Annotated in this window: 205 protein-coding genes, 3 tRNA genes, 1 other RNA gene, 8 pseudogenes and 1 riboswitch (1 of these 218 only partly in view); of the genes and pseudogenes, 116 read left to right on the top strand and 101 right to left on the bottom strand. The window is 74.0% G+C overall.

The annotated features are described in order from the left end of the window. The 5 genes from F1641_RS10905 to F1641_RS23860 form a co-directional block, all read right to left on the bottom strand. Nucleotides 1–215 carry the beginning of a mismatch-specific DNA-glycosylase gene (locus tag F1641_RS10905; RefSeq protein WP_194905454.1) on the bottom strand. Its footprint begins 289 nt before the window's first position, so the window shows 215 of its 504 coding nt (coding positions 1–215); the start codon lies at nt 213–215; the stop codon falls past the left edge of the window. Then, complete coding sequence (locus tag F1641_RS10910; RefSeq protein WP_194905456.1) at nt 209–544, bottom strand: hypothetical protein; 336 nt, start codon at nt 542–544, stop codon at nt 209–211. The genes F1641_RS10905 and F1641_RS10910 overlap by 7 nt, the downstream gene beginning before the upstream one ends. A 27-nt stretch (nt 545–571) precedes the next feature. After that, nucleotides 572–1,225, bottom strand: a complete 654-nt coding sequence (locus F1641_RS10915; RefSeq protein WP_375541479.1) for an endo alpha-1,4 polygalactosaminidase — start codon at nt 1,223–1,225, stop codon at nt 572–574. Nucleotides 1,226–1,390: 165 nt separating this feature from the next. Next, nucleotides 1,391–1,651, bottom strand: coding sequence for a DUF418 domain-containing protein (locus F1641_RS23855; protein ID WP_375541480.1), 261 nt, complete (start codon nt 1,649–1,651; stop codon nt 1,391–1,393). Then, nucleotides 1,633–2,574 (bottom strand): DUF418 domain-containing protein, encoded by a 942-nt coding sequence (locus tag F1641_RS23860; RefSeq protein ID WP_206691019.1) that lies wholly within the window; start codon nt 2,572–2,574, stop codon nt 1,633–1,635. The genes F1641_RS23855 and F1641_RS23860 overlap by 19 nt, the downstream gene beginning before the upstream one ends. Before the next feature lie 623 nt (nt 2,575–3,197). Between F1641_RS23860 and F1641_RS10925 the strand changes: the two genes are divergently transcribed. Then, on the top strand, nt 3,198–3,641 hold the full coding sequence (locus F1641_RS10925) for a hypothetical protein (protein WP_194905458.1): 444 nt from the start codon (nt 3,198–3,200) through the stop codon (nt 3,639–3,641). Nucleotides 3,642–3,694: 53 nt separating this feature from the next. On the opposite strand, the gene F1641_RS10930 is transcribed toward F1641_RS10925, so the two are convergent. The 3 genes from F1641_RS10930 to yidD all read right to left on the bottom strand — a co-directional run bounded on the left by F1641_RS10930 (nt 3,695) and on the right by yidD (nt 6,621). Continuing rightward, nucleotides 3,695–4,561 (bottom strand): serine hydrolase, encoded by an 867-nt coding sequence (locus F1641_RS10930; RefSeq protein ID WP_194905460.1) that lies wholly within the window; start codon nt 4,559–4,561, stop codon nt 3,695–3,697. Nucleotides 4,562–4,581: 20 nt separating this feature from the next. Further along, nucleotides 4,582–5,979 (bottom strand): cytochrome P450, encoded by a 1,398-nt coding sequence (locus tag F1641_RS10935; RefSeq protein WP_206691020.1) that lies wholly within the window; start codon nt 5,977–5,979, stop codon nt 4,582–4,584. A gap of 342 nt (nt 5,980–6,321) precedes the next feature. Then, nucleotides 6,322–6,621, bottom strand: coding sequence for a membrane protein insertion efficiency factor YidD (yidD, locus tag F1641_RS10940; RefSeq protein ID WP_194905462.1), 300 nt, complete (start codon nt 6,619–6,621; stop codon nt 6,322–6,324). Between the two features lie 137 nt (nt 6,622–6,758). Here yidD and F1641_RS10945 point away from each other — a divergent pair, with 137 nt between their 5' ends. The 4 genes from F1641_RS10945 to F1641_RS10960 all read left to right on the top strand — a co-directional run bounded on the left by F1641_RS10945 (nt 6,759) and on the right by F1641_RS10960 (nt 10,992). Next, nucleotides 6,759–7,601: an alpha/beta fold hydrolase gene (locus tag F1641_RS10945; protein WP_194905463.1), complete on the top strand. Its 843-nt coding sequence runs from the start codon at nt 6,759–6,761 to the stop codon at nt 7,599–7,601. After that, nucleotides 7,598–8,071 (top strand): heme-degrading domain-containing protein, encoded by a 474-nt coding sequence (locus tag F1641_RS10950; RefSeq protein ID WP_194905464.1) that lies wholly within the window; start codon nt 7,598–7,600, stop codon nt 8,069–8,071. The genes F1641_RS10945 and F1641_RS10950 overlap by 4 nt, the downstream gene beginning before the upstream one ends. Nucleotides 8,072–8,095: 24 nt before the next feature. After that, the gene (locus F1641_RS10955; RefSeq protein WP_194905465.1) at nt 8,096–8,671 is read left to right on the top strand and encodes a class I SAM-dependent methyltransferase; all 576 of its coding nucleotides are present in this window, start codon (nt 8,096–8,098) and stop codon (nt 8,669–8,671) included. 143 nt (nt 8,672–8,814) lie between these two features. Continuing rightward, a complete protein-coding gene (locus tag F1641_RS10960; RefSeq protein WP_194905466.1) occupies nt 8,815–10,992 on the top strand; it encodes a glutamine synthetase III in 2,178 nt (725 codons plus the stop codon). A gap of 106 nt (nt 10,993–11,098) precedes the next feature. Here the strand turns inward: F1641_RS10960 and F1641_RS19925 are convergent, their stop codons facing one another. Further along, on the bottom strand, nt 11,099–11,755 hold the full coding sequence (locus F1641_RS19925; RefSeq protein ID WP_206691021.1) for a DUF1360 domain-containing protein: 657 nt from the start codon (nt 11,753–11,755) through the stop codon (nt 11,099–11,101). A gap of 85 nt (nt 11,756–11,840) precedes the next feature. On the opposite strand from F1641_RS19925, the gene F1641_RS10970 reads away from it, so the two are divergent. Continuing rightward, complete coding sequence (locus tag F1641_RS10970) at nt 11,841–12,443, top strand: hypothetical protein (protein WP_194905467.1); 603 nt, start codon at nt 11,841–11,843, stop codon at nt 12,441–12,443. An 85-nt stretch (nt 12,444–12,528) separates the two neighbouring features. Here F1641_RS10970 and F1641_RS10975 read toward each other — a convergent pair whose 3' ends face one another. The 4 genes from F1641_RS10975 to F1641_RS10990 form a co-directional block, all read right to left on the bottom strand. Beyond that, a complete protein-coding gene (locus tag F1641_RS10975; RefSeq protein WP_309225561.1) occupies nt 12,529–13,428 on the bottom strand; it encodes an alpha/beta hydrolase in 900 nt (299 codons plus the stop codon). Then, nucleotides 13,425–13,940, bottom strand: a complete 516-nt coding sequence (locus tag F1641_RS10980) for a hypothetical protein (protein WP_194905468.1) — start codon at nt 13,938–13,940, stop codon at nt 13,425–13,427. The genes F1641_RS10975 and F1641_RS10980 overlap by 4 nt, the downstream gene beginning before the upstream one ends. After that, nucleotides 13,921–14,310 (bottom strand): DUF2382 domain-containing protein, encoded by a 390-nt coding sequence (locus F1641_RS10985; RefSeq protein ID WP_194905469.1) that lies wholly within the window; start codon nt 14,308–14,310, stop codon nt 13,921–13,923. The genes F1641_RS10980 and F1641_RS10985 overlap by 20 nt, the downstream gene beginning before the upstream one ends. A gap of 67 nt (nt 14,311–14,377) precedes the next feature. Continuing rightward, nucleotides 14,378–15,424 (bottom strand): PRC and DUF2382 domain-containing protein, encoded by a 1,047-nt coding sequence (locus tag F1641_RS10990; RefSeq protein WP_309225562.1) that lies wholly within the window; start codon nt 15,422–15,424, stop codon nt 14,378–14,380. 211 nt (nt 15,425–15,635) lie between these two features. Here F1641_RS10990 and F1641_RS10995 point away from each other — a divergent pair, with 211 nt between their 5' ends. Further along, complete coding sequence (locus F1641_RS10995) at nt 15,636–16,301, top strand: TetR/AcrR family transcriptional regulator (protein WP_194905470.1); 666 nt, start codon at nt 15,636–15,638, stop codon at nt 16,299–16,301. Nucleotide 16,302: 1 nt separating this feature from the next. Beyond that, nucleotides 16,303–18,849, top strand: coding sequence for an MMPL family transporter (locus tag F1641_RS11000; protein ID WP_194905471.1), 2,547 nt, complete (start codon nt 16,303–16,305; stop codon nt 18,847–18,849). Between the two features lie 88 nt (nt 18,850–18,937). On the opposite strand, the gene F1641_RS11005 is transcribed toward F1641_RS11000, so the two are convergent. From F1641_RS11005 to F1641_RS11020, 4 genes are read right to left on the bottom strand one after another with little or no spacing between them, the layout of a single operon-like run. Next, nucleotides 18,938–22,015: a glycoside hydrolase family 2 TIM barrel-domain containing protein gene (locus F1641_RS11005; protein WP_194905473.1), complete on the bottom strand. Its 3,078-nt coding sequence runs from the start codon at nt 22,013–22,015 to the stop codon at nt 18,938–18,940. Beyond that, entirely contained in the window at nt 22,012–22,908 is an 897-nt protein-coding gene (locus F1641_RS11010) for a carbohydrate ABC transporter permease (RefSeq protein ID WP_194905475.1), read from the bottom strand. Before F1641_RS11010 ends, F1641_RS11005 begins: the two co-directional genes overlap by 4 nt. Further along, on the bottom strand, nt 22,908–23,912 hold the full coding sequence (locus F1641_RS11015) for a carbohydrate ABC transporter permease (RefSeq protein ID WP_194905477.1): 1,005 nt from the start codon (nt 23,910–23,912) through the stop codon (nt 22,908–22,910). The genes F1641_RS11010 and F1641_RS11015 overlap by 1 nt, the downstream gene beginning before the upstream one ends. Before the next feature lies 1 nt (nt 23,913). Beyond that, entirely contained in the window at nt 23,914–25,194 is a 1,281-nt protein-coding gene (locus F1641_RS11020; protein ID WP_194905479.1) for an extracellular solute-binding protein, read from the bottom strand. Between the two features lie 140 nt (nt 25,195–25,334). Between F1641_RS11020 and F1641_RS11025 the strand changes: the two genes are divergently transcribed. From F1641_RS11025 to F1641_RS11035, 3 genes and pseudogenes are all read left to right on the top strand, one after another. Further along, nucleotides 25,335–26,114 (top strand): DeoR/GlpR family DNA-binding transcription regulator, encoded by a 780-nt coding sequence (locus tag F1641_RS11025; RefSeq protein WP_194905481.1) that lies wholly within the window; start codon nt 25,335–25,337, stop codon nt 26,112–26,114. Nucleotides 26,115–26,164: 50 nt separating this feature from the next. Further along, nucleotides 26,165–29,334, top strand: a pseudogene (locus F1641_RS11030) (alpha-mannosidase). 141 nt (nt 29,335–29,475) lie between these two features. Beyond that, nucleotides 29,476–30,852 (top strand): alpha-L-fucosidase, encoded by a 1,377-nt coding sequence (locus tag F1641_RS11035; protein ID WP_194905482.1) that lies wholly within the window; start codon nt 29,476–29,478, stop codon nt 30,850–30,852. Nucleotides 30,853–30,873: 21 nt separating this feature from the next. Here F1641_RS11035 and F1641_RS11040 read toward each other — a convergent pair whose 3' ends face one another. Genes F1641_RS11040 through F1641_RS11050 form a run of 3 tightly spaced genes read right to left on the bottom strand, consistent with a single transcriptional unit; the run spans nt 30,874 to nt 34,319 of the window. After that, nucleotides 30,874–32,097, bottom strand: a complete 1,224-nt coding sequence (locus tag F1641_RS11040; RefSeq protein ID WP_194905483.1) for a GNAT family N-acetyltransferase — start codon at nt 32,095–32,097, stop codon at nt 30,874–30,876. 60 nt (nt 32,098–32,157) lie between these two features. Beyond that, complete coding sequence (locus F1641_RS11045) at nt 32,158–33,534, bottom strand: 6-phospho-beta-glucosidase (RefSeq protein WP_194905485.1); 1,377 nt, start codon at nt 33,532–33,534, stop codon at nt 32,158–32,160. Continuing rightward, entirely contained in the window at nt 33,531–34,319 is a 789-nt protein-coding gene (locus F1641_RS11050; protein WP_194905487.1) for a DeoR/GlpR family DNA-binding transcription regulator, read from the bottom strand. The genes F1641_RS11045 and F1641_RS11050 overlap by 4 nt, the downstream gene beginning before the upstream one ends. A 94-nt stretch (nt 34,320–34,413) precedes the next feature. Here F1641_RS11050 and F1641_RS11055 point away from each other — a divergent pair, with 94 nt between their 5' ends. Then, a complete protein-coding gene (locus tag F1641_RS11055) occupies nt 34,414–35,418 on the top strand; it encodes a carbohydrate kinase family protein (RefSeq protein ID WP_194905488.1) in 1,005 nt (334 codons plus the stop codon). Here F1641_RS11055 and F1641_RS11060 read toward each other — a convergent pair. Together F1641_RS11060 and F1641_RS11065 are read right to left on the bottom strand one after the other, a co-directional pair. Continuing rightward, nucleotides 35,402–35,839 carry an SRPBCC family protein gene (locus F1641_RS11060; protein WP_194905491.1) on the bottom strand — a complete coding sequence of 146 codons (438 nt, stop codon included), beginning with the start codon at nt 35,837–35,839 and terminating at the stop codon, nt 35,402–35,404. The two genes, F1641_RS11055 and F1641_RS11060, sit on opposite strands and share 17 nt — an antisense overlap. A gap of 119 nt (nt 35,840–35,958) precedes the next feature. Next, nucleotides 35,959–36,885: an aldo/keto reductase gene (locus F1641_RS11065; protein ID WP_309225563.1), complete on the bottom strand. Its 927-nt coding sequence runs from the start codon at nt 36,883–36,885 to the stop codon at nt 35,959–35,961. A 163-nt stretch (nt 36,886–37,048) separates the two neighbouring features. Here F1641_RS11065 and F1641_RS11070 point away from each other — a divergent pair, with 163 nt between their 5' ends. Then, complete coding sequence (locus tag F1641_RS11070) at nt 37,049–37,192, top strand: hypothetical protein (RefSeq protein WP_194905495.1); 144 nt, start codon at nt 37,049–37,051, stop codon at nt 37,190–37,192. 72 nt (nt 37,193–37,264) lie between these two features. Here the strand turns inward: F1641_RS11070 and F1641_RS11075 are convergent, their stop codons facing one another. Both F1641_RS11075 and F1641_RS11080 read right to left on the bottom strand, forming a co-directional pair. Continuing rightward, on the bottom strand, nt 37,265–38,389 hold the full coding sequence (locus tag F1641_RS11075; RefSeq protein ID WP_194905498.1) for a Gfo/Idh/MocA family protein: 1,125 nt from the start codon (nt 38,387–38,389) through the stop codon (nt 37,265–37,267). Then, nucleotides 38,386–39,183, bottom strand: coding sequence for a sugar phosphate isomerase/epimerase (locus F1641_RS11080; protein ID WP_206691024.1), 798 nt, complete (start codon nt 39,181–39,183; stop codon nt 38,386–38,388). The genes F1641_RS11075 and F1641_RS11080 overlap by 4 nt, the downstream gene beginning before the upstream one ends. 212 nt (nt 39,184–39,395) lie before the next feature. Here F1641_RS11080 and F1641_RS11085 point away from each other — a divergent pair, with 212 nt between their 5' ends. Continuing rightward, a complete protein-coding gene (locus F1641_RS11085; RefSeq protein ID WP_309225565.1) occupies nt 39,396–40,550 on the top strand; it encodes a CDP-glycerol glycerophosphotransferase family protein in 1,155 nt (384 codons plus the stop codon). Next, nucleotides 40,547–41,266, top strand: coding sequence for an NTP transferase domain-containing protein (locus F1641_RS11090; RefSeq protein ID WP_194905505.1), 720 nt, complete (start codon nt 40,547–40,549; stop codon nt 41,264–41,266). Before F1641_RS11085 ends, F1641_RS11090 begins: the two co-directional genes overlap by 4 nt. Before the next feature lie 46 nt (nt 41,267–41,312). Here the strand turns inward: F1641_RS11090 and F1641_RS11095 are convergent, their stop codons facing one another. From F1641_RS11095 to F1641_RS23220, 4 genes are all read right to left on the bottom strand, one after another. Next, complete coding sequence (locus tag F1641_RS11095) at nt 41,313–42,440, bottom strand: acetate/propionate family kinase (protein ID WP_194905508.1); 1,128 nt, start codon at nt 42,438–42,440, stop codon at nt 41,313–41,315. Continuing rightward, on the bottom strand, nt 42,437–44,593 hold the full coding sequence (gene pta / locus F1641_RS11100; protein ID WP_194905511.1) for a phosphate acetyltransferase: 2,157 nt from the start codon (nt 44,591–44,593) through the stop codon (nt 42,437–42,439). The genes F1641_RS11095 and pta overlap by 4 nt, the downstream gene beginning before the upstream one ends. A 120-nt stretch (nt 44,594–44,713) precedes the next feature. Then, entirely contained in the window at nt 44,714–46,573 is a 1,860-nt protein-coding gene (locus tag F1641_RS11105; protein WP_206691025.1) for an aldo/keto reductase, read from the bottom strand. Further along, nucleotides 46,570–46,764 carry a hypothetical protein gene (locus tag F1641_RS23220; protein WP_206691026.1) on the bottom strand — a complete coding sequence of 65 codons (195 nt, stop codon included), beginning with the start codon at nt 46,762–46,764 and terminating at the stop codon, nt 46,570–46,572. The genes F1641_RS11105 and F1641_RS23220 overlap by 4 nt, the downstream gene beginning before the upstream one ends. Before the next feature lie 304 nt (nt 46,765–47,068). Between F1641_RS23220 and F1641_RS21475 the strand changes: the two are divergent. From F1641_RS21475 to F1641_RS11130, 5 genes and pseudogenes are all read left to right on the top strand, one after another. Continuing rightward, nucleotides 47,069–50,079: pseudogene (locus tag F1641_RS21475) on the top strand (ribonucleoside-diphosphate reductase subunit alpha). Between the two features lie 56 nt (nt 50,080–50,135). Then, nucleotides 50,136–51,227 carry a ribonucleotide-diphosphate reductase subunit beta gene (locus F1641_RS11115; protein WP_194905938.1) on the top strand — a complete coding sequence of 364 codons (1,092 nt, stop codon included), beginning with the start codon at nt 50,136–50,138 and terminating at the stop codon, nt 51,225–51,227. An 888-nt stretch (nt 51,228–52,115) separates the two neighbouring features. Continuing rightward, a complete protein-coding gene (gene smpB / locus F1641_RS11120; protein ID WP_194905940.1) occupies nt 52,116–52,691 on the top strand; it encodes an SsrA-binding protein SmpB in 576 nt (191 codons plus the stop codon). 102 nt (nt 52,692–52,793) lie between these two features. Continuing rightward, complete coding sequence (locus tag F1641_RS11125; protein WP_194905513.1) at nt 52,794–53,420, top strand: YdcF family protein; 627 nt, start codon at nt 52,794–52,796, stop codon at nt 53,418–53,420. Nucleotides 53,421–53,481: 61 nt separating this feature from the next. Continuing rightward, the gene (locus F1641_RS11130; protein ID WP_194905516.1) at nt 53,482–54,399 is read left to right on the top strand and encodes a methyltransferase domain-containing protein; all 918 of its coding nucleotides are present in this window, start codon (nt 53,482–53,484) and stop codon (nt 54,397–54,399) included. A gap of 131 nt (nt 54,400–54,530) precedes the next feature. Here the strand turns inward: F1641_RS11130 and F1641_RS11135 are convergent, their stop codons facing one another. From F1641_RS11135 to F1641_RS11145, 3 genes are all read right to left on the bottom strand, one after another. Continuing rightward, nucleotides 54,531–55,514, bottom strand: coding sequence for a sugar phosphate isomerase/epimerase (locus tag F1641_RS11135; RefSeq protein WP_194905518.1), 984 nt, complete (start codon nt 55,512–55,514; stop codon nt 54,531–54,533). Continuing rightward, on the bottom strand, nt 55,511–56,578 hold the full coding sequence (locus F1641_RS11140; RefSeq protein WP_309225566.1) for a 3-hydroxyacyl-CoA dehydrogenase family protein: 1,068 nt from the start codon (nt 56,576–56,578) through the stop codon (nt 55,511–55,513). The genes F1641_RS11135 and F1641_RS11140 overlap by 4 nt, the downstream gene beginning before the upstream one ends. An 82-nt stretch (nt 56,579–56,660) precedes the next feature. Further along, nucleotides 56,661–58,721 (bottom strand): SpoIIE family protein phosphatase, encoded by a 2,061-nt coding sequence (locus F1641_RS11145; RefSeq protein WP_194905521.1) that lies wholly within the window; start codon nt 58,719–58,721, stop codon nt 56,661–56,663. A 195-nt stretch (nt 58,722–58,916) separates the two neighbouring features. Here F1641_RS11145 and F1641_RS20425 point away from each other — a divergent pair, with 195 nt between their 5' ends. From F1641_RS20425 to F1641_RS11160, 3 genes are all read left to right on the top strand, one after another. Beyond that, complete coding sequence (locus F1641_RS20425) at nt 58,917–59,351, top strand: ATP-binding protein (RefSeq protein ID WP_309225567.1); 435 nt, start codon at nt 58,917–58,919, stop codon at nt 59,349–59,351. A 142-nt stretch (nt 59,352–59,493) separates the two neighbouring features. Then, the gene (locus tag F1641_RS11155) at nt 59,494–61,005 is read left to right on the top strand and encodes a malate:quinone oxidoreductase (protein ID WP_255514642.1); all 1,512 of its coding nucleotides are present in this window, start codon (nt 59,494–59,496) and stop codon (nt 61,003–61,005) included. Beyond that, nucleotides 61,002–63,050, top strand: a complete 2,049-nt coding sequence (locus tag F1641_RS11160; RefSeq protein ID WP_194905526.1) for a PP2C family protein-serine/threonine phosphatase — start codon at nt 61,002–61,004, stop codon at nt 63,048–63,050. The genes F1641_RS11155 and F1641_RS11160 overlap by 4 nt, the downstream gene beginning before the upstream one ends. A gap of 66 nt (nt 63,051–63,116) precedes the next feature. On the opposite strand, the gene F1641_RS11165 is transcribed toward F1641_RS11160, so the two are convergent. The 3 genes from F1641_RS11165 to F1641_RS11175 form a co-directional block, all read right to left on the bottom strand. Then, nucleotides 63,117–63,986 carry a transglutaminase family protein gene (locus F1641_RS11165; protein ID WP_194905946.1) on the bottom strand — a complete coding sequence of 290 codons (870 nt, stop codon included), beginning with the start codon at nt 63,984–63,986 and terminating at the stop codon, nt 63,117–63,119. 107 nt (nt 63,987–64,093) lie between these two features. After that, nucleotides 64,094–65,584, bottom strand: a complete 1,491-nt coding sequence (locus F1641_RS11170; protein ID WP_194905528.1) for an amino acid permease — start codon at nt 65,582–65,584, stop codon at nt 64,094–64,096. A 96-nt stretch (nt 65,585–65,680) separates the two neighbouring features. Beyond that, nucleotides 65,681–66,616, bottom strand: a complete 936-nt coding sequence (locus tag F1641_RS11175; protein ID WP_194905530.1) for a serine/threonine-protein kinase — start codon at nt 66,614–66,616, stop codon at nt 65,681–65,683. A gap of 94 nt (nt 66,617–66,710) precedes the next feature. On the opposite strand from F1641_RS11175, the gene proC reads away from it, so the two are divergent. Beyond that, the gene (proC, locus tag F1641_RS11180; RefSeq protein ID WP_375541481.1) at nt 66,711–67,460 is read left to right on the top strand and encodes a pyrroline-5-carboxylate reductase; all 750 of its coding nucleotides are present in this window, start codon (nt 66,711–66,713) and stop codon (nt 67,458–67,460) included. Between the two features lie 73 nt (nt 67,461–67,533). Continuing rightward, nucleotides 67,534–68,466 (top strand): NAD(+)/NADH kinase, encoded by a 933-nt coding sequence (locus tag F1641_RS11185; protein WP_194905534.1) that lies wholly within the window; start codon nt 67,534–67,536, stop codon nt 68,464–68,466. Nucleotides 68,467–68,633: 167 nt separating this feature from the next. On the opposite strand, the gene F1641_RS11190 is transcribed toward F1641_RS11185, so the two are convergent. After that, a complete protein-coding gene (locus tag F1641_RS11190) occupies nt 68,634–69,074 on the bottom strand; it encodes a nitroreductase family deazaflavin-dependent oxidoreductase (protein ID WP_194905536.1) in 441 nt (146 codons plus the stop codon). Between the two features lie 217 nt (nt 69,075–69,291). On the opposite strand from F1641_RS11190, the pseudogene F1641_RS21480 reads away from it, so the two are divergent. After that, nucleotides 69,292–69,747, top strand: a pseudogene (locus F1641_RS21480) (methylated-DNA--[protein]-cysteine S-methyltransferase); the annotation flags it as partial. A gap of 112 nt (nt 69,748–69,859) precedes the next feature. Here F1641_RS21480 and F1641_RS11200 read toward each other — a convergent pair. After that, on the bottom strand, nt 69,860–71,398 hold the full coding sequence (locus F1641_RS11200; RefSeq protein WP_219729543.1) for an aldehyde dehydrogenase family protein: 1,539 nt from the start codon (nt 71,396–71,398) through the stop codon (nt 69,860–69,862). A 97-nt stretch (nt 71,399–71,495) separates the two neighbouring features. Between F1641_RS11200 and F1641_RS11205 the strand changes: the two genes are divergently transcribed. From F1641_RS11205 to F1641_RS11250, 10 genes are all read left to right on the top strand, one after another. Then, on the top strand, nt 71,496–73,202 hold the full coding sequence (locus F1641_RS11205) for a carbamoyltransferase C-terminal domain-containing protein (protein ID WP_194905538.1): 1,707 nt from the start codon (nt 71,496–71,498) through the stop codon (nt 73,200–73,202). After that, nucleotides 73,199–74,824 (top strand): HAD-IIIA family hydrolase, encoded by a 1,626-nt coding sequence (locus F1641_RS11210; RefSeq protein ID WP_206691029.1) that lies wholly within the window; start codon nt 73,199–73,201, stop codon nt 74,822–74,824. Before F1641_RS11205 ends, F1641_RS11210 begins: the two co-directional genes overlap by 4 nt. Next, nucleotides 74,821–76,041, top strand: coding sequence for a glycosyltransferase family 9 protein (locus F1641_RS20430; protein WP_194905540.1), 1,221 nt, complete (start codon nt 74,821–74,823; stop codon nt 76,039–76,041). The genes F1641_RS11210 and F1641_RS20430 overlap by 4 nt, the downstream gene beginning before the upstream one ends. After that, nucleotides 76,038–77,033, top strand: coding sequence for a glycosyltransferase (locus tag F1641_RS23225; protein ID WP_194905542.1), 996 nt, complete (start codon nt 76,038–76,040; stop codon nt 77,031–77,033). Before F1641_RS20430 ends, F1641_RS23225 begins: the two co-directional genes overlap by 4 nt. A gap of 125 nt (nt 77,034–77,158) precedes the next feature. After that, nucleotides 77,159–78,454, top strand: coding sequence for a glycosyltransferase (locus tag F1641_RS11225; RefSeq protein ID WP_194905544.1), 1,296 nt, complete (start codon nt 77,159–77,161; stop codon nt 78,452–78,454). Beyond that, nucleotides 78,451–80,787 carry a PfkB family carbohydrate kinase gene (locus tag F1641_RS11230; RefSeq protein ID WP_206691030.1) on the top strand — a complete coding sequence of 779 codons (2,337 nt, stop codon included), beginning with the start codon at nt 78,451–78,453 and terminating at the stop codon, nt 80,785–80,787. The genes F1641_RS11225 and F1641_RS11230 overlap by 4 nt, the downstream gene beginning before the upstream one ends. Before the next feature lie 116 nt (nt 80,788–80,903). Next, nucleotides 80,904–81,608: an SDR family oxidoreductase gene (locus F1641_RS11235; RefSeq protein WP_194905955.1), complete on the top strand. Its 705-nt coding sequence runs from the start codon at nt 80,904–80,906 to the stop codon at nt 81,606–81,608. Between the two features lie 22 nt (nt 81,609–81,630). Beyond that, nucleotides 81,631–82,587: a glycosyltransferase family 9 protein gene (locus F1641_RS22445; RefSeq protein WP_194905546.1), complete on the top strand. Its 957-nt coding sequence runs from the start codon at nt 81,631–81,633 to the stop codon at nt 82,585–82,587. A 44-nt stretch (nt 82,588–82,631) separates the two neighbouring features. Beyond that, nucleotides 82,632–83,159 carry a MarR family winged helix-turn-helix transcriptional regulator gene (locus F1641_RS11245; RefSeq protein ID WP_194905549.1) on the top strand — a complete coding sequence of 176 codons (528 nt, stop codon included), beginning with the start codon at nt 82,632–82,634 and terminating at the stop codon, nt 83,157–83,159. Nucleotides 83,160–83,271: 112 nt separating this feature from the next. Further along, nucleotides 83,272–84,123, top strand: coding sequence for an alpha/beta fold hydrolase (locus tag F1641_RS11250; protein WP_194905551.1), 852 nt, complete (start codon nt 83,272–83,274; stop codon nt 84,121–84,123). Nucleotides 84,124–84,269: 146 nt separating this feature from the next. On the opposite strand, the gene map is transcribed toward F1641_RS11250, so the two are convergent. Then, nucleotides 84,270–85,058, bottom strand: a complete 789-nt coding sequence (gene map, locus F1641_RS11255) for a type I methionyl aminopeptidase (protein WP_194905552.1) — start codon at nt 85,056–85,058, stop codon at nt 84,270–84,272. 122 nt (nt 85,059–85,180) lie between these two features. Between map and F1641_RS11260 the strand changes: the two genes are divergently transcribed. Further along, nucleotides 85,181–86,116 carry an AlkA N-terminal domain-containing protein gene (locus F1641_RS11260; protein WP_219729544.1) on the top strand — a complete coding sequence of 312 codons (936 nt, stop codon included), beginning with the start codon at nt 85,181–85,183 and terminating at the stop codon, nt 86,114–86,116. A 49-nt stretch (nt 86,117–86,165) separates the two neighbouring features. Here F1641_RS11260 and F1641_RS11265 read toward each other — a convergent pair whose 3' ends face one another. Beyond that, nucleotides 86,166–86,726, bottom strand: coding sequence for a 2'-5' RNA ligase family protein (locus tag F1641_RS11265; RefSeq protein ID WP_194905553.1), 561 nt, complete (start codon nt 86,724–86,726; stop codon nt 86,166–86,168). Continuing rightward, on the bottom strand, nt 86,723–87,730 hold the full coding sequence (locus F1641_RS11270) for a UDP-glucuronic acid decarboxylase family protein (RefSeq protein ID WP_194905959.1): 1,008 nt from the start codon (nt 87,728–87,730) through the stop codon (nt 86,723–86,725). Before F1641_RS11270 ends, F1641_RS11265 begins: the two co-directional genes overlap by 4 nt. A 122-nt stretch (nt 87,731–87,852) precedes the next feature. On the opposite strand from F1641_RS11270, the gene F1641_RS11275 reads away from it, so the two are divergent. The 4 genes from F1641_RS11275 to F1641_RS11290 all read left to right on the top strand — a co-directional run bounded on the left by F1641_RS11275 (nt 87,853) and on the right by F1641_RS11290 (nt 90,510). Then, nucleotides 87,853–88,806, top strand: coding sequence for a glycosyltransferase family 2 protein (locus tag F1641_RS11275; protein WP_194905554.1), 954 nt, complete (start codon nt 87,853–87,855; stop codon nt 88,804–88,806). Further along, nucleotides 88,803–89,699, top strand: coding sequence for a glycosyltransferase family 2 protein (locus F1641_RS11280; RefSeq protein WP_194905555.1), 897 nt, complete (start codon nt 88,803–88,805; stop codon nt 89,697–89,699). Before F1641_RS11275 ends, F1641_RS11280 begins: the two co-directional genes overlap by 4 nt. After that, the gene (locus F1641_RS11285) at nt 89,696–90,118 is read left to right on the top strand and encodes a hypothetical protein (protein ID WP_255514538.1); all 423 of its coding nucleotides are present in this window, start codon (nt 89,696–89,698) and stop codon (nt 90,116–90,118) included. Before F1641_RS11280 ends, F1641_RS11285 begins: the two co-directional genes overlap by 4 nt. A gap of 101 nt (nt 90,119–90,219) precedes the next feature. Beyond that, on the top strand, nt 90,220–90,510 hold the full coding sequence (locus F1641_RS11290) for a hypothetical protein (RefSeq protein ID WP_194905556.1): 291 nt from the start codon (nt 90,220–90,222) through the stop codon (nt 90,508–90,510). An 18-nt stretch (nt 90,511–90,528) separates the two neighbouring features. On the opposite strand, the gene F1641_RS11295 is transcribed toward F1641_RS11290, so the two are convergent. From F1641_RS11295 to glnA, 4 genes are all read right to left on the bottom strand, one after another. Further along, on the bottom strand, nt 90,529–91,218 hold the full coding sequence (locus F1641_RS11295; RefSeq protein ID WP_309225569.1) for an SDR family NAD(P)-dependent oxidoreductase: 690 nt from the start codon (nt 91,216–91,218) through the stop codon (nt 90,529–90,531). A gap of 245 nt (nt 91,219–91,463) precedes the next feature. After that, nucleotides 91,464–94,598, bottom strand: a complete 3,135-nt coding sequence (locus tag F1641_RS11300) for a bifunctional [glutamine synthetase] adenylyltransferase/[glutamine synthetase]-adenylyl-L-tyrosine phosphorylase (protein ID WP_309225570.1) — start codon at nt 94,596–94,598, stop codon at nt 91,464–91,466. Beyond that, nucleotides 94,595–95,506, bottom strand: coding sequence for a type 1 glutamine amidotransferase (locus F1641_RS11305; protein WP_194905557.1), 912 nt, complete (start codon nt 95,504–95,506; stop codon nt 94,595–94,597). The genes F1641_RS11300 and F1641_RS11305 overlap by 4 nt, the downstream gene beginning before the upstream one ends. Before the next feature lie 10 nt (nt 95,507–95,516). Further along, entirely contained in the window at nt 95,517–96,863 is a 1,347-nt protein-coding gene (glnA, locus tag F1641_RS11310) for a type I glutamate--ammonia ligase (protein ID WP_194905558.1), read from the bottom strand. Between the two features lie 87 nt (nt 96,864–96,950). Here glnA and F1641_RS11315 point away from each other — a divergent pair, with 87 nt between their 5' ends. From F1641_RS11315 to panB, 3 genes are read left to right on the top strand one after another with little or no spacing between them, the layout of a single operon-like run. Next, a complete protein-coding gene (locus tag F1641_RS11315) occupies nt 96,951–98,501 on the top strand; it encodes an MFS transporter (protein ID WP_194905560.1) in 1,551 nt (516 codons plus the stop codon). 9 nt (nt 98,502–98,510) lie between these two features. Next, entirely contained in the window at nt 98,511–100,334 is a 1,824-nt protein-coding gene (locus F1641_RS11320) for an NAD+ synthase (RefSeq protein WP_194905562.1), read from the top strand. Then, complete coding sequence (panB, locus tag F1641_RS11325; protein WP_194905564.1) at nt 100,334–101,161, top strand: 3-methyl-2-oxobutanoate hydroxymethyltransferase; 828 nt, start codon at nt 100,334–100,336, stop codon at nt 101,159–101,161. Before F1641_RS11320 ends, panB begins: the two co-directional genes overlap by 1 nt. A 90-nt stretch (nt 101,162–101,251) precedes the next feature. Here panB and F1641_RS11330 read toward each other — a convergent pair whose 3' ends face one another. Continuing rightward, nucleotides 101,252–101,695, bottom strand: a complete 444-nt coding sequence (locus F1641_RS11330; RefSeq protein WP_194905567.1) for a VOC family protein — start codon at nt 101,693–101,695, stop codon at nt 101,252–101,254. Continuing rightward, complete coding sequence (locus F1641_RS11335) at nt 101,695–101,877, bottom strand: SPOR domain-containing protein (RefSeq protein ID WP_194905569.1); 183 nt, start codon at nt 101,875–101,877, stop codon at nt 101,695–101,697. The genes F1641_RS11330 and F1641_RS11335 overlap by 1 nt, the downstream gene beginning before the upstream one ends. Nucleotides 101,878–102,078: 201 nt before the next feature. On the opposite strand from F1641_RS11335, the gene ppgK reads away from it, so the two are divergent. Next, a complete protein-coding gene (ppgK, locus tag F1641_RS11340) occupies nt 102,079–102,831 on the top strand; it encodes a polyphosphate--glucose phosphotransferase (RefSeq protein WP_194905966.1) in 753 nt (250 codons plus the stop codon). 59 nt (nt 102,832–102,890) lie between these two features. Here ppgK and F1641_RS11345 read toward each other — a convergent pair whose 3' ends face one another. Next, the gene (locus F1641_RS11345; protein ID WP_194905570.1) at nt 102,891–103,850 is read right to left on the bottom strand and encodes a hypothetical protein; all 960 of its coding nucleotides are present in this window, start codon (nt 103,848–103,850) and stop codon (nt 102,891–102,893) included. Between the two features lie 292 nt (nt 103,851–104,142). Here F1641_RS11345 and F1641_RS11350 point away from each other — a divergent pair, with 292 nt between their 5' ends. The 4 genes from F1641_RS11350 (at nt 104,143) to F1641_RS11365 (ending at nt 107,269) form a co-directional block, all read left to right on the top strand. Then, nucleotides 104,143–104,556, top strand: a complete 414-nt coding sequence (locus tag F1641_RS11350) for a hypothetical protein (RefSeq protein WP_194905572.1) — start codon at nt 104,143–104,145, stop codon at nt 104,554–104,556. 140 nt (nt 104,557–104,696) lie between these two features. After that, on the top strand, nt 104,697–104,870 hold the full coding sequence (locus tag F1641_RS11355; protein ID WP_194905574.1) for a CsbD family protein: 174 nt from the start codon (nt 104,697–104,699) through the stop codon (nt 104,868–104,870). A gap of 190 nt (nt 104,871–105,060) precedes the next feature. Next, nucleotides 105,061–106,065 (top strand): sugar phosphate isomerase/epimerase, encoded by a 1,005-nt coding sequence (locus F1641_RS11360; protein ID WP_194905576.1) that lies wholly within the window; start codon nt 105,061–105,063, stop codon nt 106,063–106,065. A 31-nt stretch (nt 106,066–106,096) separates the two neighbouring features. Then, complete coding sequence (locus F1641_RS11365; RefSeq protein WP_194905578.1) at nt 106,097–107,269, top strand: Gfo/Idh/MocA family protein; 1,173 nt, start codon at nt 106,097–106,099, stop codon at nt 107,267–107,269. Between the two features lie 325 nt (nt 107,270–107,594). Here the strand turns inward: F1641_RS11365 and eat are convergent, their stop codons facing one another. The 8 genes and pseudogenes from eat to F1641_RS11400 form a co-directional block, all read right to left on the bottom strand. Further along, nucleotides 107,595–108,998: an ethanolamine permease gene (gene eat / locus F1641_RS11370; protein WP_194905968.1), complete on the bottom strand. Its 1,404-nt coding sequence runs from the start codon at nt 108,996–108,998 to the stop codon at nt 107,595–107,597. A gap of 72 nt (nt 108,999–109,070) precedes the next feature. Further along, complete coding sequence (locus tag F1641_RS11375) at nt 109,071–109,670, bottom strand: gamma-glutamyl-gamma-aminobutyrate hydrolase family protein (protein WP_206691033.1); 600 nt, start codon at nt 109,668–109,670, stop codon at nt 109,071–109,073. An 89-nt stretch (nt 109,671–109,759) separates the two neighbouring features. After that, nucleotides 109,760–109,882 (bottom strand): annotated as a pseudogene (locus F1641_RS22450) (gamma-glutamyl-gamma-aminobutyrate hydrolase family protein); the annotation flags it as partial. Further along, the gene (locus F1641_RS11380) at nt 109,879–110,658 is read right to left on the bottom strand and encodes a 3-oxoacyl-ACP reductase (RefSeq protein ID WP_194905580.1); all 780 of its coding nucleotides are present in this window, start codon (nt 110,656–110,658) and stop codon (nt 109,879–109,881) included. The pseudogene F1641_RS22450 and the gene F1641_RS11380, both read right to left, overlap by 4 nt. 32 nt (nt 110,659–110,690) lie before the next feature. After that, the gene (locus F1641_RS11385; RefSeq protein WP_194905582.1) at nt 110,691–112,067 is read right to left on the bottom strand and encodes an aldehyde dehydrogenase; all 1,377 of its coding nucleotides are present in this window, start codon (nt 112,065–112,067) and stop codon (nt 110,691–110,693) included. A gap of 8 nt (nt 112,068–112,075) precedes the next feature. Beyond that, entirely contained in the window at nt 112,076–113,440 is a 1,365-nt protein-coding gene (locus F1641_RS11390; RefSeq protein ID WP_309225573.1) for a glutamine synthetase family protein, read from the bottom strand. Nucleotides 113,441–113,525: 85 nt separating this feature from the next. Next, the gene (locus F1641_RS11395) at nt 113,526–114,308 is read right to left on the bottom strand and encodes a FadR/GntR family transcriptional regulator (RefSeq protein ID WP_194905584.1); all 783 of its coding nucleotides are present in this window, start codon (nt 114,306–114,308) and stop codon (nt 113,526–113,528) included. Nucleotides 114,309–114,363: 55 nt separating this feature from the next. Beyond that, the gene (locus tag F1641_RS11400; protein WP_194905586.1) at nt 114,364–114,540 is read right to left on the bottom strand and encodes a hypothetical protein; all 177 of its coding nucleotides are present in this window, start codon (nt 114,538–114,540) and stop codon (nt 114,364–114,366) included. A 56-nt stretch (nt 114,541–114,596) separates the two neighbouring features. Further along, a riboswitch (glycine riboswitch) is annotated at nt 114,597–114,685 on the top strand. 94 nt (nt 114,686–114,779) lie between these two features. On the opposite strand from F1641_RS11400, the gene gcvP reads away from it, so the two are divergent. After that, entirely contained in the window at nt 114,780–117,683 is a 2,904-nt protein-coding gene (gcvP, locus tag F1641_RS11405; RefSeq protein WP_194905588.1) for an aminomethyl-transferring glycine dehydrogenase, read from the top strand. Between the two features lie 195 nt (nt 117,684–117,878). Here the strand turns inward: gcvP and F1641_RS11410 are convergent, their stop codons facing one another. Continuing rightward, on the bottom strand, nt 117,879–119,018 hold the full coding sequence (locus tag F1641_RS11410; RefSeq protein WP_206691034.1) for an MFS transporter: 1,140 nt from the start codon (nt 119,016–119,018) through the stop codon (nt 117,879–117,881). 172 nt (nt 119,019–119,190) lie between these two features. On the opposite strand from F1641_RS11410, the gene F1641_RS11415 reads away from it, so the two are divergent. The 3 genes from F1641_RS11415 (at nt 119,191) to F1641_RS11425 (ending at nt 122,002) form a co-directional block, all read left to right on the top strand. After that, nucleotides 119,191–119,586, top strand: a complete 396-nt coding sequence (locus F1641_RS11415; protein ID WP_194905592.1) for a hypothetical protein — start codon at nt 119,191–119,193, stop codon at nt 119,584–119,586. Between the two features lie 68 nt (nt 119,587–119,654). Then, nucleotides 119,655–120,584 carry a sulfurtransferase gene (locus F1641_RS11420; protein WP_309225574.1) on the top strand — a complete coding sequence of 310 codons (930 nt, stop codon included), beginning with the start codon at nt 119,655–119,657 and terminating at the stop codon, nt 120,582–120,584. Beyond that, nucleotides 120,581–122,002: an FAD-linked oxidase C-terminal domain-containing protein gene (locus F1641_RS11425; protein ID WP_309225575.1), complete on the top strand. Its 1,422-nt coding sequence runs from the start codon at nt 120,581–120,583 to the stop codon at nt 122,000–122,002. Before F1641_RS11420 ends, F1641_RS11425 begins: the two co-directional genes overlap by 4 nt. A 68-nt stretch (nt 122,003–122,070) precedes the next feature. Here the strand turns inward: F1641_RS11425 and rnpB are convergent. From rnpB to F1641_RS11455, 6 genes and pseudogenes are all read right to left on the bottom strand, one after another. Beyond that, nucleotides 122,071–122,503: RNase P RNA component class A (gene rnpB / locus F1641_RS11430), an RNA gene on the bottom strand. A gap of 15 nt (nt 122,504–122,518) precedes the next feature. Then, on the bottom strand, nt 122,519–123,265 hold the full coding sequence (locus tag F1641_RS11435; RefSeq protein ID WP_194905595.1) for a FadR/GntR family transcriptional regulator: 747 nt from the start codon (nt 123,263–123,265) through the stop codon (nt 122,519–122,521). Between the two features lie 40 nt (nt 123,266–123,305). Then, nucleotides 123,306–124,553, bottom strand: coding sequence for a mandelate racemase/muconate lactonizing enzyme family protein (locus tag F1641_RS11440; protein WP_194905597.1), 1,248 nt, complete (start codon nt 124,551–124,553; stop codon nt 123,306–123,308). Between the two features lie 109 nt (nt 124,554–124,662). Further along, nucleotides 124,663–125,490: a carbohydrate ABC transporter permease gene (locus F1641_RS11445; protein ID WP_194905599.1), complete on the bottom strand. Its 828-nt coding sequence runs from the start codon at nt 125,488–125,490 to the stop codon at nt 124,663–124,665. A 9-nt stretch (nt 125,491–125,499) separates the two neighbouring features. Beyond that, nucleotides 125,500–126,407: pseudogene (locus F1641_RS11450) on the bottom strand (carbohydrate ABC transporter permease). A gap of 53 nt (nt 126,408–126,460) precedes the next feature. Beyond that, a complete protein-coding gene (locus tag F1641_RS11455; protein WP_194905601.1) occupies nt 126,461–127,582 on the bottom strand; it encodes an ABC transporter substrate-binding protein in 1,122 nt (373 codons plus the stop codon). Nucleotides 127,583–127,868: 286 nt separating this feature from the next. On the opposite strand from F1641_RS11455, the gene F1641_RS11460 reads away from it, so the two are divergent. Both F1641_RS11460 and F1641_RS11465 read left to right on the top strand, forming a co-directional pair. Beyond that, complete coding sequence (locus F1641_RS11460; RefSeq protein WP_206691036.1) at nt 127,869–128,708, top strand: peroxide stress protein YaaA; 840 nt, start codon at nt 127,869–127,871, stop codon at nt 128,706–128,708. Next, a complete protein-coding gene (locus F1641_RS11465) occupies nt 128,705–129,934 on the top strand; it encodes an SLC13 family permease (RefSeq protein ID WP_309225576.1) in 1,230 nt (409 codons plus the stop codon). The genes F1641_RS11460 and F1641_RS11465 overlap by 4 nt, the downstream gene beginning before the upstream one ends. A 1-nt stretch (nt 129,935) precedes the next feature. Here F1641_RS11465 and F1641_RS11470 read toward each other — a convergent pair whose 3' ends face one another. The 5 genes from F1641_RS11470 to F1641_RS21495 form a co-directional block, all read right to left on the bottom strand. Next, complete coding sequence (locus F1641_RS11470; RefSeq protein ID WP_194905602.1) at nt 129,936–130,349, bottom strand: rhodanese-like domain-containing protein; 414 nt, start codon at nt 130,347–130,349, stop codon at nt 129,936–129,938. Next, entirely contained in the window at nt 130,346–131,101 is a 756-nt protein-coding gene (locus F1641_RS11475) for a zinc ribbon domain-containing protein (RefSeq protein WP_194905604.1), read from the bottom strand. The genes F1641_RS11470 and F1641_RS11475 overlap by 4 nt, the downstream gene beginning before the upstream one ends. Then, nucleotides 131,098–131,946, bottom strand: a complete 849-nt coding sequence (locus tag F1641_RS11480) for a Nif3-like dinuclear metal center hexameric protein (RefSeq protein ID WP_194905616.1) — start codon at nt 131,944–131,946, stop codon at nt 131,098–131,100. The genes F1641_RS11475 and F1641_RS11480 overlap by 4 nt, the downstream gene beginning before the upstream one ends. Before the next feature lie 43 nt (nt 131,947–131,989). After that, nucleotides 131,990–132,062 (bottom strand) — tRNA-Val (locus tag F1641_RS11485). Nucleotides 132,063–132,113: 51 nt separating this feature from the next. Then, entirely contained in the window at nt 132,114–132,536 is a 423-nt protein-coding gene (locus F1641_RS21495; RefSeq protein WP_194905618.1) for a DUF3052 domain-containing protein, read from the bottom strand. 154 nt (nt 132,537–132,690) lie between these two features. On the opposite strand from F1641_RS21495, the gene fdhD reads away from it, so the two are divergent. From fdhD to F1641_RS21505, 7 genes and pseudogenes are all read left to right on the top strand, one after another. Continuing rightward, a complete protein-coding gene (fdhD, locus tag F1641_RS11495; RefSeq protein WP_194905620.1) occupies nt 132,691–133,620 on the top strand; it encodes a formate dehydrogenase accessory sulfurtransferase FdhD in 930 nt (309 codons plus the stop codon). 143 nt (nt 133,621–133,763) lie between these two features. Next, nucleotides 133,764–136,571 (top strand): pyruvate dehydrogenase (acetyl-transferring), homodimeric type, encoded by a 2,808-nt coding sequence (aceE, locus tag F1641_RS11500; RefSeq protein ID WP_375541482.1) that lies wholly within the window; start codon nt 133,764–133,766, stop codon nt 136,569–136,571. Between the two features lie 139 nt (nt 136,572–136,710). Further along, on the top strand, nt 136,711–137,970 hold the full coding sequence (locus F1641_RS23230; protein ID WP_194905622.1) for a CdaR family transcriptional regulator: 1,260 nt from the start codon (nt 136,711–136,713) through the stop codon (nt 137,968–137,970). Between the two features lie 85 nt (nt 137,971–138,055). Beyond that, nucleotides 138,056–139,042 carry an ACP S-malonyltransferase gene (locus F1641_RS11510; RefSeq protein ID WP_194905624.1) on the top strand — a complete coding sequence of 329 codons (987 nt, stop codon included), beginning with the start codon at nt 138,056–138,058 and terminating at the stop codon, nt 139,040–139,042. After that, entirely contained in the window at nt 139,039–140,049 is a 1,011-nt protein-coding gene (locus F1641_RS11515) for a beta-ketoacyl-ACP synthase III (protein WP_194905626.1), read from the top strand. The genes F1641_RS11510 and F1641_RS11515 overlap by 4 nt, the downstream gene beginning before the upstream one ends. A gap of 84 nt (nt 140,050–140,133) precedes the next feature. After that, the gene (locus tag F1641_RS11520; RefSeq protein ID WP_194905629.1) at nt 140,134–140,382 is read left to right on the top strand and encodes an acyl carrier protein; all 249 of its coding nucleotides are present in this window, start codon (nt 140,134–140,136) and stop codon (nt 140,380–140,382) included. Nucleotides 140,383–140,503: 121 nt separating this feature from the next. Beyond that, nucleotides 140,504–141,753 (top strand): annotated as a pseudogene (locus F1641_RS21505) (beta-ketoacyl-[acyl-carrier-protein] synthase family protein). 123 nt (nt 141,754–141,876) lie between these two features. On the opposite strand, the gene F1641_RS11530 reads toward F1641_RS21505, so the two are convergent. Then, nucleotides 141,877–142,380 carry a DUF3145 domain-containing protein gene (locus tag F1641_RS11530; protein ID WP_194905630.1) on the bottom strand — a complete coding sequence of 168 codons (504 nt, stop codon included), beginning with the start codon at nt 142,378–142,380 and terminating at the stop codon, nt 141,877–141,879. A gap of 275 nt (nt 142,381–142,655) precedes the next feature. Between F1641_RS11530 and F1641_RS11535 the strand changes: the two genes are divergently transcribed. Beyond that, nucleotides 142,656–143,063 (top strand): hypothetical protein, encoded by a 408-nt coding sequence (locus F1641_RS11535; RefSeq protein ID WP_194905632.1) that lies wholly within the window; start codon nt 142,656–142,658, stop codon nt 143,061–143,063. Between the two features lie 85 nt (nt 143,064–143,148). After that, on the top strand, nt 143,149–143,883 hold the full coding sequence (locus F1641_RS11540; RefSeq protein ID WP_194905634.1) for a hypothetical protein: 735 nt from the start codon (nt 143,149–143,151) through the stop codon (nt 143,881–143,883). Between the two features lie 92 nt (nt 143,884–143,975). Here F1641_RS11540 and F1641_RS11545 read toward each other — a convergent pair whose 3' ends face one another. Continuing rightward, the gene (locus F1641_RS11545; protein ID WP_206691037.1) at nt 143,976–144,428 is read right to left on the bottom strand and encodes a hypothetical protein; all 453 of its coding nucleotides are present in this window, start codon (nt 144,426–144,428) and stop codon (nt 143,976–143,978) included. A gap of 52 nt (nt 144,429–144,480) precedes the next feature. Between F1641_RS11545 and F1641_RS11550 the strand changes: the two genes are divergently transcribed. After that, complete coding sequence (locus F1641_RS11550; protein ID WP_194905637.1) at nt 144,481–144,657, top strand: hypothetical protein; 177 nt, start codon at nt 144,481–144,483, stop codon at nt 144,655–144,657. Between the two features lie 65 nt (nt 144,658–144,722). Next, the gene (gene arfB, locus F1641_RS11555) at nt 144,723–145,115 is read left to right on the top strand and encodes an alternative ribosome rescue aminoacyl-tRNA hydrolase ArfB (protein ID WP_309225577.1); all 393 of its coding nucleotides are present in this window, start codon (nt 144,723–144,725) and stop codon (nt 145,113–145,115) included. A 7-nt stretch (nt 145,116–145,122) separates the two neighbouring features. Here arfB and F1641_RS11560 read toward each other — a convergent pair. Then, a tRNA-Asn gene (locus F1641_RS11560) sits at nt 145,123–145,195 on the bottom strand. Between the two features lie 232 nt (nt 145,196–145,427). On the opposite strand from F1641_RS11560, the gene F1641_RS11565 reads away from it, so the two are divergent. Next, nucleotides 145,428–146,813 carry an AAA family ATPase gene (locus F1641_RS11565; protein WP_194905639.1) on the top strand — a complete coding sequence of 462 codons (1,386 nt, stop codon included), beginning with the start codon at nt 145,428–145,430 and terminating at the stop codon, nt 146,811–146,813. A 35-nt stretch (nt 146,814–146,848) separates the two neighbouring features. Then, nucleotides 146,849–146,925, top strand: a tRNA-Ile gene (locus tag F1641_RS11570). A 197-nt stretch (nt 146,926–147,122) separates the two neighbouring features. On the opposite strand, the gene F1641_RS11575 is transcribed toward F1641_RS11570, so the two are convergent. The 4 genes from F1641_RS11575 to F1641_RS19945 all read right to left on the bottom strand — a co-directional run bounded on the left by F1641_RS11575 (nt 147,123) and on the right by F1641_RS19945 (nt 150,304). After that, complete coding sequence (locus F1641_RS11575) at nt 147,123–148,253, bottom strand: site-specific integrase (protein ID WP_194905642.1); 1,131 nt, start codon at nt 148,251–148,253, stop codon at nt 147,123–147,125. Between the two features lie 70 nt (nt 148,254–148,323). Continuing rightward, a complete protein-coding gene (locus F1641_RS23865; RefSeq protein ID WP_194905644.1) occupies nt 148,324–148,587 on the bottom strand; it encodes a helix-turn-helix domain-containing protein in 264 nt (87 codons plus the stop codon). A 962-nt stretch (nt 148,588–149,549) separates the two neighbouring features. Next, complete coding sequence (locus tag F1641_RS11585) at nt 149,550–149,864, bottom strand: hypothetical protein (protein ID WP_194905646.1); 315 nt, start codon at nt 149,862–149,864, stop codon at nt 149,550–149,552. Further along, on the bottom strand, nt 149,861–150,304 hold the full coding sequence (locus tag F1641_RS19945; RefSeq protein WP_206691038.1) for an AbrB/MazE/SpoVT family DNA-binding domain-containing protein: 444 nt from the start codon (nt 150,302–150,304) through the stop codon (nt 149,861–149,863). The genes F1641_RS11585 and F1641_RS19945 overlap by 4 nt, the downstream gene beginning before the upstream one ends. A 198-nt stretch (nt 150,305–150,502) precedes the next feature. Between F1641_RS19945 and F1641_RS11595 the strand changes: the two genes are divergently transcribed. From F1641_RS11595 to F1641_RS11650, 12 genes and pseudogenes are all read left to right on the top strand, one after another. Next, nucleotides 150,503–150,925: a hypothetical protein gene (locus tag F1641_RS11595; protein ID WP_194905648.1), complete on the top strand. Its 423-nt coding sequence runs from the start codon at nt 150,503–150,505 to the stop codon at nt 150,923–150,925. Further along, nucleotides 150,912–151,757 carry a site-specific integrase gene (locus F1641_RS11600; protein ID WP_194905650.1) on the top strand — a complete coding sequence of 282 codons (846 nt, stop codon included), beginning with the start codon at nt 150,912–150,914 and terminating at the stop codon, nt 151,755–151,757. The genes F1641_RS11595 and F1641_RS11600 overlap by 14 nt, the downstream gene beginning before the upstream one ends. Before the next feature lie 56 nt (nt 151,758–151,813). Continuing rightward, entirely contained in the window at nt 151,814–152,524 is a 711-nt protein-coding gene (locus F1641_RS11605) for a hypothetical protein (protein ID WP_194905652.1), read from the top strand. 22 nt (nt 152,525–152,546) lie between these two features. Further along, nucleotides 152,547–154,379: a DUF4209 domain-containing protein gene (locus F1641_RS23235; protein WP_194905654.1), complete on the top strand. Its 1,833-nt coding sequence runs from the start codon at nt 152,547–152,549 to the stop codon at nt 154,377–154,379. A gap of 220 nt (nt 154,380–154,599) precedes the next feature. Then, nucleotides 154,600–155,394, top strand: coding sequence for a hypothetical protein (locus F1641_RS11615; RefSeq protein ID WP_194905656.1), 795 nt, complete (start codon nt 154,600–154,602; stop codon nt 155,392–155,394). A 599-nt stretch (nt 155,395–155,993) separates the two neighbouring features. Next, nucleotides 155,994–156,608, top strand: coding sequence for a hypothetical protein (locus F1641_RS19950; protein ID WP_206691039.1), 615 nt, complete (start codon nt 155,994–155,996; stop codon nt 156,606–156,608). 279 nt (nt 156,609–156,887) lie between these two features. Continuing rightward, entirely contained in the window at nt 156,888–157,478 is a 591-nt protein-coding gene (locus tag F1641_RS23870) for a MarR family winged helix-turn-helix transcriptional regulator (RefSeq protein ID WP_375541486.1), read from the top strand. Between the two features lie 677 nt (nt 157,479–158,155). Then, a complete protein-coding gene (locus F1641_RS11630; protein ID WP_194905658.1) occupies nt 158,156–158,635 on the top strand; it encodes an STAS domain-containing protein in 480 nt (159 codons plus the stop codon). After that, nucleotides 158,625–159,643, top strand: a pseudogene (locus F1641_RS11635) (IS5 family transposase). Before F1641_RS11630 ends, F1641_RS11635 begins: the two are co-directional and overlap by 11 nt. Nucleotides 159,644–159,807: 164 nt before the next feature. Beyond that, nucleotides 159,808–160,275 (top strand): MarR family winged helix-turn-helix transcriptional regulator, encoded by a 468-nt coding sequence (locus tag F1641_RS11640; protein ID WP_194905661.1) that lies wholly within the window; start codon nt 159,808–159,810, stop codon nt 160,273–160,275. A gap of 167 nt (nt 160,276–160,442) precedes the next feature. Then, the gene (locus F1641_RS11645) at nt 160,443–160,724 is read left to right on the top strand and encodes a hypothetical protein (protein ID WP_194905664.1); all 282 of its coding nucleotides are present in this window, start codon (nt 160,443–160,445) and stop codon (nt 160,722–160,724) included. 387 nt (nt 160,725–161,111) lie between these two features. After that, nucleotides 161,112–161,402: a hypothetical protein gene (locus F1641_RS11650; protein ID WP_194905666.1), complete on the top strand. Its 291-nt coding sequence runs from the start codon at nt 161,112–161,114 to the stop codon at nt 161,400–161,402. 77 nt (nt 161,403–161,479) lie between these two features. Here the strand turns inward: F1641_RS11650 and F1641_RS11655 are convergent, their stop codons facing one another. Together F1641_RS11655 and F1641_RS11660 are read right to left on the bottom strand one after the other, a co-directional pair. After that, nucleotides 161,480–162,079, bottom strand: a complete 600-nt coding sequence (locus tag F1641_RS11655; RefSeq protein ID WP_194905667.1) for a hypothetical protein — start codon at nt 162,077–162,079, stop codon at nt 161,480–161,482. A gap of 833 nt (nt 162,080–162,912) precedes the next feature. Beyond that, a complete protein-coding gene (locus F1641_RS11660) occupies nt 162,913–163,671 on the bottom strand; it encodes a recombinase family protein (RefSeq protein ID WP_309225578.1) in 759 nt (252 codons plus the stop codon). Nucleotides 163,672–164,058: 387 nt separating this feature from the next. Here F1641_RS11660 and F1641_RS11665 point away from each other — a divergent pair, with 387 nt between their 5' ends. Beyond that, nucleotides 164,059–165,366 carry a PP2C family protein-serine/threonine phosphatase gene (locus F1641_RS11665; RefSeq protein ID WP_194905669.1) on the top strand — a complete coding sequence of 436 codons (1,308 nt, stop codon included), beginning with the start codon at nt 164,059–164,061 and terminating at the stop codon, nt 165,364–165,366. A 247-nt stretch (nt 165,367–165,613) separates the two neighbouring features. Here F1641_RS11665 and F1641_RS11670 read toward each other — a convergent pair whose 3' ends face one another. Beyond that, complete coding sequence (locus F1641_RS11670) at nt 165,614–166,693, bottom strand: ATP-binding protein (RefSeq protein WP_194905671.1); 1,080 nt, start codon at nt 166,691–166,693, stop codon at nt 165,614–165,616. Between the two features lie 241 nt (nt 166,694–166,934). Between F1641_RS11670 and F1641_RS11675 the strand changes: the two genes are divergently transcribed. The 3 genes from F1641_RS11675 (at nt 166,935) to F1641_RS11685 (ending at nt 170,286) form a co-directional block, all read left to right on the top strand. Then, on the top strand, nt 166,935–167,861 hold the full coding sequence (locus tag F1641_RS11675) for an NADP-dependent oxidoreductase (RefSeq protein WP_206691040.1): 927 nt from the start codon (nt 166,935–166,937) through the stop codon (nt 167,859–167,861). A gap of 241 nt (nt 167,862–168,102) precedes the next feature. Then, nucleotides 168,103–168,930 (top strand): alpha/beta fold hydrolase, encoded by an 828-nt coding sequence (locus F1641_RS11680; RefSeq protein ID WP_194905674.1) that lies wholly within the window; start codon nt 168,103–168,105, stop codon nt 168,928–168,930. Between the two features lie 723 nt (nt 168,931–169,653). Next, complete coding sequence (locus F1641_RS11685; RefSeq protein WP_194905676.1) at nt 169,654–170,286, top strand: hypothetical protein; 633 nt, start codon at nt 169,654–169,656, stop codon at nt 170,284–170,286. A gap of 89 nt (nt 170,287–170,375) precedes the next feature. Here F1641_RS11685 and F1641_RS11690 read toward each other — a convergent pair whose 3' ends face one another. The 3 genes from F1641_RS11690 to F1641_RS11700 all read right to left on the bottom strand — a co-directional run bounded on the left by F1641_RS11690 (nt 170,376) and on the right by F1641_RS11700 (nt 173,382). Continuing rightward, nucleotides 170,376–171,605, bottom strand: a complete 1,230-nt coding sequence (locus F1641_RS11690) for an ATP-binding protein (RefSeq protein ID WP_194905678.1) — start codon at nt 171,603–171,605, stop codon at nt 170,376–170,378. 245 nt (nt 171,606–171,850) lie between these two features. Continuing rightward, complete coding sequence (gene cynS, locus F1641_RS11695; protein ID WP_309225579.1) at nt 171,851–172,333, bottom strand: cyanase; 483 nt, start codon at nt 172,331–172,333, stop codon at nt 171,851–171,853. Nucleotides 172,334–172,395: 62 nt separating this feature from the next. Then, nucleotides 172,396–173,382: a formate/nitrite transporter family protein gene (locus F1641_RS11700; protein ID WP_194905680.1), complete on the bottom strand. Its 987-nt coding sequence runs from the start codon at nt 173,380–173,382 to the stop codon at nt 172,396–172,398. A 581-nt stretch (nt 173,383–173,963) separates the two neighbouring features. Here F1641_RS11700 and F1641_RS11705 point away from each other — a divergent pair. The 4 genes from F1641_RS11705 (at nt 173,964) to F1641_RS21515 (ending at nt 179,161) form a co-directional block, all read left to right on the top strand. Next, a complete protein-coding gene (locus F1641_RS11705; RefSeq protein ID WP_194905681.1) occupies nt 173,964–174,638 on the top strand; it encodes a GAF and ANTAR domain-containing protein in 675 nt (224 codons plus the stop codon). A 195-nt stretch (nt 174,639–174,833) separates the two neighbouring features. Next, a complete protein-coding gene (locus F1641_RS11710; RefSeq protein WP_194905683.1) occupies nt 174,834–175,304 on the top strand; it encodes a DUF4383 domain-containing protein in 471 nt (156 codons plus the stop codon). A 276-nt stretch (nt 175,305–175,580) separates the two neighbouring features. Further along, nucleotides 175,581–176,732 (top strand): ATP-binding protein, encoded by a 1,152-nt coding sequence (locus tag F1641_RS11715; protein WP_194905684.1) that lies wholly within the window; start codon nt 175,581–175,583, stop codon nt 176,730–176,732. 302 nt (nt 176,733–177,034) lie between these two features. Further along, nucleotides 177,035–179,161 (top strand): SpoIIE family protein phosphatase, encoded by a 2,127-nt coding sequence (locus F1641_RS21515; RefSeq protein WP_309225580.1) that lies wholly within the window; start codon nt 177,035–177,037, stop codon nt 179,159–179,161. 177 nt (nt 179,162–179,338) lie between these two features. Here the strand turns inward: F1641_RS21515 and F1641_RS11725 are convergent, their stop codons facing one another. After that, nucleotides 179,339–180,184, bottom strand: a complete 846-nt coding sequence (locus F1641_RS11725) for a helix-turn-helix domain-containing protein (RefSeq protein ID WP_194905989.1) — start codon at nt 180,182–180,184, stop codon at nt 179,339–179,341. 170 nt (nt 180,185–180,354) lie between these two features. Here F1641_RS11725 and F1641_RS11730 point away from each other — a divergent pair, with 170 nt between their 5' ends. Further along, nucleotides 180,355–181,074, top strand: coding sequence for an SDR family NAD(P)-dependent oxidoreductase (locus F1641_RS11730; protein ID WP_194905685.1), 720 nt, complete (start codon nt 180,355–180,357; stop codon nt 181,072–181,074). Nucleotides 181,075–181,341: 267 nt separating this feature from the next. Here F1641_RS11730 and F1641_RS11735 read toward each other — a convergent pair whose 3' ends face one another. Then, nucleotides 181,342–182,910 carry a cation:proton antiporter gene (locus F1641_RS11735; RefSeq protein WP_194905686.1) on the bottom strand — a complete coding sequence of 523 codons (1,569 nt, stop codon included), beginning with the start codon at nt 182,908–182,910 and terminating at the stop codon, nt 181,342–181,344. A gap of 247 nt (nt 182,911–183,157) precedes the next feature. Between F1641_RS11735 and F1641_RS11740 the strand changes: the two genes are divergently transcribed. Continuing rightward, nucleotides 183,158–183,733 (top strand): DUF4396 domain-containing protein, encoded by a 576-nt coding sequence (locus F1641_RS11740; protein ID WP_206691042.1) that lies wholly within the window; start codon nt 183,158–183,160, stop codon nt 183,731–183,733. 124 nt (nt 183,734–183,857) lie between these two features. Here F1641_RS11740 and F1641_RS11745 read toward each other — a convergent pair whose 3' ends face one another. Continuing rightward, nucleotides 183,858–184,430, bottom strand: a complete 573-nt coding sequence (locus F1641_RS11745) for a hypothetical protein (RefSeq protein ID WP_194905687.1) — start codon at nt 184,428–184,430, stop codon at nt 183,858–183,860. A gap of 441 nt (nt 184,431–184,871) precedes the next feature. Here F1641_RS11745 and F1641_RS11750 point away from each other — a divergent pair, with 441 nt between their 5' ends. From F1641_RS11750 to F1641_RS11770, 5 genes are all read left to right on the top strand, one after another. Further along, nucleotides 184,872–186,119: an ABC transporter ATP-binding protein gene (locus tag F1641_RS11750; protein WP_206691043.1), complete on the top strand. Its 1,248-nt coding sequence runs from the start codon at nt 184,872–184,874 to the stop codon at nt 186,117–186,119. A gap of 116 nt (nt 186,120–186,235) precedes the next feature. Continuing rightward, nucleotides 186,236–187,432, top strand: a complete 1,197-nt coding sequence (locus F1641_RS11755; RefSeq protein ID WP_206691044.1) for an ABC transporter permease — start codon at nt 186,236–186,238, stop codon at nt 187,430–187,432. A gap of 235 nt (nt 187,433–187,667) precedes the next feature. Beyond that, entirely contained in the window at nt 187,668–188,339 is a 672-nt protein-coding gene (locus F1641_RS11760; RefSeq protein ID WP_194905689.1) for a maleylpyruvate isomerase N-terminal domain-containing protein, read from the top strand. 496 nt (nt 188,340–188,835) lie between these two features. Further along, entirely contained in the window at nt 188,836–189,762 is a 927-nt protein-coding gene (locus F1641_RS11765; protein WP_194905690.1) for a hypothetical protein, read from the top strand. 387 nt (nt 189,763–190,149) lie between these two features. Next, entirely contained in the window at nt 190,150–190,461 is a 312-nt protein-coding gene (locus tag F1641_RS11770; RefSeq protein ID WP_194905691.1) for a LuxR C-terminal-related transcriptional regulator, read from the top strand. A 158-nt stretch (nt 190,462–190,619) separates the two neighbouring features. Here F1641_RS11770 and F1641_RS11775 read toward each other — a convergent pair whose 3' ends face one another. Beyond that, on the bottom strand, nt 190,620–191,321 hold the full coding sequence (locus F1641_RS11775; RefSeq protein WP_194905693.1) for an alpha/beta hydrolase fold domain-containing protein: 702 nt from the start codon (nt 191,319–191,321) through the stop codon (nt 190,620–190,622). Between the two features lie 272 nt (nt 191,322–191,593). Beyond that, complete coding sequence (locus tag F1641_RS11780; protein ID WP_194905696.1) at nt 191,594–192,433, bottom strand: NAD(P)H-binding protein; 840 nt, start codon at nt 192,431–192,433, stop codon at nt 191,594–191,596. 153 nt (nt 192,434–192,586) lie between these two features. Between F1641_RS11780 and F1641_RS11785 the strand changes: the two genes are divergently transcribed. Then, nucleotides 192,587–193,123 (top strand): MarR family winged helix-turn-helix transcriptional regulator, encoded by a 537-nt coding sequence (locus tag F1641_RS11785; protein ID WP_194905698.1) that lies wholly within the window; start codon nt 192,587–192,589, stop codon nt 193,121–193,123. A gap of 73 nt (nt 193,124–193,196) precedes the next feature. Here F1641_RS11785 and F1641_RS11790 read toward each other — a convergent pair whose 3' ends face one another. Further along, nucleotides 193,197–193,850 (bottom strand): phosphotransferase, encoded by a 654-nt coding sequence (locus F1641_RS11790; protein WP_194905701.1) that lies wholly within the window; start codon nt 193,848–193,850, stop codon nt 193,197–193,199. A gap of 17 nt (nt 193,851–193,867) precedes the next feature. Here F1641_RS11790 and F1641_RS11795 point away from each other — a divergent pair. Together F1641_RS11795 and F1641_RS11800 are read left to right on the top strand one after the other, a co-directional pair. Continuing rightward, nucleotides 193,868–194,137: pseudogene (locus F1641_RS11795) on the top strand (sugar phosphate isomerase/epimerase family protein); the annotation flags it as partial. 82 nt (nt 194,138–194,219) lie between these two features. Then, entirely contained in the window at nt 194,220–195,182 is a 963-nt protein-coding gene (locus F1641_RS11800) for an ROK family glucokinase (protein WP_194905994.1), read from the top strand. 285 nt (nt 195,183–195,467) lie between these two features. Here F1641_RS11800 and dapA read toward each other — a convergent pair whose 3' ends face one another. From dapA to F1641_RS11830, 6 genes are all read right to left on the bottom strand, one after another. Continuing rightward, nucleotides 195,468–196,358 (bottom strand): 4-hydroxy-tetrahydrodipicolinate synthase, encoded by an 891-nt coding sequence (gene dapA / locus F1641_RS11805; RefSeq protein ID WP_194905702.1) that lies wholly within the window; start codon nt 196,356–196,358, stop codon nt 195,468–195,470. A 69-nt stretch (nt 196,359–196,427) separates the two neighbouring features. Then, complete coding sequence (locus F1641_RS11810; protein ID WP_194905704.1) at nt 196,428–197,861, bottom strand: NAD(P)/FAD-dependent oxidoreductase; 1,434 nt, start codon at nt 197,859–197,861, stop codon at nt 196,428–196,430. Between the two features lie 29 nt (nt 197,862–197,890). Then, nucleotides 197,891–199,399, bottom strand: coding sequence for an aldehyde dehydrogenase family protein (locus F1641_RS11815; RefSeq protein WP_194905706.1), 1,509 nt, complete (start codon nt 199,397–199,399; stop codon nt 197,891–197,893). A gap of 35 nt (nt 199,400–199,434) precedes the next feature. Next, nucleotides 199,435–200,358 (bottom strand): amino acid ABC transporter ATP-binding protein, encoded by a 924-nt coding sequence (locus tag F1641_RS11820; RefSeq protein WP_206691045.1) that lies wholly within the window; start codon nt 200,356–200,358, stop codon nt 199,435–199,437. Then, nucleotides 200,285–201,349, bottom strand: coding sequence for an amino acid ABC transporter permease (locus F1641_RS11825; protein WP_194905708.1), 1,065 nt, complete (start codon nt 201,347–201,349; stop codon nt 200,285–200,287). Before F1641_RS11825 ends, F1641_RS11820 begins: the two co-directional genes overlap by 74 nt. Before the next feature lie 23 nt (nt 201,350–201,372). Next, entirely contained in the window at nt 201,373–202,326 is a 954-nt protein-coding gene (locus tag F1641_RS11830) for a transporter substrate-binding domain-containing protein (RefSeq protein ID WP_194905710.1), read from the bottom strand. Between the two features lie 298 nt (nt 202,327–202,624). On the opposite strand from F1641_RS11830, the gene F1641_RS11835 reads away from it, so the two are divergent. Both F1641_RS11835 and F1641_RS11840 read left to right on the top strand, forming a co-directional pair. Then, complete coding sequence (locus tag F1641_RS11835) at nt 202,625–203,341, top strand: GntR family transcriptional regulator (RefSeq protein WP_206691046.1); 717 nt, start codon at nt 202,625–202,627, stop codon at nt 203,339–203,341. A gap of 225 nt (nt 203,342–203,566) precedes the next feature. After that, nucleotides 203,567–203,797 (top strand): DUF2188 domain-containing protein, encoded by a 231-nt coding sequence (locus F1641_RS11840; protein WP_194905712.1) that lies wholly within the window; start codon nt 203,567–203,569, stop codon nt 203,795–203,797. Nucleotides 203,798–204,048: 251 nt separating this feature from the next. Here the strand turns inward: F1641_RS11840 and F1641_RS11845 are convergent, their stop codons facing one another. The 4 genes from F1641_RS11845 to F1641_RS11860 all read right to left on the bottom strand — a co-directional run bounded on the left by F1641_RS11845 (nt 204,049) and on the right by F1641_RS11860 (nt 207,705). Next, complete coding sequence (locus F1641_RS11845; protein WP_194905714.1) at nt 204,049–204,354, bottom strand: hypothetical protein; 306 nt, start codon at nt 204,352–204,354, stop codon at nt 204,049–204,051. A gap of 51 nt (nt 204,355–204,405) precedes the next feature. Continuing rightward, a complete protein-coding gene (locus F1641_RS11850; RefSeq protein ID WP_194905716.1) occupies nt 204,406–205,776 on the bottom strand; it encodes a hypothetical protein in 1,371 nt (456 codons plus the stop codon). A gap of 134 nt (nt 205,777–205,910) precedes the next feature. Next, complete coding sequence (locus F1641_RS11855) at nt 205,911–206,399, bottom strand: hypothetical protein (protein WP_194905719.1); 489 nt, start codon at nt 206,397–206,399, stop codon at nt 205,911–205,913. Nucleotides 206,400–207,330: 931 nt separating this feature from the next. Beyond that, nucleotides 207,331–207,705 carry a hypothetical protein gene (locus tag F1641_RS11860; protein ID WP_194905721.1) on the bottom strand — a complete coding sequence of 125 codons (375 nt, stop codon included), beginning with the start codon at nt 207,703–207,705 and terminating at the stop codon, nt 207,331–207,333. 500 nt (nt 207,706–208,205) lie between these two features. Between F1641_RS11860 and F1641_RS11865 the strand changes: the two genes are divergently transcribed. Genes F1641_RS11865 through F1641_RS11880 form a run of 4 tightly spaced genes read left to right on the top strand, consistent with a single transcriptional unit; the run spans nt 208,206 to nt 212,152 of the window. Further along, a complete protein-coding gene (locus tag F1641_RS11865) occupies nt 208,206–208,484 on the top strand; it encodes a hypothetical protein (protein WP_194905722.1) in 279 nt (92 codons plus the stop codon). Continuing rightward, the gene (locus F1641_RS11870; RefSeq protein ID WP_194905724.1) at nt 208,481–209,965 is read left to right on the top strand and encodes a relaxase/mobilization nuclease domain-containing protein; all 1,485 of its coding nucleotides are present in this window, start codon (nt 208,481–208,483) and stop codon (nt 209,963–209,965) included. The genes F1641_RS11865 and F1641_RS11870 overlap by 4 nt, the downstream gene beginning before the upstream one ends. Continuing rightward, nucleotides 209,962–211,407, top strand: coding sequence for a toprim domain-containing protein (locus tag F1641_RS11875; RefSeq protein ID WP_255514544.1), 1,446 nt, complete (start codon nt 209,962–209,964; stop codon nt 211,405–211,407). The genes F1641_RS11870 and F1641_RS11875 overlap by 4 nt, the downstream gene beginning before the upstream one ends. Nucleotides 211,408–211,450: 43 nt before the next feature. Continuing rightward, complete coding sequence (locus F1641_RS11880; RefSeq protein WP_194905728.1) at nt 211,451–212,152, top strand: hypothetical protein; 702 nt, start codon at nt 211,451–211,453, stop codon at nt 212,150–212,152. A 27-nt stretch (nt 212,153–212,179) separates the two neighbouring features. On the opposite strand, the gene F1641_RS11885 is transcribed toward F1641_RS11880, so the two are convergent. The 6 genes from F1641_RS11885 to F1641_RS11910 form a co-directional block, all read right to left on the bottom strand. Further along, nucleotides 212,180–212,623 (bottom strand): DUF4913 domain-containing protein, encoded by a 444-nt coding sequence (locus tag F1641_RS11885; RefSeq protein ID WP_206691047.1) that lies wholly within the window; start codon nt 212,621–212,623, stop codon nt 212,180–212,182. Then, a complete protein-coding gene (locus F1641_RS11890) occupies nt 212,620–213,900 on the bottom strand; it encodes a type IV secretory system conjugative DNA transfer family protein (protein ID WP_206691048.1) in 1,281 nt (426 codons plus the stop codon). The genes F1641_RS11885 and F1641_RS11890 overlap by 4 nt, the downstream gene beginning before the upstream one ends. 511 nt (nt 213,901–214,411) lie before the next feature. Beyond that, nucleotides 214,412–215,785 (bottom strand): hypothetical protein, encoded by a 1,374-nt coding sequence (locus F1641_RS11895; protein WP_206691049.1) that lies wholly within the window; start codon nt 215,783–215,785, stop codon nt 214,412–214,414. Between the two features lie 47 nt (nt 215,786–215,832). Further along, nucleotides 215,833–217,446, bottom strand: coding sequence for an SCO6880 family protein (locus F1641_RS11900; RefSeq protein WP_375541483.1), 1,614 nt, complete (start codon nt 217,444–217,446; stop codon nt 215,833–215,835). Then, on the bottom strand, nt 217,443–218,705 hold the full coding sequence (locus F1641_RS11905; RefSeq protein ID WP_194905732.1) for a hypothetical protein: 1,263 nt from the start codon (nt 218,703–218,705) through the stop codon (nt 217,443–217,445). Before F1641_RS11905 ends, F1641_RS11900 begins: the two co-directional genes overlap by 4 nt. Continuing rightward, entirely contained in the window at nt 218,702–218,905 is a 204-nt protein-coding gene (locus F1641_RS11910; protein WP_206691050.1) for a hypothetical protein, read from the bottom strand. Before F1641_RS11910 ends, F1641_RS11905 begins: the two co-directional genes overlap by 4 nt. A gap of 609 nt (nt 218,906–219,514) precedes the next feature. On the opposite strand from F1641_RS11910, the gene F1641_RS11915 reads away from it, so the two are divergent. From F1641_RS11915 to F1641_RS11970, 12 genes are all read left to right on the top strand, one after another. Beyond that, complete coding sequence (locus F1641_RS11915) at nt 219,515–220,072, top strand: SAF domain-containing protein (RefSeq protein WP_194905734.1); 558 nt, start codon at nt 219,515–219,517, stop codon at nt 220,070–220,072. Continuing rightward, nucleotides 220,072–220,923 (top strand): hypothetical protein, encoded by an 852-nt coding sequence (locus tag F1641_RS11920; RefSeq protein WP_194905735.1) that lies wholly within the window; start codon nt 220,072–220,074, stop codon nt 220,921–220,923. The genes F1641_RS11915 and F1641_RS11920 overlap by 1 nt, the downstream gene beginning before the upstream one ends. A 314-nt stretch (nt 220,924–221,237) precedes the next feature. After that, nucleotides 221,238–222,557, top strand: a complete 1,320-nt coding sequence (locus F1641_RS11925) for a CpaF family protein (RefSeq protein ID WP_194905736.1) — start codon at nt 221,238–221,240, stop codon at nt 222,555–222,557. A 248-nt stretch (nt 222,558–222,805) separates the two neighbouring features. Further along, nucleotides 222,806–223,510, top strand: coding sequence for a type II secretion system F family protein (locus F1641_RS11930; RefSeq protein ID WP_206691051.1), 705 nt, complete (start codon nt 222,806–222,808; stop codon nt 223,508–223,510). Nucleotides 223,511–223,513: 3 nt separating this feature from the next. Then, nucleotides 223,514–224,425, top strand: coding sequence for a hypothetical protein (locus F1641_RS11935; protein ID WP_194905737.1), 912 nt, complete (start codon nt 223,514–223,516; stop codon nt 224,423–224,425). A 122-nt stretch (nt 224,426–224,547) separates the two neighbouring features. Next, on the top strand, nt 224,548–224,754 hold the full coding sequence (locus F1641_RS11940) for a hypothetical protein (RefSeq protein ID WP_194905738.1): 207 nt from the start codon (nt 224,548–224,550) through the stop codon (nt 224,752–224,754). A gap of 20 nt (nt 224,755–224,774) precedes the next feature. Continuing rightward, nucleotides 224,775–225,200 (top strand): TadE family protein, encoded by a 426-nt coding sequence (locus F1641_RS11945; protein ID WP_194905739.1) that lies wholly within the window; start codon nt 224,775–224,777, stop codon nt 225,198–225,200. Further along, nucleotides 225,197–225,616, top strand: coding sequence for a TadE/TadG family type IV pilus assembly protein (locus F1641_RS11950; RefSeq protein WP_194905740.1), 420 nt, complete (start codon nt 225,197–225,199; stop codon nt 225,614–225,616). The genes F1641_RS11945 and F1641_RS11950 overlap by 4 nt, the downstream gene beginning before the upstream one ends. 5 nt (nt 225,617–225,621) lie before the next feature. After that, nucleotides 225,622–226,116, top strand: a complete 495-nt coding sequence (locus F1641_RS11955) for a pilus assembly protein TadG-related protein (protein WP_206691052.1) — start codon at nt 225,622–225,624, stop codon at nt 226,114–226,116. Further along, nucleotides 226,113–229,073 carry a LysM peptidoglycan-binding domain-containing protein gene (locus tag F1641_RS11960; RefSeq protein WP_194905742.1) on the top strand — a complete coding sequence of 987 codons (2,961 nt, stop codon included), beginning with the start codon at nt 226,113–226,115 and terminating at the stop codon, nt 229,071–229,073. The genes F1641_RS11955 and F1641_RS11960 overlap by 4 nt, the downstream gene beginning before the upstream one ends. A gap of 88 nt (nt 229,074–229,161) precedes the next feature. Continuing rightward, nucleotides 229,162–229,629, top strand: coding sequence for a hypothetical protein (locus F1641_RS11965; protein ID WP_194905744.1), 468 nt, complete (start codon nt 229,162–229,164; stop codon nt 229,627–229,629). 92 nt (nt 229,630–229,721) lie between these two features. Next, nucleotides 229,722–230,570, top strand: a complete 849-nt coding sequence (locus F1641_RS11970) for a hypothetical protein (protein WP_194905746.1) — start codon at nt 229,722–229,724, stop codon at nt 230,568–230,570. The last annotated feature ends 116 nt before the right edge of the window (nt 230,571–230,686 follow it).

Here is a 230,686-nt window from a genome sequence, read left to right on the forward strand (position 1 = left end):
TCGTGCACCAGGTGCGCCAGCCCCACGCCGGCCTCCGGGAGCAGGGCGTCCTCCTCCGGCGCGTAGCGGCGGGCGGTGATGCCCGAGGCGTGCAGCAGGTCGTAGAAGCCGTCGCCGGGGCCGGCGTGGTGGTGGCCGCGACCCGCCGCGCAGGCGGTCACCGCGGGGCTGACGACGACGACCCGCAGGCCCGGGCGCCAGTGGTCCCTCAGCACGGGCACCACGCTGGCCGCACCTCGCTCGGGCGGCGCCGGGAGCACTCGTCGTCACCGTCGACGAGCGCGACCCGCTGTGCGGTCACCCGGACGCTGCCGTGGTCGGGGTCGCCGTGGACAACGGTGGTCGGGCGGCCGGCCAGCCGCGTCCGGGCGGCACGGCAGCGCGCCACGGCCTCGGCGGGCACGGCGTCCAGGTCCACCTCCGCACCGGTCGTGGTGCTCAGCAGGCGCAGCGCGTCGGCGACCCGTCGCCGGTCGGCCCCGGTCGGCGGCGGCTCGAGCAGCTCGCTGCGCGTGCCCCACGGCGCCAGCTCGTCCCAGCCCACACCGCCATCGTGCCCGAGCGGCCGCGCTCAGTCGCCGCAGGTCTCGAAGGCGTACCCGTCGTCGTCGGGGGTGAGCAGGTCTTGGTCGCGCAGGACCACCTGCGGCGGCCGGTCGGAGTCCCGGCACAGCTCGGCGAACCCGTCGGCGCCCAGCTCGTCGGTGTACTCGACGTCGAGGAGCACCGGGTAGTGGGCGAGGTAGGCGTCGCACTCGTCGAAGACCGCGCACGACTCGGCCACGGCGAAGTCGAACCCGGCCTCGCGCAGCCGCCCGGCGAGCTCCGGGGTGTTCTTCTGCGCGATCGCTAGCCCTGCGCGGTGGGCCACCTCGGCGTACGCCACCGCGAGCGCCGCGTCGTCGTCGGCGCTCAGCGCTCCCCCGGAGCGGGTCCAGCTGTCGAGGTTGTCGACCTCGACGGCGTCGTAGCCGTCGTCGGCGCACCCCTCGACCCACGGGCCCACCAGCTCCACGAGGGCCTGGCGCTTCGCCGCGGTGGAGGTGTCGAACAGCAGCTCGTCGGGCCACCCGGGGTCGGCGAGGGGTCCGTCACCGGTCTGCACGAGCAGCTCGGGGTGGTCGGCGGCGAAGGCCGCGGAGTCCTGCGGCTGGGTCTGGAAGCCGTTGACGTAGCAGACGTCGTACCCGAGGTCGGCGGGCTCGGCGGTGCGGTCGCGGACCACCACCTCGACCCCCGGCGCGGGCGGGTAGGGGCCTCCCAGCTGGTAGTCGAAGGCCGCGCCGGCCGGAGGCGCCGCCCACCCGGGAGCCTGCGCCGTCGAGCAGCCGACCAGGGCCAGGCACGCGGCGGCCCGCGCACGGCACGACGACGACGGCGCGGCGAACGCTCACCGGGGTGCTCCGGCGACCGCGCCGGTCTGCGGGCGCGGTCCGTACGTGAGCCGCCGCAGGAGCACCTCGGCGGGGCCGGCGCGTCCCGCGCGCTCGAGCGCCACGCAGAGGGCGACGCCCAGCAGGTAGGTGCCCACCGCCACCAGCGAGACGACGGCGGTGCCGCTGCCGTCGCCGAGGCCGAGCCCCCAGGTGGCGAGCACCGGCACCATGACGAGGCTCTGCAGGAGGTAGCAGGTCAGCGAACGCCGTCCCACCGCGACCAGCGCACCCGTGACCGGACCGCCGGCCTCCCGGACGGCGACGAACCAGGCCACCCCGCGAGGAAGGCCGCGGCCCCCGCCAGGCCTGTGAGCCCGTGCAGCGCCGCGGCGGCGGCGTCGGCCCAGGTCGGCCAGGCGACCAGCTGCAGGGATGCCGCGACCAGCGGCAGCGCACCCAGGACGCTCACCGCGATGCCGCCCAGCGCGACGCGCCGCAGCAGCGGGAGGTCCTCCTCGGGCCGCTCGAGGACGCCGCGGCGGGCAGCGAGCAGCCCGAGCACCGCCGGCGGCAGGAGCATGAGCACCAGCAGCGGCGAGACCGCCAGGAGCGCCGGTGCCCCCACGGCCCGCAGGAGCAGACCGCCCGCGAAGGTCTCGGACGAGAGCCCGAACAGCCCCTCCTCACCCACGGGCGTCGAGAACCCGTCGAAGGCTGCGAAGCCGACGGCCAGCGGCAGCGCGAGCCCGCCCCACCACAGCAGCGCGCGGTCGGAGGCGCGCAGCCAGATGCCGACGACCCCGAGCCCGAGCACGCCGTAGCTCAGCAGGATGTCGCCGTCGAACAGGAGCACGCCGTGGACGAGGCCGAAGACGGCGAGCCAGGCGCACCGGCGCAGCAGCACCGCCCGCGCCTGCGGCCACGGCAGGCCCGCGTCCCACATCCGGCGCGACATGACGACGATCCCGAAGGCGAACAGCGCCGTGAACACCGGAAAGGCTCGGTCGTCCACGAAGGTGCCGACCACCGCGTCGACGACCCGGTCGGCGGGGCCGGCCTCCTCGGGGCGGAACCCCGGGCCGAGCGCCAGCCCGGTCAGGTGCAGCGGGGCGTTGGCGAGGGCGATGCCCAGCAGCGCCAGGCCCCGGGCCAGGTCGGGCGCGAGGGCTCGCTCGGTGCGCGGCAGGGGTCCTGTCACTCCCCCACCCTGTCAGGGGCCGCTGCGCTGGCGGGCTCAGCGACCTGCGGCCCGTGCGAGCTCGCGCCCTGCGCGCTCCAGCTGACCGCGGTCAGCATCGCGGTGACCGCGGTCACCTGGCGTGGTGCGCTCCTGGGCCAACGCCACGACGACTGACCGCGGTCACCTCCAGCACTGACCGCGGTCACCTGCCGTGGTGCGCTCCTGGGCCGACACCGCGACGACTGACCGCGGTCACCTCCAGCACTGACCGCGGTCAGCTGGCGTGGGGCAGTCCGCGCGAGACCGACCAGGGGCTGGGTGGTGGTCGCTACCGTGCGCAGATGGCCACGCGCGACCTCGGGGCCCGCCCGGCGAGCGCCGCTGACGCTGCACGGCTCGCCGAGGTCCACGTGCTGGCCCCCGGAGCACCACACGACGAGCGGAGGACGCATGCGGCGAGGTTCCGGCGGCTGGTTCGGGCCGGGGGTGCCGCACGAGCGGCTGCGGTGGACGCGGCGCGGGCGGCGGCGGATGGCGCAGGTGACGGCCGAGCACGCCGGGCTCGCCCGCCGGGACGTGCGCGACGACGTGACCCGTGGTGGACCTCGCTCGCCGCAGCGCTGCGCCGCGAGCCGGAGGCGTTGCGCTCCTCCGTCACCGGCGCGCGGGTCGCGGCCACCCGGCCGTGGCTGTACGCGTGGGTGCACCTGCCGACCGGGCGGGTCGTCCACGCGGGCACGACGACGCTCGACCCCCACGTCCGCGCCTGGGTGCACCTGACCGACGCCGACCCGGAGCGGGGCCGGGTCGGCGCGCTCGTCCGCTCGCGGGAGGACCTCGACGAGCTGGACGCCTTCGAGGTCTGCGCGGTGCGCCTCCCCGACGAGGCCGACCGGCCCGCCGCGAGGCGGGTCCTGCTGGACGCGCTGCTGGCCAGCGGCCGGCTCAGCGAGGACCTGGCGCAGCGGGCAACGGGCAGCGGCTCAGCAGCGAGCTCGCCGTCGTCCGCGGAGCCGACGGGGGCAGCGGTGCAGCGCAGCGTCGACGTCCTCGTGCGGGAGGTCCTCAGGTCGCGCTGGCGGTGACGCCCGGCGCCGCACGACGGGGTCGCGTCTGTCCGACCGCCGACCGCCGACCGTCAGCGGTCGAGGGCCTCCACCGCGCGCCGCAGGAACGGGTCCGCGCCGGCGTGGTCGTCGGCGGTGACCGTCACGACGGCGTCGTCGAGGAGGAGCAGCACCTGGCCGTGGGCGCCGTGCAGCCGCCAGGCACGACCGGGACCGCCCCAGCCCGCGAGCGCGTAGCGGGTGTACCCCGGCCCCGCGCCGTCGCGCGCCGTCCAGTCGGAGTGCATCGCGTCGACCCACCGCGGGGAGACGAGCTGGCGCCCTTCCCAGGCGCCGCGGTCGCGGAGCAGCTGGCCGAGGCGCGCCAGCTCCTCGCTGCGCAGGTGCAGGCCCTCGGCGGCCTCGACGAACCCCAGCGGGCAGCGGTCCCAGTCGGGGGCGTCGATCCCGAGGGGCTCGAACAGCCGCGGGCGCAGCCAGTCGTGCACGTCGCCGACCGCCGCCGCGAGGGCGCGCATCGCGGTGTAGGTGCTCGCCGAGGAGTAGTGGAAGGCGCGCCCCGGCGCCGGCCGGGCCAGGAACGCGGCGGCGACGTCGGGCACGTCGGTCGTCCACGTCGGTGACCAGGGCATCTCGATGCCGCTGGTCATCCCCAGGAGGTGGCGCGTGGTGACGGTGTCCGTGCCGGCACCGGTGGCCAGCTCCGGCAGGTACCCGGCCACCGGGGCGTCGACGTCGAACAGCCCTGCGTCGCTGGCGGTGCCGGCAGCGAGCACGCACATGCCCTTGGCCACCGACTGGATGTCGCGCGCGACGTCGTCGCTCCAGCGGTGCACCACGCGCTCGTCACCAACCTGGACCTGGACCGCGTGGGCGCCGAAGCCCAGCTCGTCGGCGTCCTCCACGAGCTGGTCGAGGACGGTCTGCGCGCGGCCCACGGCGCCAGTCTGCCCGCCGCTCAGGCGGGCAGGAGCCGCAGCGCGAAGGGGTCGAGCGAGCCGGGCAGGGGCCGCTCGGCCGACAGGCGGGGCCGCTCCGGACGCCACTCCCCCTGCGCCAGCGAGGCGAGCAGCGTGCTCGTCGTCAGCAGCACCACGCCGCGACCGGGACACATGCCCGGCCCGGCGCTGAAGGGCACCAGCGGCCAGTCCGTCGCACCGCTCGGGTCCTCCTGCCCGTCGGCGTCGAGCCACAGCTCGGGGGCGAGGCGGTGAGCCTGCGCCAGCCGGGAGGGGTCGCGGTGGAAGAAGGGGGCGAAGACGAGCACGCCGGTGCGCTCGGGCAGCTCGCCGGTGCGCCAGGCCGTCGTCGCCGTGGTCTGGCGCAGGACGGCGGGGGTGGTGGGCCACAGCCGCAGCGACTCCAGCACCACCGACCGCAGCACCGGTCGTCGTGCGACCGGAGCCGCGGGGTCGGTCGACGGCGCAGGCGCCTCCTCCCGCACCCGGCGGGCCGCATCGGGGTGCGCGGCCAGGAGGTCCAGCGCCCGCGACGAGGCCCACGCCGCAGCGTCGAAGGCGAAGAGCCACTGCGGCACCTGCTCGTGCGGTGCCACGCCGGGCCGGGCCGGTGTGCCGGCCACGAGCGAGGCCAGGCTGCCCGGCTCCGCGGCGTCGACGTACTCGCCCACCCGGCCGAGGAAGCGCTCGCGGCGGCGGTGGTCGACGGGCGCCAGGCCCGACCAGTTGGCGCGACGGCGCAGGGCGAGGAGGTCGTCGGTGACCTGCTCGTCGTCGCGCGCGGCCTCCCCGAGGGTCACCCGGCGGACGGACCGCCACCAGGCCCGGGACAGCAGGGACCAGCTCAGGGCGCCCTCCGCCCGGGCCTGCTCGGCCAGCTGCTCGGCCTCCTGGGCGACCACCGCCGCGAAGGGACCCGCCAGGTGGTGGAGCGGCTGGCCCGCGTCGAGCACCGACTCGTTGAACGGGCGCCGCTCGCGCCGGTTCCGGGGCGAGCTGATGAGGACGCCACGGGGCTGGAAGTGGGCCAGCGCCCCGCGCTTCTCCGGAGACGCCGGGGAGAAGGGCTCGGGGGCGCCGTCGAGGACGCGGCGGACGTCGCCGGGCTCGACCGGGACCACGAAGGACCGGCCCGGCAGGCGCAGGTGGACGGGGTCGGGTCCGTGGCGCTCCCGCAGGCGGGTCACCGTGCGGACGGCGCGCGCGTCGAGGTCGAGGCGGGCCGCCGCGGCCTCGAGGCGAGGACGGCGGACGATCGCCCCGCGCGCCGCGACGGGGACCAGCACCCCCAGCACGAGGCGCCCCGCGTCGAGGGCCGAGACGGCGGGCACGCGCCGACGGCGGGCGGCCCGGGCGGCGGAGCGGGTGGCGAGCAGGCGGTCCAGCACCTCCACCACGGTGTGCCCCTCGGGCCGGGAGCGCGAACCGATCAGCGCGAGCCGGAGGCGCCGTGCAGGAGCAGGACGGCGTGGCACCCCCCGCCGAGGACGACCGGTAGACCGCTCACGCGCCGGACGCCGGCGCCGGCCCGGGAGGCGGTGAGCCGGCTCTCCTTGAGGCAGCGGTGACGCGGAGTGGGGGCTCTCACGCGCCACCGCCACCGGCAGGCGGCCGCAGCCGTCCGGGGCTGCTGGACGCCCCGGACTGCGGTCCCCCGGAACGTACGATGTTTCTGATCGTTTCGTCAACGCACCGCGCGGTGACGGCCGACCCGGCTCACCGCAGGTCGTGAGCCTGCGTCAGCGCCGCCCGAAGCCGAACGGGATCGGGATCGGGCCGCAGCAGCAGACGCCCTGCACCCGCTGGTGGGGGGTGAGCAGCGCGACGGCCTGGTAGCAGGCGGCGAAGCGCAGCACCACCGGCAGCACCGAGCGCGAGACGCCCCTCTCGACCACGGTGCGGCGCACGGCGCCGGAGCAGGAGTCGCCCCCGTGGGCGATCCGGTGGGCGCACGAGTACCCCTTCCTCGGGGACAGGCGCACCTGGTACCAGGTGATGGCCCGCTCGACGAGGCGCGCTGCTGGGCTGGGTCCGCTCATGGCCCGATGCTGCTCCCGGAGCCCCGATCACACGCGTCGATCACCGGGGGGCGACGGGCGCGGTCGTGGACGGTGCCGTGGGCGGGGCCGGAGCCGTGCGGAGGTGGTCGGGGGCGCACCGTGCCAGCCTCGGGCTGGTGGAGAGCTACCAGCGCAGCGGGCTGCGCTTCGACGTCACCGACCTCGGCCCGTCCGCCCCGGGAACGCCCGCTGTGCTGTGCCTGCACGGCTTCCCCCAGGACCGGTCCGCCTACGACGGCGTCGCCGAGCGCCTCGTCGGTCACGACGTGCGCGTGCTCGCACCCGACCAGCGCGGGTACTCCCCCGGGGCCCGCCCCCGGGGCCGCCGCGCGTACGCGCTGACCGAGCTGGTCGCCGACGCCGTCGCCCTCCTCGACGCCGCCGGGGCCCAGCGCGCCCACGTCGTCGGGCACGACTGGGGCGGGGTCGTCGCCTGGGCGCTCGCGGCGTGGCACCCCGAGCGGGTGGCCTCCCTGACCGCGCTCTCGCAGGCGCACCCGGCCGCGATGGGCGCCGCCGTCCTCCGCTCCTCGCAGGGGCTGCGCTCCTGGTACGTCGGCGCGTTCCAGGTGCCGGCGCTGCCGGAGCGGGTGCTCGCGAGCGGCGGGGCGCTGGCCCGGACCCTGGTCCGCTCGGAGCTGCCGGAGCACCTCGCGCAGCGGTACGCCGACCGGGCGCTGGCCGACGGCGCAGCGCGGCTGAGCGCGGGCATCGGCTGGTACCGCGCCCTGCCGCTCGGCGGCCGTCCGGTGGGGCGGGTCACCGTCCCCACCACCTACCTCCACGGGTGGCGCGACCCCTTCTACTCCCGCGCCACCGTGATGGGCACGGCGCGCCAGGTCACCGGCCCCTTCCAGCGGCGGACGCTGGACACCGGCCACTGGGTGCCCGAGCTGGAGCCCGACGCCGTGGCGGCGGCGGTGCTCGAGCACGTCGAGGCGGACAGGATGGCCGCATGAGCCAGCACCCCGACCCCACCGCCGACGCCGTCGCCGCCGAGCCGCAGCTCGACGTCACCTCCTTCACGCAGGACGACGCCGTGGACCTCGGCGTCCTCGCGCTGGAGGTGGTCCGCGAGCGCGGTGCGAACCTCGCGGTGCGCGTGGAGCTCGGCGGGCAGACGGTGTTCCTGGCCAAGACCGGCAGCACGGACGCGAGCAACGAGCCGTGGCTGGAGGGCAAGTCGCGGGTGGTGCACCGCTTCGGCGACCCGTCGCTGCTGGTCCGGCTGCGCCACGCCGAGGCGGGCACGCCCTTCGAGGGCCGCGACGACGTCGACCACGACCAGCTCAAGGCGCACGGCGGCGCGGTGCCGCTGCGGGTGCTCGGCGAGCTGGTGGGCACGCTCACGACGTCGGGCGAGCCGGACGTCGTCGACCACGCCGTGTCCGTCGAGGCGGTGCGGCGCTTCCTGTCGCGCCGGACGTGATCGTCAGCCGCTAGCGTCCAGCGGGTGCCGACCTCCCCCGTCCCCGTTCCCGAGGCGGTGCTGGCCGCCGAGCGCCGCGCCGTCGAGCGCTCCTTCGCCCACTCCTGCGAGCAGGCCACCGGTCGCGTCCTGGCGGTGCTCGCCGCGTCGGTGAGGCCCGGCGGCCGGGTGCTGGAGCTGGGCACCGGCGTGGGCGTCGGCACCGCGTGGGTCGTCTCGGGCCTGGAGGGCCGCGAGGACGTCGAGGTCGTGACCGTCGAGCACGACCAGGCGCTGGCCGAGCTGGTCCGCTCGACCGACCTGCCGGTGACGGTGCTCACCGGCGACGCCGAGGCCCTGCTGCCGGGGCTGGGCACCTTCGACCTCGTCTTCGCCGACCCCGAGGGCGGCAAGTGGACCGGGCTCGACCGCACGGTCGCCGCGCTGGCCCCGGGCGGGGTGCTCCTCGTGGACGACATGGACCTGAGTCGCTACCACCGCACCGACCACGTCGCGGCCGTCACCGCGGTGCGGGACGCGCTCGTGGGGCACCCGGACCTGGTCACCGCCGAGCTGCCCGTCGGCACGGGCCTGCTCGTCAGCACCCGCCGTCCGGCCTGACCGGTTCGTCCCCGGACGGCCTGCGACCCACCGCCGGAACGCCCGCGTAACACGATGTGAACATTCCGGTCCTACGTTCTGGGCGAGTCCGGCGCGCCCCGACCCCGGGGACGGCGCCGCCAGCCCACTCCCGAGGAGCTCGCATGAGCGGCAGCGCCGCCCGTCTGGACGCCATCCGCGCCGTCAAGTCCTACGTCCCCCCGGCGCCGTCGTTCGCGGCGCACGAGGCGCCCGGCGCGATCTTCGGTCAGAACGTGTTCTCCCGCGACGTCATGCAGTCGCGGCTCCCCAAGGCCGTGTTCCGCTCCGTGGTCTCGACCATCGACAGCGGCTCCCCGCTCGACCCGTCCGTCGCCGACGCCGTCGCCTCGGCGATGAAGGACTGGGCGATGGACCGGGGCGCCACGCACTACGCCCACGTCTTCTACCCGCTGACCAACCGCTCCGCCGAGAAGCACGACAGCTTCCTGGAGCCGGACGGCGAGGGCTCCTCGATCGCGGAGTTCGCCGGCAAGACCCTGGTGCAGGGCGAGCCCGACGCCTCCAGCTTCCCCAACGGCGGCCTGCGCTCCACCTACGAGGCCCGCGGCTACACCGCCTGGGACGTCACCAGCCCGGCGTACATCCTCGAGAACGCCAACGGCAACACCCTGTGCATCCCCACGGTGTTCGTCTCCTTCACCGGTGAGGCGCTCGACCTCAAGGCGCCGCTGCTGCGCTCCCAGCGGGCGATGGCCACGCACGCCAAGCGCGTGCTGGCGCTGTTCGGCCACGACGAGCCCGGCAACATCGTGTCGTACAGCGGTCCGGAGCAGGAGTACTTCCTGGTCGACCGCAGCTTCTCCCTCTCGCGCCCCGACCTGCTGAACTGCGGTCGCACCCTGTTCGGCGCGACGCCGCCCAAGGGCCAGGAGTTCGACGACCACTACTTCGGGTCCATCCCCGACCGCGTGCTCGCCTTCATGCTCGACGCCGAGCGCGAGCTGTTCAAGGTGGGGATCCCCGCCAAGACCCGCCACAACGAGGTCGCCCCGGGGCAGTTCGAGATCGCCCCGATGTTCGAGCAGGCCAACCTCGCCGCTGACCACCAGCAGCTGCTGATGGTCACCATGCGCAAGGTCGCCCAGCGCCACGGCATGGAGGTCCTCTTCCACGAGAAGCCCTTCGCCGGCGTCAACGGCTCGGGCAAGCACGTCAACTTCTCCTTCGGCGGCGGGAGCGTCGGCAACCTCCTGCTGCCGGGCGACACCCCGCACGACAACGCGCAGTTCCTGGTCTTCTGCGCCGCCGTGATCCGCGCGGTGCACCGCCACGGCGGCCTGCTGCGCGCCTCGGTGGCCTCCTCCACCAACGACCACCGCCTCGGCGCCAACGAGGCCCCGCCGGCGATCATCTCGATCTTCCTCGGCGCCCAGCTGGCCGACGTGTTCGACCAGGTGGCCAAGGGCGGCGCGACCTCCTCCAAGGAGAAGGGCACCCTCGCGATCGGCGTCGACACCCTGCCGGTGCTCCCCACCGACCCGGGCGACCGCAACCGCACCAGCCCGTTCGCCTTCACCGGCAACCGCTTCGAGTTCCGCGCGCCGGGCTCGCTGCAGTCGATCGCCCCGCCGATGACGACGATCAACACGATCGTGGCGGAGTCCCTCGACTACGTGGCCACCCAGCTCGAGGCCAAGCTGGCCGACGGCGAGGACTTCAACCACGCCGTCCAAAAGCTGCTGGAGCAGATCGTCTCCGACCACGGCGCGGTCATCTTCAACGGCGACGGCTACTCCGACCAGTGGCAGGTCGAGGCCGAGGCCCGCGGGCTGAAGAACCTCAAGACGACGCTCGACGCGCTGCCCGAGCTCATCACGCCCGAGTCCCTGGAGCTGTTCTCCAGCTACGGGGTGCTCTCGGAGCAGGAGTCGCACAGCCGCTTCGAGGTGGCCCTCGAGCAGTACGCGCTGTCCGTGGGCGTCGAGGCCAAGCTGTCGCTGGAGATCGGCTCCACGACCATCCTGCCGGCCGCGGTCCGCTACCAGACCGAGCTCGCCCAGAACGTCGCGGCGCTGAAGGCCGCCGGCGTCGAGGCCGACACCTCCCTCCTGGAGGGCGTCTCCGCTCCGCTCGCCGCGCTGCGGTCGGCGGTCACCGAGCTTCGCTCGGCCATCGGCCACCACGCCAGCGGCGGCACCGCGGGCCACGCCCTGCACGCCCGCGACGTGCTGCTGCCGAAGATGGCGGCGGTCCGCGCGGCCGCCGACGAGCTGGAGACCGTCGTCGCCGACGACCTGTGGCCGCTGCCGACCTACCAGGAGATGCTGCACATCCTCTGACCGGTCCCAGGCACCACCCGGCGTCGGCCTCGCTCCCCCCGGGGGGCGGGGCCGACGCCCGTCGTGGCCGCTCCTGAGCGACCGCACCCTCCGCGGAGGGTGCGCGTCAGCCCTCCGTCTTCTCCAGCGCCGCGTAGGCGTACTGGAGGGCGTCGGCCGCGGCGACGACGGTCATGCCGGCGCTCACCCACCGGGTGGCCCGGGGCGCCGCGGCGTACGACACCACCGCCGCCGTCCCCACCCACTGCCCCAGGCAGAACGGGCAGGTGATGAGCTCGCCCACGGCGTGCCGCACCGCACCCGAGCGCGGCTGCTCGAGCACCTCCCCCGGTCCTGCCGGCTCGGAGAACACCGTGAAGGGGGCGCGCAGCGGCGCGACGACGGCGTCCTTGGTCACCGTGCGGGTGAGGCGGTAGACCGCGACCGACATCAGGGCCAGGTCGCCCGGGGTCGGCAGGGCCGCGTCGCGGCGGTGCCGCGCGAGCAGCCCGGCCGCGGCGACGGTGCTGATGGCGTACCCGCCCATGAGCAGGGCGTACCCGGTCAGCGGGCGCTCGTCGCGGTCCTCGGGGTCGGTGCCCTGCTCCTCGTACTCACGGCGGGTGCGCAGCCACCAGCGGGTGGCGGCGGCCAGGGGCCCGCGGTGGGAGTGCGCGGCCCTGCCGAGCCGCTCGTCGGTGTCCGGGGTGCCGCGGTCGTCGGAGGTGCCGTCAGAGGTGCCGTCGGTGCCAGCAGTGGCTGCGCTGGTGTCGCTGGGGTCCATGCACCGCCCGTACCCCGTCGCGCGGCAGATGATCGCGCGCGCCCGAGGCGTGCCCCGACCGGCGGACCCGGGCTAGCGTCAACGGGTGCCTGAGGAACGCTCCACGCCCCGCGCGCTGCTGGACGGGGTCGTCCTCGGCCTGGTGCTGATGGCGGTCTTCACCACCGCCTGGAGCGCCAACACCCTCGGCACCTGGCCGGGCGAGGTCGGCACCGCGCTGACCGCGGTGGGTGTGGCCCTGAGCGCGTGGTTCGTGGTGACGGCGGTGCGGCTCGCGCGCACCCGGGGCCGGGCCTCCACGGCGGTCACCGCCGAGGAGGAGCGCTGGCAGCGGCGCAGCGGGCGGGCGTTCGGCCTCGTGTTCGCCCTCGAGGGCGTCGTCATCGTCGCGGCGGTGAACGTCCTCGCAGCGGTGGGACGGCCCGACCTGGTGCTGCCGACCATCGCGCTCGTCGTCGGCCTGCACTTCTACCCGATGGCGCGGATCTTCCGGCGACGCATCGACACCTGGCTGGCCACGGCGCTGACCGCGGTCGGGCTCGCCGGCCTCGCCGCGCTGATGCTCACGGACGCGAGCCGGGACACCGTCTGGGGCCTGGTCGCCTGCGGCGCAGCCCTCACCACCGCGGCGTACGGCGCGTACTTCACGCGGACGGCGGGCGACCTGCTGTCCCGGACGAGCGCATGAGCGCCCGCCTCGCCGAGGACGCCGACCGGCCTGACGGCCCGGACCGGTCGGCCGAGGGCTGCTCCCGGGGGGGCAGCCCGGCTCCTCAGGGGCGCAGGGCGCGGGAGAACCGCTCGACCAGCACCTCCGCCGCGGCGCGGCCCGGTGCCGTGGGCAGCACCGGGTAGACGTGCAGCTGGCCCGCGGCCTCGACGAGCTCGACGTCGACGCCGGCGGCGCGCGCCTTCTGGGCCAGCAGGTGGGCGTCGGGGTTGAGCACGTCGCGGGTCCCGGTGAACACGGTGAGGGGCCCCAAGCCGGCCAGCTCCCCGAAGAGGGGGCTGACCACGGGGTCGGTCAGCGGCAGGCCCCCGGACCACGCCTCCGCCAGGACGACGCCGCCGGGCGTCGCCAGCCACGGGTCGCTGGGCTGCACCTCGGGGATGCGGGGGTTGCTCCACGTCAGGTCGAGCGCCGGCGAGACGAGCACCGTCGCGGGCAGCCGCACGCCGTCGTCCCGCAGCGCCAGCGCGGCGGACAGCACGATCTGCCCACCGGCGGAGTCCCCGAGCACCCCCGTCCGCCCGTGGCGCTCGGCGCTCTCGCGCACCAGCTCGACGACGCGGTCGCGCACCGGGCGCGCCGTCCCCCAGGGCACCAGCGGGTAGATGGGGACGGTGACGACGACGCCCGCGCCCGCGGCCACGTCGGCGGCCATCGCCCACTGCTGCCGCTTGATCTCGTTGACCCAGCCACCGCCGTGCGCGTACACGACACCGCCCACGGGCGGGCCGGCCACCGGCGTGAGGGTGTACACGGGCCAGCCGCGGTCGCGGACGACGTCGACGCGGACGTCGCGGCGCAGGGTCCGCGGCGGCCCGTACGCGTCGGGCCGGACGGTGGCCTCGCGGATCCTGCGACGTGCGCCCTCGGCGGTCACGAAGGTGCGGTTGAACCGCAGCGCCCTCATCGCCGGGGGGATGAGCAGGCTCGCGAGGTCGTTCACGGCGTCGTCTCCAGGGCCTCGAGGAGCGGGGCGGGCCAGATCCTGTCGGGCGGGTGGGGCAGCCGCACGTCGGGGCGGCCCGCGAGCACCACCGAGGCGCAGTGGTTGGAGCAGATGAGCCGGTCGGGCCGCGACAGCGCCAGGCCCAGCCGCTGCAGCGGCGGGAGGTGGAGCAGGTGCCCGGCGATGCGGGTGATCTCACCCCAGTCGTAGCCCTGCCCGAGGAGAGCGCGGCTGCGCGCCAGGCCCAGGTCGCGCTCGGCGCCGCTGCGCCAGGGGCGCACGACGACGACGGGCTCAGCGGCCAGGTCGCGGACGCGCTCGCGCAGCCCCGAGCCGCCGCCGTCGGGCCCGTCACCGCCGTAGGCCTCGTGGCTGCGCCAGACGCCCGGTCCGGTGCGCTCGACGAGCACCCCGCAGTGCGCGACCGTCGAGCGGCTGGCGCGCCGGATCACCCAGCCCTGCAGGCCCCGGCCGCCCGAGAAGAACAGGTCACCCGGCTCCGGCGTCACCCGCGCCAGTCTGGACGACGCCGCCCTCGAGCACCTCGCGAGAGCGGCTGGTGGACACCCGGGTGTCGCCGGCGACCTCGCGGACGCCCACGCGCACCCGCTCGTAGGGGACGACCTCCAGGGAGACCACGGGACGCTCCTGCGAGAGCACGAGCTCCAGCGGGGGCTGCTCCCCCGCTGGAGCCGGGCCGCCGTCGTCGGGCTCGTCGCTCCCGAGGGGCTGGCGATCGACGCGCAGGACCTCCCGCCGGACGGTCACGGTGACGGAGACCTCCTCGGTCACCACCTCGCGGCGCAGGCGCACCCGCTCCCGGGGTGCGCGCCGGGTGCCGAGCTCGACGCGCTCGGCGGACAGCACGACCTCAGTCACGGGCGAGGGGACGCCGGTGGCCCGGCCCCCCACGGGGTCCGGGCCACCGGCGCTGGTCACGGTCGGGTCAGATCCGGCCGTCGCGGGCGGTGCCGCGACCGGTGCCCTGGTCGGCGCGCTCGGCGTCGGCGTCCAGGTCGAGGTCGGCGTGGCGGCCCGAGGCGCGGGTGCCGGCGTCGTCCAGCTCGATCTCCTCCTTGCTCACGTCGGCGGAGACGGTCTGGGTGTCGCGCTCGGTCTGGGTGCCGAGGCGCACGCGCTCGACGGGCTCGACGGTCTTGGAGACGACCGGGACCTCCTCGTGCAGGACGATCTCGTGCTCCTCCTCGGACAGCTGCGCCCCGGAGGTGGCGGCGCCGCGGTTGGCCTCGGTGATCGGCTCGCGCTCGATCGTCACCTCCTCGTGGGAGGTGCCGACCTGGGCGGTCTGGGTCTCGGTGACGACGTGCTTGCGCAGGCGGGCGCGGCCCGCCTCGCGGCGCTCGGTGCCGACGTGGAGGCGCTCCTCGGAGCGGGTCATCGCGTCGTCGGTGGTGGGGCCGGAGGTGTCGTGGCCCTGCACGCCGGCCTCGCCGGAGCGGTCGCGGCGGGAGTCGGTGCCGAGCCCGGCGCCCGTGCCGGTTCCGGTGCCGCCGGGGACGGTGGCCTCACCGCGGGCGGCGCCCAGCTCGTCGAGGCCCTCGTAGTCACCGCGGTGCGTGCCGGTGCCGCCGACGAAGCCGTCGCCGCGCCCGGTGCTGTCGGCCGTGGTCTCGGTGCGGCTGTCCGTGCCCCTGCCCGCAGCGCCGGCGGAGCCGATGCCGTAGTGCTCGAAGAGGCGGTCCTCCTCCTCGCGGCTGATCTGGCCGTCGGCCTCGGTGCGGGGCGCGTCCTTGACCTGGTCCTTGGTGTAGGGCACCCGGATCTCGTCGCCGGAGGTCGTGGCCTGCGCGAGCGGCACGAAGGTCTCCGCGGTGCCGAACAGCCCGGTCTTGACGGTGACCCACTCGGGCTGGCCCGAGTCGTCACCGAGGTAGATGTCGCCGACGCGGCCGATCTTGTCGCCGTCGGAGGAGTAGACGGTGGCGCTGCGCAGGGCGTCGATGGTGTCGTTCGAGGGGGTGTCGAGGGCCACGGGGGACTCCTTCGCGTGGGGGCCTGTCAGAGGACCTGTGAACGCCGGTGCTCTCCACCGTTCGACGGATGGGCACTACCCCCCGTCACCGCATCCATGCGCGCCGGACTTACAGCGTTCTGCTCTGCGGGGGAAAGTCATGGGCAGCGCGAGGGAGCTGCCCGACGTCGCTGCCCTGCGCGCAACGTTGCACCGAGTGCATACTCGTCGGGTGCTCCAGCAGAAGCTCGACCGCCGCGCGGCGCTCAAGGCGCGCCACCGCGCGGCCATCGTCGGCGCCGCGCGCGAGCTGATCGACGAGCACGGCGTCCACGCCCTGTCCGCGGACCAGCTCGCGGGGCGCGCCGACGTCGCCCGCCGCACGCTGTTCAACCACTTCTCCTCCCTCGACGAGATCGTGGTGGCCTGCCTGGAGGCCGAGCTGCAGGCGGCCCTCGCCTCGGTGGAGGACGCCGCCGGCGCCACCGAGGCACCCACCCCCGGGGCCCCGCTGGACGACCTCGAGGCCCTGCTCCACGCCCCCGACCTGGCGAGCGCCGTCGTGCGCATCTCGCGCCTCGTGGACGGTCCCGGAGACACCACCCGCGCCGAGCGCGTGCAGCAGGAGGCGGTGCGGCACGTCTCGGAGCCGCTGGTGGCGCGCCTGCTGGCCCGCCACCCGGGGCTGGCGCCGCTCGACGCGGCGCTCGTCACCACCACCGTCATGAACGGCATGGCCGTCCTGGCCGCCGCCTGGCTGGAGGAGACCGGCGGCGTGCTCGACGACGCCGCCCGCCGCCGCTGGGACGAGCTGCTCGACCACCTCTTCAGCACCCTGCGCCGCGGCTTCCCGGCCCCGCAGACCTCCTCGACACGGACCCCGACGGAAGGCGCCTGAGATGGCCCGACTCCTCCACCGCCTGGGGCTCGCCACCTCCGGCCGGCCCCGCACCACCATCAGCGCCTGGCTCGTGCTGCTCGCCCTCGGCGTGGTGGGCTTCCTCACCCTCGGCGGCACGCTGTCGTCAGCGGTGTCCATCCCCGGGACGCCCACGGCCCGCGTGGCCGACCAGCTCACCACCGAGTTCCCCGACGCCAGCGGCGGCTCCGGCACCGTGGTCTTCCACGCCGAGGACGGCGCGGCGCTGACCGCCGACCAGCAGAGCGCCATCAGCGCGCTGCTCGTGCAGGTCGCGACCGAGCCGGGCGTCACCGGCACCGTCGACCCGTTCGCCACCGAGGCGCAGCGCACGGAGCAGGCCGACCAGCTGACCGCGGGCCAGCAGCAGATCGAGCAGGGCCGGACCCAGCTCGAGGCCGGTCAGCAGCAGCTCACCGCCGCCCGCGAGCAGATCACCTCCCTGCCGGCGTCCGCGCAGCGCTCCGCCCAGGTGCAGGCCCAGCTCGCCGCGCTGGACCAGCAGCAGAGCCAGCTCGACGCGAACAGCGCCCAGCTCGAGGCGCAGGCGACCCAGGCCGACCTCGGCTCCCAGCTGCTCGACGCCTCGCAGGAGGTGCGCCAGGTCTCCACCGACGGCAGCACCGCCCTCGGCGTCGTGCGGTTCGCCGACCCGGTCCAGGAGGTGACCCCCGAGGTCAAGGAGGGCGTCGTCGACGCGCTCGAGGGCACCTCGATCCCCGGCGTCGAGGTCGAGCTGTCCAACGAGCTCGTGCAGACGACGCCGGAGGTCTTCGGCCCCGGGGAGGCGCTCGGCCTGCTGGTCGCGGCGGTCGCCCTCGTGGTCGTGCTGCGCACGCTGCTCGGCGCCGTCGTGCCGCTGGTCTCCGCCGTCGTCGGCGTGGGCGTCGGCGTCACCGCCGCCCTGTCGCTGTCGGGCCTGGTCGACATGCTGTCGATCACCCCGGTGCTCGGCGTGATGCTCGGCCTCGCCGTCGGCATCGACTACTCGCTCTTCATCATCAACAGGCACCGGCGGCAGCTGCGCGACGGCGCCGGGGTGCGCGACTCGATCGCCCTGGCCACGGGCACCTCCGGCAACGCCGTCGTCTTCGCCGGGCTCACGGTGGTCATCGCCCTGGCGGCGCTCAACGTGACCGGGATCGGCTTCCTGGGGCTGATGGGCTCCATCGGCGCCCTGTGCGTGCTGGTCGCCGTGGCCATGGCCGTGACCTTCACCCCGGCCGTCCTGTCGCTGCTGGGCCTGCGGGTGCTGAGCCGGCGCGAGCGGCACCACCGCGAGCGCCTGGTCGGCCCGGGCGCCCTGCCGCCGCACCGCGCCGAGACCCCTCCCACGCCCATGAGCACGGCGCGGGCCGTGGTCACCGTCGTCGTCGGCCTGGCGGCGCTGGCCGTGGTCGCGATCCCGGCCCTGGACATGCGCCTGGGCCTGCCCGACGGGTCCGCCGAGTCGCGCGAGAGCACGCAGTACAAGGCCTTCGAGCTCACGGCGGAGTACTTCGGGGAGGGCACCAACGGCCCGCTCCTGGTGGTGGCCGAGCTCGACCAGCCGGTGGCCGAGGCCGACCGGCTGGCCGAGCAGGTGCAGGTGGTCGACGCCGTGACCGCGCTGCCCGACGTCGTCGCGGTCGCCCCGATCGGCTTCTCCACCGACGGGCGCCTCGCCGCCTTCCAGGTGGTGCCCCGCGGCGGCCCGACGAGCGTGTCCACCGAGCAGCTGGTGCGCGACCTGCGCGACCTGTCGCCGCTGTCGACCCAGCAGGGCGAGGCGACGATCGGCGTGGCCGGCAGCGCCAGCGGCAACATCGACGTCTCCGAGAAGCTCGGCGCCGCCCTCCCGGGCTACCTGGCGCTCGTGGTCGGGCTGTCGCTGCTGATCCTCATCATGGTGTTCCGCTCGATCCTCGTGCCGCTCACCGCGACCCTCGGCTTCGTGCTGTCGCTGTTCGCGACGTTCGGCGCGCTGACCGCGGTCTACCAGTGGGGCTGGCTCTCGACCGTCTTCGGCGTGAGCACGCCGGGGCCGGTGCTGAGCTTCCTGCCGACGATCGTCATCGGCATCCTGTTCGGCCTGGCCATGGACTACCAGCTGTTCCTGGTCTCGGGGATGCGCGAGGCGCACGCCCACGGCGTCCCGGCCCGCCAGGCCGTGGTGGTCGGCGTCGGGGCCGGACGCCGGGTGGTCATCGCCGCCGCGGTGATCATGGTGTCGGTGTTCGCGGGCTTCATCGGCTCCGACTCGACGCTGATCCGCTCGTTCGGCTTCGGCCTGGCGTTCGGCGTCCTCGCCGACGCGTTCGTCGTCCGGCTGCTGGTGATCCCCGCGGTGATGCACCTGCTGGGCCGCTCGGCGTGGTGGCTGCCGCGCTGGCTCGACAGGATCCTCCCCGACGTCGACGTCGAGGGCGCCTCCCTCGAGCGCGAGCTGGCCCGCGGCCGGGGTGAGCACGGCCCCGGCGAGCACGGCCCCGGCGACGGCGACCCGACGGGCGACACCGACCGCGACCCGGTGCCCGCCTCGCGCTGACCTCCGGGACCGCAACCGAGCGCCTGGCTGCGGTTCCCGGGCCCTCCGGAACCGCAACCGAGCGCCTCGTTGCGGTTCCAGAGGGGGGTCAGAGGAGCTCGCGGAGCACCAGCGAGAACGACCGCGGCCCCGCGGTCAGCTGGTGCTGCGGCAGCACGCCGGGCCCGCACGAGGCGGTGCCGGTGCCGTGCACCGCGGCGTCGAGGGTCAGGACGACGTCGGGCCCGGGGACGAGCTCGGCGTCGTGCCGGGCCGCGGCGAGCTGCTCGCTGGTCCACCGGCGCGCGGTGAACCCGGTGGTGGGGTCACCCTCCACCCGCAGCCCCGGCGTGCCGGACCCCGGGCCGCCCCGCAGCTCGACCCAGCGGGCGCCCGCGCGGTGCCCGTTCTCCTGGGGCATGACGTACGGCGTCTGCAGGTCGTCGACGGTGCTGGTGAACCGCCCGGTGAGGGCGGCCAGGCCCGTGTCGGGGTAGGCCTCCCCCGGCCCGCGGCCGAACCAGGTGACCCGCTCCAGCGAGCGCGGCAGGTGCAGCCGCAGCCCGAGGCGGGGCCACGGGACCGTCCACTCCCCCAGCGGCTCGACGTCGACGGCCAGGCGCACCGCGGCCCCAGCCCCCTCGTCCAGACCGTCCACGCCGTCCACGCCGTCCACGCCGTCGTCGCCGCGAGCGGCGGACCAGCGCTGCGTGACCAGCAGCCCGAGCGCCGTGGACGCCGGGGCCACCCTCGTCACGACGACGAGCGACGGGCCCTCGACGTCGGCGGACACCACGCGGTGCTGCAGCCGGTCCAGGCCCAGCTCGCGCCACTGGCGGGCGCGCGGCGTGCCGTCGTGCTCGCCCTCGTCGTTGTCGGTCGGCGCGCGCCACAGGTCCAGGCGCAGACCCCGCACGGGCAGCGCCCCGAGGCGGTGCAGGGCACCGGTGGCGGCGTCGAACCGCGCTCCCCCGAGCACGAGGTCGGCACCGAGGCGCTCGGCGCCGCCGTCCACCGACAGCGACGAGCGCGACGCCGACGGCGACGGCAGCGGGTCGAGCGCCAGCTGCCCGCGTCCGAGCACGTGACCGGCGGGGGCCCACGACTCGTCGACGGTGCTGGACGCCGTGACGGTCACCCACCGCTCCCTCGCGCCGGGCGTCACCGGCGCGAGCGCCGCGGCCGGGAGCACGAGGACGGCGGACTCCCACGGCGCGAGGTCGGGGACCTCCAGGGCGCCGGAGGCCACCTCCACGCCGTCGTCCTCACGGGTCCAGCGCAGGGCGACGCGCCCGTCGCCGAGGCGGCGCACGTCGTAGCGGTTGGTCACCTGCAGCGCGGGCGCCCCCGACGGACCGGCGACGACGACGCGCACGGGGGCGTAGGCCACCGCCAGGTCGAGCAGCCCCGGGGAGGGGGTGCGGTCGGGCAGCACCAGGCCGTCGGCCACGAAGTTGCCGTCGTGGACCACCTCGCCGAAGTCACCGCCGTACGCCCACCGCTCGCGTGCGGTGCCGTCGGCGGCGGTGACGCGCTGGCGCAGGCCGTGGTCGACCCACTCCCAGACGAACCCGCCCATGCAGCGCGGGGACGACTCGAACAGCTCCTGGTACTCCGCCAGGCCCCCGGGCCCGAGCCCCATGGCGTGGGCGTACTCGCACTGCAGGAACGGCTTGGCGCGCAGCGCGGCGTCGTGGGTGTCGTCGCGGGCGCCGGTGATCTGCCCGTCGAGCAGCGCGTCGGGCGTGCCTACGTGCGGCTCGCTGCTCGTGGCGTACGCGGCGGTCGCGGCGTGGGAGGCGTACATCTTCGAGACGACGTCGCTGTCGGGGTAGCCCCAGTCGTGCTCGTAGTGCAGCGGCAGCCCGGTGCCGACGGCGCGCGCGGCCCGCGCCATCGCCGAGAGGTTGCGGCCCGCCCCGCTCTCGTTGCCGAGCGACCACACCACGACGCTGGCGTGGTTCTTGTCGCGGTGCACGGTGCGGACCATCCGGTCGACCATCGCGGCCTCCCAGGCCGGGTCGTCCGAGGGGTTGCCCACCCAGGAGGTCTCCCAGAAGCCGTGGGTCTCCAGGTCGCACTCGTCCACCACCCACAGCCCGTGCTCGTCGCACAGGTCCAGGAACCGCGGGTGCGGCGGGTAGTGGCTGGTCCGGACGGCGTTGACGCCGTGCTGCTTCATCAGCAGGACGTCGGCGAGGTCCTCCGCGGGGGTGGTCGAGCGGCCGCGGTCGGCGCTGACCTCGTGGCGGTTCACCCCGCGCATCAGCGTGCGCGCGCCGTTGACGGTGAAGACGCCGTCGGTGATCGCGACGGTGCGGAACCCGACCCGCAGCGCCACGCGCTCGGTGGCGGTCACCACCTCGACGTCGTACAGCCGGGGGTGCTCGGCGCTCCAGGGCTCGACGGCCGCGGTGGTGCGCTCCCCCGGGGCGAGGTCGAGGCCCAGCTCGGGCACGAGGACGCGCGCCGCCGGGTCCGTCGTGGCGACGTCAACCCCCAGCGATCCCTCACCGGTGGTGTGGTCGTAGCCGGCGTGGACGTGGACGTCGTCGACGCCACCGACCGGACGGGCCAGCAGCGCGACGTCGCGGAAGATCCCCGAGAGCCACCACATGTCCTGGTCCTCCAGGTAGGAGGCCGAGGACCACTGGTGCACGCGGACGGCGACGACGACCTCGCGCCCCGCGGCCAGCGCCGCCGAGAGCGGCGCGGTGACGTCCAGCTCGGTCGGCAGGCGGGAGCCGACCGAGCGGCCGACCTCGGTCCCGTCGACCCAGACGCGGAAGGCGGAGTCGACGCCCTCGAAGCGGAGCACCGCCCGCCCGCCGGCGGCGAGGACGTCGCGCACGGAGGCCGGGACGTCGACGGTGGTGCGGTGATCGCCGGTGGGGTTCTCGTCGGGGACGAACGGCGGGTCCACCGGGAACGGGTAGACGATGTTGGTGTAGGCGGGGAGCCCGTAGGCGCCGTCGCCCTGCAGCTGCCAGTGCCCGGGGACGGCGATGGCGTCCCACGCGGCGTCGTCGAACCTCGGCTGCGCGAAGGACTCCTCGACGTCGGCCCGCGGGCTCCAGCGGAAGCGCCAGCTGCCCGCGAGGTCGACGCGGGGCGCGTCGGAGCGGAGCGCGGCCCGGGCGGGGAGCACCTCCCGCGAGGGGAGGTGCTCCTCGAACCAGCGGGTCACTTGACGGCGCCCGCGGTCCCGTCGGCCACGAACCACCGCGAGAGGAACAGGAAGGCCACCATGATCGGGATGATCGCCATGAGGGCGCCGGCCATGACCATGCTGTAGTCGGTGCCGAAGCTGACGTTGAGCTGAGCCAGCGAGGTCTGCAGGGTCTGCACCTGCGGGTTCACCAGCACGATGAGGGGCCAGACGTAGTCGTTCCACGAGGCGACGAAGGTGTAGATCGCGAGGAACGCCAGGCCCGGGCGGGCGGTCGGGACGGCCACGTGCCACCACTGCCGGAAGAAGCCGCAGCCGTCGAGCCGGGAGGCGTCGAGCACCTCGTCGGGCACGGACGTCGACATGTACTGCCGCATCCAGAACACGCCGAAGGCGTTGGCGAGGGCCGGGACGACGAGCGCCTGCAGCTGCCCGATCCAGCCGAGCTCGCGCATGATCAGGAACTGCGGGATCAGCGAGAGCTGCGCGGGCAGCATGAACAGCAGCAGGAGCAGCCCGAACAGCACGCGGCGCCCGGGGAACTCGAACTTGGCGAAGGCGAAGGCGGCGAGGGAGTCGAGCGTCAGCACGAGCGCGGTGGTGACCACGGCCACGACCGCGGTGTTGGCGAGCGCCCCGAAGAAGTCGATCCGCGCGAAGACGTTGGAGATGTTCTCCAGCAGGTGCGTGCCCGGCACCAGCTTCGGCGGGGTCGAGAAGATGTCGCGCGTGGTGTTGGTCGCCATGACGACCGACCAGTAGAACGGGAAGAGCGCGGCGAGCACGCCGACCCAGAGCACCAGGTGCGGGAGCAGCGACCGGCGCCGGGCGGCGCCGCTGGGGCGCCGCTTCGGGGCGGGGGCCGCCGCACCGGCGGCGGCCTCGGGTCCGGGCAGGGTGGGCGCGGCCATCAGCGGTCATCTCCGGTGCGGGCGAGGCGGAAGTTGATGACGACGAACACGAGCACGACGGCGAAGACGCCCATGGCGATCGCGGCGCCGTAGCCGTAGTCGTTGTTGTTGAAGGCCTGCTGGTAGAAGTACAGGACCATCGTCAGCGCGCCCTGGCCCGGGCCGCCGGAGTTGGGGTTCACGGCCGTGTTGGAGCCGAAGAGCACCTGCGGCTCGGTGAAGGTCTGCAGCGTCGTGATGGTCGAGATGACCGTGGTGAACAGGATCACCGGGCGCAGCAGCGGCAGCGTGACGGACCAGAACTGGCGCACGGGGCCGGCGCCGTCGAGCGCGGCGGCCTCGTAGACCTCACCGGGGATGGCCTGCATGCCCGCCAGGTAGAGGATCGCGTTGTAGCCGCACCACTGCCAGGTGATGAGGGTCGCGACGACCACCTTCATGGCCCACGGGTCGGTGAGCCACGGGACGCCGGACAGGCCCAGGCCCGCCAGCGCCTGGTTGATGAGGCCGAACTGCTCGCTGAAGAGCGCCCCGAAGAACAGGGTGACGGCCACGATCGAGGTGACGTTGGGCAGGAAGTAGGCCAGCCGGTAGAACGACTTCAGCTTGGTGACGCTGTTGATCATCGCGGCGACCACGAGGGCCATCGCCAGCATCGGGAAGGTGCCCAGCACCCAGATCAGCAGGCTGTTGACGATGGCGCGGCGGAAGGTCGCGTCCTGGACCAGGAACTCGAAGTTCCGCAGCCCCACGAACTCCGAGCCGCCGATGCCGCCGAGCACGCTGTACTTCTGGAACGACAGCCAGATCGAGAAGACGACCGGGACCAGCACGAACACGCCGAAGAGGGCGAAGAACGGCGTGATCGCCAAGTAGACCGGGCCGAGCCGCTGCTGCGACCCGCCCGTGCGGGCCGGACGGATGAGGCGGTTCTTCCTCCCCCGTCCGGCCGACGCTGCCGCGGCCCCCGGGCCAGCGGCACCCGAGGGCGCGGTGAGCGTCATCTCACTGCACGCCGGCGCGCTGGGCGATCTGCTTGGCCGCGGAGACCGCGTCGTTCCAGGCGGTCGTCGCGTCCTTGCCGCCCTCGACGTTCGACAGCTCCGTGTAGTACGGCGCGGCGATCGCGGCGTTGTTCGCGTCGTCGTAGACCGTGGGCAGCGCCTGCGCGGCGGGCCCGAAGACCTCGATGGTGGCCTGGCCGCCGTAGAAGTCCTGGCCGGCGGTGAGGGCCGGCAGGTCGTAGGCGGCGAGGGTGGCCGGGAAGACGCTCGCGTCGGTGAAGCTCTTGGCGGCGTTGTCGGCGCTCAGCAGCGTCTTGATGTACTCGAAGGAGGCCTGCGGGTTGCGGCAGGCGGTGGTCAGCGTGAGGAACGAGCCGCCGATGTTGGCCGGGCCGTCGGGGCACTGCGTGACGCGCCACTTGCCGGAGGTGTCGGGGGCGCCGGAGGCGATGTCGAGGCCGAACCAGGCCGGGCCGACGTGGCCGACGATGGTGCCGGCGGCGAGCGCCTGGTTGTAGCCGGTGCCGTCGAACACGGCGCCGGAGACGCCGTCGGTGTGGGCCTGGACGGCGAGGTCCCAGCTCTTCTTGACCGCGTCGGACTCGCCGCCCCAGGCGCCGTCCTCGGTGACGAAGGTGGAGGGCTGCTGGGCCAGGGCCACGGCGAAGATGTCGGTGGTGTTGCGCACCGAGGCGGCGCCGGTGGCGGCCTTGACCTTCTTGGCGGCGTCGAACCAGCCGTCCCAGGTGGCGACGGCCTCGCCGGCGGCGGTCGGGTCGGTGGGCAGGCCCGCGGCGGCGAAGGAGTCCTCGCGGTAGTACGTGGCGGTGGGGCCGAGGTCGATCGGCAGGCCGATCTGCTTGCCGTCCTTCGTGGTGGCCGCGGCGTACTTGGCGGCCGAGAACGAGCTGGCGATGTCCTTGGCGCCGAGGTCGTTCAGGTCGAGGAAGGCCTCGGACTGGGTGAGGAAGGAGGGCATGTCCTCGCCCTTGACCCCGGTGATGTCCGGCACGGACTGGCCGGCCGACAGCGTGGTGGTCAGCTTCTGCTTGAAGTCACCGCCGATGATCGACGGGGTGATCGTGATGCCGGTCTGCGCGGCGGCGACGTCCTTGACGACCGTGTCGGAGATGGCGCCCGACCAGTACCAGAAGGCCAGGTCCTTGCCGTCGCCGTCGCCGGCGCCGGTGGCGCCGCCCGAGCCGCACGCGGTGAGGACGCTGGAGCCGGCCGCGCCGAGGAGGCCGGCGGTGAGGAGGAATGACCTGCGGGAGAGGGACACGCGCTGCTCCTGGGGGTGTGGCCGCTCGGTCTGCACGGGCTGCGGCGTTGCCAACCTTGCACGACTCTGAACGACTTTGGTGGAGTGGTGGCCGAAAAGTAGCCTTCCGGTGAAGAAGTTCGCAAGGTACTGTCCGGAACGTGCTTGCAGAGAGGCGCCAGCAGCTGATCCTCGGGATCGTCCGCCAGGACGGTCCCGTCTCCGTCGGCGCCCTCGTCGACAAGCTGGGCCAGAGCGCCGCCACGATCCGGCGCGACCTGATCGCCCTCGACGAGGAGGGCCTGCTCAAGCGGGTCTACGGCGGCGCGGCCCCGCTCCCCGACGAGCGCGACGAGCCCTTCGCCCTGGTCGCCGACGTGCGGGTGCCGGAGAAGCGGGCGATCGCCGCCCGCTGCGCCTCGCTCGTCGCCGACGGCCAGACCGTGCTGCTCGACATCGGCACCACGGCCCTGCAGGTGGCCTCGCTCCTGCGCGGCCGCCAGCTGACCGTCATCACCACGAGCCTCGCGGTGTTCGACGAGCTGCGCGACGACGACGCCGTCGAGCTGGTGCTCCTCGGCGGGATGTACCGCCGCCAGTACCGGTCGCTGGTGGGCTTCCTCGCCGAGGACGCGCTGCGCCAGGTCCACGCCGACGTCCTCGTGCTCGGCACCAGCGGCGTCACCGCCGACGGGCACGTGGTCGACACCACCCTCGTCGAGGTCCCCATCAAGCGGGCGATGATCGCCGCGAGCGACCGCGTGGTCCTCGCGGCCGACGGCTCCAAGTTCCCCGGCTCCGGCGTCGCGCGCGTGTGCGACGGCCGCAGCCTCGACGTCGTCGTCACCGACCCCGGCGCCGACCCCGCCACGTGCGCAGCGCTGCGGGCCGCCGGGGTCGAGGTGCACACCGAGCACCCCGCCGGCGCCCTCGCCGTCTGACCGCGCAGCCCCACACCCCGCCCCGCGACCCCCATCCGCAGGAGAAGACCGTGCACGACGACACCCGCCACGTCGAGAAGCGCGTCGAGCGCGTGCTCAAGGAGCGCATCGCGCCCGCGATCTACCGCGAGACCTCTCCGCTGGAGCTCGCCGTCTGGCACGTGCCCGGCGAGCCCGTGCCGGTGGCCGAGGCGCTGACCGCCACCTACGAGCCCTTCACCACCGGCTCGACGTGGGGCGCCCCCTGGTCCACCAGCTGGTTCACGCTGCGCGGCACCGTCCCCACCGCCTGGGCCGGCCAGCGCGTCGAGGCCGTCATCGACCTCGGCTTCGTCGGCGACTGGCCCGGCAACCAGGCCGAGGGCCTGGTCCACACCGCCGCGGGCGTGCCGGTCAAGGGCGTGGCCCCCCGCAACCAGTACGTGCCGATCGCGCGCCCCGCCGTGGGCGGGGAGTCCGTCGACCTGCTGCTCGAGGCCGCGGCCAACCCGGACATCCTGGCCAAGGGCATGCTGCCGACCCCGCTCGGCCACCCCGACACCGCCGGCCGCGACCCGATCTACACCTTTGCCAAGGCCGACCTCGCCGTCCTCGACGAGGACGTCTACCACCTGGTCCTCGACGTCGAGGTGGCCCGCGAGCTGGCCGTCGAGCTCTCCCCGGCGACCCCCGCCGCGCCGAGCTGCTCCGCGCGCTCGAGCGCTGCATGGACGCCGTCGACCTGCAGGACGTCTCCGGCACCGCCGCCCGCGCCCGCGAGGTGCTCGCCCCGGCCCTCGCCAAGCCCGCCACCGCCAGCGCGCACGTCGTCTCCGCCGCCGGCCACGCGCACATCGACTCCGCCTGGCTGTGGCCGCTGCGTGAGACGATGCGCAAGAACAGCCGCACCTTCTCCAACGTCGCCGCCCTGGCGCAGGAGTACCCGGAGATGGTGTTCGCCTGCTCCTCCGCGCAGCAGTACGCGTGGACGCAGGAGCGCTACCCGGTGGTCTTCGAGCGCATCAAGGAGGCCATCGCGGCCGGCACCTGGGCGCCCGTCGGCGGCCAGTGGGTCGAGGCCGACGGCAACCTGCCCGGCGGCGAGGCCCTGGCCCGCCAGATCGTGGTCGGCACGAAGTTCTTCCGCGAGCAGCTCGGCGTCGAGCCCCACGGCGTGTGGCTGCCCGACTCCTTCGGCTACACCGCCGCCTACCCGCAGCTGGCGCGCCTGGCCGGGTTCGACTGGTTCCTCACGCAGAAGATCTCCTGGAACCAGACCAACAAGTTCCCCCACCACTCCTTCTGGTGGGAGGGCATCGACGGGTCGCGTATCTTCACGCACTTCCCGCCCGCCGACACCTACAACGGCAACTTCGACGGCGCCGAGCTGGCCCACATCGTCAGGAACTTCCAGGACAAGGGCCGCGCGACGACGTCGCTGTACCCCTTCGGCCACGGCGACGGCGGCGGCGGCCCCACCCGCGAGATGATGGAGAAGGCCCGCCGCACGGCCGACCTCGAGGGCAGCCCCCGCGTCGTCGTCGAGCACCCGGACGACTTCTTCGCCCGCGCGAGGGCCGAGTACGCCGACGCCCCGGTCTGGTCGGGCGAGCTGTACCTGGAGCTGCACCGCGGCACCTACACCTCCCAGGCGCGCACCAAGCGCGGCAACCGCCGCAGCGAGCACCAGCTGCGCGAGGCCGAGCTGTGGGCCACGGCCGCGGCGCTCAGCTCCGGCAGCGCCGGCGGGGGCGCGTCCTACCCCGAGGCCGAGCTCGACGCGCTGTGGAAGACGGTGCTGCTGCACCAGTTCCACGACATCCTCCCCGGCTCCTCCATCGCCTGGGTGCACCGCCAGGCCGAGGAGACCTACGGCCGCGTGGCCTCCGAGCTCCGTGCGCTGGTCGACGCCGCGGCGTCGTCGCTCGCCTCCCCGACGACCTCCGGCACCGGGCTGTCGCTGCTGAACACGGCTCCGCTGCCGTTCCGCGGCGTGGCGCTGCTGCCCGAGGGCACACCCGTGGTCGCCGACGGCGCCGCCGGGGCCCAGCGCCTGGCCGACGGTCGCGTCGCCGTCGCGGCCGCCGTCGACGCGCAGGCCGCCACCCCCCTCGACGACACCGCGGGCTCCGCCGCTCCGGTCGGGGTCGAGCGCCGCGACGGCGGGTTCGTGCTCGACAACGGCGTGCTCCGCGTCGTCGTCGACGCCGACGGCCTGCTGCCCTCCGTCGTCGACGTGGCCGCCGGCCGCGAGCTCGTGGCCGCCGGCCGCCGGGCCAACCTGCTGCAGCTGCACACCGACTTCCCGAACGACTGGGACGCCTGGGACGTCGACGCGCACTACCGCCGCCAGGTCACCGACCTGACCGGCGCCGAGTCCGTCGAGCTGGTCGACGCCGGCCCGCTCGTCGCCACCGTGAAGGTCGTCCGGGCGTTCGGCGCCTCCCGCCTGGAGCAGCTGCTCGTGCTGCGCGCCGGGTCGGACCGCCTCGAGGTGGAGACCGAGGTCGACTGGCACGAGCGCGAGAAGATGCTCAAGGCCGCCTTCCCGCTCGACGTGCACGCCGACCGCTTCTCCTCCGAGATCCAGTTCGGGCACGTGGTGCGCCCCACGCACACCAACACCAGCTGGGACGCCGCCCGCTTCGAGGTCTCGGCGCACCGCTGGGTGCACGTGGGCGAGCCGGGCGCCGGCGTCGTCGTCGCCAACGACTCCACCTACGGCCACGACGTCACCCGCGACGCCGTCGGCGGCGGTCCCGGGGAGCCGGCGAGCACCTGCACCACGGTGCGGCTGTCGCTGCTGCGCGCCCCCCGCGTGCCGGACCCCGAGGCCGACCAGGGCACCCACCGCTTCACCTACGCGGTGGCCCCTGCCGAGACCCCGGTGCAGGCGCTGCGCCACGGCTACGAGCTGAACCTCCCGCTGCGCGCGGTGGCCGGCTCGGTGTCGGTGCCGTCCGTGGCGGCGACCGCGCGCGGGACCGCGCTCGTGGAGTCGGTGCGCCTGGCCAGCGACGCCTCCGGCGACGTGCTGCTGCGCGTCTACGAGCCCAGCGGTGCCCGGGGTGCGAGCACCCTGCGGCTGGGCTTCCCGGCGGCGTCGGTGCACGTGGCCGACCTGCACGGCACGGCCCTCGCGGGCGAGCGGGCCGAGCAGCTGGAGGTCTCCTCCGACAGCGAGGTGCAGCTCGCGCTGCGCCCGTTCCAGGTGCTCACGCTGCGCGTCGCGCGCGCCTGAGCCCCCTCTGACCAGCGGTCGGGTCCGACGCCACCGGCTCGGGCCCGGCCGCTGCCCCACCCCTCCTCCCCGTGGTCATGGACGTCCGGAGCACGTTCCCCTTGTGATCATGGGCTTCCGGAACACCCGCGGAGGCACGCGATGGCCATGTTCGACCCCAGCGCGCAGCGGCCCGAGGCCTACCAGCGCTTCGTCCGCCCGGTGCCCCGGTGGTACCGCGACGCGGGCCTCGGGATCTTCGTGCACTGGGGCGCGTACTCCGTACCCGCCTGGGCGGTCCCGCTCGGCGAGCACGGCACCCACCACGACGACTGGTTCCTGAAGAACCCGTACGCGGAGTGGTACATGAACACCCTCCGCATCCCGGGCTCCCCGGCGGCGCAGCACCACCGCGACGTCCACGGCGGCGTGCCCTACGACGACCTGCTCGACTCCTGGCGCGCCGAGGCCTTCGACGCCGACGCGCTGGTGGCCCTCTTCGCGCGGGTCGGTGCCCGCTACGTGGTGCCGACCACCAAGCACCACGACGGCATCACCCTCTGGGACGCCCCCGGCACGGGCACCCGCAACACCGTCGCGCGCGGACCGCGCCGCGACCTGGTCCGGGAGCTCGAGCGCGCCACCCGGGCCGCCGGGCTCCGCTTCGGCGTCTACTACTCCGGCGGGCTCGACTGGCACGCCGCCGACACCGGGCCGATCTGGGACGCCGACGACGACTCCGGTGAGCGTCCCCTCGGCGCGGAGTACGCCGCGTACGCCACCGCCCACGTGCGCGACCTCGTCGAGCGCTACGCCCCCGACGTGCTGTGGGGCGACATCGACTGGCCCGACGCCGGCAAGCCCGAGGGGCCGGGCTCCTTCACGCACGTGCTCGACGCGTTCTACGCGCGCAACCCCGAGGGCGTCGTCAACGACCGCTGGGGCCTGACGCACTGGGACTTCCGCACCAGCGAGTACCAGGCCGGCACCGCCCTCGAGGGCGAGGGGGCGTGGGAGAACTGCCGCGGCATCGGCCTGTCGTTCGGGTACAACCGCGTCGAGGGTCCCGAGCACCACCTCGACGGTCCGGCCGCCGTGCGCCACCTCGTCGACGTCGTCTCCCGCGGCGGCAACCTCCTGCTGAACGTCGGGCCGGACGCCGCGGGGCGGATCCCCGAGCTGCAGCTGCGGTGCCTGGAGGGCCTGGCGGCGTGGATGGAGGTCAACCGCGTCGCGGTCCACGACACCCGGCCGCTCCCCGCCGACGTGGCCGGCGGCGCTGCCGACGAGCCGTGGGTCCGGTGGACGGCGGGCGCCGACGGGGGCACGGCCTTCGCCGTCGTCGACGTCGAGGGGGGACGGGTCCGGCTCGCGGCGCGCGCCGACGCGCTCGCCCTGGGGTGCGCCCGCCTGCTCAGCGGCGGCCCGGCGACCCTGACCGCCGTCGACGGCGGCGTCGAGCTCGACCTCGGCGCCGGACGGCCGGCGGACGCCCCGGCCGGGCCGCTGGTGGTGGAGGTCCCCCTGCGCGGCCGCTGACCGCGGTTCAGCCGCCGCCCGTCAGAAGGCGCGGGTCAGCACCGCGGGCGGGCCCGCGAAGACCCCGCGCAGCAGCGCCGCCGTGGCCGCGTCGCACGCGATGCGGCCACGGGCGCGGGCCCGCACCGGGTCGAGGTGGCCGGTGAAGACCGAGCCCAGGTCGGCGAGGCCGAGCTCCACCACGGGAGCGTCCGGCGCGACAGCACCGGTGCGCGCCCGGCCGGAGCCCACGCCCAGCCCCACCTCGACGGGCCCACCCGCGGATCCGGTCACCCGCAGCCGCACCTCGGCGGTCGTGCCGGGCGCGTACCCGCGCTGCGCCAGCGCAGCCGCCGGGTCGAGCAGGCGCAGCATCCAGGTGCCGTCCTCGACCGGGGCGACCAGCCGCTCGAGCGACTCCTCCAGCAGCCCGCCCGGGAGCACCAGCGCCTCGACCAGCGGGGCCGCGGGCACGTCCGCGACGGCGTACCGCCACAGCGCCACCTCGTCGTCGGGGGTCTCCCCCACCAGGTCGCGGACGACGCCGTCGTACGTGGCGCCGGGCACCGACGGCGGCCTGCGGTGCACGACGCACCACCCCGTGACGCGACCGCCGCGCTCGAGCACCCAGGAGCCCGCCTCGCTGACGTCCTCCGCCGGTCCTCCGGGGAGCCGGCGGTGGTCGAGGGTGCCGTCCAGCACCGCCGCGCGGCGCTCGACGAGGTCGGCGACGGCCGCGGCGTCGTCGGGCGCGGTCGGCCTGACCACGAGCGCGGCCCCGCCGCGGGGCACCCGGGGCAGGTCCGCGAGCAGCTCGCGGACCCGCAGCGCGTGCACGGGGCGGCGACCGGCGACCCCGAAGCCGTGGGCGCGGTAGAAGCGGTGCGTCGACGGGACGAGGGCGGCGACGACGGCACCCGAGGCCGCGGCGGCCTCGAGCGCGCTCTCGAGCAGCGCGCCCCCCAGACCCCGGCCCCGGTGTGCGGGGTCGACCGCCACGGAGGAGACGGCGGCGCCGAGGAGCCGTGCGCCTCCGAACCACTGGCCCCGCAGCCGCACGGTCACCGTGCCGACGACGGCGCCGCCGCCGTCGTCCACCGCGACGACCCGGAGCTCCCCCGGGTCGGCGACCACCGCCGGTGCGACCCGGTCGTGCTCGCTCAGCGCACCGGGACGCGGCCCGGGCGTGCTGGAGGAGAAGACCGCCGCCGCGAGCCGCTCCGCGGCCGCCACCTCGCGCCCCTCCGCACCCCTGACCGTGATCATGGACGCTCGCCACCCCCGGCGAGGTGGCGGAGGCCCATGATCACGGTTGGGGGGACGGGGTCAGCAGGAGTGGGCGTCACCGGTGGCGGACAGGGCGGCCGCCACCGCCGGGATCTCGCGGGTGTACCCGTCGAGCAGCTGGCGCGCCCGGGGCAGCGACTGGACCAGCGGGTGCAGCGCGAACGCCTTCTCCGCCAGGGCGCGCGACCCGGACAGCGCGGCGTCGATCGTGTAGCGCTCGCACGCCTTGAGCTGCTGCATGAGCCCGAGCTGGTGCAGGTCGGGCTGCGTGACGGCCTGGCGCTCCATGCCGGACGCCGAGACGCGCACCGGGACCTCGACGACGGCGTCGTCGGGCATCCCGGTGACCGCGCCGCCGTTGCGGACGTTGAGGATCAGCGTGGCCGGCTCGTCGCGGGAGACCGCGCGCATCACCGACAGCGCGACGCCCGCGTAGCCGTCGTCGCCCTGGAAGGGGCTGTCCTCGGCGTCGGCGACGTGGTCGTCGGGCTTGGCCTCGGCCATGTAGGTGGCGCTGCGGGCGGCGGAGGTGTCCTGCCAGAAGCGCCAGGGGTCCTCGGCGGAGGCGACGCGGGAGAAGAAGTCGGCCTGGTCGACCACCAGCTGCTCGCCGCGGGTGCGGGGCCGCTCGAGGATGGCGGGCACGGCGTCGCGGTTGCAGTAGTAGTAGTAGAGGTACTCGTTGGGGATCGCGCCGAGCATGCGCAGGGCGTCGACGCCGAAGACGGCGCCCTCCTCGAGGGAGCCGAGCAGCTCGTCGTCGGCCAGCACGCGCGGCAGCACGTCCTCGCCGCGGTGCAGCACCCGGCGCAGCCAGCCCAGGTGGTTCAGCCCGGCGTAGTCGAGCACGACCTCGCGGGGGTCGATGCCGAGGCCGGCGGCCAGGCGGCGGCCCAGGCCCGAGGGGGTGTCGCAGATGCCGACGGCGCGGTCGCCCAGCACCCGCTGCAGGGCCTCGGTGATCATGCCGGCCGGGTTCGTGAAGTTGATCATCACGGCGCGCGGCGCGACGGCGGCCACGCGCTCGGCGATCGCCGTCATGACCGGCACGGTGCGCAGGCCGTAGGAGATGCCGCCGGGGCCGACGGTCTCCTGGCCGAGCAGGCCCAGGGCGAGCGCCACGCGCTCGTCGGCCACGCGGCCGGCGAGCCCGCCGACGCGGATGGCGGAGAAGATGAAGTCGGCGTCCTCGAGAGCGGCGTCGAGGTCGGTGGTGGCGTGCACCACCGGCGCGGCCTCGGGGTGGGGGCTGCGCCGGGCGGCCGCCGCCAGGATCGCGCGGACGGCGTCGAGCCGGTCGGCGGTGACGTCGTACAGCCACACCTCGGTGATGCGGGGGCTGCCGGAGTCGGCCAGGAGGGCGCGGTAGACGTCGGGGACGCGGAAGCCGCCGCCGCCGAGCACGGTGAGCTTCATGCGAGCACCACCCGTCCGCCGGCCGCGGTCACGCGGTCGAGGGCGGACTGCGGCGCGCCGTCGGTGGTGACGAGCACGTCGACCGCCTCCAGCGACGTGGTCTGCAGCGACCCGGTGCCGGGGAACTTCGCTCGCGAGGTGAGCAGGACGGTCTGCTGGGCCGCAGCCACGAGGGCCTCCTTCGTCGGTGCCTCCACCGACATGTCGTCGACGACGCGGCCGTCCGGCCGCACCCCAGTGCACGAGAGGAACGCCAGGTCGCAGCTGATGCTGGCGAGCGCCTGCAGCGTCAGCGGCCCGACGAGGGTCTGGAAGTTGCGGCGCACCTGGCCGCCGAGCAGCACGACCTCGACGGCGTCGTCACCGCGCAGCTCGTCGAGCACGGCGAGGTTCGCCGTGATCACGGTGACGCGGCGCCCCGCCAGGTGGCGGGCGAGCAGCGGCGTGGTGGTGCCGATGTCGAGGGCGACGACGGCGCCGTCGGGCACCAGCGCGGCGGCGGCCCGCCCGAGGGCGGCCTTCTCGTCGGCGTCGGTGGCCGCGGTGCTCGCCCACGGGGCCTCGACGCTTCCCTCGCTGGTGCGGCTGATCTCCTGCCCGCCGCGCGACAGGAGCACCGCGCCGCCGTGGGTGCGGCGCAGCTCGCCGCGGGCGTCGAGCTCGTGGAGGTCGCGCCGGACGGTGGACGCGCTGACGCCCATGGCGAGCGCCAGGTCGTTGACGGAGGCGAACCTGTCGGCGTCCAGCCGCTCGAGGATGCGGCCATGCCGCTCCTGTGTCTGCACGTCCTCAGTCAACTGCTCTGCGCACTTTCAGTCAAGTGATCAGCGACATGGCGGCGCGTGCGCGTTTTCGCGCACCTGTGCCATGCTCGGCCGCGTGAGCGAGCACCCCGGCACGAGCTGCGACCTGGCCTTCCTCGGCCCCGTCTACGTCGACCTGGTGATGACCGGGTTCGACGCCCTCCCGGTGCTCGGCTCCGAGGTCCACGCCACCGCGATGCACCTCTCCCCCGGGGGCACCGCCACGCGCGCCGTCGCCGCCGCCCGCCTCGGGGCGCGCACCGCCCTGCTCAGCCTCGCCGGGCACGACCTCTTCGGCGACCGCCTCGTGGCCGACCTGCAGCAGCTGGCGCCCGCCGGCCTCGACCTCACCGGCCTCGTGCGCAGCGACGCCACCCCCACTCCCGTCTCGGTGGCCGTCGTCGCCGGCGGCGACCGCACCTTCCTCACCTACGAGCAGCCGCGGTGGGCCTCGCCCGTGCAGCTGCCCGACTGGCGCGCGACCCCCCGCTCGCTGCACCTGGACGTCTCCGACCCCGTGCCCGCCTGGGTGAGCGGTCTGCGCTCCGCCGGCACCGAGCTGGTCGGCGGGGTCGGCTTCGTCGACGACGCCGGCTGGGGCGAGCGCCTGCGCCGCCACCTCGCCGACGTCGACGTCTTCGTCCCCAACGACGACGAGGCCCAGCGGGCCACCGGCACCCCCACCCCCGAGGCCGCCGCCGCGGCGCTGGCGGAGCACGTCGGCGTCGCCGTCGTCACCCGCGGGGCGCGCGGCGCGGTGGCGGCCGGCGCCCAGGGCTGGGTGGAGGTCGACGGCGCGGGCCCGGAGGTCCTGGGCTCCCTGGCCGCCGAGCCCGTGGTCGACACCACCGGCGCCGGCGACGTCTTCGCCGCGGCGCTCATGGCCGGCGGGCTGGAGGGCTGGTCGCTCACCCAGCGCGTGGAGGCCGCGGTGCTGTGCTCCGGGCTGGCCGTGCGCCGTCCGGGCGGCGCGAGCGGCGCCCCCGACGCCGCCGCCCTGCGCACGTGGTGGGACGCCGCCCCCGCCGAGGGCCGGCGCCGCCTGGCGCACCTCGAGGCGTGGGTCACGCGGGGCGCCTGAGCGCCAGCGCCTCCAGCCGGGCCAGCGTCTCGCGGTTGCGGGCGTCGATCGTGACGTGCCGCAGCGGCGCGGGCACGAGCGCTCCCGGCCCGGCCACCGCGTCCTCGGTCAGGGAGACGAGGGTGCCGCCGTCGCGCGGCTCCAGGGCGAAGACCACCCGGGCCTCCCCCAGCGGCCAGCCCCGCGCCGTCACCACGAGGCGGCGGGGCGCGTCGGCCTCCTCGCAGCGCGTCTCGCCCTCGCGCTGGAGCGGCCAGGCGCCGACGGTCGGCAGCAGCCGGGCCCCGGGGGCGGGCCAGCGCGGGTCGACGGCGCGCACGTGCGTCGACCCGACCACGAAGCCCGCGTAGGACCAGCCGTCCGCCAGCACCGCCCAGACCGCTCCGGGCTGCGCCGCCACCCACCGCTGCTGCGTCCCCACGGGCCCACCTCCGCTCGCCGCGGGCAGCGCTGCTGCAGCGCCCGCCCGCCGAGGGCCGGTGGCTCGACCTCACCACCGACCCTACGGCGGCCCCTCCCGGCCGGCCCGCCCGGCGGGGCTCAGGGGACGAGGTACCCCGCGGCCGTGAACAGGCGGTACCACTCCGGGCGGCTGAGCCGGACGTCCGAGCCCGCAGCGACCTCGAGCACCCGCTGCGCCTTCGTGCTGCCCAGCACCACCTGGATGTCGGCCGGGTGCCGCGTGATCCACGCCGTCGCGATGCCCGTCGGGGTCACCCCGTGGGTCTGCGCCAGCTCGTCGAGGACGTCGTTGAGCTCGGCGTAGTTCTCGCGGTCACCGATGAACGTGCCGGTGAAGAACCCGCCCTGGAAGGGCGACCACGCCTGCAGCGTGGTCCCGTGGAGGCGGGCGTGGTCGAGCATCCCGCCGTCGCGGTGCACCGACTGGTCGAGGTCGCGCATGTTGGACGCGACGCCGGTGGCCACCAGCGGGGCGTGCGTGATGCTCAGCTGCACCTGGTTGACCACGAGCGGCTGGCGCACGGCGGTCCTCAGCAGGTCCTGCTGGAGCGGGGTGTGGTTGGAGACGCCGAAGTGGCGGACCTTGCCGGAGGCCTCGAGCTGGTCGAACGCCGCGGCGACCTCCTCGGGCTCCACGAGCGCGTCGGGCCGGTGCAGCAGCAGGACGTCGAGGTGGTCGGTGCGCAGCGCCTCCAGCGACGCGTCCACCGAGCTCAGGATGTGCTCGGTGGAGAAGTCGAAGTAGCCGTCGCGGATGCCGACCTTGGAGACCAGCTGCACCTTCTCGCGCTGCTCCGGGGTGAGGCGGACCGCGTCGCCGAAGCGGCGCTCGCAGAGGTGGTCGCCGCCGTAGACGTCGGCGTGGTCGAGCATCGTGACGCCCGCGTCGAGCGCGGTGCTGACCAGGTCGCGGACGGCGGCGTCGTCGAGCGCGTCGATGCGCATGAGCCCGAGGACGACGCTGCTGACCTCGGTGCCGGTGCGGGAGAGCTGCTGGGTCTTCACCCGCTCCATCCTGTCGTGCCCGCCCGGTCGCAGCACCCTCGGGAGGGGGACCCGCGGGGGGCTCGGCAGACGGGTGAGTCTCGGGTGGCGGGGAGTCCGCCGGGCGAGGACAGTCCGTGCCAGCTGGAGTGATCCAGACCTCGTTCAACCTGGAGGTGCGGCCGTGATCGTCCTGGGGCTCATCCTGCTGCTGCTCGGCATCTTCCTGCCGCAGCAGCTCCTGCTCACCATCGGCATCGTGCTGATCATCGTGGGCCTGGTCCTCAACCTGGTGCCGATCGGCGGCTCCCGCCGAAGGGTGTTCTGACACCCGCCGCACGACGACGAGGGCCCCGCAGCCGGACGGCTGCGGGGCCCTCGTGCGTGCGGGGCCTCCCGATCAGAGGGTGGCGGCCGTCGGGTCCCAGTCGGCGGGCAGCGCCGGGGCGACCTCGACGGTGCTCTCGACGTCGACGGGACCGCGCCGCTGCGCCGCCTCGATGGTCGAGACCATGACGTCGAGCACGTGGAAGGCCTGGGCGCCGCTGGCCCGCTCGGGCCGCCCCGCGCGGACCGCGCGCGCCAGCTCCAGCACGCCCGCGCCGCGGCTCGCGGTGGAGCCGACCGACGGCTCCGAGCGCACGGTCCCGTCGAGGGCGTGCACCTGGATCTCGCCGTCGAAGTGGTTCGGGTCGGGCAGCTCCAGGGTGCCGGTGGAGCTGGCGACCTCGAGCTGGGTGCGCGAGACCGCGGAGTCGAAGCTGAACAGCGCGCTCGCGCTGGCCCCGCCCTCGAACTCGTACAGGGCGCTGACGTGCGTGGGCACCTCGACGTCGAAGACCTGGCCCGCCTTGGGGCCGGAGCCGATCGTGCGCTGCGGACGCGCCGTCGAGCTCGTGGCGCTCACGCGCGCCACGGGGCCGAGCAGCTGGACCAGCGCCGTCAGGTAGTAGGGGCCGATGTCGAACAGCGGGCCGGCGCCCTCGGCGAAGAGGAACGCCGGGTCCGGGTGCCAGCTCTCGGGACCGGCCGACTGGAGCAGCACCAGCGCGGTCAGCGGGTCGCCGACGGCACCGGACTCCAGCAGGCGCCGGGAGGTCTGGATGCCGGCGCCCAGGAAGGTGTCGGGGGCCGTGGCCACGCGGCGGTCGGCCCTGGCGGCGGCCTCCAGCAGGGAGGTGCCGCTGGCCCTGTCGAGCGCGAAGGGCTTCTCGGTCCAGACGTCCTTGCCGGCCGCGACGGCGGCGGTGGCCACCTCGACGTGCGCGGCGGGGATGGTCAGGTTCACCACGAGCTCGACCTCGGGGTCGCCGAGCACGTCCTCCACCGAGCCCCAGCGCGGGACGCCGAACGCCTCGGCCTGCGCGCGGGCGCGGTCGACGGCGAGGTCGGCGACCACCCTGACGTCGAGGTCGGGGAAGGAGGTGAGGTTGGTCAGGTACTGGGTGCTGATGGTCCCGGCGCCGATGACGCCGACGCCGACGCGGCCGGAGCCGCGGGGGCCACCCGTCGTCGTCCAGCTCATGCGAGGCCCTGCTCGCGCAGGAACGACAGGCCGTCGGCGACGGCGGTGAACCTGTCGCCGCGGGAGTCGTCGAGCTCGATGACGCGCAGGGCGTGCGGCGCCGCCGCGGCGATGTCGGTCACCGGCAGGGTCCCCTGCCCGAGGGCCACCTGGTCGAGCACGTCGGCCGTGGCCGGGCCGTCCTTGAGGTGGACGGCGACGACCTGGTCTCCCAGGCGCTGCAGCAGGGCCACCGGGTCGTGCCCGCCGACGGCGACCCAGTAGGTGTCGACCTCGAGGACGACCTCGGGGGCGACGTCGGCCAGGCGCTGGGCGAGCACCTCGAAGGCGCTGGTGCCGTCGAGGTCGCTCTCGAGCTCGTGGGCGTGGTTGTGGTAGCCGACGCGCACGCCGTGGCGCGCGGCCACACCGGCGGCGGCGGCCAGCTCGGCGGCCACGGCCTCGACGTCCTCGCGGGTGCGCCAGCGGTCCGGCGGCGTGTGGGGGTCGATGACGGTCAGCGTGCCGCGGCGCGCCGCCGCGGCGAAGAGGGCGTCGAGCGCGTCGTCGTCCTGCCCGACGAAGCCCTGGTGCATCGTCGGCGCGGAGATGTCGTGCTCGGCCAGGGCGGCGGCGAGCTCGTCGGACAGCGCCAGCGGCCCGAAGGGCTCGACGCTGGTGAACCCGAGCGCCGCCAGGCGGGCGACCGTGCCGGCGACGTCCTCGGCGAGGGCCTCCCGCACGGTGTAGAGCTGGACGCTGACCTGGCTGCTGGCGCGCGGGGCGGGCCCGGTGGAGGTGGCTGACGTGCTCACGGCTCTCCTCGTGACGGGGTCCGGACAGCGGCAGCGCTGCCGGGAGGTCGCCCTCGAGTCAACCACCCGCCCCGGAGATCCGTACCACCCGGTCGGTGTCGCTCGGTCGTCGACCGGGCCCGCCCGGCCGAGCGCGTGGACGCGTCCGCGCCCGGGAAGCCCCATGATGGTCGGTCGGACCGACCCCCGCCCGGGGGCCGCGGGAGGGAGTGGTGCGCGTGAGGATCGTCTACAACAGCTTCGACGGCCGGTACTCGGACAGCCCGAGGGCGCTGCACCAGGCCCTCCTCGACTCGCGGGAGCCGCTCGAGCACACCTGGCTCGCGTCTCCCGCCCACGCCGCCGGCTTCCCCGCCGGCACCCGCACCACCAGCACCGACGGCCCCGACGCCGTCGCCGCCCTGGAGGCGGCCGACCTGGTGGTCTCCAACACGCACCTGCTGCCGCAGTGGGCCAAGGCCCCCGGCTGCCTGTACCTGCAGACCTGGCACGGCACCCCGCTGAAGCGCATCGCGGCCGACGAGCCGCACGTCGGCGCCGACGACCCGGTGCCCGGGTGGCGCGACATCGACAGGTGGGACCTGCTGCTGTCGTCGGGCCCGGCCGCCACGCGCGCGCTGACCAGCGGGTTCCGCTGGACCGGTCCGGTCGCGGAGACGGGCTGGCCCCGCAACGACGTGCTGCTCTCCGCCAGCGCCCCCGCCGTGCGGCGCCGCGTGCGCGACGAGCTCGGCGTCCCCAAGGGCCGGACGGCCGTGCTGTACGCGCCCACTTGGCGCGACGACGTCCTCGACGCCGACGGCCGCCGCGACGTGCAGCTCCAGCTCGACCTGGCCGAGTTCAGCCGCCGGTTCGCGGGCACGCACGTGCTGCTGCTGCGCCTGCACTACATGCTGTCCGACCGGCTGGCCGAGCACCTGTCCGGCGCCGGGCTGCCCGACGGCGTGGTCGACGTGTCGACCCACCCCGACATCGCCGAGCTGTACCTCGGCGCCGACGCGATGGTGACGGACTACTCCTCCACGCTGTTCGACTTCGCGGCCACGCGGAAGCCGGTCGTGCTCTTCGCCTACGACCTGGAGCACTACCGCGACGACCTGCGCGGGTTCTACTTCGACCTGTTCTCCTCCCCGCCCGGCCCGGTGGTGCGCACCAGCGACGAGCTCCTCGACGTCCTGGCCGACCCGGTGGCCTCCGCGGCGCCGTGGACCCAGCGCGCCGAGGCGTTCCTCGCCGAGCACTGCCCCCTTGACGACGGCGGCGCCGCGCGCCGCGTGCTCGACCTCGTGCTGCCCGCGGGGCCGGGGCGCCCCTCCCCCGCCGTCCTCCCGACCGACCCCTCCGCTGAACTGGTGGTGCACCCGTGACCCTGCAGGCCGTCGTCCTCGCCGCCGGGAAGGGGACCCGCCTCGGGCGGCCCCTGCCCAAGCCGCTGACCCAGCTCGCCGACGGGCGCAGCATCCTCGTCCAGCAGGTCGAGAACCTACGCACCGTGCTGGGCGAGCAGCTCTCCATCACCGCGGTCGTCGGCTTCAAGGCGGCGCTGATCATGGAGGCGGTGCCGACGCTGCTCTTCGCCTACAACGAGGACTACGAGGACACCAACACCTCGAAGTCCCTGCTGCGCGCCCTGGAGCTGTCGGCCGACGGCCCGGTGCTCTGGCTCAACGGCGACGTCGTCTTCGACCCGACGCTGCTCGACCTGCTGCTCGGCCCGATCGCCCGCGGCGAGTCGGCCGTCTGCGTCAACACCGCCAGCGTGGGCGAGGAGGAGGTCAAGTACACGGTCGACGCCGAGGGCTTCATCGCCGACCTGTCCAAGACCGTGGTCGGCGGCCTCGGCGAGGCGGTCGGCATCAACCTGGTCTCGGCGTCCGACAAGGCGCTGCTCGTGGAGAAGCTGCGCGAGTGCGGCGACCAGGACTACTTCGAGCGCGGCATCGAGCTGGCCATCGCGGCCGGCATGCGGGTGCTGCCCGTCGACATCAGCGAGCACGTCGCGGTGGAGGTCGACTTCGAGGAGGACCTGGTGCGCGCCGAGCGCCTCGTCGCCGAGCACCACGCGGCGCACCCCACCGCCTGACCCAGCCCGGGGCGCACCCTCCGCGGAGGGTGCGCCCCGAGGGGGGTCAGCGGCTGACGACCGCCAGGACCTGGGCGGCGATCTCCGCCTCCTCGTCGGTCGGGACGACGAGCACCCTCTCGCCGATGCGCACCGCGGCGTCGGGCCCCCTCGCCGCGTCGTTGGCCGCGTCCTCGACCCCGAAGCCGAGGTGCGCCAGCGGCGCGCAGACGGCGGCCCGCACCGCGGCGTCGTTCTCCCCGACGCCCGCGGTGAACACCACGGCCCTCACGCGCGGCACCAGCGCCAGGAACGAGCCGACGGCCGCCGTCAGCCGGTAGCAGTAGACCTCCATCGCCTCGCGCGCCGCGGCGTCGCCCTCGCGGGCGCGGGCCTGCACCGACCTGACGTCGGACTCCCCCGCCAGGCCCTGCAGCCCGCTGCGCTTGTTGAGCAGGTCGTCGACCTGCTGCGCGCTCATGCCGGCCTCGCGCACCAGGGTCATGACGATGGCCGGGTCGACGTCGCCGCTGCGCGTGCCCATGGCCACGCCGGCCAGCGGCGTGAGCCCCATGGTCGTGTCGACGCTGCGGCCGCCCTGCACGGCCGTGACCGAGACGCCGTTGCCCACGTGGGCCACGACCAGGTCGGCCTCCTCCGGCGGCACGCCGAGGAACTCGGCGGCGCGTCGGGTGACCACCTGGACGCTCGTGCCGTGGAAGCCGTACTTGCGCAGGCCGTACCGCTGCGCCACGTCGCGGTCGACGGCGTACGTGGCCGCGCGCGGGGGGATCGTGGCGTGGAAGGCGGTGTCGAAGACGGCGACCTGCGGGACGTCGGGCAGCGCCGCGCGCAGCGCCCGGACCGCCGCCAGCTGGGGCGGGTTGTGCAGCGGCGCGAGCGCCGACAGCTCGGCGATGCCGGCCTCGACGTCGTCGTCGACCAGCGTGGGGTCGGTGTACCGGGTGCCGCCCTGCACGACGCGGTGGCCCACCCCCGCGAGGCCGTCGAGCCCCGGGCCCCCCCGGTCGCTGCGCAGGGCCCCCATCACCTGCTCGAGCGCCGCCGCGTGGTCGGGCACCTCGGCGCTGCCGATGCGCTCGACCGTCCCCTTGAGGAGCACGTCGGCGCCCTCGCGGAGCTGGAACTTCAGGCTCGAGGAGCCCGCGTTGACGACCAGGACCCTGCTGCTCATCGGGAGCTCCCCTGCGACTGGACGGCGGTGATGGCCACGGTGGAGACGACGTCGGCGACGGTGCAGCCGCGGGAGAGGTCGTTGACGGGACGGCGCAGGCCCTGGAGCACCGGCCCGACGGCGACGGCGTCACCGGTGCGCTGCACCGCCTTGTAGGTGGTGTTGCCCGTGTTCAGGTCGGGGAAGACCAGCACGGTCGCGCGCCCGGCGACGGGGTTGTCGGGCATCTTGGCCACGCCGGTGGCCGGGTCGACCGCGGCGTCGTACTGGATCGGGCCGGCCAGCGGCAGGTCGGGCGCGAGCTCGGCGACCAGGCGGGTGGCCTCGCGGACCTTGTCGACGTCGACGCCCGCGCCGGAGCTGCCCGTGGAGTAGCTGACCATCGCCACCCGCGGCTCGACCCCGAACGCCCGCGCGGTCTCGGCGCTGGAGACGGCGATGCCGGCCAGCTCCTCCGCCGTCGGGTCGAGGTTCACGGCGCAGTCGGCGAAGACCATGACCCTGTCGGGCAGGCACATGAGGAAGGCGCCGGAGACGCGCTTGGCGCCCGGCACGGTCTTGATGACCTCCAGGGCCGGCCGGATGGTCGCGGCGGTGGTGTGGGTCGCGCCCGAGACCATGCCGTCGGCGTGGCCCGTCTCCACCATGAGGGTGCCGAAGTACGTCGGGTCGAGCAGCTGCTCGCGGGCGCCGTGGAGGGTCACGCCCTTGTGCTTGCGCCGCTCGGCGTAGACCGCGGCCATCTCCTCGCGCAGCGGCGAGGTGGCCGGGTCGACGATCCGGGCGCCGCCCAGGTCGACGCCGAGGCGGTCGGCCAGCGCGCGCACCTGCTCCTCGCGGCCCAGGAGCACCAGGTCGGCGACGTCGAGGTGCCCGAGCTCCTCCGCGGCGCGCAGCACGCGGGTGTCCTCGCTCTCCGGCAGCACGATGGTCCGGCGGTCGGCGCGGGCGGCCGCGAGCAGCCGGGCGTTGAACATCGCCGGCGTGACGGCCTCGGTGCGCACCAGGCGGATGCGCTCGGCCAGCTCGTCGGCGTCGACCCCGGCGCTGAACGCCCCGAGGGCCGCCGTGACCTTGCGCTGGCTGGTGGGCCGGATGGCGCCGGTGGCCCCCTCGAGCCGGTGGATGGTGCTGTACGTGTCGGTCGGCACGCTGACCATCGGCAGGCCGCTGGGCCGCAGCAGGGTCAGCTGCAGGTCGTCGGGGCGGGTGCCGTTGGTGAGCACCAGCCCGCCGGGCGTGGGCAGGTCGCGGTGGATCGCGGCGCCCGCGGAGACGAGCATCAGGTCGAGGCGGTCGCCGGAGGTGACCAGCAGGGTGCCCTCGCGCAGGAGCCGGAGCACCACGTCGGCGTGGGCGGAGCCCGCCAGGTAGCCGCCCACCTCGCGCTCGAGGGCGGAGTCGGACCCGGTGAGCACCGTCCCGCCGAGCACCGTGGCCACCTCGCCGACGGTCAGCGCGCTCAGCAGCGGCACGTCGTCGACGGCGTAGACGGGGTGCTGCGTGGCGCCGCCGGTGTGCCCGCCGGCGGCGCGCACCGCCTCGAGCACCTCCTCGCGGCGGTCGGGGTCGACCCGGTTCACCACCGTGGCCAGCTTGGTGCAGCCGCGGGCCGCGAGCGCCGAGCCGGCCTCGCGGGCGGCCGCGGCGACCGAGGAGGCCTCGGCGGGGCCGTCGGCGCCGGCTGCCGACACCACGACGACGACGGGCGCGCCGAGGTTGACCGCCAGCAGGGCGTTGAGGTCGAGCTCGGTGGCCGGGGAGGGGCCGGTGAAGTCGGTGCCGACCACGAGGACGAAGTCGGAGCGCTCCGCCAGGCGCTCCACCCGCTCGACGATGGTGGCGACCAGGCGGCGCGGGTCGGGGCCGGCGTCGGTGGAGTCGACCAGCGCCGCCGCCTCGGACCACGTCAGGCCCACGGCGTCGTCGTCGTCGATGTCGAGGTCGTAGCGGTGGCGGAGCAGCTCGACCATGGGGTCGGGCTCGTCGCGGCTGGAGACGACGGGCCGGAAGACCACCGGGCGGCGCACGGAGCTGGCGAGCAGGTCGAGCAGCCCGAGGGCGACGACCGTCTTGCCGGCGCCCGCCCGGTCGGCGGTCACGTAGAGGCGCTGGTTGAGGCGCTGGTCCGAGGTCGGGGGGTCAGACGGCACGGGTCCACCCTGGCGGGCACGGTCCCCCGGCGCCACGCCGGGGGCCGTGCTCTGCGACACGTCCAGGGCCCCCGTGAGGGGGTCAGCCGCGCAGGTCGAGCCAGGCGACCTGCTCGGCGGTCAGCTCGACGGCGAGCCCGGCCATCGACGAGCGCATCTCGGCGATGGAGCGGGGCCCGAAGAGCGCGAACACCGGGAACGGCTGGGCGAGCACGTAGGCGAGGGCGACGGCGGTCGCGGGGACCCCAGCTCGGCGCCCAGGCGCTCGGCGCGGCGCTTGCGCTCGAGGTTGTCGTCGGAGAGGTAGCAGCGCACCAGCTCGGCGTCGCCGCGCATCTCCTCGTCGGGGCGGGCGAAGAAGCCGCGCGCCTGGCTGGACCAGGGCAGCAGCGCCACCTGGCGCTCCTCGAGCCAGGTGCGCGAGGCCGGGTCGGTGGCGTGCACGCAGCCCGCCCACGGCACGTCCAGGGCGCGGGCGAGGCCGAAGTGGTTGCTCAGCACGGAGAAGCCCTGGCGGCCGTTGCTCGCCGCGTGGGCGTTCGCCGCGTCGAAGCGCTCCGGGCTCCAGTTGGAGCCGCCGTAGACGCCGATGCGCCCCGCGCGGGCGTGCTCGTCGAGGACGTCGACGAACTCCCCCACGGGAACGGACGGGTCGTCGCGGTGCATGAGGTAGACGTCGGCGCGCTCCAGGCCCTGCCGCTCGAAGGACTCCAGCAGCTGCCGGCTCAGCGACTCCGGGTCGCAGTACGGGGTGTGCGCGCCCTTGACGATGACGGTGACGTCGTCGCGGATCCCGCGGTTGGCGAGCCACCGGCCGAAGCGGCGCTCGTACTCGCCGTCGGGGCCGTAGACCCAGGCGGTGTCGAAGGTGGTGCCGCCGGCCTCGACGAAGGCGTCGAAGATGGCCGAGGCGCTGGCGAGGTCGGGCTGGTTGTCGCAGCCCATCACCAGGCGCGAGACCGGGCGGTCCAGCCCCGGCAGCGCGCCGACGGGCACCTGCGCCGAGCCCGGGGCGGGGACCCGCAGAGGCTCGCCGGAGACGGTGCCCACGCGGGCGGTCTCGGCCTCGAAGGGGTAGCGCAGCCCGATGGCGGCGCGCCAGCGGTCGAGCACGGCGAGGGTGCCCAGGGAGTCGGCGTGCGTCTGCTCCGGGGCCTGCGCGTCGGAGCCGCTCCCGCCGCCGGCCAGGCGCGCGGCGGCGTCGGCGAGGGCCTGCGCCTCCAGCGCGAAGGCCTGCTGCTCGGGGGCGGCGCCGTCCCAGGTCTCGACGCGCTCGGGCTCGCCGGCGCGGCGCAGCACCAGGCGCGGGGCGGCCTGGACGGTCCACGGGTCGTGCAGCTCCAGCACGCCCTCGGAGCCGCGGACCACCACGACCTGGGGGTCGTCGACGCGGATCCCGCAGCGGACGGTGGCCAGCAGGCCGCCGCCGAAGTCGAGGTGGGCCGTCGTCCACTCGTCGACGCCGGTGGGGCCGATGCGGCCCTCCGCGCGCACGCCGGCGGGACCGGGCAGGGGCTCGGCGAAGGGGCGTCCGGCCGCGGCGCCGGCCACGGCCCGGGCCATCGACACCGGGTAGCAGCCGACGTCGAGGATCCCGCCGCCGGCGGTGGCCGGGTCGTACAGGCGCCCCGGGCCGCCCGGGGCGCCCTCGGGGGCGGGGCTGGAGTCGAACGAGAAGCTCGCGTCGACGTGGGAGACCCGGCCGACGGCGCCCTCGGACACCAGCTCCAGCAGGCGGCGCGTGGCGGGGTGGAAGCGGTAGGCGAAGGCCTCCAGCAGGGCGACGCCGGCGCGCTCGGCGGCGTCGACGAGCGCCGAGGAGCTGCCCAGGTTCGGGGTGAGGGGCTTCTCGACGAGGAGGTGCTTGCCCGCCCGGGCGGCGGCCAGCGCCAGCTCGGCGTGCTTCGTGTGGACGACGCTGACGTAGACGCCGTCGACGCCGGGGTTGGCGAGCACCTCCGCGTAGGTGCCCGAGCTCACCCGGCCCCGCGGGCGGCGCCGGCCCCCCCGGCGGCCTCGGCCTCGTCGGCCAGCGCGCGGGCGCGGGCGGCGTCGGAGGAGCCCACCGCGACCAGCACCCCGGTGCGGCTGGCGGGGAGCTCGCGCACGAAGCGGCGGGCGATGGAGCCGGGGCCGAGGACGGCCCAGCGGAAGACGTCGGCGTCTGGCACCCCAGCAGGCTAGGCGAGGCCCCGGAGATCGCCCCCGACGGGCTGTCCGACCCTCCTGGCAGGGTGCGCAGCGTGACCGGACGTGACCGACACGCCGGACGAGCAGCCAACACCGACCACAACCAGTAGTTCGCTGGAAGTCTCCGCCCCCTAGATGTAGCGTCTGGGACACCGGAGGCCGCCCGAGAGAGCGACCCGGTCCCCCACTTCCCCAGGACCTGCGGAGATGACGCAGCGTTCCGGTTCAGCCACGCCCGACGCACGCTCACGCGAACGACCACGAGCACGAGCACAGGAGACGCACATGACGCAGGTGGCAGACGAGGTCCTGGAGGTCTCCGCGAGCGGGGCCGGTTCCGACCAGGGCGGCGCGGCTCCCACCGCCGTCATCAACCGCCGCGGCGAGGTCGTGCCCTTCGAGGCGTCGCGGATCTCCGTGGCCCTCCAGAAGGCCTTCCTGGCCACCGAGGGCCAGGCCGCCGGCAGCTCCGCCCGCGTGCGCGAGCTCGTCGAGGAGATGACCACCACCGTCGTCGACACCCTGGTGCGCCGCTCCCTAGCCGGCACCGGGTCCTCCGGCCGCCCCGTGGCCGTCGAGGAGGTGCAGGACCAGGTCGAGCTCGTCCTCATGCGCTCGGGCGAGCACGCCGTCGCCCGCTCCTACATCCTCTACCGCGAGGAGCACGCCAAGGCCCGCCGCGCCCGCGAGGCCGCGACCCCCAGCGTCGCCTCCGTGCGCCAGCTGTCGGTGCGCACCTCCGAGGGCACCCTGGTCCCGCTCGACCGCGACCGCGTGGCCGCCGTCGTCGCCGAGGCCTGCGCCGGCCTGCCCACCGTCGACCCCGACGCGGTCGTCACCGAGGCCATGCGGACCCTGTACGACGGCGTCGGCGAGGTCGAGCTGGCCCAGGCCCTCGTGCTGGCCGCCCGCACCAAGGTCGAGGTCGACCCCGACTACACCTACGTCTCCGCGCGCCTGCTCATGGACATGCTGCGCACCGAGGCGCTCACCGCCGTCCTCGGCGAGCGCACGCTGGCCACCGCGCCGCAGATGGCGCAGCTGTACCCGCGCTACCTCAAGGGCTACATCGCCAAGGGCATCGAGCTCGACATGCTCGACCCCCGCCTGGGCGAGTTCGACCTCGACCGCATGGGCGCGGCCATCGAGGCCGGCCGGGACGCCGACTTCACGTTCCTCGGCCTGCAGACCCTGTACGACCGGTACTTCCTGCACGACCGCGGCCAGCGCTACGAGCTGCCGCAGGCCTTCTTCCTGCGCGTCGCGATGGGCCTGGCCCTGAACGAGGAGCACAAGGAGGAGCGGGCGATCGAGTTCTACCGCCTCATCTCCAGCTTCGACTTCATGTGCTCCACGCCGACGCTGTTCAACGCCGGCACCACCCGCCCGCAGCTGTCCAGCTGCTTCCTCACCACGGTCTCCGACGACCTGTCCGGCATCTTCCAGTCCATCAAGGACAACGCGATGCTGGCCAAGTACTCCGGCGGCCTCGGCAACGACTGGACCCCGGTCCGCGGCATCGGCGCCCACATCAAGGGCACCAACGGCCAGAGCCAGGGCGTCGTCCCGTTCCTCAAGATCGCCAACGACACCGCCGTCGCGGTGAACCAGGGCGGCAAGCGCAAGGGCGCCGTCTGCGCCTACCTCGAGACGTGGCACATCGACGTCGAGGAGTTCCTGGAGCTCCGCAAGAACACCGGTGACGAGCGCCGCCGCACCCACGACATGAACACGGCCAACTGGGTGCCCGACCTATTCATGCAGCGCGTGGCCGCCAAGGGCGACTGGACGCTGTTCTCCCCCGACGAGACCGCGACCTCCACGACCTGTACGGCACGGCCTTCGCCGAGCGCTACGCGGAGTACGAGGCGATGGCGGCCCGCGGCGAGCTGCGCGTGCACCGCACCGTCAAGGCGCTCGACCTGTGGCGCAAGATGCTGACCTCGTTGTTCGAGACCGGCCACCCGTGGATCACCTTCAAGGACCCGTGCAACCTGCGCTCCCCGCAGCAGCACGTCGGCGTCGTGCACTCGTCCAACCTGTGCACCGAGATCACGCTGAACACCAACGCCGACGAGGTCGCGGTCTGCAACCTCGGCTCGGTCAACCTGGCCGCCCACGTCACCGCCGAGGGCCTCGACGTCGAGCGCCTGCGCCGCACCGTCCGCACCGCGGTCCGCATGCTCGACAACGTCATCGACCTGAACCTCTACACGATCCCCCAGGCCGAGAACGCCAACCAGCAGCACCGTCCCGTGGGCCTGGGCCTCATGGGCTTCCAGGACGCGCTCTTCGCGCTGCGCCTGCCCTACTCCTCCGACGAGGCCGTGCAGTTCGCAGACACCTCGATGGAGCAGATCTCCTACGCGGCGATCGAGGCGAGCTCCGACCTGGCCGCCGAGCGCGGCTCCTACAAGAGCTTCGACGGGTCGCTGTGGAGCCGCGGGATCCTCCCGGTCGACTCCCTGGAGATCCTGCGCGAGGCCCGCGGCGGCGACGTCGAGCTCGACACCTCCGCCACGCTCGACTGGGCCCCGCTGCGCGAGAAGGTCCAGCGCCAGGGCATGCGCAACTCCAACGTCATGGCGATCGCGCCCACCGCGACGATCTCCAACATCGTGGGCGTCGCGCAGTCGATCGAGCCGATGTACCGCAACCTGTTCGTGAAGTCGAACATGTCCGGCGACTTCACCGTGGTGAACGCCTCCCTGGTCCGCGACCTCGCCGAGCGGGGCCTGTGGGACGAGGTCATGGTCTCCGACCTGAAGTACTTCGACGGCTCGCTGGGCCACATCGACCGCGTCCCGGCCGACCTGCAGGCGCTGTACGCCACCGCCTTCGAGGTCGACCCGGTGTGGCTGCTCCGCTCGGCCTCGCGCCGCCAGAAGTGGATCGACCAGGCGCAGTCGCTGAACCTGTACGTGTCCAGCCCCAACGGCCGGATGCTCGACTCCCTGTACCGCACCGCCTGGCAGCTGGGCCTGAAGACGACGTACTACCTGCGCTCGTCCTCGGCCACGCACGTGGAGAAGTCCACGCTGCGCGGCACCGACGGCAAGCTGAACGCCGTCTCCTCCGGCGCCCCGGCGACGGCCCCGGCCGCCGGTGTCCCGGCGCAGGCCGCAGCCCCCGCCGCGGCGACGGCGGCCTCCCCCGCGGCGGCCGTCTCGGCCAGCCCGTCCGCGGTGGTCACGCTGCCGCAGACCGCTGACGCCGACCAGACCCCGGAGCTCAGCGCCGAGTACGCCGCGGCCTGCTCCATCGAGAACGGCGACGAGTGCGAGGCGTGCCAGTGAGCGCCCCCACCAGCAGCCACCTGCCCACCACCCGCACCTCGAGCGAGGAGACCACCGTGACCACCCTGGACGACGCCGTCGAGACCTCCGTCGACAACGTGACCGGCCTCGGCGCCATCCAGTCGGGCGCCTCCCGCGTCGACGTCAGCGACAAGGCGATGATCAACGCCCGCGCCGACGTCAACCAGCTGCTGCCGCTGAAGTACGGCTGGGCCTGGGAGAAGTACCTCGCGGGCTGCAACAACCACTGGATGCCCACCGAGGTGTCCATGCAGGCCGACATCGCCCTGTGGAAGAGCCGCGACGGGCTCACCGAGGACGAGCGCCTCATGCTCAAGCGCAACCTCGGCTTCTTCGCGACCGCCGAGTCGCTGGTCGCCAACAACATCGTGCTCGCGGTCTACCGCCAGCTCACCAACCCTGAGTGCCGCCAGTACCTGCTGCGCCAGGCCTTCGAGGAGGCCGTGCACACGCACACCTTCCAGTACATCTGCACCAGCCTCGGCCTCGACGAGGGCGAGCTGTTCAACATGTACCGCGAGGTGCCCTCCATCACCGCCAAGGACGCGTGGGCGCTCAAGCACACCCGCAACCTCGAGTCGGGTGAGTTCTCCACCGGCACGCCCGAGGCCGACCAGGACTTCCTGCGCGACCTCATCGCGTTCTACGTGGTCTTCGAGGGCATGTGGTTCTACACGGGCTTCGCGCAGATCCTCAGCCTCGGCCGCCGCAACAAGATGGTCGGCATCGCCGAGCAGTACCAGTACATCCTCCGCGACGAGTCGATCCACCTGAACTTCGGCATCGACGTCATCAACCAGATCAAGGCCGAGAACCCGCACCTGTGGTCCGCGGAGTTCCAGGCCGAGGTCCGGGGCATGCTCAAGGAGGCCTGCGAGCTGGAGATCGAGTACGGCAAGGAAACGATGCCCCGCGGCATCCTCGGGCTGAACTCCGATCTCACCTCCGAGTACATGCGGTTCATCACCAACCGCCGCTGCGTCCAGCTGGGCCTGGCCGAGGTGTTCCCCCCGGCGGAGAACCCCTTCCCGTGGATGTCCGAGACGATGGACCTCAAGAAGGAGAAGAACTTCTTCGAGACCCGCGTCATCGAGTACCAGACCGGTGGCGGTCTGGCCTGGGACTGACCTCCCCCTGACGCCGTCCGCACCGGCCGGCGTCTCCCGTTCACGGCGGCCCGTCGTCTCCCCCGAGGAGGTGGCGGGCCGCCGTCGTGTCCCCCCTCCGCGACGATCACGCACCTGAGCGCCACCACCGGGCCCCCAGCCCTTCCGGGACGACGTGACGCTCAGGCGCATGATCGTCACCGGGTGGGCAGGCGGGTGAGCGGGTGGGGCGGTGCCCACCGGGTGGACCGCTCCCCGGGTGGTGCGCCCCGACCCGGGCACCAGCCTCCCCAGGAGGAGCCCCTCCCCGCGACGATCACGCACCTGAGCGCCACCACCGGGCCCCCAGCCCTTCCGGGACGACGTGACGCTCAGGCGCATGATCGTCACCGGGTGGGCAGGCGGGTGAGCGGGTGGGGCGGTGCCCACCGGGTGGACCGCTCCCCGGGTGGTGCGCCCCGACCCGGGCACCAGCGCACCCAACGGGCACCAACCTCCCCAGGAGGAGCCCCCACCCGCGACGATCACGCACCTGCGCGCCACCACCCGGTCTTCCCACAGCGCCTCCTGTCGCACTTCGGTCCCCTTCGCTGCAGCTGACGCCCCATCAGGGAACGCGAAGGGGCGTCAGCTGCGCAGATGGGGCGTCAGCTGCGCCGGCCGGGTCGCGGCGGAGAGGACCGGCAGGCGACGTGGCGCGCAGGCGCATGATCGTCGCCGGAGGAGGGGGTGCGGTGATCTCGGGGTGCGGCGACGTCACGGCTGCGGGATGTTGGGCAGTTCGAGCGGATTCCGACCCTTGCCGCCCCACGACACCGAGACGCCGTTATCGTTCCGTGACATGAGCTCCAGCACCCGCAACGGCGCGGGCACCACGCACCGCAGCAGCACCGGTCAGCAGGTGGCCCGATAGCCCGTCGCGGTGCCGGCGCGTGGGCGCGCCAGGCCAAGCCCTCCCGTCCCCGCGAGGAGGGCCTGCGCCTGGTGGCCCGGAACAAGCGCGCCGCGCACGACTACGTCCTGGCCCACTCCTACGAGGCGGGCCTGGTGCTCGTGGGCACCGAGGTGAAGGCGCTGCGCGCCGGCCGCGCCTCGCTGTCGGAGAGCTGGGTCGAGATCAGCGACCGCGGTGAGGCGTGGCTGCACGGCGCCCACATCCCCGAGTACTCCCAGGGCAGCTGGACCAACCACTCCGCGCGGCGTCCCCGCAAGCTGCTGCTGCACGCCGCCCAGCTGGCCCGCCTCGAGGCCGCCTCCCGCGAGGCCGGGTGGACCGTGGTGCCCACGAGCCTGTACTTCCTGGGCTCCTGGGTGAAGGTCGAGGTGGCGATCGCCCGGGGCAAGCAGGAGCACGACAAGCGCCAGACCCTGCGCGAGCGGCAGGACGCCCGTGAGGCCGAGCGGGCGATGTCGGTCCACCGCCGCACCAACCCCCGCACCGCCGCCGGCGGTGCAGGCACCGTGAGCGCGCGCCGTGAGGGCTGAGCGCACGGCGGTGGGCTGGGTCCGCCGCCTCCAGGTCGTCACCGCGGCCGCGGCCGCCCTCGTGCTCGTGTGGCCCGTGGTCGACATCGCGGTCAGCACCGCGTGGTCGCACCGCCCCGTCGACGCGGGCCGGCTCGACGCCGTCGTCGTCTCGGGTCGAGCCTGGACGGCGGGCGCACCACCCCGCTGCTGGAGCGCCGGGCGGAGCGGACCGCCGCGCTGGTGGCCCAGGCCCGCGCCGAGGGCGCAGACCCCTGGGTGGTCGCCAGCGGCGGCGTCACCGGCGCCACGGCGTTCGACGCGCAGCCGGTCAGCGAGGCCGACGTCCTCGGGGCGCGCCTGGTCGAGCTCGGCGTGCCTCGCGAGCGGCTGCTCCTGGAGGAGCGGGCGCTGTCGACGTCGGACAACCTCGCGCTGTCGATGCCGCTGCTCCAGGCCACCGACCCCGGCGTCCACCGGGTCGCGGTGGTCACCTCCGACGGCCACGTGGCACGGGTGCGGCTGCTGCTGCACCGGGCGGTGGTCGACGGCCGCGTCGACGGGGCGCTCGACGTGGTGCTCGTCGGCGCCACCACCCCGCTGAGCGACGTCCGCCAGGCCCTCGTGCGCGAGGTGTCGCTGGTGGCGGGCAACCGCGTCGACTCGGCCATGACGACGGCGGTGCACACGGCGGTGAGCCAGGCGCGGTGGTTCACCGGCGGGCCGGCCGGCGGGTCAGCCAGCGCCTGAGGGGGCGGGTCGGCGCGGGGCCCGCCACCGGTCCGGTCGACCGGTCTGTGACGCTGGCCCGGTGACCTCCCCCTCACCCGGCGCCCTGCCCGACCTCGCGCCGCAGCGCGTCGCCGACGCGGTCGCCACCGCCGAAGCGTCCATGGACGCCCTGGACGCCGTCCGCGCGCGGGTCGACGGCGGCCGCACGGCCAACACGCACGGCGGCGACCCGGGCCTGCACCGCAACCGCAGCACGGTGGTCCGCCACGCCGTCAGCTACCTCGTGGCGGCCCGCGCCGGCGCTGCCGCGAGCGCCGCGGGCCTGGAGGGCCCGGTGGTGGACGTCGGTGCGGGGACCGCGGCGTTCTCGCCCCTGCTCGCCGAGCGGCTCGGGCGGCCGCTGGTGCTGGTCGACATCGACGTGCGGCACACCGCGCTGGCCGCGGCGGCCTTCCCGCAGGCGACCACCCACACCGACCTCGCCGACGCCCCCGACGGCGCGGTCGTCGTGGCCAGCGAGGTGGTGGAGCACCTGGTCCCGGCCGACCAGGTCGGCTTCGTCGCGTCGATGGCGGCGCGCACGCTCCCCGGCGGGGCGCTGGTGCTGACGACCCCGGACGAGTCGGGGTACTCCGGGGGCTGGTCGGGCTACGCCCCCCACGTGGGTCCTGTCGACGCCGACGGCCTGCGCCGGGTGGTCGCGGAGGGCACCGGCGGCTGGCCGGTGCGGGTGCTGCGCATCGACGGCCCGACCTTCACCCTCACCCGCGGCGGGGCGAGGGTGCAGAAGGCGGCGAACCTCCTCTGGAACCGGGCGGCGGGGCTGGTCGCTCCGCTGGAGCCGGTGGCGACCGGGCTGCTGCACCGCGTCACCCGCGAGCGGCCACCGGCGGCCGTGCCCTCCGAGGGCTCCTGGACGGTCACCGAGGTCGGGCCGGGCGACGGCGGGTGGCGCGCCGGCACGGGTCTCGTCGCCGTCGCCACCCGCCCGCTCTGACTGTCGGGAACCGCAGCCAGGCGCTCGGCTGCGCAAAGGGCACCCCCGGGAACCGCAGCCAGGCGCTCGGCTGCGCGAAGGGCACCCCCGGGAACCGCAACCAGGCGCTCGGCTGCGGTCCCCGGGCGTGGTCAGAGGGAGAGCAGCTCCGTGGCGCTGGCCAGCAGGTGGCGCAGGTGCTCGCGGTTCTGCGCGGCGACGCTGAGCCCGTCACCGCCGTAGTGCTCGCAGCAGAACGGCCCGGTGAAGCCCACGCGCAGGGCCTCCTCCACCGCCCAGCGGTAGTCGATGACGCCCAGGGCCAGGGGCGCCGGCGCGGTGGCGTAGGAGCCGGTGGCCGGGTCGTGGTCGCGGTAGTAGTTCTTGACGTGCCAGAAGTTGGCGTGGGGCAGCACCGCGGCGAGCTGCTCGCGCCACGGCTGCACCGGGCGGTGGAGCCTGATGATGTTGGCGACGTCGGGGTTCAGGCCCACGTTCGGCAGCCCGACGGCCTCCTTGAGCCGCACCGACGACTCGGGCGTGCCGAGGTAGGTGTCCTCGTACATCTCCAGGCTCAGCTGCAGGCCCAGCTCGCCCGCCCGGCGTCCCAGCGCGGCGAAGCGCTCCACGGCCAGGTCGAACGCGGCCCCGCCGTCGGACTCCGGGTCGGGGTCGGAGATCCCCTGCTCGAGCCAGAACCACTCCGCGGCCCTCTGGGCGTCGGTGAGCACCGGCAGCAGCCCCGCCGAGACCACCGACGTGCCGAGCTCGGCCGCCGCCACCAGCGTGCGCTCCAGGTACTCCTGGTTGGCCGCCGCCTCCCCGGCGTCGGGCGCGATGGGGCTGCGCCGCGCCGTCGTGATGGCCGTGACGCCCAGGCCCTCCTCGGCGAGCAGCCGCTTCAGCAGCCCCAGCCGCTCGGGTGAGAGGTCACCGGGTCGCACCCACGAGTCGGTGAGGTCGACGTGGTCGAAGCCCGCGAGGCGCACGCGGCGCAGCACGCGGCGCCACTCCACCTCGGGGGCCTCCTGCGCGGGGGTGCCGTCGGGCAGCACCGGCGGCGCCTGGAGCAGCGCCGCCCCGATCGGCCAGGTCGACGGGTCGGGCGCCGTGCGGGCGGGCGCGGGGGTGGTCACGGGCGGGCCTCCTGGTCGGCGACGACGGCGGGGTCCTGGGCGGGCTCGTGCTCGTCGGCAGCAGGCGCGTCGGGGTGGGCGGCCGCGAGCTCGGCGAGCAGCTGGCCCTGCTTGGCGTAGGCGAGGTCGCGGTAGGCGATCATCCGCGCCAGGCGCGTCGGGTCGCCGTGCACGGTGAAGCCCTCGCCGTTCTTGGCGCCGTGGGCGCCCGCGTCGACCAGGTCGGTGAGCGCCTGGGGCGGGGAGATCCGCTCGCCGTAGGCCTCCTGCATGATCCTCATGCCCAGCACGTACACGTCGAGCCCGGCCATGTCGGCGATGGCGAACGGCCCGAAGTAGGGGTACCGGAAGCCGAACGTCGTCGAGACGATGGTGTCGACGGCCTCCGGCGTCGCCACGCCCTCGGCCACGATGTCGGCGGCCTCCTTGAAGAGCACGTACTGCAGGCGGTTCAGCACGAAGCCGGGGGTGTCCGCCACCTGCGCCGAGCGCCGTCCGGCGCGCTCGAGCATGTCCTGCACGACCGGCAGCACGGCGTCGTCGGTGGCCTCGCCGACCACCAGCTCCACGCCCGGGATGAACGGCGCCGGGTTCGACCAGTGGACCGTGAGGAAGCGCTCCGGCCCGACGACGGCGGGCGCCAGCACCTTCACGGGGATGGTGGAGGTGTTGGTGCCGATGATCGCGTCGGGGCGGGCGGCGGCCGAGGCGCGGGCCAGCACGTCGTGCTTGACCTCCACCTTCTCGAACACCACCTCGTGCACGAAGTCGACGTCGGCCACGGCCTCCTCCACGGAGGCGGCGGCGCGCAGGTTGGCGGCCACGCGGTCGGCGTCGCCGGCGGCGAACAGGCCCTGCTCCTCGTAGGTGCGGGCCTCCGCCAGCAGCCGCTCCAGCTGGCGCGCGGCGGCGTCGGCCGAGACGTCGGCCAGCACCACCGGGAGCCCGGCGCGGGCCATGGACTGGGCGATGCCGCCGCCCATGTACCCGGCCCCGACCACCGCGGCCGTCTCGATCCGTCCGACGACCGAGGGGGTCGTCCTGTCTCCGCTGACAGCGCTCACGCCCCCCACCCTGCCGGGAGCGCGGCCGCCCCGCACCACCAGCCGTCCACCGGCCGGTGGACCGGTGCCGCCCGGCGGGACGTCAGCGGGTGCGGACGGCGAGGGCGGCGACGTCGTCCGCGCCGCCGGCACCGACCAGCTCGCCCAGCACGGCGTCGAGCAGCTCGGGCAGCGGCAGCTCCGCGGCCGCCCCCAGGGCGACGGCGAGGCGCTCGATCCCCTCGGTCAGGTCGCTGTCGCGCCGCTCGACGAGGCCGTCGGTGTACAGCAGCAGCGTGGCCCCCGCGGGGAGCACCACCTCGTTGTCGCTGCGGGCGCTGCCGGGGGCCAGGCCCAGCAGCAGGTCGACCTCGTGCCCGTCCAGCACGGCGACGCCCTCCCCGGGCAGGGCGAGCAGGGCCGGCAGGTGCCCGGCGCTGCTCCAGCGCATGCGGCGGGCGCCGTGCTCACCGCCGTCGTCCAGGCGGATCGCGAGGACGGTGGCGAGCACGTCGGACCCGAGCACCGACAGGGTCTCGTCGAGGCGGGTCAGCAGCTGGGCGGGGGTGTCGGTGGTGGCCACCGCCAGCGTGCGCAGGGCGCTGCGCACCTGGCCCATGGTGGCGGCGGCGGAGATGTCGTGGCCGGTCACGTCACCGATGACGAGCAGCGTCGACCCGTCGGGGTGGCGCAGCGCGTCGTACCAGTCACCGCCCACCTGGTGCCCGGCGGCGGCCGGCGCGTAGACGGCGGCGAGCTCGACGTCGGCGAGGTCGGGCAGCTCGGTGAGCATCGCCCGCTGGAGCGTGCGGGCGGCGTCGCGCTCGGTGCGCAGCACCAGGCACCGCTGCACCCCCTGCGCCGCGGCGTCGGCGAGGGCGGTGACGAGCTCGCGCTCGGCGGGGAGCAGGGTGCGCGCCGAGCGCCACGCGACGGTGAGGACGCCGACGCACTGGCCGTCGACGAGCAGCGGGGCGTGCAGCGCGGCCTCCACGCCCTCCAGGGCGGGGGCGCCGGTGGAGGCGGTCGCCGCGGCGGTGGCGGCGTCGGGGGTGAACACCGCGCGCCGCTCCCGCGCGCACAGCGCGGCGCCCTCGGGGACGTCGACGGGCTCGCGGACGACGCCGGAGCCGTCAGCGGCGGCTCCGAGCTCGCCCACCGGGCCCGCGGCGACCCCAGCGACCCCAGCCCCCGGATCGCGGGACTCGCGCGCCACGTAGCGGAGCGCGCCGGAGGACCGCTCGTGCACCGCGACCGCCACGAGGTGCGCCTGCGTCCCCCGCAGCACGCGGGAGGCGACGGCGGCCGCGACGTCCTCGGCCTCGCGGGCCTCCGCGACGGCGCGGCTGACCTCCAGCAGCAGCTGGCTGCGGGCGTGCGCCACCTCGGCGTCGCGCCGCTCCCCCACCGCGCGCATCTGGGCGGTGGTGGCCTCGTCGCGGGCGCTCTCGGCGGCCGCGCGCACCTCCGCGGCGTCGGACAGGGCCCGTCGCAGCTGCAGCTCGGCGGAGCAGGCGGCGGCCAGGTCGGCCAGCAGCGCCACCTCGCGACGGGTCCAGTCGCGGGGCTCGGGCGACAGGGCCGCGAGCGCGCCGATGGCCTCGCCCTCCGACCCCCGCAGCGGAGCGCCCAGGTACCCGACGGCACCGAGCTCGGTGACGACGGCGTCGTCGCGCAGGTCGGGGTCCTCGCGGGCGTCGCGGACGGCGAGCGGGCGGCCGCTGGCCACCACCTGCTGGCAGGAGGAGCGGGACAGGTCGGCCAGACGGGTGGTCTGCCAGGGCTCCGGCAGACCGACCGCGCCCGGGAACAGCTGCAGCCGGCGCGAGACCAGGCTGACGACGGCGGCGGGCACCCCGAGCACCGAGCACACCAGCCGGGCGTGCCGGTCGAGGGCGCCGTCGCGCCCGGCGGCGGCCGTCCCGGCAGCCGGCGCGACGCCGGCGGCGCCGGTGACCAGCAGGGGGTGGGCGCTCGCGGCGGGCTCGGGCGGGGGCGGCGCGACGGGCAGGCCGAGCGGGCCGCCCACCGGGGGCTCGACCAGCGGGGTCTCGGGCAGCACGAGGGCGCCCTCGGCGCTCCCGAGGGCGTGGTCGTCCTGCTCACCGGCGGAGGGACCGCGCTGCGGCACCACCGCGGGCGAGGCACCCCTGCCCGCCCCCACACCCCGATGATGCCGCAGAGGTCCGCGGCGCGCGGGCGGTTCGTGACTACTCGTCCCGCTCGCAGGGCGCTCCGGCGCCCCGCGGTGGACACTGTGGGCGAGCAGCGGACCGGGGGCGCCGGGACGTCGCTCCCCCTCCCGCGCGACCCCGCGACACCCCGCAGAGCCACCCTCCGAGCCCCGAGGCGGACGACCGTGTGCCAGATCACCGCCGCAGCCACCACGCGGCTGCCGCCGGACCCGAGCGCGGCGCGCCAGGCGCGCGCGTTCCTGAGGGGCGCGCACTGCCCGGCGCACCACGCGAGCGTGCTGGACGACGCCGAGCTGCTGACCTCCGAGCTGGTGACCAACGCCGTGATGCACGGGGCGCCCCCGGTGACGATCTCGGTGGAGTGCGACACCACGGAGGGCATGCGCATCCGCGTCACCGACGGCAGCACCCGCCGCCCGGCCCCGCGCGAGGCGACCCCCGCCGACCTGGGCGGTCGGGGCATGGCCCTGGTCGACCTGCTGTCGGCGGCGTGGGGCGCCGAGCCCACCGGGTGCGGCAAGGAGGTCTGGTTCCTCCTGCGGGCGCCGTCCGACGCGCGGGCCCGGGTGGAGGGCGGCGCGGTCCCCCCGCGGGCGTGAGCGTGGTCACCCCCAGGGGTGGGGCGGCCTCGCGCCCGTGGTGGCGGCGCGGGAGGATGACGCCCAGATCACCCGGCGCCGCAGCCGCAGCCGCCGACCGTCCCGGACGACGCGCACCGTCGTCCTTGCCCTGGAGGCAGCGCTGAGCGCCGAGCAGACCGCCGTCCCGACCGCCGACCGCCCGTCCTCGACGCCCGACGTGGTGCTCGTCGGCGGCGGGGTGATGAGCGCGACGCTGGCCGCGCTGCTGGGTCTGGTGCAGCCCGACTGGACCGTCGTGCTGCTGGAGTCCGGGCCCGCGGTGGGCCGGGAGAGCTCCGACCCGTGGAACAACGCGGGCACCGGGCACGCCGCCCTGTGCGAGCTGAACTACAGCCCGGCCGGCCCCGACGGCCGGGTCGACCCGGCCAAGGCCGTCGGCATCAACGAGCAGTTCCAGGTCTCGCGGCAGTTCTGGTCGACGCTGGTGCGCGCGGGCCTGACGGACTCCCCGCGCGACTTCATCACCTCGGTCCCGCACATCAGCTTCGTCACCGGTGAGAAGGGGCAGCGCTACATGCGCGCCCGGCACGAGGCCCTGTCCGCGCAGCCGCTGTTCTCCGACCTGGAGCTGACCACCGACCCCGACGAGCTGGCCGGCTGGGTGCCGCTGGTGCAGGCCGGGCGCGACCGCTCCCAGCCGGTGGCCGCCACCCGCTCGCTGTCGGGCACCGACGTCAACTTCGGGGCGCTCACCTCGCTGCTGGTCGGGGCCGCCCAGCGGCGCGGGGTGCACGTCGCCACCGGCACGCGGGTCCAGGGCCTGCAGCGCACCCCCGGGGGCCGCTGGAGGGTCGTCGTCTCCGACACCGCCACCGGGCACCGCAGCGCGCTGTCGGCGCGGTTCGTCTTCGTCGGTGCGGGCGGCGGCGCGCTGCCGCTGCTGCAGTCCACCGGCATCCGCGAGATCCGCGGCTTCGGCGGCTTCCCCGTCAGCGGCCAGTTCCTGCGCACGCGCCGTCCCGACCTGGTCGCCCAGCACCAGGCCAAGGTCTACGGGCAGGCCGAGGTCGGTGCTCCCCCGATGTCGGTGCCCCACCTCGACCTGCGCTCGGTGGGGGGTGAGCAGTCGCTGCTCTTCGGCCCGTACGCCGGCTTCTCGCCCAAGTTCCTCAAGGCCGGCTCGGTGCTCGACCTGCCGCGCTCGATCAAGGCGAACAACCTCTCCTCGATGCTGGGCGTGGCGCGCTCGGAGATGGCGCTGACCAAGTACCTCGTGCAGCAGGTGCTGCAGACCCGCGGCCAGCGCCTCGAGGCCCTGCGCACCTTCTACCCCGAGGCGCGCGCCGAGGACTGGGACCTCATCACCGCCGGCCAGCGGGTCCAGGTGATCAAGAAGGACCAGCGCGGCCGCGGCGTGCTGCAGTTCGGCACCGAGCTGGTGACGGGCGCCGACGGCACGATCGCCGGGCTCCTGGGCGCCTCCCCGGGCGCCTCGACGGCGGTCTCGGCGATGCTGACCCTGCTCGAGCGCTGCTTCCCCGACCGCATCGACGGCTGGCGCCCGGTCATCACCGAGGCGATCCCCTCCTACGGGCGGCGGCTGTCCGACGACACCTCCCTGGCCGAGCGGGTCCGGGCCGAGACCGCTCGAACCCTGCAGCTGACCGCTTGAGACCCGACGGCGCCGGCAGCTCCGGGGGAGCCGGCTCCCCGGCCCCGGACGAGACCGCTGCGGCGGCCGCGTCCGGGGTGCTGCACGGCGCCGGAGCGCTGCGCGCCGACTACGCGGCGGTCGACTGGGACGCCAGCCCGGTCGGCCCGCCCGGGGGGTGGTCGACGGCGCTGCGGACGGCGGCGTCGCTGGCGTTCTCCACCAGCTTCCCGGTGACCCTGCTGTGGGGTCCCGAGCACGTGCTGCTCTACAACGAGGCCTACGCCGCGCTCTTCCCCGCCAAGCACCCCGAGGCGCTGGGGCGGCCCTGCCAGGAGGTCTTCCCCGAGATCTGGGACGAGATCGGCCCGCTCATGCGGGGCGTGATGTCCGGCGGGGGCGCGGTGCACATGGTCGACCAGGAGCTGCACCTCGTGCGCCGCGGCTTCACCGAGGAGTCGTACTTCACCTACGCCTACTCGCCGGTGACCGGCGACGGCGGCGTGGTCGAGGGCGTGCTCGACCTGGTCGTCGAGACCACCGCGTCGGTCGTCGACGCGCGCCGGGCCCGGCTGCTGGGACAGCTCGCCGAGCTGCCGACCCGCCTGCACGACCCCCTCGGCCTGGCCGCCCTCGCGCTCCCGGTGCTGCGCACCGCGACCAAGGACCTGCCGCTGGTCGAGCTGGTGGTGCCGGGCGAGCCGGAGCGGCCCCGCGACCTGCGCCTGTCGGGCCCGCCCCCCGAGGCCGCCGACAGCGACCTCGTGGTCGTCGACGGTCCCGCGGGGCGCACCGCGTGGCTGCGGGTCCCCGGCGCCGGGGCCGCCTCGTCGCGGCCGCTGCTCGCGGTGCTCCTCTCGACCGGCCTCGCCGAGGACGACGTGTACCTCGGCTTCCTGCGGCAGGTCGCCGCGGCGCTCGGCAACGCGGTCGCGGTCGCCACCGCCATCCAGGCGGCCGCCGCCCGCGCCGAGCTGCGGGCGGCGCAGGTGCGCCGCCTGGTCGGCCTGGTCCGGACCCTGCAGGAGCTCCCCGGGGCCGAGGAGCCCGAGGCGCTCGAGCGGGTCACGGCCACGGCCGCCTCCCGCCTGCTCGGGGCCACCGGGGCGCGCCTCGTCCTGGCCGACGGCGCCGCGGAGGCCGCAGCCACCACCGCTCGGGGTGCCGGCATCCCCCTGCAGGTGAGCCACCGCCACCTCGGCCACCTCCACGTCGACTGGGCACCGGGCCGCGCGCTGCAGCACCTGTCCGAGGAGGAGCGGGCGGTGCTGTCGGTGCTCACCAGCTCCACGGCGCAGGCCCTGGACCGCTCCTCCGCGCGCCGCGCCGAGCGCGAGGCCACCGCGGCCGTGCGCGCGATCGCCGAGGAGCTCCAGCGCAGCCTGCTGACCGCACCTCCCGCCGTCGACGGCCTGGAGATCGCCGTCCGGTACTCCCCCGCCGCCGAGCACGCGCAGGTCGGCGGTGACTGGTACGACGCCTTCACCACGCCGACCGGTGCGCTGCACCTGGTCATCGGCGACGTGACCGGCCACGACCAGCGCGCCGCCGCGGCGATGGGCCAACTGCGCAACACCCTGCGCGGCGTCGCCCACGGCGGGCGCTCCACCCCGGCGCGCGTGCTGGGCGAGCTCGACGCGGCCCTGCCCCACCTGGGCGTGACCTCGCTGGCCACGGCCGTCCTCGGCACGCTGTCCGGCGCCGACGACGACGGCGCCCGCCAGCTCGTGTGGAGCAGCGCCGGCCACCTGCCCCCGCTCCTGGTGGGCGCCGGCGGCCCGCCGCGCCTCCTGGAGGAGCCCGCCGAGCTGCTGCTGGGGCTCTTCCCCGGGACGCCGCGCACCGACCACACCACGGCGATGCCCCGCGGAGCCACCGTGCTGCTCTACACCGACGGCCTGGTGGAGCGCCGCGGCTCGGACCTGCAGGCCGGTCTGAGCTGGCTCCTCGAGGCCACCGCCGCGCTGGAGGGCGCCGGCCCCGAGGAGCTGTGCGACGCCCTGCTGGAGATGGTCGGCGGCCGCGTCGACGACGACATCGCCCTGGTGGCGGTCCGCGTCGTCTGAGCGGCCGGGCCGGGCTGGGGCCCGCCCGGCCCGGCCCGGGCCCGCCCGGGCGGGCCCGGGCGGGCCTCAGGCCAGCACGGTCCGCCCGCCGTCCTCCGCGGGCAGGTCGCCGTCGAGGACGGCGGTGACCGTCATCTGCTGCAGCACCAGACCGCCCCGCAGGCTGGTGAGGAAGGCGGTGTCCGCGGCGTCGCGACCGGTGCTGATGCGCGACAGGGCGCGCCGGGGCGCGAGGCGGGTGGCGTCGAGCACCTCCCAGTCGGCGGCGCCGTCGTCGCGGACGACGCGCACCTCGGCGACGGCGTGGAAGTCCATCGGCGACAGGCCCGGGGCGTACACCGCCGTGAGGCGGGCCGGCAGCTCGAGCGCGCGGCACAGCGCGACGACGAGGTGGGCGTAGTCGCGGCAGACGCCCTGGCCCCGCAGCATCGTCTGGACCGCGCCGTCGAAGGACGTCGACGAGCCGGAGGTGTACACCAGCCGGTCGGCCACCCAGCGCTCCACCGCGGCGGCGAGGTCGGCGTCCGAGCGCTCGCGCCGGCTGCCGAACTCCGCGGCGGCGAAGGCGGCGAGCTCGTCGGAGGGGCAGTACCGGCTGGGCCGGTTCAGCTCGAACCTGTCGCGCGCCGCCTGCTCGGGGTCGGCCGCCGGCGCCGGGTCGGCGCCGTCGCCGGGCGCGACGGTCCCGGAGTACTCGACGACGAGCTCGCCCTGCGGCACCCCGGTGAGCACGTGCATGCGCTCGCCGCGGCCCGCCGGGCCCACCGGGACCTCGACGGGCCGGGCGCCCTCGGGCAGCTCCGACCCGTCGAGGTGCACCACGAGCTCGTCGTCGACCTGCCAGCCGGGCGTGCGGGCCGCGGCCACGAGCAGCGAGAGGTCGCAGGTGGAGCGGACGTCGAGCACGAGCCTCGCCGACACCCGGCGCGCCCGCAGCACGGGGCCCGAGGGCCGCTCCACCCCCGTGGGGGCGAGCTCAGGGACGTCGTTCCCGGACGGCGGCGCGGTGGTCACGGGGGCCCATTCTGGGGGCGCCGGGCGGGTCAGCGCCCGTCCGGGTGGCGGGTGGGACGCTCTGCGACCACGGGGTGCTCCCCGGTGTACCCGGCGCGCTCCTCGGCGATGGCCAGCACCCGCTCGCGCACCGACCGCCAGCCGATGACGAGCGCCGGGACGATCACCACGAGGGTGGCCAGGGTGTAGGTGCCGGTCGGGTAGTCGAAGCCGATGAGCACCAGCACGGTGGCGAGGAAGACGAGGCAGGCGTAGCCGGTGTAGGGCGCGCCCATCATCCTGAAGTGCGGCCTGTCGACCAGCCCCTGGCGGGACAGGGAGTGCAGCCGCAGCTGGCAGAGCACGATCGTGCCCCAGGCCGCCACGATGCCGAGCGCCGACATGTTGAGGACGATCTCGAACGCCTTGCCCGGCACCACGGCGTTGAGGCCGACCCCGAGCAGGGTGATGAAGCCGGTGAGCGCGATGCCCCCGAAGGGGACCCCGTTGCGGCTCATCTTGCCGGTGAAGCGCGGGGCCGAGCCGGCGACGGCCATCGACCGCAGGATGCGCCCGGTGGAGTACAGGCCGGCGTTGAGGCTGCTCAGGGCCGCCGTCAGCACGATGACGTTCATGATGCTGCCGGCCCCGGGGAGCCCGATGCGCGAGAAGAAGGTGACGAACGGGCTCGTGTCCTTGTCGAAGGCCGTGTACGGCAGCAGCAGGGCCAGGAGCACCAGCGAGCCGACGTAGAACAGCGCGATCCGGAAGATCACGGCGTTGATGGCCTTCGGCATGATCTTCTCGGGGTTCTCGGTCTCCCCGGCGGTGGTGCCCACCAGCTCCACCGCGGCGTAGGCGAAGACCACGCCGGAGACCACGAGCACCAGCGGCACCAGCCCGGTGGGGAACAGGCCGCCGTTCTGGGCGATGACGGAGGGGCCGGTGGTCTCACCGGCCACGGTGAAGCGCCCCAGCAGGAAGACCAGGCCGATGACGAGGAAGGCGCTCAGCGCCACCACCTTGAGCAGCGCCGCCCAGAACTCCAGCTCGCCGAAGAGCTTCACCGAGATAAGGTTCATCGACAGGACGACGACCAGCGCCACCAGCGCGATCACCCACTGCGGGACCGCCTCGGTGGCACCCCAGTAGTGGACGTAGAGGGCGATGGCGGTGACGTCGACGATGGAGGTCATCGCCCAGTTGAGGAAGTACATCCACCCCGCGACGAACGCGAAGCGCTCGCCGAAGAACTCGCGGGCGTAGGAGACGAAGGAGCCCGACGACGGCCGGTGCAGCACCAGCTCGCCCAGGGCGCGCAGGATGAGGAAGACGAAGACGCCGCAGACGGCGTAGACGATGAACAGGCCCGGACCGGCGTTGGCCAGGCGGCCCCCGGCGCCGAGGAACAGGCCGGTGCCGATGGCCCCGCCGATGGCGATCATCTGGATCTGCCGCGGCTTGAGGCCCTTGTGGTAGCCCTCGTCCTCGGCCGTCAGGCCGGCTGCTGCCGCCCTCTTCTCCGGCTGCTGCGTCGTCATCGCGTGCGCCCCCGTTCGTCGTCGGTCGTCGGTCGTCCGCCGGCGTCGGGGTCGGCGGACCTCGGCGTCGACGGTGACCCTAGGCCCCTTCGCGCCTCACCGGACGAGCGGTGGCCGCATCGCAGCGGCCAGGGCGCCGGCCAGCGCCGAGCAGGTGGGGTGACGGCCGGCCGGGTCGGGGTCCAGGGCCCGGGCCACCACGCGGTCGAGGGCCGTCGGCAGCCACCGCCGCCGGCGGCTCAGGTGCACCGGACGGCCGGCCACGTGCGCGCGGGCCACGGCGAACGGCGTGGAGAAGGGGTGCGGCGGCTCCCCGGAGAGCAGCTCCACCGCGGTGCACGCGAGGGAGTAGACGTCGGTGGCCGGCGTGACGCGCAGCGCCTGGAGCACCTCGGGCGCCGCGTACGGCAGCGACCCGGCCACCCGGCCGTGGCGGGCCAGGGGCCGGGCCTCGTCGAGGCCGCGGGCCAGGCCGAAGTCGGCCACGGCGGCCCGGGGGGACGGCGGCGCGGCGAGCAGGACGTTGGCGGGCTTGACGTCCCCGTGGACGAGGCCCCGGGCGTGCACGGCGTCGAGCCCCGCGGCCGCCTGCGCGAGGACGTCGAGCACGCGGGCGACGTCGGGCTCGCTGCGGCCGCGGGGGCGCAGCGACGCCGACGTGCCGCCGTCGAGCAGCTCCAGAGCGGCCCAGAGCAGGGGCTCGGCCAGGCGGCTGCCGCGGGGCAGCTCCTCGCCGTGCGCCAGGACGGCGACGACGCCGGGGTGGCGGACCTCGGCGGACACCTCCCACTCGCGGTGGAACCGGCGCCGTCCCGCCTCCGTGCCGGCCGCGGCCGGCTCGAGGACCTTCAGCGCCTCCTCGCGCGCTCCCCGGCCCGCGCCGCGCAGCACCCGGTACACCTGCGCGCTGCCGCCGCGGCCCAGCAGGCCGAGCACCACCCGGCCGCCGACGACCTGGCCGGGCAGCAGCAGGTCGCGGCGCTCCCCGGCCGCGCGGGCGAGCTCCTCCGCCTCGCGGTCCCACGGGATCACCCCGGCAGTGTGCTGGGTCCTAGGCTGCCGCGGTGGGTGAGCACGCGGAGCAGCAGCTGGTCGCCGTCCTCGGCGCGGGACGATGGGCGAGGCGGTGCTCGCCGCGGTCCTGGCCGGGGGGCAGCCCGCCGGCCGTACCCTCGCCACCGCGCGCCGCCCGGAGCGGGCTGCGGAGCTGGCCGAGCGCCACGGCGTCAGGGTCGTCACGGCGCCGGAGGCCGCGGCCGCCGACGTCGTCGTCCTCGGGGTCAAGCCGCAGCAGCTCGACGCCGTGGCCGCCGAGGTGGCCGGAGCGGTCCGGGAGGGCGCGCTGCTGGTGTCCCTGCTGGCGGGGGTCACCACCGCGCGCCTGGAGCGGGCGTTCCCGGGGGCGAAGGTCGTCCGCACCGTCGTGAACACCCCGGCGCTCGTCGGGGCGGGCGTGACGGTGCTGGCCGCGGGCTCCGGCGCCGGGGAGGCCGAGCTCGCGCGCACCGAGGAGCTCCTCGCCGCGACCGGCACCGTCCTGCGGCTGGCCGAGGGCCAGCTCGACGCCGCCACCGGCGTCTCGGGCTCGGGGCCCGCGTTCGTCTTCGCCGTCGCCGACGCCCTCGCCGAGGGCGGCGTCGGGGCCGGCCTGCCGCGCGCCGTGGCGCTGCAGCTGGCGGCGGCCACCGTGCTCGGCGCCGGGCGCCTCATGGTGGAGACCGGCGAGCACCCCGCGCTGCTGCGCGAGCAGGTCACCTCCCCGGCGGGCACCACCGCCGCCGGCCTGCGCGAGCTCGACGCGCAGGGCCTGCGCGCGGCGCTCGTGGCCGCGGTGATGGCGGCCGCGGCCCGCTCGAAGGAGCTGTCGGGCTCCTGAGAGGTCGCTGGCAGCGGCGGCGACCTGGCGCGACGGCCCTGCGCCGCGGCGCCGCGTGCGCGAGCATGGGCGGGTGAGCGACCGTCCGTCCCCACACCGGATCGGGTTGGTGCTGCACCCCACCCGCGACGTCCGCTCGGTCTCCGAGGAGGTCGTGCGCTGGGCGCGCCAGGAGGGCGCCGAGGTGGTGGTCGCCGCCGGCGACGCCGACCGGGTGGCCGACGGCGTGGTGGAGGTCGCCCCCGACCACCTGGTCGAGGCGTGCTCGGCGCTGGTCTCCCTGGGCGGTGACGGCACCATGCTCGGCGCGCTGCGGGCCTCGGCGGGCACCGGGGTCCCCGTGCTGGGCGTCAACCTCGGCCGGGTCGGCGTGCTGGTCGAGGTCGAGCCGGCGGAGCTGCCGGGGGCGCTGCAGCGCATCCTCGAGGGCCGCTTCTCCGTGGAGTCGCGGCCCGCGCTGCGGGTGACCGGCGTCGACCTGGACGACGGCTCCCCCTCGGCGGTCGCGTTCAACGACGTCGCCCTGTCGCGCTGCCCGGGAGACGGCATCGCCTCGGCGGCGCTCAGCATCGACGGGCAGGGGTACGGCGTGTACCGCTGCGACGCCGTCATCGTCGCCACCCCGATGGGCTCGACGGCCTACAGCTACGCGGCGGGCGGGCCGGTGGTCTCCCCCACGCTGTCGGCGATGGTCGTGGCACCGGCGTCGCCGTGGTCGGGCATCAGCCGGCCCGTGGTGCTCGCCCCGGAGGACCGCCTGGCCCTCGAGCTGCTCCCCGACAGCGGCGTGCTGGCGCTGGAGGTCGACGGCCGCGTGATGGCCCCGCTCGAGCCCGGGATGCGGGTGGAGGTCGTGGAGGAGCGCGACGCCGGGCACGTCGTGCGCCTCGACCGCGCCCTCCACGACCGCCGCAGCCGCGTGAAGCTCAGCCTGCTCGACCTGCCGCTGCTGCCCGACGAGCTGCGCGAGCTGCTGCCGCGCGAGCTCGGCCGCGCCGAGGACTGAGGCCCCTCCCCCTCCCCCTCCCCCTTCCCCTTCCCGCGACGATCACGCACCTGCGCGCCACCTCAGATCTGGCGCGTCGGCACGAGACGCCGGAACCCCGTCACGACGTGTCGGAACCTGACGCGGGTTCCGACACCTGCTGACGGGGTTCCGGCGCGTGGTGGGGCTCAGGCCTCCCGGGGCTCCATGACGACGACGGGGATCTGCCGGTCGGTCTTGGTCTGGTACTCGGCGTAGTCGGGCCAGACGGCCACGGCGCGCTCCCACCATGCGGCGCGCTCCTCGCCGTGCACCTCGCGGGCGGTGTAGTCGGCCTTGTGCGGGCCGTCCTGCACCTCGACGTGGGGCTCGGCCAGCAGGTTGCGGTACCAGACGGGGTGGGTCGGGGCGCCGCCCTTGGAGGCGACGGCGGCGTAGGAGCCCTCGTGCTCGACCCGCATCAGCGGCGTCTTGCGGAGCTTGCCGCTCTTCGCGCCCCGGTTGGTCACGATCATCACCGGGACGCCGCGCAGGGTGGTCGCCTCCGTGCCGCCGGAGGACTCGTACTGCTCGACCTGGTCGCGGACCCACTGCTCGGGGCTGGGCTCGTACTCACCGCTCAGAGGCATGGATCCAGCCTCGTCCACGCGCCGCCGTCCCACCACCCGGTGCGGCCCCACCGACCCCGCCCCACCCCGTGACGATCACGCACCTGCGCGCCACACCGACGGCGGACGTGGCGGTGGTGGTGACGCGGAAGCGCATGATCGTCGCGAGGAGGGGGCTGTCCACAGGGGCGGGGCTCGGGCCAGCGGGGGCGGGCCACCAGCGGGCAGGGTGTCGGCCATGCCCTCGACGCCCACGCCGCAGCTGCGGCACGCCCGGACCGACTCGCCCCTGGGACCGCTGGTGGTGGTCGTCGACGACGACGGCGCGCTGGCCGGCCTCTACTACGCCGACGGGCACACCCCGGCGCCCCGCCCCACGGCCCTCGGCGGCTGCGCCGACCCCGACGACCCGCAGATCACCGCGGTGACCAGCGCCGTGCTGGCCCACCTGGCCGGGGAGAGCGACGTGCTCGACGTCCCCCTCTCGTCCGCGGCCGTGCCCGGCGCCACCGACCTGCAGCGCGCGGTGTGGGCGCAGGTCGCCGCCATCCCGCGGGGCGAGACCCGCACCTACGGCGAGGTCGCGGCGGCCATCGGCAGGCCGACGGCGGTGCGGGCCGTGGGCCAGGCGGTGGGCCGCAACCCGCACTCGCTCGTGGTCCCCTGCCACCGGGTGGTGGGCTCCGGCGGGCGGATCACCGGCTACGCCGGCGGGGTGGACGTCAAGCGCCGCCTGCTGGAGATGGAGGGCGTGACCCTGGGCGCCGCCGTGAGCCGGTCGGTCAGCCCCGCCGCCGGCGCCCGGCTCAGCGAGCAGCCCGGGGCGCCGGCTCCAGGTGCACCGCCTTCAGCGCCGCGAGCTCGCCCAGCAGGTCCGGGCCGTAGCCGCGGCCGCTGCCGGAGGCCCGCCGCGGGTCGGCGGACCCGCCCGGGGCTCCGCCGAAGACGGCGTTGACCTTCACCGTGCCGACCTCGAGCTCCTCGGCGGCCTCCAGCGCGTGCGCGGTGTCGGGCGTGAGCACGGTCGCGGCCAGGCCGTAGGCGCCGGAGCCCGCCAGCCGCAGGCCCTCGGCCCAGTCGGCCACCACGCGGACCGCGGCGACGGGGCCGAAGGTCTCCTCCGCCATGACGTCCATGTCGTCCGTGCAGCCGACCAGCACCGTCGGCGGGTACCAGGCGCCGGGCCGGTCCAGGCGCGCCCCGCCGGCCAGCGCCCGCGCGCCGGCGGCCACGGCGGCGTCGACGTGGGCGGCCACCACGGCCAGCTGGCGCTCGTCCACGAGCGGGCCGAGGTCGGTCGCGGGGTCGGCCGGGTCGCCCACGGCCATGCCGTCCGCGAGCGCGACCAGCTCGGCCAGGACGGCGTCGGCGACGTCGGCGTGCAGGTAGACGCGCTCGACGGCGGTGCACAGCTGCCCCGTGTTGGTGAAGGCCCCGGTGGCGATCTGCGCGGCGGCCCACGCGGGGTCGACGCCGGCGTCGACGAGCAGGGGGTCCTTGCCGCCGTTCTCGACGAGGGCCTTGGCGCCCCGGGCACCGGCCACGGCGGCGATGCGCCGCCCGGTGGCGGTCGAGCCGACCTGGGCGACGACGTCGACGCGCTCGTCGGCGACCAGCGCCTCACCGACCTCACCGCCTCCGGTGAGCACCTGCAGCACGCCGGCGGGCAGCGCCGCGGCGACGAGCGCGGCCATCGCCGCGCCCGGTGCGCTGGAGCGCTCCGACGGCTTGTGGACCACGGTGTTGCCGGTGACGAGCGCCGCGGCGAGCAGCCCGGCGGCGGCGGGGAACGGGTCGTTCCAGGGCGTGATGACGGCGACCGTGCCGCGCGGCTCGCGCTTGACGACGTCGATGGCGAGGCTCCCCCCGGCGAGCGAGCGGCCGGCGTCGAGGACGCCGGTCGTGGCGGCCTCCTCCAGCAGCTCGGCGGCGACGAGCGCGGAGCCGCGCGCCTGTCCGACGAGCCTCCCGGTGGTGGCGACGAGCAGGTCGCCCAGGGCGTCGGCGTGCTCGCGCACCGCAGCGGCCGCCACGCGGAGGGCACCCGCGCGGTCGCCCGGTGAGGTGGTCCGCCACGCGCGGCGGGCGGCGGCCGCTCCCGCGAGCGCGGCCTCGACCTGCGCCGCCGAGGCGCCGACCACCTCCCCGGCGGGGTCGCCGGTGGCCGGGTCCACCAGGGGCGCAGCGCCTCCGGCGGGGTCGGCGGCAGCCCCGTCGAGCCAGCACCCGGTGCTCAGCCCGGCGCCAGCGACGCCACCCCCGACAGCCCCGCCAGCGCTGGCCGTCGCGTCGGTCGGGACGTCGGTGGGGACGTCGGTCCGCAGGCCGCCGGTGCTCTCGCTCACCCGACGGTTCTACCCGAGGGGTGGCGCACCCGCGGTCCCGATCTTCCGACAGGTGATCGACTTTGCGGACGCTCCCGACTGCCCTACACACGTCTCCATGAAGGTGCTGGGCGTGAACGCCGTCTTCCACGACTCCTCCGCCGCCCTGGTGGTCGACGGCGTGGTCGTGGCGGCCGCGGAGGAGGAGCGCTTCTCGCGGCGCAAGCACGGCAAGCGCCCCGTCCCCTTCTCCGCGTGGGAGCTCCCGGAGCTCGCGATGCGTTGGTGCCTGGAGCACGCGGGGCTGACCGTCGACGACCTCGACGCCGTCGCCTACGGCTTCGACCCGTCGATGGCGCTGAGCGAGCAGGAGGGCGAGGAGCGGGGGCTGCGCGACCCGTGGGACCACCTGCGCACCACGTACGCGTCGCGGGCCGCGGGCTTCCTGGCCACCGCCCTGCCGGGGCTCGACAGGGCCAAGGTGGTCTTCGTCCCCCACCACGTCGCCCACGCCGCGAGCTCGGGCCTGGCCGGGCCCTCAACCACGGGCAGCGTGCTCGTGCTCGACGGGCGCGGCGAGCGCGGCAGCCACCTGTCGGGCCGCTACGTCGACGGGAAGCTCGAGGTGCTGGCCACCACCGAGCTGCCGCACTCCCTCGGCCTGGTCTACGAGTCGCTGACCGACCACCTGGGCTTCCTGCGCTCCTCCGACGAGTTCAAGGTCATGGCGATGGCCTCCTACGGCACCCCGCGCCACCTGGAGGCGCTGCGCGAGCACGTGCACGCCACCGGTGACGGGCGCTTCGTGGCCACCGAGCCCGACTGGTCGCGCTTCGCGCCGCGGCGCACGCCCGCCGAGGCCGCGGCCACGAGCGCGGAGGCGCTGCCTGCCGAGCACGCCGACCTGGCCGCCAGCGTGCAGGCGCTCACCGAGGAGGTCCTGGTCGACCTCGCGACGTGGCTCCACGAGCAGACCGGCGACACCCTGCTGACGATGGCGGGCGGCACCGCGCTGAACTGCGTGGCCAACACGAAGGTCTGGCAGCGCACCCCGTTCGAGCGGGTGTGGGTGCAGCCGGCCGCCGGAGACTCCGGCACCGCGCTGGGCGCTGCGCTGCAGGTCGCCGCCGAGGGCGGCGACACCATCCGCCCGATGGGCACCGCGGCGCTCGGCCGGGAGTGGTCCGACGACGCCCTCGCCGCGTGGCTGCGCACCGCGAAGGTGCCGTTCACCACCCCCGGCAGCCGCGAGGCGCTGGCCGAGGAGGTCGCCGACGTGCTCGCCGCCGACGGCGTGGTCGCCTGGTTCGACGGGCGGAGCGAGTTCGGCCCCCGGGCCCTCGGCCACCGCTCCCTGATCGCCCACCCCGGCAGCCCTGGCAACGTGGAGCGCATGAACGACGTCAAGGGCCGGGAGCAGTTCCGCCCGATCGCGCCGATGGTGCTCGCCGAGCGCGCGCAGGAGGTCTTCGAGAACGGGCCGTTCCCCAGCCCGTACATGCTGTTCGTGCACGACGTGAAGGCCGAGTGGCGCGAGCGGATCCCCGCGGTGACGCACGTCGACGGCACCGCCCGCATCCAGACGGTCAGCGACGGCAGCGGCGACGAGCCGGACGAGTCGGCGAACCCGGGGATCCACGCCCTCATCAGCGCCTTCGAGCGCCGCACCGGCCTGCCCGTCGTGGTGAACACCAGCCTCAACACCGCCGGGCGGCCGATGGTCGACGACCCCCGCGACGCCCTCGAGCTGTTCGGCTCCGCGCCCGTCGACGTGCTGGTCCTGGGCCCGCACCTCGTGCGCCGACGATCGCTCTTCGCCTCGTGAGCGCCGGTGGTGGGCCGCTGCGCTGGGCCGTCGTCGTCCCCACCGTCGGGCGTCCCAGCCTGCAGCGGCTCCTCGACACCCTCGCCGCCCAGACCGGCCCGGACCCGGTGGCGGTGGTCGTCGCCGACGACCGCCGCCCGGGGCGGGGCCCGCAGGACGACGCCGACCGCCTGCCCGCGCCGCTGGTGCTGACCGGCGGCGGGGCGTGCCCCGACCCGGTGGTCGTGCGCTCCGGCGGCCGCGGCCCCGCTGCCGCGCGCAACGCCGGCTGGCGGGCGCTGAGAGCGCTGGCAGCCCCGGCAGACGGGGGCGGGACCGCGACGCACGTCGACTGGGTCGCCTTCGTGGACGACGACGTCGAGCTGCCGCCCACCTGGTCCAGCGAGCTCGCGGCCGACCTCGCCGCCGCCGGCGACCGCACCGGCGGGGTGCAGGGGCGCCTGCGGGTCCCGCTGCCCGCGCACCGGCGCCCCACCGACTGGGAGCGCGGCACCGCCGGGCTCGCCGGCGCGGCCTGGGCGACCGCCGACATGGCCTACCGCGCCGAGGCCCTGGACGCCGTCGGCGGGTTCGACGAGCGCTTCCCCCGGGCCTACCGCGAGGACGCCGACATCGCCCTGCGCGTCCAGCGCGCCGGGTGGGCCCTGGAGCGCGGCGCCCGCACCGCGGTGCACCCCGTGCGCCCCGCCGACGACTGGGTCAGCCTGCGCGTGCAGCGCGGCAACGCCGACGACGCGCTCATGGGCGCCCTGCACGGCCCCCGCTGGCGCGAGGAGGCGCAGGCCCCTCCCGGGCGGCTGCGCTGGCACCTGGCGACGACGGCGGCCGCGGCCCTCGCCGTCGCCGGCCTCCCCCGAGCGCTGCGCGGACGCCGCGGCGCCGGGGTGCTGTCAGCGGCCGGCGCCCTGGCGTGGGCCGGGCTCACCGCCGACTTCGCCCGCCGCCGCACCGCCCCCGGCCCCCGCGACGCCGCCGAGGTGCGCCGCATGGTGCTGACGTCGGCGGCCATCCCCCTGGCCGCGGTGTGGCACCGCGCCCGCGGCACCTGGCGCTGGCGCACCGGGGCCCAGCCGTGGCCCGGGCCCGCGGGCGGCCCGCTGCGCGCCGTCCTCTTCGACCGCGACGGCACGCTCGTGCACGACGTCCCCTACAACGGCGACCCGGCGCAGGTGCGGCTCGTCGACGGGGCCGCGGGGGCGCTCGCCCGCGTGCGCGCCGCGGGGCTCGCGACCGGCGTCGTCACCAACCAGTCGGGCATCGCCCGCGGGATCATCACGCGCGCCCAGGCCGACGCCACCACCGCCGAGGCGGTCCGGCAGGTGGGCGGGGTCGACGTCGTCCAGAGCTGCCCGCACGCGCCCGGCGACGGCTGCCCGTGCCGCAAGCCCGCCCCGGGCATGGTGCTGGCCGCCGCGGTGCGCCTCGGCCTCGCCCCGCGCCAGGTGGCGGTCGTCGGCGACATCGGCGCGGACGTCGGCGCGGCCCGCGCGGCCGGTGCCCGGGGCGTGCTCGTGCCGACCGCGACCACCCGCCCCGAGGAGGTCGAGGCAGCCCGCGCGGCGGGTGACCTGGCCCCCGACCTGAGCGGCGCGCTCGACCTGCTGCTGGGATCGCGGTCATGACCACCGCTCCCGCCGCAGCCACCGACCCGAACGGCGACCCGCGACGGGTCCTCGCCGTCCGCCTCGACAGCGACGGCGACGTCCTCATGAACGGCCCCGCCGTCGCGGCGCTGCGCACCGGCCCGGGTGGCGGGCGCGCCGAGCGGGTCGACCTGCTGGCCTCCCGCGGGGGCGCCGCCGCCGGGCGGCTGCTGCCGGAGGTCGACGAGGTGCTCGTCGCCGACGTCCCCTGGGCCGGGTACCACCCGCCCGCGCCCGACGCGGAGCGGCTGAGCGCCCTCGTCGAGCTGCTGCGCGAGCGGCACTACGACGAGGTCGTCGTCTTCACCTCCTTCCACCAGAGCCCCCTGCCGATGGCGGTCGTCGCGCGGCTCGCGGGCGTCCCCCGCGTGGTCGGCGCCAGCGAGGACTACCCCGGCTCGCTCCTCGACCTGCGCCACCGCCGCGTGGGCGACCCCGACGGCACGGGGGGCCAGCACGAGGCCGTCGCCAGCCTCGGGCTCGTCGCGGCGACCGGGCGGGCCGTGCCCGCCGACCCGCGCCTGGCCCTGCGCCGCCCGCTGCCCGCGCTCCCCGACGACCTCGCCGTCGAGCTCGGCGACGACCTGGGCGCAGGTCGCTGCGTGGTGCTGCACCCCGGCGCCTCCGTTCCGGCCCGCGCCCCGCAGCCGCGCGTCGCCGCTGCCGCGGGAGCGGCCCTCGCGGCGGCCGGGTGGCGCGTGGTGGTCACCGGCGGTCCCGGCGAGCGCGACCTGACCGCCGAGGTGGCCGCTGCGGCCGGTGGCGCTGCCGCGGGCGTCGTCGACGCCGGCGGCCGCACCGACCTCGCCCAGCTCGCGGCGCTGCTCGACGCCGCCGCCGTGGTGGTGGTCGGCAACACCGGTCCCGCCCACCTCGCCGCTGCCGTGGGCACCCCCGTGGCCAGCCTGTTCTCGGCCGTGATGCCGCTGGAGCGCTGGGCGCCGTTCGGCGTGCCGGTGGCGGTGCTGGGCGACCTGTCCGCCCCGTGCGCCCTGAGCCGCGCCCAGGTCTGCCCCGTCGCGGGGCACCCCTGCCTGGAGGTGGCCCCGCAGGACGTCGTCGACGCCGTCGGCGAGCTCGCCGCCGGGCGCGTCGAGGTGCACCCGCCCCTGGCCCAGCGCACCCCGACCCTCCCGGGCGCCGCTGCCGGTCGGGGCGCTGCGGGCGGTCCCGCCGGCGCCGAGCAGGCGCTGTGAAGGTCCTCAGCTGGCACGTCCACGGCTCGTGGACCACGGGGTTCGTGCAGGGCCGCCACGAGCACGTGCTGCCGGTCGTGCCCGACCGCGGCCCCGACGGCCGCGGGCGCGCCCGCACCTGGGACTGGCCCGCCACCGCGCGAGAGGTCCCGCCGGAGGCCCTGGCGGCTGAGCGGCCCGACGTCGTCGTGCTGCAGCGGCCCCACGAGGCCGAGCTGCTGCACCGGTGGACGGGCCTGCGGGCGGGCGTCGACGTGCCCGCCGTGTACGTGGAGCACAACACCCCCGCCGGGCACGCCGTCAGCACCCGGCACCCGCTCGCCGACGGCGTGGGCGGCGCCTCCGGGTCGGCGCGGGTGCCGGTCGTCCACGTCACGCCGTTCAACGCCCTCGTGTGGGACTGCGGCGACGCGCCCGTGCGGGTGGTCGAGCACGGCGTCCTCGACCCGGGCCACCTCTGGACCGGGGAGCGCGAGAGCCTCGCGGTGCTGGTCAACGAGCCGGTCCGGCGCTGGCGGGTGGCCGGCACCGACGTCGTCGTCGACCTGGCGCGCGAGCTCCCCGTCGACGTCTACGGCATGGGGATGGCGGCGCTCGAGGAGGCGGCGCCGCACCTCGCCGGGCGCACCCACGAGGACCTCCCGCAGGCGCGGGTGCACGCCGAGCTGGCCCGCCACCGCGCGTACCTGCACCCGTTCCGCTGGACCAGCCTCGGGCTGGCGCTGGTGGAGGCGATGACGCTGGGGGCGCCCGTGCTGGCGCTCGCCACGACGGCGGCGCCCGAGGCGGTGCCGTCCGCGGCCGGGGTCGTCAGCAGCGACCCCGCCGTGCTGGCCGCGGCGGCCCGCCGCTGGCTGGCCGACCCGGCGGAGGCCGCCGAGCGCGGCGCCGCCGCCCGGGAGCACGCGCTGGGCCGGTTCGGCCTGGCGCGGTTCCTCTCCGACTGGGACGACGTGCTCCACGACGCCGTCGCGGGTCGCAGCACCACCTGAGCCACCAGCAGCAGCACCACCCGCACCACCACCCGCACCACCACCCGCATCACCACCCGCGGCGTCCCGGCGCCGCGGAGGGGGTCCAGCAGCGGCCCTCCACGCACCACGCGAGGAGCACGGCCATGAGGATCGCCATGGTCTCGGAGCACGCCAGCCCCCTGGCGGTGCTGGGCGGCGTCGACGCCGGCGGGCAGAACGTGCACGTGGCCGCGCTGTCGTGCGCCCTGGCCGCCCGCGGCCACCGCGTCGAGGTCTACACGCGGCGCGACGACCCGGCGCTGCCCGACCGGGTGCGGATGGCACCCGGCGTCGAGGTGGTGCACGTGCCCGCCGGTCCCGCCCGCCACGTGGCCAAGGACGAGCTGCTCCCGTGGATGCCGGCCTTCGCCGCCTGGCTGCAGCGCGCCTGGTCGGGCACCCGGCCCGGCGACCGGCCCGACAGCCGGCCCGAGGTGGTCCACGCGCACTTCTGGATGTCGGGGGTCGCGGCGCTGGAGGCCTGCCGGGCGACGGGGCTGCCCCTGGTGCAGACGTTCCACGCCCTGGGCTCGGTGAAGCGCCGCCACCAGGGCGACCACGACACCTCCCCCGAGGAGCGGGTGGCCCTGGAGGCGCAGCTGGCGCGGGAGGCCGACCTCGTCATCGCCACCTGCAGCGACGAGGTGGCCGAGCTGCGCGACCTGGTCCCGGCGGCGGCGCTGCGGACGGGGTCGGCCGGCGCGGGAGCGGCGCCGGTGCGCGTGGTGCCCTGCGGCGTCGACACCGACAGGTTCACGCCGTCCGGTCCCGCGCTCGAGCGCGGCGAGCACCACCGGCTGGTGAGCGTGGGCCGCCTCGTGGAGCGCAAGGGCGTCGACGCCGCGGTCCGCGCCCTGCGGGTGCTGCCCGACGCCGAGCTGCTCGTGGTCGGCGGCCCGCCGGTCGCCGCGCTGCCCCGCGACCCCGAGGCGGTGCGCCTGGTGGGCCTCGCGGAAGACCTGGGCGTCGCCGACCGGGTGCGCCTGCTGGGCCGCGTGGACCAGCCCGACCTGCCCCGGGTGCTCCGCTCGGCCGACGTCGTCGTCGCCACGCCCTGGTACGAGCCGTTCGGCATCGCGCCGCTCGAGGCGATGGCCTGCGGGCGCCCCGTGGTGGGCACCGCGGTGGGTGGCCTGCTCGACACGGTGGACGACGGCACGACCGGCTCCCTCGTGCCCCCGCGCGACCCGGGGGCCCTCGCGGCTGCGGTCCGGCCGCTCCTGGACGACACTGCCCTGCGGGAGCGCTGGGGACGCGCCGGCAGGCGCCGGGCCGTCGCGCGCTACAGCTGGAAGAGGGTCGCCGCCGCCACCGAGGACGCGTACGTCCAGGTGGTGGAGGGGGCTCGGGGGTCGGCCGCACGGATGGCCCTCGACGAGCGGACGGAGACCGCGTCATGAGCGACACCACCGGGTCCACCTCAGGGCCCACCCCACAGCCCACCCCACAGCCCGCCCCCACCAGCTCCTCGGGCGGCCCCGCCGCCGGGTGGCTCGCCCGCCACGCGGGAGAGGTCGCCGGCACGGTCTCGGGCCTGCTGCACGACGCCGCCGTCCTCGACGCGTGGGGGGCGCACCTCGCCGCCGTGCTCGGCGGCGGGGGCCGCCTGCTGGCCGCGGGCAACGGGGGCAGCGCCGCCGAGGCCCAGCACCTCACCGCCGAGCTGGTCGGCAGGTTCGTCGGCGAGCGCCGGCCGCTGTCGGCGATCGCGCTGCACGCGGAGACCTCCAGCACCACCGCCATCTCCAACGACTACGGCGCCGACGAGGTCTTCGCGCGCCAGGTCGCCGCGCACGGGCGCCCCGGCGACGTGCTGCTGCTGCTGTCGACGTCGGGCCGCAGCACCAACCTGGTGCGGGCCGCCGAGCGCGGCCGCGAGCACGGCCTGCGCGTCTGGGCGATGACCGGCCCCGGTGACAGCCCCCTCTCCACGGCCTGCGACGAGGCGCTGCGCGTCGGGGCCCCCACCCCGGTCGGGCGCCCCTCGACGTCCGCGGTGCAGGAGGGCCACCTGGTCGCGGTGCACGCGCTGTGCGCGGCCGTCGACGCCCACCTGCTCGGCCGGGTCGAGCAGGTCGCGCCGCCCGTCGCCGCGGAGCAGCCGACCGGGGCGACGCCGGTCCGCGCCGCCTCCCCCGCGCCGGCCTCCCCCGAGCCCGCGGTCGCAGCTCCCGGCCCGGTGGCGGTGCGCCCGGCAGCAGCAGCGGGTCGCCGCCGCCGCGTCGTCGTCGTGGGTGACGCGATGCTCGACCGCGACCTCGCCGGGCGCTCCGAGCGCCTCGCCCCCGACGCCCCGGTGCCGGTGGTCGACCTGCAGACCACCACCGAGAGCCCCGGCGGCGCGGGCCTGACCGCGCTGCTCGTGGCCGAGGGGTCCGCGGGCGCGCGCCCCGGCACCGCCCCGGCCGACGTCGTGCTCGTCGCCCCCCTGGCCGACGACGACGCCGGCCGCCGCCTGCGCGCGTCCCTGGAGCAGGCGGCCTCCCCCGTCGCCGTCGTCGCCCTGGGCCACCGCGGCGGCACCCGCACCAAGACCCGCGTCCGCGTCGCGGGACAGGCCCTGCTGCGCCTCGACGACGGCGGCCCCGGCGCCCCCGAGCCCCTCGACGCCGCCGCCCGCGAGCGCCTGGACGAGGTGCTCGCCAGCGCCGACGTGGTGCTCGTCAGCGACTACGGCGCCGGCACCACGAGCGACCCGTCCGTGCGGGCGGCGCTGGCGACCGCGGCCCGGCGCGTGCCCGTGGTGTGGGACCCGCACCCCCGAGGCGGTGCGCCCGTCGCCGGCTGCGCGCTGGTGACCCCGAACCTCGCCGAGGCGCGCGGCGCCGGCGGCCCGGGCCGCGCCGACGACCTCGCCGGGGCGCTGGCCCGCGGCTGGCAGGTGCGCGGGGTCTGCGTGACCACCGGCGCCGACGGCGCGTGGCTCGGCACCGACGGCGGCGACCCGCTCTTCGTGCCCGCGCCCGCGGTCTCCGGGGGCGACCCGTGCGGAGCCGGGGACCGGTTCGCCGCCTCGGCGGCGCTGGCCCTCGCCGGCGGCGCGGTGCTGTCCGAGGCCGTGGTCCGCGCCGTCGGCGACGCCTCGGCGTGGGTGGCGGCCGGCGGTGCCGGCGGCTGGCGCGAGGCGCAGGCCGCGGCGGCCCCTCCGGTGGCGCTCGTGCTGCCCGGCCAGCTGCCCGGCCAGCTGCCCGGTGAGTCGTCCGGTGCGGCGACCGGGGCCCGTGAGCCCCACGAGGCGGAGACCGGTGAGCAGGTGCTCGCCCGGGTGCGCGCCGCGGGCGGCACCGTGGTCGCCACCGGCGGCTGCTTCGACGTGCTGCACGCCGGGCACGTCGCCTGCCTGCAGGCCGCCCGGCGCCTGGGCGACGCGCTCGTCGTCCTGCTCAACTCCGACGGCTCGGTGAGGCGGCTGAAGGGCCCGCAGCGCCCCGTCAACGACGAGCTCGACCGCGCCCGGGTGCTCGCCGCCCTCGACTGCGTCGACGCCGTCGTCGTCTTCGACGAGGACGACCCGCGCGCGGCCCTCGCCGACCTGCGCCCCGACGTGTGGGCCAAGGGCGGCGACTACGGCGCCGCGGAGCTCCCCGAGGCGCCGCTCGTGCGCAGCTGGGGCGGCCGCGTGGTGCTGCTCCCCTACCTCGACGGTCGCTCGACCACGTCGATCCTCGCCCGCGGTGCAGCCCCTGCCGCGACCCCCGGGGGTGGCGCCCCGGAGCACCAGGAGGCCCTGTGACGAGCCAGTCCAGCATGCAGCCCGTCCAGCAGACGACGCAGCCCACGACCCAGCAGGCGACCCAGCAGGCGACCCAGCAGGCGACCCAGCAGGGCACCGCCCCGCTGCTCGACGGGATGGAGCTCGAGCGTCCGCTCGGCACCGTCTACGTGACGGGCGGCTCGAGCGGTCTGGGCGCTGCCGTCGTCGAGGTCGTCACCGCCCTCGGGGGCACGGCCGCCGTCATCGACCGGGCCGCGCCGCCCGCCGGGTCGTCGGCCGCCGGCCACGCCGTCGCCGACGTCTCCGACGCCGCCGCGGTGGAGCGGGCCGTGGCCGACCTCGTCGAGAGGGTCGGGCCGCCCACGGCCCTGCTGACCGCCGCCGGCACCGACGCGGTCGGTCGCCTGGAGGACGTGCCCGCCGACCGCTGGGCGAACGTGGTCGGCGTGAACCTCATCGGCACGGCCGCCGCGGTGCGGGCGTGCCTCCCCCACCTGGTCGAGGCCCGCGGCACCGTGGTCACCGTGGCGAGCTCGCTGGGGCTGCGCGCCGCCAGCGACGCGACCGCGTACTGCGCCAGCAAGTTCGGCGTCGTCGGCTTCACGCGGGCGCTGCAGCTGGAGCTCTCCGGGCAGGTGGGCGTGACGATGCTGGTGCCCGCCGGCATGCGCACCGCCTTCTTCGACGGCCGCACCGAGCAGTACCGCCCCGGGCCCGACGCGGCGCTCATGGACCCGCGCCAGGTGGCGCTGTCGGTGGTCCACGCGCTGCGCCAGCCCGTCGGCACGGAGGTGCGCGAGATCGTCGTCACCGTCTCGACGGAGCCGTCCTGGCCCTGAGGCCGACCGACCCGGTCGACCGGTGACCACCACCGTGCTGGCGCTGCGCGCGCTGGGGCTGGGCGACGCCCTCACCGGCGTCCCCGCCCTGCGCGGGCTGCGCCGCGCCCACCCCGCGGCGCGGCTCGTGCTGGCCGGGCCGCCCGAGACCGGGGCGCTGCTGGTCGGCGAGGGGGTCGTCGACGACGTGCTCCCCGTCCGCGGCATCGCGCCGCTCGCGCCGTCGTCCCTGCTGGACGCGGCAGCCGCCCACCCGGACGTCCTCGGCGACGGCGGCGTGGCGCTCGCGGTCAACCTGCACGGCCGCGGACCGCAGAGCACCCGCGCCCTGGAGGCCCTGGCCCCCGAGCGGCTCCTGGGCGCCGACGACTGGGACGACGACGAGCACGAGGTGCACCGCTGGTGCCGCCTCGTGCGCTCCGCCGGCGGTGACTGCTCCCCCGCCGACCTCGTGCTGCGCGACGTGCCGCTGTCCGAGCGGACCGGCGGCCGGGTGGTCGTGCACCCGGGCGCCGCGTCCGGGGCGCGCCGCTGGCCCGCCGAGCGCTGGGCGGAGGTGGTCTCGGCCCTGCGCGCGGCGGGCCGCCGGGTGGTGGTCACCGGCTCGGCGGGCGAGGCGGAGCTGTGCGCCCGGGTGGCCGTCGACGGGGCCGCGGACGCCAGCGGCGCGCTGTCCCTGGCCGAGCTGCTGGAGCTGGTGGCCTCCAGCCCGCTGCTGCTCGCCGGCGACACCGGCGTCGCCCACGTCGCCACCGCCACCCGCACGCCGTCGGTCCTGCTCTTCGGCCCGACCGACCCCGCCCGCTGGGGGCCGGCCGTCGGCGTCGTCGACCCCGCGCCCCTGCACCGGGTGCTGTGGCGCGGTGGGCCGGGGCGGGCCGGAGACCCCCACGCGGACGCGCCGGACGAGGTCCTGCTGCGCACCTCGGTCGACGACGTGCTCGGCGCTGTCCGCTGCGTGGGAGACGCGTGCGGGTGACGCTCACGGCCTCCACCGGTGACGCCCGCAGGTACGGTGGTCCGATGCACACGACGGCGGAGGACGTCCCGGCCCTCGACCGGGCCGGCGGGGCCTCCGACGGTGACGCCGCTGCCCAGACGTCTGCAGCCGCGTCGGCCCCGCTCCCGGTCTCGGAGCTGCTGTGCCTGGCGCTGCACCGCGCCTCGCGGGCGATGACGGCCCAGTACCGGCCCCTGCTCGCCCCCCACGGGCTGACGTACCCGCAGTACCTCGTGGTCTCGCTGCTCCACCAGGACGGCCCCCGCACCGTGGGCGGAGTCGGCGAGCAGCTGGGGCTGGAGTCGAGCACCCTGTCGCCGCTGCTGGGCCGTCTGGCCGAGCGCGGCCTGGTGCTGCGCACGCGCGCCGCCGAGGACGAGCGCCGCGTCCAGGTCGAGCTGACCGACACCGGGCACGCCCTGGGCGAGCAGCTCGAGTGCCTGCCCGACCAGGTGTGCGAGGCCGCCGGCCTCTCGCGCAGCGAGGCGAAGGGCGTCGTGGCCGAGCTGATGGAGCTCGTCGCGGTGCTCGAGGGCCCCGCCCAGCGCTGACCCGCGAGCCGGCCCCCTCGCCGGCTCCGGGGCCGGACCCCTCGGGTCGCGCGCGACACATCTCCGTGTGACGGTGATCAGGCACGTCTGACCGCTCGTCCCAGGAGGACCCATGCCCCGCCTGACCGTCCCCGGCAGCACCGACGTCGACCTCTACTACGAGGACCACGGCACCGGTGCCCCCGTCGTGCTGATCCACGGGTGGCCCCTGTCCGGCCGCTCGTGGGAGGCCCAGGTCCCCGCGCTGGTCGCCGCCGGCCACCGCGTCATCACCTACGACCGCCGCGGCTTCGGCGACTCCTCCCAGCCGTGGACGGGGTACGACTACGACACGTTCAGCGCCGACCTCGACGCGCTGCTGACGCACCTCGACGTCACCGGGGCCACGCTCGTCGGGTTCTCGATGGGCGGCGGCGAGGTCGTCCGCTACATCGCGCGCTACGGCAGCTCGCGCGTCGCGGGGGCTGTGCTGGCCGCGGCGGTACCGCCGTACCTCTACAAGAGCGACGACAACCCCGACGGCGGCCTCGACGACGCCACCATCGAGCAGTTCGAGACCGGCGTGAAGACCGACCGCATCGACTTCCTGGAGGAGTTCACGACGAACTTCTTCTCGGCCGGGAAGGGCCTGACCGGACCGAAGGTCAGGGTCAGCGAGCCCCAGCGGCAGTACGCCCGCCACATCGCGGAGTTCGCCTCCCCCAAGGGCACGCTCGACTGCATCGCGGCGTTCGGCCGCACCGACTTCCGCGGTGACGTCCAGGCGGTCGCCGCCTCCGGCGTCCCGGTCCTCGTCATCCACGGCGACAGCGACGCGGTCGTGCCGTTCGAGGTCTCCGGCAAGCGCAGCGCCGAGCTCATCCCCGGCGCGCAGCTGCACGTCGTCGAGGGCGGGCCGCACGGCATCAACGCCTCGCACGCCGAGGAGTTCAACCGGGTGCTGCTGGCGTTCCTCACCCGCTGACCCCTCCCACCCCGGTGGCCTCCGGGACCGCAGCCAGGCGCTCGGCTGCGGTCCCAGGGGGCCCAGGAACCGCAACCAAGCGCTCGACTGCGATCCAGAGGGGCCCAGGAACCGCAACCAAGCGCTCGGCTGCGATCCCGGAGGGGTCAGGGAGCGGTGAGGATGAGGGGGCCGTCGTCCGTCACGGCCACCGTGTGCTCGGCGTGCGCGGCGCGGCGGCGGTCGCGGGTGACCACCGACCAGCCGTCGCGCGCCGTGCGGTACTCGCTCGAGCCGGCCAAGAGCATCGGCTCGATGGCCAGGGTGTGACCGGCCTCCAGCCGCTGGTCGCGCGCCGCGGCGAACGGCTGGTTCGGCACGAACGGCGCCTCGTGCATGGCCCGGCCGATGCCGTGCCCGCCGTGGTCGGGCAGGTGCGCGAACCCGTGCCTCTTCGCCACCGCGTCGACGGCCGTGGCGATGTCGAGCAGCGTGGCCCCCGGCACGGCCGCGGCGATGCCGGCGGCCAGCGCCTCCTCGGTGGCGCTCACCAGGCGGCGGTCCTCCTCGGTGGAGGAGCCGATGTGCACGGTGATGGCCGCGTCGCCGTGCCAGCCGTCGACGGCGGCGCCGAAGTCGATGCTCAGCACGTCGCCGTCGGAGACCCGCCGGCCCGTCGGCGGGCCGTGCACCACGACCTCGTTGGGCGACAGGCACAGCACGCCCTTGTAGGCGGTCGGCGCCCACGCGGGGGCGTAGCCGAAGAAGGAGCTCTCGGCGCCGGCCTCGTGCAGCGCGGTGCGGGCGATGTCGTCGAGGTCGCGCAGCTTCACGCCGGGGACGGCGGCGGCGCGCACGGCCTCCAGCGCCAGGGCGACCACGCGACCGGACTCCCGCATGGTCTCCAGCTCGGCGGCGGAGCGGATCGGGTGCGGGACGGCGGTGGTGCTCGGCATCCCCCCAGGCTACGTGCCGCCCCCGCCCCCTCCCCCGTGGTGCCAGAGGGATCTGTGCGCACCCGCCGAGCAGCGCCCGGGCCGCCGGGCGGGGCCGGGCCGCGTCGGTGAGGCTGTCCGGCGTGGACCTCCCCTTCACCCCTCCGCTGCACGCCGACCAGCTCTTCGGCCACCTCGCGGCGACGGCGGTCCCCGGCGTGGAGGAGTGGCTCCCGGCCCGGGGGACGGGCGACGACGGCGGGGGTCGCGGCGCGCTGCGGCGCGCGGTGCGGCTGCCGGGCGGCTCCGGCGTCGTCGTGGTCCACGTCCCGGAGCCCGGGGCGACGTCCGTGCGCGCCGAGGTCGCCACCACCGACCCCGCCGACGAGCCCCTCGCCGCCCGTCTGTGCCGGCGCCTGCTCGACCTGGACCTCGACCCGGCGCTGCCCGACACCGCCCTCGCGGCCGACCCCGTGCTCGCCCCGCTGGTCGCCGCGGTGCCCGGGCGCCGCGTGCCCGGCTCCCCCAGCGCGGAGGAGGTGGCGGTGCGCGCGGTGCTCGGCCAGCAGGTGTCGACGGCGGCCGCCCGCACCCACGCGGCGCGCCTGGTGGCGGCCCTCGGCGAGCCCGCCGGGCTGGGCACCGACCTGCAGCTGTTCCCCGCGGCGGAGGCCCTCGCCCGGCTCGACGACGACGAGGCGGTGCGCCTGCTCGCCCTGCCGACCCGGCGGCGCGAGACCCTCCGGAACCTGGCGCGGGTGCTGGCCGGCGGGTCGCTGGACCTGCGGCACGTCGACGACGGCGGCGACCCCGAGCGGGCGCGCGCCCAGCTGCTGGCCCTGCCGGGCATCGGGCCGTGGACGGCGCAGACGGTCACCATGCGCGCCCTCGGGGACACCGACGCGTTCCTGGCCGCCGACCTCGGGGTGCTGGTGGCGGCCCGGGAGCTCGGGCTGCCGGGCGACGCGCGGCCCCTCGACCGGCACGCGCGGACGTGGAGCCCGTGGCGCTCCTACGCCGTGCAGCACCTGTGGGGTGCCCTCCCGCACGCCATCAACGCGCTGCCCCCCTCACCGTGATCATGGGCGTCCGCCACCCCGGGGTGGCGGACGCCCATGATCACCGGGGTCAGGGGGCGAGCGGGAGGGTCTCCTCGGGCGACCAGGGACCGCCGTCGTAGCGCCACAGCTCGAGGGCCCGCGCCTGCGCCGTCCACGGGGCGATGTCCACCTCGAGGCGGTCGGCGAGCTGGCGGGCGGCGTCGGGCGTCACCTTGTTCTGGACCGTCACGTGGGCGCGCAGCCGCTGGCGGTCCTGGGCGGTGAGCGCGTCGTCGCCGAGCTCGTCGCGCAGGCGGCGCAGCAGCCGGTGGTGCAGCGCGTCGAGCTCAGGAGCCACCAGCCGCAGCGCGGTGCCCCGCCCGAGGCGCTGCACCTCGCCCACGCGCACGTCGAAGGCGTCGGTGCGGGCCTCCTCGGCGAGGACGCCGCGGACGCGCGCCACCTCCTCGCCCGGCAGGGCGTGGAAGAGCGTCACGTGGGCGGGCAGGTGGTTCCGGTCGGCGGGGAAGTGCGCGCGGCGGAGCCCGTCGAGGCGCTCCTGGCTCTCGTCGTCGAGGGCCAGCGTCACCACCAGCGGCCGGCCGTCTGCCCCGTCGGCAGTGTCGGCACCACCAGGCGGACCGCTCACGCCGCCTGCCGCAGCCCCGCGAACCACTCGACCGTGCTGGCCAGCCCCTGCTCCCACGGGACGCGAGGCTGCCACCCGAGCAGGCGCCGGGCGAGGGCGGTGTCCGGGCGGCGCACCTGCGGGTCGTCGACGGGCCGCTCCACGAAGCGCACCGGCGAGCGCGAGCCGGTGGCCGCGACGACGTCCTCGGCGATCTGCCGGACCGTCATCTCGTGCGGGTTGCCGATGTTCACGGGCCCGGGGTGGCCGCTGCCGGCCAGCGCGAGGATGCCCGCGACCAGGTCGTCGACGTAGCAGACCGAGCGGGTCTGCAGACCGTCGCCGGCCACCGTCACCGGCTCCCCCGCCAGCGCCTGGCGCACGAAGGTGGGGATGGCGCGGCCGTCGTGCGGGCGCATCCGGGGGCCGTAGGTGTTGAAGATGCGGACGATGGCGGTGTCGACGTCGTGGGTGGTGCGGTACGCCGTCGTCATCGCCTCGCCGTACCGCTTGGCCTCGTCGTAGACGCCGCGCGGGCCGACGGGGTTGACGTGGCCCCAGTAGTCCTCGGGCTGGGGGTGCACCTGCGGGTCGCCGTAGACCTCGCTGGTGGAGGCCAGCAGGAACCGCGCGCCCTTCTCCTTGGCCAGGCCGAGGGCGTGCAGGGTGCCGATGGAGCCGACCTTGAGGGTCTCGATGGGCAGCTGGAGGTAGTCGATCGGCGAGGCCGGGGAGGCGAAGTGCAGCACCAGGTCGACCTCGCCGGGCACGTGCACGAAGTCGGTGATGTCGCAGCGGACCATCCGGAACTGCGTCGGGTACCGCTCGGCGAGGTGGGCGACGTTGCCCGGGCCGCCGGTGAGGAAGGAGTCGAGGCAGACCACCTCGGTGCCGCGCGCGAGCAGCTCCTCGCACAGGTGGGAGCCGAGGAAGCCGGCGCCGCCGGTGACGACGGCGCGGCGGAACCCGCGCTGCGGCAGCACGTCGGGGCCGGGCTCGGCGCTCGCGCCAGGGGTGTCGTTCAGGGCCACGGTGGGTCTCCCCGCGTCGCGTGGTCAGCGGGCCGTCGTCTCGACCGTGCGAGTGCAGTCGACCCCACCACCGCACGACGCGCGAACCGAGCGCCCCCGGTGCAGGGTGGGCCGCGATGAGCAGCACCCCCTTCCACGACGCGGTCGGCGTCGTCGTCATCACCTGGCAGCGCCGCGAGGAGGCCGTCGCGGCGGTCGGGCGACTGCTCGACCTGCCGGAGCGGCCGCGCGTCGTCGTGGTCGACAACGGCTCCACCGACGGCACCGCCGGGGCGCTGCGGCGGGCCTTCCCGCGGGCGCTGGAGGACGACGGCGGCGCCGGCCCCCAGCTGGAGGTGGTCACCCTCGGCCACAACGCCGGTGCCGTGGGGCGCAACCTCGGGGTGGCGCGCCTGGCCGGGCGCGGGCTGCGGCACGCGGCCTTCTGCGACGACGACACCTGGTGGGACCCGGGCAGCGTCGCGCGCGCCGCCGACGTGCTGGACGCCCACCCCGACGTCGCGGTGCTCACCGCGCGGATCGTGGTGGAGCCCCGCGGGACGGACGACCCGATCGTCGCCGAGCTGCGCGACTCCCCCGTCGTCCCGAGCCGCCCGGGGCTGCCGGGGCCGGCGCTGGGGAGCTTCCTCGCGGGGGCCTCGGTGCTGCGCATCACCGCGTTCCAGCAGGTGGGGGGCTTCTCGCCGCGGCTGTGGCTGGGCGGGGAGGAGGAGCTGTGCGCCGCCGACCTCGCCGCCGCCGGGTGGGAGCTGTGCTACCTGCCCGAGCTGGTGGTGCACCACCGCGCCTCGAAGCTGCGCGACGCGTCGCTGCGCCGCCGCCACGGCATCCGCAACACCGTGTGGTTCACGCTGCTGCGCCGCCCCTGGCCCGCGGCGCTGCGGCGCCTGCGCGTGCTGGCCCGCACGGTCCCGAAGGACGCCACCACGCTGCGCGCCGTCGGCGACGCAGCGCGCGGGCTGCCCTGGGTGCTGAGGGAGCGCCGGCCGCTGCCCCCGCACGCCGAGGCGAGGTTCCTCGCGCTCGAGGACGCCCAGGCCCGCTCCACGGCGAGGACGTACGTCGGATGAGCGCCCCCGCCGACCACCGCCCCGGAGGCGACGGCGAGCGCTGGCAGGACGCCGTGACCGTCGTCGTCGCCAGCATGGACCGCCGCGCCGAGCTCCTGGCGTCGCTCCCGCGCCACCTCGAGCAGGGGCTGTCCGTGCTCCTGGTCGACAACGGCAGCAGCGACGGCACCGTCGAGGCCGTCCGCGCCGCGCTCCCCGAGGTGCGGGTGGTGCCGCTGCCCGCCAACCGGGGCGCGGCCGCGCGCACGCTCGGGGTCTCCCGGGCGCGCACCCGGTACGTGGCGTTCGCCGACGACGACTCCTGGTGGGCCCCCGGCTCGCTGGAGCGCGCCGTCGCCCTGCTCGACGCCCACCCGCGGGCGGCGCTGCTGGCGGCGCGCGTGCTGGTCGGCGACGACGAGCGGCCCGACCCCTTCAACGACGAGCTCGCCGCGGCCCCGCTGGGCACCGAGCCCGACCTGCCGGGCCCGTCGACGCTCGGCTTCGTGGCCTGCGCCGCGGTGGTGCGCCGCGAGGCGTTCCTGGCCGCCGGCGGCTTCGACGACGTCGTCGTCTTCCCCGGCGAGGAGGAGCGCCTCGCGCTCGACCTGGCCCGCGACGGCTGGGGCAGCGCCTACGTGCCCGAGCTCGTGGTGCACCACCACCCGAAGGCGTCGGCGTCGCGCGACAGCCACGAGCGGCGGCGCACCCGGATCACGCGCTCGGCGCTGCTGACCGCGCTGATGCGCAGGCCGTGGCCGGTGGTGGCGCGCCGGGCGTCGGCCGCGTGGCGGGCGGGCGGTCCGGAGCGGGCTGCCCTGGTGCCGGCGCTGCGCGACGCACCGCGGGCGCTGCGGGCCCGCCGCGTGGTGCCGCCACCCCTGGAGCGGGTCGCCCGCTCCCTGGGCCAGTGACCCCCTCGGCCGTGGTGTCAGCGGGCTTCCGAAGCACCTCCCCCGCCGTGGTGTCAGCGGACTTCCCGAACACCTCGGAGCCAGCGCGGACGGACCGCGACGAGCAGCTGGCCACCTACCGCCGCCTCGTGCTCCACGAGCTGCCCGGGCGCGCCGCCCGCGAGCGCTGGGTGGTCCACGCCGACCACTGCCTGGGTCGCATCGTGCTCGACCACGCCGTCGGCGGGTGCTGGTACGACGTCCTCGGCCGCTCCGGGCCCGGACGCCGCGGTCCGGCGTTCGAGCGCCTCGACGACGACCAGCTGGCCCGCGCGGTGGCGCTCGCCGAGCGCATCGCCGACGGCGGCGACGCCGTGCTGCGCCCGCTGAACACCCAGTCGCTGGCCTGGCGCGGGAAGTCCTCCCGCGCGCGGCGCTGACCCCGCGGGGGTGGCGGGCAGCGGGCACCTCCCGCTCGCGCGGAACCAGGGTCACGGGCGGTGGGCAGGACAGGCCGGGCGGGCGGACCCAAGATGATCCGGTGACCGACCAGCTCTCCGCCCGTCTCGACCCGGCGACCGACGCCGCCACCGACGCTCCCACCGACGCCGCCACTGACGCCGGTCTGGCGGCCCGTGCCCCTGCGGGACCGTCCGCACCGGTCGCGACCCCGGCCCACACCCACCCCGCGACCCCCGAGGCCGAGGAGGTCCGCCTGGTCAGCGAGGGCTTCACCGACGGCGTGGAGCTCTTCACCTGGTACGACGGCGAGGGCCGGGTCCTGGCGGAGCACACCCCGCTCGACCCGACCCTCAAGCAGTGCGGCTGCTGACCGCCTGACCGCGCGCCGTCAGAAGGCGGACGACGGGACCTCGCGCTCGTCGTCGACCAGCGCCCGCACGAGGCGGGCCGCGACGTCGTCGGGGTCCTTGCCCTTCGGCAGCTTCGGCGCGCTGCCGGTGAGCGGCCGGTCGGCCAGCCCGGTCTCGGTGTGCGGCGGGCGGGCGTCGACCACGCGGACGCCGTCGCGGCGCAGCTCCTTCGCGGCGGCCCCGACGTAGCTCGACAGCGCGGCCTTGGCGGCCCCGTAGGCGGCCATGCCGGCGACCGGCCCCTCGGCGAGCACGGCGGTCACGACGAGCGCCGTCCCCTTCGACGCCCTCAGCGCGGGCAGTGCGGCGCGCAGCAGCCGGACGGGGGCGAGGTAGTCGACCAGGAGCAGCTCGTCGAGGGCGTCGTCGTCCTCGGTGCCGGCGGCGGCGAAGCCGGAGGCGCCCGCCAGGTGGACCACGGCGTCCAGACCGCCCAGGTGCTCGACCGCGGCGGACACCACGGCGTCGGGCTGGCCGGGCAGGGTGAGGTCGGCGGCGGTGGTCAGCGGGCGCACCCCCTCGAGGCCGTCCGCCAGCTCGTCGAGCCGTCCGGCGTCGCGAGCGGTGAGCGCCAACCGCGCCCCCGCCGCCGCGAGCCGGGTGGTGGTCGGCCGCCCGAGCCCTCCGGTCGACCCCGTCACCAGCACCCGTGCGCCCCGAAGATCCACGGGGGCAGCGTCTCCCGGCCCGCGCCACCCCGCACCCCCACCGAACCGCAACCAGGCGCTCGGCTGCGGTTCCGACCACCTCCGGAACCGCAACCAGGCGCTCGATTGCGCTTCCCACCACCTCCGGAACCGCAACCAGGCGCTCGATTGCGCTTCCCACCACCTCCGGAACCGCAACCAGGCGCTCGACTGCGCTTCCCACCACCTCCCGAACCGCAACCAGGCGCTCGGCTGCGGGGAGGGGGTCAGCCGTAGAAGACGCGCTCGACGACGGCGCGGGCGCGGCGGGCCCGGTGGCGCAGGTCGTCCTCGACCTGGGTGGCCGAGCCCGCCGGGTAGCCCAGGAGGCGGGCCGCGGCGCTGAGGTCGCGCGCCTCGCGGGGAAGCACGTCGGTGGGCCGGCCGCTGTGCAGCACCAGCGCGTCGCGCAGCCGCGAGGCGCCCTCCCACGCGTCGACCAGCACCCGGGCGTCGTGCTCGTCGAGCAGGTCGGCCTCGACGGCGGCGAGCAGGGCCCCCGTGGTCGAGGGCGTCCGCAGCGAGGGGACGTCACCGCTGTGCCGCAGCTGCAGCAGCTGCGCGGTCCACTCCACGTCGGCCAGGCCCCCGGGCCCGAGCTTGAGGTGGCGGCGCGGGTCGATGCCGCGCGGCAGGCGCTCGCCCTCGACGCGCGCCTTGACGCGCTGCACCTCCTTCAGCGCCGCCTCGTCGGCGCCGCCGGCGGGGTGGCGCAGGGGGTCGACCATCGAGCAGAACCGCCGGGCCACCTCGAGGTCGCCGGCCACGGGCACGGCCCGCAGCAGCGCCTGGGCCTCCCACGGCTCCGACCAGCGGCGGTAGTACTCCCGGCACGAGCCCAGCGACCGGGCGAGCGGCCCGTTGCGGCCCTCAGGGCGCAGGCGCGCGTCGACCTCGAGGGCCGGCTCGGGGCCGGGCGCCATGAGCATCCGCGTCACCTCGGCGGCCAGCGCCAGCGCCTGTTCCTGGGCCGCCGCGGCGCTCGCGCCGTGGAGCGGGTCGTGCACGAACACCACGTCGGCGTCGGAGCCGTAGCCCATCTCGGCCCCGCCGAGGCGCCCCATGCCGACGACGGCGAAGCGCGTGAGCCGCTCCCCGCCCCCGGGGGCGAGCACCGCCGGGGAGCGCCAGGCGACGTCGACGGCGGCGTCGAGCACGGCGCCGGTGGCGCTGCTGAGGGCCTCCCGGGCGGCGGGCGCGTCGACCAGGCCCAGCACGTCGGCCACGGCGGTGCGCAGCATCTCGCGGCCCCGCAGGCGGCGGACCACGGCCTCGGCGGCGGCGCCGTCGTCCTGGCGGGCGGTGGCGGTGCTGACCTCGGCGTGCAGCGCCGCGCGGGAGCGGGGGGCCAGCTCGGCGTCGTCGCCGAGCCAGCGGACGGCCTCGCCGTCGCGCTCCAGGCCGTCGGCGACCAGCCGGGACGACGACGTCGCGAAGGCGACCCGCTGCGCCGCGGCGCCCTCGTCGCGGAGCATCTTGAGGTACCAGTGCGAGCCGCCCAGCTTCTCGCTGATGCGGCGGAAGCTGAGCAGCCCCTCGTCGGGGCCGGCGCCGTCGGCGAACCAGCCGAGCATCACCGGGAGCAGCTGGCGCTGGATGGCGGCCCGGCGGCTGACCCCCGAGCTGAGCGCCGCGATGTGGCGCAGGGCCCCGGCCGGGTCGCGGTAGCCCAGCGCCCCGAGGCGGGCCTGCGCGGCGGCGGGCGAGAGGCGGACCTCGTCGGGAGAGAGGGCGGCGACGGCGGCCAGCAGCGGCCGGTAGAACAGGGCCTCGTGCAGCCGGCGCACGCGGCGGCGCACCACCGCCAGCTCGCGCTGGAGCCCGTCAGCGCCGCCGGGCACGCGCGCGGCACGGCCCAGGCGGCGCACCTCGGCCTCGGCGGTGGGGAGCACGTGCGTGCGCCGCAGCGAGCGCAGCTGCAGCCGGTGCTCCAGCACCCGCAGGAAGCGGTAGTCGTGGTCGAGCTCGGCGGCGTCGTGGCGGCCGACGTAGCCGTAGGCGGCGAGCCGCTCGAGGGCGTCGAGGGTGTTGGCGGTGCGCAGGGCGGGGTCGGTGCGGCCGTGGACCAGCTGCAGCAGCTGGACGCTGAACTCGACGTCGCGCAGCCCGCCGCGGCCCAGCTTCAGCTGCCGGTCGCGCTCCTTGGCCGGCACGTGGTCCTCCACGCGACGGCGCATCGCCTGGGCGCCCTCCACCAGGTCGGGCCGGTCGGCGGCCTGCCACACCAGACCGCCGACGGCCGCGGCGTAGGCGGCGCCGAGGTCGGTGTCGCCCGCGGCGGGCCGCGCCTTGAGCAGGGCCTGGAACTCCCAGGTCTTGGCCCAGCGGCGGTAGTAGCGCAGGTGGCTGTCGAGGGTGCGCACGAGCGGGCCGTCGCGCCCCTCGGGCCGCAGGTTCGCGTCGACGGGCCACAGCACCCCCTCGGGGGTGGAGGCCGAGCACGCCAGGGCCAGCTCGCTGGCGAGCTTGGTGCCGACGGCGATGGCGGTCTCGTCGTCGACCCCGTCGGCCGGGGCGACCACGTGCACGACGTCGACGTCGCTGACGTAGTTGAGCTCCCGGGCCCCGCACTTGCCCATCGCGATGACCGCCAGCCGGCACTGGTCGGCGCCGTCGACCACGGCGCGCGCCAGCGCCAGCGCGGTCTCGAGCGCGGCGTCGGCGAGGTCGGACAGCGCGCGCGTGCACGCGTCGACCGACGCCGTCGGCTCGAGCGAGGCGAGGTCGGCGCCGGCCACGGCCAGCAGCTCGGCGCGGTAGGCCACGCGCAGCGCGTCGCGGCCGGCGTCCCCGGTGAGGGCGGCCACGGGCGCCGCCGAGGCCGGGTCGGCGCCGACGGCCCGCAGCAGGACGGCGCGGGCGGCGGCGCGCTGCTCGGCGTGCGAGGCGTCGGCGGCCGGGGCCGCGGACGCCTCGCCGGCGGGGTCCTCGGCCAGGGGGTCGCGCTCCAGGACCCGCCAGTGCTCGGGGTGGCGCACGAGGTGCTCCCCCAGCGCCACCGACCCGCCGAGGACGGCGAGCAGCCGGTCGCGGACCGGCCCCCCGTCCACGAGGACGTCGAGCAGGGGCTCCTCGTGCGGGCCGCCCTCGGCGACCTCCAGGAGGCGCACCAGGGCCAGCAGGGCGCGGTCGGGGTCGGCGGTGGCGCCCAGCGCCCCGGCCACGGGGTCCAGACCGCCGACGCGCTCGGCCAGGCGGGTCAGCACCGGGTCGGACAGGAGCCGCACCGCGGTGGAGCCGCCGGAGAAGCCCAGCCGCAGCAGCTGGGCGGCGGCGCTGTCGGTGCGCGCCCCGGGCTGGGCCAGCAGGCCCGAGCGCCCGGGGCGGCCGAGCTGCGCGCCCTCGTCGGGGGCCGGGCTCACGGGGCGCTCACCCGACCGGTCCGCGACCTGGTCCCCGCACCGGTCCCCGCACCGGTCCCCGCACCGGTCCCCGCACCGGTCCCCGCACCGGTCCCCGCACCGGTCCCCGCACCGGTCCAGGGGTCGCTGCGGGGGTCGTCCTGCGGTTCGCCGGGGAGCAGGACCGCGGCGTGGGCGGCCGCCAGCAGCGCCAGCTCCGGCTCGGCGTCCTCCACCGCGGCCGCCTGGGCCGCGGCGCTCGTGCCGCGGGCCTCCAGCAGCGCCGCGTGCTCGGCGAGCCACTGCGCGAGGACGGGCGCGGTGACCTCGGGGTGGTACTGCACGCCCCAGGCCCGCTCCCCCACGCGCAGTGCCTGCACGCGGTAGAGGTCGCTGCTGGCCAGCAGCTCGGCGTCGGGCGGGAGCTCGGTGACGGCGTCGCCGTGGGCCTGCGGCGCACGCCACGAGCCGTCGGGCGCGCCCGCGGCGGCGAGCACCGCCGCCACGAGGGGGTCGGTCCGTCCGGCGGCGGTCGCGGTGACCTCGAGCAGGCCGGCCTCGGGTCCCCGAGCGCCGCGCTCCACGCGGCCCCCGGTCGCCAGGGCCAGCAGCTGGGCGCCCAGGCAGATCCCGAGGGCCGGCACGCCGTCGCGGGCCGCGGAGGCCAGCAGCGTCCGCGTCGCGGGGAGCCAGGGCGAGGCGTCGTCGTCCCAGGAGTCGGCCTGGCCCCCGAGCACCACCAGCCCGCCCACCCCGTCGAGCGCGTCCGGCCCGGACGGCAGGGGCTCGCCCCGCCAGGGCCGCAGCACCTCCAGGTGCGCGTCCCCCGCGAGCAGGGGCACCGCGAGGCGCCCGAGCGGGGCCCCGGCCTCGTGCTCGACCACCAGCACGCGGCGCCCCGTCCCCGGCTGCGCGCCCCCCGGCTCCACGGACCGCGCCTCAGAGGACCGGCAGGTGCCGGCGCAGCTCGTAGGGGGTGACCTGCGCGCGGTACTGGTTCCACTCCTCGCGCTTGTCGCGGATGAGGTAGTCGACCACGTGCTCACCGAGGGTCTCGGCGACCAGGTCGGAGGCCTCCAGCGCCGTCAGCGCCCGGTCCAGGCTCGCGGGCAGCGCGCCGATCCCCATGACCTTCCGCTCGGCGTCGGTCATCTTCGTGACGTCCTCGTCGGTGGGCTCGGGCAGCTCGTAGCCCTCCTCGATGCCCCGCAGGCCGGCCGCCAGCAGCAGCGCGTACGAGAGGTACGGGTTGGCCGCGGAGTCGAGGGCGCGGTACTCCACGCGCGCCGCGCCCGCCTTGCGCGGCTTGTACAGGGGCACGCGGACCAGCGCGGAGCGGTTGTTGTGGCCCCAGCAGACGTAGGAGGGGGCCTCGTCGCCGCCCCAGAGCCGCTTGTAGGAGTTCACGTACTGGTTGGTGACGGCGGTGATCTCCTGCGAGTGGCGCAGGAGGCCGGCGATGAACGCCCGGCCCGTCCTCGACAGCCCGTACTGGCCGCTCGGGTCGTGGAAGGCGTTGCGGTCGCCCTCGAAGAGCGACATGTGCGTGTGCATGCCCGAGCCGGGGTGCTGGGCCATGGGCTTGGGCATGAAGGTCGCGTAGACGCCCTGCTGGATCGCGACCTCCTTGATGACCGTGCGGAAGGTCATGATGTTGTCGGCCGTGGAGAGGGCGTCGGCGTAGCGCAGGTCGATCTCGTTCTGGCCGGGGCCGGACTCGTGGTGGCTGAACTCCACCGAGATGCCCATCGCCTCGAGCATGGTGATCGCCTGGCGGCGGAAGTCCTGCCCCTCGCCCCGCGGGACGTGGTCGAAGAAGCCGCCGGAGTCGATCGGGACCGGGACGCCGGTCTTCCGGCCGTCGTCGGCGAGCAGGTAGAACTCGATCTCGGGGTGCGTGTAGAAGGTGAAGCCGGCGTCGGCGGCCTTCGCCAGCACCCGCTTGAGCACCTGGCGGGAGTCGGAGCTCGCGGGGGTCCCCTCGGGGGTGAGGATGTCGCAGAACATGCGCGCCGTCCCCTGGCCGGAGATGGCGTCGGTGCGCCACGGCAGCACCTGGTAGGTGGCCGGGTCGGGCCGCATGAGCATGTCGGCCTCCGACACGCGGGTCAGCCCCTCGACGGCGGAGCCGTCGAAGCCGATGCCCTCGGCGAACGCGCCCTCCAGCTCGGCCGGGGCCACCGCCACCGACTTCAGCGACCCGTTGACGTCGGTGAACCACAGCCGGATGAACCGGATGTCGCGCTCCTCGACGGACCGGAGGACGAACTCCTGCTGCCTGTCCATGCGGAGCATCATGCCCGGCCGCCCGCTGCGCCCGGAGGAGCGGCTCCGGCGGGCGCGGCGGGCGGTCCGCGCGGAGGATGGTCGGTCGTGACCGACTCCTCCGCGCCCCCGTCGTCGACGGCGGGTGCACAGGCCCCTGACGTGGACCCGAACCGCTGGCGCGTGCTGACGGTCTGCCTGGTCACGGGGTTCATGACCCTGCTCGACGTCAGCATCGTCAACGTCGCCCTGCCGTCCATCGCGCAGGGCCTGGGCGCCTCCGGCAGCGAGCTGCAGTGGGTGGTGACCGGGTACGCCGTCGTCTTCGGCCTGGCGCTGGTGCCGGCGGGCCGCCTGGGCGACTCGTTCGGGCGCAAGAAGATCTTCCTCGTCGGGCTCGTGCTCTTCACGCTCGGGTCGCTCGCCTGCGGCCTGGCGCCCGACCCCGGCACGCTGATCGCGGCGCGCATCTTCCAGGGCCTCGGCGCGGGCATCCTCAACCCGCAGATCACCGCGATCATCAACTCGGAGTTCCGCGGCGCGGAGCGCGGCAAGGCGTTCGGGCGCTTCGGCGCCGTCGTCGGCCTGTCGACGGCGGTCGGCCCGCTGCTCGGCGGGCTGCTCATCACGCTGGTGCCCTGGGACGAGTCGTGGCGCCTCGTCTTCCTGGTGAACCTCCCGGTCGCGGTGGTCGCGTTCGCCCTCGGCCTCAAGCTCATCTCGGACAGGTCCAGCGCCGAGCGCACCCGCCTGGACTGGGTGGGCACCGTGCTGCTCGCCATCGCCGTCGGGCTCGTCCTCGGGGCGGTGCAGGAGCGGTCCGTGCTCGGCCCCGCGATCGTCGTCGGGGCGCTCGTGGTCGCCGTCGCCGCGTTCTGGGGCTTCGCCGCCTGGGAGCGGCGCTACGCGGCCGCCGGGCACCTCCCGCTGGCGCGCCCCGGCCTGCTCAAGACCCCGGGCTTCGGGCCCGGGGTGCTCGTGGGCGGCCTGTTCTTCGGCGGGTTCATCGCCATCTTCTTCACCGTCACGCTCTACCTGCAGGACTCCCTCGGCTACTCCGCGCTCGAGGCGGGCCTCACCCAGAGCCCGTTCGCGCTGGCCTCCGCCGTGGCGGCGCCGTGGGCGGGCAAGCGGGTCGCCGCGCAGGGCCGGACCCTCATCGTCCGAGGCCTGGGCATGGTGGTCGTCGGCCTGTTGCTGGTCATCGGCGTGGTCGAGCTGGTGGCACCCGCGGTCGGCGACGGGTGGACCGGCCTGCTGCTCGTCGCGCCGTTCCTGCTCACCGGGTTCGGCAGCGGCACGGTCATCGGCCCCAACGTCAACCTCTCGCTGGCCAACATCGACCCGCGCGACGCCGGCAGCGCCTCGGGGGTCTTCCAGACCTTCCAGCGCGTCGGGTCGGGCATCGGCCTCGCCGTGGTGAGCGCGGTGTTCCTCGCGGTGAGCGACGCGGGCGACCCGCGCGACGCCCTCTCGATCGCCCTGGGGGCCAGCGCGCTGCTCGTGCTGGCCGCGCTGGTGGTGGCGGTCTGGGACGTCCGCCACGGGAACCCGGCCGACGGCTCGTCCGACCAGCCGTCGCACCGCTCGTCCGGGCGCTCGTCCGGCCGGGGGGCGCACGAGGGCGCCGACGACGGCACCCGCTCCAGCGCTGGCTAGCCTGGCCGCATGCCCTCGCTGCGCCTCGCGCTGGCCCAGGTCGACGCCGTGGTGGGAGACCTGGCGGCCAACGCCGCCCTGGTCCGCTCCCGCTCGGCGCAGGCCGCCGCTGCTGGAGCCGACCTGGTCGCCTTCCCCGAGATGGTCCTCACGGGCTACCCGGTGGAGGACCTGTCGCTGCGCTCCTCGTTCGTGGAGGCCTCGCGGTCCGCGGTGGCGCAGCTGGCGCGCGACCTCGACGCCGACGGCCTGGGCGAGCTGCCCGTCGTCGTCGGGTACCTCGACAGGGTCACCGACCCCGAGACCCAGCTCGACGCCGAGGCCGCCGCCCGCGCCGGGTCCGGCCGCGACGAGCGGGGCGCGGTCGGCATGCCCAAGGGGATGCCGCAGAACTGCGCTGCGGTGCTGCACCGGGGCGCGGTGGTCGCCCGCTACGCCAAGCACCACCTGCCCAACTACGGCGTCTTCGACGAGTTCCGCTTCTTCGTGCCCGGGCGCGACCTGACCGTGGTGCGGGTGCGCGGCGTCGACGTCGCGGTCGTCATCTGCGAGGACCTCTGGCAGGACGGCGGCCCCGTCGCCCGCGCCCGCGAGGCCGGCGCCGAGCTGCTGCTCGTGCTGAACGGCTCGCCGTGGGAGCGCGACAAGGACGACACGCGCCTGGCCCTGGCCCAGCGCCGCGCCTCCGAGGCGGGCTGCCCCCTGGCGTGGCTGAACCTCGTCGGCGGGCAGGACGACCTCGTCTTCGACGGCGACTCGCTCGTGGTCGACGCCGCCGGCGAGCTGCTGGCCCGCGGCGCGCAGTTCGCCGAGGACCTGCTCGTGGTCGACGTCGACCTGCCCCACACGGGGGTCAACGCCGCCCAGCTGCCCCGCGGCGTGCAGCACGTCGTCGTCAGCGCCGAGGAGGTCGACGACGCCGAGGCGGCCGCGCGTCCGCCGCTGCCCGAGGTGGCGCACGAGCGCCTCGACGAGGTCGGCGAGGTGTGGGCGGCCCTGGTGCTGGGGCTGCGCGACTACGTCCGCAAGAACGGCTTCTCCAAGGTCGCGCTCGGCCTGTCCGGCGGCATCGACTCCGCCGTGGTCGCGGCCATCGGCGTCGACGCGCTGGGGCCCCAGGGCGTCACCGGGATCTCGCTGCCGTCGTCGTACTCCAGCGACCACTCCCGCTCCGACGCCGACGACCTGGCCGAGCGCACCGGCCTCGACTACCGGACCATCCCGATCGCGCCGATGGTCGACGCGTTCACCTCGGGCCTCGCCGGGGGCATGGTGCTCTCGCCGGTCGCGGAGGAGAACCTCCAGGCCCGCGTGCGCGGCACCACGCTGATGGCGCTGAGCAACTCCGAGGGCCACCTCGTGCTCGCCACCTCCAACAAGAGCGAGCTGAGCGTCGGCTACTCCACGCTCTACGGAGACTCCGTCGGCGGGTACGCGCCCCTGAAGGACGTCCCGAAGATGCTCGTGTGGCAGCTCGCCCGCTGGCGCAACGACCGGGCCGCCGCGCGCGGCGAGGTCGCGCCCATCCCCGAGAACAGCATCTCCAAGGTGCCCTCGGCCGAGCTGCGGCCCGGGCAGACCGACCAGGACTCCCTGCCGCCCTACGAGGTGCTCGACGACCTGCTCGAGCACTACGTCGTCGGCGCGCAGGGCCGCGGCGAGCTGCTGGAGGCGGGCTTCGAGGCCCAGGTGGTCGACGACGTCGTCACCCTCGTCGACAGGGCCGAGTGGAAGCGCCGGCAGTTCGCCCCCGGGGTCAAGATCTCGTCCGTGGCGTTCGGGCGCGACCGCCGCCTGCCGATCACCTCGCACTGGCGGGAGAACCGCGCCTGATGGGCGAGCAGACGGGCGAGCGCATCGCCCCGAGGCGCGTGCGGGTGCACCACCTGCGCGCCATGAAGCAGGCCGGCCAGCCGATCACCATGCTGACGGCGTACGACGCGGTCACCGCCGACGTCTTCGCCGAGGCGGGCATCGACGTGCTGCTCGTGGGCGACTCCGTGGGCGACAACCTGCACGGGCACGCCACCACCATCCCGGTGACCGTCGAAGACCTCCTCCCCCACGTGCGAGCGGTCGCCTCGCGCGGGGGGCGCCCGTTCGTCGTCGCCGACCTGCCCTTCGGCTCCTACGAGGAGGGCCCGGCCCAGGCGCTGCGCTCCGCGGTGCGGATGCTCAAGGAGGGCCTCGCCCACGGCGTGAAGCTCGAGGGCGGCCGCCGCGTCGCGGCGCAGGTCAAGGCGCTGGTCGACGCCGGCATCCCCGTCATGGGCCACCTCGGCTTCACCCCGCAGTCGGTCAACGCCATGGGCGGGCCCCGGGTGCAGGGCCGCGGCGCCGCCGCCGACGACCTGCTCGCCGACGCCCTCGCGCTGCAAGAGGCCGGCGCGTTCGCCGTCGTCCTGGAGGTCGTGCCCGGGCCCGTGGCGGAGCGGGTCACCGCGGCGCTCGACATCCCCACCATCGGCATCGGCGCCGGGGCGGGCTGCGACGGGCAGGTGCTCGTGTGGCTCGACATGGCGGGCCTGACCGAGCACGCCCCGAAGCTCGCCAAGGCCTACGCCCAGCTGCGGACCGCCCTGCGCGAGGCCGCGCAGGAGTACGCCGCCGAGGTGCGCTCGCGGTCCTTCCCCGGCCCCGAGCACACCGTCGCGGAGTAGCCCCGCCGCCCCGCGACGGCTGACGGGCCCCGGGTCGCTCCGCGCGCCACCCCCGCGTCAGCCCCGCGTCAGCCCCGCGTCAGCCCCGCGTCAGCTCACGCAGAGCTCGCCGCCCTCGGGGTCGGTCATGACCACCCAGCGCTGCGGGCCCTGGCGGCGCTCCTCGACGCGGGTGGCGCCCAGTCCCTCCAGGCGCCGCACCTCGGCCTCGATGCGCGCCTCCCCCACGTGCAGGTCGAGGTGCACGCGGTTCTTGGCGGTCTTGGGCTCGGGCACGCGCTGCAGGTACAGCCGCGGGCGGAGCCCGCCGGGGTCGCGCGCGGCCGCGGCGTCGCGCCACACCAGCACCCCGCCGCGGTCGAGCACGTCGGCGTCGGTCGCGTGCCCCTCGGCGACCATCCGACGCGCGAAGGCGTCGACGTCCTCCACCTCGTAGCCCAGGGCCGCGGCCCAGAACTCCGCCTGCGCGTGGGGGTCGGCGCAGTCGAGGACCACCTGCACCCCCGGGGCACCGGTCCCGGCGTCAGCGCTCATCAGTCGTCGGCGTCCTGGCGGTCCCACGCCTCGGTGCGCCGGCGGGCTGTCTCCAGCGCCGCCTCGGCCTCGGCGCGGCTGGCGTACGGGCCCATCAGGGTCGCGCCCGGCTTGAGGTGGCCGACGTCGACCTGCTGGGTCTTCGTGTTGAACCAGTACTGCTCGCGGGTGTCGTCGCTCATGCGCGTGATCGTCCTCCCGAGCACCGGCGGTGGCGACCCGGAGGACCCCCCGACCGGGCGCACCGGACGCACTGGCGCTGCCGCCGGCCGCGGTGCGGGCTAGCCTGCGGCGTCGTGGCACCCGAGACCTCCACCGCGCCGACCACCGCCCCGACGACCACGCCGGACGCGGCCCCCGGCGGCGCGCGCAGCGGCACCGCGATCGGCATCGACATCGGCGGCTCCGGCATCAAGGGCGCGCCGGTCGACCTCGCCACCGGCGAGTTCTCCGCCGAGCGCATCCGCATCCCCACGCCGCAGCCGTCCACGCCCGACGCCGTCTCCCGCGTGGTCAAGCAGATCGTCGACCAGATCTGCGCCGACCTCCCCGACGGCGGCGCGGGCGTCCCGGTGGGGATCACCTTCCCCGCCGTCATCCAGCACGGGGTCGCGCGCACGGCCGCGAACGTCGACAAGGGCTGGGTCGACTACGACGTCGCGACCCTGATGACCGCCGTCACCGGCCACCCGGTGCACGTGGTCAACGACGCCGACGCCGCCGGCATCGCCGAGGCGCGCTACGGCGCCGCGAAGGGCGTCCGCGGTGTCGTCGTGCTGGCGACGCTGGGCACCGGCATCGGCACCGCGGTCATGGTCGACGGCGCCCTGCTGCCCAACACCGAGCTGGGCCACCTGGAGGTCGACGGGCACGACGCCGAGACCCGCGCCTCCGACGCCGCCCGCGAGCGCGACGACCTGTCCTGGTCGCACTGGGCCAAGCGCCTCAACAAGTACTTCTCCAGCCTCGAGGCGCTGCTCTGGCCCGACCTCATCGTCGTGGGCGGCGGGGTGTCGAAGAAGTCGGAGAAGTTCCTGCCCGAGCTGCGGCTCCGGACGCCGATCGTGCCGGCGCAGCTGCTGAACTCCGCGGGCATCGTGGGCGCCGCGGTGCTGGCCGCCGAGCAGCGCCGCTGACCCGCCGCTGACCCGCCGCTGACCCGCCGCTGACCCGCCGCTGACGGCGCGTCCGCTGGTCAGCTGCTGAGGTCGCTGGGGGCGGACGACGACGGCGCGCCGCTCTCCTCCGCCGAGGGCTCCGCGTGCGCGGTGGGCGTCTGCGACGGGGTGCCGGCCCCGGCCGGCGCTGACAGCGAGGTGACGCGGCCGTCCGCCCCGCCGCTCGTCGCGGTGCTGCTGCTGCTGGTGCTGGTGCTGGCTCCGCCGGAGGTCCGGTCGGTGCTGGGGGGCAGCAGCGCGGCGCCACCCGTCGGGCTGCCCGGCGCGTCCTGCGCCCCCGTCGTCCCCGTCGACCCCGTCGACCCCGGCGTGCCGGCCGTGTCGCCGGCCGAGCCGCGCTCGGGCTCCGAGGTCGGGGGCGGGCTGGGCGGGGTCGACGACGAGCCCTGCGACGGCGGCGGGGTCGCGGTGTCGGAGGACGCACTGCCGCCGTCCGACGAGCCCGCGCTCCCCGGAGTGCCCTCGTCGGCGCCGGTGCCGCCCCCGGCGGGCGTCGACGGGTCGGACGCGGGGGCGCTGGCGCCGCCGGAGCCGGTGCTCGCCGCGGTGTCGTCGGCGGGCAGCAGCCACGGCTGGGTCGCGGCGACCTCGGGGACGAAGACGCCCAGCCCGGGGAGCCCCATGGCCGTGACGGACGGGGCGAAGGGCGGGAACTGCTCCACCACCTGCGCGAGGCGCGCGGCCTGCACCGGCCCGTAGCCGGTGCCGGCCGAGGCGCCGCCCGCGCCAGCGCCCGCCGACGACCCGCCGGAGGCCGCAGCGCGCGAGCCGGAGGTCTCGGGGAGGGCCGGCGCGGCGGCGCCGGGCGAGGCGCCGCTGGCGGTGGTCACCGAGGTCTCCTGCCCGGGCAGCTCCGGGAGCCCCCCGAGGGAGATCGTGAGCGTGGCGGCCACCAGGAGGCCGGCGACGCCGAGGGCGACGCCCTCGGCGGGGTGGGCGAGGCGCAGGCCGCTGCGGCCCTTCGCCCGTCGTCCCACCCTGCGCCTCCAGCGTCGTCCGGCGCGCGCCAGCGGTTGCGGTCACGGCCCGCCACCCACGGTAGCCACGGGACCGCGCCGGGTCAGGGACTTCCGCACTTCCGGCGCGGTGCGCCGGGAACGGCACTCCCCGCCCCGGCGGGTCCCAGCAGGTCGCAGCGGGTCCAGCAGGTCGCAGCGGGTCGCGCCGCCCCTGACCGCTGGCTAGCGTGCTGACGTCGTCGGGCCCGACCGGGCACCGCTCGCAGCAGCCACACCCCAGCCACACCCCAGCCACCCAGGAGGACGTCCCGTGCGCCTTGCCCACCTCCCCGCCCGCGTCGCCAGCGGCCTGTACATCCTCAACTCAGGGCTCTCCAAGCGGAACGCGCCGCAGGAGGTCGCCGCCGGCCTGCACGGCTTCGCGATGGCGGCCTACCCGTTCCTGGAGCAGGTCCCCCCGGCGAAGTTCGTCAAGGCGCTGTCGACGTCCGAGATCGTCCTGGGCTCGACCCTGCTGGTGCCCCTGGTGCCGACGCGCCTGGTCGCCCTGGGCCTGGGCGCCTTCAGCGCCGGGCTCCTGGGCCTGTACCTGCGCGTGCCCGGCATGCGCGAGGCGGGCAGCCTGCGCTGGACCGAGCAGGGCCAGGCCATCGCCAAGGACGTCTTCCTCGCGGGCATCGCCGGGACCCTCCTCGCCGACGGCGGCGGTCGCGACCGCTCCTGACCCCCGCGCCGGCCGGGGGGAGCCGCAGCCGCCGGGCAGCGACCTGGGAGGTTCCTGCGACGGGGGCCGCCCGGGCGTTCTCGGCGAGCGGATCGCGACGGCCTGCCGCAAGATCGGAGCACCCGATGAAGGAGGGCCACATGTCTGCTGTCGACAAGATCAAGAACGCCGCCCAGGAGGCCGCCGGCAAGGTCAAGGAGGCCGTCGGTGAGAAGACGGACAACCGCGACCTGCAGGCCGAGGGCCAGCGCGACCAGGTCGCCGGCGACGTCAAGCAGCGCGGCGAGCACGTCAAGGACGCGTTCAAGCGCTGAGGTCCCTCCGCACCGACGGCCGCCGCCCCACCCGGGGCGGCGGCCGTCGTCGTCCCCCCTGCCGGGGGACCCGGCGTGGCGATCACCCCGGCGCGGCGGAAGGATGTGACCGCCGCGGCGTCCCGGCACGGCGTGCTGGGACGTGCCGCGGCCTGCACGGAACCCCGCACGGAACTCCTGGAGGAGCGCGATGACGCGTCCGGTCACCCTGTTCACCGGTCAGTGGGCCGACCTGCCCTTCGAGGAGGTCGCCCGCCTCGCGGGCGAGTGGGGGTACGACGGCCTCGAGATCGCCTGCTGGGGCGACCACCTCGACGTCGTCCGCGCCGCGGAGGACCCGGCCTACGTGGCCGAGAAGAAGGCCGTGCTGGAGAAGAACGGCCTGAAGACCTGGACGCTGTCGAACCACCTGCTCGGGCAGGCCGTGTGCGACTCGCCCATCGACGAGCGCCACCGCGACATCCTGTCCGACCGGGTCTGGGGCGACGGCGACCCCGAGGGCGTCCGCCAGCGCGCCCAGGCCGAGATGATCACCACGGCGAAGGCCGCGAAGGCCATGGGCGTCGACACCGTCACCGGCTTCACGGGCTCCTCCATCTGGCACGCGGTGGCCATGTTCCCGCCGGCGTCGGACGCGTTCGTGCAGAAGGGCTTCGACGACTTCGTCACCCGCTGGACGCCGGTCCTCGACGCGATGGCCGAGAACGGCGTGCGGTTCGCCCTCGAGATCCACCCCACCGAGATCGCCTACGACTACTGGACGGCGAAGCGCGCCCTGGAGGCGATCGACCACCCGGCCTTCGGGTTCAACTTCGACCCGAGCCACTTCGTGTGGCAGCAGCTCGACCCGTCGGTCTTCCTGCAGGACTTCGCCGACAAGATCTTCCACGTGCACTGCAAGGAGTCGGTGACCCACCTCGACGGCCGCAACGGCCGCCTGGGCAGCCACCTGGCGTGGGCCGACCCCCGCCGCGGGTGGGACTTCGTCTCCGTCGGCCACGGCGAGGTGCCGTGGGAGCGGATCTTCCGCGTCCTGAACTCGATCGGCTACACCGGCCCCACGTCGGTGGAGTGGGAGGACGCCGGCATGGACCGCCTCGTCGGCGCCCCCGAGGCGCTCGGCATCGTGCGGAAGCTCAACGCGATCCAGCCGCCGGCCGCCGCCTTCGACGCCGCCTTCTCCACCGGCCGCTGACCCCGTCCCCCGAACGCAGGAGAGCCACCGCATGACCATCCAGAAGCTGGACGTCGCCGTCGCCGGCTACGCCTTCATGGGCCGCGTGCACAGCGCCGGCTGGGCGCAGGCCGCCAAGTTCTTCGACCTGGGGGTGCCGGTCAACGTCACCACCGTCGTCGGGCGCAACCGCGCCGCCGCCCAGGAGTTCGCCGACCGGTTCGGCATCCCGAACGTCGTCACCGACTGGCGCGAGGCCGTGGCCGACCCGTCCATCGACGTCGTCGACGTCTGCACCCCCGGTGACAGCCACGTCGACATCGCCATCGGCGCGCTCGAGGCCGGCAAGCACGTCATCTGCGAGAAGCCGCTGGCCAACACCGTCGAGGGCGCCGAGCGAATGGTCGCCGCCGCCGAGGCCGCCAAGGGCCGCGGCGTGCGGTCGATGGTGGGCTTCTCCTACCGCCGCACCCCGGCGCTGGCGTACGCGCGCAAGCTCGTGCAGGACGGACGCATCGGCGACGTGCGCCACATCCGCGCCGTCTACCTCCAGGACTGGATCGCCGACCCGGAGTTCCCGCTGGTCTGGCGCCTGGACAAGGAGGCCGCCGGCTCCGGCGCCCTCGGCGACATCGGCGCGCACATCATCGACCTGGCCTCCTTCGTCACCGGCCACCGCCTCACCGGCGTCTCGGGCCTGACCGAGACCTTCGTGAAGAGCCGCCCCAAGCTCGAGTCGCAGACCGGCGGCCTCAGCGCGCAGGGCGGGAGCGAGCGCGGCGAGGTCACGGTCGACGACGCCGCCGTCTTCATCGCCCGCACCGACCAGGGCGCGCTGGCCACCTTCGAGGCCACCCGCTTCGCCCTCGGGCGGCGCAACGCGATGCGCATCGAGGTCAACGGCTCGAAGGGCTCCCTCGCGTTCGACTTCGAGCGGATGAACGAGCTCGAGTTCTACGACGGCGCGAACCCCGACGTCGAGGCGGGCTTCCGCCGCGTGCTCGTCACCGAGCCCGACCACCCGTACACGGGCGCCTGGTGGCCCGCCGGGCACGGCCTGGGCTACGAGCACACCTTCACCCACGAGATCCGCGACTTCGTGGTCGACGTGCTCGCCGGTCGGGACCCGGAGCCGTCCTTCGCCGACGGCCTGGCCGTGCAGAAGGTGCTCGCCGCCGTCGAGGACAGCGCCGCGAACTCCTCGCGCTGGACCCCGCTGGGCTGACCCACCACCGACGGCCAGGGGTCCGCACCACGCTCGTGGTGCGGACCCCCTGGCCGTCTCCCGTGCTGCTCCCCACCTCCGCGACGATCACGCACCTGAGCGCCACACACCGCCCGACCGAGGTGCCGATGTGGCGCGGAGCCGCCTGATCGTCGCGGAACTGGGCCCAGCCCGGCTCCGCAGCGGCGCACGCCAGGCCCCCGACGTGCACGAGCCCCCCGCGCCGACCCCCCCATCCCCGCGACGATCACGCACCTGAGCGCCACACACCGCCCGGCCGAGGTGCAGATGTGGCGCGGAGCCGCTTGATCGTCGCGGGGAGGGGCTAGCCCAGGTCCTTCTCCGCCTCCGCGAGCGCGGCGAACTCCTCGTCGGGCGAGTTCGCCACGAGGCGCCTGCGGCTGTAGAGACCGAAGTAGGCCATGAACGCCAGGAAGGCCACCAGGCACAGGGCCGCGGCCCTCGTGTCGACCAGGAACGTGCCGATGACGGCGATGACGGCCACCACGAGGGCGAAGCCCGTCGTCGCCACACCGCCGGGGGTGCGGTACGGCCGGGGCATGTCGGGCTCGCGGACCCGCAGCACGATGTGGCTCACCATCATCAGCACGTAGCTGAGGGCGGCGCCGAACACGGCCATGTTGAGCAGGAGCGCCCCCTCGCCGGTCAGGGAGAGCAGGAAGCCGATGACGCCGGGGACGACGAGCGCGAGCGTCGGCGTCTTGCGGCTGCTCGTCACCGACAGGGCGCGCGGCAGGTAGCCGGCGCGGGAGAGCGCGAACAGCTGGCGCGAGTAGGCGTAGATGATCGAGAAGAAGCTCGCCACGAGGCCGGCCAGACCGATGTAGTTGACCACCGAGGCCGCCCCGGTGCTCGACAGCGCCTCCACCAGCGGGTTGCCGGAGGCCGACATCGCCTGCGCTCCCCCGGCTCCGGTGGCCAGCACCAGGGTGAGCGCGCAGGTGGCCAGCAGCACCAGCATCGCGGCGATGATGCCGCGCGGGACGTTGCGCTGCGGGTCCTTGGTCTCCTCCGCCGCCAGCGGCACGCCCTCGATGGCGAGGAAGAACCAGATGGCGAAGGGGATGGCCGCCCAGACGCCCAGGTAGCCGAAGGGCAGCAGCTCCGAGGCACCCGCGGCGTCGCTCGGGGGGATGTTCGTCAGGTTGGCGACGTCGAAGTCCGCCAGCGCGGCGACCCCGAAGACCACGAGGCCCACCAGCGCCACCGCGGTGACCACGAACATCACCTTCAGCGCCTCGCCGACGCCCACCAGGTGGATGCCGACGAACAGCGCGTACGCCGCCAGGTAGACCCACCAGCCGTCGGTGATGCCGAACAGCCCGAGCGACTCCACGTACGCCCCGATGAAGGTGGCGATGGCGGCGGGGGCGATGGCGTACTCGATGAGGATCGCGGTGCCGGTGGCGAAGCCGCCCCAGGGGCCCAGGGCCCGGCGGGCGAAGGTGTAGCCGCCGCCCGCCGCCGGCAGCGCCGAGCTCAGCTCGGCCATGCCGAGCACCAGCGCCAGGTACATGCCGGCGACGACGACGGTCGCGATCGCCAGGCCGCCGAAGCCGCCCTCGGCGAGACCGAAGTTCCACCCGGAGTAGTCGCCGGAGATGACGTAGCTGACGCCGAGGCCGGCGAGCAGCACCCACCCGGCGCTCCCGGTCTTCAGCTCCCTCTTGCGCAGGTAGTCCTGCGACTCGACGTGCGTCTTCGACAGGTCCGTCACGTGAGTGCTCCCTCGGCTCACCCTGCTGGTCGGCGCACGCTAGCGGCGCTCGGCGACGTGCGTCTACGCCCCCGGGGCAGACTCGCCGGGACCGGTCTGGAACCGGACCTCAGGCCGGGCGCCCGGGTCGGCGCAGGCGCCCCGGGCGGCCTGCACGAGCCCGGCGAAGAGCCCGGCGTCGGCCACCACCTCGGGGTGCCACTGGACGCCCACCGCGAACGCTCCCCCGGGCCGCTCCAGCGCCTCCAGGGTCCCGTCGTCCGCCCACGCCACCGCCGCGTAGCCGGGGTGGCTCCGCACCGCCTGGTGGTGGTGGCAGCTGACGGTCGCCGTCGGCCCCACGAGCAGCCCCAGGCGGCTGGTGGGCTCGATGCGGACCTCGACGTCGCCGTAGCCGTCGCCCCCGGGGTCGTGCCCGTCGTGCTCCACGACGTCGGGCAGGTGCTGCTCGAGCGCGCCCCCGGCGTGCACGGCCATCACCTGCATGCCCCGGCACACCCCCAGCACCGGCAGGCCGCGCTCCAGCGCCGCGTCGAGCAGGGCCAGCTCCCAGGCGTCGCGGTCCGGGCGGGGCGCCCCGGTGCGGGGGTGCACCGGCTCGCCGTAGGCACCAGGGGCGACGTCGGCGCCGCCCGCCACCACGAGGGCGTCGAGCCGCGCCACCGCGTCGACGGCGGACGCCGCGAGGTGCTCCGCGGCCCCCGCCGGGGCAGCAGCACCGGGACGCCCCCGGCGTGGTGCACCGCGTCGGCGTAGGTGGCGGGCAGCAGGTCGGCGCGCTGGTGCCACACCCCCCAGGCCGCCTGCTCCCGGTAGGTGCTGATCCCCACCAGGGGCCGGGGCTGCGGGGCGGCAGCGCTCGGCCCGGTCGTCACAGGGGGGTGACGTAGGCGGCGGAGATGCCGCCGTCGACCAGGAACGTCGACGCGGTGATGAAGCTCGCGTCGTCGGAGGCGAGGAAGAGGACGGCGCTGGCCAGCTCCTCCGGCTCGGCGAAGCGGCCCATCGGCACGTGCACCAGGCGCCGGGCGGCGCGCTCCTCGTCCTTGGCGAACAGCTCCTTGAGGAGCGGCGTGTTCACCGGGCCCGGGCACAGCGCGTTGACGCGGACGCCCTCGCGGGCGAACTGCACGCCCAGCTCGCGCGTCATGCTCAGCACGCCGCCCTTGGAGGCGGAGTAGGAGATCTGGCTGGTGGCCGCGCCCATCACCGCCACGAAGGAGGCGGTGTTGATGATCGAGCCCCGGCCCTGCTCGAGCATGTAGGGCAGTGCGGCCTTGCAGCACAGGTAGACGCTGGTGAGGTTGACCTCCTGCACCCGGCGCCACGCGTCGAGCTCGGTGGTGAGGATGGAGTCGTCGTCGGGCGGGCTGATGCCGGCGTTGTTGAACGCGACGTCGACCGAGCCGAACCGCTCCTTGGCGGTCGCGAAGAGGGCGTCGACCTGCTCCTTGCTCGTCACGTCGACGCGCACGAACGCCGCGACCCCGTCACCGCCCAGCTCGGCCACCACGCGGGCGCCCGAGGCCTCGTCGATGTCGCCGACGACGACCTTCGCGCCCTCGGCCACGAAGCGCCGCGCCGTCGCGAGGCCGATGCCGGAGCACCCCCCGGTGATGACGGCGACCCGGTCCTGCAGACGTCCTGCCACGTGCTCGTTCTCCTCCGTGCTCACGGTTGCGGTCACTCGCTGCTGATGAAGACGTTCTTCTCCTCGGTGAACGCGGCGGGCGCGTCGGGCCCGAGCTCGCGTCCGAGGCCGGACTGCTTGTATCCGCCGAACGGCGTCCAGTACCGGACCGAGGAGTGGGAGTTCACGGACAGGTTGCCCGCCTCCACGCCGCGGGCCACGCGCAGCGCGCGGCCGACGTCGCGGGTGAAGATCGAGCCCGACAGTCCGTACTCGGTGTCGTTGGCCTTCGCGATGGCGTCGGCCTCGTCGTCGAAGGGCATCACCGCCACGACGGGGCCGAACACCTCCTCGCGCCAGATGCGGTCGCGGGCGTCGGAGACGAGCGCGACGGTCGGCGGCACCCAGAAGCCGGGCAGGTCGGGGGCGGAGCCGGTGAAGGCGACGTCGGCGCCGTCAGGTCCGCTCAAGAAGCCCTGCACGCGGTCGCGCTGGGTCGCGGAGATGAGGGGCCCCATCTCGGCGTCGGGGTCGGTGCCGGGGTGCGCGACGCGCACGGCCTTCACCGCGGGCTCGAGGAGCTCCAGGAACCTGTCGTGGGCGGAGCGCTCGACGAGGATCCGCGAGCGCGCGCAGCAGTCCTGGCCCGCGTTGTCGAAGACGGCGCCCGGCGCCGCGGCGGCGGCGCGCTCGAGGTCGGCGTCCGCGAAGACGATGTTGGCGCTCTTGCCGCCCAGCTCCAGCGTCACGCGCTTGACCTGGTCGGCGCAGCCCGCCATGACGCGCTTGCCCACCGCCGTCGAGCCGGTGAAGACGACCTTGCGCACCGCGGGGTGGGTGACGAACCGCTCCCCCACCACGGAGCCCTTGCCGGGCAGCACGGTGAACACGCCGTCCGGGATCCCGGCCTCCTGCGCCAGCTCGCCCAGGCGGACGGCCGTCAGCGGGGTGAGCTCGGCGGGCTTGAGGACGACGGTGCACCCCGCCGCGAGCGCCGGCGCGAAGCCCCAGGCCGCGATCGGCATGGGGAAGTTCCACGGGACGATGACGCCGACCACGCCGACCGGCTCGCGGAAGGTGACGTCGACACCTCCGGGCACCGGGACCTGCCGGCCGAAGAGCCGCTCGGGCGCCGCGGAGTAGTAGTCGAGGCAGTCGCGGACGTTCCCCGCCTCCCACCGCGCGCCGGCGAGGGTGTGGCCGGAGTTCCGCACCTCCAGCGCGGCGAGCTCGTCGACGTGCTCGTCGACGACGCGGGCGAAGCGCCGCAGCAGGCGCGCCCGGTCGGCGGGGGCCACGTCGCGCCAGGCGGGGAAGGCCGCGGCGGCGCGCTCGATCGCGGCGTCGGTCTCCTCGAGGGTGGCGAGGTGGACGTCGGTGACGGGCTCGGCCGTCGCCGGGTCCAGGACGGTGAAGGTGCTGCTCGTCATCAGGTGGCTCACATCCGCTCGAATCCGCGCTTGCGCTCCCAGTCGGTGACGGCCGACTCGAAGGCGGCCAGCTCGACGTCGGCCGCGTTGGTGTAGTGGTCGACCACCTCGTCGCCGAAGGCGGCGCGGGCCACGGCGGAGGCGGTGAACAGGTCGCGCGCCTGGCGCAGGGTGGTGGGCACCTTCTGCTTGCCGGAGGCGTACGCGTTGCCCTCGGTGGGCGGCTCGAGCTGGAGGCCCTGCTCCACGCCGTGCAGGCCGCCGGCCAGCATCGCGGCGAGCACCAGGTAGGGGTTCACGTCGCCGCCGGGCACGCGGTTCTCCATGCGGGCGCCCGCCCCGCGGCCCACCAGGCGCACCGCGCAGGTGCGGTTGTCCTCGCCCCAGGCGATGGCGGTGGGGGCGAAGGAGCCGTCGGCGAAGCGCTTGTAGGAGTTGACGTTGGGCGCGTAGAGCAGCGTCAGCTCCTCCATCGTGGAGAGCACGCCGGCCACGAAGGAGTCGTACAGCGCTGAGCGGCGGCCGCCGTCGTCGCTCTCCCAGAAGACGACCTCGTCGTCCAGGCCCCTCAGCGACAGGTGCACGTGGCAGGAGTTGCCCTCGCGCTCGTCCCACTTGGCCATGAACGTCAGGGCCTTGCCGTGCTGGGCGGCGACCTCCTTGGCGACCGTCTTGTAGACGGCGTGGTTGTCGGCGGTGACCACCACGTCGTTGAAGAGGAAGCCGATCTCGTGCTGGCCGAGGTTGCACTCGCCCTTGGCGCACTCCACGTCCAGGCCCGCGGCGTACACCGTGTTGCGGATGTCGCGGAGCAGCGGCTCCACGCGGGAGGTGCCGATGACGGAGTAGTCGATGTTGTACTGGTTCGAGGGCGTCAGGCCCTGGTAGCCGGCGCGGTGAGCGGCCTCGTAGGTGTCGTCGAAGAGGATGAACTCCAGCTCGGTGCCGGCGACCGCCCGGTAGCCCAGCGCCCGGGCCCGCTCCACCTGCTTCGCCAGCACCTGGCGGGGGCTCTGCACCACGGGGCTGCCGTCGGGCCAGGCCAGGTCGCACTGCACCATCGCCGTCGCGGGCAGGTGCGGCAGCAGGCGGACGGTGTCGGTGTCGAGCACCATCTCCATGTCGCCGTAGCCGCGCTCCCACGAGGTGATCGCGTAGCCCGGAACGGTGTTCATCTCGACGTCGACGCCGAGCAGGTAGTTGCAGCCCTCGGTGCCGTGGCCGAGCACGTGGTCGCGGAAGTAGGCGCCGTGGAACCGCTTGCCCTGCAGCCGCCCCTGCATGTCGGTGAAGGCGACGACGACGGTGTCGATCTCGCCGGCGTCGATGCGGGCGGTGAGGTCCTCGACGCTCAGGTGCCGGTCGTTGCGCACGGTGTCTCCTCCGGGGCTGGTCAGGGGCGGGCGGGGTCGCGGGGCGGGCGGGGCGGTCGGGGCGGTCGGCGGGCGGGCGGGCCGGTCAGTCGAGCAGGCCGCGCAGCAGCGCCGCGGTGTCGTCGCAGTGCTCCTCCACCGCCCGCCGGGCGCGGGCGCCGTCGCCCTCGAGCACGGCGGCGGTGATCCGGGCGTGCTGGGCGTCGGAGTGGTCGATGTTGGTGGCCAGCACCGGGATGGCGCTGAGCATCTCGTGGAGCCCCGCCTGGACCGCGGTGACGGCCTCGACCACCGAGGGCGAGCCGGTCAGCGCGGCCACCGTGAGGTGGAAGCGCGAGTCGGCCTGGCGGTGGGTCGCCGGCTGCGTCGCGGCGCGGACGGCGTCGTGGGCGGCCTGCAGCCGGTCTCGCTGCGTCTGCGTGAGGTCGCGGCTGGCCGCGAGGGCGGCCGCGCCGGGCTCGACGATGCGGCGGAAGTCGAGGGTGTCGAGCCAGGCGCTGCGGCGCGCGGCGCGCTGGGTGGCGCTGGTGCGCTGCGGCAGCGTGGGCCGCTGGACGACGACGGTGCCGCCTCCCCGCCCGCGGCGGGTCTCGACCACGCCCGCGGTCCGCAGCGCCGCGATGGCCTCGCGCAGCGTGGCGCGGGAGACCCCGAGCCGCTCGGCGAGGTCGCGCTCGGGGGGCAGGAGGGAGCCGCGGGGCAGCACGCCGAGGCGCACCGCCGTGCCCAGCTGCTCGACGCAGGCCTCGAACGCGTGCTGCCCGCGCAGGGGGTGCAGCACCACGGCGGACAGGTCCAGCGCATCGCCCTGCTCGCCCCGCCCCGACCCCTGACCGGCCCCCTCGGCGGGGAGCGCAGCGGGGGGCATGGCCGGGAGTCTGCTCAGGGGGGACGGGGGTGTCAATGGTCTGACTCCGAACCTCTCAGCGCAGGACCCGGCCCCCCGCCCCGAGCTCGGCGGCAGCCACCGGGGGCCGGTGGTCGGGCAGCACCGGACGGTGTCCGTCGGTGGAGACGTCGCTGTGGACAGCCGTCCACAGGCCCGCCGCCAGCAGCGGACGTCGTCCGCACCCGCCGGCGGAGGGGCGGTCCGCGGTCACCGCTGCCGCTCTGCGACCACCGCGGCTAGACTGGTGGACGAGTCCATCACAGCCGTTCATCCCGCGCGGGAGAGCCCCAGCAGACGGGGCGCCGAAGGGGCAACTCTCCCCAGAACCTCTCAGGCACCAGGACCGCGCAGGGCAGGCGACTCAGGAGCACCCCGCCCGAGCGGCGGGCGGCGACTGAGGGGGAGGCACCGACCACGCGCGACCACGCGCCCACACGTCCGGGAGCCTCGATGTCCGACCACACCACCCTCGCCGAGCTGGGCGAGCAGTCCTTCGCCGACCGCCACATCGGCCCGTCGGCCGAGGACGTCGCCACGATGCTGGCCGCCGTCGGCCACGAGACCCTCGAGGGCCTGGTCGACGCCGCGGTCCCCGCCGGCATCCGCCTGCGCGGGTCCCTGGACCTGTTCGACGCCCGCACCGAGCCGCAGGTCGCCGCCGAGCTGGCCGAGCTGGCCGCCCGCAACCGGCCGCTCGAGCCGATGATCGGCCTCGGCTACCACGGCACGGTCACCCCGCCGGTCATCCGCCGCAACGTGCTGGAGGACCCGTCCTGGTACACGGCGTACACGCCCTACCAGCCGGAGATCTCCCAGGGCCGCCTGGAGGCCCTGCTCAACTTCCAGACGGTGGTCTCCGACCTCACCGGCCTGCCCACCTCCGGCGCCTCGCTGCTCGACGAGGGCACCGCGGCCGCCGAGGCGATGACGCTGGTGCGCCGGGCCGCCCCGAAGGCCACCGGGCCGTTCGTCGTCGACGCCGACGCCCTGCCCCAGACCGTCGAGGTCATCCGCACCCGGGCCGCCGCGATGGGCGTCGAGGTGCTCGTCGCCGACCTCTCCGGCGAGGGCTGGGGCCTGGGCGCGGTGCCCGGGCAGGTCACCGGCCTGCTGGTCCAGTACCCCGGGGCCTCCGGCCGGGTGCCCGCGCTGCGCGGCCTGGCCGACGCGGTGCACGCCCGCGGCGGCAAGCTCGTCGTCGCCGCCGACGTGCTCGCCCTCACCCTGCTCGAGGCCCCCGGGGCGCTCGGCGCCGACGTCGTGGTCGGCAGCACGCAGCGCTTCGGCGTGCCGCTGTTCTACGGCGGCCCCCACGCCGCGTACATGGCGGTGGCGAAGGGGCTGGAGCGGAACCTCCCGGGCCGCCTCGTCGGCGTCTCCGTCGACGCCACCGGCGCCCCCGCGCTGCGCCTGGCGCTGCAGACGCGCGAGCAGCACATCCGCCGCGACCGCGCCACCAGCAACATCTGCACCGCGCAGGTGCTGCTGGCCGTCACCGCGTCGATGTACGCCGTCTTCCACGGCCCCGACGGGCTGCGGGCCATCGCCCAGCGCACCCACCGCACCGCGGTCGTCCTGGCGGCGGCGCTGCGCGACGGCGGCGTCGAGGTCGTCCACGAGCAGCTCTTCGACACCGTGCTGGCCCGAGTGCCGGGCCGGGCGTCCGCCGTCGTCGCCGCGGCGCGCGAGGCGGGGCTCCACCTGCGCCTGGTCGACGCCGACCACGTCGGGGTCTCCACCTCCGAGCGCACCCACCTCGGCGTCGTGGGCCGGGTGCTGAGCGCCTTCGGCCTCGACGAGGCCTCCACCAGCGCCGACGCGCTGGCCGCGCTCGACGTCCGCACCCCCGACGCGCTCCCGGCCGACCTGCTGCGCGAGACGCCGTACCTGACCCACCCGGTGTTCAGCACGCACCGCTCCGAGACATCGGTGCTGCGCTACCTGCAGCGCCTGGCCCGGCGCGACTACGCGCTCGACCGCGGCATGATCCCGCTGGGCTCGTGCACGATGAAGCTCAACGCGACCACCGAGATGGAGCCGATCAGCCTCCCCGGGTTCGCCGACCTGCACCCCTTCGCCCCCGCCGAGGACGCCGCCGGCTACGCCGAGCTCGTCGGCACCCTCGAGGGCTGGCTCGCGGAGGTCACGGGGTACGACAGGGTCTCGGTGCAGCCCAACGCCGGTTCTCAGGGAGAGCTCGCCGGCCTGGTGGCGATCCGCAGCTACCAGCGCTCGCGCGGCGAGGAGCAGCGCGACGTCTGCCTCATCCCCAGCTCGGCGCACGGCACCAACGCGGCCTCCGCGGTGATGGCCGGGATGCGCGTCGTCGTCGTGAAGGCCGCTGCCGACGGGACCGTCGACCTCGACGACCTGCGCGCCACGTGCGAGCAGCACGCCGACGACCTCGCCGCGATCATGGTGACCTACCCCTCCACGCACGGCGTCTACGAGCCGGGCATCACCGAGGTGTGCGACCTGGTGCACGCGGCCGGCGGTCAGGTCTACATCGACGGGGCGAACTTCAACGCCCTCGTCGGGCACTCCAAGCCGGGCGAGTTCGGCGGCGACGTCTCCCACCTGAACCTGCACAAGACGTTCTGCATCCCCCACGGCGGCGGCGGTCCCGGCGTCGGCCCGGTGGCCGTGCGCGAGCACCTCGCGCCGTTCCTGCCCACGCACCCCGCGCACCCGGACCCGGCCCGCCGCGAGGGCATCGGCCCGATCTCCGCGGCGCCGCACGGCTCGGCCGGCATCCTGCCGATCTCCTACGCCTACATCCGCCTCATGGGCGGGGCCGGCCTGGCCCGGGCGACGGCGACGGCGGTGCTGTCCGCGAACTACCTGGCCACCCGGCTGGGCGGCGCGTACCCGGTGCTCTACGCCGGGGAGGGCGGGCTCGTGGCCCACGAGTGCATCCTCGACCTGCGCCCGCTCACCAAGGCCACCGGCGTGACCGTCGACGACGTGGCCAAGCGGCTCGTCGACCACGGCTTCCACGCCCCCACCACCAGCTTCCCGGTGGCGGGCACGCTCATGGTCGAGCCGACCGAGAGCGAGGACCTCGCCGAGCTCGACAGGTTCGTCGACGCGATGCTCGCGATCCGCGCCGAGGCCCAGCAGATCGCCGACGGCGAGGCCGAGCTCGCCACCTCCCCGCTGCGGGGGGCCCCGCACACCGCCGAGCGCGTGCTCTCGGGCGAGCTGCCCTACAGCGCCCAGGTGGCCGCGTACCCGGCCGGCCCGGACCCGGACAAGTACTGGCCGCCGGTGGGCCGCATCGACGGCACCTTCGGCGACCGCAACCTCGTCTGCTCGTGCCCGCCGCTGGACGCCTACGACGGCACGACCGACTGACCCGCCCCCGGGGCGCCAGCGGACCTCCGGAGCACCCCCCCCCCCCCCCCGTGATCATGGGAGTGCGCCACCCCGCGCGGCTCCAGGTGCCGGAACCCGGTCACGAGGTGTCGGAACCACCCACTGGTTCCGACACCTCGTGACACCGCTCCGACGCCTCCGCTCCACCACCGCCCGGTGGACGGACGGGGTGCCTCACCGAGGGGTCGGGCGGGCGACCAGCAGCACGACCAGGACGCCCGCCAGCACGAGCACCCCGTACCCGGCGCTGATCTGCACCAGCGAGAGCACGTCGGTGAGCCGGCCCGCGACGAGGCTCGGGACGGCGGCGCAGCTGTAGCTGACGAGGAACACCGTGGAGAGCACGCCGGCCCGGTCACCCGGACCGGTCCGGGCGAGCAGCGCGCGCATGCCGCCCGTCTGCGCCACCCCCTGGGCCACCCCGGCGGCGAGGCTCGCCGCCAGGAACGGACCGGTCGCGGCCGCGGCGAGCGCCGTGAGGATCCCGACCACGCAGAGCGCGTAGACGACGGCCCCCCAGCGCAGGGCGCGGTCGGCGCGGGCGCTGGCCGACAGCGGCCCGCCGACGACCGCCAGCACCGTGAAGCTGGCGAAGACGGCGGCGGCGAGCAGCGCGGTGTCCGACCCCAGCTGCTGCTCGGCGATCGTGGGACCGAACGCCTGGTAGAAGCCTCCGAGCGACCAGGTGGCGAGGATCAGCCCCGCCAGCGCCCCGAGCTGCCGCCCCGCGCCCGGCGGGACCGTGACGTGCGGCCGCAGGGAGCCCGCCGCAGCGCGCCACGAGGTCCGCGCGGCGGTCTCCGGGCCGAGCGCGACGCCGACGGCTGCCGCGGCGAGGAGCACCAGCACCACGCCGTACGTGAGCAGGTGCGGTGCCGGGGCGTTGTCGACGAGGACGCCGGACAGGAGCGCTCCCAGGGGGATGCCGAGCGTGGGCGCGGCGCTCGTCACCACCGCCGGCAGCCAGCGGCGGCGCTCCGGGGCGGTGTCGACCACCAGCGCCCCCAGCGCGCTCGACGCCGCCCCCGTGGCCAGGCCCTGCAGCAGGCGGCCCACCGCGAGCGGCGCCACGCCGTCGACCCCGAGCAGCACCACGAGGCCCAGCGCCGAGCTGACGAGGGCGGCGACGCCCACCACCCGTCGTCCGAGGTGGTCGGACAGCCGGCCGAGCACGAGCAGGGAGACCGCTGCCGCCGCGAGGTAGGCGGCGGTGACCACCGTGAGGTCGGCGGTGCTCAGCCCGTCCTCCGCGCGGTACAGGTTGTACAGCGGGATGGGCGTGCCGGCGGAGACGAAGATGAGCACGAGGGCCACCGAGGCGACGGCGAACCCGGTGGTGCGGCTGTGCAGGGCGGACTCCCGTGGAGCGGTGGCGGAGCCGCCAGCCTCGCACCCCTCCTCCGCCCCCGCCCGGGGTCGCGCCCCGCGCGCCCTCCGACCGTCAGGTGACCTTGACGCACCTGCGCGCGGCGCGCAGGCTGGGCGCATGCCCGCACCGGCCGCGCTGGAGCGCGAGCACACCCTGCTCACCGCCGCCGCGCGCTACGACGCGCTGCGCCGCCAGGAGCTCGACGACGACGCCGGCGTCGACAGGGCGCTCCGCGACCCCTCCAGCGCGCTGGAGCTCCTGGCCCTCAGCGAGGTGGTCGTGCGGAAGGCCGTGTACGGGCGCCAGCTGACGGTCCGCGCCGCGCGCGCCGCCGGAGCGAGCTGGAGCCAGATCGGGCAGGCGCTCGGCACCAGCAAGCAGGCGGCCTGGGAGGGCCACCAGCGCTGGATCGACGAGCAGGCCGCCCAGCACGCCCGGGTCGACCACACCGGGATGGACGACGACGAGGTCAGCGCCGCCCGCGACCTCGCCGGCCCCGACAGCGACCGCTGACGGTCCCGGCCCCCTCCCCCGCCGCACACGCCCCCCCCCCCCCCGCCAGCCAGCCAGGAGCCACGACCGTGCCCGTCCCCCACGCCGCCGAGCCCGCGCGGTCCCACCCGCTCATCACCGCCGACGAGCTGGCCGAGCACGCCGCCCGCGGCTGGCGCACCGACGACGGGACCCCCGTCCGCGTCCTCGACGTCCGCTGGCGCCTCGGCGCCACCGACGGCCGCGAGCAGCACGCCGCCGGGCACGTCCCCGGCGCCGTCTTCGTCGACCTCGACGCCGAGCTGGCCCTCCCCGCCGACCAGCACGGCCCCGAGCAGGGTCGCCACCCCCTGCCGACCCGCGAGGCCCTGCAGGCCGCAGCGCGCCGGTGGGGCCTGGACGACGGCGACGCCGTCGTCGTCCTCGACGACTGGACCTCCCTGGCGGCCGCCCGCGCCTGGTGGCTGCTGCGCCACGCCGGGGTCGCGGACGTGCGCGTGCTCGACGGCGCGCTGCCCGCCTGGCGCGACGCCGGGCACCCCCTGGAGACCGGCGAGGTCACCCCCGCGCCCGGCTCGGTCACCCTCGGCTGGGACCACCAGCCCGTGCTGTCGGCCGACGAGGCCGCCGCGCTCCCCGGCCACGGGGTGCTGCTCGACGCCCGCGCCGCCGAGCGCTACCGCGGTGACGTCGAGCCGGTCGACCCGGTCGGAGGGCACGTCCCCGGGGCGCGCAGCGCGCCGACCACGCAGCACCTCGACGACGACGGCCGCTTCCGCTCGCCGGAGGAGCTGCGGGCGTCGTTCGCCGCCGCCGGGGCCGGGGCGGACGGTCCGGAGGTCGGCGCCTACTGCGGCTCCGGCGTGACCGCCTCGCACACCGTGCTCGCCCTGGAGCTGGCCGGCGAGCGCGCCGCGCTCTACCCGGGGTCCTGGAGCCAGTGGTCGAACACCCCCGGCCGTCCGGTCGCCACCGGCGCCGAGCCCGGTGGTGCGGCGGACGCGGAGGTCTCCCGGTGAGCGCCGACCTGCAGGACCTCGCCGCCGGGGTGGTCGACTGGTCCGCCGACGCGGTCCACCTGGAGGCGGCCCGCCGCGACAGGTCGGGCGTGGCCGCCGACGGCGCGCCCCTCGCCGTCGTCAGGGCGCGCACCACCGCCGAGGTCCAGCACACCGCCCGCTGGTGCACCGCCACGAGCACGCCGCTGGTGGTCCGGGGAGCGGGCAGCGGCCTCGCCGGGGCCGCCACCGGGGGCGCGGGCGCCGTCGTCCTGGACCTGTCGCAGATGGACCGCATCGTCGAGGTCGACCCGGTCGACCAGGTGGCGGTCGTCGAGCCCGGCGTGGTCACCGCGGCCCTCGACGCCGCGGCCGCCGAGCACGGGCTGATGTTCGCGCCCGACCCCGGCAGCGTCGGCATCAGCACCATCGGCGGCAACATCGCCACGAACGCCGGCGGGCTGCGCGGGGCCAAGCACGGGGTCACCCGCGACGCCGTGCTCGCCCTCGACGTCGTGCTCGCGGACGGCCGGCTGGTGCACGTCGGCAGCCGCACCTTCAAGGGCGTCACCGGCTACGACCTCACGGCCCTGTTCACCGGCTCGGAGGGGACCCTCGGGATCGTCGTCGGCGCGACGCTGCGCCTGCTGCCCCGGCCGGTCGCGGTCGCCACCCTGCTGGCGGTCTTCCCCGACGTGCGGGCCGCGGCGGCGGCGGCGAGCGCCGTCGTGTCCTCGGGGGTGCGTCCGCTCATCCTCGAGATGGTCGACGGCGCCACGCTCGGCGCCGTCGACGAGCTGGAGGACACCTCGCTGCAGGTGGCCGGCGGCCCGGACGGCGCCGTGCTCGTGGCGCAGACCGACGGCTCCTCGGCGGACGCCGCGCGCAGCGACCTGGAGCGCCTCGCGCAGGTGCTGGCGCCCCTGGCGGTCTCGGTGGAGACCAGCGAGGACCCGGCCCGCGCCCGCGAGCTGCTCACCGCGCGGCGGGCGGCGCTGCCGGCCATCGAGCGGCGCGGGCGGGTGCTCATCGAGGACATCGCCGTGCCGCTGTCGCGCCTGGCCGAGGCGGTGGAGCAGGTGCAGGCCGTGGCGGCGGAGACGGGCACCGACATCTACGTCATCGCCCACGCCGCCGACGGCAACCTGCACCCGATCATCGCCGTGCCCCGCCCCGCGCCCGGTGCCGGCGGGAGCGCCGGTGGCGCCGGAACCGCGGACGACGAGGCGCCGCTGCCGCCGGAGGTGCTCGCCGCCGCCGACCGGGTCTTCGACGTGGCCCTGCGCCTGGGCGGCACCGTCACCGGGGAGCACGGCGTCGGCGTCCTCAAGCGCGAGCACGCCGCGCGCGAGCTCGGGCCCGACGTGCTGGCGCTGCAGCACCAGATCAAGGCGGTGCTCGACCCGGCGGGGATCCTCAACCCGCACAAGGCGCTGTGACCGCGCGCTGACGACGACGAGCGCGGGGCCCGCGGGATCACTCCCGCGGGCCCCGCGCTCCTGGCGGACGGACGAGCTGGCCTGTACGCCGGGTCCTGTCCCCGCCACCGGTGGACCGGTGGCGGTGTGCGGCCATCCATCTCGGGACGACGTCACCGCCGTCCTCGTCGCTCCCGTCCCGCGTGGGGCCGGTCGCCGTCGCGGCCTACCCGGGAGCTCGGGCGGGCAGCCCTCGAACGCTCCCTGTCTGGCCTTGCTCCGGGTGGGGTTTGCCGAGCCACCCCCGTCACCGGGGGTGCTGGTGGTCTCTTGCACCACCGTTTCACCCTTGCCCCGCTCCCCCGGCCGGAGCCGGTGGTGCGCGGCGGTCTGTTCTCTGTGGCACTTTCCCGCGGGTCGCCCCGGGTGGGTGTTGCCCACCACCCCGCCCTGTGGAGCCCGGACGTTCCTCGGCGGGCGCCCCCTCGCGAGGGCTCCCGACGCGGCCGCCCGGCCAGCTCGTCCGCGCCGGCGAGCCTACCCCGCGCGGTGGTCGGGGCGGCGCCGCTCCCAGCCCACGTCGATGTGGCTGCGCATGGCGCGCTCGGCGGCCTCGGGGTCACCGGCGACGACGGCGTCGAGCACGGCGGCCACCTCGTCGATGGTGCGCTGCATGGCGTCGTCGGGGTTGTGGCCGCGGAAGCGGGGGCTCTCCAGCGCGCGCCGGTACAGCGCCCTGGTGATGTTGTGCGCCAGCCGGTTGCCGGAGGCCTCCATCAGCAGGAAGTGGAAGGCGACGTCGGCGTCGTAGAAGGCCTCCTCGTCGTCGGTGAGGCCGCGCATGTCCTCGAGGGCCGCCCGCAGCCCGGCCACCTGCTCGTCGGTGCGGTGGCGGGCGACGGCGCCTGCCATCAGCGCCTCCAGGCTCGACCGGACGGAGCTGATCTCGGACAGGACCCCGTTGGAGCTGTCGTCGTCGACGAGCGCGGAGAGCACCTGCGCGTCGAGCATCCGCCAGGACGCCTGGTCGAGCACCTCGGTGCCCCGGCCCTGGCCGACGACGACGAGGCCCTTCTCCTGCAGCCGCTTCACGGACTCCCGGATGACGGTGCGGCTGACGCCGAACCGCTCGGCCAGGGGGCCCTCGGGGGGCAGCAGTTCACCGGGGGCGAACTCGCCGGTGACGATCAGCTCGACCAGCTCGGCCACGACGGCCGTCCCGAGGCGGGCGGGAGGCGTGAGCGGCTTCGCGCGCTGCGCGGGGCCGAGGTCGGCGGAGGGCATCGCCGCCATCATGGCACCGGCCTGCGCTGGCGCACGTCGCTCAGCGGCCCGTCCGGCCGAGGCCGTCACCGCCGGTGGGCCCGGGAGCGCCGCCGGACGCGCCGCCGGGCGCGCGGTCCGGGGCCAGGTCCGGCGCCCGGTCCTCGGGGGCGTCGTCCTCGGGGACCAGGCGCAGCCCCGCGCGGGCGGGGCGCAGGTGCGGGCCGGACCTGACGGCCCACCCCGCGGAGGCGGGCACCTCTTCGAAGGCCGCCTCGTCCAGCACGATGCCGTTGCCGGGGCTGTCACCGAGCCGAGCGCCCCCGTCGTCGACCACCTGGTCGACGTCGACCCCCACCGGCCAGGACAGGTCCTGCACCTCGATGCTGAGGAGGTTGGGCAGCGCGGCGGCGCCGGCCGCCACGGCGAAGGTGAGTCCGATGGGGCTGACGGGCAGGTCGAACGCGTGGGCCAGCGCCCCGACCCGCAGGAGGTTCGTGATGCCCCAGGCGGCGTTGGGCTGCACCACGTCGACGGCGCCGCCGTCGACCAGCGCGCGCACCTGCTCCAGGCCGGTGAGGTTCTCACCGCTGGCGACGCCGGCGGCCACCTGCTGGCGCAGCGAGGCCATGCCGCGCACGTCCCAGCGGCGGACGGGCTCCTCCACCCAGGTGAGGTCGAACTCCGCCTCGAGGGCCCGCACGTGGCGCACGGCCTGCGAGACGTGCCACGACTCGTTGGCGTCCAGCATCAGCCCGGGGTGGCTGGTGTTGGCGCTCATGGCGTCGCGGAGGATGCCGAGGCGCCGCAGGTCCGCGTCGAGGTGGCGGCCGCCCTTGAGCTTGGCCGCACCGAAGCCGCGCTCGGCGAAGCGGGCGTACAGGGCGGCGACGTCGTCGTCGCCCAGACCCGCCTCGAGACCCGAGGCGTACCCCGGGACGAACCTGTCGCGGGCTCCGAGGAGCCGCCACAGGGGCTCGCCGGCGAGCTTGGCCTTGAGGTCCCACAGGGCCGAGTCGACGGTCCCGAGGGTGTTGAACGTGGTCCCCTGGTGGCCGAGCTTGAAGACGACGTCGAGCATCCGGTCGTAGAGCCCCGTGACGCTGCGGGGGTCCTCGCCCTCCAGGACGGGGAACACCCTGTCGATGTCGGCGTGCGCGCCGAGCGCCACGCCCTCCACGCCGTCGCTGGTGGTGATGACGAGGACGTCCTGGCGGGTGCTGGTGCCGTCGCTGACCCCGTTGACGTCGCCGACGGGTCGCCCCCACTCGTGGCGGGTGGTCAGCGAGCGGTAGCCGGTGATCTTCATGCGTCGACGCCTCCTCGCGTCACGACCGGCGCGCTCGCGGCCGTCGTCGGGGGGTGCTGGAGGTGCTCCACCGCACAGCTGGACCGGTGCGCCTGAGCGTCGGGTGCGATCACTTGACGGCTCCCCCGGAAGCACCGGCGGCGATGTACCGCTGCGCGACCAGGAGCAGGACGATCGCCGGGAGCGAGGCGAAGACGGACGTCGCCATCACCGCCGCCCAGTCGGTCTGGTCAGCACCGAGGTAGGTGTAGATCCCCAGCGTCACGGGGCGCAGGTCGTCCGTGGTGGTGAGGGTCAAGGCGAAGAGGAAGTCGCTCCACGTGAAAAGGAACGAGAAGAGCGAGGCGGTGATGATCCCGTTCCGGGCGATCGGCACCGCGATGGAGCGGAAGGTCCGGAATAGGCCGGCGCCGTCGATGCGTGCGGCCTCCAGGACGCCCACGGGGACCGCCTGCATGGCCGTCCGGACCAGGAGGATGGCGAAGGGGATGGAGTGCGAGGCGTTCGCCGCGACCAGCCCCGTCATCGTGTTGAGCAGCCCGAGGTCGTTGAAGGCGCTGTAGAGGGAGTTGGCGACGACGATCCCGGGGATCATCTGCGTGACCGCCAGGACGAGCAGGATCGCGTTGAGACCCCGCAGGCGGAACTGCGCGAGCGCGTACGCGGCCGGGACGGCGATGGCCAGCGTCAGAGCGACGCTGAGCATGGAGACGACCAGGCTCGTCATGAGGTTGCGCGACTGGTCGTCGATCGCGGCGCGGTAGCCGTCGAGGTGGATCTCCGTGGGGAACACGCTGGAGGCGAGGCTGCTCCCCGATGCCTGCACGGAGAGGTTGAGCATCCAGTAGATCGGGAAGAGCATCACGACGAGCATGAGGACGCCGATGACGGTGTCGCGGCGGGAGCGGAGGCGGCGAGCGCCGGTCGAGGTGGTCATGGCTCCGTCTCAGTCCGTCAGGGAGCGTCGGGTCGCCCGCAGGTACAGCAGCGCGAAGACGAAGGCGATGACGATGAGCACGTTGCTCGTCGCCGCCCCAGCCCGAACTGGAAGTCCTGGAACGACTGGAAGTAGGACGAGGTCGGCAGCGTCTGGGTGGAGCCAGCGGGTCCCCCACGGGTCAGGCCCAGGATGATGTCGACCGAGCGCAGCGTGTAGATCACGCACAGGAGCACCACGACGTTCACGGTGGGGCGCAGCAGCGGCCACGTGATGGCCAGGAAGGAGCGCACCGGGCCGGCACCGTCAATGGACGCCGCCTCGTAGAGCTCCTCAGGGATGTCCTGGAGCCCGCCGTACAGCAGGGCGACGTTGAACGGGATCCCCACCCAGATGTTGACGATGATGACGGACGTCAGCGCGATGCTCGGGCTGGAGAGCCACGGGATGCCGGTGTCGATGACCCCGACGGCCTTCAGGAACGCGTTGAGGGCCCCGGAGTCCTGGTCCATGAGTGAGCGCCACAGCGCTGTGGAGACGATCACCGGCAGCAGCCACGGGAGGAGGAGCAGCGACCGCAGCACACCCCCGAGGGGGAAGCGGCGGCGGAAGAACAGCGCCATGGCCAGACCGATCGAGAACTGCCCGACGATCGACCCGGCGGTGAACAGCGCGGTGTGCGCGACGGAGGGCCAGAAGCCCGGGTTGGCGAAGATCGTCCGGTAGTTCTCGAGCCCGATGAAGGGCGCCTCGCCGGTGTAGAAGCTCGCGGTCGTGTAGTCCTGGAAGCCCATCACCGCGTTCTTGACCACGGGGAACGCGAAGAAGAGGGCGACGTAGACCAGCGCGGGGACGACGAAGGCCCACCGGTACAGCTCCAGGCGCCCCCGCCCCGACCCGGCCCCTCCCCGGCGCACGGACGCTGGGGAGGGTGCGGGGACCTCGGCGCGGGCTGCGGAGGTCGTGGCCGTCACTTCGCGGCAGCCGCCGAGGCGGCAGCGGTGCTCAGGGCCTCGTCGACGGTGGCCTGCCCCGTGACCGCCGACTGGATCGCGGTGAAGATCGCGGTGTTCGTCGCGGGCCACGCGTCTTGGAGGATCGCGGTGCGCGAGCGGCCGTCGCGGACGGCCGCCACGTACTCGGTGAGCTTGGGCAGCTTCTCGAGGTACTGGGTGTCGAGCTCGGGGTTCGCGGGGACGACGCGGCGCTGCTCGGCGAGTGACAGCTGCGTGTCGTTCGAGGCGATGCACGACAGCAGCTCCGCCGCCGCGGCCTCGCGCGCCTGGTCGCCGGAGCGCGGGAGCGTCCACGTCTCGCCTCCCAGCGGCGAGACGACGGTGTCGCCGGCCTGCGGGACGGGGACGGAGACGATGGAGTAGTCCAGGGGGGTCTCGGCGCCGTCCAGCTTGGACATCTGCGTGCCGCTGGTCAGCGCCATGGCCGCCTTGCCGGTGAGGAACTGGTCGCCGACGTCGCTGTTGCCCCACTGGACCGTGGACTGCGACGCCGCCCCGCTGGACACGAGGTCGACCTCGAGCTGCAGCGCGGACTTCGCGGCCGCGCTGTCGAGGGCGTCCTCCGACCCGCCGGCGGACCACAGCAGCGGCAGGTACGCGTACGTGCCCTGGCCGTCGTTCTTGGTGCTGAAGGCGATGCCGTAACGATCACCGGACGTCAGGGCCTTCGCCGTGCTCTGCAGCTCGTCCCAGGTCGTCGGCGCCTGCAGGCCCGCCTCGGCCAGCATCGCGTTGTTGACGAACAGGACGATCGTGCCGGCGGTGGGCGCGAGGCCGTAGACCTCCCCGTCGACCGTGCCGAGGCTCAGGACGCTCTCTCCGACGGTGTCCGTGGCGACGCCGCGCTCGGAGACCGGGGAGAGCGCACCGCTCTTGGAGATGGCGGGCAGGTCCTGCGCGTCGATCATCTGCACGTCAGGGAGCGTCCGAGAGCTGGACTGCTGCAGGACCTTGCTGAGGTAGTCGCCCGAGGGCACCGCCTCGCGCTCGATGGTCACCCCGATCGACTGCCCGCAGGTGTCCAGCATCCCCCCGATGATCGAGAAGGCGGGCTCGTCGGTGTAGTAGTCCGCCACCCGGAGGCTCGTGACCCCGGAGCCACCCGATGCGTCGGAGCTGGCAGCCGGCCCTGAGCCGCCGCCGCACGCGCTGAGCGCGGCGACGGCGGTGACAGCAGTCACCGCGAGGGCGATCCGGCGTGAGCGACCAAGGACATCCGCCATGACTTTCTCCCCATCGAGAAGGGTCGGACCCCCGGACGAGGGTCGCTGACACGGCAGAACCTAAAAGGTAATACGTATGATGTCAAGAAGACGCGCGGCGCCTCGGTCGCCGCCGGGTGGCAGACAGCCGGATGACCTAGTGTTCGCGCCCGTGCTCGTGCTGCTGCCACCCTCCGAGCGCAAGCTCCCCGCCCCCTCGCGCAGGGGGAGCGCCCCGGTCGACCTGGGCTCCCTGACCTGGCCGGAGCTGGCGCCGGCTCGTGAGCGCGTGCTCGAGGCCGCTGCCGCCCTCGCCCAAGACCCGGCCGCCGTCGGCGCCGGTCCGTCACTGGCCGAGGAGGTGGCCCGCAACGGCCGCTGGCGCACCGAGCCGGCCCAGCCCGCCTCGCGCGTCTTCACCGGCGTGCTGTTCGAGGCGCTCGACCTCCCCTCCCTCCCCCGCTCGGCCGCGCGGCGCGCCGCCGAGCAGGTGCTGGTCGTCTCGGCCGCCTACGGGGCCCTGGCGCCGGACGACGCCGTCCCCGCCCACCGGCTCTCCATGGGCACCGACCTGCCGGGCGTCGGGCCCCTCGCGGCGCTCTGGCGCGAGCACCTCACCCCGCTGCTGGAGCACCGCGCCGCCGAGCCGGGCCAGGTCGTGCTCGACTGCCGCTCCGCGGCGTACGCCGCGGCCTGGCGCCCCTCGCGGGCCGTGGCCGAGCGCGTCGTCGCCGTCCGCGTGTTCCGCGAGGTCCAGGGGCCCGAGGGCCCAGTCCGCAGCGTGGTGAGCCACGACGCCAAGCGCACCCGCGGCGAGCTGGCCCGCCACCTGCTGCTCCGGAGGCGCCGCGAGCCCGACTCCCCCGAGGCGCTGGCCGCCGCGGCGGCCGAGGCCTTCGACGTGGAGCTCTCCCCCGCCGCTCCCGGACGGGCCCGCCACCTCGACGTCGTGCTGCGGCGCGCCGCCGGGAGCGCCGTGACCGACGGGAGCGCGGCGTGAGCCCCGCGACCCGGCCGGCCCCCTCCTGGGCGCGCCCGTGGCGGTGGCTGCCCGAGGGGACCCTCGTGCCCCTCGTCGCCGTGCTCGCCTCCGCCGTCGTGCTGGCCACCGGCGCCCTCTCGCCGGACGCGGCCGGTGATCTGCTGGGCCGCACCTGGTCGGTGCTGGTCTTCCTGCTCGCCGCCGCGGTGCTCGCGTCCCTGGCGGGCGTGGCGGGCGTCTTCGAGGTGGCCGCGGTCTGGGCCGCGCGGCACGGCGCCGGCCGCACCTGGCGGCTGTGGCTGCTCGTCGTGGGCATCGCCACCGCCGCGACGGTCGCCCTCAGCCTCGACACCACCGCCGTGCTGCTGACCCCGGTGGTGCTGGCGCTCGCCCGGCGGGCCCGGATGCACGCGGGAGCCGCCGCGCTGCTGGCCCTCACCTGCGCCTGGCTCGCCAACACGGCCTCGCTGCTGCTGCCGGTCTCGAACCTCACCAACCTGCTCGCGCTCGACGCGCTTGAGGGCGGCCCGGCCGGCGGCGGGGTGCTCGCCTTCGCCGCGCTCACCTGGCGCCCGGCGCTGGCCTCCGTGGTCGCGACCGCCGTCGTGCTCGCGCTCCTGCACCTGCCGGCGCTGCGCACCCGCTACGACCAGCCGGGCCCCGCCGAGGTGGCGGACCCGGTGCTGCTGCGGGTCGCGGCCGCCGTCGTCGTCCTCGTGCTGCCCGCCCTCGCGGTGGGGCTCGAGCCCTGGGCCGTGGCCAGCGCCGCGGCGCTGGTGCTCGTCGCGGCGACCGCCTGGAGGCGCCGCGACGCCCTGCGGTGGGACCTGGTGCCGCTGCCCCTGGCCGTCTCGGTGCTGGGGCTGTTCGTGGTGGTCGAGGCGCTCAACCAGCACGGCCTGACCCCGGCGCTGGCGGCCGTGGCCGGCACCGGCGACTCCTTCGGCGACCTGCTCCGCCTGGCCGCCACCTCGGCGGGCGCGGCCAACGCCGTCGACAACCTCCCGGCCTACCTGGCGCTGCAGCCCCTGCTGGACCCGTCCGACCCGCTGCGCACCGCCGCGGTGCTCGTCGGGGTGAACGCCGGGCCGCTCATCACCCCGTGGGGGTCGCTGGCCGTGCTCCTGTGGGCCCGCGCGTGCCGCGCCGAGGGCGTGCCGGTGCAGTGGGGCCGCTTCGCCCTGAAGGGGCTGGTGCTCGTGCCGGTCGTCCTGGTGGCAGCGGTCGCGGCGCTCGCCCTCTGAGCTAGGACTGCCGCCACGGCAGGCCCTCGGCCCGCCACCCGCGCGCACCGCGGTGGCCGTCTGCGCCGAGGTCGCCCTCGAAGCCGTCGAGCACGTTGTAGGTGCGCAGCCACCCCGCGCGGGCCGCGGCGTCCGCGGCCGCGAGCGAGCGGTGCCCCGAGCGGCAGGTGAACAGCACCGCGGCGTCACGGGGGGCGACGCCCTCGAGCTCGGCGAGGAAGCGCTGGTTGTGCGCGCCGCTGGGGAAGCTCGTCCACTCCAGGGCCACGACGCGCCGCCCCAGGGACGAGAGGTCGGGCAGGCCCACGAAGACCCACTCGGCGTCGGTGCGCACGTCCACCAGCACCGCCGAGCCGTCGGAGACCAGCAGCTGCCAGGCCTGGCGGGGGGTCAGGTCGCCGGTGCGCCCCGTCACCGGCGCAGCTCGGGCTCGCCGGCCCGCACGATGATCCGGTCGCACTCCTCGCACTGGACCACGTCGTCGGGGCCGGCCGAGGCCACCCGCGAGCGGAACGTGCCCGTCAGGGGCATCCGGCATCCGCCGCAGGCGTCGCCCGCGAGCGCCGCGGCGCCCAGGCCGTCCTGGCGGGCGCGCACCCGCTCGTAGAGCTCGACGAGCCCGGCGTCGAGGCTGCTGACGGCGCCGGCGCGCTGGGCTCCGACCTGCTCGTGCTCCTGGCGGGCGGCCTGCAGCGCGGTGTCGCGGGCGGCGACCAGCCCCGCGCGGTCGGCGGCGACGGCCCCGGCGCGCTCCTCGGCGCGCTCGACGGCCTCGGCGGCGGCCTCCTGGCGCTCCATGACCTCGAGCTGGGCGTCCTCCAGGGAGCGCAGGCGCCGCGTCAGGGCCTCGGCCTCCGCGAGCAGCTGCTGCAGCTCCTTCGCGGCGGCGCCGCCGGCGGCCAGGCGCGCCGAGGTGCGCTCGGCGCGGGCGCGGACCTGCTCTACCTCGGTGTCGGCGCGCACGGCCTCCCGCTCGACGTCCGAGGCGACCGTGCGGGCGGCGGTGAGCTCGTCGCGCAGGGTGCGCTCGGTGCGGTCGAGCTCGGCGATGGCGGCGTGCTCGGGCAGGCTGCGGGCCCGGTGGGCGATCTGGGCCAGGCGGGTGTCGAGGGCCTGGACGTCGAGCAGGCGGCGCTGGTGCGCGGCCGGGGCGCTGGTGGCGCTCATCGGGTGGTGGTGGGGGTCGGGGACGGCACGTGGAAGCTCCAGGGGTCGCTGCGGAGGGTGCTGACGGAGGTGGTGACCGCGTGGCCCTGCTCGGCGAGGGCGGCCAGGAGCCGCTCGGCGGCGCCGTGCAGCCAGGGCCACTCGCTGGCCCAGTGGGAGACCTCGACCAGGGCGGCGCCCGGGTCGAGCTCGCGGGCCTCGGAGGCGGGGTGGTGGCGCAGGTCGGCGGTGACGTAGGCGTCGACGCCCGCGGCGCGGACCTGCTCGAACAGGGAGTCGCCGGCGCCGCCGCACACGGCGACGCGCTCGACGCGGGCGTCGGGGTCGCCGGCCACGCGGACGCCGCCGGCGGTGCCGGGCAGGGCCGCGGCCACCTGCTCGGCGAAGGCGCGCAGCGCCAGCGGCCGCTCGAGGCGGCCGGTGCGCCCCAGGCCGAGGGAGGGGTCTGACGAGGAGGGGACGAGGGGCTCGAGGTCGACCAGCCCGATGACGCGCGCGAGGGCGTCGGAGACCCCGGGCCGGGCGGAGTCGGCGTTGGTGTGGGCGGTGAGCAGGGCGGTGCCGCCACGGACCAGCCGGTGCACCGCGCGGCCCTTGGGCGTCGTGGCGGCCACCGAGGAGACCCCGCGCAGCAGCAGCGGGTGGTGGGCGACGACGAGGTCGTAGGAGCCGTCGAGGGCCTCGGTGACGACCTCGTCGGTGGGGTCGACCGCCAGCAGGACCCGCTCCACGGGGGCGTCGGGATCTCCGCAGACCAGGCCCGGGCGGTCCCATCCCTCGGCGGTGCCGCTCGGGTAGAGGTGCTCCAGGACCGCCACGACCTGGGCCAGCGAGGGGGTGCTCACCCGGCCGAGGGTAGTGGCGCGCGGGAGGGGTGCTGGTGCCTCGTGGGCCCGGCCGGGTTCGAACCGACGACGTCCGCGGTGTAAGCGCGGTGCTCTACCAGCTGAGCTACGGGCCCTGGTGCCGCGGGGCCGCCGCGCGGTGCGGTGCGGCCCGGCGGGCTCGGGGGTCAGCGCCGGCCGCGGCCGCTGACCAGGCGGATCGCCGTCCAGTCCGGGGAGGGCTTGACCGTGGAGGTGGCGAACAGGCCCGCCGTGGGCGCCGCGTCCTCGACGTCGGAGGGCCGCACGTGCCCCTCGCTGCCGGACTTGGGGGTGAGCAGCCAGACCACGCCGTCGTCGGCGAGGGAGACCAGGGCGTCCACGAGGGCGTCGACCAGGTCGCCGTCGCCCTCGCGCCACCACAGCAGCACCGCGTCGACGACGTCGACGTCGTGCTCGTCCAGCAGCTCGGCCCCCGTGAGGTCGGCGACCTCGTCGCGCAGGTCGTGGTCGACGTCGTCGTCGTACCCCCGCTCCTGGACCGCCTGTCCGGGCTGCAGCCCGAGCCGCGCCGCCCCTCCAGGAGCCTCCGCCCCCGCCGTCTGGCTCACCGTGGTCCTCCTCGTGCGTCCGTGTCGCTCGTCCGTGCCCGTCCCGCCACCCGTCGTGACCGCCCGTCTCCGGGCCGCGGCGGCCCGAACGCTACCGCTTCGACGCCGGCCGGGCCGCCGGTCGAGCCGCGCCGAGCGGGCGTAGCGTGGCCGGATGCGCCGCTCCAGCCCGCGCTCACCCGTCCTGCGGCTCGACACCGCCACCGGTGCCGCGGTGCGCCGGCCCGACTCGCTCGCGGCCGAGGAGCCCCTCGAGGTCCGGGTCCGCGCGCTGTCCGAGCCGGAGGCCTCGCCGGTGGTCGTGACCATGCGCACCCCGGGCGAGGACGTCGACCTCGCGCTCGGCTTCCTGCTCACCGAGGGCCTGCTCGGCAGCGCCGACGACGTGGCCGCCGTCGTCCACTGCGGCGACCCCGACCCGGCAGACCCCGACGGCCTGTCGTCGATGAACGTGCTGCAGGTCACGCTCGCGCCCGGCGTCCCGGCGCCGGACCTCGAGGGGCGGCGCACCTTCGGCATGACCTCGGCGTGCGGGGTGTGCGGCTCGGCCAGCATCGACGCCGTCTCGCGGCGCAGCCGCTACGACCTCTCCGCGGACGACGTGGTGGTCGACGCCGCGGTCCTCACCTCCCTGCCCGACCGCCTGCGGTCCGCGCAGCGGATCTTCGACCGGACGGGCGGGCTGCACGCCGCGGGCCTGTTCACGGCCGACGGCGAGCTGCTGGCCGTCGCCGAGGACGTCGGGCGCCACAACGCCGTCGACAAGGTGCTCGGCCGCGCGGCCCGCGAGCGCCTGGGCGGGGGCTGGCCCCTGCGCGGCGCGGTGCTGCAGGTCAGCGGCCGGGCCTCCTTCGAGCTGGCGCAGAAGGCCTGGTGCGCGGGGGTGCCGGTGCTCTCGGCGGTCTCGGCGCCGTCGTCGCTGGCGGTGGAGCTGGCGCGGACGGCGGGGATGACGCTGGCGGGCTTCGTGAGGGCCCCCCGGCTCAACGTCTACGCCGGGGAGCACCGGGTGCGCCTGGCGGCCCCGTCCGGGGACCGGACCGCGGCGTCCCCCGCGGTGCCCTCCCCCGCGGGCCGCGGGTGACCGGGAGGTGAAGTCGCGCGGGCGGCCAGGCAGGATGGGGCTGCCCCACGCGGCACCGCCGGCGCGCCACCGCGCTGCCGGCGGACGACGAGGGCCCGCGGCGCCACCCGCCGCGGGTGACGACGAGCGATGCGGAGACCAACGTGGCACCACGCGACGAGGTCACGGAGCTGGGAGCCCTGACGGGCCCGCTGCACCAGACCGACGCCGACCCCGAGGAGACCGGCGAGTGGCTGGGGTCCGTCGACGGCCTGGTCGACGCCCGCGGCGGTGACCGCGCCTCCTTCGTCCTGCGCAGCGCGCTGGTGCGCGCGCGCGAGCTCGGCTCGCCCGTCCCGGGGCTGATCTCGACGGACTACGTCAACACCATCCCGCCGCAGGACGAGCCGGAGTTCCCCGGCGACGAGGACGTCGAGCGCCGCTACCGCGCCTGGAACCGCTGGAACGCGGCCGTCATGGTGCACCGCGCCCAGCGCCCCGGCATCGGCGTCGGCGGCCACATCTCCACGTACGCCTCCTCGGCGACCCTGTACGAGGTCGGCTTCAACCACTTCTGGCGCGGCCCGGACCACCCCGGCGGCGGCGACCACGTCTTCATCCAGGGCCACGCCTCCCCCGGCACCTACGCCCGCGCGTTCCTCGAGGGGCGCCTCTCGGAGGCCGACCTCGACGGGTTCCGCCAGGAGCTGACGGCCCCGGGCCGCGGCATCCCGAGCTACCCGCACCCGCGCCTGATGAAGGGCTTCTGGGAGTTCCCGACGGTCTCCATGGGCCTGGGCCCGGCCAACGCGATCTACCAGGCGCAGTTCGACAGGTACCTGCACAACCGCGGGATCAAGGACACCTCCGACCAGCACACCTGGGCGTTCCTGGGCGACGGCGAGATGGACGAGCCCGAGAGCCGCGGCCTGCTGCAGCTGGCCGGCTACGAGGGCCTCGACAACCTGACCTTCGTGGTCAACTGCAACCTCCAGCGCCTCGACGGCCCGGTCCGCGGCAACCACAAGATCATCCAGGAGCTGGAGTCGTTCTTCCTGGGCGCCGACTGGAACGTGGTCAAGGCCGTGTGGGGCCGCGAGTGGGACCCGCTGCTGGCCAAGGACACCGAGGGCGCCCTCGTCGGGCTGATGAACACCACGCTCGACGGCGACTACCAGACCTACCGCGCCGAGGACGGCGCCTTCATCCGCGAGCACTTCTTCGGGCGCGACCCGCGCACGGCGAAGATCGTCGAGGGCCTCTCCGACGACGAGATCTGGTCGCTCAAGCGCGGCGGGCACGACTACCGCAAGGTCTACGCGGCCTACAAGGCGGCGACGGCCAAGAACGGCAAGCCGACCGTCGTCCTGGCCAAGACCATCAAGGGCTACGGGCTGGGCAAGCACTTCGCGGGCCGCAACGCCACGCACCAGATGAAGAAGATGACGCTGGACGACCTGAAGGCGTTCCGCGACGGCCTGAAGATCCCGGTCACCGACGCCCAGCTCGAGGCCGACCCGTACCGCCCGCCGTACTACCACCCCGGGCCCGACGCGCCGGAGATCCAGTACCTGCAGGAGCGCCGCAAGGAGCTCGGCGGGTACGTCCCCTCGCGCCGCACGTCGTCGAAGCCGATGTCCCTCCCGGGCGACTCGGCCTACACGGTCATGAAGCGCGGCTCCGGCAAGCAGCAGATCGCCACGACGATGGCGTTCGTCCGCCTGCTCAAGGACCTGATGCGCGACAAGGAGTTCGGGCCGCGCGTCGTCCCGATCATCCCCGACGAGGCCCGCACCTTCGGGATGGACTCGTTCTTCCCGACCGCCAAGATCTACAACCCGGAGGGCCAGCAGTACACCTCCGTCGACCGCGAGCTGATGCTCGCGTACAAGGAGTCGACCTCCGGGCAGATCCTGCACCTGGGCATCAACGAGGCCGGCTCGGCCGCGGCGTTCCAGGCGGCGTCGACGTCGTACGCCACCCACGGCGAGCCGATGCTGCCGGTCTACATCTTCTACTCGATGTTCGGCTTCCAGCGGACCGGCGACGCCTTCTGGGCCACCGCCGACCAGATGGGCCGCGGCTTCCTCCTGGGCGCCACCGCCGGTCGCACCACGCTGACCGGCGAGGGCCTCCAGCACGCCGACGGGCACTCCCTGCTGCTGGCGTCGACCAACCCCGCCGTCGTCGCCTACGACCCGGCGTACGCCTACGAGATCGGGCACATCGTCCGCGACGGCCTGGAGCGCATGTACGGCCCGGGCTCGACCGACGTGCAGGACAGCGAGTCCGACCGCAAGAACCTGGGCCAGGTCCAGCTGCGCGACCCGAACGTCTTCTACTACCTGACGGTCTACAACGAGCCAATGGTCCAGCCGGCCGAGCCGGAGGGCGTCGACGTCGAGGGCATCGTCAAGGGGATGCACAAGATCGCCGCCGCGCCCTCGGGCGAGGACGGCGCGCCGCGCGTGCAGCTCATGGCGTCGGGCGTCGGGGTGCCGTGGGCCCTCGAGGCGCAGGAGCTGCTGGCGAAGGACTTCGGCGTGCTCGCCGACGTCTGGTCGGTCACCAGCTGGAACGAGCTGCGCCGCGACGGCCTCGCGTGCGACGAGGAGGCGTTCATGAACCCCTCCGCGGAGCCGCCGGTGCCGTTCGTGGCCCAGCAGCTCGAGGGCTCGGCCGGCCCGGTCATCGCCGTGTCCGACTGGATGCGCGCCGTGCCGGACATGGTCCGCCAGTGGGTGCCCAACGAGTACGTCTCGCTGGGCACGGACGGGTTCGGCGTCTCCGACACCCGCGCCGCCACCCGCCGGCACTTCCACGTCGACGGGCCCTCGGTCGCCTACCGGGCGCTCCAGGTGCTCGCGCGCCGCGGTGAGGTCGACAGGGGCCTCCCGGCGAAGGCGTTCGAGCAGTACCGCCTCGACGACGTCAGCGCCGGCACCTCCGGCAACGCCGGCGGCGAGGCCTGACCACCCGGTAGCGCGCGGGCGCGACCCCGCAGCGCCCCCGTCCCGGACCCCCGGGACGGGGGCGCTGCGTCGTGGTGGCCGTCACCCGCGCGGCGGCCTTGGAGGAGGTCCACAAGCGGTGACCTCCTAGCCTGGGCCGGTGGACCTCCCCTCCCCCGACCCGCCAGCGCCGGCGGGGTCCTCAGGAGAGCTGCGCGAGGGGGTGGGGCGCGCCCTGCAGGCCTCGACGGGGACCCTGGCCTCGGCGGCGCTCGCCCGGCTCGAGTCCACCCAGCCCTGGTACCGGGCGCTCGGCCCGCAGGAGCGCTCCTGGGTCGGCCTGGTCGCGCAGGGCGGGATCGCGGCCTTCGTGGGCTGGTACCGCGCCCCCGGCGCCAGGCCCGCGGTCTCCGCCGACGTCTTCGGCACCGCGCCCCGCGAGCTGGTGCGCGCGGTGTCGCTCCACCAGGCGCTGCAGCTGCTGCGCGTCGTCGTCGACGTCGTGGAGGAGCACGTGCCGGCGCTCGCCGAGCCCCAGGACCGCGCCGGCCTGGTGGAGGCGGTGCTGCGGTACTCGCGCGACGTCGCCTTCTCAGCGGCCGAGGTCTACGCGCGGGCGGCCGAGGCCCGCGGCGCGTGGGACGCGCGCCTGGAGGCGCTGGTCGTCGACGCGCTGGTGCGCGGCGAGGCCGACGACGACCTGGCCACCCGGGTCGCCGCCCTCGGCTGGCCCCTGGACGCCCCGGTCGCGGTGCTGGTCGGCGAGCGCCCGCCCGGGTCGAGCGACGCCGTGGTGGCCGGCCTGCGCCGCGCCGCCCAGGCCGTGGCCGACGACGTGCTCGTGGGCCTGCGCGGCGAGCGCGCCCTGGTGGTGCTGGGCGCCGCGGGCGAGGGCGGCCCGCTGCGCGCGGCGGAGGCGCTGGCCCCGCGGCTCGGGCCGGGCCCCGTGGTGGTGGGGCCGGTGGTCGCGGGCCTGTCCGCAGCCGGCCGCTCGGCGCGCACCGCGCTGGTGGCCATGACCGCCGCCCGGGCCTGGCCCGAGGCGCCCCGCCCCGTGTCCGCCGACGACCTGCTGCCCGAGCGGGTGCTGGCGGGCGACGCCGGGGCGCGCCGCGCCCTGGCCGACCGGGTGCACGCCCCGCTGGCCGCCGCCGCGCCCGCCCTGGGCGAGACGCTGCGGGCCCACCTCGCGTCGGGCCGCTCCCTGGAGGCGACGGCGCGGGCGCTGTTCGTGCACCCCAACACCGTCAGGTACCGGCTGCGACGGGTCGCCGAGGTCACCGGCTGGGACCCCTCCGTCCCCCGGGAGGCGTTCGTGCTGCAGGTGGCGCTCGCCGTCGGCGCGCTCGCCGAGCGACCGGGCCGGCGCTCCCCCGGGACCGCCGGGTCCCGGCCTCCACTTGACGAGCCGTTGACCTGACTTGGAGGAAACCTCCAAACGCATCAGGGATGCTTCGTCACCCCCCGCACCGCCGCGGCGCACGGGCACCGGGCAGGCTGTCAGGGTGCTCGCACTCGTGTGCCCCGGCCAGGGCTCCCAGGCCCCCGGCATGCTCGCCCCCTGGCTGGAGGTCGCCGGCGTCGCCGAGCGCCTCCGGTGGGCCAGCGCCGTCGTCGGCCCCGTCAGCGGCGGTGGGGGCGAGGCGCTCGACCTGGTCGCCCACGGCACCACCTCCGACGCCGACACCGTCCGCGACACGGCCGTCGCGCAGCCGCTGATCGTCGCCGCGGGCCTGGCCGCCGCCGCCGCGCTGTGGCCCGAGGGCCTCCTGTCCGAGGGCGGGCCCACCGACGTCGTCGTCGCCGGCCACTCGGTCGGCGAGCTGACCGCCGCAGCCCTGGCCGGGGCCCTCAGCACCGAGGCGGCCCTGGTGCTGGTGCGCGAGCGCGGCCGCGCGATGGCCGCCGCCGCGGCCCGCACGGCCACCGGCATGAGCGCGGTGGTCGGGGGCCGGCCGGAGGAGGTCGAGGCCGCGATCGCCGCCTCTGGCGCCACCGCCGCCAACCGCAACGCCGCCGGCCAGGTCGTCGCCGCCGGGACCACCGAGCAGCTCGCGGCGCTCGCCGCCGCCCCGCCCGCCAGGGCGCGCGTCATCGCGCTGCAGGTCGCGGGCGCCTTCCACACCGAGCACATGGCCCCCGCCCGCGCCGAGCTCGAGGCGCTCGCCCCGGGGCTGGTCGCCTCCGACCCGGCGCTGCCGCTGCTGTCGAACGCCGACGGCGCCGCCGTCGAGCGCGGCCGCGACGTGCTGGACCGGATCGTCGCCCAGGTGACCAGCCCCGTCCGCTGGGACCTCTGCAGCGACGCCCTCGTGGCCCGCGGCGTGAGCGCGGTGCTGGAGCTCAGCCCTGCGGGTACCCTCGCCGGGCTGGCGAAGCGGGCGATGCCCGGTGTCGAGATCGTCGCCCTGAAGGGCCCCGAGGACCTCGACGCCGCCCGCGACCTCGTCGCCCGCCACGCCCACCGCACCCCCGGGAGCGCCTCCGCATGACCCTGCAGTCGTCCACCGGTCCCGCGCACGCGCGGATCCTGTCCGTCGGCGCCTTCCGCCCCGAGCGCGTGGTCACCAACGAGGAGATCTGCACCTACATCGAGTCCACCGACGAGTGGATCCGGCAGCGCACCGGCATCGAGGAGCGCCGCTGGGCCGACGCGGGCACCTCCGTCGTCGACATGGCCGAGGCCGCCTCGAAGGAGGCCCTCGAGCGCGCCGGGCTCGCCCCGACCGACGTCGACGCCGTCATCCTCGCCACGGTCAGCCACCCGTACCAGACCCCCGCCGCCGCGGCGATCCTCACCGACCGCCTGGGCGCGACGCCCGCGGCCGCCTGGGACGTCTCCGCCGGGTGCGCGGGCTTCTGCCACGCGCTCGCCCAGGCCAGCGACCTGGTCCGCGGCGGCACCGCCCGCAACGTGCTGGTGGTCGGCGCCGAGAAGCTCACCGACTTCACCGACATCACCGACCGCTCCACCGCGTTCCTGTTCGCCGACGGCGCCGGCGCCGTCGTCGTCGGGCCCTCCGAGACCCCGGGCATCGGCCCGACCGTCTGGGGCAGCGACGGCGCCCAGTGGGAGGCCATCAAGAACAAGCAGTCGTGGACCGAGGTCCGCGACGCCCAGGCCGCGGGCGGCGAAGCCGTCTGGCCCGCCCTGGTGCAGGAGGGCCGCTCGGTCTTCCGCTGGGCGGTGTGGCAGATGGCCCCGGTGGCGCAGAAGGCGATCGACGCCTCGGGCGTGGCCGTCGAGGAGCTGTCGGCGTTCATCCCCCACCAGGCGAACATGCGCATCATCGACGCGATGGTGAAGCAGCTCGGCCTGCCCGAGACGGTGCCCGTGGCCCGCGACATCGCCCAGATGGGCAACACGTCCGCGGCCTCGGTGCCGCTGGCGATGCACCGGATGCTCGCCGAGGGCCAGGCGCCCTCGGGCGGCCTGGCGCTGCTCATCGGGTACGGCGCAGGCCTGTCCTACGCCTCCCAGGTGGTCGTCCTGCCCTGACCGGGCCCGACGACCACCCCCAGACCACCAGCAGAAGACCCCACGGCCCGGGAGACCCCGGGCCCACGAAGAGAGGCACTACCCATGGCGCAGAGCGAGCAGGAGATCCTGGCCGGCGTGGCCGAGCTCGTCAACGAGGAGACCGGCCTCCCCGTCGAGAGCGTGGAGATGGACAAGTCCTTCACCGACGACCTCGACATCGACTCCCTGTCGATGACCTCCATCGTCGTCCAGGCCGAGGACAAGTTCTCCGTCACGATCCCCGACGAGGACACCAAGAACCTCAAGACGGTGCGCGACGTCGTGAACTACATCCAGCAGGCCCAGGGCTGAGAAGCCCTCTCGCCGCCGCGGCGGCCCGGCGCGTCCGGGCCGCCGCGGCGGCCAGCCCCACCCCCGCGCGGCGCCACGCCGCCCACCGCACCGCACCCACACGCCCCACCTGGAGGTCCGCGTGAGCTCGAGCCCGTCCCGCACCCGCGTGCTGGTCACCGGCATCGGCGCCGTCACCCCGATCGGCGACACCGCGCAGCAGACCTGGGAGGCGGCGCTCGCCGGCACCCCCGGCGCCAGCACCCTCACCGCGCCCTGGGTCGAGGAGTTCCAGCTTCCCGTCACCTTCGCCGCGCAGACCCGCACCCCCTCGGCCGACGTGCTGCCCAAGCACGAGGCCAAGCGGCTGGACCCCTCCGGCCAGTACGCCGTGGTGGCGGCACGGCAGGCGTGGGCCGACGCCGGCGCCCCCGAGGTCGACCCGCTGCGCCTGGCCGCCGTGGTCGCCACCGGCATCGGCGGCGTGCACACCCTGCTCGACGCCTACGACACCCTGCGCACCCGCGGGCCCCGCCGCGTCCTGCCGATGACCGTGCCGATGCTCATGCCGAACGGCGCCGCCGGCGCCGTCAGCCTGGCCCTCGGCGCCGCTGCGGGCGCTCACGCGCCGGTCTCGGCGTGCGCCTCCGGCGGCGAGGCCGTGGCGTACGGCCTCAACATGATCCGCACGGGCCGCGCGGACGTCGCCGTCGTCGGCGGCACCGAGGCGGCGATCCACCCGATGCCGCTGGCGAGCTTCGCCGCCATGCAGGCCCTGAGCACCCGCAACGACTCCCCCGAGACCGCCTCGCGGCCCTACGACACCACCCGCGACGGCTTCGTCATGGGTGACGGCGCCGGGATCATGGTGCTGGAGTCGGAGGAGTTCGCCCGGGCCCGCGGCGCGCGCGTCTACGGCGAGGTCCTGGGTGCCGGCACCTCCTCGGACGCGTACCACATCGCCGCCCCCGAGCCCGAGGGCGCCGGGGCCTCCCGCGCCGTCCAGGAGGCGCTGCGCACCTCCGGGGTCAGCGCGAGCGACGTCGTCCACATCAACGCCCACGCCACCTCCACCCCGGCGGGCGACCTCGCCGAGATCAAGGCGCTGCGGGTCGCGCTCGGCGCCGACCTCGACCACGTGGCCGTCTCGGCGACCAAGTCGATGACCGGCCACATGCTGGGTGCTGCCGGGGCCGTCGAGTCGATCTTCGCGGTCCTGGCGCTGCACCACCGCCTGGCGCCGCCGACGATCAACGTCGACAGCATCGACCCCGGCGCCGACATCGACCTGGTGCTGAAGACCCCCGCGAGCTGCCCGAGGGCGTCGCGATCAACAACGCCTTCGGCTTCGGCGGGCACAACGTCGCGGTGGTCTTCGGCCCCGCCAGCTGAGCGCCACCCACCGCGGGCAGCCGGCCAGGACGCACGAGGGCCCCTCCACCGGGTGGTGGAGGGGCCCTCGTGCGTCTCCTGGGCGCTCCCGCCGGAGCGGCGCGCCGGGTCAGCCGGCGCGGTTCAGCCGACCCGGTTCAGCCAGCGCACGAAGTTGCCGTCGCCGGCGTACCGGAACGGCTCCAGCTCGTCGTCCCAGGCGCGGCCCACGGCGAGGTCGATGCCCTCGCGCAGCAGGGCGAGGTCGTCTCCCGCGCTCTCCACGGCGGCCCGCAGCCGGTCCTCGGGCACGACGGCGTTGCCGTGCGCGTCCGTCACGGCGTGGAAGATCCCCAGCTCGGGGGTGTGGCTCCAGCGGCCGCCGTCGACGCCCTCGCTGGGCTCCTCGGTGACCTCGAAGCGCAGGTGCGCCCACCCCCGCAGGGCGGAGGTCAGGCGCGCTCCCGTGCCGGGCGCGCCGTGCCAGGGCACCTCACCGCGCAGGAGGCCCGGAGACACCGGCTGGTCGGTCCAGTCGATGGTCACGGACGCCCCCACCACGTTGGCGGCAGCCCACTCCACGTGCGGACAGACCGCACGCGGCACGGAGTGCACGAACAGCACGCCACGGGTGATCCCACCGGACATCTCGACCTCCTCCGTTCCTCGGCGCCTGGTGCGTCTTCCCCAACGACCTGCGCGAGACGAGCGGTGGTGCGGACGGCGCGATCGGACCGAGCAGCGCGCCTGCTCGTCGGTCATGATGCACCACGCGGCGTGACGACACCAGGAGATCCCCGTGGCTGCGGGCGGCGTGTCGCTGGCGGAGAGTGGTCGTCCTCCGGCGGCCGCTCGGCCGCGACGGGGCCACCCGCCCGGCCGAACCGCTCAGGACGCGCCCCCCGCCTGCCGATGAGAGGGGCGTGACCACCCTGCACCACCCCGGCGAGGACCTGACCGAGGTCATCCGCCCCGCCGCGATCGTCCCCGAGGACGCCGCGCGGCGGGTGCTGCTCGAGCTCGCCCGGCGCGACGTGCACAACGGCGGCACCTGGGAGTCCGAGCCGACCGTCTGGAGCCTCTGGGACCGCCCGTGGAGCCCGGACGGCACCCCGGGGGCCTCGGTGCTCCTCGGCCGCCTCCACGTGGCCTACGGGACGCCCACGAAGTACGAGATCACGATCTACCGGGTCACGGTCACGGCCGCCGGGCTCCTGTCCGGCTACACGGTCGAGAGCCTCAGCGACGAGGCCCTGGCCCACGGCGGCCTCACGCTCGCGGCCTGCCCCCGCGCCCGCCTGTCCTCACCCCCGCGGCCCTTCCGCCACTGACGCGCTGACCGCCGCGCCCCTCCGCGTCCTGGCGCGCCCCGCTGCGCGTCCGGCGCCACCCGGGCACCGGTGGGACGATGGCGGTGTGGTGGACCACCCCCGGCGACCCGCCTACCTGGGCCCGGCCGCGCTCGACGCCGTCCGCGGCGGCGGCGACCCCGCCCTGCGCGAGGAGGCGGCCCAGACGACGGCGCGGCTGCTCGTCGACGGCGCCCGCGGCTCCGACGACGAGGTGGTGGCCTCGCGGCTGGTGGGCCTGGCCGACGAGCACGGCCTGGAGGTCCTGGCGTCGCTGTGGGCCGACGCGCCGCCCGAGAGCCTCGCGGGCGCCCTGTGGCGCCTGTTCGTGCTGCGCCAGTGGGTCCACGCCGACCCGCTCGGCGCTGCCCGCGAGTTCGCCGAGGGGCGCACCAGCGCCCCGGTGATGGAGGTGGTCGCCGGCGTCGGCGACCCGCCCGGCCCCGACGAGGTGCGCGGCTCCGTCGACGCGGTGCTGCGCGGGGTGGCCCGCGGTGACGTCGCCACCACCTTCGAGCGCGCCGCCGCCTTCGCCCGCGTGGTGGCCGCCGGCCGCGCGGCGCTCGCCGCCCGCTCCAGCTCCGTGCACGAGGTGCCGTCCTCGGGGGCTCCCGACGCTCCGGGGGCGACCCTGTCCGCGGTGCGCCTGGTCCGCACCGCCGAGCACCTGGAGGGCGCCGCCCGCCAGCTGCGCCTGGAGCGCCTCGAGCGGCCGCGGCGCCCCGCCGAGGACCCCGCCGGTGACGCCACCGGTGACGCCGGTTCGGGGGACGACGAGACCTCGGGGCCCGACCGGGGTTAGCCTGGTGGTGCGTCGGGCCGCGGTAGCCCCGGGCTCCACTTGAAGCCGCTACGAGCGGCCACGCGCCGAGAGGCGCTCCCGGCCCGACGCACTCACTCCCCCAGCCGGTCGAGCAGCGACCGCAGCCATCCCGGGCCGCTCACCGCGGCTCCTGCCGGCAGGCGTTCGCGCAGCCCCCGGTCGGCGGTCACCACCAGCACCCCGCCGGTGTCGCTCCGCCCCACCAGCTGCTCGGCCAGGACGACGACGGCGCTGTCGCCGTCCGCCTCCGCGAGGACGACGTCGACCCCCGCGGGGACCCGCGCCGACCGCGCTCGCCCCTCCACGACGGCGTGCACGCGCCCCACCGCCAGGCGCTCCCCGCCCGGGCCGTCGACGGCGCCGGCGGCCGCGAGGCGGGCCAGCTGGGCGAGCAGGCGCGTGGTGGCGCCGGCGCGGTCGCGCCACCACCCGTCGGGGCGCGAGCCCACGGCGTTGGCGACGTCGACGACGACGTGCACCCCCGGGTCCTGCTCCTCGGGGTCGTGCTCCGGGTCCTGCGCCACGGGGACCTCCTCAGGTGGTGCGGCGGTGCGTGCGAGAGGGTAGGACTCAGCCATGGACGAGCCCTCGACCGCGCCGCGCGACCACCACCAGCCCGACCCGTCCGACGAGGACGCGCCCTGGGCCGACGGCCCCGGCCACCTCACCGGTGAGGGGCTGCCCTCCCCCGAGGAGGTCGCCGCCCTGGAGGACCTGCCGCCCGCCGACGAGGTGCCGCCGTCGCCGAGCTGAGCGCCGTCGAGGGGCCGCTCGCCGTCGTCGTCCCGGGCCGGGGCGGCGGGGCCGGGCGGCGCCTCGTGCTGCCCGCCGAGGAGCTGTCGTGGCGGTTCTCGCGCTCGTCGGGCCCGGGAGGGCAGGGGGTCAACACCGCCGACTCCCGCGTCGAGCTGTCCTGGGACGCGGCGCGCTCGCGCGCGCTCCAGGGTCCGCTGCGGGAGCGGGTGCTGGAGCAGCTGGAGGGCCGGCTGGTCGACGGCGTGCTGACCGTGTCGGCGGCCCAGCACCGCCAGCAGGTGCGCAACCGGGCCGTGGCGCGCGAGCGGCTCGCCTCGCTGGTGGCCGCGGCGGCGGCTCCCCCGCCCGCGGCGAGGCGGGCGACGCGCATCTCCGCGGGGGCGCGGCGCCGGCGGACGGAGTCGAAGCAGGCGCGGAGCTCGACCAAGGCGCTGAGGCGCCGGCCGGACTGGTGAGGAGGGGCTCCCGCACTTGGACTCGAACCAAGAACCTGCCGGTTAACAGCCGGCTGCTCTGCCAATTGAGCTATGCGGGAAAGGACGCGCCTGCGGCGGCGTCGAGCGATGACACTACCAGGCGCCCGGCGGGCCCTGCGGGGGTTCCTCCCGAGCGCGGCGCCGTGACCGTCCCGGAACGCTGCGTGGCCGCGGGGGCCTGACCGGGTCAACCTCCGGCGCACCCCCCGGAGCGGGGCGGGGCCCGCGGCGCTCGCCTCCTAGGGTGATCGCGGCCGGGGACGAAACGGACGGGCAGTGGGAGCAGGGCGGATGACCGAGGTCAGCAGCGGCGAGCAGGTGCTGGTCACCACGCACCCCGACGGCACCTCGGAGGTCAGCGTCGGTGGCACCGTGCAGGTCCTCAGCGGCGTCGGCTCCGAGGACGTGCACCTCGTCGTCACCACCCTGGTCGCCGAGCGCGCCGCGCAGCTGGGCCGCCCGGTGCGGGTGCTCCACCGCGAGCCGGACGGCGAGCGGCGCCTCGTGGTGACCCCCTCCGGGCAGGTGCACGACGACGCCCCCTCCTCCGAGCCCGACCCGGGCCCCGCCGCCGAGCCGGTGTGGCAGTCCTTCACGCCGCCTCCCGCGGAGCCGCTCGTCACACCCCCCGTGGAGCCGCCCGCTCCGGTCATCGACCTCACCACCCCCGCGGAGCGCCGCACCCCTGCGGTCGCGGCGCCGTGGAGCGACCCCGAGGCGCTGGCCAGGCCGGTGCGGCCCTGGGCGTACGACTACCCCGAGGGCCGGCGGTCGTTCCTGCGCGAGGAGGCCGCGGAGGTCCCGGCGCGCCGCGGCTGGCGCGGGTGGCTCAACCAGGCGGGCCTGCGCCTCGCACCCGTCGACGCCGAGCGCGCCGAGCGCCTCGACGAGCTGACCGTCTCGCAGCACTGGCCGGGCCCGCGCACCATCGCCGTCGTCAACGGCAAGGGCGGCGCCGGCAAGACCCCCACCACGGCGCTGCTGGCCGCGGTGTTCGCGCGCTACGGCGGCGCCGGCGTGCTCGCCTGGGACAACAACCAGACCCGCGGCACCCTGGGCTGGCGCACCGAGCAGGCCGGGCACGACGGCACCGTCGTCGACCTCATCCCCCGGGTGCCCCACCTGCTCGGGGAGACCGCCCGCTCCTCCGACCTCGCGCAGTACGTGCACCACCAGCGCGCCGACCGCTACGACGTGCTCCGCTCCAAGCCGCTGGCCCTGGCCAGCGAGCAGCGCGTGGCCCCCGAGGACGTCGACGACCTCCACACCGTCGCCAGCAAGTACTACCGCCTCGTCATCATCGACAGCGGCAACGACGAGTCCGACCCGATGTGGCTGCGGATGATCGACCACACCGACCAGGTCGTGGTCGCGACCAGCACCCGCGACGACCACGCCGAGGCGGGCGCCCTGCTGCTGGAGGCCCTGGCCTCGCGCGACGAGCGCTGCGCCGCGCTGGCCTCGAGCGCCGTGGTCGTCGTCTCCCAGGCGGTCGCCTCCGCGACGCAGTCGGACGTGCGGCGCATCGCCGAGGGGTTCAGCGGCCTGGCGCGCGAGGTCGCCTCCATCCCCTTCGACCGCGCCATGGTCGAGGGCCAGCTCCGGCACGAGGCCCTCGCCGCCGACACCCGACGCGCCTGGCTGCGCGCCGCCGCGGCGGTGGCCCGGGGCCTGTAGCGCCCCGCGCCGTCTGGCACGATCGACCGGACGCCGCCGCAGTAGCTCAGCCGGTCAGAGCAGGGGACTCATAATCCTTCGGTCGCGGGTTCGAGCCCCGCCTGCGGCACCACTGTCTGTGCAGGTCAGAGGCACTGTTCGCGAAGCAGGTACCTGCTCGCGATGGGCGACGTCCTCAGATAATCCTCACTTCGCACGCCACTCGTCTCCAGTACCCGTCGAAACCGGAAAGGCCGGCTTGCCTGACCGCGCCGACCCCGGGCGGCGAGCGTGACCCTCTGCGACGGCCACCGTCTTCCCAGAGGCGGGTCAGCGGCGCAGCCCTGGCACGTGCCGGCCAGTCGGCGGGGTCTGTGGTGCGTGGACCGAGCTCAGCGGGGTCCCAAGACCGTCGATGCGGTCAGCCAGGGCGTCAAGGTCGTCGTCGAAGAGGCCGGCGTAGACGTCGAGGGTCATGGCCGCCGACGCGTGCCCGAGCATGCGTTGGATCGCCTTGACGTTGGCTCCGGCTGCGACGGCGAGGCTCGCTGCGGTGTCCCGCAGGTCATGGGGCGTGACGCCCCGCAGCCCTGCCTCCACGGTCGCCGGGGCGAAGACCCGCTTGCTCCAGTTCTGGATGCGTATGGGCTGCCCCTGGGGCGAGGTGAACAGAAGAGCATCGAACGTTCTGCCCTGGCACCTGCGGCCGAGGGGCTCTATCAGCGACTGAGCGATCGGCACGCTCCGCACCTGGTGGTTCTTCGGCAGGCCCCACTCGAGGATCCCGTTGACCTCCGTGACCGACTGCACAACGCTCAGCCGACGGCGCTGCAGGTCTACGCGCCCCACGCGGAGCGCGACCGCTTCCCCGAAGCGGAGCCCCGTCAGGGCGAGCAGCCGGACGAGGTCGCCCCCGTCGCCAATCCGTTCTGCAGCGGTGGCCAGCCGCTCGACTTCCTCAAGCGTGAGGAACCGCGACTGCGGCCTGCCCAGGCGAGGAAGCGGAACTCCCTCGGCGACGTTGCGCGGGACACGGCCGTCCTTGACGGCGTGCTGGAGCACCCTGGACAGGACGCGGTGAGCCTGACGGACCGTCGATGGGGCGAGCGGCGCTGCGGACAAGGACGCGACCCAGCTGGAGACGTCGGCGTGCGTCACGCGATCCAAGGTCACGCCGGCCCACGCAGGCAGCACCTGGTTGCGCAGCAGAATCCCGTAGCGGTGCCTCGTGGAGGGCTTTAGCTGGACTTGCCCCTCCAGCCAACGCTGAGCCCACTCCCCGACGGTGATGCGGGAGAGCGCAGGGTCGTTCCAGCTCCCCTGGGCGACGGTCGTCTCGACCTGGGCGAGCCATCGCTGGGCATCCGCTCTCCGCGCGAACTGCTTAGTCCGTTGCTTGCGGTCCGGACCTCGGTAGCGAGCGCGGTACTTGCCGTCGGGACGTCGGTCGATGCTTCCCATCAGACGTGGGTGAGCCGTAGCGCAACGACCGGGCAAGGACCGGACGTGCGACCGCAGACGGGCCGCCGCGTCACCGAGGGCCCCTCTGCCGCGGAAGCCAGCTCGACATCGTTGCCGTCCCCTGGTCCGACCGGGAGGGAGGCGCGATATTGATGGACTCGGAGGTCGTCTCGCGCTCCTGAAGCCATGCCAGAACGGCGTCGCGGCTGTAGAGAACGCGGCGCCCGACCTTGATGCTGGGCGGTCCAGTCCTCACATGCCGCCAGTAACGGACGGTCGACTCAGGCGTTCGCAGGAGTTCAGCGACTTCGCGGGTAAGCAGGAAGTCGTTCACGCCAGGAGCTCCTCGGCGGTGAGCTCAACTGCGGCGCGAGCGGTGGACCCAGGAGCGTGAGCAGTCAGCACGGTGCCCTCTTCTTGCCGACGGACTGGCGAGCTCGGCTGTTGTCTCGCCAGAGCAGTGGAGCCCACGCCACACACCGTGCCCAGACCCTTGCCCGAGGGCGTCATGGCAGGGCGGCCGGTGGACGACGCTGACGGCCACTCCCCCGCCTCGACGCTCACGACAGTGAAGCCACGGCCCTCGACCGCACCGGTCGGGGGCCCTCTGGGCAAGGGTCCGTGGACCACTTGGATACCTTGCTCCGCTCACAGACAACTCCCAGCCTGGCCGGGGCAAGGGTGCCCGGGGCTGATCACTTGGAGCACCCCCTTCGGCCTGGTCTATGCCGGTACCCCGTGACGCAACATCCGTTGAAGCTCCGACATCCCGAAGGCGGGGCAGACCGGTGCCTTGAGTTCGCCGACTCCGGCCGCCACGCCCTCGACCGCGGTTGAGAGCGCCTCAACCGCCGTCACAGACGATGACGAAGACGGCACGGTAGGGGCTCCCGTCAAGCACGCCACCTGCGTGAAGGCTCATGAACCGGATGTCGCGTCGACACCTCCCCGCGCCTCCGCCTCGACCTCGCAAGTGGCGTCGGTGCCTAGCCGACGCAGGCTGCCGCATCGCTGCTGACGTCGCCCTTCGAGCGCGCCCCCGGCGTTCGGTGAGCTCGCGACGAGGGCGGGCTTCATCCGGTGTTCTGCCTTCGCTGGAACAGCAGCGGATCCAGTCAGGCGCCGGGCGCTAGGGCCATCACGGGCCCTACAGTCGCTCGACCGGCAGCGTCTGCGGACGAGGCCGCTCTGGGGGCGCGCACCCACCAGCTGATCAATTGACCGGGCCAGTCAGTTATGGACGGGCTCGAGCAGTCTTCTGTGGGCGCACTTGTGGGTGGGCCGGCCTGCTGGGCGCTAGGGGTTCTTGTAGATCCCGTGGTAGCCGACGCGGCGCCACAGCAGGCGGGTCTCTCCGTCGGCGGTGGTGGTGAAGGCGAAGGTGGCGCGTCCGTCCGGGGAGGCGAAAGACCAGGTCATCTCCCAGATGCCGGGGGCGTGCTTCATCGGCGCTACGCGCAGCTTGCGAGGCCACGTGTACTGCCCGCCGGTAGCGACGTAAGCATCACAGGCGGCAGCGAAATCGGGAACTGCCTCGCGGAACATGCGCTGGTGTTCGGGGCTGAGGGCCTTGAAGTCGGCGTCGAAGCGGGGGGTGCGTTCGTACTTCACCCGGCGTGGTCCTCAGCGTGGCTCTCGGCGTGCTCCTGAGCCTGCTCGTGCGCCTGCTCGGAGGGGTCGTCCTCCGCGTGGCTAGCGAGGCCGTCGAGGTCGGCCAGGAAGTCCTCGGCGCTGGTCGAGACGGTGACCTGTCCGGCGCGCACGTGCTCGTCGACCTCAACCTCGCCGGCCTGCCAGTGCTCGGTCCAGAACCAGGCCTGGTCGGCGGGGATGGCGAGCATGGGGCGGACCTCTAGGACGCCGTCCTCGCGCTCGGTGAGCTCGAGCTGGGCGCCGGGGGTGTCCAGTCCGAGGCGGGTGCGCACGGCCGGGGGCAGCATGACGGCGCCGCGGCTCTGGACGGAGACGAAGCCGTGGAAGCGCTCGGCGCTCTTGGCGCGGGTGCGGCGTGGGCGGGTGGGACCGGCCGAGGCGCTGGCGGCGTCCGTCATACCGTCATAGTACGGCGCTGCAGCGTCGCCAACAAGTAGTTTTACTGCACTACTGCGATGCGATGCCCTGTAGGTCAAGGAGTTCGGTTTCATCACCCTTGCCGCGGTAGCGCGGCATAATGGCACGAATCCCGCCCTATGACGGCACCACGTCCCCGATGCGGCCCAGCTGTCGCCCGCGGCACCTACCGTCGGGTCGTGGCCTTCCCCGCCCCCCTTGGTGTCGACGCTGACGCCGACGTCGTCTCCCATAAGAGCGTCGCCCTCGACGGAGTGATGGACAGCGGCCTTGACTGCGAGCTCCCCATGGGTCCCGTCATCGACACGGGTGCGCGCGACCGTGTCGACGGCGACGACATCGACGACATCGACGACGAGAACGTCCTCACCGATGCAGCACTCGGAGAGCAGCTGCTGCTCGCCTCGACCGGCGTCCTGCCGGAACTGGCCGGCCTGCCCGAGCGCGAGGCGGCCTATGCCCGCGCCGCCCGGGCGGAGAACACCCTGCGCGGGTACCGCTTCGACTGGGCCGACTTCACCACCTGGTGCACCGCCCACGACGCCGACCCGATGCCCGCGGACGCCGGCGGCGCTGACCGGCTACCTCGTGGCCCTGGCTGAGACCGGCGCGAAGGTCGGCACACTCTCGCGGCGCCTGTCCTCGATCAAGTTCGCCCACGCCAGCGCCGGGCACCCCGACCCCGCCACCCACCCCCGCGTCATGGCCGTCTGGGAGGGCATCCGCCGAGTGCACGGCGCCCCGCCGGAGCAGGCGGCCCCGCTGATGCCGCCACTGCTGTTCGACGTGCTGGCGGCCTGCCCGGTCACCCGCACCTGGCCAACCCCGGCGACGACCGCCACCACGTCGGGTCGCCGCTCGAGGTCAGCGGTCCGAGCACACGAACCGGACCTGACCGGGGCCCGCGACCGCGCGCTGCTGCTGGTGGGCTTCGTGGGTGCGCTGCGGCGCAGCGAGCTCACCGCACTGGACCTCGGCGACGTCGCCGAGCACCCTAACGGGCTGGTGCTGTCCCTGCCCCGGTCGAAGACCAACCAGACCGGTGAGCACGCCGAGCTCGTCGTCCTGCCCCGCGCGGGTAACCCCGACCGCTGCCCTGTGGTGGCGCTGCAGCGCTGGCTGGAGCTTGCCGGCATCACCGAGGGCCCGGTGTTCCGCGGCGTGACCAAGGCCAACCGCGCAGGTGGGCGGCGTCTGCACCCAGAATCGGTGACCACCCTGGTCAAGGGCGCTCTGGCCCGCACCGGCGCCCCGACCACCGGGTACAGCGGGCACTCGTTGCGGGCGGGGTTCGTCACCTACGCCCACCTGCGCGGCTCGAGTGACCGCGCCATCGCCCACCAGACCCGGCATCGCTCGATGGCCTCTCTAGGGGGTTACGTGCGGATCTCCCACGCGTGGACCGACAACGCCGCCACCGCTCTGGGCCTGTAAAGATCACGTCGGTCTGCAGCCCCAAGCGACGTCCTGTTATCGAGAAGGGTGGACTGATGGAAATCTTGGCCATAGCGAAATCGCTCACCTCGTTGGCGCCTGCCCTCGTGGAGCAGCTTCGTCAGCGCGAGGCACCGGCCATCACCGTCACCGAGCTCACGATGAATTACCTCCGCACATGGGACCTGGTCACTCCCCAGCAATTGCGCTTGGAAGACGGACCCACTCAGCTGAATGAGACTGATATCCGCGGGTGGTTTGTCCGGAATCGCGCGGCAGTGCCAGCAGCGGAAACCTTTCTCCTGGTCGAAGTCACTGGCCAGACCAAGGCAGTCACCAGGATCACAGATCTGGGTCCCGAGGTCATCACCGTCGAAGACTCATATACCGGGGCATACGTGTTGTCACCACCGGCCGGAGCCAGTGATGTCGAGAACATCTTCTTTGACCTCGACAAGCCTCACCGGGGAGCGTTGCTGGATCTGTGGCCCGAAGAGCAGCCTCCCAACCGACCATACTTCTTGAACCGGAGCATCCATCTGGGCCCACAGGAGTCAGTAACCTTCGTCGTTCGTGCACGGACCGATCTTTCCAAGGTCACATGGCGCCTCCGCATCGCGTACCGCATCGGCGGTCTACGTGAAAGAACGTGGGTCTCGAAGGAGCAGTGGACGGTGAGCTCGGCCCACCGGGTGTCTCAGAGATTGTTGTGGCGGTGGTGGAAGGAGCCACGGGGACTAATTCGCGAAGAAGACGAATTGCTCTAGCCCACCCCTACAAGGAGTTCCCGTGAGTGATGACCCGGCGTCTTCGGCGCCCAACGGTGTCGACCCAGCGTGGTGGTTGACCGCCTACACGGACGCTGAGGCCGGCCTGGCAGAAGCGCCGGACCTGATCGCGGGCAAGCTCTTCGCCTTGGCCCGTGACGCCCCTGAAGGCACCCTCCAGCGGCGGGTCCTGGAGGTCTTGGCGCGGGCATCGAGCCCCCAGCTTGAACCCGAGGACTGGGAAGAACCGTTCGTCGCGATGCGCGTGACGAGCCGAGGACGCACGGCGGTGCCGGACGATCTCGAGGCTGACGAGCGGACTCTCCTCGGGCAGCTAGTACCTCTCATCACCCCCTCACCGCTGCGCGCACGAGCCGCCGACATCGCGTGGACCTACGGCGATCGGAGACGGCGTGACCTACTGATGGTTGCGATCGAGGCCTACCTCGACCTTCCCTTAGACCGCCACACCTGGGTCCGCCTTGCCCACGACAGCTACAAGCGTGCGCTGGAATTGGCGCGACGCAGTGGCGCCGCCGGCCGCCCTCAGCTGCGCGAGGCCACCGATCGGCTGCAAGAAGTGATCACAACCGAGGCGTCTGAGTCGGTCCTGGTGGCTGACTGCTCAGAGCTCCTACGCGCATTCGGACGCTTGGGCGCGGAGCAGGCCCATCTGGTGGCGGAGCAGATCCAAGCGCGGGCGGCCGCGACGCTGGCGGCCAACACCCACCTGTCACGGCGTCTAGAGGAGGAGGCACGCTCCTGGTACGGCAAGTGCGGCCAGCCGGAGCTCGCCCTTGGCTGTACCGCAAGGGTCGCGCAGACCTTCGTCCGAGAGGCCGAAGCGCGCCAGGCATCAGACTTCTCAGCCTCCATGAGCGCGGGGCGTTCTTACGAGCGCGCCATCGCGGCCCTGCGCCAGCTGCCGACTCGCTACCGACAAGAGCATGGCCTTGAGGAGCGGATCCGCGAGCTGCGTGCTCGCGCCGACGAGTCACGTCGAGCGCTACTGGACTCGATGGTCGCGATAGAGACTGAGCCTTTCGATCTGACCGACTCGGCTCGCACTGCCCGCGCTGCGGTCTCGGAAAAGACTCCGAGTGAAGCATTGCGCCAGTTCTGCCGACTGCGCCCCCCTTTCGACTTCGAGGAGTTCATGGGATCGGCGCGCGAGCAAGCCTTGGGAGGGCTGTCCAGGCTTTTCTCCCAAGAGACATACACCGCAAGCGGTCAACGAGTCGCTGCCCGGGGTGGGCTCGCGGGAGAGACGGATGAGGACTACACCTGGGCGCAGGCAGTCAAGAACTTCGAGTACCGCGTCGCGATGATTGTCTCGGGTGTGATCCTACCGGCTCAAGAGGCTTTGACCTTCGAGCATCGCTATCCCTTTCCCACTCTGCTGCACCTGTGCGAGCGGTCACCCTCGGTGCCTCTTGGACACGAAGCTATGTGGGCGCGGGGAATCTGGCACGGACTTCGACAGGACTACCCCTCCGCGGCGGCTCTTCTCGTTCCTCAGATCGAGCAGCTCATCCGGACTCACCTCAAGAGCCATGGCGTGCACACGCTCATGGTCGATGACCGCTCTGGTGTGGAGACCGAGAAGAGTCTCGGCGCGCTGCTGGATGTTCCAGATCTGGAAACGACTCTCGGCGAGGTGTTTGTATTTGAACTGAAAGCGCTGCTGGTATCTAAGGAGGGGGCGAACTTGCGCAACGCTATGGCGCACGGGCTGCTCAACGACGAAGGTGCAGTCTCCTCGAACACCGTCTACATCTGGTGGCTCACTCTCTTTTTCGCATTTGCGCCATTCTTCTCAGAAGGCCCTGGCACTTCCGATGTGGGGGATGCGTGAGGCGACGGGGACACCAGCTTGTAGGCGCTGGCGGCGCACGGCGGTGCCTGCTCCCCTGCACCGCCGCGGTGGCCGGGTACTGACGGACTCCTCGCCCGGTCCACGGGTGTAGCCCGCCCGGTAGCGAGAGCCCGGGCTATCTGCCTGGCCGCAATGTCGGCCTGCGCGTCTAGCGTCGCCTCGAGGGCCGTCCTGGCCCGCAGATGAGAGGGGTTGCAGCGTGGCGCGCACGACGGCAAGCCAGATCGAGCAGATCGAGCTGGGGGCTCTGGACAGCAAGCGGCCTCTGGCGGATGTGCTGCGGCGGTGTGTGGCCCTGGGAGGCCGGTCGGGTTCGGAGCAACTACGGGACTGGGCTCGCCTGGAGCTGGACGGTTACAGCGGCGGCGACCATGACCTTCCCCGGTACCGCACCGTCACGGCGGCCCTGTGCATCGACGGCTCGGACTCTCGCAAGATTGTCACCGGCCAGCAGATCTCGACCTTCGACATCCCGGAGTTCGCAAGGGAGGCCATTAGCGCATCCGCGCCCATTCCCTATGGTGTCGCAGAGCTGGAGAGGCTGGCCAAGCACACCGAGTCCATCAAGATGCAGGACTCGATGATGCCCGAGCTGGTGCATCTCATGAACAGGCAGAACGATCGCGGATCGGCGATCCACGCCATGTACTGGCAGATCTCCTCCGCAAGCATCCACGGCATCCTGGATACCATCCGAACCAACCTTGTAGCCCTCGCCGCTGAGATGCGAGCCGCAGGCACCACCGACGTGCCGACCCCTGAGGCCGCGGACCAAGCAGTTCAGGTCGTCATCCATGGGGTCAAGCGCAGCTCCATCACCGTGAACACCCATCAGGCCTCCGGGAGCGGGGATGGATCCCGGGCGTTCACCCCGCCGCCATCAACGGCGGCCACGCCTCGGGTGCCATCATGGGTTCGCGGACCGTGGGGCTTCGCTGTCGGTGCAGCGGGGATCGTGGGCGCGGTCGCCGGCGTTGCGACGTGGGCGGGTTGAAGCTCATTCGTTTGATGTGACCCTCCGGCACGTGTCCGGGAACGCCCCGTCTTGGACACCAGGTGTCGGCCGGGCCAGCGAGGCTCGGACGCTGACCGATACCGGCGACGGCGCCGCCCCGAGCCACCCCGCTCACCGCCGGCGGTGGTCTTGCGATGGAAGGCGCCAGTGGCGCAGGGCCCGACCCAGCCACAGACATCGACGGCGCCCGTGACGCAGACTGCACCCCCCGGCTGCGCTCCAGCCCGGGGACCTGGGTGACCTCAGTCCAGAGCAGCTGGCATCACTGGCCAGTGGTTAGCGTTGGCCGCACTGTCCCAACGCGGCGAAGCAGCCGAGCCGGATTTGTTGGCGGTGGGCTGGCTGGCCCAGCACGCAGCTACCGCCGATGTCTTCCGTCAGCCGTGGCCGGTGCCTACGGACCAGTCTCGCGAGGTCTGAACTGGGCTACCTTCCCGCCGGCCTAGGAGTACTAGCCGAGTTGGTAGAGGCCGCCATCGCGGAGGTCAGCACCCCCGAGGCCCGCTACCAAGACGCGAGCGGGCTCACTCGCAGGCATCTACATTGAGCGGCAACTGATCCCTAACGTAAGGGCCTCGATGTACAACCTGCTTGTTGGATTCCCGGAAGGATCGGCCTCTCGCGAGAGGGTCCTGGAGTACACCGAGGACCACATCCGCCAATACCTGTCTCCAAACGGTCAGGTCGATCTCTCGCGGTTGCTCCACTTCCCAACGCTGGTCATGCCTGAGGTGGGCCAGCCCAACTCGACGCAGACTGCTCGTGTCGGCCACATCGAGGATGTTGCCGTCAACGGGAGGACCCTCACCTTCCGCTTCGTGCCCAACCCCGGGATCGCCGAGTTCGACCTGGGATACGTACAGTCGATCGCAAACCGCCTGCAGATTACTGACTGGGAGTTCACGCGCACCCACTGGGCGGTCAAGGACGTTGACCTGCTCAGGGTGCTACTGGGAAGAGCGGGTCTACCTGACCTGGCGCCCCAGGTTTTCAGCTTCCCCACGCGGACTCCCGTGGAGTCCGACCTCGTCGCCGTCATGATGCCCTTCGACCCCGGCTTCGACGCCACGTACGCGGCCATCAGGGGGCCGCCAGTGACATGGGGATGCGCTGCCACCGGGCTGACGACATTTGGGACAACAACCACATCATGGATGACGTCATCAGTCTCATCTGGCGGGCCCGCGTCATAATTTCCGACTTGAGCAATAAGAATGCCAATGTTTTCTATGAGACGGGTATCGCGCACACACTGGGCAGGGACGTCGTGCCGATCGCTCGGTCAATGGACGATGTGCCGTTCGACCTGCGCTCTATCCGCTCAGTGATCTATCTGCCGAACGGAGAGGGGCTATCCCAGCTGCGAGATAGAGTTGCTGGGCGGATCCGAACTCTGACAACTGGTCGTTGATGCCTGCCTACCCCACGAGCCGCGGAGTGCACAGCACGACGGGAGCCTCGGCATTGGCGCCCTGTTCGCAACGAACACGCACCGGCAATCCCACTTCCTAGGTTGTGGGACGGTCGGCAACCGGCGCCGTCAAGATCGCGCCTCACGCTCGTCACGCCGTCCCAGAAGTCGTGCCCACTGCACCGTCCCGCAGAGGCCGTCCGGAGCCAACTTCCGGTACGTTCGGGCCGCCTACCTCGGCATCGGCAAGCCCACGATCTCGCGGCAGCTCGCCACCCTGGAGCGCCTCGGCCTCATCGAGCGCTCGCGCGACGCCGAGGACGCCCGTGCCCATGTCATCAGGCTCACTCCGGCCGGAGCCGCCCAAGTCGAGCAGGTGCGCGCGGCGCGCCGCGCCCACGTGCACGAGATGCTCAGCCGCTGGATCGATGACGACGTGGAGCTGCTGGCGGCGTCCCTGCGCCCACCAGCTCGGACCGCAGGTCCGAGACGACCGGCGCCCTGGCGCCGGTCGCGACGCCAGCCAGGGCGAAGGACGGCGGTGGGTGCTCGACGCGCCGCCAGGCACCGTCGGCACCCCCGCCGACCGCAGCTTGCACCACGATCGACAAGCGCGGCCAGAGGCGACGGAACGTCCGCCACCGCACCCTAAAGTGATCGACAAGGCGCCTGGACAGTGGGACGATCATGGCCTGGCCGCCGCGGGCGCTCCGAGTCCCCAACCCGCGGCGGCCCATCACGACCTCAGCTGCTGACCAGCCGCTCGCGCCGAGCGTGCCCGCCATCACGTGTGCAGCCTCTGCTCGACCCCAGCCGGCACGTACGGCCGCACGGTCGCTGCTGCACCCGCCGCCGTCACCTGCGGGCGCCTGGTGCGTGGGCTACCGAAGGGGCGAGCGCTCCGTGTTCCCCACCACCCAGCTCGACGCTGCTCGAGCGTTCGAGCCCTGCCGCGTGACAGCGCTGGGAGCAGCTTGCAAGAAATTCTTGAGGTAGGCCCTGCGCTGCTCCTGCACAGCGCAGAGCGCTTCGTGGGCGAGGTGGTCCTCGGAGTGCACGTCCATGACTCCCCCTTCCCCGGGGCAGGGCGATCCTCACACCCCACCGAGCACCTGCTGCGTCGCATACGACGTGACAGGTGGCCCACCACAGGGTCACTATGAGCGAGCGGCCGTTGCTGTCCGTTGCGTCCCTCCTGGCGCAACGTCAGCAACGGCCGACCACATCACCATCTGAGGACCCCGCAAGACCGGTCGGGCCAGCACCAGCCAGCACCAGCCGAGACCGGTCAAGACCGGTCAAGACCGCGAGCACCGCAGGAGGCCCGACGTGGACGCCTTCGCCATCACCGACTCCACCCCCACCGTCGCCCCTGGTGATGTCGAGAGTGATGTCGGGGGCGATGCCCGGGGTGATGTCCAGACCAACGTCTGGGTGGTCCACCCCAGCGGGGACTTGGACGCCTTCAGCGCCACCAGCCTGCTGGACCACACCACCGCAGGACTTGCCGGACGCCCCCCGGGGGTCTTCCTCATCGACCTGAGCGCAGTGGGCTTCCTGGACTCCGTGGGCCTCGGGGTATGCACCGCCACCCTCAAACGCGCCCAAGCCGCCGGCCACCGCGCCGCCCTAATCGCCCCCGGAACCACCATCCGGCGGTTACTGGCACGCACCGGCATCGCCCGGGCCTACCCCGTACACCGCAGCGTGGACCAAGCCCTCACCGAGGGCGCCCACCTGGCGGCACCGACTAGGGCGTGTCTGAGCGATCACGCTGCGTTCGGGGTACTACCCCCACATGGCAGCTGACCGCCACGACCTCCCCGACGCCCAGTGGCACCTGCTCGAACCGCTGCTACCCGACCGCACCCCACGCCGCGGCGGCCGCTGGGCCGACCACCGGCCCGTCATCGACGGGGTCATCTGGCGGGTCCGCACCGGCTCACCATGGCGAGACCTACCGGCGGCCTACGGTCCCTGGCAGCGTTGTCGACTCCGTCTACGACCGCCATCGACGCTGGTCAGCTGACGGCACATGGGAGAAGGTCCTGGACGCGCTGCGCACCGAGTGCGACCTGGACCTCACTGCGCAGGAGGGTGAGTGGGTGGTGTCCATCGACTCCTCGATCATGCGCGCTCACCACGACGCCGCCGGCGCCAGAGGTGAACCACCACGCGACGTGCCGCCCGAGCGCCTGGCCGCGCAGGTCCCACCCAGCCCCCGGGAACGGGGGCGTTCGGGGGGTCAACACCGGACACCTCGACCCGGAAGCCGCCAGGCGCCAGGCCAGCCGTGAGCGAGAGGGCCTGGGGCGGTCCCGCGGTGGCCTGAGCAGCAAGGTGCACCTGCTCGCCGATGCCCGCTGCCGTCCCCTGGTGTGCGCGGTCAGCCCCGGCCAGCGCGGGGACACGTTGGCCTACCCGGTCCTGATGGGCCGGCTTCGCATCCCTCGAAGCGGGTGCGGGCGGCCACGGACCAGGCCGGACCGGGTGATGGGTGACAAGGCCTACTCCAGTCGTCCAGTGCGCGCTGACCTGCGCCGTCGTCACATCACCGCGACGATCCCGGTGCCAGATGACCAGGCCGGTCACCGGCGCAAGCGCGGGTCGCGCGGGGGTCGTCCGTACGCCTTCGACGCGGAGGCCTACAAGGGCCGCAACGTCGTGGAGCGGACGTTCGCCAAGCTCAAGGACAACCGGGCGTTCGCGATGCGTACCGACAAGCGGGGGTACATCTTCGCCGGGACGGTGGCGGTGGCGGCGCTGCGGATCTGGCTGCGGGACCTCACTCGGCGAGATCCGTCAGACACGCCCTAGGCCGGTCACTCCGGCGGCTCCGGTCACTCCGACGGCTCCGGTCACTCCGGCGGCTCCGGTCACTCCGGCGGCACCGCCGGTTGCCCAAAACGCGCTACCGCTCACCGCTCCGCCTCAGCACATCGCCTTCAAGAGGTGGAGGCCCTGCGTGCGATGGTCACCCCATGGCCAGTGATGCACCTGCAGAGCACCTCGAGCGAGAGCTCGCCGTGCTCCTGCGCCGCGCCCGCGGCATCTCCGGCCAACTGGCCAGGCAACTCCACCCCGACTTAAAGCCCGGGGCCTACGGCCTGATGCTCCGCATCGCCCTGGAGGGGGACGCCCGAGCCGCCGACCTGGCCGCCTACCTCGGTATCGGCAAGCCCACCATCTCCCGGCAGCTCGCCACCCTGGAGCGCCTCGCCCTGATTGAGCGCTCCCGCGACCCTGAGGACGCCCGCGCCCACGTCGTGACCCTCACCGCCGCCGGCACCGCCCAGGTCGAGCAGGTTCGCGCCGCGCGCCGGACCCACGTGCACCAGATGCTCAGCAGCTGGAGCGACGACGACGTCGAGCTGCTCGCGAGATTGCTGGACCAGCTGAACCGCACCCTCGCCCAAGAACCGGTGGAGGACACCACCCGTGGTGGCTGAGCACTGACCCCTTTGGCCATCTGGCTAGTTGGCCAGAACTCGCTTCAGCCCCACCTGCCCAGTCCGGCCCCGGCCTTGGGCGCACCATCGCCCAGACGAGTGAGCCAAAAAGCACACAGCGACCGCAGCTACCACGATGGGGACTGCGCCAGCCCCCGGAGGTTCCCTTGAGCGGCCGGTCCGTCCTGTTCACGACCACCAGGTGCTGCCTGACTCTGATCGGAGCCGCAGGGCTGGGGTTCACTGCGGCGCTGCTCACCGCGATCGTCGCCGCGGCCCTAGCGCTGCTGGAGGTGCCCGTCTTCGCCTCTGCCACCGCCGTTGGTGGCGTCGGTGCTGTCGGTGGCGTCGGTGCTGTCGGGGCCGGCAGTGTCATCGGGGCTGGCGTGGTCATGGGAATGCTGGTCTTCGTGGTGTCCGCCCCGCTGGTGTGGCGCGCTACCTGGTGAGCAACCTCTCAACCTCTACCCCCGTGACTTACCCACGCCTCACTCATGCCTCACTCATGCCTCACTCATGCCTCAGGTACCGAAAGGCCTTGAGGTGGACGCCGGCGCGCGGTGCGTGCGCTGGCCCGCCACGGGCACCACCGGGCTCCAGAGCTGGCCCACGAGGCACTGGCGCCCCCACCGGGCCCGCCGCTACGCCCGGGCACCCACGGCCCCACCCGCCCTTAGGGACCACGTCGCCGGCCTCTCTCACCGATAATCTGGATCTTCCGGCTGCCACGCCGCCCATGGCGAGGCCCGGTCCAGCCCCAACGATACAGGCCCGCCACCAGCTGCCGTCCTCAACCTCACGCAGCGCCACGCACAGTGGTTGCCTAGGGTGCACTGGTGTCGTCCTGGGTGATCCGCAAGACGCTGCCCACCCACGACTTCGGCCTCGATCTGGGACGGGCTCACGGCGCCGCCATCACCGGCCCCCACTTCCTGTACTGGGCCGGTCCCCACATCCGCTACCCGCGCGCCCCCTCCTGGGTGTGGCTGGCTGGGCTGTGCCCCCAGGTCGCTTACTTCCGCACCCAGAGCGACGCCGAGGCAGCCGCTCACGCTTTCGCCAGCGACTGGAAGCGCACCCTGAGCATCAGGGCCGTCACTGTTGATGCCCCCAGCCCACAGCACTGACCCCTGCTCATCGACCTGCCAGTCGGCCTACCCGTCCTTCTACTTGTCGACCAGCAGGCAGTAGAGCCCGGACGCACTCAGAACATGTGCTGATCCACCAGCTTGGCCAGTACCGCTCGGCGCTGTTCGGCCACAGCGGCTGCCTGCTTCCAGGCCAGGTCGTTCTCGCACTCCACCACCTGGGCCACCGCCGCCAGCAACTGGGCATACCCCTCCAGGAAGACCACGTCCTCCAGCGCCGCGGTGCCCGCCTCCGCGCTGCTCACCCGCGCCTCGACCTGGCCCACCTGGACCGAACGGGCGCGCAGCTGGAACAGGTACAGCTGCACCGCCTCACGGCGGGCCTGGCGTGCGTGCTCTCGGCACAGCTGCCTGGCCGAGGCGTACTCGAGGAGCTCGCGGCTGAAGGCGGTCCTCTTAGCCGAGGTCACCCCAGCGCTCCCGGTGGTGACCTCGGTACTGGTTTCGGTGCTGGTTGCGCTGGTGCCGGCGGCGCCCTCTACAGCCTCGGAGTGCTCCGCCTCTTGCTTCGGTGTGGGACCGGACTCACCCGCGGACGGAACTGCACTGACGCCGCCGATACCGCCGATGAGGCCGGAGCTGCTCGGGATGCCGTGGGCTGGCATCGCCAGCGCCGCGGTCGCTGCGTGGCGACAGTCGGCGACGCTGCACTTCACCGACCCAGGGTGCAGCACTGCCGGCCCGCGATCGGGCAGTGATGACGCTGGCGTGTCGCTGCACCGATGCGGGGGCTAGAACGCTGGCGAGGACGTGATGGGCAGAGGTGTCCAGGGCGCGATGGGGGTGAGGCTCATCTCCTCCTCAGCGCCGGCCGTGCCTGGAGGAAACTGGCGGGCGGCAGAATCGCTGCTGCTGCCGCTGCTGCCGCTCCCCCCCCCCCCCTGCGCGCAGCAGCGGCAGCCTTGGCTGCTCGAGAGCGCTCGGCGGCCGCAGCCCGGCTGGCGGCCACCGGCCCGGCCAGGCCAGGGCACCAGGCGCCAGCGCAGCCACGCCGCCGGGTAGGCCACCGCCCGTGCTGGACGCGCGCCGCCGTCCGTGGCCACCCCACGACGACGACGCTCAGCGGCCAACTCAGCGGCGTGGCCGCCTCCATCGTGGTCGACCAGGTCAGCACGCACCGAAGCCGTCGCTGACGACATCGAGCTAGTCGTGGGTCCGGTCGTGGGACCGGCGGCGTAGGTGCGGGCTTTGCCATCGGGGGTGTGGTCGATGGCCCACACGAAGTCATCCACCCCCCAGCCTTCCGCCACGAAACCTCGGATGACCGAGGCCACCGCCGCCACCGACAGCGGCCGCAGGTCCAAAGCCCGGGTGCGCAGCTGCTCGGCCACCGCCACCAGCGCCGCACGACGCTGCCCTCGCGTCGGCCCCGCTGCAGGACCTCCAGCGGGGCTCTCAGTTCTGGCGGCGTTCGATCCACTGTCAGGGCGATAGGTGCCGACGATCTGCGACTTGCCCCCCGGCGTTTCGGCTGCTCGTCCGGGTCTGCTTACGCGCCGGTAGCACCCGGCTGGGGCGTAGGTGATCCAGCGCGCTGCACGGCGCGGTAGACCGTGGAGCGCGCCACCCCGAACAGCTCCGCCAGCTCCGCTCCGGTGTGCTCCCCGCCCAGCCACAGCGCCACCAGGTGCGCCTCCTGCTTGGCCTTGAGCTTGGGCGGCTTGCCCCGCAGGCGCCCCTTGGCCTTGGCCACCGTCATCCCCTCCCGCGTTCGGGCCCGAATTAGGTCGCCCTCGAACTCGGCCACCATCGCCAGCACGTTGAACAGCAGTCGACCCACCGGGTCGGTCGGGTCGTGCACCGTGGCGCCCAGCTGCAGGCCCACCCCACGCTCGGTGAGGTCGGCGACGATGTCGCGCGCGTCGGGCAGGGAGCGGGCCAGGCGGTCCAGCTTGGTGACCACCAGGGTGTCCCCAGCCCCACAGGCCGCCATGGCCTCGCGCAGACCGGGACGGGCGCGGTTGGCACCGGTCAAGCCGTGGTCGACGTACACCCGGGCCCCCTCGACGCCAAGTGCTGCCAGGGCGGTGCGGTGGGCGGTGAGGTCCTGCTCGGTGGTGGAGACCCGGGCGTAGCCGACCTTGAGGCCCGCTGGCTGCGGGCTCGGGTCGCGATGGACTGTCGACGTCGCCCCGTCCCCCGGCGCTACCGCCGCGGTGGGAACGGGACGGAAGGCGGCGGGCGGGGCACCGGCCGGCCGCGCGGTCGCCGCCGGTGCCGGTGCCGGTGCGTCGCTGAACAGGCTCACGCCGGCCAGTGTCGTGCAGGTGTCCCGCAACAGACACCGTCACCGGGCTTTAGCGCGGGCGGGGTATCCGGGCCCTATAGGTGAGCACGACGCGCGCCATTTGAGCCTGTGTTCAGGGTGTCCCGTAGGACGGTCCTCATACGGGACGCACCCACCTCAAGGCCCTTAGAGGTTGTTGTTGGCCCAAGCGGAACCATCTGCTCCGCGGAGCGACCGTCAGCAGGCGCGCGGCGCGCATGCCTCCGGCACGCCTGCTCTCAGCAACGTCACTCCAGCCCGTCCCCTACACGGCATGCTGTGCCACGTGACCCTGACCACCGCACCGACCCTCCGTTGATCACCGGCGACGCAGACCACGCGCTGCGCCCAGCCCCCCGCTGGGCGTGGATGGGGGCCACCGCCTGCGCAGCGCTGATCGCGCTCGACCTCGCCCTCGGATCGCTGTCAGGGGATCGCGCGGACTCCAACCTCGCCGGCACCATGGCGCTGGCCCCCACCCTGACCGGCATCGGCGGATCTCGCCGCCACGTCATCGCCATCGGCGCCCTAGCCACATCCCTGGCGGTCTTGAGCTGCTGGTTTGACGGTGTGCCACCCCTGACCGCCCTGGTGCGCTGCAGCATCCTGGCGCTGGTCACCGCTCTTGTCGCCCTGGTCGCCGGAATGCGCCAGCGCCAGCTGGCCCAGCTGCAGGACCGCCGCCAGGCCGCGCGCACCCTGCAGGCGGCGATGCTCACCGAGCTACCTCAGCCCGACCACCTGCAGCTGGCCTCGCGCTACCTGCCCGCCAGCAGCGGTGACCAGGTCGGAGGGGACTGGTACGACGCCCTCGTCGACGCAGGCGGCTCCACCGTGCTGGTCATCGGTGACGTCATCGGCCACGACATCCGCGCCGCCGCGGCGATGGGGCAGGTCCGGGCGGTGCTGCGCACCTGCGCGGTGCAGGGCGGGCAGAGCCCCGCCCAGGTGCTGACCGCCACCGAGGTGGCCCTGGAACACCTGGGGCTGGACGTGCTGGCCAGCGCCACCGTGGTGCGCATCGACCAGAGCCCGGTCGAGGCTGAGCGCGGGTTGCGGCGCATCACCTGGTCCAGTGCCGGGCACCCACCACCGATCTTGCTGGTCCCGGCCCCCCGGTCAGCTGCCGAACAGCACACCCCTGCTCATGCTCCGGGTCCCGTAGCTCCCACCGGGTTTACCCCCGGGTCTGCAGCGCCAGCGGTCGGTGCACAGGCACAGGTTCTGCATCACGGCGGGGACTGCGACCCGGGCAACACCCACGACCACGGTCGCGTGATGGACCTGACGGGCGCCGGCGACGCCGACGTCCTGCTCGGCGTGGGCACCGGGACGGTGCGGGTCGACCACTCCTGCCAGGTGCCGCCGGGAGCGACGCTGCTGCTGTACACCGACGGCCTGGTGGAGCGCCGCGACGCCGACCTCGACGCCGGGACCCGGGCCCTGTGCCAGGTCCTGGAGGCCGAGGCCGCCCGAGACCTGGAGGACCTCCTGGACGAGGGGCTGCGCCAGCTGGTCGGTGCTGGTCACGGTGATGACGTGGCGGTGCTGGCGGTGCGCGCCCACCGCGAGGACGCTCCACGCCCGCTGGAGGCGGGCCCGGTCCACGGCGCTGGTCCAGCCGATGTGGCGGACATCCCCCCGACACCCGACGCAGCCACCCTCAGCCCCCGGTAGCCCCCACCGCCCCGCCCCCCAGGGCAACATCGGGTCCGATGGCGAGGTGTGCGAGCGGCGCGTCCTTCGCAGCGGCTGACCCGCAGGGGCGGCTGGCACGCACAATAGGCGCCGACTGAGGCGTCCCTGAGGCAGTCACCGGTGCGTGCACCGGCTTGACTCCGTCAGCGCATCGACAAGCGTCGGCAAGCACGATCGGGCCTGCATCCACCTCACCTGGGCCGGCACACCCCGGCCAGAGTGCACCTCAGGTGGATGCGGCGGCGATGACCTCGAGGAGGTAGGCCCGGCGCACCGCGCGGTGCCGGGCGAGGGCGCCCGCCACGCTGAGCAGGCTGCCCGTCCCGGCCAGCTGCTCAGCGGCTTCGACGGCGTCGGCGTAGGCCGTGGCCCGCTGGGCGGTGTGCTCACCGAGCACCAGGTGCAGCTCGACCTGCTGCTGACCGGCGGCGACCGCGCGGCTGACCTGGTGGCGCACTTGGGAGCGGACATCGGCGAAGGCCCGTGCGGCGCGGTCGAGCTGGTCGGCCACGGCGAGGTCGAAGGCGCGGGCAACGGAACCGTGGCCCTCTGCTGTGGTGAGAGACCCGGCGTCCCGTTCCTGGACCACCAGCTCTACCAGCTGCTCGGTCACTTGATCGGTCACCTGCTCGCTCACCTGGTCGGCCAGCTCCAGCGCGCGGGGAGCCTCAGCGAGCAGGAGCAGCTGCAGCTCGCGCAGCACGTCCTCCATCGCCTCCTTGGCGCCCAGCAGGTCAACCGCGTCCAGAGCGGGCAGGGTCACGGCGGACCCAGGGCGCCCCGGACCCAGCTCAGCAGCGGTCGCACTGACTGATGCGGCGGGTCCTGGCCTGCCGCTGGACACCGGTGACGGGTGGGTGTCCTCACTCCACGCCGCTAGCAGCTCCTCGACGCTCAGCTCGAGCGCGGGTGAGTCTTCGGCTCCGCCCGGTTCTTCTGCGTCGACGCCGGAGAGGGTCAGCTCGAACCACACGCTCTTGGGCGCGCTGGCGCTGGGACCAGCACCCCACGAGGTGGCCAGGGCCTGCACCAGGGATAGGCCCCGCCCGCTCATCGCGGTGGCGCTGGGCGCGACCAGCACCGGCAGGGTCGCCGAGCGGTCCCGGACGGTGATGCGCACGCCGTCGTGGATGCTGTAGACGGCGACGTCGAAGTCGGTGCGGGCGTGCAGCACCGCGTTGGCGGCCAGCTCCGAGACCAGCAGGCCGGCGTCATCGGCCAGCGCTGGGACGTCGCTGCTGGCCACGGCGTCCTCGACGAAGCGCCGGGCTGAGCGCACCGAGGTGATCTGGGGCGGGTAGGTCATCAGTCCAAGGCCCTGGCGCACGGCTGGCAAGCTGCCGGTGGGCAACGCTCGCCCGTCCACGGTGTCTCCCTGGGGTGCTCTGTGGGCCACCGGTGCTGCGGCCCCGGTGACCGTAACCGCACCACGGTCCTGGCGCGTACTGGTACGGCGATCTCGAGTTGCCCGACGCCGGTATGCAGGTTCCCGTGAGACCACGACCGCTGTGGGCACTGCCCCGGCCACCCAGACAGGAGCCGCGGCTGTGCGCGCACTGACCTACACCACCTCCGGCGCCCCCGCCGAGGGCTTCCACCTCGGCCAGACCCCCGAGCCTCACGCCGGCCCCGGGCAGGTGCGCATCCGCGTCCACGCCGCCGGCATCTCGCCCCTGGACCGGAAGACCGTGGCCGGCGAGCGAGGCGAGGCGGAGCCGCCGACTCCGGCTGTGCCGGGGATCGATGCTGCCGGCACGGTAGACGAGGTCGGCGAAGGCGTCAGCGACGTCAGCGTCGGCGATGAGGTCTTCGGCCTGGGCAGCGGCACCCACGCCGCCCACGCGGTGCTGTTCGCTTGGGCGCACAAGGCCCCGCAGATCGACTGGAGCGTGGCCGCAGCAGCTCCCCTGGCCGTCGAGACCAGCCAGCGGGCGCTGGGACTCATCGAGGCCCAGGCCGGACAGAACGTGTTCGTCGACGGCGGTTCAGGTGGGGTGGGGGCCGTTGCGGTGCAGGTCGCGCTGGACAGGGGTCTGGGCGTCGTTGCCTCTGCGGGGCAGGACAACCAGGACTACCTGCGCGAGATCGGCGCCGTTCCGGTCCTGCATGGGGAGGGCCTGCTCGAGCGGGTCCGCGCGGTGGCGCCCGGCGGCCTTGACGCGGTCCTCGACATCGCCGGGAAGACCCCCGCCGAGGATCTCGCGGCGCTGGTGTCCCATCTGGCCAGGGTCGTCTCGATCGCGAACCCGGAGGTGGCCGAGCGCGGTGGCATCTTCACCGGCCCCACCCCGTCCGCGGGCCCCGACGAGCGCGAAGAGCGTGGCCTGGGCCAGGCGATGGCTCACGCCGCGGATCTCCTGCGTCGCAACGCCCTGGTCATCAAGGTGCAGACCTTTCCCTTGGAGCGTGCAGCGGAGGCGTACGCGAGGAGCACGTCCGGGCAGGTGCGGGGCAAGGTCGTGCTGCTGCCGTGACCACCTTCATGGCTTCGGGCCCACCAGAGGCGACCGCCTGAGGGGAGGGAGTTTCAGTGCGGTTTGCATCGCGCGCGACCGGGAACCTCACGCCGATCACACCGGCACCCCGACTGAGCGCCGGTCGTCAACGTGCAAAGGAGCCCACCGATGACTGAAAACACTGAGAGCACCGAAAGCACCATGAGCACCAACCCGTCCGCCACCGTCCCCCCCCGACTTCACCCCCGCCTCGGGTGAGGTGACTACCCACCACGGCCTATTCACCGACATCAACCTGCACGTGGACGACACTGGCGGCACCGGCCGTCCCGTGGTGCTGCTCCACGGCTGGCCGCTGTCGGGTGAGTCCTGGTCGGAGCAGGTCCCGGCGCTGGCTGAAGCCGGTTACCGCGTCATCACCTACGACCGCCGCGGCTTCGGACGCTCGGACAAGCCCAGTAGCGGCTATGACTACGACACCTTCGCCTCCGACCTGCACACCCTGCTCGAGAAGCTCGACGTGGAGGACGCCACCCTGGTCGGCTTCTCCATGGGCGGTGGCGAGGTGGCCCGGTACTTCACCAAGTACGACCCCCAGCGCCTGCGCAGCGTCGTCTTCGCCGCCGCGGTGCCGCCGTACATGGCCAAGACCGAGGACAACCCCGACGGGCCCCTGACCCCGGAGCTGGCCGAGGAGATGGAGAGCAAGCTCAAGGACGACGAGGCGACGTTCTACGACGGGTTCGTCACCGCCTTCTTCTCCGTCGACGGCGAGCTGAAGGTCACCGAGGCCCAGCGCCAGGACGCCCTCGCCCTGACCCGCCAGGCTGACAAGAAGGCAGCGCTGAAGGCCATGGAGGCTTTCGGCACCACTGACTTCCGCCAGGACCTGACCCACGTCAACATCCCCACCCTGGTCATCCACGGTGACGGCGATGGCACCGTGCCCTTCGAGGGCTCGGGTGCGCGCACCCACCAGGCAATCCTGGGCAGCAAGCTGCACGTCATCGCCGGCGCGCCGCACGGCTGCAACGTCAGCCACGCGAGCGAGTTCAACAGGGTGCTGCTGGACTTCCTGGCACGCTGATCCAGTGGCCCGCTGACCGTGGGACCCGGGCGGCACGACCGTCTGGGTCCCACGATCAAGAACGTAGTGATTGTCATCTACAGGGCGTCGTGCACCTGGTGACGTCAGCCCGTCGCGTCCACGTCCACGTCCACGTTGACCCCTGCTGAGCAGGGCGCTGACGCGGCCGCGGACCGGGTGAAACGGGCCGGGCGCTATGCGCGGCCGCCCCCAGGACCCGGGCAGTGACGCTCACCCGGCGGTCGCGGTGCCCTGCCTGGCGCCACACCTGGACGAAGGTCACCAGCGCCGCCTCCTGTGCGGCGACTTCGTCACCCAGCAACGCGCGCGTGAGACCCAGGACCGTGGGCGCTAGCAGGTCAACCAGGGCGCCCATCGCCTCCCGGTCCCCCCGGCACACGCCAGCGAAAGCCGCATCGACGGCCTCGGAGTGACCAGCGACGGCCCTGAACCGCGGCACGGGCTGCTCCCACGATGAAGCGGGAGGGACGTCGGCGCCAGCGTCATCCCCGGTGCGGACGGTGCCCCGCACGATGGTTCCGCGCTGCGTCGACGCTGACACATGACGCTGCCCCGCGCGGGCGATCGGGCGAGCAGTACCGCTGACCAGTCACTTAGTCGGTCAGCTGGCCGGTCAGCTCGACGGTCAGCAGCGAGTATGCCGGCGCGCCAGGATTGCCGGTTTCCTCCCGTGTCGCGACGCCCACGGCTAGCGTCGATCCAGTGAGCACCACGCCAGACCCCACGCCGAACGAACCTGCGGCCGCTCTCGGCGTGGCCCGCTCTCCCAAGGACCCCGAGGAGCTCTCAGCGCGCCTGGCCGAAGAGGCGGTGCGCCAGGTGCACGCCCACGACGACGTCGCCGCTGACAGCCTGCTGCAGCCTCACCCCGACCCCAAGGTTCCCGGCGCCAACTACGTCGAGGTCATCGCGGCACCCGAGGACGCCGACGGTCCCCACCACATCGACGACTCCTCAGCAGCGCGGTACTGGGTGGGCCTGGCCGGGGAGGTCGTGCCCACCGAGACCACCGACCCCCACCCCGGGCCGAACCCCGACCTGCGGCAGGCCAGGACCCAGTACACCGCCGCGGTCGAGGCAGTCCGCCTGAGGCACAAGATCCCGGTGAGCACCGAGCTGTTCGCCACCCCTGACACTTACGTGCCGGGAGCCTTCTTCGTCCACGAGCGCGACCCCCAGCCGCTGGTGCGCTGGGTGGACGCCGGCGGACAGGCCTACGACGGCTACCAGCTCCTCGACGGCGCAGCGCACTGGGATGAGGCGACCGTCGCTGCCCGCCGTCAAGCGCTGGCCTCCCAGCCGAGTACCGCTGACCTGGTTGACCCCGGCCACTGAGACAACCTCCGCCTGCGGGAAGCGACCTCTGCGGGAGCTGGCCGCTGAAGGGCTGAGTCGTGCTGCAGGTCGCCCGTCGACCGCAGGCCTCACAGGCAGGCTGCCGCAGCGGCCACCTCCAACAGGTAGGCCCGGCGCACCGCACGGTGCCGGGACAAGGCATCAGCGGCGCTAAGCAGGCCGCCGCGGGCCGTCAGCTCCTCAGCCGCCTCCAGCGCCGCGGCGAAGGCCGAAGCTCGCCGCCCTGCTCCCGGTGCCAGCACCAGACGCAGCGCCACGTATTGCTGCCCCACGGCCACCGCGCGGATGACCTGCTGGCGCACCTGGGCGCGCACGTCAGCGAAGCCACGCGCTGCCCGGTCCAGGCGGTAGGCCACCTCAGTCTCATGCCCTGCCCAGTGCCCTGCCAGGTGCTCCGCTGGATGCTCCGCCCGATGCCCGGCGTTCTCCCTGCTTCGTGGGCCCCCGCGACCAGTGTCTGCAGTGGCCTGGCCGCCGAGGCCGACCTTGCTGTCCTTGCTGCCATGGCTGCCCTGACCGGACGTGCTGGTGTCGCTGAGCAAGATCAGCTGCAGCTCGCGCAGCACGTCCTGCATCGCCTCCTCAGCGCCCAGCAGGTCCGCAGCGTCCAACGCCGGCAGCACGACCTCCACCCCCGAGGCGCACCGACTCACCCCACCAGCACCCGCAGCCACCAAACCGGTCACCGTCGACATTGATGTCGACATCGACGCCAGCGCCGATGAGAACACCGAGGCCCTCAAGTCGTCAGCCTCATCACTGCACGCCGCCAGAAGACCCTCGGTGCTCAGCGCCTCGGCCAAGGCAGCCTTCATGCCCTCACCTCCGTCACGGGCACCGGTGCTGGCAGCCCTTGAGGGGGCACTGCTGGGGTCGGCCCCTTCACCGGACAGCTCGAACCACACGCTCTTGGTCGCACTGGCACTGGGGCCGGCGCCCCAGCGGCTGGCCAGTGCGGCCACCAGCGCCAGTCCTCGCCCGCTCATCGCGGTGGCTTGGGGAGCCACCAGCACCGGCATGGCCGGCGAGCGGTCCCGCACGCTGACGCGCACCCCGTTCGCGGTGCCTTCCACGGCGACGTCGAAGTCGGTGCGCGCGTGCAGCACCGCGTTGACCGCCAGCTCTGCGACCAGCAAGGCGGCGTCCTCGGCCAGTGTCGGGGTCGCGCTGGTGGCCACGGCGTCCCGGACGTAGCGGCGGGCCTGGCGCACCGCGGCGATCTTGGGGGGGTACGTCATGAGCCCCAGACCCACGCGCGCAGCAGGGAGGCTGCCGGTGGCCATCGCCGGTGCGTTCATGTCCGTTCCTCCATCAACCGAGAGGACGGACTCGTGGCAGGGAGAACTCGTCCCTCGCGGTCCAACCTCAGGCTCACGGTAAACGGGCAGAGGCTCGCCTTCGTAGGACGCCACGCGTTGATTGCGCGCCTGTCCCAGGTAGCGATCCCGTAAGACACGGGTGCCATCGGGCGGGTGCGCCACTGCCCCGCGACGCGCCTCAGGCGGTCACGGGGCAGCCGGGCCTCAACAACAGGAACCGGGTCTCACCACTTGTAGTCCAGGAACTTGCCATCAAAAGTCACCACTACGCGGTCCCCCTCGGGGTCGGCGCGACGGGCGATGTCGACCTTGAAGTTGATCGCGCTCATGATCCCGTCACCGAACTCCTCGTGGATCAGCTCCTTCAGCGCCGGCCCGTAGACCATCAGGGCCTCGTTGAAGCGGTAGATCGTGGGGTCGGAGGCCAGCGCGGGGTCGATGCCGCGGGCGGGCTGTGACTGCAGCGCCTCCACCACCGCCTCATCCAGTCCCAGCAGCTCACCGGCGCGCTCAGCGACCTCGGCGGGCACCGGGTGCTGGCCCAGCAGCGCCGCGGTGGTCCACACCAGCGGCCGCTCGAGCTTGGCGGCGATGTCCGCCCAGGTCAGTCCCTGTCGGCGACGGGCGGCGGTGATGATGGCAGCGGCGTCGGCCTTGCTGAGAATCGTGTCGCCAGTGGTGCTGCGGTCAGGGGTCTCGGTGGTCACGGTGGTCTCCTGCGTGCGGTGTCGGGCGTCGGACGGGATGCCTGGCGTGCGGCCAGATGGCCTCAGACCCTCTGGCGCTCAGCGCGAGCAGTGCTGCGCTGGTCAGCGCCGTCAGCGCCGTCAGCGGTGCTGAGGTCGACCCGCACAGCATCGCGGGCACCAACCACACCGGCAGTCCCAGCGTCCGCCGGAGCGGCAGTCTCGGCGGCCGCCGATGACGGGACTGACGGGGCCTGGGAACGCTGCAGCCGGTCGGGCTGGGTGCGGGCGTGGGTGGTGAACAACGTCAGGCCCACGAAGGTCAGGCCCCCCGCGAGGTTGCCGACCACGGTGGGGATCTCGTTCCACACCAGGTAGTCACCCACGGAGAAGTCACCACCGAGCATCAGGCCGATCGGGAACAGGAACATGTTGACGATCGAGTGCTCGAAGCCCATGTAGAAGAAGATGATGATGGGCATCCACATGCCGATGACCTTGCCCGAGACCGAGGTCGACATCATCGCGGCGACCACGCCGGTGGAGACCATCCAGTTGCACAGCACCCCGCGCAGGAACAGCGTCAGCATCCCCGCCGCGCCGTGCTCGGCGTAGCCGACGGTGCGGGCGTGGCCGATCTCGGCCAGGCGAGCGCCGACCTCGGTGGGCGCGGTGGAGAACCCAAAGGTCACGATCACCGCGATCATCAAGGCGACGGTGATCGCGCCGGCGAAGTTGCCAGTGAAGACCAGACCCCAGTTGCGCAGCATCGAGCGCCACGTCACCCCGCGCCGCTTGTCGATGAGAGCCAGCGGCACGAGGGTGAACACCCCGGTGAGCAGGTCAAAACCCATCAGGTACAGCAGGGAGAACCCGACCGGGAACAGCAGAGCCCCGATCAGGGGGTTGCCGGTCTGGACGGTAACGGTGGTGGCGAACGCCGCCGCCAGAGCCAGGATCGCCCCGGCCATGAAGGCGCGGATGAGAGTGTCGCGGGTGCCCATGAGGGCCTTGGCCTGTCCGGCGTCAACCATCTTGGTGACGAAGTCGGGGGGGCTGACGTAGGACACGGGGCACCTCGTTCGATCGACTGCAGCGGGAACCGAGTCGATCGTGCGCGATGCGGTATTTCACCGGCATGCCCCGACGTTGCGGGCAGGTGACGAGCGCATCTCGGTGAGCGTGCTCAGCGGTGAGGTCGCCGCGCGACCGCTGTGACGCAGCCGACTCGGCCGTGTGAGCGCGAGGCTGGTGGTCAACGGTGCGGTGCTCTTCGCAGCGTCGTTGCCGACCGCCAAGCCCCCGTCACGGACATGCCGTCTCGGGCTGGATCCCACCTCACCGGTCCGGGAAGACAACGGGGTGCCCAAAGCCGGGTGCATCGCTCCGGCAGCGGCACGCTGTCCGAGGTAGCCATGGTTGAACGAGACGCACGTCGACGGGGCCGCAGCAGCGCGACCACCCCCGGACACAAATCAGCCACCGCCAGCTCTCGCCACTGCCTGCAGGGCCCACGCGCACGCAGCCGCCCTGGCACAGTGACCCGATGGAGGAGCAACGCCGCTCAACCTCACACCGCACCCGCCTCCGCAGGCGCTCATCACCAGCCGATACCGGCTCCATGCTCAACGCTGAGGCATTGGCCTTCCGCATGGCGACCCTGGCTCGCGACCTGCACCAGCAACACAGCCCTGACGCGGTGATGGAGCACGCCCTCACCGCTGCCGTGGCCCAGGTCCCCGGCGCCGAGCACGGTGCCGTCTCCCTGGTCCGCGCCCGACGCACTCTGACCACCACCGCCGCCACCAGTGACCTCGCCCGCGGGGTGGACGCCCTGCAGAACCAGGTGCGCCAGGGCCCCGGCCTGGACGCCGCCTTCGACCACCGCACCTGCCGGGTGGACGACCTCACCGCCGAGAGGACCCGCTGGCCAGCGCTAGCAGCCCGCGCCCCCCAGGTGGGGGTGGTGAGCCTGCTGTGCGTGCCGCTGTTCGTCCAGGGGAACCGCCAAGGCGTGCTGAGCCTGCTCAGCACCGCTCCTGACGCCTTCGAGGAGGCATCCGAGCACGTGGGCCTGGTGCTGGCCGCCCACACCGCCGTCGCCCTCGCCAGAGCTCAGGAGACGGCGAACACCGCCCGCGGCCTGGCCCACCGCGACGTCATCGGCCAGGCCAAAGGCATCCTCATGCAGCGCCACCACCTGAACGCCCAGCAAGCCTTCGACGTGCTGGCCACCTTCAGCCAGGAGACCAGCCGCAAGCTGCACCAGATCGCCACGGAGATCGCCCTGGAGGTCACCGCAGCCAACCGTGCACCAGATCGCTGACGCGGTACAGCCCGCGATGTGGGACGCGGTCTCCAGACGCGGTACTAAGACGTCGTACCAAGCCGCGGCACCTCGGAACCCTTGCGCCGATCAGCGGACACCAGCATGTCGCGCAGGCCGCGATCACCAGCGCGTGCCACTGTTCCCCAGCCGCGTTCAGCTTCGAGCGCCCACGCACCTATCGCGGAGGCCCCAATGTCAGCCGCCAACACCGCCGGCTCCCCCGCCCGCTCCACCGCCCGCTCCCGGGACCTGCTGCGCACCACCGCGCTGCTGGTCGGCATTGTGTTCTTGCTGGTCGGGCTGCTGGGCTTTGTGCCGGGCATCACCACCGACTACGACGCGATGTCAGGTGCTGGCCATGAGTCCATGGCCATGCTGCTGGGCATCTTCCAGGTCTCGGTGCTGCACAACATCGTGCACCTGCTCTTCGGGGTGGCGGGCGTGGCGATGTCGCGCACCCGCGGCACCGCCCGCGCCTACCTCATCGGCGGCGGGCTGATCTACGCGGTGCTGTGGGTGTACGGCTTGGTCATCGACCAGTCCAGCGCCGCCAACTTCGTGCCGTTGAACACCGCCGACAACTGGCTGCACCTGGTCCTGGCAGTGGGGATGGCTGGCCTGGGGCTGGTGTTGGGACGCCGGGCCACCCGCGCCCGGGTCTGAGACTTCACCAGCACTAGCAACATCGCGGCCGGGTTCCTGGCGACGACCGTCACCAGGACCCCGGCCGCTGGCGCACCCGCGGGTGCCAGGTGTGTTCCGGTGCGCAGCGGGGTGAGGCCGCCGTAGCACCGCGCGTCCCCGTCTGAGCGAGCCATCCGCGAAGGCGCGCCCTACACGCGAGCAGTTACTGTCAGTCAGTTCCCGGGGTGCTCTGACGAAGCGTCCAATCTCACGAACGCTGCCACCAGGCGTGGCGCGCGGACAGGAGAGACTGCGGTGCAGGACTGGGGCGCTCCCACCGGCAACCTGCCGGTGGTCCGCGAGCTACTAGGACTGCAGACCTTCTCCCCGCAGACGGTGTCGGTGCGCGCCGCCCGTCGCTTCGTGCAGGAGTGCCTGACGGCCACCCCGATGCACGCCCTGGCCGATGACGCAGGGCTGCTGGTCAGTGAACTGGCCGCCAACGCCGTCCTGCACGCACGCACCGACTTCGACGTCGCCGTCTCTGCGCTGCAGGCCGGGTCCGGGGTGCGGGTGACCGTACGTGATGACGCCGCCTCGCTGCCCATGCTGACCGCTCCTAGTGCCACGGCGATGAGCGGACGCGGGCTGGCGCTGGTGCAGACGCTGGCCTCGCGCTGGGGAGCCGGCCCCAGCTCCACTGCCCGCAAGGGCGTCTGGTTCGAGCTGGACCTCACGAGCGGAGCCTCCGCCGTGGGCGCCAGTGCAGGCGATGCCGTAGGGGGTGGTGCGGCGGAGATGGGCGTGGAGGAGCTGCTGGCCGCCTGGGGTGACAGCGAGCCGGCCCCGGTCGTGTCCCTGCCGGTGGATGCACCAGTGAGCGCGCCCCGAGGAGCGCCCCGACAAGCACCTGCAGACGCTCTCCTTGACGGCGAAGGCTCAGCCGGCACCGCCGGACCGGTATCGCCTGGTCGGGCCGGCGAGCCCGACGTGGTCCTCCCGGCCCTGGACGCGGCTGACCTGCTGGCCGCCAAGGAGGGCATGGACGACGTGCTGCGCGAGCTGCAGCTGATCCTGCTGGCCCCCCGCCCCCCGCAGGACCACCAGGGGGCCTCCGCCGATGCCGACGGCTCCACGAGGTCCATTCGTTCCATCAGCTCTGGTGCCCCTGGCCTGGAGCTGGCGCGCCGACTGGACGCCGCTGCGCGCGGCTTTGATGGGGTGCGACGCCAGGTCCGTCAGCAGGTCAGCCTCGCGGTGGCCCGCGGTGAGCACACGGTGCAGCTGCGCCTGGACCTGCCGCCGGGCACCTACCAGGCGGCACTGGAGTACCGGGCAGCCGTGGAAGCCGCCGAGGCCCTGGCTGACCAGGGCACCCTGCTGAGCACCAGCGCCCGGGCGTTGGGGCGCCACCGCGCGGTGCGACGGGCCTACCTGGGAGAGGTCATCGCCGCCGCGGCACCGTGACCGGCCACCCCCGGGGCCGCTGCATACCGCGCGGGCAGTGTTGGGACTTCAAGGTTGGTCAGCGCTCAGGCCAGCGGCGCCCGGTCAACGAGGCGACGGCGTCAGCCCGCACCACGGTGGACACGTCACCCACCCGCACGTAGCTGGGCTCATCCGGTGCCCACCCGGTGGGCACCGCAAAGACGCCCCATCGGATGCCGTCGTGAATCTCGGTGCGGTGGTGCTTGGGGTGGCGGCGCGATCTGACGGGTGGGTCTGGCGGGTGGGTCTGGCGCTTGACGCACCGTTGAGGATGGTGGCTCGTGGTCTCCAAGAAGAACCTGCGCAGCGTCTTCGACGCGCTGCCCTTCCCCTGCATGCTGCTGGACACCGACCTGATCATCACTGAGGTCAGCGGCGCCTATGTGACCACCATGGGGATGACCCGCGAGCAGCTGGTGGACCGCTATCTCTTCGACGCCTTCCCCCTGCCTGAGCCCACTGATGAGACGCCCGCCGACGAGCAGGGTGCAGACGTCAGGACCAGCAGCGCCGAGCAAGGGAAGCCGCAGGAGGCTGCCAGTCCCTTGGTGTTGGTGAAGGCGTCCATGCAGCGGGTGCTGGAGACCGGCCAGCCAGACCCGGTACCGCTGCAGAAGTACGACATCCCCGACCCCACCAGCCCGACCGGCTTCACCGAGCGGTGGTGGAGCTTCACGACCTTCCCCATCACCGAACCCATCACTGACCCCGCCATCGAAGCCGCCGTCGAAGCCGCTGTTGACCCCTCCCCCGCGGCGTCTGCGCACACCGAGACCACCAGCCCAGGCGCGACGGCGAGCCCGGACCGCCACCAGGAGCAAGCCCCCGACGCGGCACCCCACCCAGCCCCTGCGGTGCGCGTGACTGGTCTGCTGCACGTCACCGAGGACGTCACCGAGGACGTCGTGCGCCGCACCGGCATGCCCGCCGATGAGCTCCAAGCCGTCGCCGAGCAGGTCCAGCGCTCCACCGCCCTGCTGCGCGGACGCGCCCGCCAGCTCGAGGCGGACCTGTACGCCCGCGCGGTGCAGGTCCAGTCCCTCACCGCCGCCCGCGAGAGCGCCGCGGCTCGCCTGACGGTCCTGGCCCGCACCGCCCTGGCGCTGGCCGAGGCCCGCTCGGTGGCCGACCTCACCACCTTGGTCACCGAGCAGGGCCTGACCGCCACCGGCTGCGACAGCGGGGCGGTGGCGGTCTTCACCCCCGGGGACCCCACCACGATGGACCTGACCATCACCGACGGCTTCGGTGCTGCCGCCCAGCGCGACTACGCCCGCTTGCCCGCCGACAGCCACCTTCCTGCCTGCGTGGCGGCCACCACCGGGCGCATGGTGCTGCTGCACGACGCCGCCGCCAGCACCGCCTGGGGACCGGAGATGAACGCGGTGATGACCTCCACCGGGTCCCAGGCCTTCGCCTGCCTGCCCCTGGTCGCCGGGGGACGGCGCCTGGGGTCCTTGACCGCGGGGTGGCGCCAGGCGCAGACCTTCGAGGCCGGGCAGGTGGAGCTGCTGACCGCTTTTGCCGCCCAGTGCGCCCAGGTGCTGGACCGGCTGCTGGCCGCTGAGGCCGAGCGCGCCACCGCAGCGGTGGCCGCCGCGGCCTGGGAGACCCTGCAGCGGTCCCTGCTGACCGCTCCGCCCGAGCCCGACCACGTCCAGGTGGTGGTGCGCTACCGCGCCGCAGCACGCACCGCCCAGGTCGGAGGTGACTGGTATGACGCCTTCCTCCAGCCCGGCGGGTCCACGGTGCTGGTCATCGGCGACGTCATCGGCCACGACACCATCGCCGCCGCCGCGATGGGTCAGGTGCGCACCATGCTGCGCTCGGTGGCCGCCCACACCGGGGACGGCCCAGCAGCGGTGCTGGCGGCTACCGACCGGCTGCTGCGCACGCTGATGCTGGAGACCACCGCCACGGCGCTGGTGGCCCGGCTGGAGCAGAGCCAGGACGAACACGACCGGGGGGTCAGCCGGGTGCGCTGGTCCAGCGCCGGGCACCTGCCCCCGCTGGTGATCGACACCTACGGCACGGTGACACCGCTGAGCGCGCTGGACGCTGACCTGATGCTGGGGGTGGACCCTGACACCCGCCGTCATGAGTCGGCGATCACCGTGGACCGGGGCTCGACGCTGCTGCTGTACACCGACGGGCTGGTGGAGCGGCGTGGGGAGTCCTTGGAGGTGGGGCTGGAGCGGCTGCGTGAGAGCGCCGAGGAGCTGGCTGGGCTGGGGGTGGACCTGGATCACCTGGTCGACGGGCTGCTCGCGCGACTGGTGGATGCCCAGGGCGAGCGTGCTGATGATGATGTGGCGCTGATCGCGGTGCGGCTGCACCGCCAGGACCGGCCGCGCCCGGTCGTGGCAGGCCCGAACCGGCTGCCCGAGGGCGTCGCGCTGGAGGGATGAGACGTGCCTGCGTGATGTCTGTGTGCGGCGCTAACCATGTGTCCGCGTGAGCGATCCCCGCTGCGACGGCTGACGTCGTTCGTTGCTCGCCCTGCGCACGCGGGCCGAGGCCCCTCGCCGAGTGGTCGGTCGAGAGTCGACCATCGCGACGTCGTTCGAGGGTGCAGCGCGAGCCGCTCAACGCGAGGAGTCAGTCCTCAGCTTCTCGAGCTTGACCGCATCGGTGCTGTCAGGGGCAGCGGAGTACACGACGAGGGTCTGATCGTCATCAAGGACGGCGAGGCTCTCGCAGTCGAGCGTGATCCGGCCAACACCAGGCACGTCGTAACTCTTGACGTCACTGTGGCGGTGCTGCAAGGGCCGCTCGTCCCACACCGCCGCAAAACGCGGGACCCGCTCGCGCAGCTCATCGACGGTGCGCAGCAGCTTGGTGTCTTGGGGGTAGCGAGCCAACGCCGCGCGGGCCTGGGCCACGGTGGCGCGGTCCAAGCGCGCCCCTTCCGTCCCCTCCACCACCAACCGGGAGGCGAAGGTCTCATCCGCCACGAAGTGGAGCCACAGGTGAGTACGTCGCCAGTGGGGCACCTTGGACAGATCTCCCAGTACGGCGCTGGCCAGCTCGTTCCACGCGAGGACGTCGCCTTGGGCGTTGCTGACCATGGCGGGCAGGTCGTGCAGCCGGTCCAGCAACCGCAGCACCGAGGGACGCACCACGTCACTGATGGCTCCTGCAGTCGGCACGGCAGCGCCGGCTAGGGCGAAGAGGTGCTCGATCTCGGGCGGCGACAGGAGCAGCGCCCCACTGAGCATCATCAGAACGGTGGCCGAGGGGCGTGGCCCGCGTCCTTGCTCCAGGCGGACGACGTAGTCCACCGACAGCCCCGCCAGGTGGGCCACCTCTTCGCGTCGAAGCCCGGGAGTGCGCCGACGCACGCTGCCGTTGGGCAGGCCGACGTCGCCCGGGGCCAGACGCTCCCGCCACTGCCGTACCGCCACGGCGAGCTCAGCGGCATCACCAGCCATCACGTGCTGAGTCTGCCAAGTCCGCTCAACCCGTCGCCCCCTGTGATCGCCGCGACGAGACAGGACGGGTCAGACGAGATCGGAGAGGTCAGCCGGACCCGGCCTGGTACCGAGGGTCCTAGGCGACCGCGTCCCTGGCTACCGGCTCGATCGGCAGACACGGTGGGCCGATGAGCACTCCCGACACCCCCACGACCATCGTGCTGATCACTGGAGCCTCCCGCGGGATGGGAGCACGCACCGCGGCTGAGCTCGCCGCCACAGGGGCGACCGTCTTCGCCGGCGCCCGCCGCCCCGAGGAGCTGACGGCGCGGCTGCGCGAAGCTGGGACCGCCGGAGACATCCGCCCCATCGCACTGGACGTCACCAAGGACGCGTCCGTGGCAGCGGCCGCGGCGCACATCCAGGGCAGTGTCGGCGCCCTCGACGTACTGATCAACAACGCCGGTGTCCCGGGCACCTGGGCGCCAGCAGCCGACGTCGGGCCCGATGACTTCTCGCAGGTGCTGGCTACCAACGTCCTAGGACCGGTCCGGGTCACTCAGGTGTTCTTGCCGCTGCTGCGGCGCGGCACCCACCCGCGGCTCGTCATGGTCTCCTCGGGCATGGGCTCCCTGACTTCCCAGAGCACGGATGCGGTCTACGCCGACATCGCCCACCGGCCCTACCCGGCCTCCAAGGCAGCGATGAACATGCTGACCGTCCAGTACGCGAAGGCCTTGCCGGGCATCGTGGTGACGGCGGTGGATCCCGGGCTGACCGCGACCGAGTTCACCGGCGGCGCCGGGCACAGCATCGCCCAGGGAGCCGAGGTCATCGTCTCCGCGGCCCTCGACACCGCCGGGGCCAGCGGCTGCTTCATGGACCGCCACGGCATCACGGCGTGGTGACCGCCCTCGGGATGGTCGACTCGGCGTGGCACCGCACATGGCAGGTCTCCGCTGACGCCTGGCGCTGGAGCGCCTGACCGGTACCCCGCGAACTCGTGAGAGCGGACCTGCGATGTCAGCGCGAGGTGCCCGGTCGAGGATCCGATCTGACGCATGCTTGCCGCGGCCAGCCTCGAAGGCGGAGGCTCGAAAGAGTGCCCGGTCGCCGGTCGCCGGTCGAAACGACGGGTAGCCCATTCCCACCCCTCGCACGGTCACCAGCCGCACTCAACCGCCGTAACGCAGCGCCCTCGCCTCGATGTCGAACAAAACGTCATCGGCCGCCGCGGGGCTGGCCTCCCCGGTGCGCCGCGCCAGCAGCACCGCCTCACGCTCAGCCTCGCTGGCCCGGGCCAGCAACCGGCGCAGGTGCACTCCAGCCTCCTTCCCGCCGACGTCGCCGCCGATGAGGTCCTCCACCGCGCGGCGGTAGCCCAGCCGGCTCTCGTACTGGCCCACCACCGCCTGCACGACCTCAGGCGGCACCCCCTCAGCGGACTCGCGCACCCGCGCCAACGCAGCCTCGGTGGCCCTGCGGTGCAAGCGGCGGGCATCAAGGGCAGGGTCGGCGTCGCTGGCCACCCCCAGGCGACGGATCAGTGGGGCCAGGGTCAGGCCCTGCAGCACGAGAGTGACAATGACGACCAGCAAGGCCACGAGCACCACCTCCTCGCGGAAGGGGAAGGCGCCGCCGCCGTCCACGGCCCTGGGCAGCGCCAGGGCGGTGGCCACGGTCACCACACCACGCATACCGGCCCAGGAGGTCACAGCAGCCTCCCGCCAGCCTGCGGGCGTGGCCGAGCCGTGCTGGCGGGCGCGGCGCCTTGCGATGGCCGAGGCGGTGAACATGGCCAGCGCCCGCCACAGCACGAGGACCCCGACCACGGCAGCCGCCACGTCCAAGGTGCCGCGGTCGCCCAGGAGTGAGGTGGTCCCCAGCACGCTGCTCAGCTCCGCTCCGAGGAAGCCGAACAGCAGCCCGCTGACGGCGAAGTTCACGTACTGCCACACCGAGCGGCCCAGCAGCCAGCCCGCCGAGGTCGTCTCGTGGGAGGAGCGGGCGCGCAGGAACAGCGCCGCCAGCAGCACCGCCAGCACCCCGGAGGCCTCAAGGCGCTCGGCGAGCACGTACAGGGCGAAGGGGGTCGCGACGGTGACGGTCGTCTCGGCCGCCGGGTCGTGCAGGCGCCCCAGCGCCCAGCGGGCCAGCCACCCGCCGGCCAGGCCCAGCGCAGCGCCACCGGCGACGGCGACCAGCAGGCCTAGGCCCACCTGCCCGGTGCTGACCCCGCCGGCCACGACCGCCATCACCGACAGCTGGTAGATGACCAGCGCCGTGGCGTCGTTGAACTGCCCCTCCCCCTCCAGGACCGTCACCAGGCGCGGGGGCAGGTGCAGCCGGCTGGCCACAGCGGTAGCGGCCACCGGGTCTGGCGGGGCGACGATCCCCCCGAGCACGAGAGCCACCGCCCACGGCAGCCCGAGGGCGTGAGCGACGACGGCGACCAAGAAGGCGGTGGTGATGGTCAGGCCCACCGCCAGGGCGAGGACGGGGGCGGCGGCCTGGCGCAGCTCGCGTACCGAGGTGGTCTGGGTCGCGGCGAACAACAACGGGGGCAGCACCAACGGCAGGATGAGGTCCGGCGGGAGGTCCGGGGCGGGCGCCGCCGGGATGAACCCGAGCCCGATCCCGTAGACCGTCAGCAGCACCGGCTGCGGCACACCGATGCGGTCAGCGACCGGGGTGAGGACCACCAGGCCCAGCACGAGCAGGCCCAGCAGGGCGAGGGCATCCACGCCGCGATCCTGCGGGGCCGGACCGGTGGTGACCAGCGGGCCGGCAGGCCCGGACTGGCCCGGACTGGCCCGGACTGGCGCAAGCAAGCGCGGTGTTGGCGCGGGCGGTGGGTAGGGGGCCGCACGTGCCTGCCCCCTGGTTGACCGCGCTGTCCTGGTCGGCGCTGGTCATCGGCTTCGCCTGCGCCGCGTGGATCGTCTACGACACCCGGGTCGCCGGCTGGCGCCAGAAGATGGCGGTGATGGAGTGGGTTGGCCCATCACCGCCCTGTACGCCGGCCCGCTGGCGGTGTGGGCTTACTTGCGCTGGGGCCGGCCCTCCACCCACCGCGCCAAGCAGCGCGCCCAGGCCCGGGGTGAGCGGGTGCCGGGTAAGCCGTTCTGGGCCTCGGTGGCCGTGGGCGTGACCCACTGCGGGGCGGGGTGCACCCTGGGCGACATCGTCGCTGAGACCGGGGTGTTCCTGCTGGGGTGGGAGCTGTTCGGGGAGCACCTGTACGCCGAGTACGCCTGGAGCTATGGGCTGGCGGTGGTGCTGGGGGTGGTGTTCCAGTACTTCGCGATCGCCCCGATGCGGGGCCTGGGGCTGTGGCAGGGCCTGTGGGAGGCGGCCAAGGCTGACGTGCTGAGCTTGACGGCGTTCGAGGTGGGGTTGTTCGGGTGGATGGCGCTGATGCGGTTCGTGTTCTTTCCTGCTGACCCGTTGCGCCCGGACAGCGCCGCGTTCTGGTTCTTGATGGCGGTGGGGATGTGCGTCGGGTACCTGACCAGCTACCCGATGAACTGGTGGCTGATCCGGCGGGGCACCAAAGAAGCGATGTGACGGCGACGCCAGGACCTGCCCCAGATAGCCATCGCGAAACGCGACAGTCGCGCTGTCACCGGCTACGGCCATGACCAGACGTCCGCACATCTCGGGCAGCCCTGGCGATGCAGGCTCATCCACCTCAGCCCACCAGCAACACCACCCCGCCCACCACCCGCCGCTCAGCATCAGCGGCGTGCTCACCGCACACACCCACCACATCACCACAGGGAAAGCGGAGCTGATGGCTCACCCGCAACGAGCACTGCACGGTAGTACGTCCATAACCCCACCCGGGGGCCTTGCACCCCGCCCGCACAAGATCAAGAGCCGCCAGTGCGGGCACCTGCAGCTGCGCCGGCAACGCCGCGAACTCGCCTCCCCGTTGATCCTGCTCACCGGTCAGCACCGCTAATACCGAGTCCAAGCCCAAGAGCTCACCGGACACCTCATCGCCGCCCTGCCCCTGGCGTTGGACCTGGTCCTTCAGACTCTGAAGGTCACCGGCTGTGGCCGCCAAGTCTCCGGCGGCGCGGTCGAGCAACGCGCGGATCGCCTCGAGGCGGTACCCAGCGCGCCGCCGTGCAGCATCTGGGTCGCTGACGCGGTCCCGGCGGGCGCCTTCGAGGCGCTCAGCGACCGCACGGACCGCGTGGGCGAGGTCGTGGGCTTGCACAGGCGTCAGCCACGCCGGAAAGTCTGTGTCCTCGCTCATGGTCGCCACCTGTGGGACAGCGGTCGTCAGGGCTGCCACAAGAGTCTGCTCTAGTGCGCCTGCCCCTTGGCAAGAGCGCCGATGGGTGGTTCGGCCAACGCTGTGCAGCGGCACACGCCCGCAGCGTTCACCAGACATCGCGCGGCTTCCGAGTCAGACCTGGCCATGGCGGCTTCGCAGACGGGAGCGCTCTCCTTGAGGCCGATAGCGTGCCCCATGGACATACCGTCGATGATCGTCGGGGCGAGCATGGCGTCGGTGGTGTGGATGGTGTTGTGGCCGCGCAAGGCGAGTCGCAGTCGCAGGGACGACTCCTCGTCCGACGGGTAGCAGCCGCCCTGATGAGCTGTGGTGCCCGGTGGCCCATCCGGAACGAGACAGCGTAGCGATCGCGCACGACAACGGTGACGGTTCGGTCAGGCACTCACTAGGTTCACCGACGTGCAGCACACGACGCCGGACCAGCCAGCGGTGCTGGTGGAGCACTTCGCGATGACCTTCGGCACCACCGAGGTCATCCGCGACCTGTCCTTCACCGTCCACCCCGGTGAGACCTTCGGCTTCCTGGGCAGCAACGGCTCCGGCAAGACCACCACCATCCGCGCACTCCTGGGCATCTACCGCCCCACCCGAGGACGCCTGCTCATCAACGGGCGCACCTACACCCCCGACAGCGGGCTGCGACTGGGCTACCTGCCCGAAGAACGCGGGCTGTACAAGAAGGAACCCGTCCTGGACGTCATGACCTACTTCGGGCGCCTGCGCGGGATGAGCACCACCGCAGCACGCACCTGGTCCCTGGCCTACCTGGAGCGGGTGGAGCTGGCCGAGAAGGCCAAGACCCGCCTGGACAAGCTCTCCGGAGGCCAGCAGCAGAAGGTCCAGCTCGGCGTGACGATCATGCATGACCCGCAGCTGCTGATCCTGGATGAGCCGACCAAGGGCTTCGACCCGGTCAACCGTCGCTTGCTGATGGACATCATCGCCGAGCAGCAGGCCACCGGAGCCACGGTGGTGATGGTGACCCACCAGATGGAGGAGGTCGAGCGGCTGTGCGACCGGGTGCTGCTGCTCAAGGACGGGGTGGCCCGTGCCTACGGCAGCGTCACCGAGGTCCAGGACTCCTTCGCAGCCCCCGCGGTGCACATCGAGCACACCGGGCACCTGCCTGCCGGTCCCTGGAGGGTTCGCCCAGCACCGGCCACGTCCAGGCGGTCGGCTCACCAGCGCTCTGCGGGTGGGCTCGTCGACGCCGCAGATGAGGCCGCGCACCTCGACGCAGCCAGCAACGCGGCCACCAACGCAGCAAGCCCGTGGGGCGGAGTCCGGTCAGGAGGAGTCCGGTCAGGAGGAGTCCGGTCCGGCGAACCTGACCCCACAGCCGGGCTCGGTGGCGCAGAAGCGCCGGCGGTGCAGGTCAGCACGGTGGAGCTGAACGGGGGCGTCAGCGCTGGGCAGGCCCTGCAGCACCTGGTCGCTGCTGGCGCGGACGTCAGCGGGTTCACCGTGGTGCGCACTTCCTTGGAGGACATCTTCGTGCAGGTCTACGGCGACCACAGCGACCACTCTCCCCAGAGCCACACCCCGGGTTCCTCACCCGAGCTGACCTCTGGAGGCACCGCTGCAAGCACCTCACGGCCCACCCCTGGGCCGGCAGTCACCTCGCCCCAGGAAGGCCCGCAGCGATGAGCACCTCGACCGGCCCTACGCCCAGCGCAGCACCCCAGGAGCGGCCACCGCAGCAAGACAAGAGCCGCTCACGGCGCGGGGTTCAGCAGCGACGGGGGCGGCACAACCTGGGCACCGTGGTCCGCTTTGAGATCACCCGCACGCTGAACAAGCCACGGTTCTGGATCGCGATCCTGACCGTGCCCGTGGTCCTGACCCTGATCGCTGCGCTGGTGAGCCTGTCCAACTCCGGCTCAGGGACCTCAGCAGCAGCCGCGGCCCAGGCCCGGTTCACCTTCGCCTACACCGACGCCTCCGGCCTGATCGACCCCGCACTGGCCACCACCGCCGGCGGAACCCCCACCGACGACCCCGCCGAGGCGCTGGCGCAGGTACGCGACGGGCAGCTGCAGGCCTACATCGCCTACCCCCAAGACCCCACCACCCAAGACGTGGTGATCCAAGCCGCCGACGCCGGCGTCATCGGCAACAGCCGCTACGACACCACCGCCACCTCCCTGCTGCAGGCCAGCGTCGCTGAGCGCATCGGCTCACCCCAGCTGACCGACCTGGCCGGTGGGCAGGTGGGCACCTCGCTGACCACCTACGACCAGGGTGAGCGCAGCGCCGGAATCGGGGCGGTGATCCCGCCGCTGCTGTACCTGGTGGCCTTCTACCTGCTGATCCTGCTGCTGGGCAACCAGATGCTCAACGCGCTGTTGGAGGAGAAGGAGAACCGGGTCACCGAGATGGTGCTGACCACCATCGACCCCACCGACCTGATCACCGGCAAGGTGATCGCCCTGTTCACCGTCGGGGTGGTGCAGATGCTGGTCTTCGCCGCCCCCACCCTGGTCGGCTACCTGGCGCTGCACCAGCACCTGGCCATCCCCGACCTGGGCCTGGACGGCCTGGCACTGGACCCGCAGCGCATGCTCATCGGGGCGGTGCTGCTGGTGTGCGGGTTCGCACTGTTCACCGCCACGCTGGTGGCGCTGGGGGCGGCGATGCCGACGGCCAAGGACGCCGGTCCGCTGTTCGGGGTGATGACAGTTCTGATCTTCGTACCGTTCTACGCGGTGGCGTTGGTCGTCACGGCCCCGGGGGCGCCGATCGTGCAGGCCTTCACCTACTTCCCCTACACCGCCCCGGTGACCGCGCTGCTGCGCAACGCCTTCGGGAACCTGCCGTTGTGGCAGGCCGGCGTCGTCACCTTGGAGCTGGTGGTGCTGACCGCGCTGGTGCTGCGAGTCGCGGTGCAGATCTTCCGGTACGGCTCGATCGCCTACACCGAGAAGGTCAACCTGCGCTCGGCGCTGGCTCGTCGTCGCTAGACGAGAGGTGATGCCGCGCAAGTCGATGCGCGGCACGCCGCGGGCGCATGAGGACGGCCGACTGTCCGAGGTAGCCATCCGCGAGTGAGACGGCCTGAGTCGTCGCGCTAAGCGGGCAGCGGGCCCGGGAAGCGCGCGGTGGGCGTCGGGTCGACAATCGCCCGCGCCTTGGACGGCCGATCCGTCCGGATCTGGCTACCGAGCAGTGCCACCCGACCGGTCCTACCGTGGAGATATGGCGCTCACCTTCGTCTCGAGCCTTGAGCGGTCAGCTCTTGTCCGAGCCGCCGGCACCATCGCCCCGCTGGTCTCCGCGGTCAAGGTCGGCGCGGCGTGGGAGGGCGAGTCCGTGCTGCCCGAGATGACCGTCGGTGGGCTGACACGCCACCTGGTCAACCAGTTCGAGACTGCGCTGGCCTTCCTCGTCCGCCAACCCCCACCTGCGCACGCGGAGGTGGTCTCACTGGCTGAGCTGTACGGCCGCTCGGACTGGTTCAGCGCCCCTGCGGACGCCGTGGAGAACACCTCGATCCGCGACAACTTCAACGCCATGGCCGACGGCGGCCAGGAGCAGTCGGTGACCGTCTTGGCGCGCGCGCGAGAGGAGCTACCCGCGGCCATCGCAGCGGCTGGCCCGTTGACGTACGTGCCCTGGCAGGACTGCACGGTCACCACCGAGGACTTTCTCGCCGCGCGGTTAATGGAGGTTTTCGTGCACGCCGATGACCTCGCCGCCAGCGTCGGGCTGCCGGCTCCTGACTTCGACGACGACGTGGCGCACCCCGTGGTGGCGCTGCTCGCGATGCTCTCTGCGCTACAGCACGGAAGCGCCGTCACGGCCCGGTGGCTCGCTCGAACTGATCGGGCGGAGGTTCTACAAGACGCCTTCCGAGCCCCTTCTCAGTAAGCGACGGTCAGCGTGCCGCTGACCGGGTGGGGATCCCGAATACGACGAGCCGTGGGGTCTGGGTCCGGTCGTCCGGGACGGCTCGAGGCGCCCGATCGACGGTGGCCCCACGGGACACAGGATGCGGTCGTGTGAACACCTACAGGCTGCGACCGACTCACTCGGAAACCGTCACCGGAGTGAGTGCCAACATCAACGAGCACCCACCGCCACCCCGTCCTTAACTGGGCGCGCAGTGCAAACCTCGCTGCCGCGGTGAGCGGCGGTCGAGGAACCGGCCGTCGCTCCCGTCGCCGGCGACCTCGCTACCACCGGCGACGCCACCAAGCTGTGGCGACACCGGAACAGGACCACCATCGACGCCGACGACGGCACCACCCACCCTGCTGGCCCGTCCACACCCAGCACCGCCCCGACAGCACGTGCACTGCACGACCTGCGCGCAGCACACCCCGGCCCCACCGAAGACCTCGCCGACCGGCTCTGCGCAGCAGCCATGACCCTGCTGGGCGCCGACGGTGCCAGCCTGGCCGCCGTCTACACCCCCACCATGTCCGTGCCCGTGGGAGCCAGCGACCCCCACGCCGCCGCCGCCGAGCAGGCCCAGTTCACCGCCGGCGAAGGACCCTGCCTGTACGCCCACCTCACCCGGGGCACCGCTTTGATGACGGATGTCGCCGATGCCGATGCCGTCGGCCGTCGGTACTGGCCGGCATACGCCCTCCTGTTAGGCCGCACCACCACCTTCCGCTCAGTGATCGCTGTCCCCGTGCCCGCGCCCGGGCTTCTCGCGCCCGATCCGCCGGGCACCTCACCGGGCACCTCACCGGGCACCTCACCGGCCACCTCACCGGCCACCTCACCGGCCACCTCACCGGCCACCTCACCGGCCACCTCACCGGCCACCTCACCGGCCACCTCACCGGCCACCTCACCGGCCACCTCACCGACAGGGCCGTCAGCGGACCGCGCAGGCGCAGGGTCTGGCCCGCCCACCCCGGTACCGCTAGTGCGGGTGCCACTGGTGCTGACCTGCTACTTGCACCACCCCATGGCCGCACCCGGAACCACCACCGATGCAGCTGCCGAAGCCGCCACCCAGGCTCTGCAGGCGATGCTGAGGAGGATCGAGACCGTCAGCGCAGCCCTGGGGGTGGTGCTGGCCGAAGTCACCGCGGCCGCGTCCAGCGCAGAGTCGGACTGGCTGGACTCGCGCACCGCCGGACCCCGGGCCGCGGTCTGGCAGGCCGAGGAAGCGTTGATGGATGCTGACGGCGGTGTGGACCGTGAGGGGGCGCTGGCGGCGCTGCGCACCTATGCCCTCATCCACGCCGTAAGCATCGACGAGGCCGCTGCAGGTCTGGTCCTGGACCACCTCAGCGCTGGGCAGGTGCTTGGTCATGACTACTGGTCGGCTGGCTGACCGAGTGGCTGAGGTGGTGCCGGCCGCCACTTGGTCCTGCGCTCACCCTCACCGGACCTTGGTCTGACGGGGGCGGGCATGGGACGCCCTCTCCCTGACCGACGACGCGCCAGGACAACCGGTCGGCCGCCCGAAGTCTCGGGGGACCTCGGGGGCTCCTGCCGGGCGGTGGTCCTGGGCAACCCGGGGTATGTCGCCACAGCCGTTCCGCATCGGGCAGATCACCGGGTAGATCACCGGGCAGATCACCGGGCAGAGGAAGACCCGTGCTGTCCTACATTGATCGATAAAGACAACAGGCTGAAGGTGTCGGAACGGCTCATGGCAACAGAGAGCACCGCACCACCACCCACCTCCTCGCGTGAGTGGGCGACCGTCTTGGACGCCGTGGCGCACCGGCAGGTGCGCGTGATACTGCTTTCACCCAGCGGCGCACCAGTAGTGCTGGTCGCCGAGGAAGAGCTCGCAGCGCTGGAGCAGCGCGCTCAGCGCGCCAACGCTCCCGCGCTGTTGACAGCGCGGGAGCGGCAGGTCCTGCTGCTCATCGAGCAGGGCCACTCCACGGCCGGGGTCGCCGCGCACCTGGGGGTGGCAGTCGGTACCGCGGCCCAGCACTTGGCGGCTGCCCGGTGCAAGTACGGCGCGCGCACCAGCGTCCAGGCTGCCGCTCTGGCTCGACAAGCCGCCGCCCTCGACTGAACGCAACGCAGAGACTGCCCGGGTAGTGATCCCGTGTGACACACGATCGTTGCGGCCATCGGCAAGGGGAAGGTCTGAGAGGGCGCTCGGTCGCCGGTCCTTCTCCACGACGGTCAACGAGCACCTTCGCCGGAGCGGCCCCCAACTGTGGAAATCCGTCACCTCGTCGGCGTCAGGTGCGAGGAGAAGAACCGCTCGATCTCGGCGAGCAGCGCACGGACGGTGGCGACCGGCTCCTTGGAGTAGAAGTCATGATCGGCTCCGGGGTACTGCCGGTGCACGACCTCCACGCCAGCGGTGTGCAGCACCTCCGCCAGCTCCTCGGCATCGGCGGCCAGGGTGTCCATCTCGCCGCTCTGAATGAGCGTCGGTGGCATCGCTGCGGGCAGTGCGGCATCCAGGCGTGGAGAGGCCAGTACCTCTGCGCGCCGCACGACGTCGGGGAAGTAGCTCCACTGCACCGCGCGCTGCACCATCGGACTGATCGCCGGACGAGCGGCCGCGGAGGTGCGGTCGGCACGGGTGGCGTCGGTGAAGGGCACGATCAGCGAGACGGCCACCGGCAGCGGTGCGCCTGCAGCGTGCAGCTGCTGGCAGGTGTTGATGGACAGCTTCGCGCCGGCGCTCACCCCCGACAGCAGCAACCGCTCGCCGTCCCAGCCCTGGGTGCGCCCGTGGGCCTGGACCCAGCAGGCGATGTCGTACACCTCTTCCTCGGCGACCGGGTAGCGCGCCGTGGGAGCGGTGTCGTAGTCGGGCAGCACGACGGTGGCACCCAGGCTGGCCGCCAGGTAGCGGGCGATGTGGAGGTCTTGCTCGGGATAGCGGTTGATGAAGCCGCCTCCGTGCAGCTGCAGCACCACAGGACCCGGCGCCGGTGGGTCCGAGACCCCTGGATGTGACACCAGGGTGGGGGGACTGACCACGATCGAGCGCACGTGGCCGTGCCGGGTGGGGACCGAAATTTCGTAGGGCTGCGGCAGCGGTGTGATGGTGATGTCCAGTGCTGGGGGGATCGTGGGATGGGCGCGTGAACCCACCTGCGCCAGCGCCCAGAACAAGGGGTTGAAGGGGCGTCGCGGATCCCGGAGTGGTTCGGGCTGCGCAGCCCTGGTCATCCTGGGCGCTCGAGTCATCGGAAGTCCGCGACGTGGTCACGCGTCCACTGCGCGTAGGTGAGTGCTGGGCGCCCGAGCACCGCGGGGACGGAGTCGGTGCGGACGGGTTCGGGGATCTGGGGGACCTGGCCGCGGGTCTGGATGAGGGCGTCGGCGTAGAAGGCGGGGATCTGGGTGAGCAGCTCAGTGCGGTAGGTCTGCACATCGACCACCTCGAAGGCGATGGGCGTCCCCAGGGCTTGGGAGATGGTGGCGACCTGCTCGCGCTCAGTCAGGCTCGCCCCACCCAGGACCAGCGGGGCCTGTCCGCGCAGGGAGTCATCCAGCAGGGCCCGGGCGGCGACGGCGGCGACGTCCCGCTCGTGCACCAGAGGGGTGGCGCCGTCGGGGAAGGCGGTCCTGACGGCGCGTTCCTGGCGGATCGTGCGCGCCCAGCGCAGGGAGTTGGTCGCCAGGTAGCCCGGTCGCACGAAGGTCCAGTCCACGCCGGAGTCCTGCAGGGCCTGCTCGGCGCGCAGGTGCTCCACGGTGACGGGGTTGGAGGTGGGGTCGGGGAAGAGGACGGAGTTAGAGGACAGCAGGACGACGTGCTGCACCCCTGCTGCTGAGCAGGCGGCGGTGAAGGAGGGGGCGTGGTCGGCGCTGGCGTAGAGGAACACCTTCTGCACCCGGGTGACCAGGGCGGGGAAGGTGGCCGGGTCGCTCAGGTCACCGTGGACGACCTCGACGGTGCTGGGCAGGCCGGCACGCTCAGGAGCGCGGCTGGAGGCGCGGACCTGTTCGCCGGCGGCGAGCAGGTCTTTCACCACGGCGGCGCCGATGTGTCCGCGGGCGCCGATGACGAGGGTGGTCATGATCCTCCTGAGCTGTCGTGGTGGGCCTTCACCGGGTCCACCCGGTGGGATGGGTTCGCCCCGTTGTGGTTCCGCGCAAAGTAATTACGTCGTAAAGATACTTGCCGACGGATATGGTGCAACGCCGGGACGAGGAAGCGGAGGGGAGCCTGCATGAGCGCTGCGACGGGCAGTGGGACGGGCGACGGGACGGGCGGTGCGGGCCGGCACGGCCATGCCGTGCAGGTGCTGGGTGCGCTGAGGGCTCTGGCGACCAGCCAGCGCGAGCTGGGTAGGCACTTCGCCCGCGCACGCGGCATGCACACCACCGACGCGAACGCGATCGTGGAGGTCCTCACCGCCGAGCAGCGCGGCGCACCGTTGACGCCGGCGCGCCTGGCGGAGCGGGTGGGGCTGTCGACGGGGGCTACCTCGACGCTGCTGAACCGGCTGGAAGAGGCGGGGCACCTGGTCAGGTCCCGTGAGCATCGGGATCGCCGGGTGGTGACACTGCACTCCACCCACGCGATCCACGACACCGCAGACGGCTTCTACGCACCCCTGACCCAGCAGCTGCACACGGTCCTGCTGGAGTACTCCCCGGCTGAGCTTCGTCTGGTGCAGGAACTAGCAAGTCGGCTGTCCAAGACGGTCGATGACTACATCGCATCGGTACCTACGACACAGACCCAGCAACCGATCGGCGAATGACACATCGCAGCTGACGCACCGGCTTAGCGCCAGCCCCGCGCGCCCGGTCGACGATCCTTCGGTGAGACATGAACTACCGCTCACTGACCTGCTCGTCATCGACCTGATGAGCAAGGCGACGAGTCGTGACCAACTTGGACCGCCACCGCGCCGGCCACCCCTGCGCCACCCACGACGCATGCGGCTCGTGCCCCGCCCGCCCCAGATGCACCACCTCCTCGATGGCGAGCTGCTGGCGGTGGACCACCGCTCCCACCACGTCCAGTGGCTCGGCCCAGCCATAACCGTCCAGGAAGGCCCGAACGCGCCCTCGACGGTCAGGCACATCGGCGAACCCCCGACGCGCGAGCTCCTGCGGGTCGTCCTCGAAGGGAGCCAGCCACTCCAGGGCGTAGGCGACGTCACTGCACGCTGGTGCAGGCCGGGCGCTGTCCCAGTCGAACAGGCCCACGGCCACCCCGCCGGACCACGCGAAGTTGGCCGGTTGAGCATCCCCGTGACAGATGACCCGCTCCGACCCACTGACCGCAGGCTCCTCGGGGACCGCCCAGACGGCGTCGGCGGGTGGCACCCACGTCCGGCTGGCCTCGTGCACGCGGCGCAACAGGTGACCGGCTGAGGCGACCCCTTCGAGACCGAGCTGGTGGGGCCAGCACTCCTGTCCGGCATCGCCCGCCACCAGGCGCACCGTCTCGACGGCACCATCCAGGCTGAGTGGCTCGGGCACCGGCATACCAGCGTCGCCGCAACGGCCGCCTGGGCTCGCACCTGCCGTGGGCCGACCCGCGCCGCGGCTGGGACTTCGTCACCGCCGGCCACGGCCACGTGGACTGGGAGCCGATCTTCCGCACCCTCAACGCCATCGGTTACTCCGGCCCCACGAGCGTGGAGTGGGAGGACGCCGGCATGGACCGCCTCGTGGGTGCGCCCCAGGCGCTGGCGATGGTGAAGGAGCTCGCGAGGATCTCCCCGCCGGCAGCGGCCTTCGACGCCGCCTTCTCCACCAAGCGCTGACGTGAGCAGCCACGTGGCGTCCGCAGTCAGCACCGCCCCCGCCGCCGTCCCCGGCACCGCTGTCGGTGCAGGTGCTGAACGCCTGACCATCGGCGTGGACATCGGCGGGACCAAGATCGCGGCTGGGGTGGTCGACGCCCGTGGACGCATCCTGGCCCGCACGCGCCGTGAGACCCCTGCGCGAGATGCGAAGGCGATCGAGGCGGCAGTAGTGGATGCGGTCATAGAGCTGCGTCATGAGCACGACGTGGCCGCCGAGGGGGTGGCCGCTGCCGGCTTCGTCGACGTCAGCCGTTCGGTGGTGACGTTCGCCCCGAACGTGGCCTGGCGCGACGAGCCGGTGCGCGCCGACCTCGAGGGCGCCCTCGGTCTGCCGGTGGTTGTGGAGAACGACGCCAACGCCGCGGCGTGGGGGGAGTTCGCGCACGGGACCGGGCGCAGCGCTAGTAGCGCTGATCATGAGGTCCACGACATGGTGCTGCTGACCATCGGCACCGGGCTGGGCGGCGGCATCGTCATCGGCGACCGCCTGCTGCGCGGCGCCAGCGGCTTCGCCGGTGAGCTGGGGCACGTGCGAGTGGTCCCCAACGGCCATCCTTGCGGCTGCGGCAACCGGGGCTGCTGGGAGCAGTACGCCTCGGGGCGGGCGCTGGTGCGCGAGGCCCGCGCCATGGCGAGCACTGGCTCACCGCTGGCGGCCCACCTGCTGGAGTTGGCCGGGAACGATCCACAGGCAATCCAGGGGCCCACCGTCACGAAGGCCGCTCTGGAGGGCGACACAGCCGCGATAGAGCTGTTGGCCGATCTGGGCCGCTGGATCGGGGAAGGCGCGGCGAGCGTCGTGGCCGCGCTCGACCCGAGGCTCGTGGTGGTTGGCGGGGGCGTCTCGGAGGCCGGCGACCTTCTCCTGGGTCCGGCGCGTGCTGCCTTCGCCCGCCAGCTCACCGCCCGCGGCCATCGGCCCGCAATTCCGTTGGAGCTGGCCACCCTGGGGAATGACGCCGGGATGATCGGCGTCGCGGACCTGGCGCGCAACCCGAGCTGAACCGCGGCGGTGACTACGCCTGGCCCGTCCGTCATCACTGCCAGCCTCTGGTCGGTGGGCCCGGACGCCGTGTCGGGATGAGGGCGCCTAGGGGCCGGGGCGGTCCGGCGCTGCAGAGCACCGGTCCGCCCCGGCGCTCAGCTGGTGCGAGTGAGCAGAAGCTCACCCCGACAGCGGAAGGGCATCGTTCCGCCGCCCAGCGGACGCCGCCGATCGCGAAAAGCGGCACCCACGTCAGCTCACCGCGTCGCGGCTCCTAGCGCCGGGGAGGTACCGCCAGATGCCTCAATCCGCAGCGGCTAGGGACTGAAGTGAGCGTCGGATGCTGGCGACGGCCTCCTCGCTTGATGGGGCGGTGGGGCGCCGCGGGGCGCCGACCGACTCCCCCCGCAGCGAAAGGGCGGCCTTGACGGCGGGGATGAAGGGCTCTGACAGCAGCGCATCGATCACCGGGTACAGCACCTTCCACTTCGCCAGCGCGCCCGCGAGTTCCCCCGCGCCGATGAGACGGCGCACGGCGACGATCTCGGCGGGGACGACGTTGGCGGTGCCGGCCATGACCCCGGCGGCACCCTCGACCAGGGCGCTGTACAGGTAGGAGTCCCAGCCGATGAAGGTGCCGATGACGTCGGAGTGGTGATGGATCAGGCGCAGCGCCTGCTCCCAGTCGGCGCTGGAGTCCTTGATGTACCTGACGTTGTCGACCTCGGTGGCGAGCCGGCGCACGGTGGCGGGGTCGAGGTTGAGCCCAGTGACCGAGGGGATGTTGTAGAGCATGATCGGCAGCTCGACCGCGGCGGCGACGTCTTGGATGTAGGCGACGGTCTCCTCCGTGGTCAGCGGCTCGTAGTAGGGCGAGATGAGCATCAGGACGTCAGCGCCGGAGGCCTGCGCCGCCTTGGACAGGCGGATCGCCTCGGCGGTGGTGGTCGCGCCGGTCTGGGCGATGACGGGCACGCGTCCGGCGGTGTGCTCCACCACGACGTCAACGAGCTGGCGGCGCTCCTCGGAGCTGAGGGCGCCGACCTCGCCGGTGGAGCCGGCTGCCACGACGCCGTCGACGCCCGCGTCGATCGAGCGGTCGACGACCTTCTTGAGCAGGGGGACGTCGATGGCGTCGTCGCGGTCGAAGGGCGTGGTCAGGGCAGTGAGGACGCCTCGCAGGTCACTGGTCACGGTGAACTCCTGGTCGTGGGTCTGGGGTGAAGAAGCGGGCGAATGCATGTGGGCCGGGGGAAACGGCACTCAGGCAGAGCGGGGACGGCCAGACGTCTGGAGAGCACTGAGGCCGTCGAAGCCTTCGATGCCACGCAGACCCGCCGGTGCCTGACGGTCGGTGGCCAGCACGCTGGCGACCTCCTGGGCGGCGGAGAAGCCCGAGGTGATGGAGGTCTCGGTGTAGAGGGTCCCGAGGTAGTCACCGGCCAGGAACACGCGCCCGGCGCCGCGGGTGAGGGTGGACTGGATCTTGGCCCGGCCCGGGAAGGAGTACGGGGAAGCCACAGCCCAGCGCGAGGCCCTGGCCTCCACGACGGTCTTCGAAAAGCCGGGTGAGTCCAGCACCGCCTCTAGGTCGCGCAGGTGGGTCTGGACGACCTCCTCGTCGCTCTTGTCCAGCAGGGCCGTGCCGAGCGCGGCCGGGGAGAAGGTCATGAAGCTGCCGCCGGGGCGACGCACCGACTCTGAACCGCGCACGATGCTGGCCTGGTTCAGCGCGATCGCGAAGGAGCGCTTGGGCGCGGCGATGGCGTAGATGTCGTCCCAGGGCTGCGGCCCGGTCTCGTCGGTGAGGAACGCCGAGCTGACGTGGGGGCCGTACTTCACCATCCCCAGGGCCTGCTTGAGGTCGGCGGGCAGGTCCACGCCGATGCGATGGGTGACGTCGGCGGTGGTGGCCAGCACCACGGCGCGGGCCTCGACCTCGTGGTCGACGCCGTCCTGGGTGTAGCGCACCAGCACCGAGCTGTGGCGGTGCACGACCTCGGTGACCGCTGCTCCCAGCTGTACCCGGTTCCCCAGGGCCGCGGCCAGGGACTCCGTCAGCGTGGAGGGGCCGCCGACGATGCCGCGGTTCAGCCCCTGCCCGAAGCCGAGCACGAGGCTGAAGTACCCGATGCCCGCGCCGGCGGAGATCTGGTCCATGTCACCGGCCGAGCGGGTCACGGTGGTCCTGAACAGCGCCGCGGCGTCCTCGGGCAGGTCCCCGACCATGTCGGCGAAGGTCTGGGTGTTGGCGAAGTCGTAGATGCGCTGCTGGCGCATCGCGCCGGATTCCTCGGCTCGCTTGCGCACGACGCCGGTGTACTTGGCCACCCCGGCGACGACCTTCATCCCGGCGGCCACCGTCGCCAAGCGGGAGGCCAGCGGCATGGGGATGCGCAGCGGGTAGGTGGCGATGTGGCCCTTGCGCAGGAACTTGCCGTTCATCGAGAGCGCCTGCAGCGACCCGGGGACGGCCACGGCCATCACCCCGACCTCGTTCAGCAGCGCATCGGTGGAGGAGCCAGGGCCGGCGAAGACGTGCCCGCCCCAGTTCAGCCAGTAGTCCCCGCGGCGCTCGGACTTGATGCGTCCGCCCACGCGGTGGTCGGCCTCCAGCACCAGGGAGTCCCAGTGGCGCAGGCGCCACCCCGCAGACAGCCCCGCCAGACCCGCTCCGACGACGACGACGTCCTTCATCTGCGTTCTCCTGTCTGCGTGCGGTTCGGTCAGCGGGTGCGGTTGTGCATGACGTGCTTGGTGCGGGAGAAGTCCTCCAGGGCGTAGACCGACAGGTCCCGCCCGTACCCGGAGCCCTTGAAGCCGCCCCAGGGGACCTCGCTGGCCAGCACCAGGTGGCAGTTGACCCAGACGGTGCCGAAGTCGAGGCGGCGGGCGACGTCATGGCTGCGAGCAGCGTCACGGGTCCACACCGAGGCGGCCAGGCCGTAGACGACCTCGTTGGCGCGCCTGACGGCCTCGTCCTCCTCGGTGAAGGTCTCCACGGTGACGACGGGCCCGAAGATCTCCTCGCGGGCGCACTCGGCGCCGACGGGCACGTCGACCAGCACCGTCGGGGCGATGAACCACCCGGGACCGCCGGTGGCACCGCCGCCGACGGCGGCGCCGATGCCGGCCTCGCGGGCGCGGTCCAGGTAGCCGACGACCTTCTCGTAGTGGCCCTTGGAGACCAAAGGACCGATCTCGACGTCGTCACCGGCACCGGGCTCCCCCACGGCGAAGCTCTCCACCTCGGCCACCAGCAGGCGGGTGAACTCCTCGGCCACCGAGGCGTGCACGAGCACCCGGCAGCCGGCGCCGCACTCCTGACCGGAGTTCCAGTAGCCCGCCGCGCGCAGCGAGCTGGCGGCAGCGGCCAGGTCGGCGTCGGCGAAGACGACGACGGGGGCCTTGCCGCCGAGCTCGAGGTGCACGCGCTTGAGGGAGTCCGCCGCCGAGGCGGCCACGGCGCGGCCGCTGGCGACCGATCCAGTCAGGGCCACCAGGGCGATGTCGGGGTGGGTCGACAGGCGCTGGCCGACGACGGGTCCGGTGCCGGTGACGACGTTGAGCGCGCCGGCGGGCAGCAGGTCGGCGACCAGCTCGGCGAACTTCAGTGTCGACAGCGGCGTGATCTCCGACGGCTTGAGGACCAGGGTGTTGCCCGCCCCGAGGATCGGCGCGATCTTCCAGGCGGCCATGAGCAGGGGGTAGTTCCACGGCGTGACGACCCCGACGACGCCGAGCGGCTCGCGGTGGATGACCGAGAGGTGGTCGGCGACGAACTCGTCGGCGGCGGCCGAGGTGGTGGTGCGCAGTGCCCCGGCCATGAAGCGGAAGGTGTCGACGGCCTGGGCGACGTCGTCGCGGGAGACCGACAGCGGCTTGCCGGTGTCGAAGGACTCCAGGCGAGCCAGGGCCTCGGCGTTCTGCTCGACCCGGTCGGCGATGCGCAGCAGGGCCAGCGAGCGCTCCTTGGGCGTCGTGCTCGCCCATCCGGGAGAGGCGGACAGGGCGGCAGCGACGGCGGCGTCGACGTCCTCGGTGGTGCCGGCGGGCACGGCGGCGATCTTCTCCCCGGTGCTGGGGTTGAAGACGTCGATGGTCTCGGTGGCGGTGCTGGGGGTCGGCTCGCCGGCGATCGAGTGCTTCAGGGCGGGCAAGTCGCTGGGCTCGACGAGCGCGTGGCCGGCGCCGGCGCGGCGGACGTCGGTCAGCGGTGCGGTGGTGGTGGACATGGGACCTCCGAGGAGAGGAAGCGGTGGGGGGTTGCTCAGCGGACCGGGGCGGTGCTGCGCTCGGACATGGAGCGCAGGAACTGGCGCGTGGACTCCACCTGCGGGTCGTCGATGACCTGGGAGGGAGGGCCGATCTCGGCGACGGTGCCACCCGACATGAACACGACCTCGTCGGCGACGCTGCGCGCAAAGCCGATCTCGTGGGTCACCACGATCATCGTCATGCCGGTGGCGGCGAGGTCCTTCATGACCTCGAGCACCTCGCCGACCAGCTCGGGGTCCAGCGCGGAGGTGGGCTCGTCGAAGAGCATCACCGAGGGCTTCATCACCAGGGCGCGGGCGATGGCGACGCGCTGCTGCTGGCCCCCGGACAGGCGCCCGGGGTAGGTGGCGGCGCGGTCCTTCAGGCCGACCAGGTCCAGCATGGCCAGGGCCTCCCCGCGCACTTCCTCGGGCTTGCGGCCCAGCACGCGCACGGGGGCCTCGATGAGGTTCTCCAGCACGGTGAGGTGGGGGAAGGTGTTGAAGGCCTGGAAGACCATGCCGGTCTTGGCGCGCTGGCGGGCGATCTCCTTGGCCTTCAGCTCGTGCAGGCGTCCGTGCTTGAGCTTGTAGCCGATGACCTCGCCCTCGACCACGACGGCGCCGCTGGAGGGCTTCTCAAGGTGGTTGATGCAGCGCAGCATCGTGGACTTGCCCGACCCGGAGCGGCCCAGGATGCAGGAGACCTGGCCGCGGCGGACGTCGAGGTTGACGCCCCTGAGGATCTCGTTGGAACCGAAGCTCTTGCTGAGGTCGATGATCCGGACCACGGGCTCCTCCCCGGGCCGCGGCGCGTGCTTGGCCGAGGTGCCGGTGGCGGGGGTGACGCTGATGGCGAGGCGGTCAGCGGTGCCGGTCGAGCTGGTGGTCGGGCTGCTCGTGCGGCCGTTGAGCGCGGTGCTGGAGTGCTGGCTCATGAGCGGACCTCCGTGGTGGCCGGGGTGGCGGGCGAGCTGGCGGGCTGGGTGGCCTGGGTGGCGGCCTTGCCGCGTCCTCCCACGGGCGGCGGGGGCGGCCGGTAGGCTGGGCGGCGACGCTGCGGCCGTAGTAGCGCTCGACGTAGCCCTGGGCGACGCTGAGGACGCTGGTGCACAGCAGGTACCAGAGGGAGACGACGATGAGCAGCGGGATCGTCTCGAAGGTTTGGGTGTAGATGAGCTGGGCGGAGTAGAGCAGGTCGGGCAGGGCGATGACGCTGACCAGGGAGCTGTACTTGAGCATCCCGATGACCTGGTTGCCGGTCGGCGGGATGATCACGCGCAGGGCCTGCGGCAGGATGATCCGCCGGAAGACCAGCAGCGGGCTCATGCCCAGGGCCAGGGCCGCCTCGGTCTGCTGGCGGGGTACCGAGAGCAGGCCGCCGCGGACGATCTCGGCCATGTAGGCCGACTCGTGCAGGGCCAGGCCGAGCAGGGCGACGAGCCAGACGTTCAGGACGTCGTTGGTGTCAGCCCCGAAGAACTCCGGTCCTCCGAACGGCACGCCGAGCCCGAGGCGGGGGTAGAGGGCCGAGAGGTTGTACCAGAACACCAGCTGGATGAGCAGCGGCGTTCCGCGGAAGAACCACAGGTACCCGCCGGCCAGTCCGGACAGGACCTTGTTCTCCGAGAGCCGGGCAGCGGCGAGCAGGATGCCCAGGACGATCCCCAGGGACATCGCCACCGCGGTGAGCAGCAGGGTGCGGCCCAGGCCGGCCATGATCTGCGGGTTGAACAGGTAGAACCAGACCGTCGGCCACTGGAAGTTGCTGTTGGTGACCAGCGACTGCCCCAGCACGACGAGCAGGAAGACCAGGACGACGGCTGCCAGGGTGCGTCCGGGGTGGCGCAGCGGCACGACGTCGCGCGAAAGCACCTCTCGGTCGATGACAGGGGCCGGGGTGCCCGGGCGCTCTTCGGTCTTAACCATGTCGACTCCTCCGGCGCGCCGGGTCAGGCAGCCGGGGCCGGGACGATCTCGGAGGTGGTGACGGCACCCTGGCCGCCGTTGAACTCGTCGAGGATCGCCTGCAGGCGTCCGTCGGCGATGAGCTTGTCGGTGGCGGCCTGGAAGGCCTTGGCCGTGGCTGCGGTGTCGGCGTTGTTCGGCAGCGCCAGGCCGGTCTGGATCTCCGGGCCAAACGTCATCTCGGCGAGCTTGAAGGTGTTCTTGGACTGGTCGACGGAGTAGGCGACCTGGCTGCTGCTGGCGATGTTGGCGTCGATGCGCCCCTGGCTCAGCGCCAGGTTGACCAGGGCCTGGGTCTGGAAGGTGCTGACGGTGGTGTCCTGGCCCTTATCGGTGCACTCCTTGGCGATCTCCTCGGCGGTCGCCGCCTCGGAGGAGCCGATCGCGGCCCCGATCTTGAGGCCGCAGAAGTCGTCGGCGGAGGCGAAGGAGTCCTGCTCGGCGGAGGACTTCACCAGGACGGCGTCCTGGGAGACGTGGTTAACCACGAAGGTCACCTGCTGGGTGCGCTCGTCGGTGACGTTGATCTCGCCGGTGGCTGCGTCGTAGCGGCCGGCCTGCAGGCCCGGGATCACGCCGTCGAAGGGGATGATGGCGTACTCGACCTGCAGGCCGAGCAGGGCCGCAGCTTCGTTGGTGATCTGGATGTCCCAGCCGCTGGCCGCACCGCCGCCCTCGGGGACCATGACCGCCGGGGCGTACACGGCGGCGGCGACGGTGATCGTGCCCTTGTCCTTCAGGGACTGCGGGAGCATCGCGGCCAGCGTGGGGTCTGCTGCGGGCAGGGAGGCGTTGGCCGCGGGAACGGCGCTGCCGGAGCCGGCGCCACCTGCCGGTGCGGCATCCCCTGAGCCGCCGCAAGCGCTGACGCTGATCAGGGCTGCCGCGGCGGCGAAGGCCAGCGGGAACTTGACGAGGGAAGCGGTGGCGATCTGCATGGTGTCTCTCCTGGGGGTGCGAGCGGGGCGGGGGCGCGGCACGGGTGGAGGGGCTGTCGGTCCGTCGTGGTGCTCACGGGCTCGTCGGTGAGCGCGCGGTCGTGCGTCGGTGCTGACTGCAGGCGAGTCGGGTGCGGTGTGAGCTGTGACTCGCACCTCAGTGACTGGCTCTCGCGTTTGGTGTTGACGAGAACCTAGGATGTGATCACAGATCACACAAGAGGGTAGGGACCACTTCTCCCGGCTTTAACATGACGGCAACAGGACACAGCCGTGCAGAGGCGCTAGGCGCCTGGCCGTGGAAGACACCGCGGGACCGAGTGCTCGGAGGACCACGATGGTGATGACCCCGGCAGCCCCGTCGCTGCTGACCGACCAGGTCTTCGTGACGCTCAGAGACATGATCGTCAACGGCCGCCTGCCCGGTGGTAGTCGTCTGCGGATCCGACAGATCGCTGAAGAGGTAGGCACCAGCGTCATGCCGGTGCGCGAAGCCATCCGCCGCCTAGAAGAGGCTGGATTGGCGGTCAGCACACCTCACCGCGGCGCCGTCGTCCGTGAGGTGAGCAAGGACGAGCTCCTGCACATCTACGACATCCGCATGCTGCTGGAGACGGACGCCGCTGCGCGCGGAGCGGAGGCCGCCTCGCCAGATCAGGTCGCAGTAATGAGCGACAAGCTGGAGCTCCTGCGCGACGCCGTCGCCGACCGGGACGTCGATGGCGCGCTGGACCGGGACGAGGACCTTCTGAGAGCGCTCTACGGGAGCCAACCCAACCGCCACCTGGTGGAGCTCGTCGAAGGTCTGTGGCACAAGTGTCGGATCTTCAAGATCTTCGGCGCTAAGACCGCCTTGGAGTCAGGGGACGACGCACTGTGGGTCTACCCGACCCGACTCGTGGAAGCAGCTCGTCAGCGCGACGGCCGCGAAGCAGCTGCGGCGACAAGGGAGTCTCTGCTCAGTGCGCGAGGCCGCATCGAGTCCTTCATGTCCGACTCATTGCCACAGGAATGACGGGGGAACCTACGGCCCCACCACGACGGTCGATCCGTGGCCGACAGGGCCTCTCACCCGTCGTCGCCGCCCGCTCGGCGACAGGATGCAGAACAACTTCTGATCAGCCTTCCGCTGACGTTGGTCGGATGTGATCGACATGGCGGTCCGGGCTGTCGGTGGCGTCTGCCACCGTGTGGTCACCGGCACGACGCCGGCCTGAAGGTCGATCTAGGAGTCTCCTCGATGGCTACCAATAGGAACGTCGTTCCCAACCCCGACGGCGGCTGGGATGTCACCGGCGCCGGCAAGCGCGCCTCTGCTCACACCGATACACAGGCCGAGGCCATCTCCCGCGCCAAGACCATCGTGGGCAACCAGGGAGGCGGCGAGGTGACGATCAGCGGCCGCGACGGGCGCATCCGCGCCAAGGACACCGTCGCTCCCGGCGACGACCCTCGCAACATCCCCGGCTGACCTACCGGAGGGGGCGGGCTGCTCGCCAGGGTGGACGTGGGTGTCGGGCCCAGGCGACGCCGACACCTACCTCCACGGGAGGCTCCACGACCCTTGCAGAAGCGGCCTTTCCAGCTGGACTCCGCCGGTGAGCCGCCTCGACCATCGCCGGGACGCGCCCCGGGTTTTGCGCGGTGAGCCGATGCACCACCCGGCCGACGACGCAGGAGGCGCCGGTCCCCCACGGAGACCGGCGCCTCCTGCGGGCGTCATCACGGTGCCGGCGGACTCGGCGCCGGGCTCTCGTAGGGCAGGAGCTGCTCGGCGTCGAGCCACTGCTGCATCAGCTCGTGCCGCGGTGAGGTGTACGCGACATAGATCTGCCAGCCGGCACCGACGCGACGCCGGTCGACGACGATCCCCGGGTAGTCCGCCTCCGAGCCAACAACCCATACGAACGGGTTGCCTGGCGGGCGCCGCTGGCGCATCGCCTCCTCAGCCGCCAGGCGTCGCTCGGTGTTGGCAGCGACCAGCCACGCGGGCAGCGGTGCCCCCTTCTTCGCCATGCCTCCGGCCACGGGCGCGATGCTCGCCGCCGCCACTGACACCCCGGACGAGCCCGGGAGGCATCAGCTCTGCTCGAGGCGGTCCAGCAGCGCGTCCAGTCGGGCCACGAGCTCGTCGACGTCGGCCTGCGAGGCGGGAGTGGTCACGTCTACGGTCGGCTGGCTCGGCTCGGCGGTCGCAGTGGGGGTCGCAGTCGCTGAGGGCGTCTGCTGCTGCCCTCCGCTCTGCGCTGCGGCCGGCTCCCCCGACGGCGAAGGACCATCGGCAGTGCGGTCAGGCTCGGTCGAGGCGACGGCGTCCACGTAGGCCTGCGCTGAGGCGGGCATCTTCGTGTCGTCGGCGAAGAGCTGGAAGTTGCCGTCGTCCTGCGGCGCGTTGAAGAGGATCTCGTAGGCCAGCTGCCCCGGTCCGTCACCGGCGTTCGCGGCAAACCAGTCGACCATCCCGGTCACGTACGCGCTCTCGTCGCCCATCTCCGCCCGTCCGGACCACTCCGGCACTGCCAACGGCACGCCCCACTCCGCGGCCTGCTCGCTGTAGGCGTCCAGCCCGATCGGGATGCCGCCGTCGCCACGGGCGTCGAGGTGGGCGCCGAAATCGGCCTGGGAGGTGATGGTGGGCCAGCCGTTGTAGGTGTCCACGCCGAGCACGTCAGCCTGGTCGGCGCCGGGCCAGGTGGTGCGCCAGTCCAGGCCGGTGCCGGAGCTGGTGACGTTGACGCCGTAGACGAGTTTCGCCTCGGGGAAGACCTCCTGCTGGACGGCGCGGTAGCGCGTCCAGGCGGCCTTGAAATCCTCGGCATCACCAGGACTGACCGACCAGTTCCACCCGCCGAGGTTGAACTCGTGGAAGGGCCGCACGTACGTGGTTCCCCGGCCCTGGCGCAGCTCGGCCATGCGGGTCAAGGACTCGCGCCAGCGGTCGTCGTAGGCGCCGTCGGCGGCGGCGGCCCAGGTGTCGCCGTCGAGCAGGCCGCCGGGGGCGATGTCGATGGCGCCGTGGAAGTCGGCGACCTCCCCGCCCGGGGCGATGGAGTACAGCTCGGTCTGATTGTCGCCGACGTCGGCCCAGGTGCCGACGATGTCGACGGGGTCGCCGCGCCAGTCCCCCAGTGCGCCGTCGGCGGCACCGTCGCCGGAGCCGCCGGACAGCCACGTGTGATCGTCACTGACGGGCGCTGCCGCAGCGCTCGACTCGTCAGGCTTGGTGGGCGCCGGGCCCTTCGTCGCCGTGGCGGCTGGCGCACTCGGGTCGGACGTCGCCGAGGCGGTCGCGGTCGTCGCCGCAGAGGGAGTCTGCAACTCGTCGGACATCGGGTTGGTGGCGGCCAGGGCGACGCCGGTGGCGCTGCACAGGAGCGTGAAAGCACCGGCGGTGACGAGTGCCGGGCGGGCTCGGCGCGTGGCGGGGGTGGGCTGGCGATGTTTGGGCATGACGGTGACTCCCTTGTCGGGTTCGAGCGTTGGTTCATGGGTTGGCGCTCAGATGCGCTTTTGCCGGCGAGGTGCGCTGAGGGGCTGCCCGGCCGGTGACGTCGTCTGATCAGGGGCTGTGGGAGGGCGGAGCGTCATCGCGTCAGGGGCCGGTTGACGGCGGACGGTCTAGGCGGGGTCGGCATCGCCCTGCGCTCTGCATCGCGAAGAGCAGCGGCAAGGAGATCGCCTCCCCGCAGCTCGACCGCCTCGACGAGCCCCGTCCTGCCTTGAGGCCGTCGGCCGAACGGTGCCGTCGCCAGGGCATCGGACACCGTGTTCGCCTGTGCGCATGCGAGCCCGGCCGACTTCAGGAGCGTCGGGCAGTCGGGGTCGTCGAGCAGTGCGTGTCGCGGGGTGGCGAAGACCCACGAGAACCGCAGCGGGTCCCGCTCTCCGGTGGGGACCAACCACTTGCTGTCGGCCAGGTTGGACGACACCGCCTCCCCGAGGGCGAGCGTCGCCCGGACGCTCGACATGGCGACCTGGCCGGCGAAGTCGACTGCCGCACCAGATCTGCCCCTCCACGCAGCCGGCAGAGCGGGGCCGACGGCCAAGGACAGCTGGTCGATCTGGGCAGCCACGAGTGCGTCGTCCGGCTGCAGGACCGCACCCGCCCCGGATCGCGCGCTGACCGCCGGAGCGTCAGGGCGTGATCAGCCATCGCTTCGGCCACGTCGACCCCGAGAGCTTTATCGAAGGGTCGCACTCCGTCGGGAACCCGCAAGGACGCGTTGGCGTCCCACAAGGCCACCGCCCGATCGACGAGCCGCCCGAGGACCCGGAACGAAGCTTGGACCTGCAGGGGACTCACATGCTCGCTGGACGCCACCAGCTCCGTCAACCGCTCGACGCCCCGTGGGATCTGCTCCGGCCTCCGCACCACCAGAGCTCGTCGGCCAGGACTGACCCTGAGGTCTGGCAGGTGCTCCAGAGGTGCGCTGGCAGCCAGGTGCATCACGGAAGCGGCGGCGGGGCGCAAGCGGTTGGCGCTCTCGAGCAGGACTTCCGCCTGCTCACGGCGTCCGGCGTGCCTGCAGTCCCGTTCCAGCGACTCGTCCAGCCACCCCACAGCCGAGCAGTGCTGGGCGACCTGGTGCATCGCGGTCCATGCCGCCGAGTCCAGACGTCTGACGCCTACTTCGATCCGGCCCCACTCGTGGCGCGCGGCGGTGGCTGAGCGGATCACGTCACGCCACCCGCGATCGACCTCGTCGAGGGAATCCTCGCCCATGGCGTCGACCAGCGAGCGGTGGACCTCAGGACGGCGTTGTTCGTCCAGCAGCCGTCCGAGGTAGGCGACGGGGTGCTCGTAGAACACCGACTCCTCGACGGGACGACGCCACTTGCGATGAAGACCAGTCACGTCGTGGTGCACCTCGACCGCGAGGCCCAGTACGGCACTGCGAGCATGGAGCGCGAGGTCGAGGTCTTCCGCGCGAGTGGGTTCCGACGTAGCGAGCATGAGGGCCAGGTGGTCGGACAGGTCCTGGGTGTGCCCGAGCCAGGAGCCGCTCACGGCTCCCACCGCACGAGGAGCGTTCGCAGGCGGTGGCATGCGACTGCTGCACGCAGCCGTTCAGCCTCATCTGCGCCTCCCACGACGGCCAGCTGCAACCGCCGCCGCGCATGGGCGATCAGGGCGAGGGCGTGATGGTCGTCATCGGCCCCCTGGTCCGGGTAGACCAGTGGCGGCATCGGCGGGTGCACGTCGACCAGGCCACTGACGACGTCCGCCACGTCATCAGCGAGATCGTCGTCGACGATGCCCGACCTCGGGTCCGCCAGCACGACGGTGAGGAAGGTCAGAGCGCTGTCGATGCCGTGGTGGGCCCTGCTCGTGGGGATCGCCACTGAGTCGGGGTGGTCGTGGGGCTGGCCGCTGGTCATGACGCCACCCTCGCCACCAGGCACCGGTGCGACCGGCCGAGCGCCCGGGCCTGTGGACGAGGGGCACCAGCGCTCGAGGTGTGCACGAGAGCCCACTCCGCCGGAGCGCGGCTCGGGTCAGCTGGAGGGCGCTCTCGGCGAGGGCGGCCTGCGACGCGGACAGTCATGCCGCGACGCTCTGCCCGCCCCCTTGCCCAGAGGCTTGCCCGCTCGCGATCGCGCACATGGGGCAAGGGCCCGAGCAAGGCGATGTCCCGAGCCTCGCTGCTGTGAGACCGATGCAGCACGCTTCTGGCTCGACGGCGGCCGGAGGGACGGATCCTGTCCCCACGGCCCCCCAGATCGACAGCCAGTCCCCACCCATCGACGCGGCGCGTCCGTCGTGGACGTCTCGCAACCGCAGCCACGACGGCCCTCAGCGCGGTGAACGGATCCGTCTGCGCCTGAGCAGCGAAGAGCTCGCCGCACTCGCGACTGCGGCCCACGCCGCGGGGCTCACCGTGTCCGGCTACGCCGCGGACGCCCTCGTCGCCGTGGTCACCGGAGATGCGACGCCTTCGGTTGAGCCGCTGCGGTCTGCCCTCGCCGACCTGCTGGACGCGCGCTCGCAACTGCGCCGCCTCGCGGCGAACGTCCACCTCGCCGTCGGGTCGACCCACCAGAACGGCCGGCCCCCGTCGTGGCTCGAGGCGGCGGTCCGGGACGCTGCAACAGCCGTCAGGCGGGTCGACGAGGCCGCTGCCGCGGTGACCTCCGCGCTGTCGAGGACCTCCCGTTGATCGGCAAGGTCACCCGCGGCGAGCGCGTCGCCGGACTCCTGCACTACCTCTTCGGACCGGGGCGGTCGAACGAGCACACCGACCCCCACCTCGCCGCTGCCTGGGACCCGGTCGACGAGCTGCAGCCCGCTGTGGTCGACGGCCGGCACGACCTCCAGGTTCTGACCGGACTCCTCGTGCAACCACTGGTCGCCGACTTCCGGCAGAAACCGCACCCCGTCTGGCACTGCGGACTGCGCAACGCTCCCAGCGACCGGCACCTGTCCGACGCCGAGTGGGACACGGTCGTGCGGGAGGTGCTGCACCGCACGGGTCTTGCACCACGCGACGACGATGGCGCCTGCCGCTGGGTCGCTGTCCGCCACGCCGTCGACCACGTGCACGTGGTGGTCACCCTCGCCCGCCAAGACGGTCGCCCCGTCAGCACGAACAACGACTTCTACCGGGTGGGCGAGGCGTGTCGCGCCATGGAGGAGCGCTTCGACCTCCAGCGCACGGGCGCTCGTGACCGCACGGCAGGACGGCGCCCGAGCCGGGCTGAGACCGAGAAGGCCCAGCGCGACGGCCGTTCGGAAACCCCGCGGGTGATGCTTCGCCGAGCGGTCAGCAGCGCCGCTGCTGTCACCGACTCCCCCGAGGCCTTCCTCGCCGAGCTGCGTGCCGCGGGGGTCCTGGTGAACCTGCGCTACAGCGAGGTCGACCCCGAGAAGGTCACCGGCTACTCCGTCGCCTGGCCCGGTGACCACACCGCCGATGGTGCACCGGTCTACTTCGGAGGTTCGAAGCTCGCTCCCGAACTGTCATGGGCTCGCCTGGGTGCGCGGTGGCAGCAGCCGGTGCTCGCACCGCGCGCCGAGGCGTCTGCGGTGGACGGAACCGGCTGGGCCCCCGAGCGCGACTCGAGTCCGGTCGCCGTCCCTGGCCCGTCGCGAGAACTGGACCCCAGCAGACGCCGGGATGCCCTCGACGGCGCGACAGCGGCGATCGTGAGCGCGGGGCAGGTGCTGAGCGGCGGGGGCCCCGCCAGCGCCGGGGCGGATGACATCGCCGCCGCCGCAGGGGACGTGATCGCGGTCACCGGGCGACTCGTGGAGGGTCGTGCTGACGGCTACCTCAGCCGCATCGGCGACCGGTACCAGCGAGCCGCGAGGGTGCCGTGGGCACGACGGCCGGAGCCGTCGGCCACGGCAGCCGTGCTCCGGCGAGCCGCCCGAGAACTGATGCGGCTGCGCCGAGCCCGACCCTCAGAACGCGAGGAGGTCATCGAGCTGATGCGCGCCACGGCCTCGTTCGTCGATGCGCTGGCCGCCCTGCGGGCGGCGCAGCACCGCCCCGAGCAGGCGGTGGCTGCTCTCGAGAGCGCGGTGGCGCTGCGCGCTCACGCCGCCGCGCTGACTTCCGCCGTGGACGTGTCGGAGCACCCGCAGCCAGCGGTGCAGATCAGCGTGCCCCGACAGCGCACCTCCCGTGGTGCGTCATGAGCGAAGGCAGCAACGATCCTCTCGACGAAGCGGCCGCCCAGCTGGCACACCTCGCCCGCGCGCTCTTGAGCGCTTCGGAGGTCGGGCTGCGCATCCACGCCACTCGCACCGCACGCCGCACCGGAACTCCCGCCGTGGCCGTCCCCGAACCGAGGCGCCCTCGAGGCGAGGAGGACGACCGCGATCGCGCCGTCGCGCCGGCGACCTCCACGTCGCGGTCCCCGCGCCGGACATCCGCGGCACATCCGGCGCGTACGAGCACGCCGGTCACTCCTCCGTCCGGTCGCAGGCCGGCGGGCGCGCCCCATGCTCCCCGGCCCTCCACACGGGGGCCAGCGTCGTCGCGCCTCCTCGGAGTGCACCGCGACGCGTTGGACTTCTTCCGCGAGCAGGAGCGCCCCGCATGGGCGACAGACATGCTCCGGGACCGTGGCCTGACCGCAGCTTGGGAGCCTCCGTGGTCGGCGGGGTACGCGCCGGCCGGCTGGACGCAGCTGACGCAGCACCTGCGCTCCCGTGGTTGGGACGACGAGGTCCTCCTTGCCGCCGGGTTGAGCCGACGCTCTCGGACGGGCAACCTCATCGACCACTTCCGCGACCGCATCGTGCTCCCGTTGCGCAGGGCCGACGGGCAGGTCATCGGCTTCGTCGGTCGCTGTGCCCCCGGGGGCGATCCTCGGACGCCCAAGTACCTCAACAGCCCGGCGAGCGGCGTCTACGACAAGTCGGCGACCCTCTTCGGCCTCGCGGAGGGGCGAGCAGCCCTGACCAGCGGGGCTGTTCCAGTGCTGGTGGAGGGCCCGATGGACGCCATCGCCGTCGCTGCGGTGACGGGCGAGGCGTTCGTGGGCCTGGCCCCGTGCGGCACCTCCCTCACCAGGGCTCACGTGGACGAGCTGGGCAGGGTCGTCGACCTCGCCAGCTCGACGGTGGTGGTGGCCACCGACCACGACGCCGCCGGAGACGCCGCCGCCGTCAAGGCCTTCGAGCGCATCGCCGGCCGCTGCGCCGGACAGCTCCGAGCCGGGCTTCCAGAGGGCCTCGACCCGTCCGACGTGTTGCGCCGCGAGGGACCCGCGGGCCTACGGGAGGCGCTGACGACTCGTACGAGGCCACTCCTGGACGTGGCCGTCGACCACCGCCTGATGCGGTGGGCCGACCAGCTCCAGTGGGTCCAGGGCAGGGTCAGAGCGGCTCGACACGTCGCGCCCCTGATCGCGCAGCTCAAGGAGTCGGAGCGGGGAAGCGCCGTGACGGCCCTGGCGCAGCGCCTCGACCTGATGGAGAGCACGGTGAGCGACGCCGTCGCCGTCGCCGTTCCCGAGCTGTCACGCGAGGTCCCACCCGACGCTTCCACGTCTCGCCGCATCCAGGAGGGTTCCACCCCGACACTGCGACCGCCCGCGGCCACCACGGCCCCGCCACACACCCGCGGCCGCTGACAAACGCCGTGTACATCTCGCCAGAACCGCTGGACACTGCCGCATGGCGCAGTCGGTGGTGCAGGTCCGAGCCATGTGGGAGGACGTGACGGGCACTCCCCTGCGAGCCGACCACCGCGCCGCGTTCCTCCGTCGGCCCGAGGCCGCCGCACTCGCGGCGCTGCCACGGGTCGTCATCGAGCTCGCCGCCTCGACCACCGTTGCCCGTTGCGGCGAGCTGCGTCTCTCGACGTGGCTGGACGCTGCAGTGGTGCAGCGCGCAACAGCACCTCCGCTGAGGATCGAGCTGGTCCCCTCGACCTGCTGGTGGTCCAACCTCCGCTCGGAGCTCCCCGCCGAGCAGTGGGCAGTCTGCAAGCGGTGGTCCTCACAGCGCGCGAGTCGCCGTTGCGAGATCTGCGGTGAGTGCGGCCCTCGGTGGCCTGTGGAGTGCCATGAGAGGTGGCAGTACCTCGACGGCGACCGTCCGCGCATGCAGCGGCTGGTGGGCCTCATCTCGCTGTGCCCCGCCTGTCACCAGGCGACCCACATGGGCTTCGCGAGCGTCAGCGGTCATCTTGACCAGGCCATGGCCCACCTCGGCGCTGTCAACGGCTGGAGCCCGGAGCAGTGCGCGGCTCACCTGGCTGACAGTCAGTCGGTCTGGGAGTGCAGAAGTCGCCACGAGTGGACGCTCGACGTCGACTGGCTGGTCCATGCGCTCGGCATCGACGTGGTGGTGAAGAGGCCAGCCGCTCTCAGCTGAGCGCGCTCGACTCCTCAACCTGCCGGATCACGCGCTGTGACGGTCAGGGGTGCAGCGGGCGAAGGGCCCGGTCCGGCTGGTGAGCACCAAGAAGTTGGGGTCGAAGTGGCTGAGCAGCCAGACCGACAGCCCGAGCCCCTCCTGGGCCTGCAGCACCTCCCACGCCCTCCACATCGCCTCCAGGCGCAGAGTCGCCTCGGGGTGGTCCTGCCACTGCGCACACCACCGCAGCTCCCCACCGTACGACCGTTGGAAGACCTCCAAGAGGTAGTCGGCGACCCAGCGGTCAGCGGACGGGAAAGCGGGGTCAGACGGACCCGCCTCGGAGTTCGACGCAGATCCCGCGTCGAGCCCGCCCCCGGGCGGCTGCCGGAGACTGGCCAGGTCTTCGACGTCCTTGGCGATCCGCTGGAGGAGCGCGTCGATCTCGTCCAGGCGACGCCCGTGCCGGCGTAGCTGGTCACCGCTCACGGCGCGCCGTCTTCTGACGGCAGCTGCGCGGCGCGCTCCGTCAGCAGCCGTCCCGCCGCGCTGGATGCTGCCGCGACCTCCGCGGAGTGCGGCGCCCGGTACCAGGGCGTCAACACGACGTACGCCGCCCGGCAGCCGGTGGCCAGCAGGATGGCGCCTCCACGAGGGAGGGCTCTGACCGCATCGGCCCCGAGGATCCTCTGGCTCCGCTGGCTGGTCGACGTCGTCGCGCTGCCTCGTCCTCGGCTGGTCGAACGCGTCGTGACGTCGTGGTCTCCGATGAGGCGGGAGATGTCCTCCGCCACCTTGGCGTCGTCGAGTCCCGCTCCGATGATCTTGCAGGTCGCCGCGGACCACAGAGCGTCCATGCCGTGGTCGCCCCACACCCGCCGCCCCTGGCCGTAGGACTGCAGGATCGTTAACGGCACCACTCCCCGTGACCCCAGGTGCGAGTACAGGTCGGGCAGGTCGCTGATCCGGCAGATGTTGGCCGCCTCGTCCAAGACCGCGAGCAGAGGCGGGTCGAGCCGCCCTCCCCGCCGCTCCGCGAGGCGCACCGCTGCCCGCATGACACGGTCGGTCAGCGCCGCCACCAGCGGTGCCGCAGCCCCCGCGCCGTCGCGCGAGAGCAGGTAGAGCGTCTGCCGCGAGCGGGCGAACGCCGGCGCATCTAGCTCGTCAAGGACTCGTGCCGGTGCGCCCGGTCCTGCCGGTGACGGCGGGGAGACCCACGCCATGATCGAATCGTCGCGCAGGCACTGGGCAGCGGTCCGCGCCGTCTCGTACACCCCGTCGCGGGTCTCTGCGGCCCCCAGCTGCCGCCCCCGCAGGCTCGCTGCGGCCGCTGCCCTGCCCTGGGCGCGCAGGAGGTCTGCGGGCTCAGGGGTGGTGGGGTCGTTGAGCCAGGCGAAGACGTCGTGCAGATTCTTGCCGGACACCGCGGCAGCGAGGAGCAGTCCCGTCAGCAGGTCGTGAGCCGCCGAGCTCCAGAAGTCCTTGTCCCGCGTCCCGCGGACCTCCTGCACAAAGTGACCAGCGAGCCGGTGCGCCTCCTCGACCGTGTCGACGCCGCGCAGCGGGTTCCACCACCACGTCTGCGGCGCGAAGACGATCCGCTGGGGATCGAAGACCCACACGCGCTCGGCAGTCCTCCCCGCCCGCAGTGCAGACGTGGACGCCCAGAGGTCCGCCTTGTTGCTGGTCGCGACGACCGCCCCGGGTGCCTCCAGGACTGCGGGGACAGCCAGTGCTGTCGTCTTCCCTGCCCGTGGCGCCATGACTGCGAGCAGGACGTCCTCCCACGACGCCCTGAGGGCGTGGCGGGCACCTGGTCGCCCGGACAACTGCCCCACCGCGACACCGCACTCGTCAGCGGGAGTCCGCCGCCGGTGCAGGTGCTCCAGCGACGGACGCAGGGCTCTAGCCCGGCGCCGCGCCTGATCGGGAGCAAGCGGAGCCACGTCGGCGAGCCCCGCCAGAGAACCCACTGGCACCGTGGCGCGCACCCGCCCGCGCAGACGGGCGGTGACGGAGTTGACGCACACGCCGACGACGAGCGCCTCTGCGGCGAAGACGGTCGCCACCGCCGCGGGCGGCACCCCTGCCCAGACCGTCGCAGGACCGTCCCGCAGGAGCGCCAGGACGAAGTCCACTCCGAGGTCCGGCCCCCTCGCCCCCGTCCCCCACAGCCAGCCGGCGATCCTGCCCGCCGACCAGGCCCCCGCCACCAGGGCGATTGCTCCCCAAGCGCCGGCGAGCACGAGCCAGGGACCGAGGTCTCCCCCACCGTCACCGCGGCGCACGGTGGTCCCCAGGCTGGCGATGGTCGGTCTCGTACAGGTCGGGCTCGTCACCGACCAGCTCCATCTCGACGGGGATGCCGATGCGCTGGCCGGTCTTGATGAGGTACTTCCCCCGGCCGGGGTGACGCCCACCTGCCTGCCACGTCTCCGGGGACGACCACGAGGCCACCAGCTGCGTCTCCGCGGCGGACAGCGGAACGACGCGAGAGACCTGGTCGAGCTCCCTCGTCGGGAGGCCGGCGAGAACGGTGATGGCGCAGCGGTCCACGAAGCCCCTCGCCTTTGCCCTGTCGCTCTCCGTAGGCAGCGCGTTGAGGTCGTCCAGGGAGTGCGTGAGCATCACGTGGGCGACGTCACGGCCGCGGTACACGCGGGTCAGGGCGTCGGCGTGGTCGACCAGTCCTGGCGCTCCCCGCAGGGCCCGCCACAGCTCGTCCAGGACCGCGACGAACCGCCGTCGTGGCGCCAGGCCGGCGTCGGCGAGCGCGGCTGCCGCGTCGATCACAGCGAAGCCGTAGCTCCAGGTGCTGAGCATCGCCGCGGCCAGGAGCGTGTCACCGGCGGAGGCCACGGCGGAGATGTCCACGCTGATCGCTGGAGCGCTCAGGTCGAGGGGCGTCGTGGTGGGTCCGTCGAAGACGCCGCGGAGCGAGCCGTCGCACAGGGTGCGGAGCGTCTGCCGCAGCTTCCGCGTCTCGACGTCGTAGGCGGTGCGGGTGCTCACCTCGGCTGCTGAGACGAGGTCGTCCGGCGCCTCCCGCAGCAGCCTGAGCACGTCGGGGACGGTGGGCTCCTGCGAACTCCTGGTGGTGAGCAGGTCGAGCGCCGTCCCGACGACCGCCTCCTCGCCGTTCGTGATGGGCTCGTCGCTGCGGACCAGTGAGGCCAGCGCGAGGACAGCGGAGAGGCGCCTGCCCCGGACCTCGGCCCGCAGCGTCGAGGCTGCCTGACCCGTCAGGTGCTGCAGCGCGGTTCCCAGCGGCCCGGCGTCGAGCGGGTTGACGCGGTCGAGCCCTCGTCCGACGCGGACCACCTGACCGCCGGCCGACTGGACGACGCGGCTGTAGTCGGGCTTGGCGTCGCCGAGGAACAGCGGGGTGATGCCGAAGCCCATCCCGCCACGGGTGAGCCGCTTGGCGGCGGCACTCTTGCCGGTGCCCGGCTGACCGAGGACGAACACCCCGCGATTGGTGGTCAGCCCGGCCTCCATCCAGGCGAACGGGTCGAGCGCGACGTGCTCTCCCCACAGGAGGTGGCGGCCCAGCGGCACACCGAGGGCAGGTGCGCCGGAGCCTGCCGTGAAGGGGAACAGCCCAGCGGCCTGGACGGTCGTCGCCTGGTACTCAGGCGCTGCCTGCACGTGGATGGGACGCTCACGGCCCTCGAGGGGGGCCCTGCTGGTCGACATCACGGCCTCCCCCGACCGCTCAGGCGGCCGGAGGCCGAGGTGAGCGCCACGGGATGCAGCCCCAGCGGGAGCGTCGTGGCGAAGCCGACCGACTGGCCGCCGTAGAGGCGGCGGAGCCGGATCTTGGTCTGGTCCGCACGCGCCTCGACGTCGGCGACGGCGTCCGCCAGCTGCTCGGGGTCGGTGACGGTGGTGGTGACGTAGGCGCTGACCAGGACGACACCGGCGCCCACAGCCTCTTCTCGGGCGGCGCGCCGCGCCTGCTCACGGTCCGCGACGTCCCGGGCCGTCTCATCACGTCGCTGCGCGCGCCGCACGGCGTCACGGAAGTCCGCGGCGTTCACCTCGGACTCTAGGAGCCGAGCGGCGTCGGCCGCTGGCATCGGACGGTAGAGGAGGCAGACGCGCTTGAGGTACCGCCCCGGGGAGTGCAGGCGCGACAGCACGTCGCTGGTGACGAGCTGGCGAGGCGCCTCCTGCCACCCCCAGCTGACCGACGTCCCCGAGTCATGCCGCAGCTGGTCCCAGCCCTCCTCCACAGCCACGGGCGACGCGTGGTCCCACCCGTGGGCCCCGCGGCCGCGCAATTCCCGCCGCGTGGACGGGACTGGCCCTCGCCCGCGGTACCCCGGGTCGTAGGCGACGGCCGCGACCTCCACCAGGTCCTCGGCGGTCGCCCGCCCCCTTACCGTGACCCCGCACGCCCCCAGCGACGACTCGAGCCCTGACATGAGGCGGTCGGCTTCAGCGGCCGCCGAGTGCACGTCCTCGACACTGCCGACCCTGACTGCTCTGCTGTGGCGGACTCGCGCGTTCCCACCTGCTGCGCTCCCGCCGCCCAGGAGGCGGGCATCGTCGAAGGTGACGCACACCCACGTCCGCACGTGAGCGGTGGCGGCGGGGGCCCTCGCGACCAGGTCGCGCAGCAGGGTCCGGACATCGGCGGGAGCGGCGGGGTCCACGCGGGCCGCGACCGAGTCGTGAAGTGCTGTGCCCGGCTCCGGGGCCGTCTCGACGATGACAGCCACCCAGCGGACGGCAGGCAGGTAGCCGAGACCAGCCAGCCAGGAGTGCCACGCGCTGACCCAGCCGTCGGCATCGTCGCGCTCGACCAGCCAGGCCGAGGAGGAGGCGCAGCTGACCGCCACGGTCAGCGTCCCGCGCGCCTGGTCGTGGACGACGGCGAAGTCCTCCCGCCTGGAACTCGTGACCACGTGGAGGTCCAGGTCCGCCAAAGGAGCCGGCCCACGCCCCTGAGCGCCGCCGGAGGGCACGACGAAGGGGGTGGGCGCGTTCGGCCCGTACCGTCGCGAGCGTCGCCCCTTGCCGGTGGCGCGCACCCACTGCAGCCGGCGCCGGACGTGCCGGGGGAGGGGCTCACCGCCCACGCGGAGAGCCGCGACAAGCGCTATAGCGGCAGCGAGCGGTGCACTGACAGCACCCCATCGAGGGGTGGCTGCGGCGAGCAGCATGGGCACGAGGACGCATCCCAGGACGATGGCGCTGGACGTGGCGTCCAGCCCCCACAGGCCGATGCCGCGGCGCAGCCGCCAGCCGCCGTAGAGCCGCACCGGCGGTTCCGGAGCGAGCCCACCGGTAGCCCCAGAGCTCATCGGTTCACCTCGCCGGTCACGTCCTCAGCGACACCCTGCGCCGCCCTGTGCGCATCGCGGACGAGCGCGGCCCCACCGGCCACCACGGCCAGCGCTGCACCGACGGGTACCGCTCCAGCCGCCGCAGTACCTGCGGCGGCCGTCGTGGTGGCAGACGTCGTTCCCGCTGCCGCTGCGGCTGGAGCTCCTGCTGCCGCCGAGGCCGACGACGCCCCAGGGGCCGCACCGGCCGCCGCCGCACTGCTGGCCTGCGGCGACGTAGCTGCCGCGCCCGCTGGCGCCGGCCCGCCCGGTCGGGGTCCGGCCGTCGGCGACGGCAGCGGGCCAGGTGGAGAAGCACTGCCGAGGTCGCGGCTGAGCCGGTCGGCCTGACCCGTTGCGCCAGAACGCATCCCGTACAGGGCGGCAGCGGTGGAGGCAGCGGAGACCGACGCACCGAGCATCGCGGTTCCACCACCCCCTGCCGTGATGCCGGTAGTGGTCCAGCTGAAGAACCTCATCAGAGCCGGGAGCGCCACGATGGCGAGGAGCATCATCGTGAAGCCCACCAGGACGGTGCGAGGGTCCTGACCGTCGCCGATCAGCACCACGGCCGTGGCGTAGACGAGGGCGGCGATCGGCTTATAGGCGACCAGCGCCGTCATCCACCCGAGGACCTTGGGCAGCCAGCCCTTCGTGGCCCCGGTCATCGAACCGCTCGCAGCCAGCACCACGACTCCGGCGAGGACGACGACCGCCCCCTCGCGGAAGATCATGACCACGGCCTGGACGAGACCCGCGAGCATGAGGAGCAGGCCGAGCACGATGACCGCTCCGGAGGAGTCCACCCCCTGAAGGCTGGCGATGGCGAGCAGCCGCTCGGCAGCGCGGCCCCCGGATGCCTGACCCAGCACCCAGACGGAGAAGGCGTCTCCCGCTCGCAGGGCAGCAGCTGGCGCGGCGATGCCGATCCCGGCCCACAGGACGAGGGCGAAGAGTCCTCGACCTGCTGTCAGCAGAGGGTCCGCTCTGCGCGAGAGGACCATCTGGATGGCCTGCCACATCAGGCCGGCGGTCGCGACTGCACCTGCCAGCCACAGGACGTAGCCGCGGATCGCGAATGCGGGTGACGTCTCCAGGTCGATCGACGGCACGTTCACCCACCAGCTGAGGGTGGCGCCCATGACCCAGCCCGCTCCCTCGCGCATCGCGTCGGCGAAGGGGTCGGTGACAAGGGACCCGACGGCTGAGCCGGCGGTCGGCAGCGAGGCCAGGGTCACGAGACCAGGACTCCGACGATGCCGGCAGCCAGCGTCAGGGTGGACAGGCCACCCAGGACCCACGGCAACCCGGCAGCACCATCGACCGCCATGGAGGACCTGTTGCGGCGGCCCAGGATCATCATGAACGCGCACATGCCGAAGCCGAAGAGCCCGGCGACGATGCCGATCCACTTCATCCAGCTGATGAAGAGGGACATGGGCTCTGCAAGGCCCGGCGGAGCGGCGGGGGCCGGGTTGGGCACAGCTGCTAGGAGCAGATCGATCACGGCGTGGCCTCACTGTCTGTGACATCCAGGACGGACGGCGTCCGGCGCACCGATGGGCGCACCCGGTCACGCACTGTCTGGCCAGCTGCTTGCCCAGAGCCTCCAGCGCCGCAACGGGACGCTTCGAGCGACGAACGGGCCCCTGGCTCCGCGCCTTGCCCAGTCCCTTGTTCCAGCGGAACGGCCCAGTTCAGGCCGATGGGACGCCTCGGGTGACCCGTGCGACCCTCGCATCAGGGTGATCATGTGATCACTCTGGGCGACCAGGCTGCCACCAGCGCCGGGCAAGGGTCCGGGCAAGAGGCGCCCTACAGAGTGACGCCGCCGCCATCCGCTCCAGAGGCGCGCCTGACTACTTAGCGTCTCCGCCGTAGTCGATCAACGAGGATGGACATGAGCATCAGCAGCACGCGTCGCACACGGGACGGGGCCGTCGCCTCCGTGCCCCGCCCGTCGGGGCCCGCCCGGTCTGTCGCCGCACCGTCCGTGGCGGCCTCACCGGTCAAGTCCCGGCGTCGCCCGGCTCTCGCCGCCTTGGGCGTGGTGCTCGTGGTGACCGGCGGGGTTGGTGCCGCCTGGCTGGTGAGCGACGCCGGCGGGACCGTGTCCGTGCTCGCGCTCGCGCACGACGTCCCCCGGGGACACGTGCTCGAGCCCGAGGACCTCGTCACCGCTCGCACGACCCCCGACGCGGCGCTGCAGGTGGTGCCCTCGGACCGCCTGGGCGACCTCATCGGACAGCGCGCAGCGGTGAGCCTCCCCGCCGGCTCGCTGCTGACCCCGAGTTCGACCACGTCCGCCGTCGTCCCTGGTGAAGGGCAGTCCGTGGTCGGCATCTCCCTCAGCACGGCGCAGATGCCGGCGACGACCCTCCTCACCGGCGACCGGGTGCGCATCGTCAGCACTCCTCCCACGCAGGCAGAACCACCGGGCGAGGCTCCGGACACCGTCCAGGGAGAGGTCGTCGACGTGGCCTCCCCCGACCGGGCCGGGTCGACCACGGTGGACGTCCTGGTCCCCAGCCTGGAGGCAGCGGACCTCGCAGCGCGCGCCGCCACCGGGCGCGTCGCGCTCGTCCTGGACTCGAGGGTCGACTGATGGCGGTCATCGCGCTGGCCAGCGCCAGCGGGGCTCCGGGTGTCACCACGACAGCGCTCGCGTTGACACTGCTCTGGCCGCGTCCGGCCCTCCTGGTCGAGGCAGCGCCGTACGGCTCGTCGGCCGTCCTGGCCGGCTACCTGCGCGGCGCTGTAGCGCCGGGCGGCCGGTCCGTGCTGGGGCTGGCACGGGCGCACCGCCTGGGTCGCCTCTCCGAAGCGATCGATGAGAACGCCGTCCCCCTGGACGACGAGGGCCGCCACCGCCTCCTCCCGGCGATCGCCCAGCCTGAGCAGGCGAGCAGTCTCCGGCAGCTCTGGGAACCCCTCAGCGAGGTGCTCGCGGATCTGGGGTCGACGGGCCCGGAGGCAGACGACGGTCCCGCCACGGATGGACCCGAGACGGGCGGCTACGACGTCATCGTCGACGCGGGCCGTCTGGGCGCTGCAGCAGGACCCGACGCACTCGTCTCCAGTGCGGACGTGGTGCTTCTGTGCGTACGCACCCAGCTGCCAGCCATCGCTGCAGCCCGCGCGCGACTGCAGTCCTTGGACGTGCAGGGCCGTGTCGCCCTGGCGATCGTCGGGGACGGCAGGCCGTACACCGGTGCTGAGATCTCCCGCCTCACGGCGACGCCAGTGCTGACCAGCCTCGCCTGGGACCCGCCCGCTGCTGACGTCCTGGCCGTCGGCGCGACGCGCCCCAGGCGCTGGGAGAGCAGCGCCTACCTGCGGTCAGCAGCTGCTGCGGCGGAGGCCGTCCAGCGCGAGGTCGCCACCGCGGGCCGGCGGTCCGTGCCACCGGACGTGAGTCACCTGGACGCGGCCATCCCGATCGGGGGCTCCCGGTGAACGACCGCCTCGCTGCACTGCCACTCTTCGACGACGCAGATCGGCCGACGCCTACCGCCGTCGTCGCCGACACCTCGGTGGCCGGTCGAACGGTGCTCGTGCCTGCTGGCGGGTCCGACGCCGCGGCTCTGCCCGCCCAGCACGCCGTGCACAACACCCGGACCACCGCCTCTGCGCTCCGTTCGACGAGCACGCGACGGCCGCGGAGCGGCGAGAACGTGTGGGGAGGTGCACCACACCTCGGTGGCGAGGCCGAGGGTGGCTCGGCACGGTCGGGACTGGACTGGTCGCTCGTGCGAGCGCTCCGCCAGAAGGTGGCTGACCAGCTGGCCACCGAGGCCGAGCGGCGGCAGCTGACGACGCCGGCGACCCACCGCGAGCTGGGCCGAGCGCTGATCTCGACGGCCCTCAACGACCACGCGGACGCACTCCTCCTACGCGGAGACCCAGTGCTCGACCTCGCTGAGGAGCGTGACCTCGCCACCGCGGTCTTCGACGCGATGTTCGGTCTGGGGCGTCTGCAGCCGCTGGTCGACGATCCCCAGATCGAGAACATCGAGATCACCGGCTGCGACAACGTCTGGCTCCAGTACGCCGACGGCCGTCTCCTCCGGGGTCCGGACGTCGCCGACTCCGACGAGGAGCTGATCTCAGACCTCCAGTTCCTGGCCGCTCACGGTGGCAACGGGGAACGCCCCTTCTCCTCTGCCCACCCGACGCTCGACCTCCAGCTGCACGACGGCTCTCGCCTGGCTGCGATGGCCTGGACGGCGCACAGGCCCACGGTCACGATCCGCCGTCACCGGTACACCGACATCGACCTGGCGGGGCTGTGCGGGCTGGGGATGATCGATGACGCCCTGGTGGCCTTCCTCTCCGCGACCGTGCGCGCTGGCAAGTCGGTCGTCGTCGCCGGCCTGCCGGGAGCGGGGAAGACGACGTTGACACGGGCTCTCGCCAACGCCCTGGACCCGCTGGAGCGCGTCTGCACCATCGAGACCGAGTACGAGCTGCTGCTGCACCACCTGCCGGAGCGACACCTGCGGATCGTGCCGATGCAGGCCCGACCGGGCTCCGGCGAGCGCACGGCTGATGGCTCAGAGGTCGGCGCGGTGACCCTCGACAAGCTCGTCTACGACTCCCTGAGGCACAACGTCACGCGCATCGTGGTCGGGGAGGTCCGCGGCAAGGAGATCCTGCCGATGTTCAAGGCGATGCAAGCCGGGCGCGGGTCGCTGTCGACGACGCACGCCGAGTCCGCCCGGGATGCCGTCGAGCGCCTCGCGACGTGTGCGCTCGAGGCCGGACCGCACATCTCCGAGGGCTACGCCTACCGCCAGATCGCGCAGCACATCGACCTCATCGTCCAGGTCTCGGTAGACGACCAGACGCCGCGGGGCGGACGCAAGTCCCGGTACGTCAGCGAGGTCGTCAGCCTGGAGCGCGGTGAAGGGCCGAACGGGGTCTCGATGAGCGAGATCTTCCTGCCTGCCCCCGACGGTCGCGCTGTAGCGACAGGTGTCCGACCGCCGTGGGCGGCTGAGCTCACCGCTGTGGGCTTCGACCTCGTCTGGTTGGACGGGGCGGCTCAAACGTGGGTTGGTTCGCAGCAGCGCACTGGGTCTTCCTCGTGACCGGGTACATCCCTGGTCCGGCGCTGCTGGCAGCTCTGGCGGGGGCCGCGGCCTCGCTCGGCGTCTGGCTCACCGTCGCCGGCCTCGGACACCACCTGGTGCCTCCTGGTACCTCACCACGGCGCCGCTCTCGCCGTCGCCGCTCGAGCGCAGGCGCCTCCCGCGCTCGTCGCGCGGTCTCGATCCGATGGCGAGCAGCCGCGGGTCTGGCGGCCGGTGCCGCCCTGTGGGCGGCGAGCGGCTGGGTCGTGGCGGTGCTGGTGCTCCCCGCGGCGACGGTGGGCCTGCCTCTGCTGCTGGCGCGGCCAGACACCGACCTCAGCGTCAGGCGTCTGGAAGCGCTCGAGGAGTGGACCCGGCACCTGTCCGGCGTGCTGGACGTCGGCGTCGGACTCGAACAGGCGATCATGGTCAACCTGCGGTCCACCCCGGCTGCCATCCGTCCGCAGGTCCAGACCCTGGTGAGCCGGCTGACGGCGCGCTGGTCCACGGAGGCGGCGCTGCGAGCCTTCGCCGACGACCTGGACGACGCCACCGGTGATCTGGTCGCCGCGAGTCTGGTGCTGGGTGCACGGCGCCGTGGTGCTGGCCTCACTCGAGTCCTGCAGGGCCTGGCGGAGACCGTCGCGGACGAGGTCAAGATGCGCCGAGCCGTCGAGGCGGACCGGGCCAAGCCGCGTACGACGGCCCGCGCGGTCACCTTCATCACCCTCGCCGTCCTCGGGCTGCTCGCGCTGAACACGACCTACATCGCCCCGTACGGCACTCCCGTCGGCCAGGTCGCGCTGGTCCTGCTGCTCGGCGCGTACGCGGGCGCGCTCGTCTGGATGCAGGTGATGACGCTTGAGCGACCTACGCCCCGGTTCCTCCCCAATCCCGACGACGCGAACAGCGACCGCTCGCCATCGTCCGCGAAGGACGTGTCCCGTGCGACGCCGGTCGAGGTGGGCTGAGTGATGCTCCAAGCAGCTGTCGCCTGCGGTGCCGTCGCGGGGATGGGCGTCTTCATCGCCGTCCGCCAGCTCGCCCCGACGACCCCGGACCTCACTGCGGCCGTGCGCCGGATGACCGCTCCCCCGAGTCGCGTCGACGAGCCCGAGCCCGGATCGGCCCCCTCGAGATCGGCGCTGACGACGGTCGGCCTCGACGCTCGCCTCGGCCGCTTCCTGCACGAGCGGATCGGAGACCACCCGGCCGCCCGAATCCCCCGACGCGACCTGGCCGTGCTGCAGCTCACCCCCCAGGCGTGGCTGGGGCAGAAAGCGGTCCTCGCTCTGGTCGGGCTGGCCTTCCCGTCCCTCATGGTGGCGGGCCTCGCGCTGGTCGGTGCTCACCTCCCCGTCGTCATCCCGGTGGCCGCCAGCCTGGCCCTGGCCCTGGCCCTGTGGTTCGTCCCCGACGTGGAGGTGCGGACCCGGGCCGCGACGGCCCGGGGTGAGTTCGCTCGCGCTGTCACCGCGTACATCGACCTCACGGCGCTCGAGCGCGCGGGGGGAACGGGTACGACGCAGTCGCTGGAGAACGCGGCGCAGGTGGGTGGGTCCTGGGTTTTCCAGCGCATCCGGGAGTCGCTCCACAGGTCCCGGTTCAGCGGCAGCGCTCCCTGGCAGTCGCTGTCGGACTTGTCCGAGGAGCTCGGGGTTCCGGAGCTGGCTGACCTCGCCGACATCATGCGGCTCTCCGGTGAGGAGGGCGTCGCGGTCTACGACAACCTCCGGGCCCGGTCGCGTGGCATGCGGACCGCCCTCCTCGCGCGGGAGCACGCACGTGCCAACGCCGACTCCGAGCGGATGGTCGTGCCGGTGGCCCTGCTCGGACTGCTCTTCCTGTGCTTGCTCGCCTTCCCAGCCCTCATGCGTGTGCTGTGAGCGGCGGGAGCCCGACGAGTAGGCCACCGCCCCTGAGCGCGCTGCTCCACACGACCACGGCGGCGGCAACGACCACCCCGAGCGCTGCCGCCCGACCAACCCACCTTGAAGGAGAGTCACCCATGTCGCACCTGTCCCTGGTCCTGAACCTCGTCCACGCCCTCACCGGCGACCTCCGCCGTCAGGTCGCCCCTGGACCGGACTCCGCTGACCGCGGCGTCTCGACCCTCGAGGTCGTCGTCATCGCCCTCGGCCTGTTCCTCGTCGCGGGTGTGCTCGTCGCCGCCATCACGACGGCGATCAACACGCGCATCGCGCAGATCAACTGACCCCTCCGCACGCCGTACCGATGAGACTGCATCCCCAGACCCGGGTCGTGGCGCGGCGGCCTGCGCGGGGCGGGGACGACGGCTCGGCCAGCCTCGAAGTCGTCGTCCTCTTCCCGGCCGTCCTGCTCATCACCTTCGGCCTGTTGCAGGGCGCCCTCTGGTACCACGCTCGTGACGTGGCCTCCGCGGCTGCGTCCGCAGGCGCAGCCGCAGCCAGGGGCGAGACCGGCACGGCCCAGCTGGGCGAGGACAGGGCGAGAGCGTTCCTCGTGCAGAACACTGACGTCGTCCTTGCGGCCGACACGACCGTCGTCCGTGGAGGTGGACGTGTGAGCGTCACCGTCTCCGGTCACTCGCTCAGCCTGCTGCCCGGGATCGACGGCCCGGCCGTGGAGCAGACGGTGACCCGGCCCGTCGAGCGGTTCACCTCGCGGACCGCTCCGTGACCGACAGGGACCGCGGCTCGACGACCCTCGAGCTCGTGGTGCTCGTCCCCGGCCTGCTGCTCGTCATCGGGCTGCTGGTCGTGGGTGGGCGCATGGCTGTCGCCCACACCGCGGTGCAGTCGGCATCGAGCGACGCCGCGCGCAGCGCCTCCCTCGCCCGGTCCGCGGGTCAGGCCCAGGCGGAGGCTGGAGCTGCGGCGCATACGGCACTGGCCGCAGACGGTCTGCAGTGCTCGCAGACGTCAGTCCTCGTCGACACCTCCGGCTTCACCGTTCCCGTCGGCGAGCCCGCGGCAGTCACCGCCACCGTGTCCTGCACGGTCCGGCTCTCCGACCTGGTCCTGCCGGGCCTCGGCGGCGATCGTGCGGTCCGGGCCAGCACGACCAGCCCTCTCGACACCTACCGAGAGCGGTGAGCCCGGTGACCTCCAAGTCTCACGGACCGTGCCGTGCGCACGTCACACCCCGCGGCTCGCACGCGGGCGACGACGGCTCAGCGTCACTCTTCGTCGTCGTCGCCGTCGTCGCGCTGATGCTCGCCATCGGACTCGTCGTGGACGGCGGGCACAAGCTCGTCGCCCTGCAACGGGCTGACGACCTGGCCCAAGAGGCGGCCCGCAGCGCCAGCCAGCAGATCGTCGCCGCTCCGTCCGTGCGCGGCGAGGCGCCCAGGCTGGACATCGCTGCCGCTCAGCGGGCGGTGCAGCAGTACCTCGCCATCGCCGCGACGACTAGCGGTGCCAGCGGCCAAGAGGTCGTCACTGGAACCGGCTCTGCGACCGCCACGCACGTCGAGGTGTCCGTGACCGTCAGCGAGCCGACCACGTTCCTCGGCGCCATCGGCATCAACACCGTCAGCTCCACCTCTCACGCCACCGCACGACTCGTGCGCGGCCTGGACCAGGAGGTCCCATGACCACCACCCCGGTGCGGCCTCGCCGCATCGCAGAGCTCGAGCGGAAGCGGTCACGTGCAGACGTCGCCGTCGACGTCGCGCGGGGGCTCACGAGCCTCGTCGTCCTCGTCGCGGTCGTCGTCGGTGCACCCGTGCTCCTGCTGATCGTCGGGTGGCCGCTCGTCCCTGACTGGCTCTCGTCCGCGCGAGGGCCGTCCGAGGTAGTCGAGCTCCTCCTGGGCAGGCCGGACGACGGCTCGCTCCTGCTGGGGGTCATGACGGCAGTGGCGTGGTCGGCCTGGGCCTCCTTCGTGGTCGCGCTGGCCATGGAGGTGCTCGCCGCGCTGACCGGTCGCCTGCCTCGTCGCCTGCCGCTGCTGGCCCCGCAGCAGCGGATCGCCGGCGGGCTGGTGAGCGCTGTCGTGGTGATGGCGACCGCCCCGCTTGCCGTCGCGGCACCGCCTGCTGCGATCACCACGGCGGCGGAGACGGTCTCCGCAACCGCCGCCCCCGCCGCCCTCCCGGAAACGCCCGACATCGTCGTCGTGCGCAGCGGCGACACGCTGTGGAGCATCGCCCAAGCGGAGACCGGGAACGGAGCGGACTACCTGTCGATCGCCCGAGCGACCAGCGACGTCGTCCAGCCCGACGGTCGCAAGCTTCGGGACCCCGACCTCATCTACCCGGGCTGGACGGTCGTCGTTCCGCAACAGACGCAGACGGCACCGCCTCCTCCGCCCACGCCCCCCGCGTCGATGGCACCAAGCGCCGAGCCAACCGCGTCCGCCACGCCGTCCCGTAGCTCGACTGCCCACGAGCCCGGCAGTGCGCCCAGTGCAGAGGTGAGCACACCGTCAGTGGCCCCCGCTCCCGCCAGCACGACTCCTCCTGCGCTTCCGAGACCGACGTCGAGCGGGGAGGACCGCGACGAGGAGCACGAGGTGGTCGAGGTAGCGCTGACCGTGGGCGTCGGGGTGCTGACCGCGGCAGGGCTGCTCGCGCTGATCCGCCGCCGGCGAGCTCGGCAGCAGCGTCGGCGCCGCGCAGGGCAGCGACTCCCGGCACCTCCCACCCCGGTGAAGCAGGTACAGCGGAACCTCAGCGCGATCCAGGCGCCGGCGACGTCAGCCGACCTCGACTCGGCCCTGCGCCACCTCGCGCGCGAGTGCCGCGAACGGGGGGTGCCTCTGCCCGCGATCCAGCTCGTCAGGCTGGTGTCCGACCACGTCGAGCTGCACCTGACGACCCCCTCGGGGCCGGTCAGCCCCTTCACCGCTGCGGGGTCGGAGGACACGACGTGGACGGCGACCACCGACGCCTTGAGAGCGGTGAAGCAGCCGACCGGTGATGACGAACCGGCGCCGTACCCGACGCTCGTCGCCCTCGGTGCTGATCTCGATGGTGCCGAAGTGCTGCTCGACCTCGAAGCGGCCGGCGACCTCGTCATCCGGTTCAAGGACCCGTCCTCGCTGGACGTCGACGCGGGAGTCTCGGTGGACGCCGTGGCAGCAGCTCTGGTGGTCGAGATGGCGACCACCCCGTGGGGTGAGGAGATGGACGTCGTGGTCGTCGATGACGACCCCGTCCTGGTCAGGGCCCTGGACGTCGACCGGATGCGGTGGAGCGGTGACGCTGCGCAGGTCGAGGCTGAGCTGCGGGTCTGGGCTTCGGCGGTCTGTGCCGCAAGTCCGGGGCAGAGCGGCCGAGAGGCTCGGGCGCTGGACGCGCGGAGCGACACCTCGATGCGCGAGCTGCTGCGCCCTCGGGTGGTGGTCGTCCGCGAGGACGGCGGGCCAGCGGCTGCAAGTCTTCTCGCGTGCTCGGTCGAGCTCCGTGAGGAGAACCGGGTCCTGCCGCTCACCGTGGTCCAACTCGCGCACAGCCTCCACCGCACTGATGGCTCGCCCGGCGCTTTCGACCTGACGCTCGCTACAGAGTCTGGACGGGCGCGCCTCGACCCGGTCGGTCTGGTCGTGCGTCCTCACCACCTGGACGCCCAGACGCGTCAACACGCTGTGGAAGCGCTCCAGCACGCGTCGGCACCACCAGAGCATCCAGTCGCGGCCACGGCGGTGACTGCGGGGCCGACCTCCGTCGACGTGGTCACCGCGGGAGTCGGTGACCTCTCGCCCGTGACCGTCCCGAGCCAGCGTGCGAGCGCCCCTGCTCCCCCATCTCCGAACCCGGCCGGCCAGCAGACTGAGCCGACAGCTCAGCACCCTGTGATCGCTGTGCTGGGCCCTGTTGAGGTCAACCACGCCCGCGGTGAGGTCGCAGAACAGCGCCACGTCGCCAGCATGCTCGAGGCGCTCGCGTACATGGCGCTCCACCCCCAGCGCGAGCGCTTCGCCTTCGACCAGGCGCTGTGGCCGCACGAACGGGTGCCAGACGCCCGCCGTCAGCAGCTGGTCTCCCGCGCACGTCGATGGCTCGGGACCGACGAGGCCGGCGCCCCCTACGTGCTCCTCGTCAACCCGGACGGGTACCGCCTCGCGGACACGGTGACGACTGACTGGCAGGAGTTCCAGCGGCTCGTTCCTTCCCCGTCCACTGCGCCGACCGATGACCTCGAGCGGGCGCTGCGCCTGGTCCGAGGTCAGCCGTTCTCCGGCAGCAACCCGAGGCGCTACGGGTGGGCGGACGACGACGCCCAGGAGATGATCGCCGCCATCGTCGACGTCGCTCATGAGCTGGCCACCAGGGCACAGCACGAGGGCGATGGACCGCGGGCGCGCCGCGCCGCGCTGAAGGGCCTCCTCGTCGAACCAAGCAGCGAGATGCTCTGGCGGGACGCCTTGGGCGCTGAGTTCCTCTCCGGCAACCGCGCGGGCCTCGAGGCGCTGACGGAGCGCTTCCTGGCCGTGGCGAGGGATCTGGGCGATGACCTCGAGCCCGAGACGGAGGCGCTCCTCAGGGAGCTGTTCTCGCGCCTGCCGAACCTCGACCCCGCCCACGATGGAGCCCGCCGTGCGACATGACTTGCCCCGCACCCCCCGTTGGCTGCTCGTCGCTGGCGGGTTCGCCCTGGTCGCCGGGTGCTCGCCTGCGGCGATCGAGCCAGCGTCGGTGACGCCGACGTCCACCTCGGCCTCCGCTTCCTCTCCCAGCGCGCAGGACGTCGCCGTCGACGCCGCTACCGCGGCGACTCGGCGCTACTACGCGACGACAGATGAGCTCTTCCAGAACGCACAGCTTCCGATCGACGGAGTGGCCACCGTCGCCGACGGCGAGGAACTGGAGTCTGTGAGGAGCCAGCTTCAAGCCCAGCGTGTCCGTGGAGAGGTCCAGTCGGGGGCTGTGGTCGTGGACCGCGCGACGGCCACCAGCGCTGACCTGGGAGCGCCGCGCTCTGTCACCCTCGACGTGTGCCTCGACGTCAGCGCGGTCGACGTCATCGGCGCTGACGGCCGGTCAGTGCTCACCGCCGACCGTCCTGCTCAGGCCCAGGTCAGCGTCACAGCCGTCGATGCGGGTGAACGCGGTTGGCTGGTCGAACGGACACAGGCCACGGGGTCGTCGTGCAGCACCTCGTAGCCAGAACGGCGGCCGTAGCAGTCGGCTTGGTACTGGCGCTTCTGGTGTGCCTGGTACTGCCACTTCCCGCGGCCCGAGCTACCGATGGCCCTGTGGTAGCCGCAGGGGGCGTCCAGTGCCAGAACTACGACGTCCGCTCCGGTCGCTGCCTGATCAACGTCCTCGCCCCGGGCCGTCCACGAGGCGAGTCGACCGCGAGCAACGGCTCGGGCGGCGGGGGAACCGCTCGCCGCTGCTACAGCACCTGGACCTCCAAGGTCGTCCCCTGCTCGGACTCTCGGGGCAGCTGGTCGAACTCGCGGAACTGCTACATCAAGCAGGGAAGCGACCTGCCGGGCAGCCTGCTCTTCGGTGGGCGCACGGACGGCGCCGTCTACAGCTGCACGCCGGACTTCGGCAACATGCTGAACACCGCCTACTCGTTCTGGTCAGCCACCCCGCCTGACGGGCCCGATCCAGCGGCACTCGCTCAGGAGGCAATCACCGCGATGGGCCTGAGGGCGGTCGACATCGGCATCGTCCCTGACCCCGGCCAGGACAGCGTCGGCCTCGTCGGACTCCCGGTGTGGATGTGGGTCGACCAGCCCAGCGCGGCGACCTTCGGGCCGATGACCAACAGCGCCGCCGCCGGTGCGGTGACCGTCACCGCGACCGCGCACGTCACGAGGGTGACCTGGTCGATGGGCGACGGTGACACCGTGAGCTGCGCGGGAGCAGGCACCCCGTACACCGACAGCGCCGGCGCCAGCCCCTCCCCCGACTGCGGCCACAGCTACGCCACCACTTCAGTCGGGCAGCCCGGGAACGCCTACACCGTCACGGCCACCAGCCACTGGGTCATCGACTGGGCCGGTGGCGGCGCCGCCGGCCAGGAGACGATGGATCTGGTGGCCACCACTGAGATCCAGATCGGCGAGACCCAGGCGATCATCACCGCCTGAGCGAGTCCACTGGGCTTGCCCGGACCCTCGGCGCCTCCGCGGGCAAGAGTCCGGGCAAGCCCAGTGGCGTCTCGTGCCGGGGTCGGCAGCACGCCGTCGCGACCCTGGCGAGCGGA

This window comes from Quadrisphaera sp. INWT6 (genome assembly GCF_015390235.1).
Taxonomy (GTDB): domain Bacteria; phylum Actinomycetota; class Actinomycetes; order Actinomycetales; family Quadrisphaeraceae; genus Quadrisphaera.

What these genes read in the sequence shown, in the direction of transcription:
- yidD (WP_194905462.1), bottom strand. Translation starts at nt 6,621, where the DNA reads ATGAGCGGACCCAGCCCAGCAGCGCGCCTCGTCGAGCGGGCCATCACC.
- F1641_RS10950 (WP_194905464.1), top strand. Translation starts at nt 7,598, where the DNA reads ATGAGCCAGCACCCCGACCCCACCGCCGACGCCGTCGCCGCCGAGCCG.
- F1641_RS10960 (WP_194905466.1), top strand. Translation starts at nt 8,815, where the DNA reads ATGAGCGGCAGCGCCGCCCGTCTGGACGCCATCCGCGCCGTCAAGTCC.
- F1641_RS19925 (WP_206691021.1), bottom strand. Translation starts at nt 11,755, where the DNA reads ATGGACCCCAGCGACACCAGCGCAGCCACTGCTGGCACCGACGGCACC.
- F1641_RS11000 (WP_194905471.1), top strand. Translation starts at nt 16,303, where the DNA reads ATGGCCCGACTCCTCCACCGCCTGGGGCTCGCCACCTCCGGCCGGCCC.
- F1641_RS11010 (WP_194905475.1), bottom strand. Translation starts at nt 22,908, where the DNA reads ATGGCCGCGCCCACCCTGCCCGGACCCGAGGCCGCCGCCGGTGCGGCG.
- F1641_RS11015 (WP_194905477.1), bottom strand. Translation starts at nt 23,912, where the DNA reads ATGACGCTCACCGCGCCCTCGGGTGCCGCTGGCCCGGGGGCCGCGGCA.
- F1641_RS11035 (WP_194905482.1), top strand. Translation starts at nt 29,476, where the DNA reads ATGGCCATGTTCGACCCCAGCGCGCAGCGGCCCGAGGCCTACCAGCGC.
- F1641_RS11040 (WP_194905483.1), bottom strand. Translation starts at nt 32,097, where the DNA reads ATGATCACGGTCAGGGGTGCGGAGGGGCGCGAGGTGGCGGCCGCGGAG.
- F1641_RS11045 (WP_194905485.1), bottom strand. Translation starts at nt 33,534, where the DNA reads ATGAAGCTCACCGTGCTCGGCGGCGGCGGCTTCCGCGTCCCCGACGTC.
- F1641_RS11075 (WP_194905498.1), bottom strand. Translation starts at nt 38,389, where the DNA reads ATGAGCTGGACGACGACGGGTGGCCCCCGCGGCTCCGGCCGCGTCGGC.
- F1641_RS11095 (WP_194905508.1), bottom strand. Translation starts at nt 42,440, where the DNA reads ATGAGCAGCAGGGTCCTGGTCGTCAACGCGGGCTCCTCGAGCCTGAAG.
- F1641_RS11170 (WP_194905528.1), bottom strand. Translation starts at nt 65,584, where the DNA reads ATGACGACGCAGCAGCCGGAGAAGAGGGCGGCAGCAGCCGGCCTGACG.
- F1641_RS11190 (WP_194905536.1), bottom strand. Translation starts at nt 69,074, where the DNA reads ATGCCTCTGAGCGGTGAGTACGAGCCCAGCCCCGAGCAGTGGGTCCGC.
- F1641_RS11205 (WP_194905538.1), top strand. Translation starts at nt 71,496, where the DNA reads ATGAAGGTGCTGGGCGTGAACGCCGTCTTCCACGACTCCTCCGCCGCC.
- F1641_RS20430 (WP_194905540.1), top strand. Translation starts at nt 74,821, where the DNA reads ATGACCACCGCTCCCGCCGCAGCCACCGACCCGAACGGCGACCCGCGA.
- F1641_RS11225 (WP_194905544.1), top strand. Translation starts at nt 77,159, where the DNA reads ATGAGGATCGCCATGGTCTCGGAGCACGCCAGCCCCCTGGCGGTGCTG.
- F1641_RS11230 (WP_206691030.1), top strand. Translation starts at nt 78,451, where the DNA reads ATGAGCGACACCACCGGGTCCACCTCAGGGCCCACCCCACAGCCCACC.
- F1641_RS11235 (WP_194905955.1), top strand. Translation starts at nt 80,904, where the DNA reads ATGGAGCTCGAGCGTCCGCTCGGCACCGTCTACGTGACGGGCGGCTCG.
- F1641_RS11245 (WP_194905549.1), top strand. Translation starts at nt 82,632, where the DNA reads ATGCACACGACGGCGGAGGACGTCCCGGCCCTCGACCGGGCCGGCGGG.
- F1641_RS11250 (WP_194905551.1), top strand. Translation starts at nt 83,272, where the DNA reads ATGCCCCGCCTGACCGTCCCCGGCAGCACCGACGTCGACCTCTACTAC.
- map (WP_194905552.1), bottom strand. Translation starts at nt 85,058, where the DNA reads ATGCCGAGCACCACCGCCGTCCCGCACCCGATCCGCTCCGCCGCCGAG.
- F1641_RS11275 (WP_194905554.1), top strand. Translation starts at nt 87,853, where the DNA reads ATGAGCAGCACCCCCTTCCACGACGCGGTCGGCGTCGTCGTCATCACC.
- F1641_RS11280 (WP_194905555.1), top strand. Translation starts at nt 88,803, where the DNA reads ATGAGCGCCCCCGCCGACCACCGCCCCGGAGGCGACGGCGAGCGCTGG.
- glnA (WP_194905558.1), bottom strand. Translation starts at nt 96,863, where the DNA reads ATGGACAGGCAGCAGGAGTTCGTCCTCCGGTCCGTCGAGGAGCGCGAC.
- F1641_RS11320 (WP_194905562.1), top strand. Translation starts at nt 98,511, where the DNA reads ATGCCCTCGCTGCGCCTCGCGCTGGCCCAGGTCGACGCCGTGGTGGGA.
- panB (WP_194905564.1), top strand. Translation starts at nt 100,334, where the DNA reads ATGGGCGAGCAGACGGGCGAGCGCATCGCCCCGAGGCGCGTGCGGGTG.
- F1641_RS11330 (WP_194905567.1), bottom strand. Translation starts at nt 101,695, where the DNA reads ATGAGCGCTGACGCCGGGACCGGTGCCCCGGGGGTGCAGGTGGTCCTC.
- F1641_RS11335 (WP_194905569.1), bottom strand. Translation starts at nt 101,877, where the DNA reads ATGAGCGACGACACCCGCGAGCAGTACTGGTTCAACACGAAGACCCAG.
- F1641_RS11355 (WP_194905574.1), top strand. Translation starts at nt 104,697, where the DNA reads ATGTCTGCTGTCGACAAGATCAAGAACGCCGCCCAGGAGGCCGCCGGC.
- F1641_RS11360 (WP_194905576.1), top strand. Translation starts at nt 105,061, where the DNA reads ATGACGCGTCCGGTCACCCTGTTCACCGGTCAGTGGGCCGACCTGCCC.
- F1641_RS11365 (WP_194905578.1), top strand. Translation starts at nt 106,097, where the DNA reads ATGACCATCCAGAAGCTGGACGTCGCCGTCGCCGGCTACGCCTTCATG.
- F1641_RS11385 (WP_194905582.1), bottom strand. Translation starts at nt 112,067, where the DNA reads ATGACGAGCAGCACCTTCACCGTCCTGGACCCGGCGACGGCCGAGCCC.
- F1641_RS11395 (WP_194905584.1), bottom strand. Translation starts at nt 114,308, where the DNA reads ATGCCCCCCGCTGCGCTCCCCGCCGAGGGGGCCGGTCAGGGGTCGGGG.
- gcvP (WP_194905588.1), top strand. Translation starts at nt 114,780, where the DNA reads ATGTCCGACCACACCACCCTCGCCGAGCTGGGCGAGCAGTCCTTCGCC.
- F1641_RS11415 (WP_194905592.1), top strand. Translation starts at nt 119,191, where the DNA reads ATGCCCGCACCGGCCGCGCTGGAGCGCGAGCACACCCTGCTCACCGCC.
- F1641_RS11435 (WP_194905595.1), bottom strand. Translation starts at nt 123,265, where the DNA reads ATGCCCTCCGCCGACCTCGGCCCCGCGCAGCGCGCGAAGCCGCTCACG.
- F1641_RS11440 (WP_194905597.1), bottom strand. Translation starts at nt 124,553, where the DNA reads ATGAAGATCACCGGCTACCGCTCGCTGACCACCCGCCACGAGTGGGGG.
- F1641_RS11445 (WP_194905599.1), bottom strand. Translation starts at nt 125,490, where the DNA reads ATGACCACCTCGACCGGCGCTCGCCGCCTCCGCTCCCGCCGCGACACC.
- F1641_RS11475 (WP_194905604.1), bottom strand. Translation starts at nt 131,101, where the DNA reads ATGAGCGCCACCAGCGCCCCGGCCGCGCACCAGCGCCGCCTGCTCGAC.
- fdhD (WP_194905620.1), top strand. Translation starts at nt 132,691, where the DNA reads ATGCGCCGCTCCAGCCCGCGCTCACCCGTCCTGCGGCTCGACACCGCC.
- F1641_RS11515 (WP_194905626.1), top strand. Translation starts at nt 139,039, where the DNA reads ATGACCCTGCAGTCGTCCACCGGTCCCGCGCACGCGCGGATCCTGTCC.
- F1641_RS11520 (WP_194905629.1), top strand. Translation starts at nt 140,134, where the DNA reads ATGGCGCAGAGCGAGCAGGAGATCCTGGCCGGCGTGGCCGAGCTCGTC.
- F1641_RS11530 (WP_194905630.1), bottom strand. Translation starts at nt 142,380, where the DNA reads ATGTCCGGTGGGATCACCCGTGGCGTGCTGTTCGTGCACTCCGTGCCG.
- F1641_RS11550 (WP_194905637.1), top strand. Translation starts at nt 144,481, where the DNA reads ATGGACGAGCCCTCGACCGCGCCGCGCGACCACCACCAGCCCGACCCG.
- F1641_RS11565 (WP_194905639.1), top strand. Translation starts at nt 145,428, where the DNA reads ATGACCGAGGTCAGCAGCGGCGAGCAGGTGCTGGTCACCACGCACCCC.
- F1641_RS11575 (WP_194905642.1), bottom strand. Translation starts at nt 148,253, where the DNA reads ATGGGAAGCATCGACCGACGTCCCGACGGCAAGTACCGCGCTCGCTAC.
- F1641_RS19945 (WP_206691038.1), bottom strand. Translation starts at nt 150,304, where the DNA reads ATGACGGACGCCGCCAGCGCCTCGGCCGGTCCCACCCGCCCACGCCGC.
- F1641_RS11605 (WP_194905652.1), top strand. Translation starts at nt 151,814, where the DNA reads ATGGAAATCTTGGCCATAGCGAAATCGCTCACCTCGTTGGCGCCTGCC.
- F1641_RS19950 (WP_206691039.1), top strand. Translation starts at nt 155,994, where the DNA reads ATGTACAACCTGCTTGTTGGATTCCCGGAAGGATCGGCCTCTCGCGAG.
- F1641_RS11640 (WP_194905661.1), top strand. Translation starts at nt 159,808, where the DNA reads ATGGCCAGTGATGCACCTGCAGAGCACCTCGAGCGAGAGCTCGCCGTG.
- F1641_RS11665 (WP_194905669.1), top strand. Translation starts at nt 164,059, where the DNA reads ATGGGGGCCACCGCCTGCGCAGCGCTGATCGCGCTCGACCTCGCCCTC.
- F1641_RS11670 (WP_194905671.1), bottom strand. Translation starts at nt 166,693, where the DNA reads ATGACCTACCCGCCCCAGATCACCTCGGTGCGCTCAGCCCGGCGCTTC.
- F1641_RS11690 (WP_194905678.1), bottom strand. Translation starts at nt 171,605, where the DNA reads ATGAACGCACCGGCGATGGCCACCGGCAGCCTCCCTGCTGCGCGCGTG.
- F1641_RS11705 (WP_194905681.1), top strand. Translation starts at nt 173,964, where the DNA reads ATGGCGACCCTGGCTCGCGACCTGCACCAGCAACACAGCCCTGACGCG.
- F1641_RS11710 (WP_194905683.1), top strand. Translation starts at nt 174,834, where the DNA reads ATGTCAGCCGCCAACACCGCCGGCTCCCCCGCCCGCTCCACCGCCCGC.
- F1641_RS11725 (WP_194905989.1), bottom strand. Translation starts at nt 180,184, where the DNA reads ATGGCTGGTGATGCCGCTGAGCTCGCCGTGGCGGTACGGCAGTGGCGG.
- F1641_RS11730 (WP_194905685.1), top strand. Translation starts at nt 180,355, where the DNA reads ATGAGCACTCCCGACACCCCCACGACCATCGTGCTGATCACTGGAGCC.
- F1641_RS11745 (WP_194905687.1), bottom strand. Translation starts at nt 184,430, where the DNA reads ATGAGCGAGGACACAGACTTTCCGGCGTGGCTGACGCCTGTGCAAGCC.
- F1641_RS11760 (WP_194905689.1), top strand. Translation starts at nt 187,668, where the DNA reads ATGGCGCTCACCTTCGTCTCGAGCCTTGAGCGGTCAGCTCTTGTCCGA.
- F1641_RS11765 (WP_194905690.1), top strand. Translation starts at nt 188,836, where the DNA reads ATGACCCTGCTGGGCGCCGACGGTGCCAGCCTGGCCGCCGTCTACACC.
- F1641_RS11780 (WP_194905696.1), bottom strand. Translation starts at nt 192,433, where the DNA reads ATGACCACCCTCGTCATCGGCGCCCGCGGACACATCGGCGCCGCCGTG.
- F1641_RS11785 (WP_194905698.1), top strand. Translation starts at nt 192,587, where the DNA reads ATGAGCGCTGCGACGGGCAGTGGGACGGGCGACGGGACGGGCGGTGCG.
- F1641_RS11810 (WP_194905704.1), bottom strand. Translation starts at nt 197,861, where the DNA reads ATGAAGGACGTCGTCGTCGTCGGAGCGGGTCTGGCGGGGCTGTCTGCG.
- F1641_RS11815 (WP_194905706.1), bottom strand. Translation starts at nt 199,399, where the DNA reads ATGTCCACCACCACCGCACCGCTGACCGACGTCCGCCGCGCCGGCGCC.
- F1641_RS11820 (WP_206691045.1), bottom strand. Translation starts at nt 200,358, where the DNA reads ATGAGCCAGCACTCCAGCACCGCGCTCAACGGCCGCACGAGCAGCCCG.
- F1641_RS11825 (WP_194905708.1), bottom strand. Translation starts at nt 201,349, where the DNA reads ATGGTTAAGACCGAAGAGCGCCCGGGCACCCCGGCCCCTGTCATCGAC.
- F1641_RS11830 (WP_194905710.1), bottom strand. Translation starts at nt 202,326, where the DNA reads ATGCAGATCGCCACCGCTTCCCTCGTCAAGTTCCCGCTGGCCTTCGCC.
- F1641_RS11840 (WP_194905712.1), top strand. Translation starts at nt 203,567, where the DNA reads ATGGCTACCAATAGGAACGTCGTTCCCAACCCCGACGGCGGCTGGGAT.
- F1641_RS11850 (WP_194905716.1), bottom strand. Translation starts at nt 205,776, where the DNA reads ATGCCCAAACATCGCCAGCCCACCCCCGCCACGCGCCGAGCCCGCCCG.
- F1641_RS11860 (WP_194905721.1), bottom strand. Translation starts at nt 207,705, where the DNA reads ATGACCAGCGGCCAGCCCCACGACCACCCCGACTCAGTGGCGATCCCC.
- F1641_RS11875 (WP_255514544.1), top strand. Translation starts at nt 209,962, where the DNA reads ATGAGCGAAGGCAGCAACGATCCTCTCGACGAAGCGGCCGCCCAGCTG.
- F1641_RS11880 (WP_194905728.1), top strand. Translation starts at nt 211,451, where the DNA reads ATGGCGCAGTCGGTGGTGCAGGTCCGAGCCATGTGGGAGGACGTGACG.
- F1641_RS11890 (WP_206691048.1), bottom strand. Translation starts at nt 213,900, where the DNA reads ATGGCGCCACGGGCAGGGAAGACGACAGCACTGGCTGTCCCCGCAGTC.
- F1641_RS11900 (WP_375541483.1), bottom strand. Translation starts at nt 217,446, where the DNA reads ATGAGCTCTGGGGCTACCGGTGGGCTCGCTCCGGAACCGCCGGTGCGG.
- F1641_RS11910 (WP_206691050.1), bottom strand. Translation starts at nt 218,905, where the DNA reads ATGTCCCTCTTCATCAGCTGGATGAAGTGGATCGGCATCGTCGCCGGG.
- F1641_RS11920 (WP_194905735.1), top strand. Translation starts at nt 220,072, where the DNA reads ATGGCGGTCATCGCGCTGGCCAGCGCCAGCGGGGCTCCGGGTGTCACC.
- F1641_RS11935 (WP_194905737.1), top strand. Translation starts at nt 223,514, where the DNA reads ATGCTCCAAGCAGCTGTCGCCTGCGGTGCCGTCGCGGGGATGGGCGTC.
- F1641_RS11940 (WP_194905738.1), top strand. Translation starts at nt 224,548, where the DNA reads ATGTCGCACCTGTCCCTGGTCCTGAACCTCGTCCACGCCCTCACCGGC.
- F1641_RS11945 (WP_194905739.1), top strand. Translation starts at nt 224,775, where the DNA reads ATGAGACTGCATCCCCAGACCCGGGTCGTGGCGCGGCGGCCTGCGCGG.
- F1641_RS11960 (WP_194905742.1), top strand. Translation starts at nt 226,113, where the DNA reads ATGACCACCACCCCGGTGCGGCCTCGCCGCATCGCAGAGCTCGAGCGG.